Origin of the sequence: Allomuricauda sp. ARW1Y1 (assembly GCF_013407935.1) — a bacterium.
In the GTDB taxonomy this organism is placed as follows: Bacteria; Bacteroidota; Bacteroidia; order Flavobacteriales; family Flavobacteriaceae; genus Flagellimonas.
The window spans coordinates 173,015-403,700 of sequence record NZ_JACBZU010000002.1; the positions used below are offsets into that span (position 1 = coordinate 173,015).

212 protein-coding genes and 1 riboswitch (2 of these 213 cut by a window edge) are annotated in these 230,686 nt (G+C 44.3%); of the genes, 111 read left to right on the forward strand and 101 right to left on the reverse strand.

What is annotated here, in order from left to right:
* The 13 genes from GGE08_RS05530 to GGE08_RS05590 form a co-directional block, all read right to left on the reverse strand.
* Positions 1-671, reverse strand: partial view of a response regulator transcription factor gene (locus GGE08_RS05530; RefSeq protein ID WP_179383908.1) — the 5' portion only. 46 nt of this gene lie to the left of the window's left edge; only the first 671 of its 717 coding nucleotides appear in the window; its start codon is at positions 669-671; its stop codon lies off the left edge, out of view.
* Positions 672-681: 10 nt separating this feature from the next.
* Positions 682-2,268, reverse strand: coding sequence for a sensor histidine kinase (locus GGE08_RS05535; protein ID WP_179383909.1), 1,587 nt, complete (start codon positions 2,266-2,268; stop codon positions 682-684).
* Positions 2,269-2,332: 64 nt separating this feature from the next.
* The gene (coaE, locus tag GGE08_RS05540) at positions 2,333-2,926 is read right to left on the reverse strand and encodes a dephospho-CoA kinase (protein ID WP_179383910.1); all 594 of its coding nucleotides are present in this window, start codon (positions 2,924-2,926) and stop codon (positions 2,333-2,335) included.
* Positions 2,923-3,840, reverse strand: a complete 918-nt coding sequence (locus tag GGE08_RS05545) for a YbbR-like domain-containing protein (RefSeq protein ID WP_179383911.1) — start codon at positions 3,838-3,840, stop codon at positions 2,923-2,925. The genes coaE and GGE08_RS05545 overlap by 4 nt, the downstream gene beginning before the upstream one ends.
* Positions 3,841-3,881: 41 nt before the next feature.
* Complete coding sequence (locus tag GGE08_RS05550; protein WP_179383912.1) at positions 3,882-4,889, reverse strand: glycosyltransferase family 2 protein; 1,008 nt, start codon at positions 4,887-4,889, stop codon at positions 3,882-3,884.
* Positions 4,890-5,050: 161 nt separating this feature from the next.
* Positions 5,051-5,863 carry an enoyl-ACP reductase gene (locus tag GGE08_RS05555; protein ID WP_179383913.1) on the reverse strand — a complete coding sequence of 271 codons (813 nt, stop codon included), beginning with the start codon at positions 5,861-5,863 and terminating at the stop codon, positions 5,051-5,053.
* A gap of 72 nt (positions 5,864-5,935) precedes the next feature.
* Positions 5,936-7,588 carry a DNA repair protein RecN gene (gene recN / locus GGE08_RS05560; protein ID WP_179383914.1) on the reverse strand — a complete coding sequence of 551 codons (1,653 nt, stop codon included), beginning with the start codon at positions 7,586-7,588 and terminating at the stop codon, positions 5,936-5,938.
* Between the two features lie 46 nt (positions 7,589-7,634).
* Complete coding sequence (locus GGE08_RS05565; RefSeq protein WP_179383915.1) at positions 7,635-8,525, reverse strand: DUF4835 family protein; 891 nt, start codon at positions 8,523-8,525, stop codon at positions 7,635-7,637.
* Positions 8,518-9,723, reverse strand: a complete 1,206-nt coding sequence (gene coaBC / locus GGE08_RS05570) for a bifunctional phosphopantothenoylcysteine decarboxylase/phosphopantothenate--cysteine ligase CoaBC (RefSeq protein ID WP_179383916.1) — start codon at positions 9,721-9,723, stop codon at positions 8,518-8,520. Before coaBC ends, GGE08_RS05565 begins: the two co-directional genes overlap by 8 nt.
* A 3-nt stretch (positions 9,724-9,726) precedes the next feature.
* The gene (locus GGE08_RS05575; RefSeq protein WP_179383917.1) at positions 9,727-10,053 is read right to left on the reverse strand and encodes a DNA-directed RNA polymerase subunit omega; all 327 of its coding nucleotides are present in this window, start codon (positions 10,051-10,053) and stop codon (positions 9,727-9,729) included.
* Between the two features lie 22 nt (positions 10,054-10,075).
* Positions 10,076-10,909 (reverse strand): outer membrane protein assembly factor BamD, encoded by an 834-nt coding sequence (locus tag GGE08_RS05580; RefSeq protein ID WP_179383918.1) that lies wholly within the window; start codon positions 10,907-10,909, stop codon positions 10,076-10,078.
* A 108-nt stretch (positions 10,910-11,017) separates the two neighbouring features.
* A complete protein-coding gene (dapA, locus tag GGE08_RS05585; RefSeq protein ID WP_179383919.1) occupies positions 11,018-11,908 on the reverse strand; it encodes a 4-hydroxy-tetrahydrodipicolinate synthase in 891 nt (296 codons plus the stop codon).
* Between the two features lie 4 nt (positions 11,909-11,912).
* Complete coding sequence (locus GGE08_RS05590) at positions 11,913-12,446, reverse strand: DUF6913 domain-containing protein (protein WP_179383920.1); 534 nt, start codon at positions 12,444-12,446, stop codon at positions 11,913-11,915.
* A gap of 116 nt (positions 12,447-12,562) precedes the next feature.
* Between GGE08_RS05590 and GGE08_RS05595 the strand changes: the two genes are divergently transcribed.
* Together GGE08_RS05595 and GGE08_RS05600 are read left to right on the forward strand one after the other, a co-directional pair.
* Positions 12,563-13,276 carry a 5'-nucleotidase C-terminal domain-containing protein gene (locus tag GGE08_RS05595; RefSeq protein WP_179383921.1) on the forward strand — a complete coding sequence of 238 codons (714 nt, stop codon included), beginning with the start codon at positions 12,563-12,565 and terminating at the stop codon, positions 13,274-13,276.
* 1 nt (position 13,277) lies between these two features.
* The gene (locus GGE08_RS05600) at positions 13,278-14,189 is read left to right on the forward strand and encodes a metallophosphatase (protein WP_179383922.1); all 912 of its coding nucleotides are present in this window, start codon (positions 13,278-13,280) and stop codon (positions 14,187-14,189) included.
* A 676-nt stretch (positions 14,190-14,865) separates the two neighbouring features.
* On the opposite strand, the gene GGE08_RS05605 is transcribed toward GGE08_RS05600, so the two are convergent.
* From GGE08_RS05605 to GGE08_RS05620, 4 genes are read right to left on the reverse strand one after another with little or no spacing between them, the layout of a single operon-like run.
* The gene (locus tag GGE08_RS05605; protein WP_179383923.1) at positions 14,866-15,159 is read right to left on the reverse strand and encodes a hypothetical protein; all 294 of its coding nucleotides are present in this window, start codon (positions 15,157-15,159) and stop codon (positions 14,866-14,868) included.
* Complete coding sequence (gene ligA / locus GGE08_RS05610) at positions 15,156-17,156, reverse strand: NAD-dependent DNA ligase LigA (protein ID WP_179383924.1); 2,001 nt, start codon at positions 17,154-17,156, stop codon at positions 15,156-15,158. The genes GGE08_RS05605 and ligA overlap by 4 nt, the downstream gene beginning before the upstream one ends.
* Positions 17,153-18,040 carry a peptide chain release factor N(5)-glutamine methyltransferase gene (gene prmC, locus GGE08_RS05615; RefSeq protein WP_179383925.1) on the reverse strand — a complete coding sequence of 296 codons (888 nt, stop codon included), beginning with the start codon at positions 18,038-18,040 and terminating at the stop codon, positions 17,153-17,155. The genes ligA and prmC overlap by 4 nt, the downstream gene beginning before the upstream one ends.
* Positions 18,040-18,525 carry a GNAT family N-acetyltransferase gene (locus GGE08_RS05620; RefSeq protein ID WP_179383926.1) on the reverse strand — a complete coding sequence of 162 codons (486 nt, stop codon included), beginning with the start codon at positions 18,523-18,525 and terminating at the stop codon, positions 18,040-18,042. The genes prmC and GGE08_RS05620 overlap by 1 nt, the downstream gene beginning before the upstream one ends.
* 31 nt (positions 18,526-18,556) lie before the next feature.
* On the opposite strand from GGE08_RS05620, the gene ribD reads away from it, so the two are divergent.
* Genes ribD through GGE08_RS05640 form a run of 4 tightly spaced genes read left to right on the forward strand, consistent with a single transcriptional unit; the run spans position 18,557 to position 21,682 of the window.
* Positions 18,557-19,609: a bifunctional diaminohydroxyphosphoribosylaminopyrimidine deaminase/5-amino-6-(5-phosphoribosylamino)uracil reductase RibD gene (ribD, locus tag GGE08_RS05625; protein WP_313790886.1), complete on the forward strand. Its 1,053-nt coding sequence runs from the start codon at positions 18,557-18,559 to the stop codon at positions 19,607-19,609.
* Positions 19,602-20,204, forward strand: a complete 603-nt coding sequence (locus GGE08_RS05630) for an HAD family phosphatase (RefSeq protein WP_179383928.1) — start codon at positions 19,602-19,604, stop codon at positions 20,202-20,204. The genes ribD and GGE08_RS05630 overlap by 8 nt, the downstream gene beginning before the upstream one ends.
* The gene (locus GGE08_RS05635) at positions 20,205-21,068 is read left to right on the forward strand and encodes an EamA family transporter (protein WP_179383929.1); all 864 of its coding nucleotides are present in this window, start codon (positions 20,205-20,207) and stop codon (positions 21,066-21,068) included.
* Positions 21,068-21,682 carry an IMPACT family protein gene (locus tag GGE08_RS05640; protein WP_179383930.1) on the forward strand — a complete coding sequence of 205 codons (615 nt, stop codon included), beginning with the start codon at positions 21,068-21,070 and terminating at the stop codon, positions 21,680-21,682. The genes GGE08_RS05635 and GGE08_RS05640 overlap by 1 nt, the downstream gene beginning before the upstream one ends.
* A gap of 65 nt (positions 21,683-21,747) precedes the next feature.
* Here the strand turns inward: GGE08_RS05640 and GGE08_RS05645 are convergent, their stop codons facing one another.
* A complete protein-coding gene (locus tag GGE08_RS05645; RefSeq protein ID WP_179383931.1) occupies positions 21,748-22,146 on the reverse strand; it encodes a thioesterase family protein in 399 nt (132 codons plus the stop codon).
* A 202-nt stretch (positions 22,147-22,348) separates the two neighbouring features.
* On the opposite strand from GGE08_RS05645, the gene dnaA reads away from it, so the two are divergent.
* Genes dnaA through GGE08_RS05660 form a run of 3 tightly spaced genes read left to right on the forward strand, consistent with a single transcriptional unit; the run spans position 22,349 to position 24,978 of the window.
* On the forward strand, positions 22,349-23,773 hold the full coding sequence (gene dnaA / locus GGE08_RS05650; protein WP_179383932.1) for a chromosomal replication initiator protein DnaA: 1,425 nt from the start codon (positions 22,349-22,351) through the stop codon (positions 23,771-23,773).
* 19 nt (positions 23,774-23,792) lie between these two features.
* The gene (locus GGE08_RS05655) at positions 23,793-24,245 is read left to right on the forward strand and encodes a low molecular weight protein-tyrosine-phosphatase (RefSeq protein WP_179383933.1); all 453 of its coding nucleotides are present in this window, start codon (positions 23,793-23,795) and stop codon (positions 24,243-24,245) included.
* A 4-nt stretch (positions 24,246-24,249) separates the two neighbouring features.
* Entirely contained in the window at positions 24,250-24,978 is a 729-nt protein-coding gene (locus tag GGE08_RS05660) for an SAM-dependent methyltransferase (protein WP_179383934.1), read from the forward strand.
* A 47-nt stretch (positions 24,979-25,025) separates the two neighbouring features.
* Here GGE08_RS05660 and GGE08_RS05665 read toward each other — a convergent pair whose 3' ends face one another.
* From GGE08_RS05665 to dapF, 4 genes are all read right to left on the reverse strand, one after another.
* Positions 25,026-25,670, reverse strand: a complete 645-nt coding sequence (locus GGE08_RS05665; RefSeq protein WP_179383935.1) for a hypothetical protein — start codon at positions 25,668-25,670, stop codon at positions 25,026-25,028.
* Positions 25,671-25,830: 160 nt separating this feature from the next.
* Positions 25,831-26,874 carry an endolytic transglycosylase MltG gene (gene mltG / locus GGE08_RS05670; protein ID WP_179383936.1) on the reverse strand — a complete coding sequence of 348 codons (1,044 nt, stop codon included), beginning with the start codon at positions 26,872-26,874 and terminating at the stop codon, positions 25,831-25,833.
* Positions 26,864-27,397 carry a GNAT family N-acetyltransferase gene (locus GGE08_RS05675; RefSeq protein ID WP_179383937.1) on the reverse strand — a complete coding sequence of 178 codons (534 nt, stop codon included), beginning with the start codon at positions 27,395-27,397 and terminating at the stop codon, positions 26,864-26,866. Before GGE08_RS05675 ends, mltG begins: the two co-directional genes overlap by 11 nt.
* Positions 27,385-28,167, reverse strand: coding sequence for a diaminopimelate epimerase (gene dapF / locus GGE08_RS05680; RefSeq protein ID WP_179383938.1), 783 nt, complete (start codon positions 28,165-28,167; stop codon positions 27,385-27,387). The genes GGE08_RS05675 and dapF overlap by 13 nt, the downstream gene beginning before the upstream one ends.
* A gap of 134 nt (positions 28,168-28,301) precedes the next feature.
* Between dapF and GGE08_RS05685 the strand changes: the two genes are divergently transcribed.
* The 9 genes from GGE08_RS05685 to GGE08_RS05725 all read left to right on the forward strand — a co-directional run bounded on the left by GGE08_RS05685 (position 28,302) and on the right by GGE08_RS05725 (position 40,751).
* A complete protein-coding gene (locus tag GGE08_RS05685; protein WP_179383939.1) occupies positions 28,302-29,699 on the forward strand; it encodes a S1C family serine protease in 1,398 nt (465 codons plus the stop codon).
* Positions 29,700-29,829: 130 nt separating this feature from the next.
* Positions 29,830-31,278 carry a glyceraldehyde-3-phosphate dehydrogenase gene (locus GGE08_RS05690; RefSeq protein WP_179383940.1) on the forward strand — a complete coding sequence of 483 codons (1,449 nt, stop codon included), beginning with the start codon at positions 29,830-29,832 and terminating at the stop codon, positions 31,276-31,278.
* Positions 31,279-31,386: 108 nt separating this feature from the next.
* Positions 31,387-31,980 (forward strand): tRNA (guanine-N1)-methyltransferase, encoded by a 594-nt coding sequence (locus GGE08_RS05695; protein ID WP_179383941.1) that lies wholly within the window; start codon positions 31,387-31,389, stop codon positions 31,978-31,980.
* A gap of 205 nt (positions 31,981-32,185) precedes the next feature.
* On the forward strand, positions 32,186-32,872 hold the full coding sequence (trmD, locus tag GGE08_RS05700; protein WP_179383942.1) for a tRNA (guanosine(37)-N1)-methyltransferase TrmD: 687 nt from the start codon (positions 32,186-32,188) through the stop codon (positions 32,870-32,872).
* A 117-nt stretch (positions 32,873-32,989) separates the two neighbouring features.
* A complete protein-coding gene (gene rplS / locus GGE08_RS05705; RefSeq protein WP_163627495.1) occupies positions 32,990-33,340 on the forward strand; it encodes a 50S ribosomal protein L19 in 351 nt (116 codons plus the stop codon).
* A gap of 616 nt (positions 33,341-33,956) precedes the next feature.
* Positions 33,957-36,176, forward strand: coding sequence for an NADP-dependent isocitrate dehydrogenase (locus tag GGE08_RS05710; protein WP_179383943.1), 2,220 nt, complete (start codon positions 33,957-33,959; stop codon positions 36,174-36,176).
* 252 nt (positions 36,177-36,428) lie between these two features.
* Positions 36,429-38,828, forward strand: coding sequence for a TonB-dependent receptor (locus tag GGE08_RS05715; RefSeq protein ID WP_179383944.1), 2,400 nt, complete (start codon positions 36,429-36,431; stop codon positions 38,826-38,828).
* Between the two features lie 4 nt (positions 38,829-38,832).
* The gene (locus tag GGE08_RS05720; RefSeq protein ID WP_179383945.1) at positions 38,833-39,726 is read left to right on the forward strand and encodes a DUF4249 family protein; all 894 of its coding nucleotides are present in this window, start codon (positions 38,833-38,835) and stop codon (positions 39,724-39,726) included.
* A 140-nt stretch (positions 39,727-39,866) separates the two neighbouring features.
* A complete protein-coding gene (locus GGE08_RS05725) occupies positions 39,867-40,751 on the forward strand; it encodes a DUF4249 family protein (protein ID WP_179383946.1) in 885 nt (294 codons plus the stop codon).
* Between the two features lie 7 nt (positions 40,752-40,758).
* Here GGE08_RS05725 and GGE08_RS05730 read toward each other — a convergent pair whose 3' ends face one another.
* A complete protein-coding gene (locus GGE08_RS05730; protein ID WP_179383947.1) occupies positions 40,759-42,078 on the reverse strand; it encodes a GntP family permease in 1,320 nt (439 codons plus the stop codon).
* Positions 42,079-42,135: 57 nt separating this feature from the next.
* Here GGE08_RS05730 and GGE08_RS05735 point away from each other — a divergent pair, with 57 nt between their 5' ends.
* Positions 42,136-42,372, forward strand: a complete 237-nt coding sequence (locus GGE08_RS05735; RefSeq protein ID WP_179383948.1) for a DUF6095 family protein — start codon at positions 42,136-42,138, stop codon at positions 42,370-42,372.
* On the opposite strand, the gene GGE08_RS05740 is transcribed toward GGE08_RS05735, so the two are convergent.
* A complete protein-coding gene (locus tag GGE08_RS05740) occupies positions 42,369-43,088 on the reverse strand; it encodes a DUF4294 domain-containing protein (RefSeq protein ID WP_179383949.1) in 720 nt (239 codons plus the stop codon). The genes GGE08_RS05735 and GGE08_RS05740 overlap by 4 nt on opposite strands.
* 102 nt (positions 43,089-43,190) lie before the next feature.
* On the opposite strand from GGE08_RS05740, the gene GGE08_RS05745 reads away from it, so the two are divergent.
* Positions 43,191-44,279: a M42 family metallopeptidase gene (locus tag GGE08_RS05745; RefSeq protein WP_179383950.1), complete on the forward strand. Its 1,089-nt coding sequence runs from the start codon at positions 43,191-43,193 to the stop codon at positions 44,277-44,279.
* A gap of 83 nt (positions 44,280-44,362) precedes the next feature.
* On the forward strand, positions 44,363-44,911 hold the full coding sequence (locus GGE08_RS05750; protein WP_179383951.1) for an NUDIX hydrolase: 549 nt from the start codon (positions 44,363-44,365) through the stop codon (positions 44,909-44,911).
* Here GGE08_RS05750 and hisS read toward each other — a convergent pair.
* Entirely contained in the window at positions 44,895-46,283 is a 1,389-nt protein-coding gene (gene hisS / locus GGE08_RS05755) for a histidine--tRNA ligase (RefSeq protein ID WP_179383952.1), read from the reverse strand. The two genes, GGE08_RS05750 and hisS, sit on opposite strands and share 17 nt — an antisense overlap.
* Positions 46,284-46,458: 175 nt before the next feature.
* Between hisS and GGE08_RS05760 the strand changes: the two genes are divergently transcribed.
* Both GGE08_RS05760 and GGE08_RS05765 read left to right on the forward strand, forming a co-directional pair.
* Entirely contained in the window at positions 46,459-47,220 is a 762-nt protein-coding gene (locus GGE08_RS05760; RefSeq protein ID WP_179383953.1) for a collagen-like protein, read from the forward strand.
* Between the two features lie 210 nt (positions 47,221-47,430).
* Positions 47,431-48,237 (forward strand): collagen-like protein, encoded by an 807-nt coding sequence (locus tag GGE08_RS05765; RefSeq protein WP_179383954.1) that lies wholly within the window; start codon positions 47,431-47,433, stop codon positions 48,235-48,237.
* 61 nt (positions 48,238-48,298) lie between these two features.
* Here GGE08_RS05765 and GGE08_RS05770 read toward each other — a convergent pair whose 3' ends face one another.
* Positions 48,299-48,769, reverse strand: a complete 471-nt coding sequence (locus GGE08_RS05770) for a DUF6495 family protein (RefSeq protein WP_179383955.1) — start codon at positions 48,767-48,769, stop codon at positions 48,299-48,301.
* 171 nt (positions 48,770-48,940) lie between these two features.
* Here GGE08_RS05770 and GGE08_RS05775 point away from each other — a divergent pair, with 171 nt between their 5' ends.
* Positions 48,941-49,405 carry a DUF4168 domain-containing protein gene (locus GGE08_RS05775; RefSeq protein ID WP_179383956.1) on the forward strand — a complete coding sequence of 155 codons (465 nt, stop codon included), beginning with the start codon at positions 48,941-48,943 and terminating at the stop codon, positions 49,403-49,405.
* A gap of 76 nt (positions 49,406-49,481) precedes the next feature.
* Here GGE08_RS05775 and rplI read toward each other — a convergent pair whose 3' ends face one another.
* From rplI to rpsF, 3 genes are read right to left on the reverse strand one after another with little or no spacing between them, the layout of a single operon-like run.
* Positions 49,482-49,934, reverse strand: a complete 453-nt coding sequence (gene rplI, locus GGE08_RS05780) for a 50S ribosomal protein L9 (RefSeq protein ID WP_179383957.1) — start codon at positions 49,932-49,934, stop codon at positions 49,482-49,484.
* A gap of 13 nt (positions 49,935-49,947) precedes the next feature.
* Positions 49,948-50,244, reverse strand: coding sequence for a 30S ribosomal protein S18 (gene rpsR, locus GGE08_RS05785; RefSeq protein ID WP_014031368.1), 297 nt, complete (start codon positions 50,242-50,244; stop codon positions 49,948-49,950).
* A 3-nt stretch (positions 50,245-50,247) separates the two neighbouring features.
* On the reverse strand, positions 50,248-50,586 hold the full coding sequence (rpsF, locus tag GGE08_RS05790; RefSeq protein WP_014031369.1) for a 30S ribosomal protein S6: 339 nt from the start codon (positions 50,584-50,586) through the stop codon (positions 50,248-50,250).
* Positions 50,587-50,822: 236 nt separating this feature from the next.
* Here rpsF and GGE08_RS05795 point away from each other — a divergent pair, with 236 nt between their 5' ends.
* Entirely contained in the window at positions 50,823-51,515 is a 693-nt protein-coding gene (locus GGE08_RS05795) for a LytR/AlgR family response regulator transcription factor (RefSeq protein ID WP_179383958.1), read from the forward strand.
* Here the strand turns inward: GGE08_RS05795 and priA are convergent, their stop codons facing one another.
* The 5 genes from priA to GGE08_RS05820 all read right to left on the reverse strand — a co-directional run bounded on the left by priA (position 51,516) and on the right by GGE08_RS05820 (position 58,701).
* Positions 51,516-53,972, reverse strand: coding sequence for a primosomal protein N' (gene priA, locus GGE08_RS05800; protein ID WP_179383959.1), 2,457 nt, complete (start codon positions 53,970-53,972; stop codon positions 51,516-51,518).
* Between the two features lie 2 nt (positions 53,973-53,974).
* Complete coding sequence (locus GGE08_RS05805; RefSeq protein WP_179383960.1) at positions 53,975-54,424, reverse strand: DUF2147 domain-containing protein; 450 nt, start codon at positions 54,422-54,424, stop codon at positions 53,975-53,977.
* On the reverse strand, positions 54,399-55,379 hold the full coding sequence (locus tag GGE08_RS05810; protein ID WP_179383961.1) for a YihY/virulence factor BrkB family protein: 981 nt from the start codon (positions 55,377-55,379) through the stop codon (positions 54,399-54,401). The genes GGE08_RS05805 and GGE08_RS05810 overlap by 26 nt, the downstream gene beginning before the upstream one ends.
* Positions 55,380-56,237 (reverse strand): carboxylating nicotinate-nucleotide diphosphorylase, encoded by an 858-nt coding sequence (gene nadC, locus GGE08_RS05815; RefSeq protein ID WP_179383962.1) that lies wholly within the window; start codon positions 56,235-56,237, stop codon positions 55,380-55,382.
* Positions 56,238-56,544: 307 nt separating this feature from the next.
* Entirely contained in the window at positions 56,545-58,701 is a 2,157-nt protein-coding gene (locus tag GGE08_RS05820) for a BspA family leucine-rich repeat surface protein (RefSeq protein ID WP_179383963.1), read from the reverse strand.
* A gap of 256 nt (positions 58,702-58,957) precedes the next feature.
* On the opposite strand from GGE08_RS05820, the gene rlmH reads away from it, so the two are divergent.
* Positions 58,958-59,431, forward strand: a complete 474-nt coding sequence (gene rlmH, locus GGE08_RS05825) for a 23S rRNA (pseudouridine(1915)-N(3))-methyltransferase RlmH (protein ID WP_179383964.1) — start codon at positions 58,958-58,960, stop codon at positions 59,429-59,431.
* 81 nt (positions 59,432-59,512) lie between these two features.
* On the opposite strand, the gene serA is transcribed toward rlmH, so the two are convergent.
* Both serA and GGE08_RS05835 read right to left on the reverse strand, forming a co-directional pair.
* Positions 59,513-61,405: a phosphoglycerate dehydrogenase gene (serA, locus tag GGE08_RS05830; RefSeq protein WP_179383965.1), complete on the reverse strand. Its 1,893-nt coding sequence runs from the start codon at positions 61,403-61,405 to the stop codon at positions 59,513-59,515.
* Between the two features lie 357 nt (positions 61,406-61,762).
* Positions 61,763-62,215, reverse strand: coding sequence for an isoprenylcysteine carboxylmethyltransferase family protein (locus GGE08_RS05835; RefSeq protein ID WP_179383966.1), 453 nt, complete (start codon positions 62,213-62,215; stop codon positions 61,763-61,765).
* 58 nt (positions 62,216-62,273) lie between these two features.
* On the opposite strand from GGE08_RS05835, the gene GGE08_RS05840 reads away from it, so the two are divergent.
* From GGE08_RS05840 to GGE08_RS05855, 4 genes are all read left to right on the forward strand, one after another.
* Positions 62,274-62,855, forward strand: a complete 582-nt coding sequence (locus GGE08_RS05840; protein WP_179384565.1) for a non-canonical purine NTP diphosphatase — start codon at positions 62,274-62,276, stop codon at positions 62,853-62,855.
* A 144-nt stretch (positions 62,856-62,999) separates the two neighbouring features.
* Entirely contained in the window at positions 63,000-64,760 is a 1,761-nt protein-coding gene (locus tag GGE08_RS05845; protein WP_179383967.1) for a DEAD/DEAH box helicase, read from the forward strand.
* A 75-nt stretch (positions 64,761-64,835) separates the two neighbouring features.
* Positions 64,836-65,618, forward strand: coding sequence for a carboxypeptidase-like regulatory domain-containing protein (locus GGE08_RS05850; RefSeq protein ID WP_179383968.1), 783 nt, complete (start codon positions 64,836-64,838; stop codon positions 65,616-65,618).
* Between the two features lie 97 nt (positions 65,619-65,715).
* Positions 65,716-67,401, forward strand: coding sequence for an alpha-amylase family glycosyl hydrolase (locus GGE08_RS05855; RefSeq protein ID WP_179383969.1), 1,686 nt, complete (start codon positions 65,716-65,718; stop codon positions 67,399-67,401).
* Positions 67,402-67,406: 5 nt separating this feature from the next.
* Here the strand turns inward: GGE08_RS05855 and GGE08_RS05860 are convergent, their stop codons facing one another.
* From GGE08_RS05860 to GGE08_RS05870, 3 genes are read right to left on the reverse strand one after another with little or no spacing between them, the layout of a single operon-like run.
* On the reverse strand, positions 67,407-67,787 hold the full coding sequence (locus GGE08_RS05860; RefSeq protein ID WP_257023963.1) for a VOC family protein: 381 nt from the start codon (positions 67,785-67,787) through the stop codon (positions 67,407-67,409).
* Between the two features lie 3 nt (positions 67,788-67,790).
* Complete coding sequence (locus GGE08_RS05865; protein WP_179383970.1) at positions 67,791-68,318, reverse strand: SRPBCC family protein; 528 nt, start codon at positions 68,316-68,318, stop codon at positions 67,791-67,793.
* 41 nt (positions 68,319-68,359) lie between these two features.
* Positions 68,360-69,013 carry an RNA methyltransferase gene (locus GGE08_RS05870; protein ID WP_179383971.1) on the reverse strand — a complete coding sequence of 218 codons (654 nt, stop codon included), beginning with the start codon at positions 69,011-69,013 and terminating at the stop codon, positions 68,360-68,362.
* A gap of 184 nt (positions 69,014-69,197) precedes the next feature.
* On the opposite strand from GGE08_RS05870, the gene GGE08_RS05875 reads away from it, so the two are divergent.
* Genes GGE08_RS05875 through GGE08_RS05885 form a run of 3 tightly spaced genes read left to right on the forward strand, consistent with a single transcriptional unit; the run spans position 69,198 to position 70,842 of the window.
* Complete coding sequence (locus GGE08_RS05875) at positions 69,198-69,620, forward strand: hypothetical protein (protein WP_179383972.1); 423 nt, start codon at positions 69,198-69,200, stop codon at positions 69,618-69,620.
* A gap of 1 nt (position 69,621) precedes the next feature.
* On the forward strand, positions 69,622-70,104 hold the full coding sequence (locus GGE08_RS05880; RefSeq protein ID WP_179383973.1) for a glutathione peroxidase: 483 nt from the start codon (positions 69,622-69,624) through the stop codon (positions 70,102-70,104).
* A gap of 39 nt (positions 70,105-70,143) precedes the next feature.
* The gene (locus GGE08_RS05885; RefSeq protein WP_179383974.1) at positions 70,144-70,842 is read left to right on the forward strand and encodes an SIR2 family NAD-dependent protein deacylase; all 699 of its coding nucleotides are present in this window, start codon (positions 70,144-70,146) and stop codon (positions 70,840-70,842) included.
* Here GGE08_RS05885 and GGE08_RS05890 read toward each other — a convergent pair.
* Positions 70,826-71,278, reverse strand: coding sequence for a heme-binding domain-containing protein (locus GGE08_RS05890; RefSeq protein ID WP_179383975.1), 453 nt, complete (start codon positions 71,276-71,278; stop codon positions 70,826-70,828). The two genes, GGE08_RS05885 and GGE08_RS05890, sit on opposite strands and share 17 nt — an antisense overlap.
* Before the next feature lie 34 nt (positions 71,279-71,312).
* Between GGE08_RS05890 and GGE08_RS05895 the strand changes: the two genes are divergently transcribed.
* The gene (locus tag GGE08_RS05895) at positions 71,313-71,885 is read left to right on the forward strand and encodes a hypothetical protein (RefSeq protein WP_179383976.1); all 573 of its coding nucleotides are present in this window, start codon (positions 71,313-71,315) and stop codon (positions 71,883-71,885) included.
* Positions 71,886-71,931: 46 nt separating this feature from the next.
* A complete protein-coding gene (gene purB, locus GGE08_RS05900) occupies positions 71,932-73,275 on the forward strand; it encodes an adenylosuccinate lyase (RefSeq protein ID WP_179383977.1) in 1,344 nt (447 codons plus the stop codon).
* A gap of 68 nt (positions 73,276-73,343) precedes the next feature.
* Here purB and GGE08_RS05905 read toward each other — a convergent pair whose 3' ends face one another.
* The 5 genes from GGE08_RS05905 to GGE08_RS05925 form a co-directional block, all read right to left on the reverse strand.
* A complete protein-coding gene (locus tag GGE08_RS05905; protein ID WP_179383978.1) occupies positions 73,344-74,159 on the reverse strand; it encodes a mechanosensitive ion channel family protein in 816 nt (271 codons plus the stop codon).
* Between the two features lie 138 nt (positions 74,160-74,297).
* Positions 74,298-74,837, reverse strand: coding sequence for a DUF4252 domain-containing protein (locus GGE08_RS05910; protein ID WP_127141627.1), 540 nt, complete (start codon positions 74,835-74,837; stop codon positions 74,298-74,300).
* A gap of 113 nt (positions 74,838-74,950) precedes the next feature.
* The gene (locus tag GGE08_RS05915; protein ID WP_179383979.1) at positions 74,951-75,490 is read right to left on the reverse strand and encodes a DUF4252 domain-containing protein; all 540 of its coding nucleotides are present in this window, start codon (positions 75,488-75,490) and stop codon (positions 74,951-74,953) included.
* Positions 75,491-75,503: 13 nt separating this feature from the next.
* Positions 75,504-75,938 carry a hypothetical protein gene (locus GGE08_RS05920; protein ID WP_179383980.1) on the reverse strand — a complete coding sequence of 145 codons (435 nt, stop codon included), beginning with the start codon at positions 75,936-75,938 and terminating at the stop codon, positions 75,504-75,506.
* On the reverse strand, positions 75,925-76,434 hold the full coding sequence (locus GGE08_RS05925) for an RNA polymerase sigma factor (RefSeq protein WP_179383981.1): 510 nt from the start codon (positions 76,432-76,434) through the stop codon (positions 75,925-75,927). The genes GGE08_RS05920 and GGE08_RS05925 overlap by 14 nt, the downstream gene beginning before the upstream one ends.
* Before the next feature lie 213 nt (positions 76,435-76,647).
* Here GGE08_RS05925 and GGE08_RS05930 point away from each other — a divergent pair, with 213 nt between their 5' ends.
* Positions 76,648-78,141 (forward strand): S41 family peptidase, encoded by a 1,494-nt coding sequence (locus GGE08_RS05930; RefSeq protein ID WP_179383982.1) that lies wholly within the window; start codon positions 76,648-76,650, stop codon positions 78,139-78,141.
* 30 nt (positions 78,142-78,171) lie between these two features.
* On the opposite strand, the gene GGE08_RS05935 is transcribed toward GGE08_RS05930, so the two are convergent.
* Positions 78,172-80,034, reverse strand: coding sequence for a TonB-dependent receptor plug domain-containing protein (locus GGE08_RS05935; RefSeq protein ID WP_179383983.1), 1,863 nt, complete (start codon positions 80,032-80,034; stop codon positions 78,172-78,174).
* A gap of 68 nt (positions 80,035-80,102) precedes the next feature.
* A riboswitch (cobalamin riboswitch) is annotated at positions 80,103-80,334 on the reverse strand.
* Positions 80,335-80,389: 55 nt separating this feature from the next.
* Here GGE08_RS05935 and GGE08_RS05940 point away from each other — a divergent pair.
* From GGE08_RS05940 to GGE08_RS05965, 6 genes are all read left to right on the forward strand, one after another.
* Positions 80,390-81,541 (forward strand): ABC transporter substrate-binding protein, encoded by a 1,152-nt coding sequence (locus tag GGE08_RS05940; RefSeq protein WP_179383984.1) that lies wholly within the window; start codon positions 80,390-80,392, stop codon positions 81,539-81,541.
* The gene (locus tag GGE08_RS05945) at positions 81,542-82,573 is read left to right on the forward strand and encodes an iron ABC transporter permease (protein WP_179383985.1); all 1,032 of its coding nucleotides are present in this window, start codon (positions 81,542-81,544) and stop codon (positions 82,571-82,573) included.
* Positions 82,573-83,352 (forward strand): ABC transporter ATP-binding protein, encoded by a 780-nt coding sequence (locus GGE08_RS05950; protein ID WP_179383986.1) that lies wholly within the window; start codon positions 82,573-82,575, stop codon positions 83,350-83,352. Before GGE08_RS05945 ends, GGE08_RS05950 begins: the two co-directional genes overlap by 1 nt.
* Positions 83,353-83,413: 61 nt before the next feature.
* Positions 83,414-84,730, forward strand: coding sequence for a DNA recombination protein RmuC (rmuC, locus tag GGE08_RS05955; protein WP_179383987.1), 1,317 nt, complete (start codon positions 83,414-83,416; stop codon positions 84,728-84,730).
* Between the two features lie 19 nt (positions 84,731-84,749).
* A complete protein-coding gene (locus GGE08_RS05960) occupies positions 84,750-85,115 on the forward strand; it encodes a 6-phosphogluconate dehydrogenase (RefSeq protein ID WP_179383988.1) in 366 nt (121 codons plus the stop codon).
* Between the two features lie 27 nt (positions 85,116-85,142).
* The gene (locus GGE08_RS05965) at positions 85,143-85,688 is read left to right on the forward strand and encodes an acyl-CoA thioesterase (protein ID WP_127141615.1); all 546 of its coding nucleotides are present in this window, start codon (positions 85,143-85,145) and stop codon (positions 85,686-85,688) included.
* Here GGE08_RS05965 and pgl read toward each other — a convergent pair.
* Together pgl and zwf are read right to left on the reverse strand one after the other, a co-directional pair.
* The gene (gene pgl, locus GGE08_RS05970) at positions 85,669-86,394 is read right to left on the reverse strand and encodes a 6-phosphogluconolactonase (RefSeq protein WP_179383989.1); all 726 of its coding nucleotides are present in this window, start codon (positions 86,392-86,394) and stop codon (positions 85,669-85,671) included. The genes GGE08_RS05965 and pgl overlap by 20 nt on opposite strands.
* Before the next feature lie 100 nt (positions 86,395-86,494).
* Complete coding sequence (gene zwf / locus GGE08_RS05975) at positions 86,495-88,027, reverse strand: glucose-6-phosphate dehydrogenase (RefSeq protein WP_179383990.1); 1,533 nt, start codon at positions 88,025-88,027, stop codon at positions 86,495-86,497.
* 163 nt (positions 88,028-88,190) lie between these two features.
* Between zwf and gndA the strand changes: the two genes are divergently transcribed.
* The 5 genes from gndA (at position 88,191) to GGE08_RS06000 (ending at position 93,422) form a co-directional block, all read left to right on the forward strand.
* On the forward strand, positions 88,191-89,600 hold the full coding sequence (gene gndA, locus GGE08_RS05980) for an NADP-dependent phosphogluconate dehydrogenase (protein ID WP_179383991.1): 1,410 nt from the start codon (positions 88,191-88,193) through the stop codon (positions 89,598-89,600).
* Between the two features lie 477 nt (positions 89,601-90,077).
* A complete protein-coding gene (locus GGE08_RS05985; protein WP_179383992.1) occupies positions 90,078-90,929 on the forward strand; it encodes a ChaN family lipoprotein in 852 nt (283 codons plus the stop codon).
* A gap of 117 nt (positions 90,930-91,046) precedes the next feature.
* Positions 91,047-91,535 carry a DUF4440 domain-containing protein gene (locus GGE08_RS05990; RefSeq protein WP_179383993.1) on the forward strand — a complete coding sequence of 163 codons (489 nt, stop codon included), beginning with the start codon at positions 91,047-91,049 and terminating at the stop codon, positions 91,533-91,535.
* A 71-nt stretch (positions 91,536-91,606) separates the two neighbouring features.
* Positions 91,607-92,137 carry a nuclear transport factor 2 family protein gene (locus GGE08_RS05995; protein WP_179383994.1) on the forward strand — a complete coding sequence of 177 codons (531 nt, stop codon included), beginning with the start codon at positions 91,607-91,609 and terminating at the stop codon, positions 92,135-92,137.
* 112 nt (positions 92,138-92,249) lie between these two features.
* Complete coding sequence (locus GGE08_RS06000; protein ID WP_179383995.1) at positions 92,250-93,422, forward strand: amidohydrolase family protein; 1,173 nt, start codon at positions 92,250-92,252, stop codon at positions 93,420-93,422.
* Positions 93,423-93,614: 192 nt separating this feature from the next.
* Here GGE08_RS06000 and GGE08_RS06005 read toward each other — a convergent pair whose 3' ends face one another.
* The 4 genes from GGE08_RS06005 to GGE08_RS06020 all read right to left on the reverse strand — a co-directional run bounded on the left by GGE08_RS06005 (position 93,615) and on the right by GGE08_RS06020 (position 99,949).
* Positions 93,615-95,042 carry a TolC family protein gene (locus tag GGE08_RS06005; RefSeq protein WP_257023964.1) on the reverse strand — a complete coding sequence of 476 codons (1,428 nt, stop codon included), beginning with the start codon at positions 95,040-95,042 and terminating at the stop codon, positions 93,615-93,617.
* Entirely contained in the window at positions 95,032-98,304 is a 3,273-nt protein-coding gene (locus GGE08_RS06010) for an efflux RND transporter permease subunit (protein WP_179383997.1), read from the reverse strand. Before GGE08_RS06010 ends, GGE08_RS06005 begins: the two co-directional genes overlap by 11 nt.
* 20 nt (positions 98,305-98,324) lie before the next feature.
* A complete protein-coding gene (locus tag GGE08_RS06015) occupies positions 98,325-99,407 on the reverse strand; it encodes an efflux RND transporter periplasmic adaptor subunit (protein ID WP_179383998.1) in 1,083 nt (360 codons plus the stop codon).
* A gap of 140 nt (positions 99,408-99,547) precedes the next feature.
* On the reverse strand, positions 99,548-99,949 hold the full coding sequence (locus tag GGE08_RS06020; protein ID WP_179383999.1) for a hypothetical protein: 402 nt from the start codon (positions 99,947-99,949) through the stop codon (positions 99,548-99,550).
* A 217-nt stretch (positions 99,950-100,166) separates the two neighbouring features.
* Between GGE08_RS06020 and GGE08_RS06025 the strand changes: the two genes are divergently transcribed.
* Positions 100,167-100,754, forward strand: coding sequence for a hypothetical protein (locus GGE08_RS06025; protein WP_179384000.1), 588 nt, complete (start codon positions 100,167-100,169; stop codon positions 100,752-100,754).
* Positions 100,755-100,792: 38 nt separating this feature from the next.
* Here the strand turns inward: GGE08_RS06025 and carB are convergent, their stop codons facing one another.
* Positions 100,793-103,645: a carbamoyl-phosphate synthase large subunit gene (gene carB, locus GGE08_RS06030; RefSeq protein ID WP_179384001.1), complete on the reverse strand. Its 2,853-nt coding sequence runs from the start codon at positions 103,643-103,645 to the stop codon at positions 100,793-100,795.
* A 95-nt stretch (positions 103,646-103,740) separates the two neighbouring features.
* The gene (gene rpmH / locus GGE08_RS06035; RefSeq protein WP_072882462.1) at positions 103,741-103,899 is read right to left on the reverse strand and encodes a 50S ribosomal protein L34; all 159 of its coding nucleotides are present in this window, start codon (positions 103,897-103,899) and stop codon (positions 103,741-103,743) included.
* Positions 103,900-104,065: 166 nt separating this feature from the next.
* Here rpmH and GGE08_RS06040 point away from each other — a divergent pair, with 166 nt between their 5' ends.
* From GGE08_RS06040 to GGE08_RS06050, 3 genes are all read left to right on the forward strand, one after another.
* The gene (locus GGE08_RS06040) at positions 104,066-104,581 is read left to right on the forward strand and encodes a DUF2892 domain-containing protein (RefSeq protein WP_179384002.1); all 516 of its coding nucleotides are present in this window, start codon (positions 104,066-104,068) and stop codon (positions 104,579-104,581) included.
* 192 nt (positions 104,582-104,773) lie between these two features.
* Positions 104,774-105,247: a GNAT family N-acetyltransferase gene (locus GGE08_RS06045; RefSeq protein ID WP_257023966.1), complete on the forward strand. Its 474-nt coding sequence runs from the start codon at positions 104,774-104,776 to the stop codon at positions 105,245-105,247.
* A 44-nt stretch (positions 105,248-105,291) separates the two neighbouring features.
* A complete protein-coding gene (locus tag GGE08_RS06050) occupies positions 105,292-105,951 on the forward strand; it encodes a peptidoglycan DD-metalloendopeptidase family protein (protein ID WP_179384003.1) in 660 nt (219 codons plus the stop codon).
* A 7-nt stretch (positions 105,952-105,958) separates the two neighbouring features.
* Here GGE08_RS06050 and GGE08_RS06055 read toward each other — a convergent pair whose 3' ends face one another.
* Positions 105,959-106,927: a lytic transglycosylase domain-containing protein gene (locus GGE08_RS06055; RefSeq protein WP_179384004.1), complete on the reverse strand. Its 969-nt coding sequence runs from the start codon at positions 106,925-106,927 to the stop codon at positions 105,959-105,961.
* 48 nt (positions 106,928-106,975) lie between these two features.
* Positions 106,976-107,638: an alpha/beta fold hydrolase gene (locus tag GGE08_RS06060; protein WP_179384005.1), complete on the reverse strand. Its 663-nt coding sequence runs from the start codon at positions 107,636-107,638 to the stop codon at positions 106,976-106,978.
* A gap of 165 nt (positions 107,639-107,803) precedes the next feature.
* Between GGE08_RS06060 and GGE08_RS06065 the strand changes: the two genes are divergently transcribed.
* Positions 107,804-108,097, forward strand: coding sequence for a GNAT family N-acetyltransferase (locus tag GGE08_RS06065; RefSeq protein ID WP_179384006.1), 294 nt, complete (start codon positions 107,804-107,806; stop codon positions 108,095-108,097).
* Between the two features lie 51 nt (positions 108,098-108,148).
* On the opposite strand, the gene mtaB is transcribed toward GGE08_RS06065, so the two are convergent.
* Positions 108,149-109,477 carry a tRNA (N(6)-L-threonylcarbamoyladenosine(37)-C(2))-methylthiotransferase MtaB gene (gene mtaB, locus GGE08_RS06070; protein ID WP_179384007.1) on the reverse strand — a complete coding sequence of 443 codons (1,329 nt, stop codon included), beginning with the start codon at positions 109,475-109,477 and terminating at the stop codon, positions 108,149-108,151.
* A gap of 204 nt (positions 109,478-109,681) precedes the next feature.
* Here mtaB and GGE08_RS06075 point away from each other — a divergent pair, with 204 nt between their 5' ends.
* The 7 genes from GGE08_RS06075 (at position 109,682) to GGE08_RS06105 (ending at position 116,508) form a co-directional block, all read left to right on the forward strand.
* On the forward strand, positions 109,682-110,791 hold the full coding sequence (locus GGE08_RS06075; protein WP_179384008.1) for a hypothetical protein: 1,110 nt from the start codon (positions 109,682-109,684) through the stop codon (positions 110,789-110,791).
* Between the two features lie 72 nt (positions 110,792-110,863).
* The gene (locus GGE08_RS06080) at positions 110,864-112,909 is read left to right on the forward strand and encodes an amidohydrolase family protein (RefSeq protein WP_179384009.1); all 2,046 of its coding nucleotides are present in this window, start codon (positions 110,864-110,866) and stop codon (positions 112,907-112,909) included.
* A gap of 374 nt (positions 112,910-113,283) precedes the next feature.
* Positions 113,284-113,445: a type II toxin-antitoxin system RelE/ParE family toxin gene (locus GGE08_RS06085; protein WP_313790889.1), complete on the forward strand. Its 162-nt coding sequence runs from the start codon at positions 113,284-113,286 to the stop codon at positions 113,443-113,445.
* Position 113,446: 1 nt separating this feature from the next.
* The gene (locus tag GGE08_RS06090) at positions 113,447-113,737 is read left to right on the forward strand and encodes a helix-turn-helix domain-containing protein (RefSeq protein ID WP_179384010.1); all 291 of its coding nucleotides are present in this window, start codon (positions 113,447-113,449) and stop codon (positions 113,735-113,737) included.
* Positions 113,738-113,873: 136 nt separating this feature from the next.
* Entirely contained in the window at positions 113,874-114,365 is a 492-nt protein-coding gene (locus GGE08_RS06095; RefSeq protein WP_179384011.1) for a VOC family protein, read from the forward strand.
* Positions 114,366-114,650: 285 nt separating this feature from the next.
* Positions 114,651-115,730 (forward strand): family 16 glycoside hydrolase, encoded by a 1,080-nt coding sequence (locus tag GGE08_RS06100; RefSeq protein ID WP_179384012.1) that lies wholly within the window; start codon positions 114,651-114,653, stop codon positions 115,728-115,730.
* A gap of 67 nt (positions 115,731-115,797) precedes the next feature.
* Positions 115,798-116,508, forward strand: coding sequence for a hypothetical protein (locus GGE08_RS06105; protein ID WP_179384013.1), 711 nt, complete (start codon positions 115,798-115,800; stop codon positions 116,506-116,508).
* A gap of 81 nt (positions 116,509-116,589) precedes the next feature.
* Here GGE08_RS06105 and GGE08_RS06110 read toward each other — a convergent pair whose 3' ends face one another.
* Both GGE08_RS06110 and GGE08_RS06115 read right to left on the reverse strand, forming a co-directional pair.
* The gene (locus tag GGE08_RS06110) at positions 116,590-117,771 is read right to left on the reverse strand and encodes a GlmU family protein (RefSeq protein ID WP_179384014.1); all 1,182 of its coding nucleotides are present in this window, start codon (positions 117,769-117,771) and stop codon (positions 116,590-116,592) included.
* Positions 117,772-117,851: 80 nt separating this feature from the next.
* Positions 117,852-118,121 (reverse strand): type B 50S ribosomal protein L31, encoded by a 270-nt coding sequence (locus tag GGE08_RS06115; RefSeq protein ID WP_166522010.1) that lies wholly within the window; start codon positions 118,119-118,121, stop codon positions 117,852-117,854.
* A 158-nt stretch (positions 118,122-118,279) separates the two neighbouring features.
* On the opposite strand from GGE08_RS06115, the gene GGE08_RS06120 reads away from it, so the two are divergent.
* The 7 genes from GGE08_RS06120 (at position 118,280) to GGE08_RS06150 (ending at position 125,109) form a co-directional block, all read left to right on the forward strand.
* On the forward strand, positions 118,280-118,801 hold the full coding sequence (locus GGE08_RS06120) for a DUF4199 domain-containing protein (RefSeq protein WP_179384015.1): 522 nt from the start codon (positions 118,280-118,282) through the stop codon (positions 118,799-118,801).
* A gap of 43 nt (positions 118,802-118,844) precedes the next feature.
* Positions 118,845-119,792, forward strand: a complete 948-nt coding sequence (locus GGE08_RS06125; protein ID WP_179384016.1) for a glycosyltransferase family 2 protein — start codon at positions 118,845-118,847, stop codon at positions 119,790-119,792.
* Between the two features lie 58 nt (positions 119,793-119,850).
* Complete coding sequence (locus GGE08_RS06130; protein ID WP_179384017.1) at positions 119,851-121,557, forward strand: phospho-sugar mutase; 1,707 nt, start codon at positions 119,851-119,853, stop codon at positions 121,555-121,557.
* A 4-nt stretch (positions 121,558-121,561) separates the two neighbouring features.
* Positions 121,562-123,388 (forward strand): ABC transporter ATP-binding protein, encoded by a 1,827-nt coding sequence (locus GGE08_RS06135; RefSeq protein WP_179384018.1) that lies wholly within the window; start codon positions 121,562-121,564, stop codon positions 123,386-123,388.
* A gap of 178 nt (positions 123,389-123,566) precedes the next feature.
* On the forward strand, positions 123,567-124,109 hold the full coding sequence (locus GGE08_RS06140; protein ID WP_179384019.1) for an RNA polymerase sigma factor: 543 nt from the start codon (positions 123,567-123,569) through the stop codon (positions 124,107-124,109).
* Positions 124,110-124,141: 32 nt separating this feature from the next.
* Entirely contained in the window at positions 124,142-124,669 is a 528-nt protein-coding gene (locus tag GGE08_RS06145) for a hypothetical protein (RefSeq protein WP_179384020.1), read from the forward strand.
* Positions 124,666-125,109: a hypothetical protein gene (locus tag GGE08_RS06150; protein ID WP_179384021.1), complete on the forward strand. Its 444-nt coding sequence runs from the start codon at positions 124,666-124,668 to the stop codon at positions 125,107-125,109. Before GGE08_RS06145 ends, GGE08_RS06150 begins: the two co-directional genes overlap by 4 nt.
* An 11-nt stretch (positions 125,110-125,120) precedes the next feature.
* Here the strand turns inward: GGE08_RS06150 and GGE08_RS06155 are convergent, their stop codons facing one another.
* Positions 125,121-126,155, reverse strand: coding sequence for an oxidoreductase (locus GGE08_RS06155; protein WP_179384022.1), 1,035 nt, complete (start codon positions 126,153-126,155; stop codon positions 125,121-125,123).
* Positions 126,156-126,214: 59 nt separating this feature from the next.
* Here GGE08_RS06155 and GGE08_RS06160 point away from each other — a divergent pair, with 59 nt between their 5' ends.
* A complete protein-coding gene (locus tag GGE08_RS06160) occupies positions 126,215-127,429 on the forward strand; it encodes an RsmB/NOP family class I SAM-dependent RNA methyltransferase (RefSeq protein ID WP_179384568.1) in 1,215 nt (404 codons plus the stop codon).
* Between the two features lie 457 nt (positions 127,430-127,886).
* Here the strand turns inward: GGE08_RS06160 and GGE08_RS06165 are convergent, their stop codons facing one another.
* Entirely contained in the window at positions 127,887-129,479 is a 1,593-nt protein-coding gene (locus GGE08_RS06165; protein WP_179384023.1) for an amidohydrolase, read from the reverse strand.
* A gap of 74 nt (positions 129,480-129,553) precedes the next feature.
* A complete protein-coding gene (locus GGE08_RS06170) occupies positions 129,554-129,712 on the reverse strand; it encodes a hypothetical protein (protein ID WP_179384024.1) in 159 nt (52 codons plus the stop codon).
* Positions 129,713-129,907: 195 nt separating this feature from the next.
* Here GGE08_RS06170 and purL point away from each other — a divergent pair, with 195 nt between their 5' ends.
* From purL to GGE08_RS06215, 9 genes are all read left to right on the forward strand, one after another.
* Positions 129,908-133,609: a phosphoribosylformylglycinamidine synthase gene (purL, locus tag GGE08_RS06175; protein ID WP_179384025.1), complete on the forward strand. Its 3,702-nt coding sequence runs from the start codon at positions 129,908-129,910 to the stop codon at positions 133,607-133,609.
* A 126-nt stretch (positions 133,610-133,735) separates the two neighbouring features.
* On the forward strand, positions 133,736-135,505 hold the full coding sequence (locus tag GGE08_RS06180; RefSeq protein WP_179384026.1) for an AMP-dependent synthetase/ligase: 1,770 nt from the start codon (positions 133,736-133,738) through the stop codon (positions 135,503-135,505).
* 429 nt (positions 135,506-135,934) lie between these two features.
* Entirely contained in the window at positions 135,935-136,384 is a 450-nt protein-coding gene (locus GGE08_RS06185) for a MarR family winged helix-turn-helix transcriptional regulator (RefSeq protein ID WP_179384027.1), read from the forward strand.
* Positions 136,385-136,399: 15 nt separating this feature from the next.
* Positions 136,400-138,805, forward strand: coding sequence for a 3-hydroxyacyl-CoA dehydrogenase/enoyl-CoA hydratase family protein (locus GGE08_RS06190; RefSeq protein WP_179384028.1), 2,406 nt, complete (start codon positions 136,400-136,402; stop codon positions 138,803-138,805).
* Positions 138,806-138,882: 77 nt separating this feature from the next.
* Entirely contained in the window at positions 138,883-140,073 is a 1,191-nt protein-coding gene (locus GGE08_RS06195; protein ID WP_179384029.1) for an acetyl-CoA C-acyltransferase, read from the forward strand.
* Between the two features lie 38 nt (positions 140,074-140,111).
* A complete protein-coding gene (locus tag GGE08_RS06200) occupies positions 140,112-140,465 on the forward strand; it encodes a four helix bundle protein (RefSeq protein ID WP_179384030.1) in 354 nt (117 codons plus the stop codon).
* Between the two features lie 41 nt (positions 140,466-140,506).
* Positions 140,507-142,312: an acyl-CoA dehydrogenase family protein gene (locus tag GGE08_RS06205; RefSeq protein ID WP_179384031.1), complete on the forward strand. Its 1,806-nt coding sequence runs from the start codon at positions 140,507-140,509 to the stop codon at positions 142,310-142,312.
* Positions 142,313-142,614: 302 nt separating this feature from the next.
* The gene (locus GGE08_RS06210; RefSeq protein ID WP_179384032.1) at positions 142,615-143,385 is read left to right on the forward strand and encodes an outer membrane lipoprotein-sorting protein; all 771 of its coding nucleotides are present in this window, start codon (positions 142,615-142,617) and stop codon (positions 143,383-143,385) included.
* A 54-nt stretch (positions 143,386-143,439) separates the two neighbouring features.
* Entirely contained in the window at positions 143,440-146,472 is a 3,033-nt protein-coding gene (locus GGE08_RS06215) for a VPS10 domain-containing protein (protein ID WP_179384033.1), read from the forward strand.
* A 209-nt stretch (positions 146,473-146,681) separates the two neighbouring features.
* Here the strand turns inward: GGE08_RS06215 and GGE08_RS06220 are convergent, their stop codons facing one another.
* Positions 146,682-148,481, reverse strand: a complete 1,800-nt coding sequence (locus tag GGE08_RS06220; protein ID WP_179384034.1) for a glycoside hydrolase family 15 protein — start codon at positions 148,479-148,481, stop codon at positions 146,682-146,684.
* A 103-nt stretch (positions 148,482-148,584) separates the two neighbouring features.
* Between GGE08_RS06220 and GGE08_RS06225 the strand changes: the two genes are divergently transcribed.
* From GGE08_RS06225 to GGE08_RS06240, 4 genes are read left to right on the forward strand one after another with little or no spacing between them, the layout of a single operon-like run.
* A complete protein-coding gene (locus tag GGE08_RS06225) occupies positions 148,585-150,795 on the forward strand; it encodes a bifunctional alpha,alpha-trehalose-phosphate synthase (UDP-forming)/trehalose-phosphatase (RefSeq protein WP_179384035.1) in 2,211 nt (736 codons plus the stop codon).
* Positions 150,792-152,315 carry a nuclear transport factor 2 family protein gene (locus tag GGE08_RS06230; protein WP_179384036.1) on the forward strand — a complete coding sequence of 508 codons (1,524 nt, stop codon included), beginning with the start codon at positions 150,792-150,794 and terminating at the stop codon, positions 152,313-152,315. Before GGE08_RS06225 ends, GGE08_RS06230 begins: the two co-directional genes overlap by 4 nt.
* A gap of 32 nt (positions 152,316-152,347) precedes the next feature.
* Entirely contained in the window at positions 152,348-153,679 is a 1,332-nt protein-coding gene (locus GGE08_RS06235) for a M28 family metallopeptidase (protein ID WP_179384037.1), read from the forward strand.
* A gap of 44 nt (positions 153,680-153,723) precedes the next feature.
* The gene (locus GGE08_RS06240; protein ID WP_179384038.1) at positions 153,724-155,334 is read left to right on the forward strand and encodes a M1 family metallopeptidase; all 1,611 of its coding nucleotides are present in this window, start codon (positions 153,724-153,726) and stop codon (positions 155,332-155,334) included.
* Between the two features lie 87 nt (positions 155,335-155,421).
* Here GGE08_RS06240 and GGE08_RS06245 read toward each other — a convergent pair whose 3' ends face one another.
* Both GGE08_RS06245 and GGE08_RS06250 read right to left on the reverse strand, forming a co-directional pair.
* Complete coding sequence (locus GGE08_RS06245; protein ID WP_179384039.1) at positions 155,422-158,805, reverse strand: ThuA domain-containing protein; 3,384 nt, start codon at positions 158,803-158,805, stop codon at positions 155,422-155,424.
* 188 nt (positions 158,806-158,993) lie between these two features.
* The gene (locus GGE08_RS06250) at positions 158,994-160,253 is read right to left on the reverse strand and encodes an MFS transporter (protein WP_179384040.1); all 1,260 of its coding nucleotides are present in this window, start codon (positions 160,251-160,253) and stop codon (positions 158,994-158,996) included.
* 97 nt (positions 160,254-160,350) lie between these two features.
* On the opposite strand from GGE08_RS06250, the gene GGE08_RS06255 reads away from it, so the two are divergent.
* From GGE08_RS06255 to GGE08_RS06295, 9 genes are all read left to right on the forward strand, one after another.
* Positions 160,351-161,760, forward strand: a complete 1,410-nt coding sequence (locus tag GGE08_RS06255; RefSeq protein ID WP_179384041.1) for an amidohydrolase family protein — start codon at positions 160,351-160,353, stop codon at positions 161,758-161,760.
* Between the two features lie 14 nt (positions 161,761-161,774).
* A complete protein-coding gene (locus GGE08_RS06260) occupies positions 161,775-163,031 on the forward strand; it encodes an amidohydrolase family protein (RefSeq protein ID WP_179384042.1) in 1,257 nt (418 codons plus the stop codon).
* Positions 163,032-163,189: 158 nt separating this feature from the next.
* The gene (locus tag GGE08_RS06265; protein ID WP_179384043.1) at positions 163,190-166,399 is read left to right on the forward strand and encodes a VPS10 domain-containing protein; all 3,210 of its coding nucleotides are present in this window, start codon (positions 163,190-163,192) and stop codon (positions 166,397-166,399) included.
* A gap of 7 nt (positions 166,400-166,406) precedes the next feature.
* The gene (locus GGE08_RS06270; RefSeq protein WP_179384044.1) at positions 166,407-168,326 is read left to right on the forward strand and encodes a S9 family peptidase; all 1,920 of its coding nucleotides are present in this window, start codon (positions 166,407-166,409) and stop codon (positions 168,324-168,326) included.
* The gene (locus GGE08_RS06275; RefSeq protein WP_179384045.1) at positions 168,323-169,021 is read left to right on the forward strand and encodes a DUF2490 domain-containing protein; all 699 of its coding nucleotides are present in this window, start codon (positions 168,323-168,325) and stop codon (positions 169,019-169,021) included. The genes GGE08_RS06270 and GGE08_RS06275 overlap by 4 nt, the downstream gene beginning before the upstream one ends.
* A 77-nt stretch (positions 169,022-169,098) precedes the next feature.
* Entirely contained in the window at positions 169,099-169,686 is a 588-nt protein-coding gene (locus GGE08_RS06280; protein ID WP_179384046.1) for a superoxide dismutase family protein, read from the forward strand.
* Between the two features lie 105 nt (positions 169,687-169,791).
* Positions 169,792-170,421, forward strand: a complete 630-nt coding sequence (locus GGE08_RS06285) for a hypothetical protein (protein WP_179384047.1) — start codon at positions 169,792-169,794, stop codon at positions 170,419-170,421.
* Between the two features lie 75 nt (positions 170,422-170,496).
* Positions 170,497-171,024, forward strand: a complete 528-nt coding sequence (locus GGE08_RS06290; RefSeq protein ID WP_179384048.1) for an RNA polymerase sigma factor — start codon at positions 170,497-170,499, stop codon at positions 171,022-171,024.
* Between the two features lie 2 nt (positions 171,025-171,026).
* On the forward strand, positions 171,027-171,824 hold the full coding sequence (locus GGE08_RS06295; protein WP_179384569.1) for an anti-sigma factor: 798 nt from the start codon (positions 171,027-171,029) through the stop codon (positions 171,822-171,824).
* Between the two features lie 74 nt (positions 171,825-171,898).
* Here the strand turns inward: GGE08_RS06295 and GGE08_RS06300 are convergent, their stop codons facing one another.
* Positions 171,899-172,546, reverse strand: a complete 648-nt coding sequence (locus GGE08_RS06300) for an OmpW/AlkL family protein (RefSeq protein WP_179384049.1) — start codon at positions 172,544-172,546, stop codon at positions 171,899-171,901.
* Between the two features lie 134 nt (positions 172,547-172,680).
* Positions 172,681-173,661, reverse strand: coding sequence for a CorA family divalent cation transporter (locus GGE08_RS06305; protein WP_179384050.1), 981 nt, complete (start codon positions 173,659-173,661; stop codon positions 172,681-172,683).
* Positions 173,662-173,732: 71 nt separating this feature from the next.
* On the opposite strand from GGE08_RS06305, the gene GGE08_RS06310 reads away from it, so the two are divergent.
* Positions 173,733-174,272, forward strand: coding sequence for a mechanosensitive ion channel family protein (locus tag GGE08_RS06310; protein WP_179384051.1), 540 nt, complete (start codon positions 173,733-173,735; stop codon positions 174,270-174,272).
* Positions 174,273-174,364: 92 nt separating this feature from the next.
* Here GGE08_RS06310 and GGE08_RS06315 read toward each other — a convergent pair whose 3' ends face one another.
* The 3 genes from GGE08_RS06315 to GGE08_RS06325 form a co-directional block, all read right to left on the reverse strand.
* Entirely contained in the window at positions 174,365-175,654 is a 1,290-nt protein-coding gene (locus tag GGE08_RS06315) for a tetratricopeptide repeat protein (protein WP_179384052.1), read from the reverse strand.
* A gap of 66 nt (positions 175,655-175,720) precedes the next feature.
* On the reverse strand, positions 175,721-176,455 hold the full coding sequence (locus GGE08_RS06320) for a DUF4331 family protein (RefSeq protein ID WP_179384053.1): 735 nt from the start codon (positions 176,453-176,455) through the stop codon (positions 175,721-175,723).
* Positions 176,456-176,474: 19 nt separating this feature from the next.
* Complete coding sequence (locus tag GGE08_RS06325) at positions 176,475-177,167, reverse strand: DUF4331 family protein (RefSeq protein ID WP_179384054.1); 693 nt, start codon at positions 177,165-177,167, stop codon at positions 176,475-176,477.
* Between the two features lie 166 nt (positions 177,168-177,333).
* Between GGE08_RS06325 and GGE08_RS06330 the strand changes: the two genes are divergently transcribed.
* Positions 177,334-178,524, forward strand: coding sequence for an LETM1-related biofilm-associated protein (locus tag GGE08_RS06330; RefSeq protein WP_179384055.1), 1,191 nt, complete (start codon positions 177,334-177,336; stop codon positions 178,522-178,524).
* Between the two features lie 91 nt (positions 178,525-178,615).
* Here GGE08_RS06330 and GGE08_RS06335 read toward each other — a convergent pair whose 3' ends face one another.
* From GGE08_RS06335 to GGE08_RS06365, 7 genes are all read right to left on the reverse strand, one after another.
* Positions 178,616-179,371 (reverse strand): LytR/AlgR family response regulator transcription factor, encoded by a 756-nt coding sequence (locus GGE08_RS06335; protein ID WP_179384056.1) that lies wholly within the window; start codon positions 179,369-179,371, stop codon positions 178,616-178,618.
* Positions 179,372-179,449: 78 nt separating this feature from the next.
* Positions 179,450-179,782 carry a 2TM domain-containing protein gene (locus GGE08_RS06340; protein ID WP_179384057.1) on the reverse strand — a complete coding sequence of 111 codons (333 nt, stop codon included), beginning with the start codon at positions 179,780-179,782 and terminating at the stop codon, positions 179,450-179,452.
* Positions 179,772-180,092: a 2TM domain-containing protein gene (locus GGE08_RS06345; protein ID WP_179384058.1), complete on the reverse strand. Its 321-nt coding sequence runs from the start codon at positions 180,090-180,092 to the stop codon at positions 179,772-179,774. The genes GGE08_RS06340 and GGE08_RS06345 overlap by 11 nt, the downstream gene beginning before the upstream one ends.
* Before the next feature lie 2 nt (positions 180,093-180,094).
* On the reverse strand, positions 180,095-180,397 hold the full coding sequence (locus GGE08_RS06350; protein WP_257023967.1) for a 2TM domain-containing protein: 303 nt from the start codon (positions 180,395-180,397) through the stop codon (positions 180,095-180,097).
* Between the two features lie 44 nt (positions 180,398-180,441).
* On the reverse strand, positions 180,442-180,720 hold the full coding sequence (locus GGE08_RS06355) for a 2TM domain-containing protein (protein WP_179384060.1): 279 nt from the start codon (positions 180,718-180,720) through the stop codon (positions 180,442-180,444).
* A gap of 255 nt (positions 180,721-180,975) precedes the next feature.
* Positions 180,976-182,304: a 2TM domain-containing protein gene (locus tag GGE08_RS06360; protein ID WP_179384061.1), complete on the reverse strand. Its 1,329-nt coding sequence runs from the start codon at positions 182,302-182,304 to the stop codon at positions 180,976-180,978.
* 6 nt (positions 182,305-182,310) lie between these two features.
* On the reverse strand, positions 182,311-182,934 hold the full coding sequence (locus GGE08_RS06365) for a hypothetical protein (RefSeq protein ID WP_179384062.1): 624 nt from the start codon (positions 182,932-182,934) through the stop codon (positions 182,311-182,313).
* 181 nt (positions 182,935-183,115) lie between these two features.
* Here GGE08_RS06365 and GGE08_RS06370 point away from each other — a divergent pair, with 181 nt between their 5' ends.
* On the forward strand, positions 183,116-183,727 hold the full coding sequence (locus tag GGE08_RS06370; RefSeq protein ID WP_179384063.1) for an FMN-binding negative transcriptional regulator: 612 nt from the start codon (positions 183,116-183,118) through the stop codon (positions 183,725-183,727).
* A 5-nt stretch (positions 183,728-183,732) separates the two neighbouring features.
* Here GGE08_RS06370 and GGE08_RS06375 read toward each other — a convergent pair whose 3' ends face one another.
* The gene (locus GGE08_RS06375) at positions 183,733-185,520 is read right to left on the reverse strand and encodes a PorP/SprF family type IX secretion system membrane protein (protein WP_179384064.1); all 1,788 of its coding nucleotides are present in this window, start codon (positions 185,518-185,520) and stop codon (positions 183,733-183,735) included.
* 275 nt (positions 185,521-185,795) lie between these two features.
* Between GGE08_RS06375 and GGE08_RS06380 the strand changes: the two genes are divergently transcribed.
* Both GGE08_RS06380 and GGE08_RS06385 read left to right on the forward strand, forming a co-directional pair.
* The gene (locus GGE08_RS06380; protein WP_179384065.1) at positions 185,796-186,269 is read left to right on the forward strand and encodes a GNAT family N-acetyltransferase; all 474 of its coding nucleotides are present in this window, start codon (positions 185,796-185,798) and stop codon (positions 186,267-186,269) included.
* A gap of 120 nt (positions 186,270-186,389) precedes the next feature.
* Positions 186,390-186,812, forward strand: a complete 423-nt coding sequence (locus tag GGE08_RS06385) for a DoxX family protein (RefSeq protein WP_179384066.1) — start codon at positions 186,390-186,392, stop codon at positions 186,810-186,812.
* 1 nt (position 186,813) lies between these two features.
* On the opposite strand, the gene GGE08_RS06390 is transcribed toward GGE08_RS06385, so the two are convergent.
* Positions 186,814-188,979 carry a TonB-dependent receptor gene (locus tag GGE08_RS06390; RefSeq protein WP_179384067.1) on the reverse strand — a complete coding sequence of 722 codons (2,166 nt, stop codon included), beginning with the start codon at positions 188,977-188,979 and terminating at the stop codon, positions 186,814-186,816.
* Positions 188,980-189,191: 212 nt separating this feature from the next.
* Here GGE08_RS06390 and GGE08_RS06395 point away from each other — a divergent pair, with 212 nt between their 5' ends.
* Both GGE08_RS06395 and GGE08_RS06400 read left to right on the forward strand, forming a co-directional pair.
* Positions 189,192-189,611, forward strand: coding sequence for a DUF2141 domain-containing protein (locus tag GGE08_RS06395; protein ID WP_179384068.1), 420 nt, complete (start codon positions 189,192-189,194; stop codon positions 189,609-189,611).
* A 138-nt stretch (positions 189,612-189,749) separates the two neighbouring features.
* A complete protein-coding gene (locus GGE08_RS06400) occupies positions 189,750-190,691 on the forward strand; it encodes a LysR substrate-binding domain-containing protein (protein WP_179384069.1) in 942 nt (313 codons plus the stop codon).
* 34 nt (positions 190,692-190,725) lie between these two features.
* On the opposite strand, the gene GGE08_RS06405 is transcribed toward GGE08_RS06400, so the two are convergent.
* A complete protein-coding gene (locus GGE08_RS06405) occupies positions 190,726-190,923 on the reverse strand; it encodes a hypothetical protein (protein WP_179384070.1) in 198 nt (65 codons plus the stop codon).
* Positions 190,924-191,043: 120 nt separating this feature from the next.
* Here GGE08_RS06405 and GGE08_RS06410 point away from each other — a divergent pair, with 120 nt between their 5' ends.
* Entirely contained in the window at positions 191,044-192,327 is a 1,284-nt protein-coding gene (locus GGE08_RS06410; RefSeq protein ID WP_179384071.1) for a D-alanyl-D-alanine carboxypeptidase/D-alanyl-D-alanine-endopeptidase, read from the forward strand.
* Here GGE08_RS06410 and GGE08_RS06415 read toward each other — a convergent pair.
* Complete coding sequence (locus GGE08_RS06415) at positions 192,321-192,908, reverse strand: NUDIX domain-containing protein (RefSeq protein WP_179384072.1); 588 nt, start codon at positions 192,906-192,908, stop codon at positions 192,321-192,323. The two genes, GGE08_RS06410 and GGE08_RS06415, sit on opposite strands and share 7 nt — an antisense overlap.
* An 80-nt stretch (positions 192,909-192,988) precedes the next feature.
* Between GGE08_RS06415 and GGE08_RS06420 the strand changes: the two genes are divergently transcribed.
* On the forward strand, positions 192,989-194,545 hold the full coding sequence (locus GGE08_RS06420; RefSeq protein ID WP_179384073.1) for a M81 family metallopeptidase: 1,557 nt from the start codon (positions 192,989-192,991) through the stop codon (positions 194,543-194,545).
* Here GGE08_RS06420 and GGE08_RS06425 read toward each other — a convergent pair.
* Positions 194,542-195,195: a DUF2461 domain-containing protein gene (locus GGE08_RS06425; RefSeq protein ID WP_179384570.1), complete on the reverse strand. Its 654-nt coding sequence runs from the start codon at positions 195,193-195,195 to the stop codon at positions 194,542-194,544. The genes GGE08_RS06420 and GGE08_RS06425 overlap by 4 nt on opposite strands.
* Before the next feature lie 1,195 nt (positions 195,196-196,390).
* Between GGE08_RS06425 and GGE08_RS06430 the strand changes: the two genes are divergently transcribed.
* A complete protein-coding gene (locus tag GGE08_RS06430; RefSeq protein WP_179384074.1) occupies positions 196,391-197,821 on the forward strand; it encodes a BspA family leucine-rich repeat surface protein in 1,431 nt (476 codons plus the stop codon).
* 426 nt (positions 197,822-198,247) lie between these two features.
* Here GGE08_RS06430 and GGE08_RS06435 read toward each other — a convergent pair whose 3' ends face one another.
* Positions 198,248-199,048, reverse strand: coding sequence for a TIGR00266 family protein (locus tag GGE08_RS06435; protein ID WP_179384075.1), 801 nt, complete (start codon positions 199,046-199,048; stop codon positions 198,248-198,250).
* 168 nt (positions 199,049-199,216) lie between these two features.
* Positions 199,217-199,672: a DUF4442 domain-containing protein gene (locus GGE08_RS06440; RefSeq protein ID WP_179384076.1), complete on the reverse strand. Its 456-nt coding sequence runs from the start codon at positions 199,670-199,672 to the stop codon at positions 199,217-199,219.
* 169 nt (positions 199,673-199,841) lie between these two features.
* On the opposite strand from GGE08_RS06440, the gene GGE08_RS06445 reads away from it, so the two are divergent.
* From GGE08_RS06445 to GGE08_RS06475, 7 genes are all read left to right on the forward strand, one after another.
* Positions 199,842-200,324 (forward strand): DUF4870 domain-containing protein, encoded by a 483-nt coding sequence (locus GGE08_RS06445; protein WP_179384077.1) that lies wholly within the window; start codon positions 199,842-199,844, stop codon positions 200,322-200,324.
* A gap of 242 nt (positions 200,325-200,566) precedes the next feature.
* On the forward strand, positions 200,567-200,896 hold the full coding sequence (locus GGE08_RS06450) for a PadR family transcriptional regulator (RefSeq protein ID WP_036385693.1): 330 nt from the start codon (positions 200,567-200,569) through the stop codon (positions 200,894-200,896).
* A gap of 9 nt (positions 200,897-200,905) precedes the next feature.
* Positions 200,906-202,642 (forward strand): PspC domain-containing protein, encoded by a 1,737-nt coding sequence (locus GGE08_RS06455; protein WP_179384078.1) that lies wholly within the window; start codon positions 200,906-200,908, stop codon positions 202,640-202,642.
* Between the two features lie 167 nt (positions 202,643-202,809).
* On the forward strand, positions 202,810-203,532 hold the full coding sequence (locus tag GGE08_RS06460) for a head GIN domain-containing protein (protein ID WP_179384079.1): 723 nt from the start codon (positions 202,810-202,812) through the stop codon (positions 203,530-203,532).
* A 107-nt stretch (positions 203,533-203,639) separates the two neighbouring features.
* Positions 203,640-204,650 (forward strand): dipeptide epimerase, encoded by a 1,011-nt coding sequence (locus GGE08_RS06465; RefSeq protein WP_179384080.1) that lies wholly within the window; start codon positions 203,640-203,642, stop codon positions 204,648-204,650.
* Positions 204,650-205,696, forward strand: a complete 1,047-nt coding sequence (locus GGE08_RS06470; RefSeq protein ID WP_179384081.1) for an aminotransferase class I/II-fold pyridoxal phosphate-dependent enzyme — start codon at positions 204,650-204,652, stop codon at positions 205,694-205,696. Before GGE08_RS06465 ends, GGE08_RS06470 begins: the two co-directional genes overlap by 1 nt.
* A gap of 195 nt (positions 205,697-205,891) precedes the next feature.
* Positions 205,892-206,335 carry a hypothetical protein gene (locus tag GGE08_RS06475; protein ID WP_179384082.1) on the forward strand — a complete coding sequence of 148 codons (444 nt, stop codon included), beginning with the start codon at positions 205,892-205,894 and terminating at the stop codon, positions 206,333-206,335.
* Between the two features lie 166 nt (positions 206,336-206,501).
* Here GGE08_RS06475 and trxB read toward each other — a convergent pair whose 3' ends face one another.
* The 17 genes from trxB to GGE08_RS06560 all read right to left on the reverse strand — a co-directional run bounded on the left by trxB (position 206,502) and on the right by GGE08_RS06560 (position 225,305).
* Positions 206,502-207,473: a thioredoxin-disulfide reductase gene (gene trxB / locus GGE08_RS06480; RefSeq protein ID WP_179384083.1), complete on the reverse strand. Its 972-nt coding sequence runs from the start codon at positions 207,471-207,473 to the stop codon at positions 206,502-206,504.
* 541 nt (positions 207,474-208,014) lie between these two features.
* Positions 208,015-209,385, reverse strand: a complete 1,371-nt coding sequence (rimK, locus tag GGE08_RS06485) for a 30S ribosomal protein S6--L-glutamate ligase (RefSeq protein ID WP_179384084.1) — start codon at positions 209,383-209,385, stop codon at positions 208,015-208,017.
* 13 nt (positions 209,386-209,398) lie between these two features.
* Entirely contained in the window at positions 209,399-210,184 is a 786-nt protein-coding gene (locus tag GGE08_RS06490) for an RMD1 family protein (protein ID WP_179384085.1), read from the reverse strand.
* Between the two features lie 29 nt (positions 210,185-210,213).
* Positions 210,214-210,522, reverse strand: coding sequence for a hypothetical protein (locus GGE08_RS06495; RefSeq protein ID WP_179384086.1), 309 nt, complete (start codon positions 210,520-210,522; stop codon positions 210,214-210,216).
* 2 nt (positions 210,523-210,524) lie between these two features.
* The gene (locus tag GGE08_RS06500) at positions 210,525-211,499 is read right to left on the reverse strand and encodes a deoxyhypusine synthase family protein (RefSeq protein ID WP_179384087.1); all 975 of its coding nucleotides are present in this window, start codon (positions 211,497-211,499) and stop codon (positions 210,525-210,527) included.
* Entirely contained in the window at positions 211,492-212,427 is a 936-nt protein-coding gene (gene speB / locus GGE08_RS06505; protein ID WP_179384088.1) for an agmatinase, read from the reverse strand. Before speB ends, GGE08_RS06500 begins: the two co-directional genes overlap by 8 nt.
* A gap of 19 nt (positions 212,428-212,446) precedes the next feature.
* Positions 212,447-213,901: an arginine decarboxylase gene (locus GGE08_RS06510; RefSeq protein ID WP_179384089.1), complete on the reverse strand. Its 1,455-nt coding sequence runs from the start codon at positions 213,899-213,901 to the stop codon at positions 212,447-212,449.
* A gap of 467 nt (positions 213,902-214,368) precedes the next feature.
* Positions 214,369-216,570: a xanthine dehydrogenase family protein molybdopterin-binding subunit gene (locus tag GGE08_RS06515; protein WP_179384090.1), complete on the reverse strand. Its 2,202-nt coding sequence runs from the start codon at positions 216,568-216,570 to the stop codon at positions 214,369-214,371.
* Between the two features lie 17 nt (positions 216,571-216,587).
* Positions 216,588-217,043 (reverse strand): (2Fe-2S)-binding protein, encoded by a 456-nt coding sequence (locus tag GGE08_RS06520; protein WP_179384091.1) that lies wholly within the window; start codon positions 217,041-217,043, stop codon positions 216,588-216,590.
* A 183-nt stretch (positions 217,044-217,226) separates the two neighbouring features.
* Positions 217,227-218,057, reverse strand: a complete 831-nt coding sequence (locus tag GGE08_RS06525) for an endonuclease/exonuclease/phosphatase family protein (protein WP_179384092.1) — start codon at positions 218,055-218,057, stop codon at positions 217,227-217,229.
* A gap of 94 nt (positions 218,058-218,151) precedes the next feature.
* Positions 218,152-218,763, reverse strand: coding sequence for an alpha-ketoglutarate-dependent dioxygenase AlkB family protein (locus tag GGE08_RS06530; RefSeq protein WP_179384093.1), 612 nt, complete (start codon positions 218,761-218,763; stop codon positions 218,152-218,154).
* A gap of 133 nt (positions 218,764-218,896) precedes the next feature.
* The gene (locus GGE08_RS06535) at positions 218,897-221,908 is read right to left on the reverse strand and encodes a VPS10 domain-containing protein (protein WP_179384094.1); all 3,012 of its coding nucleotides are present in this window, start codon (positions 221,906-221,908) and stop codon (positions 218,897-218,899) included.
* A gap of 103 nt (positions 221,909-222,011) precedes the next feature.
* Entirely contained in the window at positions 222,012-222,296 is a 285-nt protein-coding gene (locus GGE08_RS06540) for a hypothetical protein (RefSeq protein ID WP_179384095.1), read from the reverse strand.
* Positions 222,297-222,389: 93 nt separating this feature from the next.
* Positions 222,390-223,235 carry an NmrA family NAD(P)-binding protein gene (locus GGE08_RS06545; protein ID WP_179384096.1) on the reverse strand — a complete coding sequence of 282 codons (846 nt, stop codon included), beginning with the start codon at positions 223,233-223,235 and terminating at the stop codon, positions 222,390-222,392.
* A gap of 54 nt (positions 223,236-223,289) precedes the next feature.
* Positions 223,290-223,691, reverse strand: a complete 402-nt coding sequence (locus tag GGE08_RS06550; protein ID WP_179384097.1) for a DUF5367 family protein — start codon at positions 223,689-223,691, stop codon at positions 223,290-223,292.
* 20 nt (positions 223,692-223,711) lie between these two features.
* On the reverse strand, positions 223,712-224,212 hold the full coding sequence (locus tag GGE08_RS06555; protein WP_179384098.1) for a DUF1772 domain-containing protein: 501 nt from the start codon (positions 224,210-224,212) through the stop codon (positions 223,712-223,714).
* Positions 224,213-224,315: 103 nt separating this feature from the next.
* Positions 224,316-225,305 (reverse strand): AraC family transcriptional regulator, encoded by a 990-nt coding sequence (locus GGE08_RS06560; protein ID WP_179384099.1) that lies wholly within the window; start codon positions 225,303-225,305, stop codon positions 224,316-224,318.
* Positions 225,306-225,815: 510 nt separating this feature from the next.
* Here GGE08_RS06560 and GGE08_RS06565 point away from each other — a divergent pair.
* The 5 genes from GGE08_RS06565 to GGE08_RS06585 form a co-directional block, all read left to right on the forward strand.
* The gene (locus GGE08_RS06565) at positions 225,816-227,627 is read left to right on the forward strand and encodes a sensor histidine kinase (RefSeq protein WP_179384100.1); all 1,812 of its coding nucleotides are present in this window, start codon (positions 225,816-225,818) and stop codon (positions 227,625-227,627) included.
* 9 nt (positions 227,628-227,636) lie between these two features.
* The gene (locus tag GGE08_RS06570; RefSeq protein WP_179384101.1) at positions 227,637-228,050 is read left to right on the forward strand and encodes a response regulator; all 414 of its coding nucleotides are present in this window, start codon (positions 227,637-227,639) and stop codon (positions 228,048-228,050) included.
* Positions 228,051-228,158: 108 nt separating this feature from the next.
* Complete coding sequence (locus GGE08_RS06575) at positions 228,159-229,244, forward strand: efflux RND transporter periplasmic adaptor subunit (RefSeq protein WP_179384102.1); 1,086 nt, start codon at positions 228,159-228,161, stop codon at positions 229,242-229,244.
* The gene (locus tag GGE08_RS06580; protein WP_179384103.1) at positions 229,241-230,503 is read left to right on the forward strand and encodes an FtsX-like permease family protein; all 1,263 of its coding nucleotides are present in this window, start codon (positions 229,241-229,243) and stop codon (positions 230,501-230,503) included. The genes GGE08_RS06575 and GGE08_RS06580 overlap by 4 nt, the downstream gene beginning before the upstream one ends.
* Before the next feature lie 10 nt (positions 230,504-230,513).
* Positions 230,514-230,686 carry the 5' portion of an ABC transporter ATP-binding protein gene (locus tag GGE08_RS06585; protein ID WP_179384104.1) on the forward strand. Its footprint extends 505 nt past the window's final position, so only the first 173 of its 678 coding nucleotides appear in the window; its start codon is at positions 230,514-230,516; the stop codon falls past the right edge of the window.

Here is a 230,686-nt window from a genome sequence, read left to right on the forward strand (position 1 = left end):
TGAATGTTCAGGATTTCTACCAAATCGTCCTTTTTAAGGTATTTACGCAATTTGGCAATGTACACATCCATACTTCGGGAGGTAAAGTAGTTATCGTCCCTCCAGATTTTGGTCAATGCCAGTTCACGTGGCATCAAATCGTTTTCGTGTAAAGCCAACAAACGCAACAGTTCATTTTCTTTGGGCGACAATTTAATGGGTTCTTCCTCTTTATATTTCAAGAAACGAAGCTTTGAATTGAGGTGGAAGTTTCCGATTTCAAATTCAAATTGCTTGCTATCGGCCAAGGAACTGGATGCTTTCCGTTGAAGAATCGCTTTCAATTTCATAAGCAGCACCTCGGAATCAAATGGTTTGTTCAAATAATCATCAGCTCCTGCCTTATAACCCTTCAAAACATCCTCTTTCATCGTTTTTGCGGTCAAGAAGATAATGGGTACATTCTCATTCTTTTCGCGGATTTCCCTAGCCAAGGTAAATCCATCTTTATAGGGCATCATGACATCCAAGATACAGACATCGTAGTTATCTTTTTTAAACTTTTCAAATCCTTCCATGCCATTTTTGGCCAAAACCACCTCAAAGTCGTTCATGGTCAAATAATCCTTTAGGACAATTCCAAAATTGGGGTCGTCCTCTACCAGTAGTATCTTCTTTTTTTCTGTGTCCATAGTTCGTTTTTTAAATTAATGGGAGTTTTATAAAGAAGGTGCTTCCTTTTCCTTTTTCACTTTCCGCATAAACCTCTCCTTGATGATCGTCTATAATTCGTTTTACGTAGGCCAACCCTAACCCGTGACCCTTAACGTTATGTATGTCGCCGGTATGTTCCCGGTAAAATTTTTCAAATACTTTTTTCAATACCGCCTTGCTCATGCCCGCCCCTTGATCTTGCACTTTTATAATGATGCTATTTTTTACCACTTCGGTAAACACATCAATTTTAGGGGTCTCTGGCGAATACTTCACCGCATTGTCCAGAATGTTGACCACCACATTGGTCATGTGCATATCGTTGGCCAACACCTCGGAGCGCTCGGCATCCAAATGGGCGTTTACGTAGCCCCCTCGGTCCTGCACTATCAATTCAACGTGGGCGATGGCATCGGTAATGATATCATGCATGTTCACCCTGTCCTTGGTAATGTCCAACTGGTTTTTTTCCAGTTTGGATATTCTCAATACGTTCTCCACTTGAGCATGCATCCGTTTATTTTCATCACGAATCATGCCTAGATAACGCAATACCTTTTCTTTGTCCTCAATCGACTTTGGGTTCCGTATCGCCTCAACGGCCAAATTAATGGTTGCAATGGGCGTTTTGAACTCGTGGGTCATATTGTTGATGAAATCCGATTTGATTTCGGAAATCCGCTTCTGCTTGATCAACTGGTAAATGGCACTCGAGTACGCCAAAACAATCACCAAGGTGAATACCAGAGACAACAATGCCATTTTCATTATAGAGCCAAAGATGAAACGCTTCATGCTCGGAAAAGTGAGCAAAAGCGAAAAATTGGAAACCCCTTCGCTGTCCTTAAAAATGGGAGCCTTATACATTTTGGAACCGGAAAACTTAAATTTTCTGGACCTTATCTTAGTGGGATACCCTTGACTGTATACCCCGTACTCATAATCGATGTTTATATTTCGATTGCTCAGTTCTTGGCTCAGTAGGAGTTCCAGTTCTTGCTTGGAAACCCGTTTGTGGATGGGACGTGTTTTGGCCGCTTCCATAAATACATCTTCCCAAGCCGCTTTGTCAATACTACTAAGTCCCCCGATTTTTTCCGCTCGTTGGATTGGGGTAAGACTATAGGTCCTGCCATCCAAACCGTACTCTTCCTTAAAAATGGCCTTTGTACGCTTACTGGTGAAATTCTTGATGGTCGTGGTATCTTCACTTCCATTGGTATCAATATCAAAGAACGCAGAGGTTATATTGTAATCTTCTTCCAGAATTCCATGGGAATAAAAAAGAATTTCATCGGAGTTCAAATCCCGATCCACGAACAAAAAGTTCTTGTACTGTGTGCTTTTGGGCTCACCAATGCTGTCCGCCAAGGAGGCCAAACGGTCCGAGTATTCTTTCATCTCGCGCTTCTCCACCCTACTCGCCACCTTGTCCAGAATGTCCGTAACCGTTCTCGAAAATTGTTCTTCCTTGTCGTTTATGGAGGTTTTGATCCAATAAACTTGCACAAAGATGATCCCCAATAGGGATAAACTCATAAGAACAACCAGAAGAACAAATAGCTTCTTGTTCATTGCCGTAAAATTAAAAATTTAACATTTAGCACTTTGGGCGTTTAACCAAAACTTAACATAAATGTTAAAATTTGGATGCTAGCCCTAAAAGTTTGAGGTGTAGTTCGTTAACCTTTTCTTTGGTTTTTTCTAGGTCGAGATTTTCAATGGTAAAATCTGCCAGCTTAGCTTTGTCGTCATCATCCCATTGGTGTTTCATCCTATCGGCTACTGATTCCCTGGCTACCTCATCTCGCTGCACTACGCGTTGAACACGGGTTTCTTCGGGAGCCGTGATCAAAATCGTATAGTCGTACTTTTCCGCTGCCCCATTTTCAAAAATCAGGGCGGTTTCCTGAATAACATATGGTGATTCTTGGTCATGGGCCCAATCCAAAAAATGCTTTCTCACTTCCGGATGCACTATTCCGTTCAACTTTTCCAATAACTCACGGTTTTTGAACACGGTATTCGCTATAAACGAACGGTTTAAGCCATCTTCTGTATAGGCCTCTTTTCCAAATAGATCTATAATGGCGTTTTTTACCGTTTCGGAGCTGACCATGAGTTGCTTGGCTTCCTTATCGGAATCGTAGACAGGTACACCCAGCTCCCTGAACATTTGGGCCACAGTACTTTTGCCACTTCCAATTCCGCCTGTAAGTCCTACGGTCATCATTGTTGTTCGAGTACAAAGTTTACGGCATTCTCTTCCAACTTCACATCATATATCTTTTGTGGGCTTTGGGTGAGTTCCAAAAACAGGGTCCTACTTTCCGACCCCATCAATTGCCCATAATCTGCCACTACCTCAAAATCGGTGGCCGATAGCTCTTTTAACCGTTCAATCGACGCTTTGCATAGCAAGGTCACCGAATCTGGAAATGTCCTGATCTGATAACCCTCCGGGATATTGATCACTTGTATGGGAACCTCGAACACCCTTTCAGAAAACTTGGACACCTTTCCTGTGACCGTGGCTCGGCTTGTTGAAAATATACTATTGCCCAAGCCTTTTGGGAAAATCAAATTGATCTCTTTTGAAAAATCACTTTTAACGTTGGTAAGTTGCAAAGGTGCCGTTGCAATGGATTCGATGGTATCGATTTCGTTTTTTGGACCCTTCACCTCAATGGAATCAGGGCTTACCTCTACTTTTCCCTCCAAAATAAAATTCTGCTCCAACTGAAGGCTCATTTTGGGTCGAACGGGTATTTTTTTGGTTTCCACCTGATAAAGGTCGACCTCCAAAACCTGCCGATCCAGTTCCAAAAGTGAAACATTTTGAGATAATTGCTGATCCATCTGCCGTCGCAATGCCTCTTGGCCCAACACATATTTCCCATTTTGATAGGCTACTTGGGAAACGTCGATATCCATGCGGCCCTTAAAGATTTTGTAGTATAAAAACTGAAAACCACTGGTTCGGAGTTTGGCCTCAATCTGTACATTGGACTGGTCGCCCAACAAAAGGGAATCAGGCAAATTCCGATAATTAAGCACAAAATAAGACCTTGATTCGTAGGTTTCGGATAGATTGCTGATAAACCAAGCCAAAAAAGAGCATAACAGGAACAGTGAAAAAACTTTCACCTTCTTTTGATTGAGGCCGTGCAATACCTTGTTGAACACTTTTACTTTTTCTTGAAAAATAGTTTGGGAAACAGTTCTTCTGGATCCTTATTACTAAAGTTAAGCAACATTGTGGACTTGGTAAAACCAATTCCGTAAGCTACAAATTGGACACCTACGGCATAAAGCGACAAAAGCGCCACTCTTATGCTCCTTGTCTTGACCCAAGCGTCCAAGAACAATACCAAAAAATATGAGGCGTACAGAAATAGAGGCAACCAAAGTCCTAAAAAAGCCGCCAAAATGGCAACACAGAAACCCACCATAAACAAGGTGGGGAACCAATAGGTAGGCTTTGCCGTTCCCGGATGCCACTTGTTCAGGATAGGGCGTACCATACCAAACTTCTTTACCTGTTTGTAAAATTTATGCCAATCGATCCTTCTTTTGTGGTACACAAAAGCCTTTGGGAACAATCTGGTTTGAAATCCAGCTTTCCATATCCGAAAGGTTAGATCTGGGTCTTCACCTGGATGAATTCGACCAAAGCCAGCTGTCTTCTCAAAGGCAATCTTGGAAATACCCATGTTGAAACTACGGGGCTGAAATTTGCCCGCCGCCTTTTTCCCTCCTCGAATACCTCCCGTAGTCAAAAAAGAGGTCATCACATAATTGATGGCCTTTTGAACAATGGTAAATGAGGTGTCGGCAGCATCGGGTCCACCAAAGCAATGAACAAATTCTGCTTTGAGTTCCCTGTCCACTTCGGATAAATATTGCTGCGGGAGCATACAATCGGAGTCCAAAATGATGAAATAATTTCCCTTGGCCTTCTGCATCCCAAAATTTCGAGAATCGCCCGGCCCTGAATTCTCCTTGAAATAGTAGGAAATCTGAAGTTGTTCACGAAATTGTTCAACCACGGCCTCCGAACGCTCTGTGGACCCATCCTCCACGATGACGATTTCAAAATCGTCCTGAAAATCTTGTTTTTGAAGACTTTCCAAGAGTTCACGAACTTCCTCGGGCCTATTGAATACAGGAACTACTATGGAGAAAAGAATGTTCATTTGAAATAGAAAGAGGCTTTCTAAAAAGCTGGTTTTTAGTCAGTTCGAGCGCAGTCGAGAACTTAAGGTATGATAATCAATGGGTTTCGACTGCGCTCAACCTGTCAATGTCAAAATATTACCGCATTTTAAACGGCTCTATCCCTTCTATTTTTTACGGTTTATTCCGAAAATTCATCGATAATCTCTTGGCTCACACCCGTATTGGAGAAACCACCATCATGAAAAAGGTTCTGCATAGTCACCTTTTTGGTCAAATCGGAGAAAAGTGAAACAGTGTAATTGGCACAGTCATCTGCGGTAGCATTGCCCAGAGGTGACATTTTTTCCGCATAGTTGATGAAGCCGTCAAAACCTTTCACGCCTTGTCCCGCTGTGGTCGGTGTTGGTGATTGGGAAATGGTATTGACCCTAACCTTATACTCTTTTCCGAAGAAGTAACCAAAACTTCTGGCTACAGACTCCAAATAGGCTTTGTTATCGGCCATATCATTGTAATCGGGAAAGGTTCGTTGTGCCGCCATGTAAGTCAAGGCAACAATACTCCCCCACTCGTTCATGGCCTCGGCTTTGTACAGGGACTGCATTACCTTGTGAAACGAAAGCGCGGATACATCCCATCCCTTGGCCGTAAAATCGTAGTTTTCATCCGTGTAGGCCCTTCCTTTCCTCACATTTACGGACATTCCAATGGAGTGAAGCACAAAATCCAGCTTTCCGCCCAAAATTTCCATGGACTTCTCCACTAAGTTCTTCAAATCCTCCTCGCTAGTGGCATCTGCAGGAATGATTTCTGAGCCGGTCTTTTCCGCCAGTTCATTGATTTTTCCCATACGCATGGCGATGGGGGCATTGGTAAGCACAAAGGTGCCTCCCTCCTCATGAACGCGTTCTGCGGTTTTCCAAGCGATGGAGTTTGGGTCCAACGCGCCAAAAATGATTCCTTTTTTACCTTTTAAAAGATTGTATGCCATAATTTCTTGCAATTGTTGATTGTAAGGCAAAGATATTTAAACTAATTGAAGTTTGGGAAGCACCTCCGTGTTTTATTGCAACAGCTCCTTGGCGTGTGCCAAAGCGGATTCTGACAAGCTCTTTCCGCCCAACATCTCCGCCAGTTCCCTTACCCTTTCGTCTCGGGTCAATTGTTTGATGTGGGTGCTTGTGCCTCCTTGTGCCTCTTCCTTGTACACTTTAAACTGATGCTGTCCTTTGGAGGCCACTTGTGGCAAATGCGTTATGGAAAACACTTGCATGGTGCCGCTCATCTGCTGCATGATTTCCCCCATTCGGTTGGAAATCTCTCCTGAAACCCCGGTGTCAATTTCGTCAAACATCATGGTAGGAAGATTTTCATACTGTGCCAAAATAGACTTGATGGTCAACATGATACGGGAAAGCTCCCCTCCGGATGCCACTTTCTTGAGTTCGCCGTAGTTGGACCCTTTGTTCGCGGAGAACAGAAATACCAAATCATCCTTTCCATTAGGTTTAAAGGTGCTGGACGGATTCAGTTCAATTTTGAAGGTCGCTGAAGGCATTCCAAGGGAAGCCAAGTCGAGCTGCAATCGTTCCTTCAGTTTAGGAATGACTGCTTTTCTACCCTCACTGATTTTTTTGGCCCATGCATCTACTGTCTTTGTGATGGAAGCCACTTCGTCCCTTTTGGCCTTGATTTTGGACTCAATATTGGCCACTGCATCCACCTTTTGGGCCAATTCTTCTCGTATGGTAATCAACTCGGGCACAGAGTCGGTATGGTGTTTTTTCTGAAGGTCGTACAACTGTTGTAATTGCCCGTTCACCACCTCCAGCCGTTCGGGGTTGGCTTCTACCCCATCCTTTAAACGCTCCAATTCAGAGGCAATATCATCCGTTTCTATCAACACAGATTGAATCCTGTCATTCAAGGATTTATAGTCGGAGCCAAAATCACTAAGGTTTTGGAAGGCCCGCTTAAGTTCTGTTAGCCTGCCCACGATTCCCAATTGTTCATCGTTCAACAATTGATGCCCTGCAGACAAGTTTTCCATAATCTGCTCCACGTTGCTCAATTGCTCATATTCCTCTTCCAAGGCCTCCTGCATCCCCTCTTTGAGCTTTGCGGCTTCGAGTTCTTCCAGCAAAAAACTGTTGTAATCATGCTCTTTATCCGCGTTTGCCTGAAATTCCTCCAATTTTTGAAGTTCCCTGGATGCATTTCTCAATTTTTGAAGCTCCTGTGCGTATCCTGAAAGATTTTCGGAGTTCTCCGCCAAAGCATCCAGTACCTTCATCTGGAAATCATTGTCGGTCAACTGCATCGTTTGATGCTGGGAGTGCACATCCACCAACTGATTGCCCAAGGCGCGCATCACATCCAAAGTCACAGGGGAATCGTTCACAAATGCCCTCGATTTACCACTGGGCAGAATCTCTCTTCGGAGAATGGTGAGGTCCTCATAATCCAAATCGTTCTCCTTAAAAAAGGATTGGAGTTGGTAATTGGACACCTCGAACTCTGCCTCTATGACACATTTCTGCTCCGTATTTTTTAGGGAAGACAGGTCGGCCCGCTTGCCCAACACCAAGGAAAGTCCTCCCAACAGAATGGATTTTCCCGCACCGGTTTCCCCTGTAATGGTCGTAAAGCCTTTGGGGAATGTCACACGGACGTCATCAATCAATGCATAGTTTTGAATGGATAGATTTACTAGCAATACCGTAGATTTTACCCGTAAAGATAAACCTCTTTGGAGAACTGCACTAGTAATTTATTTCATTCCAGGTGCCAGAATAGAATGGGGCCACTTTGTTCAAGGTTTCTTTGAGTTTCACAATGTCCACCTTGGGTCCATCGGAAAAAATGTTCTGGATTTCCTCTGATTTGGCATCAAAAAAAGTCTGTATCAAAAAGGCATTGGGCCGTCTGCTGATAAGGGGCTCGAATAAACGAAGGCTTCCAGCGATAATTTGTTTTCCGGTACTATTGTTATCCGCCAAAATATCAAGTCCTTTTCTGTGGTAATTGTACATGGCAATACGATACTCCCGGAATGCGTTGTTGAGCAGATTGTCCACCAACTCAAAGCGGCTACGGTCGCCGGTCTCTTGGCTCCAACCACCAAAACTGGAGCTTTGGGCCTGCGTAACGATGTTCTGTGCCAATCGGTAGTAGTCATTTCCGCCCTCCAAAGAAAAGGTATCGGCGTCCAATCCCAAGATCATATAGACATAATAGGATATGACACCGACCAAATTGGAATCGAACGAATTGGGATTGTAGACCAATGGTTCAAATTCCTGATATTGAAAGTTGAAGGCGTTGTCCTTATAATTGAACACTGGGCTCTCGTAGCTTGTTCCGAAAACGGGGCGCGTGGACTGGATTTGAATGTTCGCTTCAAAACGGTCTGACTCGTATTGGGTCACCGTTATGAACATCCGGGCATTTACCCTTTCATTTTCCTTGTAAACACGATTAGTCCATTTGGTCTTGTTCACAAAATCATTGAGCGAACGCTCCAACGTCCTGAAAATTTGTTGGTTGGTCTGCCCTACCTGATCGGAGTTCACGGTAACCTGACAATTCAATTCCTGCGCACTACCGGCAAGGGCGGTAAAGAGCAGGGCAATAAAAAAAAGTACGCTACGCATGGATCCTGGAGATGATTTCTTCCCAAATGTCCGAGGCTACCTCAGACTTCGTTTTCAAATCAAACGTTTTTATCTCCAAATTCTTGTCTATAAAAGTGATTTTATTCGTGGTTCCACCAAATCCGGCCCCATCATCCTTTAAAGAATTGAGCACAATGCCATCCAAGTGCTTGCGCTGGAGCTTGCCTTTGGCATTCTCAAGCTCGTTTTCTGTTTCCAGAGCAAAGCCGACCAAAAATTGGTTCTTTTTTGCCGCTCCCAAAGATTTCAAGATATCGGGGGTGCGTTCTAGTTGGATGGACATCTCACCTTCCTTCTTTTTTATCTTTTCGGTGGCAACAGTGGCTGGTCGGTAATCGGCTACGGCAGCAGCACAAATGGCCACATCCGAATCAACATAGTATTTGTGGCAAGCATCATACATTTCTTGGGAAGAGGTAACTCGAACCAACTCTATGAAAGTATGGTCCACGTTCAAGTGTGTTGGGCCAGAGACCAATACCACTTTTGCTCCTAAATTGGCGGCGTGTTTGGCCAGTTCAAAGCCCATGGTACCGGTTGATTTATTACCAAGAAAACGGACGGGATCAATGGCTTCATGCGTTGGGCCAGCGGTAATGAGTACCTTTTTGCCTGTTAACGGCAAGCCCTTCGCTAAATCGGATTGAACGAATTGAACAATGTTTTCTGGTTCTGCCATACGCCCTTCTCCTTGAAGTCCACTGGCCAATTCGCCAGATTCGGCGGGAATTATTCGGTTTCCGAAGGATTCCAACTTTTCCAAAGACGCTTTGGTGGACGGATGCTTGTACATGTCCAAATCCATGGCAGGAGCCACAAATACGGGACATTTGGCGGACAAATACGTGGCCAACAGCAAATTGTCGCAGGTTCCGTTGGCCATTTTGGACAAGGTATTCGCGGTTGCCGGAGCAATTAGCATCAAGTCTGCCCAAAGTCCCAATTCCACATGATTGTTCCAAGATAGGCTTCCATCCTCTTCGTTCACAAAATCCATCAACACTGGATTTTTGGAGAGGGTAGAAAGGGTAAGTGGAGAAACAAAAGAGCTGGCGCTCTGGGTCATTACAACTTTGACCTGTGCACCAGCTTTAATCAGTAACCGTACCAGAAATGTGGTCTTGTACGCGGCAATTCCCCCGGAAATTCCCAAAAGGATGTTTTTACCGCTAAGCATTTCCTAGGAGTCTTTCTCTGTATTCCTGTGGTAGATTTTATCTTCCAACCACTCCTGTACCGCAAGGGCATGTGGTTTTGGTAGCTTTTCGTAGAACTTGGATACTTCGATTTGCTCCTTGTTCTCAAAAACCTCTTCCAAGCTATCGCTATAGGTAGCGAACTCTTCCAACTTTTCCAACAACTCCTTTTTGATCTCGGAGTTGATTTGGATAGCTCTCTTGGCCGCTATGGAAATGGCTTCATAAATGTTTCCGGTCTTTTCGTCAAATTCGTTTCTGTTGAGCGTAACTGTGGATACCGGCGCCTTTGTGTTTTTCAAATCTTGCATGTGCAGTGGTTTAAAAACTTTTTTATTTGGATAAAGAAGTTGTATATGCGCTCAATTCCTGCTGAATGGTCTCGGCAAGTTTGTCTGCTTCTTGCTTGAACTTCGTCTCAGGGAAATAACGCAATAAATTGTTATACGAGTCAAGAGCTTCTTCCAATCGCTCTTTTTTCTTGTCTTCTGTACTGTTGACCGCCAATCGTGTGGTGGCTTCGATTCGGTAGTAAAGGGCTTCTTCCCTATATACCGAACCGGGGTTATCGGTAATGAAATTATCGAAGGCCGTAATGGCCGAAATCAAAACGGGCAGATTGAACTCTCCCAATTTGTTGAATTGCTTTGCAATTTCAATTTCTTTCTTTTCCTTTTTCGTGGTAAGCTCCCGCGCCATCGCATTGGCCTCTTCAAAATATTCGGATTCTGAATAGTTGTTGATAAAGGTCTGAAGCTTTAACAGTGCCTTGTCGGTTTCCGTTTGGTCCAACGAATATCTAGGTGAAAGATGATAATAGCTTTTGGCACCCAAAAAACTGGCTTCCTGAATTTTATCGCTCCTTGGATAGGATTTTACAAATCGCTCGAACTGGTAGCCCGACAAATAGTAATCTCCATTTTTGAAGTAACTGTCCGCAAAAAAGAACATCACCCTTTCTCCTTGGGGCTTTCCTATATAGCTGGGCGCTATTTGCTCAAAGAGTCGAACCGCTCTTTTGTAATCCCCTTCGTTGTACAACTTCTCGGCCATATCATATTTGGCCTTTACGTCGGTCTCCTTCAGCACCTTTTGGTACTCGCTACAGGAAACGAACAGCGCTAACGCACAACAAACTAGGAGTATGGACCTCATTTTCAAAAACATTTTGCAAAATTAGTGATATTGAATGGATATAAAAAAAGAATTTTCGCCACTCAACTGTAACGGGTACAAGGGCCAATCCCCAAGAATTTGGGCAAGATTTAACGATTTTTACACTTGAGCCTTGTCCAAGGACTTCAACCAAACACTGATTTTTTCCTTTAAGGTGGGGCTAGCTTCCACCAAAGGTAAGCGAACTGCGGCTGTGGACACACCCAAACTTTCAAAAATACTTTTGATTCCCGCTGGGTTGCCCTCTTCAAAAATGAGCTGCATCAAAGAGGAAAGTTTGTGGTGAATGGCGTAGGCTTCTTTCACCTGACCTTCCAATCCCAAACGGATCATATCGGAAAAGAGTCCGGGCAATCCCTGTCCCAAAACGGAAATTACCCCTGCCCCACCGGCCAATACGGTAGGCAATGCCGTGGCATCATCCCCGGAAATGACCATAAATTCCTCTGGTTTGTTTTTGATGATATTGTCTATTTGTACCATATCCCCGCAAGCTTCCTTGATCCCTACAATTTTTGAAAACTCGTAGGCCAGTCGCAATGTGGTTTCGGGCAACATATTGCTGCCTGTTCGGGAAGGAACATTGTACAGGATAATGGGAAGTGGCGAAGCTTCCGCCACCACCTTAAAATGCTGGTAAATACCTTCCTGCGTTGGTTTGTTATAATAGGGCGAAACGGAAAGAATGGCGTCGAAATCGGAAAGGTCCAGGGTTTGTAGTTCGTGAGCCACGGCCATGGTGTTGTTGCCACCAACGCCGAGCACCAAGGGTAGTCTGCCCGCATTCGTCCTCACGACCACGTCCACCACCAATTGTTTTTCCGCCTGGGAGAGTGTTGCGGATTCTGCAGTGGTGCCCAACACCACCAAATAATCCACTCCACCTTGGATATTGTGCTCCACTACACGTTCCAATGCCTGCACATCAACCGATAAATCAGCTTTAAAAGGAGTTACCAAAGCTACTCCTGTTCCGATCAATTGTTCCATCAACTCAAATTTCGTTTAAGATCTTTAAATATTTTTTCAGCTCTCCCTTAAAGAGTTTAAAATCGTTCAAGGGGGTATTTAAGATCAAATCGTTCACCTTGGGGTCTTGGGCACCCAGTCCAACCTTCAAACGGGCGGGGGTTTTTACCGATAATAGCTTCATCATCAAATTATCCGCTTCATAATAATTGATCAACATATCGTATTCCCTTCCCAAAAACTCAAGAACGTAACCATTGGCTATTTCACCTTTCCAACCGAGGTCTTTGTCCGAGTACATCTGAATGGCGTAAGGGGAGTTTTTGTCGTATTCCCGCTTATATCCAATAATCTTTATGGCATTGGGCCTCAATTTAAACTCGTCAATCAGTTCGTAAAAGGTCTCGGCTTTGGGGAAATTATCAACATCCACGATACAGCCAACACTGGTAATCCCTTTCTCCCTGGTTACGGACTGTGGAGGTTTTTCCATTTCCTCCTTTAAATATTTTAGCCCCGATTTAACCTTAAATTTGTCTTGGAGTCCTTTCAAAAACATATTTTTGACACTTTTTACAAAAGTAATTAATCTACCAAGACAACTTATACAAAGATACGCACGTGAGTAATTTTAAATTGAAACAATTTGTTATATTCCTAACTTTTTGTTTTTTGATGGCCTGCAAGCACGAAACGGGCACCCTTTCCGAAATTGAAGGCAAGCAAATCCCAATCGACACTACCCTTGCCATCACCGATTCCATTGCCAGCTATATAGCACCCTACAAAAATCGAATTGACCAGGTTTTGGACAGCACCTTGGCCTATGCCCCAAAACCCTTATTGCTCAACGATGGAGAGCGCACCTCTTCTATGGGCAACTTGATGGCAGACATTGTTTTGGAACAGGCTGCGCCCATTTTCAATGCACGGTCCGGACAAACCTTGGACTTTGTGGTCCTGAACGCAGGCGGGGTTCGTTCCATTATTTCCGAAGGAAATGTGTCCGCCCGAAACGCCTACGAAGTGATGCCCTTTGAAAATTATATTGATGTGGTCGAGCTCAATGGGTCGGCGACACGGGAACTTATCAACTTTGTGGCGAAGGCTTCCCGGCGACATCCTGTGGCGGGGATTGAAATTGTAACCAATGCCGATGGCTCTTTGGAATCCGTGAACATCGGTGAACAACCTTTTGACGAAGGACGGAATTACTACGTGGCCTCTACCGATTACTTGATCAATGGAGGGCCCAGCGTTGGTTTTTTCAATGAATTTGAATCCAGAACTCAAACCGATTATTTGCTGCGCAACGCCATTATCGACTACTTGAAGAAAGTGGATACCTTGGAAGCCGTGGCCGATGACCGAATCAAACAACTGAAGTAGCATGAAAAGAAGGGATTTTATCACTCATACCTCCGCAGCTTCTGCCCTCATCGGCTTGGGCGGACTTAGCTTGAACTCTTGCTCCTCTTTGGGCAGAAAGCAAATCACCATTCTGCATACCAACGATGTGCACAGTCATATCGACGCCTTTCCTGCTACGCATTCGCGACACCCCAATATGGGCGGGGTTGCCCGAAGGGCTACTCTGGTGGAGCAGATTCGTAACGAAAACCCGAACACGCTACTTTTTGATGCCGGGGATATTTTTCAGGGTACGCCCTATTTCAATTTTTATGGCGGGGAGTTGGAATTTACCTTGATGAGCAAACTAAAATACGACGCTGCTACCATTGGTAACCACGACTTTGACAACGGTATCGATGGACTCTTGGCGCAAATGCCACATGCCTCTTTTGAACTACTCTCTGCCAATTACGATTTTACCAATACCGTGATGGACGGCTACGTAAAGCCATACAAAATATATATGGTCGATGGAATTAAAATTGGGGTATACGGACTTGGTATTGAACTGGACGGACTGGTGACGAAAAAACTCTACAAAGAGACCCAGTACCTCAACCCCTATGAGATTGCCCTCGATATGGAGCGACAACTCAAAGAGGAGGAGCAATGTGATTTGATCGTTTGCCTTTCGCATTTGGGCTATGATTACAAAGAACCCAATAGGCCCTGCGATACCCGATTGGCACAACAGACTTACCATACCGACCTCATCATTGGCGGACACACCCATACCTTTTTGGACAAACCTGAAGTACGCATCAACCAAAATGGGAATTCAGTGCTAGTGAACCAAGTGGGTTGCTACGGCATCAACGTAGGCCGTATCGATTTCTTTTTTGATACGGATAAAAAAACCTCGGCGAAGGGTGTGAGTATTTCGGTTTAGGTTTCTTTGAAGTCCGAAGTCAGGCAGCAGTAGGCAGCGGTCGCTGAGCGACGGTCATTGAGCGTAGTCGAAATGAGTCGAAGGGGTAGTCGAGAAATCTTTGTGGGAGTCAGAAGTCGGAAGTCCGAAGACAGGAGTTAAGATGTCATTTCGAAACGAAGTGAGAAATCTTTTGTGAGTCGGAAGTCAGTCAGCAGTCGGCAGTGGGCAATTGACACTAATTTCACGAATTAGCACGAATAGGGCTCTTTGTCAGTTCGAGTGTTTTTTGGCGGTTTTTATAAAAAAAGAGGCAAAAAATGTATCGAGAACCTAGTTCAGTGAGGAGCCAAGAACCAAGACTCAGGAGAAGAAAGACCATAGAAAATAGAGTTGGGGTGATGGGCAATGGGCAATCGACAATGGGCAGTTGACACTAATTTTTCGAATTGGCACGAATAGGATTCATTGTCATTTGAAATGACCTTTTGAAGTTATACCCTAAATCTTTAACCTTTAACCTTTAACCTTAAACCTTGAACTTGGAACCTTGAATTTGAACTTGAGTTTTTTCTACCAGATTTCTTAATCGTCACTTTGTTCCTTATGTCGAAATGACCTTTTGAGGTTATGCCCTAAACCTTTAACCTTTAACCTTAAACCTTGAACTTGCAACTTGAATTTGAGTTTGAACCTCCTAAAGATTAGCCTCCACCAAAACCTTCAGTTCTTCCTCCAAACTATAGTTTGGAAAAGGTTTCCCTGCTCTATCGTACCAATACCGGGCATTCCATTCGTCCCCTTCCTTTCGGTGCAAGTAGGCGTGAATCCAACTGCCCATGGTCGAATGGAGGTCCTGGGCAATGTTATGGGACGACTCCCAATCCCCATTGGCGTCAAACCAGAGGGATTGTAGCGCTTCCGGCCATTCTTTGGGAGGGGCAGTCTGGTCCAAAGTTGCTTCAAATGTTTCGTAGTTGTCGGGTATCATGCGCCCAGTTTTTGTAAAAATTCCTGCTCGGAGATAATGGGCACACCCAAGGACTCTGCTTTGGTCTTTTTACTTGGGCCCATATTGTCTCCCGCCACCAAAAAAGTGGTTTTGGAAGATATGGACGAGGCCACTTTTCCACCATTGTCCTCAATCAGTTTTTTGAGGTCATTACGGCTGATGGTTTCAAACACTCCGGATACCACAAAAGTCTGACCCTTGAGCAACTCAGTTTGATTCTCCAATTGTTCCTCAGAGAGTGAGAATTGTAATCCGTAGGATTTTAAACGGTCTATCAATTGCACATTGGCAGGCTCCGAGAAAAACCCGACCACACTTTCGGCGATGCGCTCCCCTATCTCATCCACGGCCACCAATTGCTCCTGCGTAGCGGACATCAAGGCGTCGATATTTTTAAAAGCCTTGGCCAGCTTTTTGGCCACGGTTTCGCCCACGTAGCGAATCCCCAGCGCAAAAAGGACGCGTTCAAACGGAATGGTTTTGGAGGCCTGCACCCCGTTCACCAAGTTTTCAGCGGATTTGTCCGCCATCCGTTCCAAGGGCAGAATTTGCTCCTTGGTCAAGGTGTACAGGTCGGCGTAGTTGGCAATGAGTCCTTCCTTGAACAATAATTCCACCGTTTCACCCCCCAACCCTTCAATATCCATCGCCTTTCTAGAAATAAAGTGCTGGATTCGGCCCGTAATCTGTGGTGGACAACCGATATCATTGGGGCAAAAATGTTGTGCTTCGCCCTCCTTTCGTATCAGTTCCGTACCGCATTCAGGGCAGTTTTCAATGTATTTCGTGGGTTGAGAGTCCTTATCGCGTTTCGTAAAATCAACCTTGGCTATTTTTGGGATGATTTCTCCTCCTTTTTCCACAAAAACGGTATCCCCCTCGCGTACATCCAACTTGGCGATTTGGTCGGCATTGTGTAATGAGGCCCTTTTCACAGTGGTTCCTGCCAGTAAAACAGGCTCCAAATTGGCCACGGGGGTAATGGCTCCCGTACGCCCCACTTGATAGGTGATTTGGTTCAATACCGTAGTGGCTTGCTCGGCCTTGAATTTATAGGCCATGGCCCAGCGCGGGGATTTCGCGGTGTACCCCAACTCTTCTTGGTGCTGAATGCTATTAACTTTCACCACCACGCCATCGGTTTCATAAGGCAAATCGTGACGGTGCACTTCCCAAGAGTCTGCAAATTGCATCACTTCTTCGGTGGATTTGCATAGTTTGGCCACCGTAGGCACCTTGAACCCCCAAGAGCGCGCTTTTTCCAACACTTCAAATTGGGAGCTAATGCCCAGATTTTCGCCAGCTATGCTGTACAACAAACATTCCAACGGGCGTTGGGCCACCAGGGCACTATCCTGAAGTTTTAAACTGCCCGATGCCGTATTTCTCGGGTTCATGTAGGGGTCTTCTCCTGCTTCCACCCGCTCGGCGTTCATTTTGGCAAAGCCTTCGAGCGTTAGAATGATTTCTCCCCGTATATCAAATTTTGGAGGATAGTCGCCCTTCAATTGCAAGGGAACGGATTTAATAGTTTTGATGTTGTTGGTCACGTCATCCCCCTGAAAACCATCCCCGCGGGTAACCGCGCGTACCAATTGGCCGTCTTCATAGGTCAGACTTATGGAAGCGCCATCATATTTTAATTCACAGGTAAACTCTATTGCTGCATCGCCCAAAATCCGCTGTATGCGCTTTTCCCAATCCTCTAAATCCTCTTTGGAATAGGAATTGTCCAACGAATACATCCGGTGCTCATGGGTAACGGTTTCAAAATGTTTGGTGACCATGCCCCCTACCCTCAAAGTGGGCGAAGTTGGGTCCTGAAATTCAGGGTGCGCCGCCTCCAGTTTTTGAAGCTCTTTGAGCTTCATGTCGAACTCGTAATCGGAAATGGAAGGTTGGTCGAGCACATAATATTTGTAGTTGTGCTCCCGTAGCTCTTCTCGCAGGGCATTTATTTTGTCTTGGATGTTCATTTTCTTAGTGCTTTTAGCATCCTATCGTTGCCAAATAGATCTTTTCGGAGTTCAATTTCCGAAAAATTATGGGCTTGAAAAAGTGCTTTGGTCTCCGCTCCCAAATATTGATTGATCTCGAGATACAAACTTCCCTTTTCGGACAAGTGCTTTTCCGCAAAATCGATGATGGCCCTATAAAAAAGTAAGGGGGCTTCATCCTTTACAAAAAGAGCGGTTTCTGGTTCAAAATCCTTTACGTTCTTTCGGATTTCATGCTTTTCCAATTCCCTAACGTAGGGCGGATTGGAGACGATGATGTCAAAATAAAGTTCAGGCGCAAGTTCAAGTTTGGGATTAAGAATGTCCTGATGCAAAAAAGTGACATCTACTTTATGGGTTGCTGCATTTTTCTGGGCAATCTCCAATGCACCTTCAGAAACATCCAAGGCGTAAACGTCAGCATCGGTCAGTTGTTTGGCCAGCGCAATAGCAATACATCCGCTCCCAGTTCCGATGTCAAGAATTTTCAAAGAACGGTCATTGAGCGAAGTCGAAATGACGCTTCGACTCCGCTCAGCGTCCAATAAAATCCATTGCACCAATTCTTCGGTCTCGGGGCGTGGAATCAGTACATTCTCGTTCACCTGAAGCTCCAAATACCTAAAATGGGCGGTTCCCAAAATATATTGTAGGGGTTTTTCCGTTTTCAACTCAGCCAAGGCTTCAAAAAGTGGTTGCTCCTCATCCTTGGTCAAGGTAATTCCAGGCTGAATGGCCAGGATAAAGCGTTCCAATTTGAGGTAATGCTCAATACAGGAATAGAAAAACGAATCGATTTCTTCCTTGGGATAAAGCTCGCCCAATTCTTTATGGAAAATGTCTTTGATTTCTTTGAGGAGCATTACAATTTTTTAAGCATCCAAACAGGGCAAGAATAGTGTCCCGTATTGCCCATAGGAGCATCAATGTATTCAAAACCGTTCTTTTTGTACAATTTTTGGGCGGCTTCCATATAGGGCATGGTTTCCAAATAGCAAGCTTCAAAACCGAATTCCTTGGCCTTGTTCAAGCAGGCTTCTATCACTTTGGCACCTAGTCCCTTTCCTCGGGCCTCTTCCAAAAAGTACATTTTTTGAAGCTCGCAGACGTTGCCATCATAATTGTCCAATTGAGCCACGCCCGCACACCCGATAATGCGACCTTCATGCTCCACTACAAAGTAGGCAGCCTTGGGCACGTTGTAATGGCTGTACATATCATCCAAAGCTTTGTCGGCATAAGCGGTGCCCACTTTGGGAACGCCCATATCCTCAAAAACCTTTCGTATCACTTGGGCCACCTGTGCATTGTCTTCGGGGGTTATTTCACGAATGACCATATCTCCCATTTTTGTGTTTTTAATGTTCTATTTTTGCGGGGTGAAGATACATCAAAAATACCTCCTCCGCTGCATAGAACTGGCCAAAAAGGGACTGGGAACTACGGCTCCAAATCCAATGGTGGGGTGTGTAATCGTGTATCAAAACAACATAATTGGAGAAGGGTTTACCGACCCTTATGGAGGTCCACATGCCGAGGTGAATGCCATCAACTCGGTAAAAAACAAGGAACAGCTCAAAGAAGCATCCTTGTACGTCACCTTGGAACCTTGCTCCCATTTTGGAAAAACACCTCCTTGCGCCGATTTGATTGCCAAGCATCAATTGAAAGAAGTTTTTATCGGCTTACAGGACCCGCACAACAAGGTCGCCGGTAAGGGCATCCAAAAACTGAAAGAGGCCGGCTGTAAGGTAACGATAGGGATTCTGGAAAATGAATGTCGGGAACACCATAAACGTTTTTTGACCTTTCAAGAGAAGAAACGACCCTATATCATTTTAAAATGGGCGGAGTCCAACGATGGATTTTTGGCCCCGGAAAAGTCGTTACGAAATACCAATCCAGAGCCTTTTTGGATTACAAACCCCTACTCCAAGCAAATGGTGCACCAATGGCGAAGCCAAGAACAGGCCATTTTGGTGGGTACCCGCACCGTTTTGGAGGACAATCCCAAGCTGACCACCCGTGAATGGTCGGGCAAAAACCCTATTCGGGTGGCGTTGGACAGGCATTTGAAAATAGATGCCTCCCATCATGTTTTGGACAGATCGGTGCAGACCATTATGTTGACAGCAGTAGACGACACATCAAAACAATTGGAGGGAATCACTTATGAAATGGTTGATTTTGCTCAGCCTTTGGCCCAACAAATCTGTGATGTACTCCATCGGCACAACATCACCAGTGTGATTGTTGAAGGTGGCGCAAAAATGCTGCAAACCTTTATCGATGTCAATCTATGGGACGAAGCCAGAATATTTAAAGGCGCAATTGATTTTAAAAAGGGTTTGCCAGCTCCCCGATTACAAGGAACTTTGCAGCAGCAACAAAAAATATGGACCGATACCTTATTTATTTATCGAAATGATTAAAAACATTATCCTCGATTTTGGCGATGTGCTCATCAACCTGGACAAACCGGCAACGGCAAAAGCCATGGTGCAACATGGGTTCACCGAGATTACACCAGCGCTGGAAGTTTTGTTCCAAGACTACGAGAAAGGTTTTTTGGGCTCTTCGGATTTTTTAGATGAGGTCGCTTCGCATTTTCCCGACGCGAATCGAGATTATCTTATCGAAGCTTGGAATTCGATTCTTTTGGATTTTCCGGAACACCGACTGGAGTTTATTGAACAACTAGCAAGGGAAAATCAATATAAAATGATTTTGTTGAGCAATACCAACGACCTGCATATCGAACATGTAAAGGAGCAGATGGGAATGGAGCGGTTCAACAGGTTTAAAAATGCATTTGATGTGTTTTATTTGAGCTACGAAATGGGAATGCGAAAACCGGACACTGAAATCTTTGATTTTGTACTGCAAGAAAACCGGCTCTTGGCCCATGAGACCTTTTTTGTGGACGATGTAGCGGAAAATACGGCCTCCGCCGCGGATTTGGGCATCAAGGTTTGGAACTTGCAGGTGGGCAAAGAGGACATCACACAACTAAAATCAAGATTGTAAATGGTATATCTGATTCTTAGTGTACTCAGCTCCACCCTGATTTTTGTGGTCTTCAAATTGTTCGATGTTTACAAAATCCAGACACTGTATGCCATCATCACCAATTATGTGGTGGCCTGCACCGTAGGCTTTTTTTTGTATGAGGGTCCCGTTAGCATAACCGACCTAAGCAGCAAATCATGGTTGATTGGCCCCATAGTATTAGGTATCCTTTTTATTGTGATTTTTAATTTGATGGCACGCACGGCACAGGTCTCAGGAGTGTCCGTGGCCTCGGTGGCCACCAAAATGTCGTTGGCCATTCCCGTAGTGATGGGCATGTTGCTTTATGGGGAACGATTGAGCGCGTTTCAAATTATTGGGATTGCACTTGCGCTAGTCGCTGTGTATTTGGCTTCCATTAAGGAAAAACATATCCGAATCGAACGTAAAGCTCTTGTGCTACCACTTTTGGTGTTTTTAGGGTCGGGAATCATCGATACCAGCATTCAATATTTTGAAGAAATCCATTTGACCGACCAGGAGATTCCAGTTTTCTCCTCCATGATCTTTGGTTTTGCCGCTTTAACGGGATTCCTGTTTATTGGGATAAAATCGGCAAAGACCCCGTTAAAAATCAACCTTAAAAATATAGTGGGTGGTATTGCGCTGGGCATACCCAATTATTTTTCCATCTATTTTTTGATTCGCGCCCTTCGGGCGGATATTTTGAGCAGCGCGGCCATATTCACCTTAAATAATGTGGCGATTGTGATGTGCTCCACCCTATTCGGGATTCTGCTTTTTAAGGAGAAGCTTAGCATCAAGAATTGGAGCGGCGTGGCCTTGGCCATTTTGAGCATAATATTGGTAGCTTTGTTCTGATGGATAAAAAAGAAGATGTTTACCGCACCGTCACTAAACCTTCACCCGAAATTTTATATAAGGACCGTAAGAGCAAATTCTATGCTGCGGTTTATCCCATTGCTACGGAAGAAGATGTAAAACCGATTGTGGAGGAACTCCGAAAAAAACATCACACCGCCAATCACGTTTGCTATGCTTGGCAATTGGGTACCGATAACCCAGTGTACAGGGCCAATGATGACGGTGAACCCAACAATTCGGCTGGGATGCCGATTTACGGACAAATACAATCTTTTGACGTCACGAATGTTTTAATCACGGTCACCCGAATTTTTGGGGGCACCAAGCTTGGGGTCGGCGGGTTGATACAAGCCTACAAAACCGCTGCGCAAATGGCATTGGAAAGTGCCCAAATTGTACAAAAGACCTTAAAGGCAGAATTGCATTTAAAATTTGAGTATCCAATGATGGATATGGTGATGCGCACCATCAAACAGAAAGATTTGGATATGGTATCCCAAAAAATGGAACTGGATTGTGAGCTTGTGGTCGCGGTTCGCTTAAGTGAATCGGAGGAAACGTTTCAACTTTTCGATGAAATGCATGGGGTAGACGTAAAAATGACGGTTTGATCGATTCCAAACCGCTTCACTAAAAATATAAGATAAGAGATTCCTGTCTCCTGTCTCCAGAAAAATCAATCCTCCAACTTTTCAAGAATATAATCCGGACATTTGATAGGTCTGCCTGTACTTTTGTCCATAAAGGCAAGCACCGTATGTGCGGTGGCCAATAATTCCCCGGTCTCGTTCACTAGCTCGTAGTCGAACGCAATTTTTACCAAGGGTTTGGAAGTGAGTTTGGTTCGAACCGTTAGTAGGTCATCATATACCGCAGATTTCTTGTAGTCGATATGTAAGGAAATTACGGGCAGCATAATACCTTTATCTTCCATGCTTTTGTAAGTGATTCCCATGGCCCTTAACCACTCCACCCGACCCAGTTCAAAATACTGGGCATAGTTACCATGATAAACAACCCCCATTTGGTCGGTTTCTGCGTATCGAACCCGAAAAGAATATGAATTTAGACCCATTTTAAGCTGAAAAATTATATATTTAGAGGCTTGCTTATTCTGAGGGAAACATGCGAAAAAAAAACAAGACTTTCAATGACAATTTGATTTTTTTTTTAAAAGAATTGTTCACATATTTGTCGCATCCAATGAGCATCTTGCAACCCTTTAGATGCTTGCTCTTAAGTATTAAAGCTAACCATTAAAACAAGGAAAAACTTCTATGAGTGCTACTGCTAATTCCGTATGGAACAACTGTTTGGCTTTTATCCAAGATAATATCCAACCGCAGGCATTCAAAACATGGTTTGAACCCATTAAACCGATGAAGCTGACCGATAAGGCCCTCAGCATTCAGGTTCCCAGTAAGTTTTTCTACGAATGGCTCGAAGAACATTATGTAAAGCTTTTAAAGGTGGCCCTGACCAGAGAACTGGGGTCCAGTGCAAAGCTTATCTACGTTATAAAAATGGAAAACAAGTACGGCAACAAGGAACCTTTTACGGAACAGATTCCGAGTTCCAACCGTACCGCAGTGGGACCCCAAGAGTTGGACGTACCGATTACCTCCAAAAGTCCCGAGCTTAAAAACCCATTTGTGATCCCGGGAATCCGAAACATAAAAATCGAATCCCAATTAAATCCGAACTACAACTTTGATAATTTCCTTGAAGGGGATTCCAACCGCTTGGCGCGGTCGGCAGGAATGGCCGTGGCGAATAAGCCCGGGGGGACATCCTTTAACCCTTTATTGGTTTTTGGTGGCGTAGGTTTGGGAAAGACCCACTTGGCGCACGCCATCGGGGTAGAAATCAAGGACAAATATCCGGAAAAGACCGTACTCTATATTTCGGCGGAGAAATTCACCCAGCAATATATTGAGTCCGTAAAAAAGAACACCCGAAACGATTTTATCCACTTTTACCAATTGATAGATGTACTCATCATCGATGATGTACAATTCCTATCCGGTAAATCAGGGACCCAAGATGTGTTCTTTCATATTTTCAACCACTTGCACCAAAATGGCAAACAGGTCATTTTAACATCGGATAAGGCGCCCGTGGACATGCAGGACATCGAACAGCGATTGTTGTCCCGTTTCAAATGGGGATTATCCGCAGAATTGCAAAGCCCTGATTACGAAACCCGTGTATCCATCCTAAAGAACAAATTGTACAGGGATGGTGTGGAAATGCCCGATGATATTATCGACCACGTGGCCAAGAACATCAAAACGAATATCCGCGAGCTGGAGGGAGCAATCATTTCCCTGATTGCCCAATCCTCTTTCAATAAACGTGAGGTTACCTTGGAGTTGGCACAACAAGTGGTGGAAAAATTCGTAAAGAATACCAAACGCGAAGTGTCCATCGACTACATCCAAAAAGTCGTTTCCGATTATTTTGAAATGGATGTGGAGACCCTACAGTCCAAAACCCGAAAGCGACACATTGTACAGGCAAGACAGTTGGCCATGTTCTTCGCCAAAAAGTTCACGAAAGCCTCATTGGCCAGCATTGGCTCACAAATCGGAAAGCGTGACCACGCAACCGTGCTCCACGCTTGCAAAACAGTGGATAATCTTGCTGAAACCGACAAACAGTTCAGAAAGTATATCGACGATTTGAACAAAAAGTTCTCCTAGCATTTTATACCCATAATTTATGAAAACCAAAGTCTTGATGGTCTGCTTGGGAAATATTTGCAGGTCACCATTGGCTGAAGGTATTTTGCGTTCCAAGGTGGATTCGGACAAGGTATTGGTGGATTCTGCAGGAACAGCTGGATACCATATTGGCAATCCTCCTGACAAACGGTCCATCGCCGTTGCCCGAAAATATGGCTTGGACATCAGCCATCAACGCTGTAGGAAGTTTTCTCGATTGGACTTTTTGGAATTCGACCTCATTTATGTGATGGACCGAAGCAATTTTTCGGATGTGGCCCAACTCGCAAGCAATGCACAAGAAGCCCAAAAGGTAAAACTCTTATTGAGCGAAGTGGATTTGGACCTTCAGGAAGTACCCGACCCCTACTATGGTGGTGATGATGGCTTTGAAAATGTCTACCAAATGGTGGATCAAGCTTGTGAGGCAATTGCGAAAAAACTAAATTAAACCCATGGAAGCAGAAAAACCAGGTTTGGTGATGGGCAAAGTCTATTTGATTCCCACTACCTTGGGCGACAACGCTCCTTTGGAGGTATTGCCCATATCGGTCAAGGGAACCATTGAGCGGATTGACCACTACATCGTGGAAAACGAAAAGACGGCCCGACGGTTCATAAAGCGTGTAAGCCCTAGTAAATCACAACCAGACCTACAACTGTATTCCTTGAACAAGTACACCAATCCCGAAGAGATTCCTTCCTTCCTAGATCCTTGCATTCACGGATTTGATGTGGGCATCATTTCCGAAGCAGGATGTCCTGGCATAGCAGACCCCGGTGCAGATGTCATTCGAATCGCCCACGAAAGACGCATCAAAGTAGTGCCATTGGTTGGGCCCTCATCCATTTTAATGGCCATGATGAGCAGTGGCATGAACGGACAAAATTTTGCCTTCAACGGCTATTTGCCCATCGACAATGCCGAGCGTAAAAAAATGGTTAAAAATTTGGAGCGCGTGTCCCGAGACCTTGGACAGTCCCAGATTTTTATGGAAACTCCTTACCGAAACAATAAGTTGCTCAAGGAACTTTTGCGAACCTTGCAGAAATCGACCCGGTTGTGCATTGCTGCGGATATCACCTTGCCCACGGAGTTTATTGCTACCAAGAGTGTGCACGAGTGGAGCGAAATAGAATTAGATCTGGACAAAAGACCTACCATCTACATCATTCAAGCATAAAAAAAGGCCCCGAATATCGAGGCCCTTTAGTTGCTATTTTCTACTAATTATACTTTGGCGTTTTTCTGTTGCTTGATATTGGAAATATCGTAGCCCGCGAATTTCTTCATATAATACGAGATACTACTTCCGTAAGCATCAGTTACATCGCTTTGTCCATACGATCGTAGATATTTTTTGACGTTTCCTGCGCCGGCCAAATGGGCCGCTGCCAAAATCCCGGACTCTGTGACCTTGATTCCTCCAATGGTTTTTCCATTAAAGCGTTTAATGTCTCGTCTCAAAATCCATTTGTTACGGGCAATATTGGCGGCAAAGGCCTTTTCCTGAAGCTCGGCACTGCCCAAGAACTCATCCATATCGTAAACGCCCATCAAATTGAGGGTACTGCTACCAAATTGGTATTTCCCCAAATAACCCAATGTGTTTACGCTATGATATTTGCCCTGGGACTCTTTAAAAGCGAGTGCTTCCTTAAAGCCATTAAAAGCTTTGCCCAGAAAAGGAGGGGTTACCTCGTCCTCGTCAAGAAGTGTGATGGAATCTTGCGGTGCAAAAAATTCCAAATTGGTCGTTACCTTCAATGAATCGGGAATTTCAACGTTCCCTTTCTTCATTACAGAATAAGAACCAAAACTTGTCAAAACTACGATCATGGCAAGATGTAGAATAAAACCTATCCATCTTTTCATAATTTTCATATTTGTGATCTCAATACTATATACGTATCAAAAATCAATTTGGCCGGCAAAGATAGGTTGGGATAAGTTAATGGGTACCCTAAAGCTCATAAAGATTTCTTAAATCGACCCTAAAATCCGTTAAAGTGATGAAAATCAACGGTAAAGAGCACTATCGCATTACCTTTTGTTGGTTGAGCCATCGGGTATATTGCACCTTATTTCGGTTGTGTTGCGCCAAAGTTTTGGCAAATAAGTGGTATCCAAAGTTGGAAACGTCGGCCACAAAATAGAGATAATCGTGCTTTTCTGGATTCAAAACAGCATCAATGGAACTGATATCCGGCATGGTAATCGGCCCCGGAGGAATACCTGCATATTTATAGGTATTGTATGGGGAATCCATTTCCAAATCGCGGAACAGCACTCGTTTTATAATGGTATCATAGTTGCCCGTTTCCTTTTTGATGGCATAAATCACTGTTGGGTCGGCCTGAAGCAGCATTCCCCTTCGTATTCTGTTAAGATATACCCCGGCCACCCTTGGTCGCTCATCCACCTTGGCCGTTTCCTTTTGCACAATGGCAGCCAAGGAAGTTACCTCATTGGGGGTTAGACCCAGTTTTTTTGCCTTTGCTATACGCTCATCGTTCCAAAAACGGTCGTATTCGGTTTTCATCCGGTCCCTAAAACGCTCTGCATCGGTATTCCAGAAAAATTCATAGGTATTGGGAATGTACATGGCCAGTTTGGTATCCTCATCAAACCTGGTCGATGCCAAAAAATCAGGATCGTTCAGGGTTTGGTGCAGGGAAAGGCTATCGGCCTCAATTTGTTCGGAAATCCTCCCCGCCAAGGATGCCAGGGACTCCTGATTATTGAAAGATACCTGCACTGGAAGGTTTTTGCTTCGCAGCGTATTGATGATCTCGTTATTGTTCATCCCTTTTTGGATGGCGTACTTTCCTGCTTTGATGTTGGTTATGTATCCTTTTCGTTTGGCGACCGACTCAAAAGTGGACAAATCCTTCAACAAGGGCTCCAATGATTTCGTTACATCGGAAAAAGTAGCGTCTGATGCGATATATACAAACGCTTCTTCATTATTGAACTGGGTGTTGGGGCTGAATATGGCATTGTAAATTTGATAGGCGATAAAACCACAAATCAACAACCCAAGAATGGCCGTGGCCCAAAGTACTTTTTTAAGATTCATTCCTGTTGATCTTTTGATACATTAATTCGTTCTTGAACCCCTGACTGGTCCTGATCCATTCTTTTTTGATCCCGATTTTCTCAAACCCCATCTTCTCAAATAAATGGATACTCGCTGCATTGTCTTCCAAAATATTGGCATACAGTTGATGTACATCCAACGTGGAAAAGGCATAATCGCTCAAAAGCGACAAGGCTTCCGCCCCGGCACCTTTATTTCGGTCCCCTGGTTCCACAATGATGATACCGATACCTGCACGGCGATGTTTGGGGTCAAAATCGAACAGATCGATCAATCCTATACACTGATCTTGCAGGTTACTGATGCACAGGCGCAACTGCTTTACTTCGTAAATATCCCTGTGGGCATTGTCCAAATATAGTTGCAATACCTTTTTGGAATACGGCTTTAACGTACCGCTCAGTTCCCAGACCGAGGTATCGTTTTCTAGTTGGTACAGAAAGTCGAGGTCGGTGGGTTCCAGCGCCCGCAGATATACTTGTTTACCTTTTAGATTGAGCATTCGATGGTTCCTTTAAATACCTGAATGGCAGGTCCTTTTAAAAATATATTGCTGTACTTGTCGTCCTTTTTCTCAAAAGAAATGGTCAAATCGCCTCCAATGGTATGGATGTGCACCTCGTTGGCAGCCGTTTTACCCGATTCGTGCATGGCCAAGGCCACCGCAGTTACACCGGTTCCACAGGAAAAGGTCTCGCCTTCCACTCCCCTTTCATAAGTTCGCACATCAAAAAGATTATCCGCCTTTTGCTCCACAAAGTTGATATTGCTTCCGGACTCACCATAAATGCCATAGCGAATTTTTTTTCCCTCTTTTTGTACATCGAACTTGTCCAACGCTGTCACCAATTGCACATGGTGCGGGGAACCGGTATCCAAAAAACTATGGTTGGGCTTTTCGTGGATCTTGTCCACATCCATCATCTTTAAGTTCACGGTATCCCCTTCGATGGTTGCGTAGTGCAATCCATCCACGGCTTTAAAAGTTGTTTCTTTGTCGATAACACCCAAATAATGGGCAAAAGCGACCAAACATCGACCACCGTTACCGCACATACTACTTTCGGCGCCATCTGAGTTATAGTAGACCATCTTAAAATCCGACATCTTGTCATTTTCAAGCAGGATTAAACCATCCGCACCTATGCCAAATCTTCGGTCGCAAAGCGCTGCCACAAGCTTGGTATTGTTTTTGGGAAATATAGTTTGACGATTGTCGATAATTACAAAATCGTTCCCTGTTCCTTGGTATTTAAAAAAGGATAGTTCCATAAGCAGCTACAAAGGAACAAATATATGGGATTCTTTAAGCTTTTTTTTGTAGTTAAAACAGCGTTAAACCAACCTGACCGAGAATTGAAAACTTTTAATTTTGATTGAGCTAAATGTTAAATAATTATTGAATTATGAAGAAAATAGCAAGTTTACTCCTAGTATCTGTATTCGCAGGAGCTATTACTCTGGGAGCTTATAAATTGTTTTTTGAGAAGGAAAGCTACAAGTGGGTCACCTCTGAGGAGGAAACGCCTTTGGTGACGACCAGTAATTTGGATACTTCGGCCAGAGGGGCGGGAATCAATGAAGTTGATTTCACCTTGGCTGCCGAGAAAACGGTAAATTCCGTGGTGCACGTTAAAAATATGACCTTGAGCAGAGGCCCATCCAGTATTGCAGAGTTCTTTTATGGGTATGAGCGCCAACAAACCCCTCAAGTGGGAACAGGTTCTGGCGTTATCATTTCACCAGATGGATACATTGTCACCAACAATCATGTGATCGCCAACTCAAGCCAGTTGGAAGTCACCTTGAACAACAACAAAACCTACGAAGCCGAGGTGATTGGAACGGACCCCGATTCCGACATTGCCCTGTTGAAAATAGATGCGGAGAATGCACTCCCTTACTTGGCTTTTGGTGATTCTGACAATACCAAAATTGGGGAATGGGTGCTTGCCGTAGGCAATCCTTTTAATTTGACGTCAACAGTAACCGCTGGGATCGTTAGTGCCAAAGCCAGGTCGTTGTCACCGAGAAGAACCCAATCGTTTATCCAGACCGATGCTGCAGTGAATCCCGGAAACAGTGGCGGTGCCTTGGTGAACACCAATGGTGACCTTATCGGAATCAATACGGCCATTACCTCCCAAACAGGTTCGTATGTGGGTTATGCCTTTGCGGTGCCCAGCAATATCGCGAAGAAAGTGGTAGAGGACATAATGGAGTTTGGTAATGTACAAAAAGGACTTTTGGGTATTTCTGCCGCCATTACGAATTCACCTGCCGCCATTGAAATGGGCCTTGACCAATTGGAAGGAGTTTACATTGCTGGCGTGGAGGAAGAATCCGGTGCCGCAGATGCCGGTTTGATGGAAGGCGATGTCATCAAAAAGATAGATAATATCGAAATCCAAAAATTCTCCGAACTTACCGGGTATCTTTCCGCCAAAAGGCCTGGGGACGTAGTGCAGGTCACTTTGGACCGAGATGGCAAGAGTTTGGTCAAAAATGTGACGCTGAAAAAACAAAACAGCGTTATTCTTCCAGCTACCGCCTTTAGGGTAAAAAACTTGAGCAAGGAAGACATCAAAAAATTCGGGGTGTCCAAAGGTGTGAAGATTACCGATGTTCCACAAGGTTATGAAAGGTATGACTTAAAGGATAAAATCATTGTAGAGGTTGATGGAAACAAGGTCAACGATATTGAGGATGCCAAAAAATATTTTGGTGAGATTTCCCGATACGGCCGCACCAGTTTCACCATGATCAACCAGAACGGTGAAAAGGAACACATGATCCTTCAATAAAGTGCCAATAAAACACTTAAAAGCGTCTTTTTAAAAAGACGCTTTTTTTATGTCTAATGCTTTTACGAAAACGTTTGAAATATCTATTTTTGCCGAAAATATACAAACAGTACAACCGCAACCATTTTCCATGAGTGACATTTCTTCCTACGAAAAAGAACTAGCCTTTCAAGCAGATAGGCGAAAAGCAACCACTGAATTCATCAAAATCATTAGCGACCTCTGGTACGACAAGGCTATTGAAGTGGTATTGTTCAAAAATCAGATTATCGATAAAAATGTAAGCGACATCATCAACCTGCACGAATATGCCGGTGAATTTGTTCAAAAACCGATGTCCATTTTTGATTCTGTAGAAATATTAAGGGCCATTAACGACCTTAACCTCCCTCCTGCCAAGCTGGATATTGGCAAATTGACCTATGAGTACAACTCCAGTCAGAATGCCCACCTCAATGTAAAGGCTTTTGTAATCGATAAGCTGAAGGATGCGCAATCCTCCAAGGCCATAAAACCCAAAGATGTGGTACTCTACGGATTTGGGCGTATTGGCCGATTGGTGGCCCGTGAACTTATGGCCAAAACCGGACGCGGCAGCCAGTTGCGCTTACGGGCCATTGTGGTCCGCGGCGAGTTGAACAGGGAAATGCTGGAAAAACGGGCTGCACTCCTCAAAACCGACTCCGTGCATGGCCCCTTTACTGGAACCGTAGACGTTGATGAAAATAAACAGGCATTGATCATCAATGGTACTACGGTGAAAATCATCAGCGCCAATCAACCCGAAGATATCGATTATACCAAACACGGAATCAATAATGCCCTGATCATAGACAATACCGGTGCATTTCGGGACAAAACGGCCCTTTCCCGTCATTTAAAATCCAAAGGAGCGAGCAAGGTGCTGCTCACCGCTCCGGGAAAAGAGGTGCCCAATATCGTACATGGGGTAAATCACAAAGATTTTGATCCCGACAAAACCAACATATACTCTGCCGCTTCCTGTACCACCAATGCCATTACACCTATTCTCAAGGTGATAGAGGATTCCTTGGGCATTAAAAAGGGGCATTTGGAAACCATCCATGCCTACACCAACGATCAAAATTTGGTGGACAATATGCACAGCAAATACCGTAGGGGCCGCGCGGCCGCGCTCAACATGGTAATCACGGAAACTGGCGCGGGCACCGCTGTGGCCAAAGCGCTTCCTTCCCTAAAGGGAAAGTTGACATCCAATGCGATTCGGGTTCCCGTACCCAATGGATCCTTGGCCATTCTTAACCTAGAGGTGAAAAACAAGACCTCGAAGGAAAGTGTGGATACCATCCTAAAAAAATACGCCCTCGAAGGGGATTTGGTGGAACAGATCAAATATGCGTTGAGCAACGAACTGGTATCATCGGATATTGTAGGGACCACGGCGCCATCCATTTACGACAGCAAGGCGACCATTGTGTCGGCCGATGGGAAAAATATTGTACTTTACATATGGTATGACAATGAGTACGGATATTCCCATCAAGTTATCCGATTGGCGAAATATATCTCCAAAGTTAGGCGTTATACCTACTATTAAGGAGGTACGAAATGTTCAAAGAACCGGCTTTCAGTTTTTTAAATTTGGTTTATTGACGTAATTTCGTCCCGCCCTTAATCTAAATTTAACACGAGAACATAATTGAACATGAAGCATTTACGCATTTTATTCGCCTTGACCTTACTTATTTCCACACTGTCCGTCCAAGCACAGGAAGAAGAGTCCGACAATACGCTACGGGGACAATTTGAGGAACTGGAAAGCAAGTCGGGGAACTATCGCGCAAACGGTATCCAGTATGAAGTGATTAAACTATCCGACCTCTATAAAACAAAGAACAACATCTTTGATTCCATAGAAACGGCCAACAAGACCATCAAGGATCTATCGGCTACCATTACGGCCAACGATGCCGAAATAGAGGATTTGAATACCAAGCTGCAGGAAACCACCAACAAGTTGAATGCGGTTACCGAAGAAAAGGACAGTATTTCGTTTTTTGGAGCCATGGTGAGCAAAGGAACCTATAATTTTATTTTGTGGTCCATCATTTTTGGATTGCTGCTGCTTTTGCTGTTCTTTATCTACCGATTCAGGAACAGTAATTTCTTGACGCAGCAGGCCAAATCTGCCCTTGCCGACTTAGAGGAAGAATATCAGAATCACAGGCGACGGGCCTTGGAGCGCGAGCAGAAAATCAGCAGACAATTGCAGGATGAGCTGAACAAGCAGAAAAAATAGGTGAAAGAGGCTGTCAAAAAGCGGTAATGTTTGAACTTTGTCAGGTTGAGCGCAGTCGAAACCCATTGATTATCAACGCATCTTAAGTTCTCGACTGCGCTCGAACTGACAGGTAAACCGCTTTTAAACAGCCTTACCCTTTTTGACCCTTTTTACAATACGTTTGATTACTTTTGCGGCATACTAACATTCAGCATACAACTCCATGCGGATTGACATCATTACCGTACTTCCCGAACTTTTGCAAAGTCCTTTTGAAGCTTCTATCCTAAAGCGAGCCATTGAAAAAGGATTGGTAGAGGTGCATCTCCATAATTTGAGGGATTATGCCTCGGGAAATTACAAACAAGTGGACGACTACCAGTTTGGTGGCGGGGCCGGTATGGTCATGATGGTGGAACCTATTGATAAGTGCATTTCCGAACTCAAAGCACAACGGGATTATGACGAAGTGATCTACATGACCCCCGATGGAAACACCCTGAACCAAGGTATGGCCAATGAGATTTCCATGAAAGGGAACATTATTGTGCTTTGCGGGCATTACAAGGGTGTGGACCAACGGGTAAGGGATATGTTCGTGACCCGTGAAATTTCCATTGGAGATTATGTGCTTTCGGGAGGGGAATTGGCCGCAGCCATCTTATGCGATGCCGTTATCCGTTTGCTTCCGGGCGTGTTGAACGATGAAACCTCTGCCCTTACCGACACCTTTCAGGATAATTTATTGGCACCGCCCGTGTACACCCGTCCAGCAGAATACAAAGGAAAGGAAGTACCCAAGATATTGTTGAGCGGCAACTTCCCAAAAATCGAAAAATGGCGGGAACAACAAGCCTTGGAGCGCACACGCCAAAGAAGGCCCGACCTATTGGAGAATGGGGAAGACTGAAAAGTCAAAAAAACAGCTTGCTATTTCTAAATATTGCATTACTTTTGCAATCTCAAAATCAACCTCTGACGAGATCCGTGAAAGTTGGTCTTGACCCAAACAATTAAAAAGACAAAAATGGAATCCTTAGTAAAATTTGTTGAAGACGAATTTGTTCCAAAAAAAGAATTTCCAAAATTTTCAGCTGGTGACACCATCACTGTTTATTACGAAATCAAGGAAGGTGAAAAAACACGTACCCAGTTCTTTAAGGGTGTGGTGATTCAACGAAGAGGTAGCGGTGCAACCGAAACCTTCACCATTCGCAAAATGTCCGGTACTGTTGGTGTGGAAAGAATTTTCCCAGTAAACATGCCAGCTTTGCAAAGAATTGAAGTAAACAAAAAAGGTAAAGTACGTAGATCCAGAATCTTCTACTTTAGAGGTCTTACCGGTAAAAAGGCCCGTATCAAAGAAGTTAAGGGATAGTTTTTATCCCACATTACAAGAAAAAGCACCTGAAATCGGGTGCTTTTTTTATGAACAATTGTTAATAACATTGGTTCATATCGTGTTGATTTTTAATGCTTTAAAAATTTGCTTTCTTCACATTGTCAAACTACTTTAGTAACAGATATAATAATGATACCATCATCATTATATCGACTTAAAGTTGACGTTCTTTAAAACTGTGGATATCCTTGGAATTAGTAACACTACTGATCACAAAAGGATTTTCGATTTAGGATATGCTTTGCAAATACTAATGAGAAATAGAATTTTATGTGCGAACGGAAGAGCAATTTTCCGTTTTGATAAAGTTTAGGAAACCACAGCATACTTTGCAGAATGTAGATTAGTTGAAAAATTAAGAGCATAGCAAAGCAAACGTCGAAAGGGCAAAGGTGCATTCGAAACGATTGTAGTTTGGTACCACCAAACTTTTCCTGAGTCCTATCTGAAAGCCATCTCCTTGGTAAAAACAAGGAAATGGCTTTTGTTTTTTAACAAATTCGCAGCAAAAGCCCACACTTTTAATCACTTCCATTCTTCCTTCACCGTCCATAAATCGTATATTTGCAACCGCTCAAACAAATACATATAAATGGCTAAACTTTATTATACCAAAACAGATGAGGCACCTGCCTTAGCAACACTATCCTTCTTACCCATTGTAAAATCCTTTACCGAAACTGCTGACATTTCCGTTGAGACCAAGGACATCTCTTTGGCCGGTAGAATTGCAGCCATGTTTCCAGAATTATTGACCGAGGAGCAACAAGTTCCGGACGATTTGTCCATTTTGGGCGAACTTGCCAAGACACCAGAGGCCAATATCATCAAATTACCGAATATCAGTGCCTCCATTCCTCAGCTAAAGGAAGCCATCGAAGAATTACAAGAAAAAGGCTACCCACTGCCCGACTATCCGGACGAACCCAAAACAGATGAGGAAAAGGCAATTAAGGCCAAATACGATAAAGTAAAGGGAAGTGCCGTAAACCCTGTACTGCGCGAAGGCAACTCCGACCGTAGGGCACCAAAAGCCGTAAAAAATTACGCCAAGGCACATCCGCACACTATGGGCGAATGGTCCTCCGACTCCAAGACCCACGTAGCTACCATGTCACACGGCGACTTTAAGTCCAACGAAAAGTCGTTGACGATGGAAAGCGCGGGAGATGTTCGCATTGAGTTAGTGGATGCCAACGGAAACACTACGGTGCTCAAGGATAAACTTTCCCTTCTTAAAGGCGAGGTCATCGATGCCACCGTTATGAGCAAAAAAGCATTGGTTGAGTTTTTGACCAAGGAAATTGCCGATGCAAGAGAGAAGAACCTATTGTTATCACTCCATTTTAAGGCGACCATGATGAAGGTTTCCGACCCGATCATTTTTGGTCATGCTTTGGAAGTATACTTCTCCGAACTGTTCAAGACCTATGGCGACACCTTCCAAAAGTTGGGCATCAACCCAAACAATGGATTGGAAACCTTATTGGACAAAATCGGGGAACTGCCCGAAGAGCAGCACAAAGAAATTGAAGCAGCCATCAAGGCCAGCATCGACAATGGACCCGATTTGGCCATGGTGAATTCCGATAAGGGAATCACCAACCTTCATGTACCCAGCGATGTCATTATTGACGCTTCCATGCCCGCCATGATCCGAAATTCTGGTAAAATGTGGGACAAAAATGGAGAACTTCAAGATACCAAGGCAATCATTCCTGACAGCAGTTACTCTGGCGTGTACCAAGCGACCATTGATTTCTGCAAGGAGCACGGCGCCTTCGACCCCATTACCATGGGAACAGTGCCCAATGTAGGTTTGATGGCCCAAAAAGCCGAAGAGTACGGTTCGCACAACAAAACGTTTGAGATTGAGACGGCTGGAACCGTAAAAGTGGTAGACGCCAACGGAAAAACCTTAATCGAGCACAAGGTAGAAGAAGGAGATATTTGGAGAATGTGCCAGGTAAAGGATGCCCCAGTCCAGGATTGGGTAAAACTGGCCGTTTCCCGTGCCAGGGCCACCAATACGCCCGCCGTATTCTGGTTGGATGCCGAAAGAGCCCACGATGCAGAACTGATCAAAAAGGTCAATCTATACCTAAAAGACCATGATACGGAAGGATTGGATATTCGAATCCTATCCCCTATCGAAGCGACCAAGTTTACCTTGAAGCGCATGAAAGATGGCAAGGACACGATTTCCGTTTCCGGTAACGTATTGCGGGATTACCTAACGGACCTTTTCCCCATTCTCGAAGTAGGAACCAGTGCCAAGATGTTGTCCATCGTTCCTTTGATGAATGGAGGTGGTTTATTTGAAACAGGTGCTGGAGGTTCTGCCCCAAAACACGTAGAGCAATTTTTGGAAGAAGGCCACTTACGATGGGATTCTTTGGGAGAATTTCTGGCGTTGGCCGTTTCATTGGAGTTTTACGGAGAAAAGAACAAGAACAGCAAAGCCCTGATACTGTCTGAAGCATTGGACAAGGCCACCGAAGAATTTTTGAATCAGGATAAATCGCCATCCCGTAAAGTGAACGAACTGGATACCCGGGGCAGCCATTTCTACCTTGCCCTATATTGGGCAGAGCAATTGGCCAAGCAAGAACAAGATCAAGAATTGAAAGCCATCTTCTCTAAAGTGTACGAAGCCATGTCCACCAACGAGCAGAAAATCGCCCAAGAATTGATCGATGCCCAAGGGTCGCCCATGGATATCGGAGGGTATTACCTTCCAAACCCGGAAAAAGCATCCAAAGCCATGCGTCCCAGTGCAACATTGAACCAGATTTTGAGTTCGATAGGGTAGGCAAAATAACATAACTACAATTCTTTAGGCCGTCCAAAAAGCAGTTTGCCTGTCAGTTCGAGCTTAGTCGAGAACTTAAGAGACTTTGAAAATCAAAGGGTTTCGACTGCGCTCAACCTGACAAAGTTCAAATATTAACGCTTTTTAGACGGCCTATTTTTATTCTTGGACCAAAATGTTAAAATGTGGATGGTTTCCCGCTTTCCCTTTTTCACTCTGCTATAAATACGTACTTTTAAAAAAAACAATCGAATGCCCAGACATTATCTTGCGTTGTTGCTAGCCCTGTTTGGGCATTTTTTTGTGATACACGCCCAAGAACGCTATACGTTGAGCGGTACCATTTCCGAAGCTTCCAGTAATGAAACCCTTATTGGGGTCACCGTGGCCATTTCCGAGCTACGAACAGGGACCACGACCAACGAATACGGCTTTTATTCCATTACCCTGCCCGAAGGTGAGTACCAAGTTATTGTGAGCTATTTGGGTTTTCAAGAGGTAGTGCGCACCATCAATTTGAACCAAAACCAAAAATTGGACTTTAAACTGGAAGAAAAGGCAGAAGAACTTGCCGAGGTGGTCGTCACAGATGATGTGGAAAAACTCGATATACGAAAGCCACAAATGAGCGTTACGTCCCTTTCCTCCAATACCATAAAACAGGTTCCCGTGGTGTTGGGTGAGGCCGACGTTATCAAATCCTTGGTATTGCTCCCTGGAATCACCAACGCTGGTGAGGCTTCCTCCGGATTCAATGTTCGGGGTGGTGCCGTAGACCAAAATCTTATCTTGTTGGACGAGGCGATAATCTTCAATTCTTCACACCTCTTCGGATTCTTTTCCGTATTCAATCCAGACGCCATAAAGGACGTAAAACTCTTCAAGGGGGGTATTCCGGCGCGCTACGGCGGAAGGGTGTCCTCGGTGTTGGAAATCTTTCAAAAAGAAGGGAACAGCAAAGAATTTAAGGTCAACGGTGGGATTGGAGCGGTAGCCAGCAGGTTGCTGGTGGAGGGGCCCATTCAAAAAGACCGTACCGCATTCTTGATCGGTGGCCGTGCCTCCTACGCTCACTTGTTTCTGCCCCTGTTCGACGTCAACAGCAAGGCCTACTTCTACGATTTGAACACTAAAATCAACCATAAAATCAATGAGAACAACAGTGTTTTCCTTTCGGGTTATTTTGGGCGGGACTTATTTAACGTGAGCGAACGCTTCGTGAACATTTACGGGAATGCCGTTGGAAACCTCAGGTGGAACCATTTGTTTTCCGATAAGCTTTTTTCCAACCTTTCGTTGATTTATTCTGACTATTACTACGGTCTGGAACTCGATTTCGTTGGATTTGAGTGGAATTCCGGGATTCAGAATTTCAATGTAAAATATGACCTGAAGCATTATCTAAATGATAAGTTTCAGATGAATTATGGCCTCAACAGCATCTACTACGTGTTCAACCCCGGGAAGATTGTGCCCAACAGTCCCGATTCCGGTATTGTTGAAGAGCAGCTGACCAAAAAATACGCCAACGAAAATGCAGTCTATGTAGACCTTGAACATCAAATAACTGAAAACCTAAGCATGCAATATGGGCTTAGGGCAAGTCAGTTCAACCGTTTTGGGCAGGACGAGTTCTTTGTGTACCAAAACAACAACCCTGTCGAGTTTGACCCCTTTACACTTACGTATCGGGAAGCAAAACCCATAGACACCATAAGCCCCGGAAGAAGCGGAACCTTAAAGTCATTTTTCAATTTGGAGCCCAGGGTATCCATGTCCTACACCTTTAAAGAAAACAATTCCATCAAGGCAAGCTATACACGATTGGCACAATACCTTCACTTGTTGTCCAACACCAGCTCCCCTACCCCTTTGGATGTGTGGACACCCAGCGGACCGTTTGTGGAGCCTCAACTACTGGACCAATACGCGATGGGTTATTTTAGAAACATAAAAAATGGGGCCTACACTTTGGAAACCGAAGTGTTCTACAAAGACATTCAAAATCGGATAGATTATATTGATGGGGCCAATCTGATTGCCAATAATGCCATTGAACAGGTCATCCTCAACGGACAGGCCAGGGCTTACGGCCTAGAATTATTGCTGCGAAAAAACGAAGGCCAATTTAAGGGGTGGTTGGCTTACACCTTATCCCGCTCTGAACAACGAACCCCAGGTCGTACACTCAATTTTGACTCTGGACGTTCCAACCTGGAAACCGGAATCAATTTTGGCGATTGGTACAGTACCCCCTTTGACAAAACACATGACCTTTCCCTCTACGGCAGTTTTGAATTGAACGATAAGTGGAGCTTCAACGCCAACTTTGTCTATCAAACCGGGCAGCCCACCAATTATCCCATAGGCCAATTTGAGTTTGAAGGTGTGAGTGTACCTTATTATGGGTTGCGGAACAAGGAACGGTTACCGGACTATCACCGTTTGGATATATCGGCCATATTGACTCCAAGAAAAAATAAAGGAAGGAAATTTCAATCGGAATGGGTGTTCAGTATTTATAACGCCTACAATCGCATGAACGCCGCCTCTATCAATTTTAGGGAAAACGAAGATACCGGACGAAATGAAGCCGTCCGTACCTCTATTTTTGGTATTGTACCCTCAGTAACCTATAACTTTAAATTCTAGTGAGATGAAGAAACTTATCGCTCTTATGGTTATCGTTTTGGCCATGGCATCTTGCGAAGACGTCATCGAGGTAGATCTGCCCGAAGTAGAAACCAGACTCGTGGTAGATGGGCTGTTGCGCGTGGACAAAAGTCAGGAATTTATAGATGTTCGCATCCAAATGCGGGAAAGCAGCAATTTTTTTGAGGATAATCCTCCGGCCCAGGTCGAGAGTGCCCTCATTTATTATGGTGTGCTCGACAATGGTAACTTTGAGACCATCTCTTTCAGCAATCTTACTGAGGAGACCCCAGGCTCCGGGATATACGTGCCGGACCCCACTTTTATGACGGACCAGCGCATACGTACAGCCGCTGCGGAACCCGGAGTAGTGTTTGTGTTGCAGGTTACGCATAAGGGAAGAAAGTACTTTGCACAAACCGAATATGCCCCCACCGTTCCCATAGACAATCTGGAACAGGGAACCGACACCCTCTTTGACGAGGAGGAGACTGAAATCATCGTTAGCTTTACGGATAATGGGGATGAGGACAACTTTTATGTCTTTGATTTTATGAACAGTGAGTTTTTGGTAGTGGAAGATGAATTCTTTCAGGGACAACAATTCTCGTTTTCCTATTTCTATGACGATGAAGTCACAGCTGGAGAAACCGTTACAGTTAGTATACTAGGGGCTACGGAAGAATTCTATAATTATATGGATTTGGTCTTGGAGCAGACGGAAAACAATGGTGGGGTATTCCAAACACCCGTGGCAACAGTACGAGGCAATGTTTTCGACATCACTGGCCTAGATAATGTCACTATTTTGGACAATGTTGAACGCCCAAACGATTATGCATTGGGCTATTTTGGTGTAGTTCAAGAGTTCTCCAGGGAACTAACGATTACGGATTAGCTAATGATATCAAGGCAATGTTCAAATTGATTTTAAGGATTGACTGCGCAATTGTTCACTAAGTACGACCAAAAAAACCCTTAAGGAAGAGGGTAATCAAATTTCCTGAACAAGCTACTGCCGTTTTTTTTACATCAACCATGAAACAAGCGATTACTATACTGTTATGTGCCATCCTGTTTTTTTCTTGTGAGGACACGATTGATGTGGACTTACCTGAAGTTGAAACACGGCTGATCGTGGATGGTCTTGTCCGAGTGGATAAAAGTCAGGAATTGGTAGATGTAAAGATCAAACTAAGGGAGAGTAGCAATTTCTTTGAGGAGAACCAGCCCACACAAGCCGAAAGTGTGCTGATTTACTATGGAAAACCCACGAGTGGTGGACTTTTTGAGGATATTTCATTCTCTACCCTTGTTGAAAAAGATTTGGGCAGTGGAATCTATGTGCCAAACCTGGAGCAAGACCAAATACGCACCGCATTTGTAGAGCCTGGTGTTGTTTTTATCCTTCAGATCACACATCAAGGGAAAAGGTATTATGCCCAAACCGAATATGCCCCTACCGTTCCTATTGATAATCTGGAACAGGGCACGGATACTTTTTTGGATGAAGAAGAGACCGAAATCATCGTCACCTTTACCGATAATGGGGATGAGGATAACTTTTACCTCTTTGATTTTATGAACAGTGAGTTTTTGGTGGTGGAAGATGAATTCTTTCAGGGACAACAGTTCTCGTTTTCCTATTTCTATGATGATGAAATCACCGCTGGAGAAACCGTTACAGTAAGTATACTAGGGGCTACGGAAGAATTCTATAATTATATGGATTTGGTCTTGGAGCAGACGGAAAACAATGGTGGGGTGTTCCAAACACCCGTGGCAACCGTTCGAGGTAATGTATTTGATATTACGGGATTGGACAACATCAACCTGTTTGATAATGTAGAACGACCCAATGATTACGCCCTCGGCTATTTTGCAATGGTGCAGGAATACACCGCAACCCTTACCATCCCCTAATTCATCTCTATACTACGGCATAAAGGAATAGAATCACCAAAAGTCCAATTGTACCCTGAACCAAGGTACCAAGGGTGTGACCTTTAAGCGCTGTCTTTACTTTCATATGGGAAAATTGGGAAACCACCCAAAAATAGCTGTCATTGATGTGTGAAACGGTCATGGCGCCCGCACCAACGGCCAGAACAGCCAGAGCCTTATCCGTAATCGAAATCAAACCAAAAGTTTCCAACAAGGGTGCAATAATGGCTGAAGTGGTAATAATCGCTACCGTTGAAGAACCTTGTGCCGTTTTGAGCACCGCTGCAATCACGAAAGCTATCAAAAGTCCACCAACGCCTGTGCTGGACTCCAAATTGATGATGGAAGCAATATCCATGGTTCGCAGAATGGCTCCAAAAGCCCCTCCTGCCCCTGTGATCAACACAATGGCACCCGCTTGCATAAACGCTTCGGGAACCCAGCCTTTTTTATCTTCTTGTGGTACCTTTCTGCCCAATGCAAAAGCGAAAAAGACACCAATCAACAAAGCTATTACCGGACTGCCCAAAAAGTTGAACATTTGGAACAACCATCCTTCACCCAAAGGGTGTGTTGGGTAATCCACGATGGATTTCATGGCTATCAATACAATCGGCACCAATAAAGGCAAAAAAGCCTGATAGGGCTTTACGGTGGATAGAACCTCTTCCTTTTGCTCCATGGTTTTGGTACTATCATCTTCTTGAAGGGATTTCCCGATGAACCGGGCCCAAAAATAACCCGAAATGGAAACAGGTATGGCCACCAAAAGTCCAAAAATGAGCACCATGCCCAAATCAGCCTCCAAAATAGCGGCTGCTGCCAACGGTCCAGGGGTCGGAGGCACAAACACATGGGCGGAATACAAGCCCGTGGCCAAGGCGATGGCAAACACTAAGGCAGGTATGCCCGTTTTTTTGCTGATGGCCTTGTTCAAGGAAGAAAGTATGATGTATCCTGAATCACAATATACAGGGATGGAAATAACAAATCCAGCCAGATTGATGGCCAAAGGGGAGCGTTTTAATCCGATTACCTTTAAAATACTATTGGCCAAGACTTGGGTGCTTCCCGTCTTTTCTAAATAAATTCCGATGACCGTTCCAAAAGCGATGACCAGACCTATGCCCGAAAGCGTGTTGCCGAAACCTTCCGCCATGGTGGTCATGATGTGTTGTGGGGCAAGGCCCAGTAAAAAACCAGAAGCCACTGCTGCAATGGTCAACGAAAAGATGGGGTGCATCTTAAATTTTACGGTGGCCACAATGATAAAAAGGACCACTACCCCAAGAACTAGCATTTCCATGGTTGATTTTTAGTGCAATACCCACTAAATATAAGCTAATATTCCTACTTTGGTCCCATGAGGCACACGAACAAGGAACTTCTGGTAAAAGGTATCAAATCATTTGGGTTTACGGTCGTAGCCATGTTTATGGGACCGTTTCTTATCTACCAAGCGTTTAAAAATGAGGGACACCCGTTTTATTGGCCCGTACTCATCCTGGGCATTGCGTGCGCTATATTGGCCATTTATTTAGGCTTTCGCTCCGTAAAGATTGTTATGGACGCAGTTTTTGGAGAAAAGACCAAGGATTAGTCGTTCGTCTTTTGAGGCGTATTTTTCCACTTATTGGTCAGTTGGGCATAATCGTAGTCCAATACCGATTTTTGACGCTCCAAGCGACTAGCCGCAAAGGCACGCTGTAAAATGTCCTCTATCAAATAGTCCTCATGCACCTCTTCGGGCTTAAACTCTTCCTTTAAACTGATCTTGAACAGACTGGCCGTGGTATTGTACCAAAATGCCCGCCACCCACTGCGGAGGTCCTTCACCAAATCAAAAGCGGTGGTACCCGTTTGCCTATGGATCAATTTGACCAAAATCTGTCCTTCGGTTCGGGTCAATTTTTTCAGCTCTTCAGAAAATTCCCCCTCAATATATTTTTGCACCTTTCGGGTATATCGCCTTTGGTGCCTTCTTTTTTTAATAAGCTCAAGACTATCGTTCAGTTCCACTAAGCGCTCTGCAGCCAACTTGGCGTAGGGATACACCTTCAAGGTTTTTCTTCGTAGAATGTAATACCGTAGTTTGTCCTGTTGGCTGGCAAAGTCCAATTGTCCGAAAAGATAGACTTCGTCCAGTTCAATGGAGCTCATCAAAATAGAATCTCCCTCAAACCTCACATAATAGTCCTCGATGGAATCTTGGGCAATGGAATCCCGCGGGTAAACCAGCGAATCCTTTTGCGGTTCCTGGGCAAACCCAATGGCGGCAATCGCCAAAAATACAAGCAGAAGAGTGTTACGTAACATCACAATTCTTTCTCAATAGTCCTGCCAAAAGTAAGGATAAAGGTATGATTTGGCTATTAAATAAAAGTGAATATTAGTATGTTTGTGTACTAAATCAGATACATGGCAAAAGAGAAAATCATCAACGAAAAATCGCTTGAATTTTTAGAAAGATATTTGAACAACGCCTCACCCACGGGCTATGAGCTCGCCGGACAAAAAATTTGGATGGACTATGTGAGGCCCTATGTGGATGAGTTTATTACCGACACTTACGGCACGGCGGTGGGTGTTATCAATCCAAATGCCAAATATAGAGTTGTCATCGAAGGCCACTCCGATGAAATTTCGTGGTATGTCAACTATATCACTGACGAAGGGTTGCTCTATGTAATCCGAAACGGGGGAAGCGACCACCAGATCGCTCCATCCAAATGGGTGAACATCCATACCAAAAATGGTATTGTAAAAGGAGTTTTCGGATGGCCCGCCATCCATACCAGAAATAAGGAGAAAGAGGAACCGCCAAAGCTGGACAACATCTTCATTGATATTGGTGCAAAGGACAAGAAAGAGGTCGAGGAAATGGGCGTTCACGTAGGATGCGTCATCACTTACCCTGACCAGTTCGAAATTTTGAACAAGGACAAGTTTGTTTGTAGGGCCTTGGACAACCGTATGGGCGGATACATGATTGCAGAGGTGGCCCGCTTGCTCAAAGAGAATAAAAAAGAGCTTCCCTTTGGCCTGTACATCACCAATTCGGTACAAGAAGAGATTGGGCTTCGTGGTGCGGAAATGATCACACAGACCATTAAACCGAATGTGGCCATTGTAACGGATGTGTGCCACGATACCACCACCCCAATGATCGATAAAAAGACGGAAGGCGAGACCAAAATCGGCGATGGTCCGGTAATAGCTTATGCCCCTGCGGTACAGAACAAATTGCGCGAGCGTATTTTGGAGACTGCGGAAGCCCATAAGATTCCGTTCCAGCGCAATGCATCTTCCAGATACACGGGAACCGATACCGATGCCTTTGCTTATAGCAATGGTGGCGTGGCCTCGGCTTTGATTTCGTTGCCGTTGCGCTATATGCACACCACGGTAGAAACAGTTCATAAGGATGATGTGGAGAATGTGATCCGGTTGATTTATGAAACTTTATTGAACATTAAGGAAGGGGAAACCTTTAGTTATTTTGATTAACTGAGCCAGTTTCTTAATGGAACCTATTAAATTAAGTCATCTCGAAGCAGCTTCGGGGTGACTTTTTTTTATCTTTATGTACCATGGACGAGTATGTGGACATATTGGACGACGAGGGAAAACCAACGGGCAAATCCTGTTTAAAATCGGAAGCACACCGCAAGGGATTGTTGCACCCTACGGTCCATATTTGGTTGTATACCGAAGACGGTCGGGTTCTGATACAACAACGTGGCAAAAATAAGGCTACCCATCCTTTGCTTTGGGACGTTTCGGTAGCAGGGCATGTGGCATCTGGAGAGCCAATCGTTACTGCGGCAATACGTGAGGTCGAGGAAGAAGTAGGCTATCAAATTACGGAAGAGGATTTGGAAGCCATTGGTACTTTTAAGGCCATCCATAAGATTGCAGAGGATTTTATCGATGCGGAACTCCATCATATCTTTTTGTGTAAGCTTGAAACGCCTTTCAAAAATCTAACCAAACAGGAAAGCGAAGTGGAAGCACTGGATTTGATTCCGCTTTTCAGATTCGCCGAAGAAACCTGGGGCTTGGCCAATACGGGTAAATATGTGCCTCACGGCCCTACCTATTACAAAAAGATTATCAAGGCTATTAAAGCTCGGACCTGAGCTGCTCCACAAAAGCTTCGACACTATCCAACGCAAACGATTTTTGGTCTCCAGTCTTCATATTTTTGACCACAAACTTGCCATCGGTCAGTTCTTGATCACCTAAAAGAATGGTATAAGGCACTCCCCTTTTATCCGCATATTTGAATTGCTTTTGCACTTTGGTGTCCGTAGGGTACAAATCAGCCCGGAGCCCGTGTTTGCGAAGTCCTGATACCAATTTTAGGGCCGCTCTCCCCTCTTTGTCTCCAAAGTTGAGGCAAAGTACGTCCAATGATGTATCCAAGCTATTAGGAAACAGGTTCAATTCTTCCAAAACCAGATAAATACGGTCCAATCCGAAGGAAATCCCCACACCGCTCACATATTTCAGTCCAAAAATACCCGTAAGATCGTCGTAGCGACCACCACCACCAATAGAGCCCATTTGGACACCTTCTGGCGCAGCCACCTCAAAAATGGCCCCGGTATAGTAGTTGAGTCCGCGGGCAAGGGTCACGTCCAATTGAAGCGTGGCCGATTGCAGACCTAACATATCAACCGTAGCAATGATTTCTTCCAATTCGGAAACCCCCAACATACCCACTTCGGAGTCAGCTAGAATGGTTTTAAGTTGTTCCAACTGTTCGGAAGCCGTTCCTGTCATCTCAAACAAAGGCTGTGCCTTGGCAATGGCAGCCTCAGAAATGCCTTTTTCCATCATCTCGGCTTTCACCTTCTCCTCTCCTATCTTGTCCAACTTGTCCAAGGCCACGGTAAAATCGACCAGCAACTGTTGTGCGCCAATCACCTCAGCGATTCCGGATAGAATTTTACGGTTGTTGATTTTGATGGTTGCTCCTTTCAGCCCCAAATCGGTAAAAACGGCATCATAGAGCTGCACAAATTCAACTTCCTGCAGCAAGGAATTTGCCCCGACCACATCGGCATCGCATTGGTAAAACTCACGGAAACGCCCTTTTTGGGGACGGTCGGCACGCCATACCGGCTGAATTTGATACCGTTTGAACGGAAAATCTATTTCGTTTTGGTGCATCACCACGTAGCGGGCAAAAGGCACGGTAAGGTCGTAGCGTAGGGCTTTTTCGGAAATTTTTGGCGTTAAGGAAGTGGAATCTTTGGAACTGTAGGTCACATCGTCCACCTTGGCGAGAAAATCGCCCGAATTCAGGATTTTAAAGATCAAGCGGTCGCCTTCGTCCCCATATTTTCCCATAAGCGTCTCCGAATTCTCAAAAGACGGGGTCTCGATGGGTTGAAAACCAAAGGTTTCAAAATGCTTTTTAATGGTTTGGATGATATAGTTACGCTTGGCCACCTCGGCGGGTGAAAAATCTCGGGTTCCTTTAGGTATGGATGGTTTTTTTGCCATATGATCTTAGATTCTCGTGCAAATATACATCAATCCTATGGGTCATCCACCAACCGAAAAACTGCATCCGTCAGATCAAAAGGGGCATCCGTCAGATCAGGGGGGGCATCCGTCAGATCGTTAAAAAAAAATACGCCCACCGAATTATGTTTGACAAACTTTTAAATATTAATCTATGAAAAAAATATTATTAGCATTGGGATTGTTCATCAATTTGGCGTTGGTTTCCTGTTCAGGTGAAGACGGTGAACAGGGTCTGCAAGGATTACCTGGGGAACAGGGACCACAGGGTGAGCAAGGTGTTCCTGGAGAACAAGGCCCTCAAGGGGAACAAGGACCACAGGGAGAGCAGGGACCTCAAGGTGAGCAGGGTGTACCTGGAGAATCAGGATCTTCTTCACTATTCTATTTTCAAGATTTCGAAGGGCTGAATGATATAGTTCCCTCCGAGTTTGTCCAAAGCGATGCTGACAACTCTGATTGGTTTTTGGGTTCGCGATCATTGTATAGCAATGTTGTTGGCACCGATAATCCAAATACTGTGTTCAGAAGCGGAAGCGTAGGAGAAGGTCAATTTAGCGAAGTGTCGATTTCCTTTACCTCCGAAGGAACCTCACTGATTGAATTTGATGCCCTCGCCTCTTCGGAGAAAGATCACGATTTTTTAAAATGGTCTCTTAATGGTGAGGTATTGGAAGGTATTTCTGGGGTTATGACAGAGGCGGTAAAAATACGCTTTACCGCTCCTGCCGGTGAAAACACCCTGATTTTTACGTATGATAAAGACAACAACATAACGGCAGGATTTGATTATGGAATTATTGACAACCTACTTATAACCAATATTGCAAGCGCCGGTAAAATCAATTTGGGTTTGCCCGAGTTGCCCGAGGGTGCTTCTTACTATACAAAGAGAGGCAAACGAACCAAGAAGTAGGAGTCGTCAAATTAGTTTTATTCTTAAAAAGAGCCTTAATCGGCTCTTTTTTTATTGAAATGCATCAATCCCATGGGTCATCCACCAATCGAAAAATAGCATCCGTCAGATCATAGAGGGCATTCGTCAGATCATAGGGGGCATCCGTCAGATCGTTCAAAAAATATTGAGACCACTGAAGTATGTTTGACAAACTTTAAATCTTATCAAATGAAATTAAAAACGATTGTAATGCTCGGCTTGGCCATAAACCTAGCGTTGGTTTCCTGTTCAGGTGAAGACGGTGAACAGGGTCTGCAAGGATTACCTGGGGAACAAGGACCACAGGGTGAGCAAGGTGTTCCCGGAGAACAAGGCCCTCAAGGGGAACAGGGACCCCAAGGGGAACAAGGGGAACAAGGACCACAGGGTGAGCAGGGACCTCAAGGGGAACAAGGACCACAGGGAGAGCAGGGACCTCAAGGCGAACAAGGCCCCATTACAAGTTTCTACTTTACAGATTTTGAAGGGTACGAACTCAGCTTACCATCAGGTTTTGTTCAAAGTGATTCTGACTTTGCAAACTGGTCTGTTGGTGCTCAATCAATTTATAGTAATGAAACTTTCTATGACAACTATGCTTTGATTAGTGAGAGTATTTCTAATGATGAGTATGCTGAAATATATTTTTATTTCACAAGTGAAGCGACCAGTTTGATTGAATTTGATGCCTTGAGTTCTTCGCAAGAAGGTTCAGACTATTTAGGTTGGGGACTCAATGGATATGATATACAAGGTATCTCTGGTGTTATGACCGATGCGATCAAAATTCGCTTTACGGCAGCTGCAGGTGATAATGTTCTAATATTTATATACTTTAAAGACGGGGATGGCTTATCCGATGGATTGGATTTAGGTGTAATTGACAACTTACTTATAACCAATGTTGCCAACGCCGGTAAAATCGATTTGAGTTTGCCTGAATTGCCCGAAGGTGCTTCCTACTATTCAGAAAGAGGCAGTCGAACCAAGAAGTAGTCGTCAAATTAGTTTTTATTCTTAAAAAGAGCCTTAATCGGCTCTTTTTTATTGTTTACAACTACTCCATAATCTGCTCAAACCACTGGTACAGCTCCCCTTTGGTGATAACGGCCCCTTGTTTGATAAGTTCAAATTTATCGGCATTCTTGTCCTCGCCATAGGCCTTGGAAGCAGATAGGTATTCCACAAAATCCGATTGATAGTTCCGTTTGAACCAACCAAAGCCTACTTCGGTCCTTAAATCGATTTCAGGATTCAGGATTTTAACGGAAAGTAATTTCATCTCCTTTTCCGTCAAATGAAAGAGGTGCATGTGCCTTTCAGAAATATTTTCCAAGTATTCCACCTTGTTCAGTACACCTTCCCAAATCAGATCACTAAACACATCGATTTCCTCCTCGGCCACATCGGGCTTTTCCCTTTTAAGGGTATCCCACTCTTCTGCCGTAATGGATTGTGTCGCCAAAAAGTTGATGAATTCGGGGTGGAGCTCTTCCAATTGCTCCTTGGTCAATCTTCTGTACTTCATGCGGCAAAAATATAAAAGGCTAGGCAGAACCACCCTGTTTTTGCCCCAAGAATACAGTCAAAAAAGCAGTTTGCAAGGGAGTTCTTTAAGTTTACCTTAACCTACGAGGTTTGGCAAGCCCTTTTAATTATTGTAGTTTCGGAGATTCACATGTAATAAAAAGAAGATAGCATGACATTTTTGAAATCAATGAAAACGTTTGTGGTGGGTGTGGCCGTTATGGGTGCCACTGCCTTTTCACAAATTACGGCACAAGAACAAGTAGAGGTAAGCGATGCGGAATTGGATAAAATCGCCGCTGCATTCCAAGATATCCAAAAGGTGAACATGGAGGCCCAACAACAAGTTATGGCAACCGTAAAGGAGAGCGGTTTCGACCCAAATCGCTTCAATGAAATGTACCAAGCCTCAGCTTCCGCAGAACAAACGGTGGAGGCAAGTGATGAGGAGAAACAACGCTTTGGTGAAGTGATGGGTAAAATTCAGGAAATGCAAACGGGTTTCATGAAACAAATCCAAGAAATCATCAGCAAGGAAGGTTTAACCATGGAACGCTACGAAAAAATAGCGATGGCGCTACAAACGGATGCCGATCTACAGGGTAGACTACGGGCCGCTATGGAACAAAAGCCCTAAGATTATTTAATAATAAGAACATAAAAAAAGCCCTTTGAATTCTCAAAGGGCTTTTTTGTATATGTTATGGTGTGGATTATTTAGCTTCCGCAACCACTTCAAAAGGGAATTCTACTACAACTTCCCTGTGCAATCTGATAATGGCCTCGTAAGGACCGGTTCTTTTGATAGCTCCACCTTTAATGTTGATGAATTTTCTATCAATCTGGTGTCCTTCTTTGTCCAAGGCAGCAGCAAGGTCGATGTTGGTCACCGAACCGAACAATTTATCACCGGCACCTGCCTTGGCAGTAATACGGATTTCCAATTGTTTCAACGCATCGGCCACTTTTTGGGCCTCGTCAATGACTTTTTTCTCCTTGTGTGCTCTTTGCTTAAGGTTCTCGGCCAAAACTTTTTTGGCAGACGGAGTGGCCAAATCGGCCAACCCTTGAGGGATTAGGAAGTTTCTGCCGTAACCGTTCTTTACGGTAACGATATCATCCTTAAATCCCAAATCCTGTACATCTTCTTTTAGAATAAGTTCCATTCTCTGGTGTTTTTTATTTCAACATATCGCCAACGTACGGCATTAAGGCTAGGTGACGGGCACGCTTAACGGCCTGTGCCACTTTTCTTTGGTATTTCAAGGAAGTACCTGTAAGTCTTCTAGGAAGTAATTTTCCTTGTTCGTTTACCAACTTCATCAAGAAATCCGGATCTTTGTAATCGATATACTTTATACCTGATTTCTTGAACCTACAATACTTCTTCTGCTTGCTGGTCTCAATGTTCAGCGGGGTCAAATATCTGATTTCCCCGTCTTTTTTCGATTTTGCTTGTTGCTCGATAGATGCCATACCCTATGCCTTTGCTTTTAGTTTGTTTCTTCTTTTTTCCGCCCAAGCAATTGCATGCTTGTCCAATTTAACGGTCAAAAAACGCATGATGCGCTCGTCTCTTCTGAATTCAAGCTCATATGGGCCAATAGCCTCACCTGGAGCCTGGAATTCGAACAAGTGGTAAAATCCACTTTTCTTGTGCTGAATGGGATAGGCCAACTTTTTAAGTCCCCAATCTTCCTTGGAGACCATTTTGGCACCATTCTTAATCAAGAAATCTTCAAATTTCTTGACTGTTTCCTCTATCTGGGTCTCAGACAGAACGGGATTCAAAATGAAAACAGTTTCGTAATGGTTCATTATAATATATTTTTAAAGGAGCGCAAAATTAATAATAATTCCTTCGCCCTGCAAGAAAAGTAAAAAAACTTCGTTAAAGTAACAGAGTTATCAACAGTGAAAAACCCAATAAACCTAAATAACACTTATGGCAATTTACACAACAAAATAGACCATGTTTACATCTTTTGTTGCCCGTAAGCGGCTTTTTTATGTAATTTGCCCATGATTTAAAACCCTACAAATCACCCCATTCTATGAAATTAAAAAGTATAATTGTAGACGATTCCTCGATGCAGCGCATGGCCGTTGCAAAGTTGGTCAACAATCATCCACACCTCGCCTTGGTTGCTGAGTACAGCAATGCCATTGAAGCCAAAAATGGTCTAAAAAACCACGAAATCGACCTTATCTTTTTAGATGTTGAAATGCCCATCATCAGCGGTTTTGACCTTTTGGAGGCCCTAGAGAACCCACCACAGGTCATCCTTATTACCGGAAAACCTGATTATGCCCTAAAGGCATTTGACTACGATGTAACCGATTACCTTCACAAACCCATCACCCTAGCGCGTTTTGAAGCCTCCGTAAAAAGAGCCGTTACCAAATACGAGCAAATGAACCGCGTAGATGAGGACGAAGAGCACATCTTTGTAAAGAGCAACCTTAAAAAGCGTAAGGTTATCCTAAACGACATTAAATGGATAGAGGCTCTGGGAGATTACATCAAATTGGTGACCGACGAAGCCAATATCGTAATCCTATCCACCATGAAATCTTTTGAAAAGCAATTGCCTGCCGAAAAATTTCTACGTATCCATAAGTCTTATATTGTGAATCTGGAGAAGATTGAAAAATTCAACAGTAAAAATGTTGAAGTAGGGGGCAGACAGATTCCTTTGAGCAGAAACAAAAAAACAGAACTAGCCGAAGCACTGGCCAATGTATAATTAGATGTGGTCCACATTGTAGACCAATCGTACACTTTTATACTTAGAAATAGCATTAAAGGATTTTTCGATTCTTTTAATGCTATTTTTTGTTTGGGCCAAGGGCTGTTTCCTCGGCACCTTGATCAATATATTTTTGAGATAGTCCCTTCGGATTCGGGATACCGGTGGGTATTCAGGGCCAAGAATATTCGTGCCGAGCACATTCCGCAACGACCCCGCCATCCAGTCCGCTGCCTCGTTCAATTTATTGAAATCTTTATCCTTTAAGGTAATTTTGATCAACCGCACCAAAGGGGGATATTTAAACTGCTCCCTTTCATAAAATTGCTCTTTGAACATGCTATCGTAGCTGTTCGTGGTCACCTGTTGCAATATTTGATGGTATGGATTGTAGGTTTGAATGAGCACTTTGCCCCGCTTTTGGGTGCGCCCTGCCCTACCCGCCACCTGTGTGAGCATTTGAAAACTGCGTTCATGCGCCCTGTAATCAGGAAAATTGAGCATGGAATCCGCATTCATGATGCCCACCAAGCTCACATTTCTGAAATCCAGCCCCTTGGTTACCATTTGGGTACCGACCAGAATATCCATTTCCTGATTTTCAAAAGATGAAATGATTTTCTCATAGGCATATTTTCCTCGGGTAGTGTCCAAATCCATCCGCCCAACCGAAACATCGGGGAACAACTGTCCCAATTCCTGCTGAATCTGTTCCGTACCAAAACCTTTGTTGTCCAGAGTAGGGCTCCCACAAGCCAAACACGCCTGCTGCAACGCCATGTGATACCCACAATAATGGCAACGCAATTGATTTCTATACTGATGATAGGTCAAACTGACATCACAATTGGGACATTGGGCTACATGTCCGCAGGTGGTACATTCCACCACTGGGGCAAAACCCCTTCGGTTTTGAAAAAGTATGATTTGCTCCCCCTCCTCCAAGGCTTCGGTCATCGCCTTGATCAAAATTTCGGAAAAATGACCCTTCATACGGCGTTTTCGAGTGGCTTCCTTGATGTCCACCAAATTGATCTCTGGCATCAGCACCTCACCAAACCGATGGGCAATGGAAGCATAGCCATATTTTTTCGTCTTGGCGTTATACATACTCTCAATGCTTGGCGTAGCGGAACCCAGAACAATGTGGGCCTTGTGCATGGAAGCCAAAACCACGGCCGCATCCCGTGCGTGGTAACGTGGTGCTGGGTCGAATTGTTTAAAAGAGGTTTCATGTTCCTCATCCACCACCACCAACCCCAATTGGGTAAACGGAAGGAAAAGCGACGAACGTGCACCAATGACAATCTGGGCTTTCTCGGCATTCTTCAGCACATTGTTCCACACCTCTACCCTTTCGTGAATGCTGTATTTGGAATGATAAACGGATACTTGATGTCCAAAATAATGTCGCAACCTATTGATCAATTGGGAGGTCAAAGCAATTTCTGGAAGCAGATATAAGGCTTGTTTCCCCTCTTCCAGACATTTTTGAATCAATTTGATGTATACCTCGGTCTTTCCAGAGGAGGTAACTCCGTGCAACAGTACTGGTTTATCCTCTTGAAAACTTTGATGGATATCCTCCAAAGCCTGTTGTTGGTATGCATTTAAATTGACATTAGCTGAGGATTGGGAATGCTCATCAAACTCCACCCGATCTTTTCGGATGTGGTACTCTTCCAAAACGTTTTTGTCCACAAGCGCCTTGATCACGGCCCTTGACGCTCTGCTTTCTTTTTCGAGTTCGGCAACGGGTATGGGTTTGGAGCTTTTCGCCTTTAGTTGGAACAAGGAAAGTACAACTTGGCTCTGCTTAGGGGCTCTAGTAAGCTCATTTAACAATTCCGCCAACTGCCCTTCATCATCATACTGTTCCGAAAGCTTTACGTAGCGGACCAATTTAGGCTTGTATTGCTCGTACAATTCCTCCTTTTGAACCACCACGCCTTTATGCACCAAGGTATTGATGAGCTTTAACACGTGCTTTTTGTCCACAATATCACTGACCTCAGCTATTTTTAATGCGGTTTGATGTTGTAATGCCTCGTACACCAAAAACTCATCATCGTTGAGTTCCTGCTCATCCACTTCGGCATTTTTATTGGGCAGAATCAGCGTTTCGCTTTCCAACATAAAGGCACTGGGCAACGCAGTCCGAATCACCTCCCCCAAGGTGCACATGTAGTACTTCGCCACCCACTCCCAATGCCTGAGTTGCACTGGTGTAACCACTGGGTGTTCGTCCAAAATCTGATAAATCTCCTTGGGTTCGTAGGCTTCCGGGGCATTTTGGTGAATGCGGTAGGCCAAAGCCGTATAAATCTTGGATTTCCCGAAGGGAACGGCCACACGCATGCCCTCCTGTAAAAAATCCGCTTCAGCCTTTGAAATTTTATACGTGAAGAGTTTCTCCAGGGGAATGGGCAAAACAACCTCCAAAAAATAATCCATATCTAGTTCTCTATCACCCGGTGCCATGTTTGGGTTCGATACAAAAAGGCGAGATAGCCCCGTACTTTGAGACGGTTGGCGTTTTCCTCGTCCAACCATACCCTGCCCCTAAAGGTCATGGCCTGTTCGGGGTCGAAGAGTTTGTCGCCTTTGTAGATCCCATCTTTCTTTTCCTCAAAATCCTCCATGATCTTCATGCCGAGGATAGGCTTATTTTTTCGTTCTCCCTCACATTTGGTACATACCGCACCTTTTTTTCCTTCCTGCAAAATCTTCACCACCTTGGCATGCAACAAGCCACCGTCCTTATATATTTCGATGATCGCCTTTTCCGTACCATCACGGTCGTCAATGGTTTTCCATTTGCCAAAAACGGTCTGGGCAAAGGTGATTTGACCCATCAGAAAACATAGGGCGAAAACCCATTTACGCATCATTCTTCTGTTTTTCATGCCTTTTTTTAAGGGAATTTAAGGTTGCATTGAGCTCAAAGCCCAACAATAAAATGTTTGAATTTAACCAAATAAACACCATTAGTATCAATAATCCTCCCAAAGCGCCATAAAGTTCATTGTAACGGGCAAATTCGTCCACGTAAATACCAAAAAGATAAGAGGTGAGCAAGAACAAGAGGGTAGTCATCAAGGCACCTGCGGAGAAGAATCGTGCCTTACGCCCTTCGGCGGTTCCAAAATAGTACAGTATGGCCGTGGTAATGTAGGACAAAAACAAAAAGAACAGTACTTTGGCTATCTGAATGCCCACTGTATCGCCTTTTTCCACATCGTACCCCAAGGTTTTGCCCAAATACTCACTAGTGTATTCCACAATGTAGAATTCAAAATATACGAAGGCAACGGCTCCCACAATCAATAAAATGGAAAGAATGAGCCCCACCATGAGCGCATAGGCATACTGACGGAAAAAATTTCGGGTCAGTTCCACATGATAGGAATTCTCAAAGCCCCCAAAAATGGCACTTACGCCGTTGGCCACTAGAAAAATGGACAAAATAAAGGCAGAGGACAACAATCCCCCTTGCTTTTGATCTTTGATTTGCTGATAGATTTCCCCAAAATAATCACTGGTTGCGGAAGGGAGAAAGGACTCCAGAAAATCCAGGAATTGGGCATCAAAATTCTCATTGCCCACACTCACGTAGGGTATGATGAACGGAATCAGTGTCAATAAGAAAATAAGCAATGGGAAAAGGGCCAAAAACAGGCTGAACGCAATGGAACTAGCCCGGGAGGACAGTGTTCCTTTAACAATGCCCACCAAATACATTTCGATCAAGTCATACAAAGAGAGTCCTTCAAAAGCTTTGAGCTTTATCTTTTTCAATATCCGGACCATCCAATTGATCACGGGTATCTTTTCCAACTGCTCTTCGATGGCTGCTGACATTTAAACGGCTTTTAGGCTTAGGTCCATATTGTAAACGGAATGGGTAAGCGCTCCTGAAGAAATATAGTTCACGCCACATTCGGCATAGGTTCTGATGGTTTCTTCGTTAATGCCCCCAGAGGATTCGGTAAGGCACCGGTCCCCTATCCGTTTGACGGCTTCACGGGTATCATCATAATCAAAATTATCCAAGAGAATGCGATAGACGCCATCAGATTGCAGGATTTCGTCTACCTCATCTAAATTCCGGGCCTCCACGATAATCTTTAATTCCTTCCCCTGCTCCTTCAGATAATCCTTTGTTTTTTGAATGGCCTTGGTGATACCCCCGGCAAAATCGATATGGTTGTCCTTGAGCATGATCATATCGTAAAGAGCAAATCGATGGTTCTCCCCTCCTCCAATGGTTACGGCCCATTTTTCCAATGCCCGGATGCCGGGCGTGGTTTTACGGGTGTCTAAAATTTTGGTGTCCGTACCGTCCAAAAGGGAGACAAAATCCTGGGTCTTGGTGGCAATGGCACTCATGCGCTGCATGGCATTGAGCACTAAACGCTCGGCCTTTAAAATACTTTGCGAACTGCCTTCCACATAAAATACCACATCCCCGTATTTGACGGAGGAACCATCCTCCATCAAGATCTCCATCTTAAGTTGTGGGTCCACGTAGTGAAAGACCTGTTGGGCAAAGGCCACACCTGCAATAATGCCTTCATCCTTGACCAACAGTTTTGCCTTTCCCTGCGCGGATGCGGGAATACAGGCCAAGGAACTGTGGTCGCCATCACCAACATCTTCCCTAACGGCATTGGCAATGATCAGATCCAGTTCGTGTTGAAATTGTGCTTCGGAAATCATCCAAATGGGGTTTTCACGAAAATAGTAAAAACATCTTTCTTGGTCTACAATTATGTTGTGGAGTTATACCGAAAATAATGCCAGTGGTGGATGAGGTTTTGGGTTGCGGGTTTCGGGTTGCGGGTTGCGGGTTTCGGGTTTCGGGTTTAATGGTTTATGTCATTTAAAAGATGGCGTTTTCGTTTAGGGCAAAAAAAGACCCTGAAACGAGTTCAGGGTAAAAAGCCCCAGAAACCAGTTTGGGGCAAGCCACCGGAAAACGAGAGCAGGTTTTCCAGTGGTTGCCCCTTTCTAAAAACTGATTTTTTTATGGACACTCTGGATTATAGTCAAAGGTTTGTGGAATCTGCCAATTATAATCATTTATCAGAACATTTAAGGCATAATCACCACTCTCACCACAAAGCGGAACATTTTCCATTCCCAATGCTATATCGAAGGGCCCTTCATTTACCTGCACAAAATTGGCCCACCCGGCCAAAGTGGCATTGGCATTGGTGTGGGACATGCCGGAGTTATCGAACATATCTGACATAAACGCAATACTGCTTATATCCCATACGCCTAAGTTTTGGTCGAAACTGCTGGCCTCTTGAAACATACGTGCCATATTGGTTACATTCTTTGTATTCCACAGGCCAATATCTTGGTTAAATGAGCTCGCTTCCCAGAACATATTTACCATACTAGTCACATTTTCTGTTTTCCATTCGCCAATGTCTTGATTAAAACTGGAAGCTCCCTGAAACATTTGAGCCATACTGGTCACGTTTATTGTTTCCCAATCGCCAATAGACCCGTTAAAGCTGGAAGCTCCATAAAACATACTTGACATATTCTCCACTTGGGACAGGTCGGGCCTTTCCATTGCCGTAAAGTCCACCAGATTTTGACAGCCGAAAAATGTAAATTCCATGCTCTGCCAGACATTGGTGCCCCATTGGGACACATCCACTAGTGCATTTCTACTGGCCGAGTTCGTAAAACCCATCGATAAAGCCGGGAAAGTGCCCTTGATGGCCACCGAGTAGGTACCCCCGTTCGCATACAAATGGGTAGGATTTTGTTGGTTCACTTGTTGCTCGCCCGTATCGTCCCCCCAGTCGATGGTAAAATCGTAGTCGTAGTTTGGGTTTGTTCCTATGCCCAACACTTGGCCGTCGACTACTTGGAACTTTAGGATAAAGGAGGCCGGGTCCTCAAATAGGCTATCCATAACGTTGTTCACCGTGATGGTCACGGTAAAGGTAACCGGTTCGTTGGTGCCGTCGCTGGCGCTTATGGTGATCGTATGTTCTTCCTGGGTCTCAAAGTCCAAGTTTGCTCCCTCTGCCAGTGAAAGTTCGCCCGCCTCGGTGAGCTCAAAGAGCCCGTCCAAATTTTCTGCTAGGGTAAAGGTAATTTCATCCCCTTCGGGGTCGTTCGCCGTTAGGGTGCCTATTACCTCGGTGTCCGCAATGTCCTCATTGGCCTCGAAACCTTGGTCGGCCGCTGTAGGGGCTTCGTTCACATTGAGCACTTGGATGGTGATGATGGCTTGTACAGGAACATTGCCGTCGCTCGCGCTTACGGTAATGGTATGTTCTTCCTGGGTCTCAAAATCCAAGCTCTTGCCCTCTGCCAAGGAAAGTTCCCCCGCTTCGGTGAGCTCAAAGAGCCCGTCCACGTCCTCCTCGATGGCAAAGGTAATGTTGTCCCCGCCAGGGTAGTCGGCCTTTACGGTCCCAATGATATCGGTATCGCCAATGTCCTCGTTGGCCTCGAAGGTCTGCGCCTCCATGGTGGGCTCGTCCACATCGAGCACTTGGACCGTTATCTCCGCTTGTACAAATCCGTTGCCGTCGTTGGCGGTTACGGTAATGACATGTTCTTGCTTGGTCTCAAAGTCCAAGCTCTTGCCCGCTGCCAAGGAAAGTTCCCCCGCCTCGGTGAGCTCAAAGAGCCCGTCCACGTCCTCCACGATGGCGAAGGCCAGTGCATCCTCTTCGGGGTCGGTGGCCGTTACGGTCCCAATGATATCGGTATCGCCGATGTCCTCGTTAGCCTCGAAGGTCTGCGCCTCCATGGTGGGCGGCAGGTTTTCGGGATCGGTACGGACTACTGTTATCGTGATGTTGCCGGGCCTTCCCACCGTGCCATCGTGCACATAGATCTTCAGTTGCTGTTCGGGGTATTTGGTGTAATCGAGGGACTGGCCTTCGGATAGGGAGAGCGTACCTCCCTTAGTTACAGAAAAGAACCCGCTCTGGTCGTCCGTAAGGGAAAAGACCAGGGCGTCCCCGTCCTTGTCGGTGGCCTTGAGCGCGCCTATGGGCGAGCCTGCGGGAAGGGCCTCCGGTACGGTAAAGTTCTGGTCGGGGACCACGGGGGCATGGTTCACCAGCTCCGAATCGCTTTCATTGGGGTCGCAGGACCACAACAGTGCCAAGGCGCAAAGTCCGGGCAATAGGTATCTTGTCTTCATACAGTGTAGGTTTGGGTAAAATCGGCACCAATATCCGACAACACCGCCAATGTAAAAGGGACGATCTGACGGATGCCCCTTTTGATCTGACGGATGGGGGTTCTGATCTGACGGATGGGGTTTTGGGGTTCGGGTTTCGGGTTAAGGGTTCGGAGTTTGGGGTTGATTCTACATGATTGAAAAAAAATGGAATCCTGAAGTGGATGTCTTTCTTTGTAAACTTGAGTTTCTTACTGGAAAAAATCTATTTTTGGGCATGCAGATTACCTTAATGGCCATTGGCAAAACAGATAAAGCTGAACTTGAGTCACTTATAACCATTTACGAAAAACGGTTGAAGCATTACATCAAGTTTCAAATGGAAATCATTCCCGATATCAAAAACCGGAAAAACCTTTCGGAAGCCCAACAAAAGGAAAAGGAAGGGGAATTGATCTTGGCGCAACTACAGCCTACTGATGCTTTGGTACTGCTGGACGAGAAAGGAAAGCAATACAGCTCTGTGGATTTTGCCCAATTCCTACAAAAAAAGATGAACAGTGGTATCAAAAATCTGGTTCTGGCCATTGGTGGTCCTTATGGGTTCAGTGAAGCCGTTTACGCCAAAAGTTCGGGTAAAATTAGCCTTTCCAAAATGACCTTTTCCCACCAAATGGTGCGCTTGTTCATCGTAGAGCAAATCTATAGAGGGTTCACGATTTTACGAAACGAACCTTATCATCATCAATGAGATAATTGGAGGCAAGAGTCAAGAACCAGGACCAAAACAGTCCTTGTTCCTGTTTCTTGAAGCGCAGCGGTCTTCCTTCTGTTAATAAAGCACCCTAAACTTAATGGTGTTCTCGATTTTCTTCAGTGCCTTGATGACATTTTTATCGTACTCTTTATCCAAATCGGTAATCACATAGCCCACCTCGCTGTCGGTCGATAGGTATTGACCTGAAATATTGAGACCATACTGCGCCAATATCTCGTTGATTTTGGCCATGATACCCGGTACGTTTCGGTGAATATGTAAAAAGCGGTGCGATTTGTTCTGTTTGGGCAGTCGGATATTGGGAAAGTTCACGGCATCTACCGTATTTCCCGTATTGATGTAATCCATGATCTTGTTCGGCACAAACTCTGCTATGTCGCGCTGCGCCTCTTCGGTACTTCCGCCAATGTGGGGGGTTAAAATCACGTTAGGTAGTCCTTGCAACGGAGTTTCAAAGGCTCCATTGCTCTTGGGCTCGGATGGGTACACATCGATGGCCGCTCCACCCAGTTTGCCGCTTTTTAGAGCGTTGGTCAAAGCGTCAATATCTACCACAAAACCTCTAGAAAGGTTGATGAGCTTGGCACCATCCTTCATTTGGTTGATTTCCCGCTCACCAATGAAATTTTTGTTGGCTTTGTTATCGTCCACATGCAAGGTCACTACATCGGAAACATTCAACAAATCCTCCAAGGTGTCACATTTTACGGCATTTCCCAAGGCCAATTGGTCATTTACATCATAATAGTAAACTTTCATCCCCATAGCTTCGGCCAAAACGGACATTTGCTTCCCGATGTTTCCGTAGCCTACAATACCCAAATTCTTTCCACGTACTTCTTGCGAACCAGCGGCGGTCTTGTTCCATTCGCCATTGTGGATTTCGGTACTGCGCGGAAAAATGCTTCGCATGAGCATAATGGTCTGCCCTACGGCCAATTCCACCACGGAACGGGTGTTGCTGTACGGTGCATTGAAGACCACTACACCTTTCTTTTTGCTGTATTCCAAATCAATTTGGGTGGTTCCGATACAAAAGGCACCTACAACCAAAAGTTTATCCGCAGCATCCAACACTTTTTGGGTCACCTGCGTTTTGGAACGGATGCCCAGCACATGGACTCCCTTGATTCGCTCAATGAGTTCGTCCTCGGAAAGGCTGGTCTTGATCAACTCCACAGAGAACCCTTCTTCCGAAAGGTTTTCGAAGGCTGCAGGGTGGACATTTTCCAATAAAAGGATCTTGATTCTGTTCTTGGGGTATGATAAGTTTCTTGGCAAATCGTTCACAAATAAAAATTCATCTAGGTTCGGTGCAACGTGGTCGGCATTATTTGCCGCCTTTTCCCGATGCACATTTTCAGTGTAGGCGAAAAATTTATGGGCTATTCCGGCCTCGCGCATCACATAATCGCTGTAACCGTCGCCAATCACCTGGACCTCGCCATCCAAATCCAGATTCTTTAAACATTCAATTTTCCCATTATGGGACGCCAAAACATTGGTTTCGTCAAAACCGGTAATGTTGCCTTCGGCATCAAAAGTAAAGGTATTGGCATACACCCTTTCCGATGGAATATTATATTCTTCCACAATGGGATCGATAAATTCCTTGAAGCCACAGGATATTACATAAATATCTTCCGCATACTCGTGAAAAAACTCCTTGTTGGCCTCGATGGATTTGGAAATTTTTTGACGTAGTTCCTTTACCAAATCCTCTAGATCGCTTTTGTTCGCGCTGAGCAAACGGATTCTTCGCTCCAGGGATTCGGTGAAGGAAATATCGCCATCAATCCCCAAATTGGTGATTTTTTGGATTTCCGATACAATTTCGTCCATTTTCGGATTGCCTTGCAGGGTCATTTCCGCCAAAACATCCAACGCCTCAACACGTGTGAGCGTGCTATCAAAATCGAACACATATTTGCGTCCAGTGTGTACCATGGGGTCGCTTCAAAAAAATTAAAGGGTAAAATTAAACATTAATTCCATCCTTATAATCGGAACTGATCAAAAACCTTACACATTTGCGGATAAATCAAAAATCCACTGCGATTTGTTCGAAATGGTACCCAAATCCTACTTTTTTGCAAGTTAGAACCCTAAAGAAATTACGCAGAAGTGCAAGTGCAATTTCAATAATGACACGAATTGCACTAATATTCACGAATCGATCTAGTAAAAACGGAGGATTGTATGCCTAGATTTTTAGACTTATCTCCTGTCAACTGCCTCCTGTTTACTGTACCCTGTCTCCTGTCTCCTGTCTCCTGTCTCCTGTCTCCTGTCTCCTAAAACTTATCAAAACCACCGCCGCGTCAGCTTGCAATAGATCGTATATTCTTGACCAAACTGTTTTTTGAGGGCTTCCTCCTCGGGTTTTATCTGAAAATGGTTCAAGTAGGAAACAAAGCCCGCTGCCACCAAGGTATTGAAGGCATTGCCCAGCTTTAGGCCAAAGGCCAACAAGAACAACAACATTCCCAAGTACATCGGGTTCCGTGTAAAGTTATAGATGCCATTGGTGACCAGCTTTCTGCTTTTATCCAAGTGCAATGGGTCCGTCGTGGTCTTATTGATGAAAAACTGTATCACGGAAATTAGGATCACCACTAGCCCAAGACCGAACAAGAACAGCATCAAAAATCGTCTTCCGAAAAAATTGAATTCGCCGACGGGCAAAAAACGGTCCAAAACATACATCAAGCCTCCAAAAATCAACATCACCAACGCAGGTGGTACTTTCAATTGCATAACTATGGGTTAAAACCCGAAATTACTACTTTTGAAACTCACACAGAACCCTTTTATATTGAAACTCGTTTTTGCCACCCATAATGACCATAAGTTGAAGGAAGTGCAGCAACTTCTGCCAGACACCATTGAAATTTTATCGTTAAAGGATATCAATTGTGTGGAGGAAATCCCCGAAACGGGCGATACGTTGGAGGAAAACGCCAAAATAAAGGCAGATTATGTGACCCAAACCTTTGGTTTGGACTGTTTTTCCGACGACACCGGTTTATTGGTCGATGCCCTGAACGGAGCGCCCGGCGTGTATTCCGCCAGATATGCCGGTGGGCAGAAAAATGCTTCGGACAATATGGAAAAACTACTATCCGAACTGAAAGGTGCAACTGATCGCTCAGCGCACTTTAAAACGGTGGTCCATCTCAATCTTAATGGAGAGAGTTATACGTTTGAGGGCATCGTGGAAGGCCAAATTACCACGGAAAAGCATGGAGAGGGCGGTTTTGGCTACGACCCTATTTTTAAGCCCAACGGATACGACAACACCTTTGGCGAACTGCCTTCCGCTGTTAAAAATGCCATAAGTCATCGGGGACGGGCCATTGAAAAATTGGTGGAATTCCTAAAAAAGAAGGCACAGTAGCTTGCACCGATCAAAATAAGTGTACCTTTGCCGCTTTATTAACGCCGCCGGTATGGGCAAGGTGTTGCGATGGGCTCAAATGGGTTATATACAAATCGCTCGATGCAACACAACATATTTGCGATTTAAGGTATATACACCGCTATGACAAAATTTGAAGCCTTGGGGTTGGACAAACCCCTATTGGATGCTATTTCCGATCTTGGATTTGAATCCCCCTCTGAAGTACAAGAAAAATCAATCCCCGTTTTATTGGGACAGGAAACCGATTTGGTGGCCTTGGCCCAAACAGGAACTGGTAAAACCGCCGCTTTTGGATTTCCAATGATCCAAAAGATTCAGGCAGAAAGCAGGACCACACAAGGGTTGATCCTATCCCCTACACGGGAACTGTGCCTGCAGATCACCAACGAACTCAAACTCTACTCCAAATACATCAAAGGACTGAATGTGGTCGCCATTTATGGTGGTGCAAGCATTACGGAACAGGCCAAACAAATTAAACGAGGTGCACAGATCGTTGTGGCCACTCCCGGCCGTATGAAGGATATGATCGGCCGAAATATGGTGGACATCTCCAAAATTGATTATTGTGTACTGGATGAAGCGGATGAAATGTTGAACATGGGCTTTTATGAGGACATTAAGGACATTCTATCGAATACCCCGCAGGAAAAGCTTACTTGGCTGTTCTCGGCGACCATGCCAAAAGAAGTAGCCACCATTGCCAAGAAGTTTATGCATCAACCTGTGGAAATTACCGTAGGTTCCAAAAATGCAGGCGCTTCTACCGTACAGCACGAGTATTATGTGGTTGGCGGACGCGACCGCTACGCAGCACTTAAGCGTTTGGCCGATGCCAATCCGGGAATTTTCTCCGTGGTGTTTTGCCGTACCAAACGCGATACCCAACGAGTTGCCGAAAAATTAATCGAAGATGGTTACAACGCCGGGGCTTTGCATGGAGACCTAAGCCAAAACCAACGGGATTTGGTGATGAACTCCTTCCGTAAAAAGCAGGTGCAAATGTTGGTAGCTACGGATGTTGCCGCCCGTGGAATCGATGTGGATGATGTAACCCACGTCATCAACTACCAATTGCCAGATGAGATCGAAACCTATACCCACCGAAGCGGACGTACGGGCCGTGCGGGAAAATCAGGTATTTCCATGGTCATCATTACACGCTCCGAGCTTCGTAAAATAAAGGCCATCGAGAAAAAGATCCAGCAAGATTTCGTAGCCAAAAAGATTCCTGATGGTATCGAAATCTGCGAAATCCAGCTGTACCATTTGGCCAACAGGATCAAGGAAACCCAAATCAACAAGGAAATTGAAAGTTATTTGCCCGCCATCAACGATGTATTGGATGGCATTGACAGAGAAGACCTTATCAAAAAAATATTTTCCGTAGAATTTACCCAATTCTACAACTACTACAGCAAAACCAAGGACCTCAATAGTCAAGATGCTGGAAAAGATACAGGAAGTACCAAAGGTGAAATCCCAACGGAAGGTTCCGTACGCTACTTTATCAATATTGGGGAGCGGGATGGATACGATTGGATGTCCTTAAAAGATTTCCTTCGTGACACCTTGAACCTTGAAAAGGAAGATGTTTATAACGTAGACACCAAGGATTCCTTCTCTTTCTTTAACACGGATGCCCAACTTACGGAATTTATCCTTCAAACCTTTACCGATTTTAAGGTAGATGGGCGTTTTATCAATGTTGAAGTTTCCAAAAATCCTGGAAGCGGTGGTGGAGGAAAAGGCGGTAAAAAACGTCGTGGCCGAAAAGGTGGCGGTGGTGGTCATCGCAAAGGTGGCAACAAGTCTTTTAAAGGCGGTAAAAAAGGAGGATATGGTAAAAAGGGCAGCAAAAAAAGACAGGGCTTTTATTAGTTAATTCTATATTAAAAGGTAGGTCGCTGCTGTTTATTTTTCTTTGTTTAGTATTTTTATCATTCCAAAGATTGCATGAAAAGAGTACTACTTATACTATTGTCCCTAACTCCGCTGCTCGGTTTTTCCCAGGTCGAAGGTAATGAAGCCCAAGAAATCCAAGAGTTTACCGCGACGGTGATCAATGCCCAAACGGAATTTCCTTTGGAAAGCGTTCACGTGGTCAACTTGAACCAGGTAAAGGGTACCATTACCAATCCGGATGGAAAGTTTACCATTCCCGCTGCTGTGAATGATACGCTATATTTCTCCTACCTAGGGTTTAAGACACAGAAAGTACGGGTCACCAATGATATGTTGCGCTTTGGCAATACGGAAATCGCACTTACCGAATTGGCCTATGCCTTGGAGGAAGTGGTGGTTAGACCCTATCAACTCACAGGATATTTGGAAATAGACGTGAAGAACCTGCCCGTGAACAATGCCTATCAATACAGCATCTCGGGACTAAATGCCAGCTACGAGGCCGGAAACAAAAGCCCCAGTGCCGTAACCAAGGTGTTGGGGGCCATATTGAACCCGGCAGACCTATTGCGGAACCTTTTCGGCAAAAAGCCCCGTCAGATGCGTAAATTGCGTCAAATCAAGGAAGATGACAACATCAGGGACCTTTTGGCCTCCAAATTTGATAGGGAGACATTGACCGAACTGTTGCAACTCGAAAAAGTGGACATTGAAGACATCCTGAACAATTGCAACTATTCCAAATCCTTTATAAAAACAGCGAACGACCTTCAAATTCTAGATGCCATTTCCAGTTGCTATGAGGAGTATCGAGTTTTGAACCGAAACCAATAATCCATTCACCCATAACCGATTGGGCAAGTCCAAGTGCACAGCAAATAAATTTTCTTATTACGCTCGCATTTTATAGTTTTAGACAAAATCCCAATCCATGAAAAAACTGCTTGTTGTTTTGTTTTCTATTCCCTTATTTATTGGCTGCAAGAAAGTTAAAAAGGAACCTGAAGTCGTAACACAGGTAGTTGAACAGGAAAGCCCTAAAAAAGAAGTGCCTTTTGTATGGGAAGGCGCCAATGTCTACTTTTTGCTCACCGATCGCTTCAACAACGGCAATCCGGATAACGACATCAATTTTGACAGGACTGAGGAAACTGGCGTTTTACGCGGTTTTGAGGGCGGGGACATTCAAGGTATCACCCAAAAAATCAAGGAAGGCTATTTCACCGATTTGGGCATCAATGCCATTTGGTTTACCCCTGTAGTGGAGCAAATCCATGGCGCAACCGACGAAGGCACTGGAAAAACCTATGGTTACCACGGCTATTGGGCAAAGGATTGGACAGCGATAGACCCCAATTTTGGTACCAAAAAGGATTTGGAAGAGTTGGTGAAAACGGCCCATAGCAAGGGTATCCGGATTTTATTGGATGTGGTGTTGAACCATACTGGCCCAGTCACGGAAAAAGACCCCGTATGGCCCGATGATTGGGTACGCACCGGTCCCAAATGCGAGTTCACCACCTACGAAAATACAACGGCCTGTACTTTGGTGGAGAACCTACCGGATATTCTGACCGAGTCTGACGAAGCAGTGGAACTGCCCGATGCCCTTTTGGCCAAATGGAAACAGGAAGGGCGTTTGAGCAAGGAACTGGACGAACTGCAACTCTTTTTTGAACGTACGGGCTATCCAAGGGCTCCCCGTTACTACATCATCAAATGGCTTACGGATTATATCAATGATTTAGGGGTGGATGGTTTCCGTGTGGATACCGTAAAGCACGTCAACGAAAATGCTTGGTCCGACCTATATACGGAAGCAACTTATGCCTTTGAAATGTGGAAGAAAAAACACCAGGACCAAGTTTTGGACGAGAATCCATTTTACATGGTGGGCGAAGTCTACAACTACGGTATTTCTGGCGGACGCGATTTTGATTTTGGCGACAAAAAAGTAGATTTCTTTGACTATGGATTCAAGAGCCTTATCAATTTTGAGCTGAAAAACGACGCAGATAAAAACTATGAGGCGATTTTTTCAAAATACAACAAACTGCTCCAGACCAAATTAAAGGACAAAAGCGTACTGAACTATCTTACTTCCCACGATGATGGCGCGCCTTATGACAAGGAGCGAAAAAAAACCTATCGTGCTGCCAATGTTTTGCTGTTGACGCCCGGTGCCTCACAAGTGTATTATGGGGACGAAACCTCCCGTAATTTGATCATAGAAGGAACCGAAGGTGATGCCACTTTGCGCTCGTTCATGAATTGGGAAGATTTGGATAGCCTTCCCGAAATACAAAACATACACAAACATTGGCAAAAACTGGGACAGTTCAGAGCCAACCATCCGGCTATTGGTGCTGGAAAACATAAGCGTCTGGCCAAATCGCCCTACGTATTCTCCAGAACCTATGTTAACGGAGACTATAGGGACAAAGTGGTAGTAGGGTTGGATTTACCTAAAGGTAAAAAATCGCTATGGGTAAAAGGCTTTTTTGGAGATGGCACCGTGCTGTACGATACCTATTCCGAAACAGAGGTCACCGTGGCCAATGGAAAGGTGGTCTTGGACAATGCGTATGACATTGCCCTATTGGAATTGGTCGAGTAATTCCATTACTGTCTGGAGTGCAAAGCGATCCGATTGCCCTCCGTATCCAAAAAAACGGCCATGAAGCCGATTTCAGGGCTGATCTGGGTCTTCGACTGCACAATTTTTCCTCCATTGGACTCGATACGGTCCAATTCGTTTTGTACATCCAAGCTGTTGAAATACACCAATACCCCTTGGCTATCGCTCGGTTTGTACCAATCCTTGTTTTGAATTAGTGAGCCCGCAGCTCCCGGTTTGTCCATATCCGAAGGAAACCACCCCATTTTGGTGCCCCCAAAATCCTGTAGTTCTATCTTCACTTGAAAAACCGCTTCATAAAACGTTTTGGCCCGGTCCATATCCACTACGGGGATTTCGAACCAGCCCACCATATTAAAATCCATAACTTAATTGTTTTCTAAAATCTGTTTTAAACTTGCCAACCCCTCTTCAAAATCCTTCCCGATGGCCTTGTCCATGCTCATAAAAAGCATCATAATACTCATGGGAAACTTATTTTTGCCCGAGAAGCCCCAAATCACCTTGGTCGTATCGGTATCCACCGCTTTGGTCTCCATATAGGCATTGGAAGTGGATTTAAAGGGCTTTAGAAACCGAAGTTCCGATTCGATGCGCTCGCCGTCCACAATTCGCGTAAGTTCCTGCTCCCCTTCCCCAACATCCTTATTACCTTTCCAACTACTTACGGCACCCACTTCGCCATCGGTACCCGTAAAATTCTTTGTCATGTTCGGGTCGCGCTTGCCCCATGGGGACCATTCATCTTGATTTTTCAATAATTGGAGATAATCAAAAACAACGCTTTTGGGTCGATTGATTTCGATAGATCGGGAAACATCATACCTTTTTGGGGCAATGGCTGCCAACAGAAGAATCAAGGCCAATATGGCCATAAGAATATAAAGTACGATCATGTTTGTAATTCATTGGTTATCAATTAAAAATACAAAAAAAATTACTCGGATACGTATCTTTTGATGATCCCTTTTACATGCTTGATGGATTTTTTGGTCCAGTCCAAGCGTTTTTCCAGTATTTCCGCTTCCGTCAAACGCCAATCAACATCCGAATCCCTGACTTTTTGTACCAATTGCTGAATGATAATGGCTGCGGAGACCGAAACATTAAGGCTCTCTGAAAAACCGACCATGGGGATTTTGAGGAAACCATCGGCCTGCTGCATCACTGTTTTGGAAAGACCTTCCTTTTCGGTACCAAAAAATATTGCCGATTTTTCAGAAGGAAAAAAATCGGGCAGCAGACTGGAATCGTTGTGGGGTGTTGTGGCAATAATTTGATATCCTTCGCTTTTTAGTTTGGCAACGCAATCTGCCGTGGTCCCGTACCGGTGAACATCCACCCATTGTTCGGCACCCACCGCAATATTCTTGTCCAATCGCTTACCAAATCGATGTTCGATGACATGAAGCTCCTGTACCCCGAACACATCACAACTACGAAGAATGGCACTGGTATTGTGCAATTGATAAACATCTTCTACCGCTACGGTAATATGCTTCGTTCGTTTTTGGAGCACGTCCAAAAATCGCTGTTTTCGTTCCTCGGTAAGATAGGTCTCCAAGTATGTCAGCAAATCATGATCGATCATAAAACCAAGATAGGAAAAAATGGCTTTTTTGACTCGTAGTGCATTTTTTCTATATGTTATTGCTTGATGGTGGAGCTATACCTTAGTAACTTTGACCATGTAATTGAGCCTTACTGTACCACGGGTTTTCTTTTTGCTGAAAACTCCCTATCTTTTATCAAACAAGGTTCAATTTTAGCAACAAATGAAAACTAGCGTACTTCAAAAAACAATGCGGATTATTTTGGGAGGATTGATGGTGCTTGCCGGCATCGGACACCTTACCTTTCAACGGGAAGAATTTCAGGCCCAAGTCCCTCGATGGTTGCCCAGTAGTCCCGAATTCATGGATTTTGTGGTTGTTGCTTCGGGCGTTGTGGAAATTGGCCTTGGGCTGGCCATGATATTTCTTTGGAAGCATCAGATTAAAGTGGGGATTGTATTGGCTATTTTTTATGTGCTTATCTTTCCGGGAAATATTTCACAATACACAAATGGCATAGATGCCTTTGGATTGGACACGGACCGAAAAAGATTCATCCGGTTGTTCTTTCAACCCGTATTGATTCTTTGGGCCTTGTGGTCCACAGGAGCATTAAAACACTTGATGAACAAATCAAAAGATTAATATGAATGCATCTTTTTATGATTTTGAGGCCAATGGTTTGAACGGAGAAAAAATCTCCATGGAGGAATTCAAAGGCAAGACCATTCTGGTAGTGAACACTGCAAGTGCATGCGGATTGACCCCACAATACAAAGGCTTGGAAAAATTGTACCAAAAGTACAAGGATAAGGGGTTGGTGGTTCTGGGTTTTCCCTGCAACCAATTTGGCAACCAAGAAAGTGGCACCTCCGAAGAAATACAGGAGTTTTGCCAAGTAAATTATGGCGTTAGTTTTCCTATGTTCGAAAAAATTAAGGTCAATGGAAGCAGTGCACATACCCTATTTAAGTTTTTAAAGTCCAAACTGGGCGGTGGTATTTTTGGCAGCAAGATCAAATGGAACTTCACCAAATTCTTGATCAACAAGAACGGGGTTCCTAAAAAGCGATTCGGTCCAACCACCATACCCAAGGATTTGGAAAAGCATATCGAAAAACTACTGTGATCACTTCTCATCAGCTTTTCAAAATTAATTGAAGCCTATATGTCCAAACCGAAAATTGTAGTGCTCACGGGAGCAGGGATGAGTGCCGAAAGCGGGTTGAAAACCTTTAGGGACGAAAATGGACTTTGGGAAGGTCACGATGTGATGGAAGTTGCCTCGCCCCAAGGGTTTGCCCGAAACCCTGAATTGGTGCTGGAATTTTATAACCAGCGCAGAAGACAACTATTGGAGGTGTCACCAAACGCTGGACACCGAGCCTTGGCCAAGCTGGAGCAAGCGTTTGACGTAAGCATTGTGACCCAAAATGTGGATAATCTGCATGAAAAAGCAGGCAGTTCGCATGTGATTCATTTGCACGGAGAATTATTCAAAGTGCGCAGCACCGTGGATGAAAGCCATGTTTTAGATTGGCAAAAGGACCTCGTTTTGGGCGATACCGACCCAAGCGGGCATCAATTGCGGCCACATATTGTTTGGTTTGGTGAAATGGTCCCCATGCTGGAAATTGCGGCCCAAATCACCCAACAAGCGGAAATATTGATTGTCGTCGGTACCTCCATGCAGGTATATCCCGCCGCCAGTTTGATTCATTATGCCCCAAACCGAACGCCGATTTATTTCATCGACCCGCGCCCCAACATCCGCTCTTCGGATTTTGAAAATCTTACAGTGATTCCCAAAACCGCGGCCCAAGGCGTTCCAGATTTAGTAGAGGAACTTCTTAATAATTGGCTCTAGCATCTTTGGCCCAAGACACCAAGGCGTTGATCTGCTCTTGGGTAAGTTTAGCATCCCCGTGGGTCCAAGTGTATTCTTTTAAGGGCATTTCTCCTTCTTTCACCTCTTCGATAAGCTCTTCCAATTTATGGTCTTTCTTCTTGGTATCGTAATTCTGCCAATCAGAAAAGTTCAAGTGTTTCTTCCCATCTTCGATATGGTCTGCCAACCAATAGGAAACAGGGGCGATGTTGTTGTACCAAGGATATTCTGTGTTGTCACTATGACAATCGTAACAAGCGGTATTCAAAATGGCCTTTACCTCTGGGGAAGGATTGGTCTCGGTTTCAAAAGCAGCTACATAGTCACCTGCTGCCACATTTTTTTCCGGACGGTAAAATTGCATCCCAACTAGCACCACCAAGAGTGCCAATGCGATTTTTTTTGCTATTTTCATTGGATAAGGATTTTGGTAAATATATTGAATTTTCATGACCGAGAAACAGCTGCATACCTCTCTTTTTGCCACAAGGATTTCCAAAGCGCAAATCGATATATTGGTTGGACAATTGGAGAAAGAACCACAACTGGCAGAGGTGCTTTTTCAGTACGTTTTACAAGAAGATAAAGAAGGTACCTTTAATGCAAGCTGGACGTTTGACCATTTAATGCGAAAACAGCTTCACTATCTGTTGCCCTTTATGGAAACCTTTACCAATGGGCTTTCGCAACTGCAATCAGAATCCTGTATTCGGCCCATCGCCCACGTTTGCGAAATGGTATGCGAAGCCTACTTTAAGAAAAAAGACCCTACTTTTTTAAAAACAGTCACCAATAATCAGTTGGAAAAAATAATGACCGCCTGTTTTGATTGGCTCATCGGACCCATGAATATTGCGCCCAAGGTGTTCGCCATGAGCAGCCTGTATTACCTAGGCTTTAAATTTGATTGGGTCCACCCCGAATTGAAGCAGGTTTTGGAGGACAATTACCCTAACGGGACCAGTGGTTACCGAAACAGGGCCAAAAAAACTCTGGATAAGTTGGCCCGATTGGGCGTCTAAACTGTAGACTTTAAGTATCTTTGGGGCTTTCAAAATTTTCTGGAACATGTCGCTCACCCAACTAAATGCCATTTCACCCATTGACGGTAGGTATCGAAACAAGACCAAGGCCCTTAAGGACTATTTTTCGGAGGAAGCCCTGATTAAATATAGGGTTCTTGTTGAAATTGAATACTTTATTGCGCTTTGCGAGATTCCTTTGCCCCAATTGGCCGATTTTGACAAAGGGCTGTTCACCGAGCTCCAAAAAATTTATCAGGATTTTTCTACGGAAGATGCACAAGTCATCAAGGACATAGAAAAAACGACCAATCACGATGTAAAGGCGGTGGAATATTTCATCAAACAAAAGTTTGATGGACTCCACCTTCAAAAATACAAGGAGTTCATCCATTTTGGATTGACATCCCAAGATATCAACAATACAGCCATTCCGTTATCCATCAAAGAGGCGATGAACGATGTGTATGTGCCTGCCTATCTGGAAGTATTTGAAAAATTGAAGGAATTGGCAAAGGAATGGGAAAATATCCCCATGTTGGCCCGTACCCATGGGCAACCGGCCTCCCCTACCCGTTTGGGCAAGGAAATCGAGGTGTTTGTGGAAAGGTTCAAGGAGCAGTTCAACCTATTGAACGACATTCCTAGTGCCGCTAAATTCGGGGGAGCCACGGGAAATTACAATGCACACAAAGTCGCTTATCCCCAAAACGATTGGAGAGCATTTGGAAAGCAGTTTGTGCAGGAGAAATTAGGTTTACACCACTCCTTCCCCACCACACAGATTGAGCATTACGACCACATGGCCGCTTTGTTCGATTGCTTGAAGCGCATCAATACCATTTTGATCGATTTGGACCGCGATATGTGGACCTACATCTCGATGGATTACTTCAAGCAGAAAATCAAAAAAGGTGAGGTTGGCTCTTCTGCCATGCCGCACAAGGTAAACCCTATCGATTTTGAGAATTCCGAAGGAAATTTAGGCTTGGCCAATGCGGTTTTTGAGCATTTGTCCGCCAAATTGCCCATTTCCCGATTGCAGCGCGACCTTACGGACAGTACCGTTTTACGGAATGTGGGCGTTCCTTTTGCACATACCTTGGTCGGATTCCAATCCACTTTAAAGGGTTTGAACAAATTGGTGTTGAACCCTACTAAATTTGAAGAGGATTTGGAGGATAACTGGGCCGTTGTTGCCGAAGCCATTCAAACCATCTTGCGCAGGGAAGGCTATCCCAATCCATACGAAGCGCTGAAAGGTTTGACACGCACCAATGCCAAGATCAACCAGAAATCCATTGCAGATTTCATTGAAACCTTGGAAGTGTCAGATGCGATTAAGGCGGAGTTGAAACAGATCACCCCAGCGAATTATACCGGGGTGTAGTTTTCTAATTAGCAGAGGCCCATCCAAAAAAAATGATGGCTCAGCCCATACTTAAAAGGAAAAACGTTCTACTCCTTTTTCTCGATGTTGACCCTATGTGGATATGGGATTTCAATGCCAGCTTCATCCAAGGCCAATTTACTGTTTTCATAGGTGTCAAAGTACACGTCCCAGTAATCATCTGGCTCGCAAAAGGGCCGTACGGCAAAATTCACGGAGCTATCTGCCAACTCCAACACATTTACGGAGGGAGCCGGGTCTTTCAACACTTTGGGGTTGGAGGTCAGGACCTGCAGTAACACCTCCTTAGTTTTTTTGATATCCTCCCCATAACCGACCCCGATCACCGTATCTACCCGAACTTTCCCTTCGGCGGTGTAATTAATGATGTTCCCATTGGCCATGGCACCATTGGGCACAATGGCCAATCTGCTTTGGGGCGTTACCAACTTAGTGGTAAATATTTCAATGCCCTTTACCTTGCCCAAAACACCTTGGGCCTCGATCAAGTCGCCGATTTTGTACGGCTTAAAAATCATGATGAGCACCCCTCCTGCAAAATTGGAGAGGGAGCCCTGTAAGGCCAGACCTACCGCCAAACCAGCAGCGGCGATAACTGCGGCAAAGGTAGTGACGTCGACACCCAAACGGGAAATCACAATAATGATCAAGAATATTTTGAGTGCCCAAGAGAAGAGGTTCAACAAAAACTTTTGGAGGGATTCATCGTACTTGCTTTTGGACATTACTGTGCGGGTTCCTTTGATGATTTTCTTTACCACCCACATCCCCACGATATAGATGATGAGGGCCGTTAGTAATTTGGGACCGAATTCCTTACTAAGTTCAATACCGTAATCGAACCATTCCTGCGCTTTTTCCATAAGGTTGAATTTTTGTCAGTGTGCTTGTTATGAGACACTAAGATACTAAACCAAGTCACAGTTTAAGGAATGGAGTTTCATTGAACATAAAAAAGGGCGACAAAAGTCGCCCTGATTAGATGGATATAATGATTGGTCTTAGCCTTTTAAAAAGTCTCCAATTTCGCCAAGGCCTTCACCTTTGTAGTCGGATTTTTGAATGGCCTGCATTAATTGGATAATGTGGGCGGGGTTCATATCCTTGCCCAGTACACGCACCAGGGCAAAGCCCTTATCTTCGCTGTCGCCGTAAATGATCACTTCGTCAATGGCATCTTCGTCGCCCAAATATTTAATGACGCCCTTGCCGTATTTGGAATTGATTTTCATCAGCTCCACAAAGTCGTCTCCTTTAAGGATTTCGCGTACTTTTTTCTTTTCGATTTCATATTCTGCCGCGTTGTCCGCATTCTTCTTGAAGGCCAGTAGATTGAACTTACGCAGGGATTCGATGGCCTCCTTTTGGGTCGGGTTCAAATCCTCCTCGTTCAATTTTAGGATACTTGCGGGTACGTCAATGGACAAAAAGTTGGGGTTCTCCGAATTGTCCACGTAATATTCTTGCAGACTGGGCTGCGAAGCACAGGAAGCCAGAAGCACTGCTCCGGCCAATACTAGTGTTTTTACAATATGTTTCATCTGTTTCATTTTTTGATTGATAGAATACCTTAAAATTGGTTGACAGTAATGAGTTGTTGTTTCTTGTGTTTTGTTACAAGTCGCACCCGATTACTGTCAACCGATAGGTTTATTTAGTTCTTTTTACTTGCTTCGTTCAATTCTTCTGGCAAGTTCATCTTTTTGGTCAAAGAACTGATCTTGTTCAGGTCAATATCACCGGTTAGGGATAGAATCACGGTTTCGAACTTTCGGCCATCGGCCTCTACATTCTTCATTCCTGTGACGAACATCAGCAGTTCGCTTACATGGTCGGCATCCTTACCTTCCTTGATGTAGAACTTCACGTTGGCTTCTTTGTCCTTTACCCGCATCAATTCCTCCATTTTTGAACTGGACAGGTAGCTATCCACGGAAGCTTTCATGTCGTCACCGATTTTCTTGTTCTCGGTAGTAAAGACTTTTAAGCTTTTAAGACTGCTGGCAATATCCATAAAGTCCTGTGCTTCGGGATCATCAACCTCTACATCGATTTTCGCCAAAAGGTTGAACATACTTTTGTTCACTACCACAGAGGTTACCTCGTCCAAATCCTCGAACTTGTCAAACAGGGATTGTGAAAATCCTGCCAAAGGCAACACGGTCATTACTGCGATTAAAATATACTTTTTCATTTTGTTACGTTTTTTAATTGTTACTGTAAATTTTTTGTTTTGCTTCTTCAAACTCGTTCAGGTAGGCCACTTTTTCTGTTCCCCGACTAAAGTTTTCTGCGAGGAGCTCAAAAGCTTTTTTGGTTTCCTGATAGGCGTACTCCGCCTTTTGCTGTTCCAAGCGTTTTGTTTCTTGGTACTGATTGCCAAAATAAATGCCAAAGGCGAGAACTACGGCCGCTGCTACGGATAGCCACTTGTAATAGTTTACTCTAGGTTTTAATGGTACCTGCTTGGTGTACTTTTCTTCCTTGGCCATGGAAAAGTAGTTGAACATGGGTTTGTACTGTTCCAAGTGGGGTGCAACCTCATCTTGTGCAAAATACGCCCTAAGTGTTCTTTCTTCGTCCACTGTGGCAGTGGCATCGAAGTACTTCTCCAATATTTTCTCTATGTTACCCAATTCCATAGTTGTGTTTTTTTATCAATTCTTCCCGTACTGTTTTCCTTGCCCTCGACAGTGCTACGCGCACTGCGGTGGGTTTCATGTCCAAGAGCTCGCATATCTCGTCGAACTCATATTGCTCTACATCCCGTAGCTGCAATATCATTTTTTGTTGTTCTGGCAGTTCTTCCATGATCCGTTCCATCCAACTTACACTGTCTTCGGCCTCCAATTGTTTCTGTAGGGAGATGTTGTCGTCGCTGTAATTGCTGTGGACCAGTTTTAGGTTCCCTGCTTGTTTGGACTTTAAGCGGTCCAAACAAAAGTTTTTGGTCATCGTCATGGCAAAGGCCTCAACATTTTTGTACTCTGACATGGACTCGTTCTTTGACCATAGCTTCAACAAAATTTCTTGAGTGGCATCTTCCGCCTCCTCCCGGGAAACCAACAGTCGCTTTGCGAGTCTGTACAGTTTATCCTGAAAAGGTAAAACCACATTTAAAAATTCTGTTTGTTTCATTTGGTTGTCTTCGTTGTTTTTGTGTCTTTCTTATCGACCTACACTATCACGACGACACATATCGAAATTTGTTACAAAAAATTTGAAATATGCCTCCATAAGCCTATTTTGCAGGGGAATTTTGTAAAGTCGACTATGTAATTTTACTCAAATCAACCTTTACATCTGATACATTTGGAACAAAATTTGAGTAAATTCACTAAAAATTGAATTATGAAAAAGTGTTTCTTCCTGTTTTTGGGGCTATCCCTGTTTGTTTTATCCTGTAGTAACGATGATGATGGCATCCAAAACGGACCTACCCCGAATCCCGACCCAAGTGCCAATGTAATTGCACAAGATTTTATGTGGCAAGCCATGAACCTCTGGTATTTCTGGCAGGGCGATGTCGCCGACCTCGCCGACGACCGATTTGCTACCGATGCGGAGTACACGGCTTTTTTGGAATCATATAATGATCCAGAAATTTTTTATTATACCATCTGTAACAATCATCGAGAAATAGTAGGAACTCAAGCAGCAACCGATCGTTTCAGTTCTGAAAACGAAAACTACAAGGATTTGGTGAATAGTCTTTCCGGCATCTCTCAAAGTAATGGGGTGGAATTTGGATTGGGACTTATCGATGGCACCAATAATGTTTTTGGTTTTGTACAATATATTTGGCCCGATTCTGATGCATCGACCAAAAATATATCCCGTGGGGAATTCTTTACCCGTGTGGATGGCGTGCAACTTACAACAGGAAATTACAGAGAACTTTTGTTTGGGGACAACAGTACTTATACTCTCGGTATGGCCACGGTTTCCAATGGTGCCATATCCGATAGTGCCAAAGAGGTCACCTTGACCAAAATAGAAAACCAAGTGGAAGACCCTATCCTTGTGGCCAAAACCCTGGATGTGAACGGAACCAAAGTGGCCTATTTGATGTACAATCGCTTTTTGAGCAGTTTTAATGAGGATTTGAACGATGCGTTTGCCACCTTTAAGGCCGAGGGTGCCACAGAACTTGTGTTGGACGTAAGGTATAATCCCGGAGGCTCCGTGAACACTTCTCGCCTATTGGCCAGTATGATTTATGGCACCAATACCAGTGATGTGTATATTAAACAACAATGGAACGACAAGATACAGGCACAGTTGTCGGATGACTTTCTAACCGATTACTTTGCCAACTCTACAGGAAGCAGTCCTATTAATTCTTTGAATTTAAGTAGGGTTTTCGTCATAGCTACCGAGAGTTCGGCCTCTGCCAGTGAATTGGTGATGAACGGGCTTGCTCCCTATGTGGATGTTATTCATATTGGAGAAACCACTGCTGGTAAAATCGAGTTCTCAATCACATTGGTAGACGACCCGGGCAACTCCTTTGTTTACAACAGTGACCGTGAAGGTAATATCAATCCACAAAACAGTTGGGGATTGCAGCCTTTGGTGGGAATAAATGTAAACGCAGCCGGAAATTCCGATTATATTGACGGTCTGGTTCCCGATATTGCCATCAGTGAAGATTTGACCAATCTTGGAACTTTGGGAGAAGTATCCGAGCCGTTGTTGGCGCGTGCGCTGGAAGAGATTGCCCCAGGTGTCACCAAAATGGACTTTACAGTGGAAATGCCTGCAGACGCCTTTACCACTTCAAGGATCCATACACCTGTAAGGGACCATATGTATTTGGAAAAACCTTTGCAATTGAACAAATAAAAAAAGCGGCCAGATGGCCGCTTTTCTTTTTTAAAGATTGAGACTAAAACCCAATCTAAAATTTCGTCCCCTAGTGGTAAACCCAAGCAGTTCCCTATAATCCTCGTTCAATAAATTATCCGCATTTAGGAATACGTTCAATTTATTTTTGATCAACTCATGCCGGATGGCAAAGTTCAACAGGGAAAATGGTTCCAAGGCGATGTCGGTAAACGTATTAAAATCTGTATCAAAACGTTCGCCCGTATAAGCATAATCCAACGATGTATTGGTACTTTCCGAGAACTGGTACCAAAACGATAGGTTCGCCTTATGTTTGGGAATACGGATGGCATTGTCCCCTTTTCGCTCCGTAAAGGTGTAATTGGCATTTACCCGAAAATCGCTCCATGGCAACCAAGAGGCTTCTACCTCTACCCCATTGGCATCGATTTCGTCCGCTACATTGATGTTCGTAAAATTGGCATCGAAACCAATCGCGTTGGTTTCATTCCTATCAAAATAAAGGGTGCTAACCCTAAAAGTGTTATCCACTTTCAACTCCACGCCCCCTTCAATGGTGGTGTTTTCTTCGGGTTCCAAATCAGGATTTCCCCCAAAGGCACCGAACAATTGGGTCAAATTAGGTGTGATGTAAGAGGTGGCATAGGAGCCCAATAGTTTCACATATCCCTTTTCAGTATCAAAAACAAAAGAAGGATTTACGTTGTACACAAAATGGTTCCCGTATTCCGAATGATTGTTCAGTCTCGCCCCTGCATTCACATTCAGGCCAAAATCTGAAACATAGACCACATTGGCATAAGGGTCCACAATGGTGAAATCAACTTCCTCCGTGAAGATAGCTTCATCCTTGATGTAGTTTACACCTATTATGGTATGAAATTGCTCCCCGAACACATATTTATGGTACAAGTCGAACACCCAGTTATTACCCTCCGTAATGCTCTCACCAAAGGTGTCGTTGGCCTCGGACTCATAATCCGAATACGCCGCATTCAAATGTACCGAACCTTTGCCATAGGTATATTCCGAGGATAGCCCTACCCTTTGTTGTTCGTTCTCGCCCAAATTTGGGGCATCCATCATGCTGGCATCATATTCATTTTTAAATTTGGTCTGGTTTCCATATACCTGAAGCTCAAATTGTTCCGAAAACCGATACCCCAACCGCACGTTGGTGCTGAAGTGGGAAAAAATGTCCTCTTCGTTCTGTGGTGTGACTGCTGCCGACATTCCACTTCTGTATCGATTGGAAAAATCGACCCCGTAATTCAACTTGCCCAACGTACCGTTTACGTTGGCTGAATTTTGGATGCTTCCCAAGTCGTAACTCTGGTCATCAGCAGTTTGATTGGTTCCGATACTGGTCTCAAAAGCACCAGCGACCTCTCTCTCGGAACTTTTCTTTGTTGTGATGTTGATCACGGCGGTTGCAGCGTTGGTACCATAAAGCGTGCTGGCCGCCCCTTTAATAATTTCGATGGACTCAATAGTGTTGGGAGAAAGCAAGCGAAGGTCATACTCTGCCGAAAAGGTGGAAGGGTCCGATACCCGAACCCCATCGATTACGATCAGCACTTGGCGACCCCGTCCACCGCGGGCGAACGTCCCCAGTACGGCGCCATCCCTACCGCGGCTTCCCGCAATTTCGATACCGCTTTTGGTGTTGATGATTTCGGCAACGGTCCTACCTTGGTTCCGTTGCAGTTCCTCTGTGGTAATCTTGATCACCGTTTTACCAGAGTTTTCTCGTTTCAGCTCAAATTTTGAATCGCTGACAACAACCTCGTCCAGTTGCTGCAGTTTAAGTGAATCTTGCGGTACATTTTGCGCAAAGACCCCCTTACCCGCCAATAAGGCGGTAATCAACCATAAATGATTTTTTTTCATTTCGTTTAATTGAATAAACGGGAGAATAGTATGTGATGCATACGTAAACTTTTATCCCGAAAGTTTAACATTGTTTGTTTGAATTTGGCAGGTCTCCTGGCTTGCGTATTGTCCTCTACCTTCCCACCCGGTCGGGCAGTGGTTTTGAAGTTGAGACAATCACCTACTACGTACTGATGCTCAAAAACATCAGTGCCGATTCGGCACAGCTTACAGTTGCGGGAACAGCTCCGGTTTTGCACCGGATTCCCTTTTAATCCCACGGAAACATCCGTGCGAACCAAAATTCAAGCCCAAAGCTAGTCATTCCGTTTAATCTTTTTCTGCAAAACTTAAATAATCTTACTTTTGACCCATGGCAAAAAAACAGTGGTCAATTCCAATCCTAGGATTCGTTTTGTTTGTGTTGATGGGCTGCAAACAGGAAAAAAAAGCGGAGATCCATCACAATGAAACAGTACCATCGTCCATAAGCTACGCCAAAGGTTTTACCGTTACAAAAGAGGGGGACATCACTCTTATTGAAGTTACCGCTGCATGGCCTGGGGCAAAAAGTTTCACCTATGCTTTGGTCCCGAAGCAAAAACTTGCCAGTATGACCTTCCCTCGTGATGCCTACGATGCTATTATTGGGACGCCTGTTGAAAACATAGTACTTACTTCCACAACGCATATGGAACCAATCATCCAGCTTGGGGAGCTAAACGCTGTTGTGGGCTTTCCAAACACCGATTATATCTCGTCCCCAGCGGCAAGGGAGCGCATTGCCCAAGGAGCCATCAAGGATTTGGGAATGAACGACAGGCTTAATACCGAAATGGTGCTCGAACTAAATCCCGAACTCATTGTTGGTTTTAGCATCAATGAGGATAACAATGCTTACGACATCATGCGACGGGCAGGCATCCCAGTGGTATATAATGGGGATTGGGTGGAGCAAAGTCCGTTGGGCAAAGCCGAATGGGTCAAGTTTTTTGCGCCCTTCTTTCAAAAGGAAACCTTGGGAGATAGCATTTTTACAGAAATTGAAGCTTCCTACCGTAATGCTAAGGAACTTGTACAAAAAGCGACCTCAAAACCCACGGTATTAACAGGTGGATTATACAAAGATGTCTGGTACGTAGCAGGTGGAAAAAGTTGGATGGCCCAATTTCTGGAGGATGCGAACGCCGATTATTTGTGGGCCAACACTGCTGAAACAGGAAGCATCGGTCTGAGCTTGGAAACCGTATTGGCCAAAGCACAGAATGCAGAGTTCTGGTTCAATCCCTCGGCACAGACTACCTACGATGAATTGGCCCAAGCCAACACCCATCATGTGGAGTTTGACGCCTTTAAAAACAAAAAGGTCTATTCCAACGCCATTGACAAAGGAGAAAAGGGCGGACTCATCTTCTATGAAACCGCTCCGCAACACCCGGATATCGTGCTCAAAGACCTTATCAAAATATTGCATCCAGCGTTATTGCCGGAGCATCAACTCCAATTCATCAAACCCTTGCCCTAAATGCTAGCCTCGCGGACATATCGGATTTCTTTCGTGCTTTTGGCATTGGCACTCCTATGCGCTCTGCTATTGAACATTAGTTCGGGTTCGGTGAGCATTCCGTTTTTAGATGTGGTTTCCCTTTTGTGGGGAAAAACACCCGAGATTGTTTCTTGGGAGTACATTGTTTGGGAGTATCGGGTACCCAAGGCCTTTACCTCCATCTTGGTCGGTGCAGGTCTATCGTTGAGTGGACTTTTGATGCAGACCCTGTTTAGAAATCCGTTGGCTGGCCCATTTGTCTTGGGCATCAGTTCTGGGGCCAGTTTGGGTGCAGCTTTATTGTTGATGGGCACTTCCCTCCTGGCAGGCTACACCGCTTTCGGGTTTTTGAGCGATGTTTCCTTGGCCATTGCAGCCAGTGTTGGCAGCTTTTTGGTGCTTTTGGTGGTCATGATTGTGGCACAGCGCGCAAAGGACACCATGGCCTTACTGATCATCGGACTGATGTTCGGAAGCATTACCTCGGCCATTGTAAGCGTATTGGCCTATTTCTCAAGCGCTGAAAACTTGCAACGCTTCATATTTTGGTCGTTTGGGAGCGTGGGAAATCTGTCCATGAATCAGCTGTTGCTGTTGGGAGGCATTGTACTTTTAGGTGTTCTGTTGAGCATCTCCTCCATAAAATCGTTGAATGCCTTTCTCTTGGGCGAGCATTACGCACAAAGTCTGGGCGTATCACTCAACAAATCCCGGTTGATCATCATCATTGCCACGGGACTATTGGCGGGTGGTATTACGGCCTTTGCCGGACCCATTGCTTTTGTGGGCTTGGCCGTGCCGCATCTTACCCGTCAAATCTTTGATACCATGGAACACAAAGTGTTGATTCCTGCCGTAATGCTGTATGGTGCCATTTTGATGTTGTTGTGCGATACCTTGGCACAATTGCCCAATTCCGCCAGTGTTTTGCCCATTAATGCGATTACCTCCTTGGTGGGGGCGCCTGTGGTGATTTGGCTTTTGGTACGCAAACGTAAAATGATGTTCTGATGGTAAAAACGGAGAAAAACATACTGTCCATTACCAACCTGTCCATCGGGTACGGCAACAAAAGTGTGGCCAACAACATCAATTTCGATTTGGAAGCTGGAATGTTATGTGGAGTTGTCGGCATCAATGGCATCGGAAAATCAACATTGCTACGCACCTTGGGGAGGTTTCAACCCAAACTTGGTGGAGCTATTTCGTTGAATGGCCAATCCTTGGAAAAATATGGCTCCACCGCCCTATCCAAGACACTTAGCGTGGTACTGACGGAACCACCCGCTTCCAAAAACCTTACCGTACAGGAATTGATCGCTTTGGGAAGACAACCCTACACCAACTGGTTGGGCACCTTGACAAAAACCGACAAACAACAGATAGAGGCGAGTTTGGATGCTTTTTTGTTGAACGAACTTCGGAACAGTAAATGCCACGAACTTAGTGATGGTCAACTACAACGAGTATTGGTGGCAAGAGCTATGGCACAGGACACTTCTTTAATCTTGTTGGATGAGCCTACTACGCATTTGGATCTATATCACAAGGTACAAATCTTAAAAATGCTGCAACGATTGGCACATGAACGTCAAAAAACCATTCTGTTTACCACCCACGAAATCGACCTGGCTATACAGCTATGTGACCGAATCCTGATTTTGGACGGAAAAGAGCATCCTTTCGGAGACCCGTGCGAACTTATCGAGCAAAAACACTTTGATCGATTGTTTCCTTCGGAAATGGTACAGTTTGATGCTAAAACGGGTTCGTTTAAAGTGAACAAGTAAGTACATTTTACATTTCGGCATCAAATGGAATCCGTTATCTTTATCGTTCATAAAATTTTTCATGAGTACAGAATTGATCTATGTAATTGTTGGCATTTTAGCATTGGCCATTGGTCTTGTTGCAGGGATGTATGTTCAAAAACTGAAAACCAAATCCACAGAAAGTGTGTGGATGGACAGGGAAATCAAATCTAAAGAACTGGAGACATCCTTGAAAGGTGAATTGAAAGAGCTACAACAGAAAAAGTCCGAATTGGAGATTGCTTTGGCCCGAGAAGAATCTAAATCAAAAAATCTTGAGGATAAGTTGCTGGAACAAAAACAGGAACTGGAAAAGCTCCAAGAGAAATTCACCAAGGAGTTTGAAAACCTGGCCAACAAGATTCTCGACGAGAAAAGCGAAAAATTTACCAAAAGCAACAAAGAGAATATTGAAAACATCCTGACTCCCCTCAATAAAAAAATTAAGGAGTTCGAGGAAAAAGTAGAAAAGTCACAAAAGGAAAATATCAGCATCAACTCTTCGCTGAAACAACAGTTGGAAAGCCTGCAACAACAAAATCTAAAAATCACTCAAGAGGCGGAAAACTTGACCAAAGCCCTGAAAGGCGATAGCAAAATGCAAGGGAACTGGGGCGAATTGGTGTTGGAACGGGTTCTGGAAAAATCTGGATTGGAAAAAGATCGTGAATACAGCGTTCAGCAAAGCTTCCAACGAGAGGATGGCACTCGGGTAATGCCCGACGTTATTATCCACCTACCTGATGGCAAAAAAATGGTGGTGGATTCCAAGGTTTCATTAACAGATTACGAGCGATACACCAACGCGGAAGAAGAAGACAGACCCAAATTCTTGAAAGACCATATCAACTCTTTGAGAAGGCACGTGGAACAGCTCTCCTCCAAAAAGTATGAAGACCTTTACGAAATGGAGAGCCCCGATTTTGTGTTGATGTTCGTGCCCATAGAACCTGCTTTCGCCATTGCCATCAACGAAGACAACTCCCTGTACAACAAAGCGTTTGAACAAAATATTGTTATCGTTACCCCATCAACCTTATTGGCTACGTTGCGAACGATAGATTCGATGTGGAGCAATGAAAAGCAACAACGCAATGCCATTGAGATTGCACGACAAGCAGGTGCACTTTACGACAAATTTGAAGGGTTTGTAAGCGATTTGACCAAAGTCGGGAAGAAGATGGATGAGGCGAAAAGTGAATATCGCGGCGCCATGAACAAATTGGTTGAAGGACGCGGCAATATCGTGACTACCATAGAAAAATTGAAAAAAATGGGGGCCAAGGCCAAAAAATCCCTTCCCGAACCTATTTTAAAAAGGGCCCATGATGACGATTTTGAAGAGTTAGATCAATAAAACACCATAAACACTGACCATGAAAAAAATTATAACCATTCTTATAGCTGCTATTGTAATTGGTGTCGTGGGCTATTTTGCTTTTGTGTATTACGTGCCATACAGTGAAGGCTATCGTTCCGGAGAATTGATAAAGTTCAGCAGAAAGGGCGTCATGGTGAAAACCTGGGAAGGGCAAATCAGTCAGGGGTTATCGGGTACCAATGTATTTTCGTTTTCCGTGGAAGATGGCGAAAAAGAGATTATTGAAAAAATGAAGGAGTACCAAGGACAGTACATCAAAGTCACGTACAAGGAACGCTACGCTACCTTTTTCTGGCTGGGCGATACTAAATATTTTATCACAGAGGTAAAATCGGAGAAGTCACCGATTTTCAGGAACTAGATGACACACCCCTAACCCCATCAACACATGAAAAAATTCAAATCATCCCGAGAAAGCAGGGTTTCCATCACGGAACTTATGCTGCCCTCCCACTCCAATTTTGGCGGTAAAGTGCATGGCGGACACATTCTCAATCTCATGGACCAAATAGCGTTTGCCTGTGCATCCAAACATTCGCAAAGCTATTGCGTTACAGCCTCCGTGAATCGTGTGGATTTTTTGAACCCAATTGATGTGGGCGAACTGGTTACTTTAAAGGCATCCATCAACTATACGGGTAAAACTTCGATGGTGGTCGGGGTTCGTGTAGAATCGGAAAATGTGACCACAGGAATGGTCAAACATTGTAATTCTTCCTATTTCACCATGGTAGCCAAGGGAAAGGACGGAAAAAACAAAACAGTTCCCGGATTGATCCTCAAGACCAAACAGGACATTCGCCGTTTTGCGCGGAGCAAGGAACGTAAACAATCGGCCTTTCAGCGCGATAGTAAATATGAATCCAACAATTTTAAGGTAAACGAGTACTTGGAGTTTTTACAGGGCGAAAACGTTAAGATGGATTTTGATTGAGCTCTGCGGCAGCCTCCTCATCCAAAAACCATACTAAATTCCCCGATGCTGGATTTACCAAAGACGCCGGATACGCTTCCGAACCTTCGGTTTTCTCCACCACCGCCTTAACTTTCTCCGATTTTGATGCCCCTGTGACCAAAAAAGCGACCTCTTTGGCAGTATTGATCACTTTTCCGTTGATGGACACCCGTTTTTGTTCCGAATCAGGGTGGGTGGCCACTACGCAATGGTCTTCCGCATCCCAAAGTTCGATTTCATGCGGGAAAATGGAAGCCGTATGTCCGTCATCGCCCATTCCTAAAATGACCAAATCGAATTGGGGCACGCCTTCTACCCTATCCAAATTGATTTCAAGCAGATTGGCATAGCGCAAGGCTTCGCCCTTGGGGTCTTTTTCTCCCAATATCCTATGAATATTCTCCTTGGGCACCTCAATTTTGGAAAACAGGTGCTCCACTGTCATTTTATAGTTGCTCTCATCATCGGAAGGAGGCACACAACGTTCGTCTCCCCAATAAAAATGTATCTTCTTCCAATCTACCTTATCCGAAAAATTTTCGGCCAGTACATCAAAAACTATTTTGGGGGTGCTCCCGCCCGAAAGGGCTACATGAAACGTACCCTTGTCTTTCACTTGATCCACAAAATAGCTGGAAAACTGTTCAGCTACCTTTTGTTTGTCTTTATATATTTTCAAATTCATGTTCAATTAATTTTGTTTCTCGACTTTTCCTTCGACTGCGCTCAGGATGACATCTCGAACAGAAAAATGATCATTGTCTATCGCTTATTGATAATCGTATCTAACAGATTACGCAATACCCTGGGTCATCGGCCAAGTTTTCGCTGGGATTACGCCAATATCCATCATCTTCAATCAAATCATCCGCATTTTCAGGTCCCCAGGCACCAGCAGCGTAACCATACATGCGAACATCCTTTCCACTGCTCCAATAATTCAAAATAGGGTCCACAAATTCCCATGCTGCCTCCACCTCATCGGCGCGGGCATAGAGCGTAGCATCCCCTTGCATGGCATCCAACAACAAGCGTTCATAGGCTTCCATCACGTAAGTTTCAGCCAAATTGGCGTAGTAAAAATCCAAATTGGCGCGCTCTACCTTAAATCCTTGTCCCGGAACCTTTACACCAAACTTGATAAGAATCCCCTCATCGGGTTGGATACGGATAATCAATTTATTGTCCATCTCCTGCATTTCGGACCCCTTAAATATTTGATGGTGTGGCTTTTTAAAGTGAATGACAATCTCCGTTACCTTGGTGGGCATTCGTTTGGCAGTCCTCACATAAAAGGGAACCCCATGCCAACGCCAGTTGTCCACATAGAATTTAATGGCCGCATAGGTTTCTGTGGTGGAATTAGGGTCTACTCCATCTTCCTCCCGATAGCCTTTTACATCTTTTCCATCCACTTTGGAAGCCACATATTGAGCTCGAATGGTATTCTCAAAAAGTTCTTTTTCGTCTGTCATAATACGGAGCGACTTCAATGCCTTTACTTTTTCATTCCTGATTTCTTCGGCATCCGCACCAATGGGGGGCTCCATCACCACCAAGGAAACAATCTGCAACAAATGGTTTTGGAACATATCCCGAAGGGCACCCGATTTATCATAGTAGCCACCACGTTTTTCTACGCCAACACTTTCGGCATTGGTGATTTCAACCCGTTGGATATAGTTTCGGTTCCACAAAGGCTCAAAAATACTGTTGGAAAAACGGGTCACCAGTAAGTTTTGCACCGTTTCCTTCCCTAAATAATGGTCGATTCTGTAAATCTGGTGCTCCCTAAAATATTTGTGAAGTCCTTTGTTCAATTTCTGGGCCGTCTCCAAACTATAACCAAAAGGCTTCTCCACAATCAAGCGTTTCCAACCATTGTTCTGCGTGTTCATGCCCGCATCGGAAAGGTTGTGGGAAATGGTTTCGTAAAGTGTGGGCGGTGTGGACAAATAATAAATAATATTGCCCGAAGTATTGTACTTTTCCTTGAGTGCCTCCACCCGTTTGCGGAGCGTACCGTAATCCGTATCGTAACTCTTGCCCAGATCTTCATAAAACAGCTTGTCCGCAAAACCTTTTACCTTGTCCTTGTCCAGCTTTTCGGTTTTCGCAGCCAAGTATTTGCTTTCATAGACCACCCGGTCACGAAATGCCTCGTCCGATAGGTCACTTCGGCTCACGCCAAGCACCACAAAGTTTTCCGGGAGTTGCTTGGCCATGTAGAGGTTGAACAGGGAAGGTATCAGCTTTCTAGCGGTTAAATCGCCCGAAGCCCCAAAAATTACGAGCATTTGATTATCGGTCTTTTTCATAGTGTTCTTTGGTTTCTGGCAGATTGTGCTCCCTCAACACCGCTCACTGCAAAAGGTGTCATTATTTTTGAGCATGACGAATATAAGGTTTATTTTAGGTTCTTAATTGAAGAAACCACAACCTTTGGGTTGTCTTAACATCAAAAGAAGAAGAAATACCAAAATGACAGACACGTATGATTTTGGCCTTGTGGGCCTTGGGGTAATGGGACGTAATTTTATTTTGAATGTGGCCGATAACGGATTCACTGCATTTGGCAACGATCTGGATGAAGAAAAAGTAAGCGCTTTGATCAAAGAAGGGGGTGATCCTGCCAAGGTAAATGCCACTTCGGATGTCGGGACCTTTGTAAAGTGGTTGTCAACCCCAAGGAAAATCATGCTGTTGGTGCCCGCAGGAAAAGTTGTGGATAGTGTTATTGAAGGGTTGTTGCCCCACTTGGACAAAGGAGATATTATTATCGATGGAGGAAACTCCTTTTATACCGATACCGACCGTAGGGAAGCTTATTTAAAGGAAAAAGGGATTAACTTTTTTGGAGCGGGGGTTTCAGGAGGTGCCGAAGGAGCCCGAAAAGGACCGAGCATCATGCCTGGTGGTTCCAAAGAAGCCTATCAGCACGTAAAACCAATTTTTGAGGCGGTCTCCGCCAAATACAACGGGGAACCCTGTGTGGCGTATTTGGGACCAAAATCTGCAGGAAATTATGTGAAAATGGTGCACAATGGCATCGAATACGGATTGATGCAGTTGACCTCCGAAATATACGACCTGCTCAAAAAAGCGGGCGGACTCACCAACGATGAACTTCATAAGGCCTATGCTGAATGGAACGAAGGACGATTACAATCCTTCTTGGTGGAAATCACATCGGAAATCTTTGCCCAAAAGGACGAGTTGACCGATAATGATCTTGTGGATATGATCTTGGACAAGGCCAAGCAAAAGGGAACCGGAAAATGGACCTCCCAAAATGCCATGGATTTGGGCATCCCGGTACCCACTATCGATATTGCGGTGAGCATGCGGGAAATATCCGCATTGAAAGACGAACGCATCAAAGCGGACGAATTGTATGACCGTCCTACCCCTAAAGGGGTGGATAAGGCTGATTTTACCGCAAAAGCGGAACAGGCACTGTACTTTGCCTTTATCATTACCTATGCGCAAGGCATGCATCAGTTGGCCGATGCCTCCAAGGAATACGGTTACGAACTGGAGCTGGGCGAAATTGCCAAAATATGGCGCGCGGGCTGTATTATCCGGGCAGCCTTGTTGGCCGATATTACCGAAGCCTATCAAGCCGATAAAGATTTACAAAACCTCCTGCTCTCCCCTTCTTTTGTGGAAAAAGTACAAAGTACGGTAGATGCCGCAAGGGAATTGGTCAGTTATGGAGCAGCCAACGGCATTCCGTTACCAGGATTGTCCAACGCACTCACTTATTTTGATGCCTACACCAGCAGTCGTTTGCCATTAAATTTGATTCAGGCGCAACGCGATTATTTTGGCTCTCACACCTACGAGCGCTTAGATCGTGAAGGTATTTTTCATACGGAGTGGGAGAAATAAAGAACTATATAGTTGTTTGTGAAGAGGATTATACGACGTCGCTGTTTATAAGGTAGTTAATGATAGATTTCACTGATTTGATTATCGGGGTCGTAATGATAGTCGCATCAGTAATCTGGTTAATATTGCTTATCAAAAGAAATCGAAAAGAGAAAAATTACGATTATTGGTTGTTATCATATGATATCAACATTGTGTTTGGGCTGATTGTATTTATAGTACTTGGGGTGCTTTATGTTCTCAGGGCATTTGGGTTATCAATAACCTAAGCACTACTCTTTTGGGATGAAATTTGTCAGTTCGAGTGATCTTTCTTTAGAAAAATCGTATCGAGAACCAGAATTTCAAGTCAAAAAGCTGATTCTCGATAAAAAATTCCTTCGGAATTTCACTCGAATTGACAGCTTTTGAAATATAAATATCGACTAACTTAAAAAAGAGGTGTCAGTTTGAAAAATAAAAGACTTTAAAACAAAAATGAAGAAAAAACACCTGTTATTTGTCTTTGCCCTATCCTTTTTGACCATATCCGCTCAAAAAGCACCCTATGTTATTTACAACGCGAAAGGGAAAAAGGTCTCCTATAAAAAAATGCTCAAAACCCTTGAGGATAAGGATATGGTGCTCTTCGGGGAGCTGCACAACAATCCCATTGCGCATTGGTTGCAATATGAGCTTACGGCAGACCTGCATTCCAAACGCCAACTTATTTTGGGTGCCGAAATGATCGAGGCCGATAATCAGGATGAACTCAACGATTACCTGTCGGGAAAAATCGATTATAAAGCACTGGACTCCACCGCAAGACTCTGGAACAACCATAAAACGGATTATGCCCCATTGGTGGACTTTGCCAGGGACAGTAGTTTGGTGTTTGTGGCTTCCAATGTGCCCAGACGCTACGCCAGCATGGTATACAGAGGTGGTTTTGAAGCCTTGGATTCCCTCCCAGCCCAAGAAAAGGAATGGATTGCACCTTTGCCCATTGCCTATGACCCTGAGCTGCCCGGATACAAAAACATTCTAGAAATGATGGGCGACCATGGCAGTCCCACCTTGGTGATGGCACAAGCCATAAAAGATGCCACGATGGCCCACTTTATCCTTCAAAATTATAAGGAAGGCTCCCTGTTTTTGCACTACAACGGGGCCTACCATTCCAACGATTATGAAGGCATTCTTTGGTATTTGCAATTGCAACGACCTGATTTGGACTACGGAACCATTTCCACCGTAACACAGGAAAACGTCCACAAACTGGAGGAGGAAAATGAAAATTTGGCTGATTTCATTATCTGTGTGGATCAAAACATGACCACAACCTATTAATTGCACTACTTTTTCAGAGGTATGTTCCAACAAGGGATAATTTCCTTATTTTTAGGAAATTATACACCCTATCCATTCGTATTCCCAATATAAGGATAGGGAAAAAATCAACCGACCATGAAAATACTAGTATTTATTCTTGTAACAGTGACCTTCCTGTCCTGTGGAGAAAAACAGGATAAGGCGGTAGCGGAGCCCGTTGACACCGATACAATTGATGTTGCGGCCGAATTGGCCAAGATTGAAGAGGTGCGAAAATCCTTCGAGCAAACCGTCAAGGAAAAACGCTACGGAGATCTGGGCAAGTTTACCACAGAGGATATGATCTCGGTAGGCCCGGGCAGCGAGGATTGGATTGCCTATCGAAAGCTGAGGGAACAGCACGGAAACAAATTTCGGTACGACAGTATCAAAATGAATCCGAAGGAAACCGTGATATTGTCCGACACCATGGCCTATGATTTTGGTGTAAGCTCCGTATACTACACCGATGAAAATGGAACGGTACACGAAATGGAGGATACTTTTTTGGTCATCATGAAAAAAAATAAGAACGGTGAATGGAAGTTGCACAGGGAACTTGCATCATCGTTGGTCGTGGAGTAATTTTTAAAACATATTTGATATAGTTCCCCCGCACAAAACAGTGTATTTATTAACCCATTAACTATATCATTATGAAAAATCAATTCGTATGTATTCTTTCAGCATTGCTGTTAGTTCTGTTTGCTGCTAGTTGTGAGCAAACCACAGCTAAACCTATATCAGGGGAGGCATATTCTGCCCAAATCCAAAAAATCATTGAAGCAAAAAATGAAAAAATCCAGGGATTTTACGCTTCGGGTATGATTGATTCCGCTGCTGTGCACTTTGCGGATAATTGTATTCAATTTATGCCCAATCAACCGGCAATTGTAGGGATTGAGAACTATAAAGCAGCGTGGAAACAAAATATCCTATTCGGAAAATGGCAGTTGGACCTCAATACCCAAGAAGTGAAGGCCAGTGGCCATTTGGCGACAGAATACGGCAAATACAGCTTAACATTTACACCCAATGAAACCTCACCCATTCCCGCAATGGAAGATAAAGGCAACTATTTGGTGCTCTGGGAAAAAATGGAAGGGGAATGGAAAGTTCTCTGGGACGCACCCGTTACCGAGCTTCCCATGCCCAGCCAAGCTCCGGATTCGACCATGGTAGAGTAAGGTTCACGTTCGAATAAATAAACAAGACCATATTTTTTCCAAAAGAGGTTCTGCATCTAAGATGCCCAAGCGCTAAAATAATGACCGAGAACAATTACAAAAAGTACCAAAAATGAAAAAACTCCTATTACTATTGCTTTTTGCCATTATGGGCAGCTGTTCCCAACCCGTAACGTATGATATGGTTTTTGAAAATGTCCATTTATTCGATGGTCACAAGGATATGGGCAGGGTACATATTGGTATCAACAATGACACCATTGCTGCGATTACCTCGGAAAAAATATCGGGTGACTCCACTATAAATGGGGCCGGTAAATTTATTGTTCCAGGTTTGGTCAACGCCCATGTTCACGCCTCCGAACTGGAGCATTTACAGCGAGGGTATGAACATGGCATACTGACTCTGCTCAATATGCATACGGGACTTGAAGACAGGGAGAGCGACTGGAAAGAAATGACCCGTGATTCCGTTGGTTTTTCTTCCTTATATGGCGCTGGGAATGCCGCCACGGTTCCCAATGGCCATCCTACACAGTTCAGTCCCGGTATGGAAACCATAAACGATTCCGTGTCCATTAAAATGTGGGTCGACAACCGTATTCAAAATGGGGTCGATTATATCAAGGTGATTCATGAAAACCGCAGTTTTATGGGCAATCCCGCGCAACCAACATTGGATTACCCACAAATCAAGGAAATCATTGACTATGCACATGAAAAGGGATATAAAGTGGTTGTCCATGCCACTACGGTAGAAGGAATGCTGGAGATTGCTGCGTTTAAACCCGATGGTTTTGTACATATGGTAGACTTTAAGGATGAATTGCCGATTGATGACTCCTACTATCAAACTATACAACAAAGCGGCGCCTTTATTGTCCCCACTGGCGGAATATCCCTAAAATCCATGGATGGTCTTCCCCCATTTATGATCGAGTGGGTCAACGCCAACCTCCTAAACGCAGCGGAAAGGGCGGCCATCATAAAAAAATACCACGAAAACAACATTTTACTAGTAGCTGGTACCGATGCGCAAGAGGGTCAGATGGATTTTGGCAAAGATTACTTTTTGGAGTTAGACCTGTACCAAATGGCGGGGCTATCAAACACCGAAATACTTAAAACCGCAACCGGAAACGCCGCGAAAGCGTTCAATTTGCCCATAGGCGAATTGTCTGTGGGCAGCAAAGCCACTTTTGTTGTATTGAACGACAGCCCTTTGGAAGACATCGCAAATCTTCAAAACATTAGCGAAGTGTGGAAAAATGGCAAAAGGGAATAAAACTTACCACTATATAAAACTGTATTTACCTCATACAAAAGCAATGTAAAAGCATGCTTTTATCCCAGGGAACCTAGCACCTATCAATCTAACTTCTATATAATCAGAAGCCCGATTTACAATTGTAAACCGGGCTTCCTTTTGGGTAAATCAATAGCCAAGGCAGTAGGTGAAACTATCGATTTGGGAGACTTAATTCCAGCCACCTCCCAAGGCGCGGTACATATTTACCTGGGCCAGCAACTGGTCTTTTTTGGTCTCTACAAGCTCCATACGGGACTCCAAAGCCTCACGCTGTGCCAAAAGCACCTCGATATATTCCACCCTTGCAGATTGGAACAAACGCGTAGAGAGGTCTATGGATTCCGTTAGGGCCTGTACTTGACCATCCTTTAATTCATAGCTCTTTTTTAAGTTATCGATATTGGACAACTGGTTGGCCACCTCGATATAGGCATTCAAAATGGCCTTTTCATATTCAAAAACAGCTTGCAACTGTCGGTCGGTAGCACTTTTGTACTGAGCCTTTATTGCATTTCTGTTGATCAAAGGCGCTACCATATCACCAATGGCCGAATATAGAACGGATTCCGGAGTAGTGGTCAGGTATTTCGAATCAAAGGCTTCCAGCCCTAGACCTGCCTTTATCGTAAACTGCGGATAAAAATTGGCCTTGGCCGCTTTGGTGTCCAATTTGGCGGCTGCCAGTTCATATTCGGCTTTACGGATATCGGGACGATTTTGCAACAATTGCGATGGTATTCCGGCATACATGGTATCGATAGGTGCATCAATAAAACTATCGGAGGCCCTATTGATATGTTGAGGGGTACGTCCGATCAAAAAGTTCAATCGGTTCTCCACTTCCACGATCTGCTGTTGGATTTCATACTTATGACTTTGGTTTTTCATTACCTCAGCTTGGAAGCGCTTCACTGCCAACTCCGTAGCACGGGCGGCTTGCTTTTGCAATTTCACCATACGAAGGGCATTCTGCTGTATCTCCAGGTTTTGGTCTATCATGACCATTTGGTTGTCCAATGCCATTAATTCATAATACGAATCGGCAATTTCCGCGACCAAGTTGGTCACCATAAAGTTTTTGCCCTCTACGCTGGAAAGGTATTCGTATACGGCGGCCTTCTTCTCATTGCGCAACTTCTTCCATACATCGAGCTCCCATGTAGCGAACGCCCCGACCCCATAATTGGTCAGGGGTTCGGGGAACTCTTCGCCTTCCTTTACCTCTAGGTTTTTTTCAACGGCGCCATTTCGGGTGTACTCACCTACTTTGTCGACCTCAGCTCCCGCCTGGATGTTCACAAAGGGTAAATACTCCCCTTTTTTGGCTTGAATCCTATTCTGGGCCATATCCACTCGTTGCAACATAATGTTCAACTCTTGGTTTTTGACCAAGGCAGTATCGATCAAGGCAATGAGATTGGGGTCTTTAAAAAACTCCTTCCATTCCACTAAACCAGTATTTAAGGTATCGGTTGATTGGTTTTGATAGTTTTTTGGGACTGCTACGTCCTCATCCCTGATTTCTCTTGTGGGCACACAGGAATAAAGGACAATCATCCCTATCATTCCAATTAAAAGTGTTTTTCTATGATTCATCCTGATTGCCTTTTTTATTCTTGTTTCCATTTTTTGCAGTCGTCATTTTTTTCAAACGTTGATTCATCAAGCGCAGGCGGGCCTTCAATTTGAACACCGTGTCATTTCGATGGAAAAACTCCTCCGACATCGGTTCGTCATGCTGATCCTTGATCAAACTTTTTCCATCAGCCATTTTTGCAAATACGTAATACAGACCAGGAATCAACAGGACCCCGAAAATGGTTCCTACAATCATGCCCCCCATCGCCGAACCGCCAATGGTCTTATTTCCAATGGCACCGGCACCTGTGGCTATTACCAATGGAATCAAGCCTGCGATAAAGGCAAAGGAAGTCATCAAAATAGGTCGGAAACGTTGTCTGGCTCCTTCTATGGCCGCATCCCGAATGTTGGAGCCTTCGCGACGTTTTTGAACGGCAAATTCTACAATCAGAACCGCATTTTTACCTAGCAGCCCCACCAGCATGATAATACCGATCTGGGCATACACATCGTTGGCTAGTCCCATGGCCTTCAAAAGGAAAAAAGAACCGAAAATACCAACAGGAAGTGATAGAATCACCGCCAAGGGTAGCAAGAAGCTCTCATATTGTGCAGCAAGCACCAAGTACACGAAGATGAGCACTACTATAAAAATGTAGAGAGATTCATTTCCGCGCTGCGCTTCATCGTAGCTAAGCCCTTCCCAGGCAATGTCGTAGCCCCTTGGCAGGGTTTGTTCTGCAACCTCCTCTATGGCCTTTATGGCGTCGCCACTTGTAAAACCTGAAGCTGGCAAACCTCGAATGGCAGCCGAGTTGTATAGATTATATCGGGTAATCTCGTTGGGACCCAATCTTTTTTCCATGCTCATAAACGCAGAATAGGGCACCATTTCCCCTTCTTCGTTCTTGACAAAGAGTTTTTCCAAATCGGATGGCATACTACGATATTCAGGAGCAGCTTGGGTATACACCTTAAAGAATCGCCCAAAACGGATGAACCCTTGCTCGTAGGTACTACCAATGAGAATGTTCAGGTTTTCCATGGCTTTTCCTATGGAAACTCCTTTTTGCATTGCTGCTTTATTATTGATTTTCAGCTCATATTGCGGATAATTGGCCGCATAGAACGTAAACAAACCAGCGAGTTCCTTACGTTCACGCAGGGCATCCATAAAATCATTGTTGATTCTTTCAAACTCATGATAATCTGTACCGTTGGTCTTGTCCAACAAACGCATGGCAAAACCACCTGATGAACCAAAACCGGGTACGGCTGGCGGTTCAAAGTATTCGATGACCGCTCCAAGGTCTTTGGTCTCTTCCTCCAATTCTTCCATTATTTCGTGCACGGAATGTTCCCGCTGCGACCATGGCTTTAAGTTGATGAGACAAGTTCCGGCGTTGGAGCCCCGTCCTTCGGTCATGATTTCATATCCCGCCAAAGATGAAACAGATTCCACACCTTCGGTTTCCTCGCAAATGGCCTGAAGCTTTCTGGCCACATCGTTGGTCCGTTCCAACGTGGCACCGGGAGGCGTCTGGATGATCGCATAGATCATTCCTTGGTCCTCATTGGGAATGAATCCTGCAGGAAGTGTCTGATTGGTAAAGAATATTCCGGCACAGAAAACGATCAACACACCAAATGTGACCACCCTTCGATTCACAATCTTGCTCAATACACCGATATATCGTCCTGTGAGTTTTTCAAACTTGCGATTGAACCAATCAATAAATCGGTTTATGGGTGATTTTCTTCTGGGCTTCCCATGATTGTTCTTCAGCATCATGGCACATAGCACTGGTGTAAGGGTAAGTGCGACCAAAGCGGAAATAATAATAGACCCCGCCATGGTAATGGAAAACTGTCTATAAAATACCCCAACTGGGCCCGTCATAAAGGAAATGGGAATGAATACGGACACCATTACCATGGTAATGGCAATAATGGCTCCCCCAATTTCTCCCAACACCTCATAAGATGCTTTGTAGGCTGTCAAATTTTCCTTTTCCATCTTCATATGGACGGCCTCTACCACCACAATGGCATCATCCACCACAATACCGATGGCCAACACCAGGGCAAATAGGGTAATCAGGTTAATGGACAGTCCGAAGAGCTGCATTACAAAGAAAGCTCCAATGAGTGATACCGGTACCGCAATGATCGGAATCAAAGTCGAACGCCAATCGCCCAAGAACAGGAATACCACCACTGCAACAAGGATAAATGCATCTCGTAGGGTATGTAACACTTGTTCTATAGAAGCATCCAAGAAATTGGACACATCATAGCTTATCTTATAATCGATTCCTGGGGGCATTTCCTCCTCAAGCTCCACGAGCTTTTCCTTTACGGCATCGATAACATCACTACCATTACTGCCAAAGGTCTGTTTTAGCACTATGGAAGCGGATGGATCGCCATCCAAGTTGGAATAAATATCAAAGAACTCACTTCCGAGTTCTACATCGGCAACATCACCAAGTTTCAGCATCTCACCCTCATCATTGGCTTTAATAATGATGTCTTTGTACTGTTCAGGCTCATTGTATCGGTCTTGATACACCAATACATACTCAAGTGACTGTGCACGTTTCCCCGAGCTACGCCCCAAGCGACCTGGACGGGCCAAAATACTCTGCTCTTCCATGGCCGTGATGATTTCTTCGGCGGAAACGTCATATGCCCGCATTCTATCAGGTTTCAACCAAACGCGCATGGCAAACTTGCGGCTTCCCAGAATTTGGGCACTGGCGATACCATTGATACGCTGTATTTCGGGAATAATTTTGGTATATGCATAATTGTACAGGAACTTTTCATCATTGTTCTTGGCGTCACTGTACAGGTTCACATACATCAACATACTGGGCTGTACCGGGGTAATGATCACCCCTTCACGCTGCACCAACTCCGGCAGCAACGGCATTACTTGGTCGACCCGTGTTTTCACTCTTACTACTGCTTGGTTGGGGTCGGTGCCCGGTTCAAAAATCACCCTAAGCGTTCCCTCACCCGCACTTGTGGCATCGGAAGCGATGTACCGCATACCCTGTACTCCGTTAATGGACGTTTCTAGGGGAATAAGGGTTGATTTTACAAGAACATCGGCGCTAGAACCCGGATAGGCAATAAATATATTGACCGTGGTGGGGGCGATTTGTGGGAACTGCGAAATAGGCAGTTGTTTTATGGCCAACAGTCCCGTAAACACGATTATGACCGAAATCACAATGGCCAATACTGGCCTGTGTATAAATTTTTTAAACATTGCTTATGATTATGGGATTGTTACTCAGCATACAACTCTAGGTGTGACAATACGGATTCGGGCTTTTCGAATTCGTAATGAATCTTTTCCCCGTTCCGAACCATTCGGATACCTTCCAAGAGTACCTTATCGTTCAAGGAGAGTCCCTTTTCAACAACAAAAAGATGAGGCAATTCAGCACCGATTTCGATTTCCCTTTGCTGAACGGTATCGTTTTCATCGATCACAAAGACAAATTTTTTGTCCAATACTTCAAAAGTGGCCTTTTGTGGAATAAGCATCGCTTTATCCAACGGTACCTTCATCAAAATACTTCCGGTTTCCCCATGCCTTAAAATACCGTCGGGATTGGGGAACGTTGCCCTAAAGGCAATGTTTCCGGTTTCGTGGTTGAACTCTCCTTCAATGGTTTCCACAATTCCCGCCTGGTTGAACTTTTTGTTGTTGGCCATCAGCAGTTCCACCTGTTGTTTTTCATTTTTTTTGGTGGTGGTAATGTAATCCAGGTACTCTGCTTCGGGCACATTGAAATAGACCCACATTTTGGAGTTGTCAGAGAGTTTGGTCAGCAGCTCTCCTTCATCCAAAAGACTTCCCTCCCTAACTTCGAGATGGTCCATTATGCCATCGAAAGGGGCGCGGATGTCTGTAAAGCCCAAATGGGTTTCCGCCAGACTAACCTCTGCTTTGGCCCTATCCAATTCTGCTTTGGCCATGGCCAGCTCATTGGCCGAAACAACGTTCCCGTCTGCCAGTAATTTGGTGTTTTTATATTCAATTTCAGCGACTTCGGCTTCCGCTTTAGCCTTTTGTAGGTCGGCTTGGTACACATTGGGCATAATGTGGAACATTTGTTGTCCCTTTTTTACATGTTGCCCTTCGTCCACATAAATATGTTGTAAATACCCTTTTTCCAAAGCCCTAAGTTCAATATGGCGAACGGAATGGATTTGGCAGACATAATCCTTGGTGATAGACGTGTCCATTTGGATTGGACTTGATACGAGATACTTGGTCTCTTCCTTGTTTTCGTGTTTTTTGGATTCGCAGCTCGCATAGCACAACACTACAAACAAGCCGATGAAGATAGAAAATCTCCTCATAGTTTTACTGGTTTAAAAAATGTTTTGAAAAGGTCAAGGGAAGTCCGAATCCACATAAAGGGACCTACCCTTGGTTATTGATTTTTACCCAAAGGGTTGCTGGTTGCAAAGCACAAGTAAGGCCTTACCGGCTGTGAATTCTAAATTCGGAATACTTGGAACCTCACATGCTTCTTTATGGATGAAGCTGACTTGGGCCTAGATAACCCATAGTTGGTGTTGGATTCCAAAAAGAGTTGCCCCCAAGAGGCGGCAAACTCATGAGCGGCAAAGGACTTGCCATATTTTATAGAAAAACCATGGGAAGCTACTTCTTCTTCGCGTTCTTCCTGTTCCTCAACATCTATTTCGGTGCAGTACCTTTTTTCCAATCCCAGTTCAAGGGAGTGAAGTGTTTCAGAGGAATGTTGGTTTTCTAAAGTCTGAAGATAGCAGGCATCCTCCGCAGGGATATTCTCTTGCGAATCTGCATATAAATTGACGAATCCACTTACTAATAGGACAACAAGTGGAAACAAATATTTTATGAATGCCTTTTTCATTTCGAGGAGCAAAGCTATGTTACCTGAACTTCCCGAACAAATGGTTGTTGTTAATTATGGTTAAAATCGATTTATTGGTGATTTTTTTTGATGAAAAATTCCTAAAGACTGCTGAAAAATCAAATAAATATAAAATTGACTTGTCGAAAATTACCCAAATTGGCACAAAAGCATTAAAACTCTATCTTCGTTGTACCTGAAAAGCAAAGGCTTCCATATGCGTTACCGTTACCTTGTTCCCGTAATTGCACTAGTTCTCTTCTTGGTTTCGTGCAAGGATTCCAAGAACAAAAAAGAAGTGGACACCTTTGGTACGGACACCTTTCATACATATTCCATAAATGGAAATTACAACATTGATGTCCCCAACTTTATGACGGGAACCACAGGATTGAATGAAGAAGCTTCTTTGCAGTTCCAAAGCCTCATCAAGGAAGCATATCTTTTGGTGATTGATGAGCCAAAAGCTGATTTTGAAGAGGTTTATCGCGATTTGGGACAATATGATGATTCGCTCTCTGTCATACAAAATTACAGGGATGCCCGGCTACAAATTTTATCGCGTACCACCCAAATCACCCATAAATCCGCCAATACATCACGATTGATTCATGGCCTGAACGCAGAATCCGTGGAGCTCGATGCCAAGGTGAATGGGATGGACAACGAGATTTCCTATTTCTTGACCTTTATTAATGGTGGGGAAAAGGTGTATATGGTGATGGGATGGACTTTGAAGGAAAGAAAAAAAGAACATAAAAAAACCTTTAAAACGATTGCCGAATCTTTTCGATTGATAGACTAGCTAACCGCTTTAAAGGTCTGTATGGACAAAGAGATGGTTTACTTGCTCAGATACATTTTTCTTCTTGCGTACAAATTGTAAAACTCATCATCCTTTAAACTATCAATGAACAGAATGCTTTCTCCTGTACTCTTCATTTCAGGTCCCAGATTCTTGTTTACGTTCGGGAACTTATTAAAAGAGAATACCGGCTGTTTAATGGCATAACCTTCCAACTGCGGGTTAAAGTTAAAGTCCTTCACTTTTTTCTCGCCCAACATCACCTTGGTGGCATAATTCACGTAAGGCTCTTTATAGGCCTTCGCAATAAAGGGAACTGTACGCGATGCCCTTGGGTTGGCCTCGATAATGTACACAATATCGTCCTTCACCGCAAACTGGATATTGATCAAGCCAACCGTATTGAGTGCCAAAGCAATCTTTTTGGTATGATCCTTTATCTGCTGCAACACAAACTCACCCAAATTGAAGGGAGGCAAGGTAGCATTGGAGTCGCCCGAGTGGATTCCACAGGGCTCAATGTGCTCCATAATCCCAATGATGTAAACATCCTCACCATCACAGATGGCATCTGCCTCAGCTTCAATGGCACCATCCAAGTAGTGGTCCAAAAGCAATTTATTGTTCGGTATTTTGCGCAACAAGTCCACCACATGGGCTTCCAGCTCTTCTTTGTTAATCACAATTTTCATCCCCTGACCTCCCAATACGTAGGATGGTCGCACCAACAATGGGAATTTGAGCTCTTCGGCCAAATCCAAAGCTTCGTCGGCTGTTTCGGCAACGCCGAATTTTGGGTAAGGAATGCCGTTATCTTTCAGCAAAGTGGAGAAACTTCCCCTATCCTCCGCCAAATCCAGCGATTGGAAACTTGTTCCGATGATGTTGATACCGTACTTGTCCAGTTTCTCCGCAAGCTTCAGCGCCGTCTGGCCGCCCAGCTGCACAATGACACCCTCTGGTTTTTCATGAAGGATGATATCGTAAATATGTTCCCAGAAAACAGGTTCAAAATATAATTTATCCGCCGTATCAAAGTCTGTAGAAACGGTTTCTGGGTTACAGTTGATCATAATGGTTTCGTAACCGCATTCGGCAGCGGCCAAAACGCCGTGCACACAGCAATAATCGAACTCGATACCTTGTCCAATTCGATTAGGCCCAGAACCGAGCACCACCACCTTTTTCTTATCGGTCACCTGGCTGTCGTTGGCCACGTAGCGCTCTCCGCTCGGTGTTTCGATTTCTTCCTCAAACGTGGAATAGTAGTACGGTGTAACCGCCTTGAACTCAGCGGCACAGGTATCCACTAATTTATACACACGGTTGATGTTCAAATCCATTCGTTTGCTATGCACTTCGCTCTCCCAACAATCCAACATGTGGGCAATCTGTCTGTCCGCAAAACCTTTTTGTTTCGCTTCCAACAATAGTGCTTTTGGCAAGCTTTCTATGGTATATTTTGATATTTCCATCTCCAAGAAGTGCAGTTCCTCATATTGTTTAAGGAACCACATATCTATTTTGGTGATTTCGTGGATGCGTTTTAAGGGTATTCCAAGTTGAATGGCATCATAGATAACAAATACCCTGTCCCAACTGGGCACGCGCAATTTCTCGATGATGGTTTCGTAGTCCTTGTATCCTTTGCCATCGGCACCCAGACCGTTTCGTTTGATTTCGAGCGACTGAGTGGCTTTGTGCAGGGCTTCTTGGAACGAACGCCCAATTCCCATTACTTCCCCCACAGATTTCATCTGAAGCCCCAAAGTCCTGTCGGAACCTTCAAACTTATCGAAGTTCCAACGTGGTATTTTTACGATTACGTAATCCAAAGTCGGCTCAAACAAGGCCGAAGTGGACTGTGTGATTTGGTTGTCCAATTCGTCCAGCGTATACCCTATCGCCAGTTTGGCCGCAATTTTTGCAATCGGATACCCCGTTGCCTTGGAAGCCAAAGCGGAAGATCGGGAAACCCTCGGGTTGATCTCGATGGCGATAATGTCCTCTTTTTCGTCAGGACTTACGGCAAATTGTACATTACATCCTCCGGCGAAGTCCCCTATACTGCGCATCATGTGGATGGCCATATCCCGCATACGCTGGAACGTCCTATCCGAGAGGGTCATTGCAGGCGCCACGGTGATGGAATCCCCGGTATGGATACCCATGGGGTCCATATTTTCGATGGTACAGATAATGACCACGTTGTCGTTCTTGTCTCGTAGCAGCTCCAGCTCATATTCTTTCCAGCCCATCAAGGCCTTATCGATCATCACTTCGTGAATCGGTGATACCTCCAAGCCGTGGCTCAACATATCATCAAAATGCTCTGGATCATAAACGATACCGGCCCCTGCGCCTCCCAAGGTAAAGGAAGCCCGGATTACCAAAGGAAAACCGAATTCCTGAGCAATCTCTTTTCCTTTTAGGAAAGATGTTGCGGACGCCTGTGGCGGCATTCCAATTCCAATTTTTAACATCAACTCCCTAAACTTTTCACGGTCTTCGGTAATGTTGATGGCATCAATATCCACCCCTATAATTTCCACGCCAAAATCTTCCCAAATTCCCTTTTCATCGGCTTCGATACAAAGGTTCAATGCAGTTTGCCCGCCCATGGTTGGCAATACCGCATCAATATTTGGATGTTTTTTTAGTATTTCTATGATGGATTTTGTGGTCAACGGTTTTAGGTACACGTGGTCCGCCATGGCCGGGTCGGTCATGATGGTAGCGGGATTGCTATTGATCAAAATGGTTTCGATCCCGTCTTCCCGAAGGGAACGAAGGGCCTGGGAACCAGAATAGTCGAACTCACATGCCTGGCCGATGATGATAGGACCAGAACCAATAATCAAAATGGAATTTAAATCTTTTCTTTTGGGCATTTTCTATAGGGGTTTCTCGGTTATCTGCTTATATGTCAAAAAAAAGGTGTTACCTAGAAAAGTAACACCTTTAATTTAAATAATAAATACTATCATTATTTTTTATGTCTTGGCTCAGAGGAAACAGTTAATCTCTTTCTTCCTTTGGCTCTTCTTCTCGCAAGAACTTTTCTACCATTGGCAGTCGCCATGCGCTCCCTAAAACCATGCTTGTTTCTTCTCTTCCTTTTGGATGGTTGATACGTTCTTTTCATTTCCGAACTGTTTTATGGATTTGTTGATGGGAAGCTTTCTCCCCTAAAAATTCTGGGCGCAAATATACGAAGACTTTTTACTTTGGCAAGTCCAAACCTAAAATATTTAATTTAGTTTTTAGTACTTTTGCGGGCACTTAACTAAAGGTAAAAATCACCAGACTGTATGTTCAATAAAAATATAAAGCTCGTCATTGCCGTCCTTATCATCGCTTATGCCGTTTACCAGTTTATAGAGGGTAATATTGGAAACGGAATCGCACTGATTTTGCTATCCCTCGTATTCATTTTTCTCTACTTCCGGAATGAGTTCATTCTTTTGGCTTTTCTTAAAATGAGGAAGCAGGACTTGGAGGGCACACAACAATGGTTGGCCAAGATTAAGAACCCGCAAGCTGCCTTGATCAAAAAACAACAGGGTTACTACAACTATCTACACGGCATCATCTACTCACAAAAAAACCTAACACAAGCCGAAAAGTACTTTAAAAAGGCCTTGAAGCTGGGGTTGACCATGGACTATGACGTGGCCATGGCCAAATTGAGCTTGGCGGGCATTGCCATGCAAAAGCGCAGAAAACGGGAGGCCACCACTTTGTTGCAGGAAGCCAAGAAGTTGGATAAAAACAACATGCTTACGGAACAGATCAAGATGATGCAGCAGCAGATGAAGAAGATTTAAGCATAAACTTCAACCATCAAAAAAATTTCCCTTTCTACTTGAAAGTCCCCTTTGATTATGGACACAAAATCGCATTGGTTCATTCAAACAGGTCATCCGTCAATTAAAAAGGAGCATCCGTTGATTTTAACAATCGCTTAAAGCAACTATTTACTATACTTGGGGTACGGTTATTTTTTTTAAATTTTATTTTTGCTGAACCCATCCAATATCCATATTGAAGTTTTAGGAGCTGCCCAACCAATCCCTTATGAATTGTTGGAACTAGCCGATCCATCAAAAACCCATATTGAAGCCTATCTTACAAACGGGACCTGTTATCTGGCCAAGATTGGGGACGAAACCATCGGGGCAATGGTCTTGCAGGAGTTGGACGGTACAACCATGGAACTTAAAAATATTGCAATAATGCCCTCACTACAAGGCAAGGGTTATGGAAAAGCACTTTTGGGACACGCGATAAATGTAAGCAGGGTATTAGGGTATCACAAACTGACAGTAGGTACGGGCAATTCCAGTATTGGACAACTTGCGTTTTACCAAAAATCTGGATTTGAAATTCAGCACATTATCAAAAACTACTTTGTAGACCACTACCCCGAACCCATTTTTGAAGATGGTATTCAATGCAAACATATGGTTGTTTTGGAGAAGAGGCTTTTGTAATCATTCTATGGTTACATTTGTTTGTTTTTACGAAAAGTTGACCAATGTATTACCCACTTTGCCTTAATGGGGTCGATATCTACCCCTTATTCGGTGATTTCCTAAAAGGAAAGCCGTACATCTTTGATTTTTCGTCCAACAACCCAAAAACACTGGAATACCCGCTCACGGATTTCCATCAGTTCAACCAAATGGTTTTTGATGAGTTGGAGGCATCTAAGCAAGAATGGGGCATTGGCAGGTATTTGGAAGAACGGAAAAGTCTGTTGCGGTCTTACCCCAATATTATTGAGGAACAACGATATTATCATCTGGGTCTGGATATCATTGTACCCTACAACACTCCCATGTTTGCGCCTTTGGACGCCGAAGTCTATAACACCGGAAAAGAAACTGTCCTTGGCAATTACGGAGGTTACATCATTCTAAAACATGAGATGAATGGAGTGGTTTTTTACTCCTTGTATGGACACTTAAATACACCTCATTTGGTCCATGCTGGGGACAAAATAAAGGCCGGTCAAAAGTTTGCTTACATTGGAGAAGAGAGTGATAGCGGCGGCTGGTTTTGCCACGTGCATCTTCAAGTGCTTACCCAAGAGGCTATGGATGCAGGATATTCGGATTGGGGGTATATTTCGCCAGCATTACTGCCAAAGGTCGAAACCTATTTCCCTTCGCCTTATTTTCTATTTAAATACTAAGCCCAAACTATTTTCCAGTACTCCCTACTCGATAATACCCTTTGTTTGGGATTTCGATAGTATATTTTTTACGGGAAGCATTGTTCAAATGCGGTTCACGCAACCAAGGGTTGTGTCGCTTTAGCACCTTGTAGTTGATTTCGTAAAGCTCGGCAAAATCGGCCCAATTGGTTACCGCAGTATCCACTTCAACAGTAAAGGTGGGTACTTTGGTGTACATATCATCTTCTTCCAACTGGAAACCATACTTATCACGATTGGATAAAATCTCCTTGATGGCCAAAATACGGAACACATAACGACCGGTCTCTTGTCCCAACAACAAATCATAGTAATCGTCCACCTGTTGGATGTCCATATATTTTTGGATACCTGCAGGACCTGCATTATAGGCAGCAGCGGTCAACGTCCAGCTACCGAAACGGTCTTTCCATTTATTAAGGTAATCACATGCCACTTGGGTCGCTTTTTCAATATGGTAGCGCTCATCCACGTTATCGTTTACTTCCAAACCATATTCGCGGCCAGTTCCTTTCATGATCTGCCAAAAACCAGTGGCGCCTGCAGGGGAAACCACATTTTCAAGGCCACTTTCGGCAACCGCTAGATACTTAAAGTCATCCGGGATGCCATTCTTTTTAAGTATGGGCTCCATGATCGGAAAGTATTTATTGGCACGCTTCATCAATAAGAGGGCGTTAGACTGCCAATAGGTATTCACCAAAAATTCACGGTCAACACGCTCCATGATCTCAGGGTCTTCTTGGGGAACCGGCTCACCTGCGAAATTCAAATCCTTTGGTATTTCTATGGCGCTGATTTGGTAGGTATCCGCCACATTCTTATCCGCAGTTTCAGTTTGGGTCACCGTTTTTACAGGTTGTTCTTCCATTGCATTCGACTGAACGGCAAAAATCAAGGTGCTTACCACAGCTATCAATCCGATAAATGCCAATATATTTTTAAGATATTTCATGTCTTCCCTTTTAAATTGTTACGTAAAGATACTATTATAAAGACGAAATTATTCCAAAATAATTGTGGGGAGATGCTCATTAAACCATTTGGCTCTATGAATGATTATGGTATGGGTGCCGTTTTTAACGGAAATACAATCGTTGATATTGGAAATGGGAAAAACAGCATCCTTTTCGCCCTGAATATGAACCACATGTTCAGGTGGAACTTCTTGCTCCCAATTCACAATTTGATCGATGGACCAATCAATATAATATTTGTCGCGAATGGATAGATATTTTTCGTAAAGATGCAGTCGTTTGGTCACGGTTTCGCCAAAGGCATATTTGGCCAATAGTTCCACATTGTTCACCAGGCCCGTTGGCAAAAGTTTGTGTACTTTGGTGTACTTGGCAAACAGCATTCTTTTGGGCAGTTCGTGCTTGCTCTTAACGGATGAGACCACAATCACTTTGCGTGTCGACCTGATTTTGGCCATTTCCTGTACCAACATGCCCCCGAAGGAAACGCCCAGCAACACTGGATGGGGTTCCTTTATTTTATCGCACATGCGTTCCGCATATTCCCTTAAGTTCATCCCCTTTTCGGGTACAAACCATTCCAAGGTATGCGTTACAAATTGGTCGTCTGGCAGTTTGATATTTTCAAAAATGGAAGGGTTGGCGGCCATTCCCGGCATAAGATAGATATGGATTTTATCATCGGACATATGGCACCAAATATCGATAAGGACTAGGAAATTAACAATATTTTGACTAATTTTGTATCCCTTTTGCAGCCAACCCCGCTTATGTAATAGATATTTATAATTCAGGGGGAATGGAAATGCCTTTTTCGGGTAGTTCCGCCAAGTCATTAAAAAAACAAGTACTATATGACAACAATGGAAATCACTGACAATAGTTTCTTGCGTCAATTTGAAACTAAGGTCAATGGGCATTTAGCCAAAATTGAGTACTCTTCACAAGAGCGTAAAGTATTTTTGACCAAGCTGGTTATTCCGGAAGAAATTACACAAGAGGGCTTTAAAGAGGATTTCATCAAAGCGGTTTTGAACGAAATTCAAGAGAACAACCTAAGAGTTGTTCCCACAAGCCCCCAAATTGCTGGATTTTTGAGAAAAAACAGGCAATACAAGGAAATGCTGCCAGTTGGTATCCGTATCTGATCTAACCAACCATCTTCGGAAAAATGTAAACCTCCTCTACCGGGAGGTTTTTTATGCTGTGATGGCATCGGAAACAAACTCAAAACGCACCAGTCCGTCCGCATCGATATCGGTTAGCTCCACTTGGTGCAAAGTATTCACCAAAGAAGGGTCCCATGGAGCCTTTACCTTCACATAGTTCTCGGTAAACCCATGAATATAGCCTTTTTTGTTCTCCCCTTCGAACAGCACGGTACGAATGCTTCCCAGTTGACTCTCGTAAAAGGCCCTGCGCTTTTTGGCCGATAATCCCCGTAACATTTTGCTACGCTTGTTGCGTACCTTTTTGGGGACCACATCTTCCATTTCGGCAGCCACGGTATTGTCCCTTTCCGAGTAAGTGAACACATGCAGATAAGATATGTCCAATTCATTCAAAAAGTGATAGGTTTCCAAAAAGTGCTCGTCCGTTTCCCCGGGAAAGCCAACAATCACATCTACGCCAATACAGGCATGTGGCATTGTTGATTTGATGCGCTTTACCCTATCCACATATAGATTGGACAAATACCGACGTCGCATTTTTTTTAGGATATCGTCGCTCCCGCTCTGCAAGGGCACATGAAAATGGGGCACAAAGGAATTGCTTTGCGCTACAAAATCGATAGTCTCGTTTTTGAGCAAGTTGGGTTCAATGGAGGAAATGCGCAGGCGGTGAATCCCATCTATGGTGTCCAAGGCCTTTACCAGATCCAAAAAGGTGTGCTCGTGTTTTTTGTTGCCAAACTCCCCTTTCCCGTAGTCGCCGATATTCACACCCGTCAGCACAATCTCCTTAATGTCCTGCGAGGCGATTTCCTTGGCATTCTTCAGTACGTTCTGCAAGGTATCACTTCGTGAAATCCCGCGAGCCAAAGGAATGGTACAATAGGTGCACTTATAATCACAACCATCCTGCACCTTTAAAAAGGCACGGGTACGGTCGCCAATCGCATAACTGCCCACATAAAAGTCGGCATCCTCGATTTCACAGGAGTGTACCTCTCCCCTATCATTTTTGGTAAGGTCGTTCAGGTAATCAGTGATTTTAAACTTCTCCGTGGCACCCAAAACCAAATCAACGCCATCCACAGCCGCCAATTCCTCCGGTTTCAGCTGCGCATAGCAACCTACTGCCGCTACAAAAGCGTCAGGATTGGCTTTTTGGGCCTGCTTTACAATGCTCTTGAATCGCTTATCGGCATTTTCCGTGACCGAACAGGTATTGATTACATACACATCCGCTTCTTCCGAAAAGTCTACACGCTCAAACTCCTCCTTTTCAAAACCCCTGGCAATGGTAGAGGTTTCAGAGAAATTGAGCTTGCAGCCCAGTGTATAGAATGCGACCTTTTTGTTCATATACCTGCCTAGTGTTTTAGGGGCGCAAAGATAGTGATTTGTTGGGAGTTATCGCAAGCCGTCTTTGGTTCACAGCGATTGTTAATACTTTTAAAAACAAAAAAAGAACAAAGTTTTCCCTAAATTAGCATCAGATTGACAAATTCCAGTAGCCCCACTGGTCGCGCATAACCCCGTTACACTTTTAAAACCGTTATCGTAAGAATGAAAAAAATCATTAAGTATGTGTTGATTTCCATTGGGGCAATCATCATTCTCATCGCCAGTCAGTTTTTTATAATCCGAAAACTGGACCGCAATTTCGAAGAATCGCAAGAAATAGGTTTAAAAACCACGAATCAAAAACCGTTTAAATTGCCCTCTACGTTTTTGGACGGTGCCCGATTTATGGTCAAATTGCCTTTGCCATCCCAGGATACCCTTTTGGCATATTGCGATACTGGGGGCGGCATAAGTATGTTAATGCCTTCCGTTAAAGATCATCCAGAAATCGCTCCAATGGTAAAAAAAGGATTGGTTAAAGGATTGATGCCCATAGATTATGTGCTTTTACCCAACCTTTTGGGCAACAAGGAATTTCCCCAACCTACCACCACACCCAACTTTATCTTGAGAAAACCATTTTCAATGGTAAAAGAACCCTATCTGGTTATACCCAGTCTAAATGAGGCACTTCAGCAAAAAATCGATAAAATGCCCCGGTTGGATGCTTTTTTGGGACAAGGATTTTTTATGGGGAACGCATGGACGTTTGACTATCCCAAACAAGAAGTATGGGTCAACACCCCTATAAAATCAGCGGATAGCATCAAACCCAATGTGCTGCCGTTAGGATTCAAGAAAAATAGCCATGGAGTTGCCGTGTATGGGCATCCTAGCATGAGCATAGAAATCGATGGCGCAAAAATCGATGTCCTTTTCGACACCGGGGCCAGTTTCGTGTTGTCCGACAAGGGAAAAGAGTACTTCAACACCGAAAAAAACACCTTGGCCGGGTCCTTTATCGCAGCCAGTATTTTCGACCAATGGAGAACTGATCATCCGGACTGGAAGTATTATCCCGAATCAGATGGAAACCAAGGAATCATTGAAGTTCCTTCGGTAAAGGTCGCAGGGTACGAAGTAGGCCCCGTGCAGTTTTCCCGAAGACCGGACCGTGTTTGGTCCGAAATGATGGCCCAATCCATGGACAAAGTCGTAAAAGGTGCCATTGGTGGGTCCTTACTTAAGCATTTTAAGATTAAAATTGATTACAATTCGGAGCTCGTTCAATTTCAAAAGCATAACGACTCCACCTTGGTTGAAAAGCTATAATCGGTTTGGTCGCTTTTCATGCTTAAGCGTTGGTTTAAAATGGTTATCTTATACCAATTTTAAACCAACTCTATGAAACTTCGATTATTCCTGATTGGCCTTGTCCTAATGGCGGGCTATTCCTGCAAAACAGAACCCACTTCCTCCTTGGCCGACTACCAAGGTGAGGAAAACTATTCCGTAATCATAAGCGAGACCAAGGTCGGCTATATGAAAGCCAATACCATTGGCGACACCATTCAAATCGATTACGATTATAAGAACAATGGCCGTGGCCCGACCATGAAAGAGACCATTGTGCTGAACGCCGAAGGGTATCCCCTAAGCTGGAAAGTTACAGGAAATACCACCTTTGGCAATGCCGTGGACGAGCAGTTCACCCAATCAAAAGGCGAAGCTTCCTGGACCGATGCCACAGGCTCTGGAAGTACTTCTGTGGATGCACCACAGCTCTACGTAAACCAATTTGGCAGCCCATATTCCGCGGTTTTGGCCGCGCGCTTGCTGATGGACGCCCCGGACAACACCCTGCCCGTTTTGCCTGCGGGAAACCTGACGCTGACCAAAATGGAGGATTTGACCGTGCCCCATGCCTCTGGCGAAGGGGAATTGCCTCTCACAACATATGCGCTCTCCGGTGCGGAGATGAACCCCTCCTACTTTATCATGGATGATAGTGACCGCTTTTTTGCCTTTATCTCCCCCCGCTACATTGTGATTCGTGATGGCTATGAACCCGAAGAGAAAGAACTGCGCCAATTGGCTGAAAACTATTCCGCCGAGCGTTATGAAAAACTGCAAAAGGAATACGCCCACAACTACGATAAAAAAGTGCGCATTGCCAATGTAAAAGTGTTCGACCCCAAAACGCTATCCCTTACCGAGCCCGTTTCTGTGGTGGTGGAAGGTGAAAAGATTTCTGCCATCGAGGCAGCCGATGCTACTGGCGACAACGAAGTGGTGATTCAAGGGAACGGTGGCACTTTGGTGCCAGGACTCTACGAAATGCACGCCCATACTGGCGACAACGGTGCATTGCTAAACGTTTTGGCCGGGGTAACCTCTTTCCGGGACATGGGGAATAACACCGAAGTGCTCAGCAACCTCATCGAAAAAATCAATTCTGGAGTATTGGCAGGGCCCCGTGTGACCCGACTTGGATTTATCGAGGGAAAAAGTCCGTACAGTAGCAACAATGGTATTCTAGTGGAAACCCAAGAAGAAGCCCTAGCAGCTGTGGATACCTACGATAGCCTTGGGTTTTACGGCATCAAACTGTACAACAGCATGAACGGCGATTGGGCCCCGGCCATCGTAAAAAAAGCGCACGACCAAGGGCTGTTCGTTACAGGGCATGTGCCCGCGTTCTCCAACGCCAATGCCATGCTTCGCGCTGGGTACGATGAAATGACCCACATTAACCAGACTATGCTCGGCTGGGTACTGGAACCCGAAGAGGACACCCGCACCCTGTTACGCCTCACCGCCATGAAACGTTTTCCTGAACTCGACCTCAACAGCGACAAAGTGCAAGAGACCATGGACCTTTTTGTGGCCAACAAAACGGCGATGGACCCTACCTTGGCCATACATGAGCGATTGATGCTCTCGCGAAACGGAGAAGTGACGCCCGGTGCCTTGGATTATGTAGACAATATGCCGCCGAACGAGCAGCGTAGCCTTAAAGTGGCCCTGGCCCAAATTGCCGACAAGGAGGAGGACAAGGCCTATCGCGAAGCGTATGATAAAATCTTGGAAACCTTGAGAATGATGAAGGACAAAGGGATTCTGATCGTAGCGGGAACCGATTTAGGAGGCGCCTTTAACCTGCACCGCGAACTGGAATTGTACACGGAACAACTAGGTTACACTCCTGCTGAAGTGCTCAAACTCGCCAGTTACGATATGGCGCAGTACTTGGGACACGATAACTTGGGCAGCATTGAACCCGGAAAGTGGGCCGATTTCTTTTTGGTGCCCGGCAACCCGGTGGACAATATCAAGGCGATAAAGACCATATCATTGGTATCGCGCGGAGGAACCTTTTACTACCCCTCCGAAGTATACCCTGCCTTTGGCATTACTCCCTTTACGGAAAAACCTGAGGTAAGCGAATAAAATCCGTAGGTCCGATAACATCAAAAACCAGTAGTTTTCGCTACTGGTTTTTTAATTCTATTCCTATAGGTAATTCGTCATCCATTGATGTGATCCATAAAACCTAGCACAAATTAAATGTGGGCAACAGCACAAAAATGATGGTCAATTCTCAAAATCCCATTTGTTACTTGTAAACTAATTAGTTAACTTTGTAGTGTGGTAAGAAGAATTATAGCTTACAAAAACTACTTCTTGGACTTTTACAAATCGCAGGAACCCAAGGTACAGGAAAAGATAGAATTTGTTCTTGACTTGGTTCGATTTGAAAAAAAGTCCCAAAAAAGTTTTTCAAATCACTGGAAAACAGTGATGGTATATATGAAGTTCGGGTTATCACCGCGTTCAGGAGCATTCGGATTTTTTGCTTTTTCGATGATGGAAACGTAGTCGTGCTCACCAATTGTCTTGTGAAGAAAACCCAAAAGACACCAAGAAAGGACATCAAACTTGCCGAACGATTGAAAAAAGAATACATAAAAAATAGGATAGGCTAATATGGAAAACGTAACTGATTTTGAAGACATACTTATTCAAAAATACGGAAAAAAGGGAACTGAAAAGCGCGACAAATATGATGCGGAAGCTCTTGCTTTCCGACTGGGTGCAATGCTCAAGGAAGCACGAAAAGAAGCTAACCTGACCCAAGAAGAGCTTGCGGAAAGGACTGGGACAAAAAAAAGTTACATATCACGGATTGAGCGCGGTTTGAGCGATATCCAAGTTTCAACCTATTACAAATTGATAGAACTTGGACTAGGAAAAAATCTGAACATCTCAATTCAATAAACAAGTACCGCACCCACCCTTTTACGGACAAAGCTGAGGTAAGCGAATAACAACGAAAGAGGCGGTCTGAAAAGCTTTTATCTGTCAGGTTGAGCGCCTTTGGTACAGCCTCTTTTTATCATCTAAATCGAATTTTATGGAACCCTACCAATTACCCAAAAACACCCGAATTGGACATGTGCACCTAAAGGTGGCGGACCTACAACGCGCCTTGGACTTTTACCATAAGCTTTTGGGTTTTGAGATCATAACCACCATAGGCGACCAAGCTGCTTTTATTTCGGCGGGGGGCTACCACCACCATATTGGCCTAAACACTTGGCAGAGCAAAAACGGGCTACCACCACCGCCCAACAGCACAGGGCTATTCCATACGGCCATCCTTTACCCTACCCGCAAGGACTTGGCAGAGATTTTACAACGTTTACGGGAGGCCGACTACCCTTTGACCGGAGCGGCGGACCATGGTGTCTCCGAAGCGCTGTACTTGGACGACCCCGACGGCAATGGTGTGGAACTCTATTGGGACCGCCCCCGAGCGGACTGGCCACAAGAACCCGATGGAAGCATACAAATGTACACCAGACGCCTCGACCTCCAAGACTTGTTGGCGGAGTTGAATGGCTAGAACAAATACATTCCCCTTTCCCATAAAACGCACCCAACCCACTTGAAGGCAATGGGTTGTGTTGATAAGACTATTGAAAATTAGTTTTTCACAAGTTTTAAATTAGTAGTATTTTTTATCCAATCTCTCTAACCCCTAAAATTTTTAATGAATTAATTCTGAGACTTTTAAACACCAATAACACTGCTAGACCTTATAAAATCACCTCTATTATCCACCATTTTATTTCCCCTACGTCAGGATTCCCAAACTCCTCCGACCAATAGCATATCAAAAAGCGAACAGATGACACTTTTACGCAACACCCTTTGGGTGGGTATGCTGGTAGCTGCCCACTTGCTCCACGGCCAAACCACACAAAACATTCCCCTACAACCTAGCGCTTGGACCGCCGAACCGGGCAGTGAGCTTACCTTCGAAACCTTTGACGGTCGTCCTACCCTACTACTGAACGGTAAGGCCTTTGCCAATAACCTCGACTTCTCCAACGGCGTGCTGGAACTGGAGGTGTACGCCAACCAAAAACGCAGCTTTGCCGGCTTTCTGTTCCGCAAACAGCAGCAAAACTTTGAGGAAATCTATATGCGAATGCATAAATCCCGACAGGTGGATGCCGTGCAGTACACGCCTACCTACCATGGAGAGAGCAATTGGCAGCTTTACCCCGAACATCAGGCACAGGTGGCCTTTCTTACCGAAGGGTGGAACAAGTTGCGCATTGAGGTACAGGACCTTGCTGCCACTGTTTTTGTGAATGGTGAACAAGCGCTGCAAGTGGAACATCTTAAATCCGGTAACCTCTCCGGTGCCGTTGGTATTTGGGCTTTGTTCGGAAACCGGTTTGCCAATATCAGGGTTACCCCCACAGGCGAGGCCGTCGCCAAGGAGCCTTACCCTATCCGCACCCCTCCCGTAGGGATGATCACCGAATGGGAACTCACCAAGGCAAAACTGTACGAGGAAGGCAATATCAACCCGGCCCAATTTGCACAAATGCCCACCCAAAGGGTACGAACGGAAACTTCGGGCCTATTGCCCATCTCCAAATACGTACCCAAACCCAGTTCGGGAAATTTTGAGGGCAATCCAGAGGTGTATACCGTGGCATCGACCACCATAAGCACCAACCAAGCACTCACCCAATGGTTTTCGTTCGATTATAGCGATAAGATCATCCTATATTTAAATGGAGCACCTATTTTTTACGGAAACAATGCCTTTCGGTCCAAAAACAACCAATTTCAGGGGCATTTGGGCCTCGGAGCTTACAAAATCCCATTGCATCTTAAAAAAGGTAGCAATATGCTGCACTGCGTCGTCATTGATAAGGCCAACGGTTGGGGATTGATTGGGAAGTTGGAATAAGATTCGGGAGGTTCAGAAGATTTGGCTACATTTAAGACCATCGATATGGGACGCTTAACCAATCTTTATGAGACCGTTTGTTTTATGGTTTATGCTATTTATTGTTCATCCGGCTTTCGCCCAGAAAACGTATGAGTTTGACCATCTTTTGGAATATGAGGTGACCTATTTTAAAGATTCGCTTCGCAAAAATTCCCGTATTTTCAGGGAAACGGATACCACCTACACCAAAATATATCTGACCCATTCACAACGAAACAATTACAGGGCAATCTTGACCGAATTGGATAGCCTCACTTTTATGATGGATTTTAGGGATTACGAAGGGGTAGCGTTTCGTTTTAAAATCTCAAAGTCGGTTTTTTATGAAAATCAACTTTTTAAAGTACCCTGTGAATTGGTGAGGCAATACCAAAATCCGTTTCAATATCAGGTCAAAAATTATGATTTTGTCACTTTGACCGACACGATTGTAGGCAACAAATCCTACTATCGCTACAAACTAACCTCCATTAGACCAAAAAGGATAAAACGGCTGAAACTGGCAACGCAGTTTTACATAGTCGATAAGGAAGCTGGTGAACATATGCCCTTATTGGATTTTCCTACAGCTTACGAGGAATGGAAGACAGCACCTGACCTTCCCAACGGACTGCTATTTGAAACGTACATCACTGATTTTTATGGAGATTTGGATTCAAGGGAACGGCTGAGCGCCTCTCAAACCATAAATAAACAAATTGTGATCAATGCACCCTGCGATTATAGCAAGAACTGAATGAAAATCTGGGTTCACCATTGAAATGGATAGTATTGTGTTGCCAACATGTGGATTTCCTTCGTAATCAACATTTTACCTCTAGGAAAAATTCCGCCACTGCTGCGTCAACTCGAACACGTGCTGTAAAATTTGGGCTTCGGTCTCATTAAATTCCATATTACGACGCTTCATCATAGCTTCGGCTACCTCAAAGGCCTTGTTTGTCTTAAACGTAGTATAGCCTGCCGTGGCACCACCCCAACTGAAGCTGGGAATAAAGTTTCTGGGGAAGCCACTGCCAAAAATATTGGCGCTCACCCCTACCACGGTTCCTGTGTTGAACATCACATTGATGCCACATTTGCTGTGGTCGCCCATCATCAGTCCGCAAAACTGTAGGCCCGTTTTGGCAAAACCACCTGTTTTGTAGTTCCAAAGTCGTACAGGAGCATAATTGTTCTTCAAGTTGGACGTATTGGTATCTGCCCCAATATTGCACCATTCTCCTAAGACCGAATTGCCCAAAAAGCCATCGTGCCCTTTGTTGGAATTCGCAAAAAGGACCGCATTGTTCACTTCTCCCCCCAATTTGCAGCCCGGTCCTGCGGTGACGGCTCCATAAATTTTGGCGCCCATTTTTAAAATGGCTCCCTCGCACAGTGCCAGTCCACCGCGAACGGTACAGCCTTCCATCATCAAGGCGTTTTTACCAATGTAAATGGGCCCTGTGGAGGCATTCAGAATACAAAAGTCCACCGTAGCGCCTTCCTCGATAAAAATATTTTCTGGACTCTTGACCTGGTTGGTGTCGGGTATCGGTTGACTTTTCTTTCCTTGGGTCACCAAATCAAAATCCGCTTGAAGTGCTTCGGCATTCTTGGAAAAAATGTCCCAGGTATTTTTAATGGTCAGTACCTCCTCCTCAAAAGGAATGGCCGTATAGGCCGATTCTTCAAAGCCCGTTTCCAAGTTCTCGGTAACATAGGCGATATAGCCCTCGTCCCCTATCAAAGCTTCGCCCATGTTCAAGTTACCAATGGCCTCCACCAATTTTGCGTTTGGTAAATAGCTCCCGTTGATTACCATATTTTCGTTTGCGGTGGTCAAAGGAAACTTCTGGGAAAGGTATTCCTCCGTTTGAAAGCTTACCGAAGCGTTCAGCCATTTTTCCCACTTCTCGTGAATGGTGAGGATACCCACACGAATGCCTGCGACGGGACGTGTAAACGTAAACGGGAAAAGGTCTTCGCGGTGGTAACCGTCGGATAGGATATAGTTCATGGTTCAGCTTTATACATCAAAAATAAAAAACGCCCCCGAAAGTATCGAGGGCGTTCCTATATTTCGATGAAAGGTGCGACCTACTCGGCCTCCTTCTCTTCTTTCTTGAATTTCTTGTACTTGTTCTTGAACTTATCGATCCTACCAGCGGTATCCACCAATTTGGTCTTACCAGTGTAGTAAGGATGTGATGTTCTTGAAATTTCCAATTTTACCAAAGGGTATTCAACACCATCAACAGTGATGGTCTCTTTCGCTTCAGCAGTGGACTTTGTAATGAACACATCGTCGTTGGACATGTCCTTAAAAGCAACCAATCTATAGTTTTCTGGGTGTATACCTTTTCTCATCGTCTTAAATGCTTAATCTCAGAATTTTCAGGGTGCAAATTTAATGATTTCTTTGACACCTCCAACTTAAAATCACTAAAAAAATAAAAGTAAATTTATATGTAACAAATGTAAGCATTCGATAACTAACCTCTGTAAGCAACACTAATTTTTAAACAATGGAAGAACAACAAGCTAAAACTGGAAAATTTGCGCTCAACTATGGACTCTTGTCCGGGTTGATCTCTGTGGTATTCGGCGTAATGCTGTACACCCAAAAAATGCATTACGAAACGAGCACGGCCGTTATCGTAATATCCATCGTCATTCTCGCTGCGATCGTTTTCTTTGCGGTCAATGCCTTTAAAAAGGCCAACGGCGGATTTTTGACCATCTCCCAAGCCCTAAAGGTGGGCGTAGGCGTCGCCTTGGTGGCCGCCATCATTTCTTTGATCTATCAATTTGTTTTGACCAACTTCATTGAACCCGACTTTATGGACAAGGTTATGGAAATGGCCAAACCAAAGGCAATGGCCAACAACCCCAACATGACCGAGGAACAGTGGGAACAAGGCGTGGAGATGCAAAAAAGCTTTGCTTGGATCCAATATCCCGTACTGTTGATCATGAACTCCGTATTGGGATTGATCCTGGGTCTTATCTCCGGACTGATCTTGAAAAAGTCCCAACCGGAATATTAATCCAAAAAAATGCTACTTTTGAAGGGAATTCCAGAATCGAACAATGCAGATTTCCATTGTAATTCCCTTACTTAACGAGCAAGAATCGCTAAAAGAACTACATGATTGGATTGTACAAGTGATGCAATCCAATCATTTTTCTTATGAAATCATTTTTATTGATGATGGCAGCAGCGACGGGTCATGGGAGACCATTTCCGAACTGTCCCAAAGCAATGAAAACGTCAAGGGTATCCAATTTTTAAAGAATTACGGCAAGTCGCAGGCCCTCCATGCCGGTTTCAAGGCCGCCGAAGGCGAAGTCGTAATCACCATGGATGCCGATTTACAGGACAATCCCGAAGAAATCCCCGGACTGTACGCCATGATCACCCAAGACGGGCACCACGTGGTCTCGGGATGGAAAAAGAAACGGTACGATTCCGTTATCACCAAAAACATCCCCTCCAAACTCTTCAACTGGGCCGCCCGTAAAACATCCGGTGTCAAGCTTCATGATTTTAACTGTGGGCTGAAAGCCTTCAACCACAAAGTGGTCAAAACTATTGAGGTTTCCGGCGAAATGCATCGCTATATTCCTGTTTTGGCCAAAAATGCGGGATTTTCCGATATCACTGAAAAGGTAGTGCAGCACCAGGCCCGAAAATATGGTTCCACTAAATTTGGTGCAGAACGTTTTATCAATGGTTTTTTGGATTTGATCACCATTTGGTTCGTTTCCAAGTTTGGCCGTAGGCCGATGCACCTCTTTGGAGCTTGGGGCGTATTGATGTTCGTGGTAGGCTTTGGATTTGCACTTTACTTGGGTATCGACAAGCTCTTTTTGAACCCCGCTGGTCGTTTGATCACACAACGCCCCCAATTTTATATCGCTTTGACGGCCATGATCATTGGTACGCAGCTTTTTTTGGCTGGTTTTTTGGGCGAGATCATGGTTCGGTCCCGAAAAAACGATACGCGATACAATATCTCGGATAAAATTAACCTTTAAGGTGTTTCCAAACCCTCTAAACTTTGTATTTTAGAAATCTAAACAACGATAAACAACTATGGATTCCATTACAGCAACAGCGCAATCTTGGTTAACCGACTTTTTTGACGAAGACACGAAAAAGGAAATCAAACACCTTATGGATAACGACCCCGAAGAACTGAAGGAACGTTTTTATAAGGATTTGGAGTTCGGTACGGGTGGTATGCGCGGTGTAATGGGCGTTGGCACCAATAGAATCAACAAGTACACGCTTGGAAAAAATACGCAGGGATTGAGCAATTACCTTAAAAAATCGTACACCGATGATGATTTAAAAGTGGTAATTGCCTACGACTGCCGCCACAATTCGCAATCCTTGGCCAAAACCGTAGCCGATGTATTTTCGGCCAATGGCATCCGAGTGCATCTATTTTCCGATCTGCGGACCACGCCCGAACTATCCTTTGCTGTAAAATACTTGGGTTGCCATGCTGGAATTGTCCTTACAGCCTCCCATAATCCTCCAGAATACAACGGATACAAAGTATATTGGGCCGATGGTGGGCAGATTGTACCGCCTCAGGATGGGGAAATCATTGCAGAGATCAATTCCCTTTCCTTTGAGGACATCAAATTTGATAAGAATGAAAAGTTAATCCACCACATTGATGAAGAAGTGGACGAAGCCTTTTTTGAAGCATCGGTAAAGAACGGAAGCTTTGGAGCCAAAGGTAAAGATGACTTCAAAATCGTGTTTACCTCATTACATGGCACCTCCATCACTGCCATTCCAGAGGTGTTGAAGCGTGCAGGATACAAAAACGTGACCATTATCGAGGAACAGGCAAAGCCCGATGGTGATTTTCCAACCGTGGAATCGCCCAACCCAGAAGAGCCGGAAGCCCTTTCCATGGCCATTGCCAAAGCCGAGGAAATCGGAGCCGACATGGTGGTAGGCACCGACCCGGACAGTGACCGTTTGGGCATCGCCGTGCGTAACCTCGAAGGGAAAATGGAACTGCTGAACGGGAACCAGACCATGGTGCTCATGACCAAGTTTCTGTTGGACCAATACAAGGCCAAAGGATTCAAGGGCAATGAGTTCATCGCTACGACCATTGTGTCCACACCCATGATGCAGCAAATGGCAAAAGCCTACGGAGTGGAGTTCAAAACAGCGCTCACTGGGTTTAAATGGATCGGTAAAATGATTAAGGACTTCCCGAATTCCCAATTTATTGGTGGAGGAGAAGAAAGTTTTGGGTACATGGTGGGCGACTTTGTCCGCGATAAGGATGCCGTAACATCTACCCTACTGGCCTGCGAAATCGCTGCCAATGCCAAAGCCAATGGTAGCTCTTTTTATCAGGATTTGATAGATGCCTACGTGGAATTTGGATTCTACAAGGAAAAACTGATTTCCCTCACCAAAAAAGGAATGAGCGGTGCGGAAGAAATTAAACAGATGCTAAAGGATTTCAAGGAAAACCCCGTGGACAGCGTGCAAGGTTCCAAACTGCTGTACATTGAGGATTATAACACCTCCATCGTCAAAAATGTGCAGACAGGAGAAGAGTATACCCTGCACTTGCCCAAATCCAACGTGCTCATTTACGAAACGGAGGATGGCACCCGAATTGCGGCCCGACCCAGCGGAACCGAACCCAAAGTGAAGTTCTACATCAGCACAAATGCAAAATTGGAGAAGGCGGCAGATTATAAATCCGTAAATTCGCAGTTGGAAACCAAAATAGATGGTATCCTCTCAGAGCTGAATTTATAAGTGAATGAACTACTTTAAAAAGATTCTTCGGTTTGCGGCACCATACCGCAGATACGGAGCCCTGAATATTTTTTTCAATATTCTTTACGCACTTTTCAGTGCCCTCTCCTTTGCGGCCTTGATTCCCATGTTGGACGTGCTGTTCAAACCAGAGCAGAAAGTGTTTACCAAACCCGTTTATCAAGGTTTTTCTTCGCTCAAGGATTATTTGCAGGATTATATCAACTATCGGGTTACCGCCTATTCTGGTGATGATGAGATGAAAGGATTGGTGTTGGTCATTGGATTGGTACTTGCTTTGTTTTTGTTGAAAAATCTTTTCAATTATTTGGCGATGTACTTCATTACCTTTCTTCGGAATGGGGTACTCAAGGATATCCGAAACAAAATGTACCAGAAAATTGTGGACCTGCCCATTTCCTTCTTTTCGGAAAAACGCAAAGGGGATGTCATTGCACGAATCACTTCTGACGTTTTGGAGATACAACATTCCTTTTTGTCCATTTTAGAGCTGATCGTGCGTGAACCGCTCACCATATTCTTCACGATTTTGGTAATGTTCGGTATCAGTACAAAACTGACCATTTTTGTTTTTGTTTTTATCCCTGTAGCGGGAATGATCATATCCCGAATCGGAAAGTCCTTAAAGAAAAAATCGGACCGTGTACAAAAGGAACAGGGTGAGTTCCTATCCATTGTGGAGGAGACCTTGGGCGGACTTCGCGTCATCAAAGCCTTTAATTCAGAATCCCGATTTTATCAAACCTTTAAACATTCGACTACCCGCTTTTTTCATTTTTCCAACTCGTTGTTGAATCGGCAAAACCTTGCCTCACCCACCGGAGAATTTCTAGGTATTTTGGTCATTGGCGTATTGTTGTGGTTTGGTGGTAAAATGGTATTGGTGGATAAAACTTTGGATGCCTCTTCATTTATTGCCTACATGGGCCTAGCCTATAATATTTTAACCCCGGCCAAGGCTATCAGTAAAGCTTCCTACGGGGTCAAAAAAGGAAATGCTGCGGCAGAACGTGTTCTGGAAATCCTTGAGTCCGATAATCCCATCAAAGATTTGGAAGGAGCCGAAGAAAAATCATCCTTTACTAGTGGAATTGAATTAAAAGAAGTTGGATTTAAATATGAGAATGATTACGTCCTCAAAAACTTCAACCTAAAGGTGGACAAAGGAAAAACCGTTGCGCTGGTAGGGCAGTCCGGAAGCGGAAAAAGCACCGTGGCCAATTTGGTAACGCGTTTTTACGACGTGAACCAAGGTGATATTTTAATTGATGGTACCAACATTAAAAATATTACCAAAAAATCCCTACGTGGCTTAATGGGATTGGTGACCCAAGATTCCATCCTTTTTAACGATTCGGTAAAAAACAATATCGCCTTGGGCAAGGAAAATGCCACCATGGACGAAATTATGGAAGCCGCAAAAGTGGCCAATGCACATGATTTTATCATGGAGCTGCCCAATGGTTACGACACTAATATTGGCGACAGCGGAAACAAATTGAGCGGCGGGCAAAAACAGCGCTTGTCCATTGCAAGGGCGGTACTCAAAAATCCACCTATTATGATTTTGGACGAAGCTACGTCGGCCTTGGATACCGAAAGTGAGCGTTTGGTGCAGGATGCCCTCGAAAAAATGATGCAAAACCGAACCTCGATTGTTATTGCGCATCGACTGTCCACCATACAAAATGCGGATACCATTGTGGTGATGAGCAAAGGCGAAATTGTGGAACAAGGCACCCACGAAGAGCTCATGAAATCCGCGAAAAGCTATAAAAAGCTGGTAGAGATGCAATCATTTGCTTCATAGATGACTTGGTAATTGGGTTTTTAGATTTTTCCGGTTTGACTCACATGAATCTTCGACCTTCATCCTTTATCCATTGTCCCTTTACCATTGCAGATTGTTTATTGCTCATTGAAAATTGTTCATAGAAGAATTAAACCTTTTCCTTGTACCTTAGTCTAAGCATCAAACCATAAGAATATTGATCGCTGAGGAAACTTTGGTCCAAGAGCTCCAGCAGGAAGCCAGCCGTGCAAAAGCCTTTGAGGTGTTGGTAAACACTTACAAAGAACGTTTGTATTGGCATATCCGAAGGATTGTACTCAATCATGACGATACGGACGATGTACTCCAGAACACTTTTATCAAGGTCTACCGGAATATCGACCAATTTAAGGGCGACAGCAAGCTCTATTCGTGGATGTACCGCATTGCGACCAACGAATCCTTGACATTTTTGAAGCAACGGTCAAAGAAAATGGGAATCAGCGACCAAGAATTGAAGGACAGAATGGTGGAAAACCTGCAGGCAGATGTGTATTTTGAAGGTGATAAGATACAACTGAAACTGCAAAAAGCGCTTTCTACCCTACCCGATAAGCAAAAATTGGTGTTTACCATGAAGTATTTTCAGGAAATGAAGTATACCGATATTTCGGAAGCCTTGGAGACCTCTGTGGGCGCATTGAAGACCTCCTACCATTTGGCGGTTAAAAAAATAGAAACGTATCTTAAGGAAAATTAAACCTTTGGCACATTCAGTAGTCAAAACAACATATGAAAAAGGACAAAAAAAATAATTTTCAAACTCCCAAGGGCTACTTCGAAAGCTTCAACGACCGTTTGATGGATAGAATCCACGAGGAAGAAGTGAAAGAAGCGGAAAGCCGTATTCCCAAAACCGATGGTTTTGTTGTTCCCGATGGCTATTTGGATGGGCTTACCCCTACTATTTTGTCCAAGTCTGTTGAGAAAGAGCCAAAAGTGATTTCGTTCAAGCCTAACCGTAAATTTTATTACGGAGCCGCAGCCGTTGCTGCCTTATTGGTGCTGTTGTTTGGCATCAACTGGAATCCGAATACCGAGCCCATCAGTTTTGATGATCTGGCCAATGCAGAAATAGAGGCCTATTTTGAGCAGACCGACCTCGACATGAGTTCCTATGAAATTGCCGAAGTGGTTTCCGTAACGGATATTCAACTCAACGATGTGTTGACCGACGATTTGGAAGATGACATCCTTATGGATTATTTGGATGAAAATGTGGACGATATTGAAGAATTAAATTTAGAAGCGACCCCATGATGACAAAACGAACACTCATAAGCTGTACCCTATTGCTTGTCTCTTTTTTGATGCATGCCCAAGGACCTGTGCGAGATCGCATTAAGACCCTAAAAGTGGCATTTATTACAGAGCGCGTTGGGTTGACTAGCGAAGAAGCGCAGCAATTTTGGCCCATTTACAATGAGCATGAGGATACCTTGGAAGAAATCCGACGTAAAGAACGTGCGGAATTAGAGGTCAATATCGCACGGGCACAAGACCTTTCCAATACTGATTCTGAACGATTGTTGGACAGATTGCTCGAACTACAATTTGAAAAACAAAAGGTGGATCAGGAATTTTTATCCAGATTGCGAACCGTGATCCCCGCCAAAAAGGTTCTCCTATTGGTCAAGGCTGAAGAAGACTTTAAGCGGCAAATGATTCAAGAATTCCGAAAACGGCGTGGTGGTGGATAAAAATGTGTTTGCTATTTTTTAAAATCCAATCGCGCAATTCGTTTACTTCCAGCGGCATAAGCCGTGGAATCGTTAAGAAAGCGTAGCGTAAAAAAGGGTTCTTCGCTTAGTTCCCGCCACGTCTCACCCCCATTGGATGAATATGAAATTCCCGTAAACCCAATGGCCACAAGGCCCTGACCTTCGGAATTGGGTACAAACTGCACACAACTCTTGTAGCCTGGCTCTTGACCATCAGCTATCAACCCCCATGTTTTACCACCATCTGTGGTTTTTATTTTGTTTTTCATATTGGATTCGGGTTCGGTGTAATCGCCTCCAATAGCAAATCCAACTTGTTCGTCAAAAAAGTCCATGGAATAGATACCTTGGGTTGATTCATCCGAAACGATAGGGGTTTGCTGTATCTCCCAGGTCATACCCTTATCTCCGGAGAAATACAATCTTCCCACCGTGGTTCCTATCCAAACCTTGTCGCCTTTCGTCACAATGTTACTGTTGCTGGCAGCGAAGGCACCTTCGCCATCAACACCTTCTGGCAAATCAGAACAATTCAATTTGGTCCAAGTTTTACCTCCGTCCCTGGTGATAATGATGGAAAGGCATCCACCTACACTATCGCCCACGGCAATGCCTTCCAAATCGTTCCAAAAAGCCATGCTATCATAAAATACACCCTCGCCCGCTTCGGTGTACACCAATTCCATTTTGCCCTGTTCCCCTGTTTTGTACAACAACGCCGGACTTTCCACAGAAAGCATAAAAAAATCTTCCGACGTACCGCCAACCGCCCTAAAACTTGGGGTGATGGAATCGTAATACTGCGTATTGGTTCGCACCTTATTGGAATTCACGTCCACCGTGCCGTATATTCCATTGCTGCCAGCAAAGGCCAAGGTTCTACCATCCAGAAAGATGATGGCCCTAATACTCACGGAGTCCTCGTAAACTGGAGTTACCGTTACCGATTGAAACGGTTGCTCTTTGCGTTCTTCTGCGCAGGAAATAATAAGTAAGGCAACAAAAAGGGAAAGAAGTGCTCTCATGGTATTTATTTTCTTCAAAAGTACGCAGAAATCATACCTTTGCAACCTTATTTAAGATGATGCGTTTACACAGAAACTTGGTATTTGCCGTAATTGATGCCCTTCACATGATTTTTAATGAAGGGGAATATGCCGATAAGGTGATCGAAAAAGTATTGCGCTACGATAAACGCTGGGGCTCTCGAGACCGTGGCTTTATTGCGGAGACCACCTATGAGATTGTTCGCTGGAAACGCCTGTACTCTGAAATTGCGGAAGTGCACGAACCGTATAGCAGGGAGCATCTGTTCCGTTTGTTCGGGGTTTGGTGTGTGCTTCGCGGGATTCGTATCCCGGATTGGAAACAATTGGAAGGCACACCGGAGCGTCGCATAAAAGGTCGGTTTGATGAATTGTCCAAAATCCGAAAGTTCAGGGAATCCGTCCCGGATTGGATGGATGAATTGGGAGAAAAATCACTGGGCAGTGAGTTATGGACCAAAGAAATTGCAGCTCAAAATCAGCAAGCCGATGTCATTCTCCGCACCAACACCCTTAAAGTTCCCAAACCACAGTTGAAGAGCTTCTTGGCCAAGGAGGATATTGCCACTGAATTCATTGAAGGCTACCCTGATGCTCTAAAACTCGTTGAGCGCCAAAATGTGTTTGTGACCCAAGCCTTCAAGGATGGATTGTTTGAGGTTCAGGATGCTTCTTCCCAACTGGTCGCCCCCTTTTTGGAGGTGGAACCGGGCCATCGGGTGGTAGATGCCTGCGCCGGGGCGGGCGGAAAAACCCTTCACTTGGCAGCCCAAATGCAGAACAAAGGGCAATTGATCGCTTTGGATATCTATGAAAGCAAATTGAAAAAGCTGAAGAAAAGAGCACGTCGCAATGGGGTGCATAATATGGAAACCCGGGTCATCGATTCCAATAAGGTTATCAAAAAATTACACAATAGCGCGGACCGATTGCTGCTGGATGCGCCCTGTTCTGGATTGGGAGTCATTAAAAGGAACCCTGACTCCAAATGGAAATTGGAACCCGAATTTGTGGAACGTATTATGGGCGTGCAGCAAGATATCCTCCAGAATTACAGCAAAATGGTCAAAAAAGGCGGACAGATGGTCTACGCCACCTGTTCCATTCTTCCCCAAGAAAATTCCGAACAAGTCAAAACCTTTTTGGAATCCGAAAATGGAAAGGATTTCGAGTTTGTGAAAGAGCAAAACATCTATGCTTCAGAAACCGGTTTTGATGGGTTTTACATGGCTTTGTTGAAGAAAAAGGCATGATGAACGGCTGAATAAAATGGATTACGTATTTAGTACGGAATGTCATGTTAGGCGCTGTTCGTCACTTCGAGTGGTTTTGACGAAGTCAAAATTGTATCGAGAAGTGATTTAAACTTTGCTCGGAAATGGATTGTTGAAAAAAGTTCTCGATAGGTTCCCTCTGTAAACATTCGAACCGACCAAACGGGAGCGTGAGAAATCTACAAGAACCAATTAGAAAATAAGATTTCTCAATCGCAACCATGTTGCTCATGTCGAAATGACCCTTGGATGGAATTTGGTTTTTGGAATTTATCATTGCAGCGCCCGCCTGCTGAACGGACAGGCAGTAATCTTCTTTTTTGATGAGATGCTGAAACCAGTTCAGCATAACACTTTACACCAAGTTTGTCAGTTCGAGCGCAGTCGAGAACGCTTTTGAACATCTCGACTGCAATCGATGTGACAGATGATTCTATTATTGTTTCACCGTAGGGTATTCCACGCCCAACTGCTCCAAATAGGTATCGTACTTGGTTTCGTCATAGTAGAATTCCTCCAAAGCGGGCCTAAACATATCCTGCTTATCCTTGTTCAAATAGGTAGGCGGCATATCATCCGCAGCAATCATGGGCTCGTATTTGGTTTCCTTGGTCTGTTCATTGTTGAAATAGTCCCAAGCTTGGGTAAGCAATTCCGGTTTCAACAGAAAATCCATCACGGTCATGGCCTCCGCTTTGGCACCGGCAGTTACCCCTTTGTGTGCAATGGGGGTCGCCATGGCAATGGCATTGGCCCAATGGTGACCCGGCAGTCCGGGAATGTTGGACGGAAAACGCATGGTAACCGTAGGCACTTTCCAAGATATATCCCCGATATCGTCCGAACCTCCACTCACGGGCTCCAAGACAGGCAGTCCAATTTCTGATAATTCGGTGGGCAAGCCCTCGATTTTTTTGGACTTCATTTCCGTTTGAACGGCTTTGGCCAGTTTTTGATCGGCTTCAGACCAATTGGGCAGCCCCACTTGTTTGATATTTTCATACATGGTCTCGGCGATTACCTTATTGAAGTGTCTTGGCCAAGCCGTACCCAGCACACGGGAGGTCATGGTTGTACCTGTCATCAGGGCAGCGCCTTTGGCGATATCGTTGGCCTCGGCATACATTTCCATAATGCCCTCGTAGGTAACGTCCCTAAAATAGAACCAAATTGCCGCTTTTGAGGGTACCACATTGGGTTGGTCGCCTGCATCGGTAAAAATGGAATGGGAACGCTTCAATGGGTGCAAATGTTCCCTTTTGTAGTTCCATCCAATATTCATCAACTCCGCGGCATCAAGGGCGCTACGACCTCGCCATGGAGCTCCGGCCGAATGTGCTGCTTCGCCCTCAAACAAATATTCCACAGAAATTAGGCCCGTACCACGGGTAGGTCCCCATGAAACGCTCAAATTGCTGCTCACATGGGTAAAAATGCACATGTCGATGTCATCAAAAAGGCCATCACGCACATACCAGGCCTTGGCTGCGACCAATTCCTCGGCAATACCGGGCCAAACCACCAAGGTTCCACCTATACCTTCCCGCTCCATCACTTGCTTAACCGCTAAAGCGGAGGTGATGTTCAAAGGAATCCCTGCATTATGGCCTTCACCATGCCCTGGGGCGCCTTCCACAATGGGTTTATGATAGGCCACACCGGGATACTGTGAGGCCTTTGGGATACAGTCTACGTCACTTCCCAAAGCAATCACGGGGCCTTCGCCGTTGCTCCACGTGGCAAACCATGCCGTGGGAATATTGGAAATGGAACGTTCAATGACAAAGCCATTTTCTTCCAAGATACCGGTAAGGTATTTGGAGCTTTCCTCTTCTTGGAAACCGAGCTCCGCAAAACTGAAGATTTTGTCCACCATGACCTGTGTTTGCTTATGATTCGCTTCCACAAGGGCTTCCACTTCGGCCTTTAACTTTTTAATCTGGCTTTTAGAGTATTTTTTTTGTGCTGTGGCAGTAATTATGCCTGCGAAAAGAAGTATCCCGCACAATAGGAGGTTGGTCGTTTTCATAAGGTTGGTTTTGAGTTAGCTATAATGCTTCTAAGATAGTGAAACAACTTTAATCTTTGCTTGCTGATGGACTATCAGAATACAATCCGAAGGATATTTTTGATCAAATGTTTGAAAAAATTCACCCAGTTGGGGTCATCATCCAGAAGCATCAAAAGAATACCTCCCAAAATCAATAGCAAAATGCCTGCTATGAACCGGTCCGAAAACTTCGTTTTTTTGATGGATTTCATGTCAAATTCGTTGAACCAAAATCAAACGTATGAAAATCAATGGGTTTTTGGGACGATGAATTGACGGATGCCCCTTTTGATCTGACGGATGCGCTATCAACAGCGGTTCGTTAACAAAACCCGCCTTCGGTATCTCGAATTACGCCGTAAAATCGTATTTTTGCACTTTCTTAAACCGTTCAACGCAAAGATTGTATGATCCATTTTTTTGGGGACAAGGCGACCAAGGTTTTTGCCGTCCAAACCGCTCAGGAAATCACTCAGGAAGACACGAACAAACTGACATGGTTGTTTGGCAACCAGCCTAAGATTGAAGCGGCGTCACTCGACGCCTTTTTTGTTGGCCCACGTGCTGCTATGGTTACGCCATGGAGTACCAACGCTACCGAAATCACCCAAAACATGGGCATCTCGGGGATTATCCGAATTGAGGAGTTCCGGGCTGTTTCAGTAGATTACACCGATTTTGACCCGATGCTCTCCCAAAAATACGCCAGTTTGGGCCAGGATATTTTCACCATCAACATTGTTCCTGAGCCTATTATGGAGATTGATGATATTGCAGCGTACAACGAAAAAGAAGGATTGGCGCTTAGCGAGGAAGAGGTGGCCTATCTGGAAGGATTGGCGAAGAAATTAGGACGCAAGTTGACGGATTCAGAGGTCTTTGGCTTCAGTCAGGTAAATTCCGAGCACTGCCGCCACAAGATTTTTAATGGCACTTTTGTGATTGATGGAGTTGAGAAACCTTCATCCTTGTTCAAGCTGATCAAAAAAACATCAGAAGCCAACCCCAACGATATTGTTTCGGCCTACAAAGACAACGTGGCCTTTATAAAAGGCCCAAAAGCTATTCAGTTTGCACCAAAAAGTGCAGACCAACCTGACTTTTACGAAGAAAAAGAATTTGATTCAGTTTTATCCCTAAAAGCGGAAACCCACAATTTCCCGACCACCGTAGAGCCTTTCAATGGTGCTGCAACAGGTTCTGGTGGGGAAATCAGGGACCGTTTAGCAGGCGGAAAAGGATCATTGCCTTTGGCGGGAACTGCGGTTTATATGACCTCCTACTCCCGTTTAGAGGAGAACCGTCCATGGGAAAAGGGAATGAAAGAGCGGGATTGGCTGTATCAAACCCCCATGGATATTTTAATCAAAGCTTCCAATGGGGCATCCGATTTTGGCAACAAATTCGGTCAACCATTGATTGCAGGTTCAGTGTTGACGTTTGAACATGATGAGCCGAAAGATATCTCGACTGCGCTCGATATGACACCCCGAAAGCTGGGCTTCGACAAAGTAATTATGATGGCGGGTGGTATCGGTTATGGAAAAACGGACCAAGCCTTAAAAGATACCCCAAGCAAGGGAGACAGAATAGTCGTTCTTGGTGGGGACAACTACCGTATCGGGATGGGTGGTGCTGCCGTATCCAGCGCAGATACCGGAGAATTTAGTTCCGCCATTGAATTGAACGCGGTGCAACGTTCCAACCCTGAAATGCAAAAAAGAGCCTCAAACGCTGTCCGTGGATTGTTTGAAAGTCACGATAACCCCATTGTTTCCATTCACGATCATGGTGCAGGCGGACATTTGAACTGTCTATCCGAATTGGTAGAGGAAACAGGAGGCACCATCGATACCGATAAATTGCCTGTGGGCGACCCTACCCTTTCCAAAAAGGAACTGATCGGCAATGAATCCCAAGAGCGAATGGGCTTGGTCATAGGAGAGAAAGACCTAGACCTTTTGGACCGAATTTCGGCCCGGGAGCGTTCTCCCATGTACAATGTAGGCGAGGTTACGGGCGACCATACCTTTAAATTTACCTCAGGGACCACGGGCGAAACCCCGATGAATTTAGAACTTTCCGATATGTTCGGGAGTTCGCCAAAAACCATCATGGCGGACAAGACCTCCCAACAAAAATATCCGGCCCTTACCTACTCCTTGGAGCATTTCCATGAGTATTTGGAGCAAGTATTGCAATTGGAGGCCGTAGCCTGCAAGGATTGGTTGACCAATAAGGTGGACCGTTGTGTGGGCGGACGTGTGGCAAAGCAACAGTGTGCGGGACCATTACAGTTGCCCTTAAACAACTGCGGCGTAATGGCACTCGATTTTAAAGGGAAGGAAGGTATTGCCACCAGTATCGGTCACTCCCCCATTTCTGCATTGATCGACCCGGTGGCTGGAAGTAGAAACAGCGTAGCGGAATCCTTGACCAATATTGTTTGGGCTCCTTTACAGAATGGTCTTACATCTGTTTCGCTATCCGCAAACTGGATGTGGCCCTGCAGAAACGAAGGTGAGGATGCCCGATTGTATGCCGCGGTTGAATCCTTATCGCAATTTGCCATCGATTTGGGCATCAATGTGCCCACTGGAAAGGATTCCCTCTCCATGAAACAAAAATATAAGGATGGGGAAGTATTGTCCCCAGGGACCGTTATTATCTCCGCTGCGGCCCATTGCAACAATATCAACCAAGTGGTGGAGCCTGTGTTGCAAAAGAATGGCGGTGACATTTATTACATCAACCTGTCCAAGGACAGCCATAAATTAGGGGGTTCATCGTTCGCCCAAATTTTGAACGGAATTGGCGATGAAGCACCTTCTGTTCTGGATGCCGACTATTTTAAAAGTGCATTCAACACCTTGCAGAAGCTCATCAAAAACAATCAGGTTTTGGCTGGTCACGATGTAGCCTCAGGTGGTTTGATTACCACCCTGTTGGAACTTTGCTTTGCAGATACTGATTTGGGTGCTGATTTGGATTTGTCCAGTTTGGGCGAATCTGACATCATCAAACTTCTGTTCTCAGAAAACAGTGGCGTGGTGTTCCAAGCGAAAGATGATTCGGTGGAAAATGAATTGAAAGCTGAAGGTATTGAATTTACCAAAATCGGTACGCCAACATCGGAAAGCACCTTGAACATCAAAAACAACGGTGTTGAAATTGGGCTGAACATTGCTTCTTTGAGGGATACTTGGTTCAAAACCTCCTACCTTTTGGACAATAAACAAACCGCCAATGGTTTGGCCAAAAATCGCTACGACAATTATAAAGAGCAGCCGCTCCAATATGTTTTTCCAAAAGATTTTGACGGTAGGCTACCGATGACTTCGACTACCCTCAGTCATCGACCCAAAGCGGCCATCCTTCGGGAAAAAGGAAGCAATTCCGAGCGCGAAATGGCCAATGCCATGTACTTGGCCGGTTTTGATGTGAAGGATGTGCACATGACCGACCTGATCACAGGCCGTGAAACTTTGGAAGACATCCAGTTTATCGGTGCCGTGGGTGGTTTCTCCAACTCCGATGTATTGGGAAGCGCCAAAGGATGGGCAGGTGCCTTTAAATACAATGAAAAGGCCAACAAAGCCCTTAAAGATTTCTTTGCGAGACCTGATACGCTATCGGTGGGAATCTGCAATGGTTGCCAATTGTTCATGGAGCTGGACCTCATCAACCCGGAACACGGAACCCATGGTAGAATGACCTACAATGATTCGCACAAGCACGAGAGCAACTTCACCTCTGTCAAGATTCAAGAAAACAATTCGGTGATGCTGTCCAATTTGGCGGGGACTACCTTGGGTGTCTGGATAAGCCATGGTGAAGGCAAGTTCAGTTTGCCTCATGCAGAGGACCAATATCACATTGTGGCCAAATATGGTTACGAGGGCTACCCGGCCAATCCAAACGGAAGTGATTACAATACGGCCATGCTTTGCGATAAAACAGGTAGGCACTTGGTGACCATGCCCCATATTGAACGGTCTACCTTCCCGTGGAATTGGGCGCACTATCCAAAGGATAGAACGGATGTGGTTTCACCTTGGCTTCAAGCATTTGTAAATGCTAGGGTGTGGCTAGAGAGCTTGGAAGATTAAAAATCCACAGGGTTGCTTTCGGCAATAAATTGGGAAATTGGTAAAATTTACCTTAGGTAATTGTTAAATCTGTTTCATTCTTAAAGTCTGATTTGCTATTTTGCAAACGCTTTACACAAACTTACTATGCAAACTGTTACCCGATTATTTGATTTCCCATACTATCAACTTGAGAAGTATCCCTTAGCAAAATCATTGGTCACCAAAAGTGACGGTAAATGGATAGCGACCTCCACACAGGAATATGTGGATAAGGCCAATGCGGTCAGCCGCGCTTTGCTCCGGATGGGCATTAAACCCAACGACAAGGTTGCCATCATTTCCATGACCAATCGAACGGAATGGAACATTATTGATATTGGCATTCTTCAAATCGGGGCACAGAACGTACCTATTTATCCCACCATTTCCGAAGATGATTATGAGTACATTTTGAATCATTCGGAGGCTAAGTTATGTTTTGTCTCCTGCGAAGAGGTTTTTGAAAAGGTAAAGTCCATCCAATCCAAGGCAAAAAATTTGAAGGAAGTCTTTTCTTTTGATGAACTGAAGGATTGCAAAAATTGGAAAGAAGTCCTTGAAATGGGGAGTGATACCTCCAATCAGGATGAAGTGGAGGCATTAAAGAAAGCCGTTAAGGCCGAAGATTTGGCCACCTTGATCTATACTTCGGGAACTACGGGTAGACCCAAGGGCGTAATGCTCTCCCACAACAATATTGTATCCAATGTAATATCGAGCGAAGTGAGGGTACCTTTTGAAACCGGGGGCACCGCATTGAGCTTTTTGCCAGTTTGCCACATTTTTGAGCGAATGATTCTTTACCTATACCAATATTGCGGTATTGAGATTCACTTTGCCGAGGGTCTGGATAAGATCAGTGACAACGTAAAAGAAGTAAAACCGGATGTGATGACCGTAGTGCCCCGACTTTTGGAAAAGGTATACGATGCCATCATTGCAAAAGGGGCAGCACTTACCGGAATCAAAAAGAAATTGTTTTTCTGGGCTGTGGAAACCGGGCTTAAATTTGAGCCTTACGGCGCCAATGGTTGGTGGTACGAAAAGAAATTGGGCCTGGCCCGAAAACTTATTTTCAGCAAATGGAAAGAAGGTTTGGGCGGCAACCTATCGGTAATGGTTTCTGGAAGCGCAGCCCTTCAGGCTCGCCTAGCGAGGGTTTTTGCTGCTGCTGACATGCCCGTCATGGAAGGCTACGGACTCACCGAGACATCCCCCGTAATTGCCGTGAACGATCAGCGCAACAAAGGTTGGAAGATAGGCACGGTTGGAAAAATTATTGGTGGTGTGGAAGTGAAAATTGCCGAAGACGGTGAAATCCTATGCAAGGGGCCCAATGTGATGATGGGCTACTACAAAGATCCTGAAAAAACAGCCGAGGTAATGACCGGGGATTACTTCCATACCGGTGATATCGGTGAGATTGACACCGAGGGCTTCTTGCGCATCACGGACCGTAAAAAAGAGATGTTTAAAACCTCTGGCGGTAAATATGTAGCTCCGCAATTGTTGGAGAATCGATTTAAGCAATCCCGTTTTATAGAGCAAATCATGGTCGTGGGTGAAGGCGAAAAAATGCCTGCTGCCCTTATCCAGCCCAATTTTGACTTTGTCAGGGAATGGGCCAAGCGGCATAAACTGGAATTAGGTTCCAATGACGATATTGTGAAAAATGAAAAGGTGATTGAACGTTTCCAAGAAGAAGTGGATTGGGCCAACCAAGAGTTTGCCAAATGGGAAAAGGTAAAGCAATTTAGGCTCACCCCCGATGTTTGGACCGTGGAAGACGGACACCTAACCCCAACCATGAAGCTCAAGCGGAAGCCTATCAAGGAAATGTACCTCGAACTTTACAATGATATCTACGGGCATTGATCAATGAACAATAATCACTGATTAACTGTCATTTCGAACTAATGTCAGAAATCTCATGTACCGTTAACATATTCAATAAAGAAGGTTCCAAAAACGACTGTCGTTCTGAACGTCCGGAAAACCATCGGGATGAAGAATCTCTCAAAGCATAGTTGCCAGTAATAAAAAAACCAACGGAAATTCGTTGGTTTTTTAGTTTGAATCCATGCTATCTTATCAACTCATTGCGACGCACTAAACCAAATTAAACAGTTGATTTAGCCTTAGTTCGTCTACGGTTTTCAAAACAATGGTGTCAATCAGAGTATCCCAAAAATAATATCTGATATACCATGCTTCCATTTAGGAGGAAATTTAGTTGCACTTAACCTAAATTTATTATGCATGCATAATAAATTTTTATATATTTGAGAACACCAAACCAGTTCCATGAAAGATTTGACCATTGATCACGCCCTTAGGGCTACTTGGCAAGCTGTCAGTAAAATGTACAACGAAGAGGCCAAAAACTATGGGCTCACCATGGCCATAGGCTTTACGCTGTTGAGCATTGATCCTAAAGGTGGGACGCCCAGTACCACCTTGGGACCAAAAATGGGGATGGAAGCGACCAGTTTGTCCAGGATATTGAAAAATATTGAAGAGAAGGGATACATACAACGAAAACGTAACCCTAAAGACGGACGTGGAGTCCTAATTTACTTGACCCCGCTGGGACTGGAAAAAAGGGAAGAGTCCAAAGAAGTGGTACTACGTTTTAACAAGGTTGTCAAAGAACATACCTCGCAAGAGGACCTATCGGGTTTCTTTAAAATCATAGAAACCATTAATAAACTTATTTCAGACAAGAAAATCTATCTAAAAACAACTAATAATTAAATTTCAAACGCGCACATGAAAAGGCATATAAACAAAGTTGCCGTAATCGGTTCCGGAATTATGGGAAGTGGCATAGCGTGCCATTTTGCGAACATCGGGGTCGAGGTATTGCTCTTGGACATTGTTCCCCGTGAACTCAACGACCAAGAAAAGGCCAAGGGACTTACCTTGGAAGATAAGGTGGTCCGTAATCGATTGGTAAACGATTCCTTGGCTTCCGCCCTCAAATCCAAACCCTCCCCTATTTACCATAAAAAATTTGCAGATCGTATCTCTACCGGGAATTTGGAAGACGATATTTCCAAAGTAGCGGATGTAGATTGGATCATCGAGGTGGTCGTGGAACGGTTGGACATTAAAAAACAGGTATTCGAGACCTTAGATAAGCACCGTACACCGGGAACGCTGATTACTTCCAACACTTCGGGAATCCCAATTCGATTCATGAGCGAAGGAAGAAGCGAGGATTTCCAAAAACACTTCTGCGGCACTCACTTTTTCAATCCCGCGCGTTACCTTAAACTTTTCGAAATCATACCTGGACCAAAAACATCTGCAGATGTATTAGAGTTTTTAAATGGGTATGGGGAACAATTCTTGGGCAAAACCTCAGTGGTCGCCAAGGACACCCCAGCTTTTATCGGTAACCGAATTGGAATTTTTAGCATTCAAAGCCTGTTCCATGCCGTTAAGGAAATGGGCATGACGGTGGAGGAAGTGGATAAGCTGACAGGTCCAGTTATTGGTCGACCCAAATCCGCCACCTTCCGTACGGTAGATGTGGTTGGACTCGACACTCTTGTGCACGTAGCAAATGGTATCAGTGAAAACTGCAAGGACGATGAACGTCATGAACTGTTCCAACTGCCCGATTTTATCCAAACCATGATGGACAACCAATGGTTGGGCAGTAAATCTGGACAAGGATTCTACAAAAAGGTAAAAGGAGACGATGGCAAGAGTGAAATCCTGACCTTGGATTTGGATACCATGGATTACCGTTCCAAAAAGAGTGCAAAATTTGCAACCTTGGAACTCACCAAGACCATTGATAAGGTCATAGACCGTTTTCCTGTATTGGTAGATGGCAAAGACAAGGCCGGAGAATTCTATCGTAAGAGCTTTGGAGCTTTATTTGCTTACGTGACCCACCGTATTCCAGAAATTACGGACGAATTATACAAAATAGATGATGCCATGAAAGCCGGCTTTGGTTGGGAACACGGACCTTTCCAAATTTGGGATGCTGTGGGACTCGACAAAGGTTTGGAATTTATCAAGGCAGAAGGTCTGGAAGCAGCCCCTTGGGTAGCAGAGATGAAAGCTGCAGGAATGGACTCCTTCTACACCATAAAAGAAGGTAACACCTATTTCTACGATATTCCTAAGAAGACTATGGAGAAAGTTCCAGGTCAGGATGCCTTTATTATTTTGGACAACATCCGAAAAACCAAAGAGGTCTTTAAAAATAGCGGTGTGGTTATCGAGGATTTGGGTGATGGCATCTTAAACTGTGAATTCCAGTCCAAAATGAACACCATCGGTGGCGACGTACTAGCCGGTTTGAACAAAGCCGTAGACCTTGCCGAAAAGGATTTTGCAGGTTTGGTTATCGGAAACCAAGCGGCCAATTTCTCCGTTGGCGCCAACATCGGAATGATTTTTATGATGGCTGTGGAACAGGAATACGATGAGCTCAATATGGCCATCAAAATGTTCCAAGATACGATGATGCGCATGCGCTACAGTTCCATTCCAACCGTAGCTGCTCCCCACGGTATGTGCTTGGGAGGAGGCTGCGAACTTTCGCTTCATGCTGATAAGGTGGTGGCCGCGGCCGAAACCTATATTGGATTAGTGGAATTTGGCGTGGGCGTGATTCCAGGTGGCGGAGGTTCCAAAGAAATGGCGCTACGTGCCTCGGATACCTTCCGAAAAAATGATGTGGAGCTCAATGTGCTTCAGGAGTATTTCTTGACCATTGGTATGGCCAAAGTATCCACCTCAGCCTACGAAGCCTTCGATTTGGGTATCCTTCAAAAAGGAAAAGACGTAGTTGTGGTCAATAAAGACCGTCAGATAGCAACAGCAAAAGCCTATGCGAAAATCATGGCTGATGCAGGCTACACCAAACCTGTGAAGCGAAAGGATGTCAAGGTCCTTGGAAAACAGGCCTTGGGCATGTTCTTGGTAGGAACTGACTCCATGGAAGCGGGACACTACATTTCGGAACACGACAAAAAGATTGCCGATAAATTGGCCTACGTCATGGCTGGAGGCGACCTATCTGAAGCGACAATGGTAAGCGAACAATATCTTTTGGATTTGGAACGGGAAGCCTTTTTGTCCCTTTGTACCGAAAGAAAAACATTGGAACGCATCCAACACATGTTGAAAACGGGGAAACCCTTGAGAAATTAGACACAAGAATCAAGACAAAAGAGCCAAGACCCAAAATCCTGACTCTTGGTTCTTGAATCTAAAAATCAAAAAGAAAAATGAAAACAGCATACATAGTAAAAGGATATAGAACAGCCGTGGGCAAAGCGCCAAAGGGATTGTTCCGGTTTAAGCGACCTGACGAACTGGCCGCGGAGACCATCGAGTACATGATGAACGAGTTGCCCCAGCTCGACAAAAAACGTATTGATGACGTTATCGTTGGAAATGCCATGCCCGAAGCCGAACAAGGTTTAAACATGGGACGGCTCATCTCCCTGATGGGATTGAACATCGAGGATGTCCCTGGGGTGACCGTGAATCGCTATTGCGCATCTGGATTGGAGACCATTGGCATTGCTACGGCGAAAATACAATCAGGAATGGCGGATTGCATCATTGCAGGTGGTGCGGAAAGCATGAGCTACATACCCATGGGAGGTTACAAACCTACCCCGGATTATGCTACTGCTAAAGCAGGGCACGAGGACTACTACTGGGGTATGGGACTTACAGCCGAAGCTGTGGCCCAGCAATTCAAAGTTTCCCGTGAAGACCAAGACGAATTTGCCTTCAACTCCCATATGAAAGCACTTAAAGCACAGGAGGAAAACCGTTTTCAAGACCAAATCGTGCCCATTGAGGTGGAACACACCTTTGTGAACGAGGCAGGAAAGAAAGAGACAAAGACCTACACGGTCAACAAAGATGAAGGCCCAAGGAAAGGGACTAACATCCCAACCTTGAACAAATTGAGACCCGTATTTGCCGAAGGTGGAAGTGTTACGGCAGGTAATTCATCCCAAATGAGCGATGGTGCTGCCTTTGTAATGGTGATGAGCGAAGAAATGGTAAAAGAGCTGAATCTAGAACCCGTTGCACGTTTAGTGAATTATGCCGCTGCAGGTGTGGAACCAAGAATTATGGGAATTGGCCCCGTAAAAGCCATTCCGAAGGCTCTAAAACAGGCTGGATTAAAACAGGACCAAATAGACCTTATCGAATTGAACGAAGCCTTCGCTTCACAATCCTTAGCGGTAATTCGTGAGTTGGGACTCAACCAAGACATCGTAAACGTCAACGGTGGAGCCATAGCACTAGGTCACCCCCTTGGTTGTACTGGAGCCAAATTATCCGTTCAACTTTTTGATGAGATGCGAAAACGCGACATGAAAGGAAAGTATGGTATGGTAACCATGTGCGTGGGTACTGGTCAAGGAGCGGCGGGAATATTTGAGTTTCTTTCTTAAGGTTAAAGAAAAAAGACTACAGAAAAGAGATGTTCCAAATGAAAAGGCATAACTATAAAAACTTGAAAATCTGGTCGCTTGGATTGGAAATTGCAAATGACATTTCTGATTTGCTCATTCATTTCCCTAAACACGAAAGATATGACCTAAGTTCCCAGATAAGTAGATGCTCCGTGTCCATGCCGAGCAATATAGCTGAAGGATCTGCGAGAACGGACAAATCTTTTAAGTATTTCATAGATATTGCTTTGGGATCCTCCTTTGAATTAGGAACACAGCTTTTGGTTGCAAAACATAGAAAATATATTAATACTGAAATTTTAAAAACACTTGAAGATAAAATTGAAGAATGGCAAAAGATGACCATGGGTTTTCAAAACGGGTTGGAATAGGTCTTTCCTCTATTTTCTATCTTCTTTAATCATTAACAAAAATGGAAACAGCAGAAAAAGACATACTGAGAGGTGGTCAATTTTTGGTCAAGGAGACCAAATGTGAGGACGTTTTCACCCTTGAAGACCTCAATGAAGAGCAAAAGATGATGCGCGAAAGCACCAAGGAGTTCGTAGACAGAGAGCTATGGGCACACTGGGAGCGTTTTGAGAAAAAAGACTACGCCTACACCGAAGAATGCATGCGAAAAGCAGGTGAGCTAGGTCTGCTGAGCGTAGCCGTACCAGAATCGTATGGTGGTATGGGAATGGGCTTTGTGTCCACCATGTTGGTGTGTGACTACATTTCTGGGGCCACAGGATCATTTAGTACAGCCTTTGGAGCGCACACCGGAATCGGGACCATGCCGATTACGCTATACGGAACAGAGGAGCAAAAACAAAAATACGTTCCCAAATTGGCTAGCGGTGAGTGGTTTGGCGCCTATTGCTTAACAGAACCAGGAGCAGGTTCGGATGCCAACTCCGGTAAAACCAAAGCTGTTCTTTCAGAAGATGGGAAGTATTACAGCATTACAGGACAAAAAATGTGGATTTCCAACGCAGGCTTCTGCAATCTGTTCATTGTATTTGCGCGTATTGAAGATGACAAGAACATCACAGGCTTTATTGTTGAAAACGATCCAAGCAATGGCATAAGCTTAGGTGATGAGGAAAAGAAATTAGGTATCCACTCCTCCTCTACCCGACAAGTATTCTTCAACGAGACCAAAGTACCCGCAGAAAATATGCTTTCCGAGAGAGGCAATGGATTCAAAATCGCCATGAACGCCTTAAATGTAGGTCGTATCAAATTGGCTGCCGCTTGTTTGGAAGCACAACGCCGTGTGATCAACGAGGCTACGAAATATGCCAATGAGCGTGTTCAGTTCAAAACACCTATCATCAATTTTGGAGCCATAAAAGCAAAAATTGCAGACATGGCCACCAACGCTTATGTGGATGAAGCTGCATGCTACCGTGCCGCCAAAAATATCGAGGATAGAATCGCCATTCGCGAAGCCAGCGGTAACTCCCATCAAGAAGCGGAACTGAAAGGTGTAGAGGAATACGCCATTGAATGCTCTATTTTGAAAGTAGCCGTTTCCGAGCACGTGCAACATACTACGGATGAAGGCATCCAAGTATTCGGAGGAATGGGCTTTAGCGCTGATACTCCAATGGAATCGGCATGGAGAGACGCTCGAATCTCTAGAATTTATGAAGGTACGAACGAAATCAACCGTATGCTTTCCGTAGGCATGTTGGTAAAAAAAGCCATGAAAGGTCATGTGGACCTTTTAGGGCCAGCCACTGCCGTGGGCGAAGAGTTGATGGGAATTCCATCCTTCGATACACCTGATTTTTCAGAATTGTTGTCCGAAGAAAAGGACTTGCTTGCCCGATTGAAGAAAGTATTCTTGATGGTCGCCGGTAGTGCCGTTCAAAAGTTTGGACCCGATTTGGAAAAACACCAAATGTTGTTGATGGCCGCTTCAGATATCTTGATTCAAATCTACATGGCAGAATCAGCCCTACTTAGAACCGAGAAAAATGCAAAACGCTTCGGCGAAGAGGCACAAGCTACCCAAATCGCCATGTCCAAGCTGTATTTGTATAGGGCGGTGGACATCATCCAACAAAAGGCCAAGGAAGCCATCGTATCCTTTGCCGAAGGTGATGAACAACGTATGATGTTAATGGGACTTAAAAGATTCACAAAGTACGCTAACCAGCCCAATGTGGTAAAACTTAGAACGCAGATTGCGGACAAAGTGGCCGCTGACAATGGGTATACCTTTGACTAATTCCAATAATCATGGGGGAATACACCCTCCAAGATTTGAAAACGCCCCGGTCGGGGCGTTTTTTTATGATTACTGCTGAATAATTTGCCCTTCATTTTCAACTGCATCAGGGGTTACAGCAACTTAATTTCAGGTATCTATTTCGACATGTGCTTTGTGCGTTGAAAACAGTATTTGGGTCTCCGGAAACGCAAACTGAAAAAATGTTTGTGCTCTCTTGTATTTTCTGTCAAATCTTTTCTAAAATGATGTAACAATTTCATTATTTTTAAAACTAATCATTACAACATAAAAACTTAAAAATGAAAGCGTTAAAATTAACCATTACACTTATCGCTGTTGCACTGGCCATGCCGCTTCAGGCGCAAACCGCGGATGAAATCATCGAAAATTATTTTGAGAACACGGGTGGACTCGATAATTGGAAAAATTTAGAGGGCATCAAAATGACCGCCAAAGTGAACCAGGGCGGTATGGAAATTCCTTTGGAAATCTATAATCTAAAAGATGGTCGACAAATGACGAAAATCACCTTTCAGGGTAAGGAAATCAAACAAGGAGTATTTGATGGAGAAACGCTCTGGAGCCATAACTTTATGACCATGAAAGCGGAAAAATCGGATGCCGAGGAAACCTCCAATTTTAAACTGAACACCAACGACTTTCCTGATTCCTTTATTGACTACAAAGAAAAAGGGTACACCGTTGAGCTTCTTGGCACTGAAACTATAGATGGAACGGAGACCTTCAAGATAAAATTGGTCAAAGAACCCATTACCATTGATGGTACGCAACAGGATGATGTTTCGTATTACTTTTTTGACAAAGACAATTTTGTACCCATCGCAATGCAGTCCGAAATTAAATCAGGACCAGCTAAAGGACAGGTTAGCGAAGTAACCATGAGCGATTATCAAGAAGTAAATGGCATGTACTTTCCATTTTCCATGACACAGGGCGTAAAGGATGGTCAAGCGCAGCCTATCACCATTGACAGCATCGAACTCAACCCTGCCATTGCAGATACTGAATTTGCTTTCCCAGATGAAGTGGGCGAGACTGAAAAAAAATAAAATCCGATACCAAGGCCCTATCTTTTTAGGGTCTTTTTTTTAAACTGACATGGAATGAAAAAACTACAATTTGTTTGGACCGTTCTTTCGGTCCTATCTATGGCTGCGGGATACTCCCAAACCTTGGAGGAAATTGACGGCAAAGCGCTTTTTGGTGATTTGACCGCACGACATATAGGGCCTGCGCTGATGAGCGGGCGTATCAACGACATGGAAACCCACCCGACCAATAGCCGCATTGTGTATGCCGGGACCGCTGGCGGTGGGGTATGGAAATCCAGTGATGGTGGAACAACCTTCAATCCCATTTTTGACGATTACTGCCAATCGATTGGAGCAGTGGCACTGGACCCCAACGACCCAGATAATACCGTTTATGTAGGTACTGGGGAAACATGGACCAGAAATAGTGTATCCATTGGCGATGGACTTTATAAAAGCACGGATGGTGGCGCCAACTGGAACAAAATAGGATTTGAAAAATCGGAACGGATTGCCAATATCATTGTAAACCCAAACAACTCCCAAGAAATTTATGTTGGGGTTTTGGGAGCGCTTTGGGGCGATAGTGAAGAACGTGGCGTATATAAATCCACCGATGGCGGAGCAACTTGGGAACAGCTTTTGTACGTTGATCCAAAAACAGGATGTGCCGATTTGGCCATGGACCCTACAAATCCCGACATCCTATACGCTTCTATGTGGGAATTCCGAAGAACAGGCTGGTCTTTTGAGTCCGGTGGCGACAAAAGTGCGCTCTACAAATCTACGGATGGAGGAAAAACATGGAACAAAATCCACAATGGCTTCCCAGCAGGGAAATTGGGCCGATTGGCCATTGCAGTGGCACCTTCAAACCCCAACGTGCTTTACACGGTCATCGAGGCAGAAAAGGATGAGCGCAAAGGCCTGTACCGCAGTAATGATGCCGGTGCCTCTTGGGAACAGTTGAACAACGATTTTGGAATTACAGTAAGACCCTTCTATTTCTCAAGGATTGTCGTCGACCCAAAAAATGAGAATGTAGTTGTGAAAGGCGGTTTAAGTGGTTCCATTTCCAGAGATGGTGGAAAAACATTCAAAAACCTAGGAAATATGCACTCCGATATTCATGATATGGTATTCCATATCAAAGATTCCGATATCATGTACGTAGGAACCGATGGAGGTGTTTATCGTACCTGGGATGGCGGTACGACCATGGAAATTGTGGAAAATCTTCCACTTTCCCAGTTTTATCAAGTTAGTGTGGACGATGCCGAACCTTACAATGTATATGGAGGATTGCAGGATAATGGCTCTTGGTGGGGACCTTCCTCCTCTCCAAATGGTGTTGAGGCACGTGATTGGAACTCCATAGGTGCCGGGGATGGTTTCCGTGTGTTGAAGCATCCCACGAAACCCATCATTTATTCAGAAATGCAGGGAGCGGAAAATGTGTGGCGCATCGACACGGAACGGCAATTGACCAAGACCATTCAACCACTTCCCGTAAGCGAGGACCAAAAACTACGCTGGAATTGGAATGCACCAATGGCCATTAGTGCACATCAACCAGACCGTTTCTACATGGGCAGCCAATACCTTCATAAATCGGAAGATATGGGAGATACTTGGGAAATCATCTCGCCCGACCTGACCACAAACGACCCCGCCAAGCAGAATCAAGAAGATTCCGGCGGACTTTCCATGGATAATTCAGGGGCAGAAAATCATACCACCATTTTTACCATTGCCGAATCCACATTGGATGAAAACGTCATTTGGGTGGGTACGGATGATGGGAATGTTCAAGTGACCCAAGATGGTGGCAAAACATGGACGAATACCGTGGCCAACATTCCCGGTCTACCAAAAAACACATGGTGCTATCATATTGAAGCCAGTGTTTTTGACAAAGGTACCGCCTATGCCGTTTTCGATGGTCACACCATGAACGATATGACGCCCTATGCCTTTAAAACCACGGACTTTGGTAAAACATGGACGAGCATAATTTCTGATGATGTGGTTGGTTTCGCCAGAAACATTCAGGAAGACTACGAAAATCCAGACCTATTGTTTCTAGGAACTGAATTTGGACTGTACATCACTATGGATGGTGGAAAGAATTGGAAAAAATTCACCAACAATATGCCCGCAGTAGCCGTTCACTTTATCGAACTACATAAAAAGACCAACGATTTGGTCATGGGCACACACGGTAGAGGAATAATTATTTTGGATGACATATCCCCTCTTCGCAGTATCAATAACAAAGTGTTGGGAAAGACCCTGCATTTTTTTGAGACACCTGATACCGAAATCAGCGAAACCAGTTCTTTCAGTGGAAATTTTGGAACTGAAACCCAATTTGTTGGGAGCAACAAAACCAAGGATGTCCAAATTAAATACTATCTGAACAAGAGGCATACCTTTGGCAAGATGACCATGGTGATTGAAGACATGGAGGGTAACCAGATTGCCGAATTAGGTCCAGGTAAATCAAAAGGCATCAACGTGGTCAACTGGAACTACACCCGAAAAGTACCTAAAGTCGCCAAAGGAAAAACCTTTAGTTTTGGTGGGTTTACAGCGCCAAAGGTACCCGCGGGCACCTACAAAGCGGTCATTACGAAAGGGAAGGAAACATTTGAGCATACCTTTAATCTGGTATACGACAAGAATTCACCTTTAACGGAAAAAGACCGTGAACTGAAAGAAGTAACGACCATGAAGCTATATGATATGACCCAAGAGCTTGCCTATTTGGTATATGAATTGGACGAAATCATGGAAAATGCGAATACCGCTGGTGACAAAAAAACGGTAGAGAAATTAAACAGTCTCAAAGAAACCCTGGTCATTACCACTGGCGATAATTATGTGGGCAGCGCGGAACCACAATTACGGGAACGAATGGCCGATCTGTATAGCAAGGTCGCCTCAAACTATGACAAGCCCTCCGCTGCGGAGCTTAAAAATTTGGAAGTGATAGCAGAACGGTTCAATACCGCTAAAACGGATTTTGCCAAGTTGAAAGATAAATACCTTAAAAAGCAGGCTGTATCCTTGATGACTTTTGAAGACTTCTTGGAAAGTAAATAGGTCGTCTTTTGAACAACTTAAAAGAGGCTGTCCAAAAAAGCTATTATCTGTCAGTTCGAGCGCAGTCGAGAACTTAAAATCCATTGACAATCAATGGGTTTCGACTGCGCTCAACCTGACGAGGTTGAAATATTATGCTTTTTAGACGGCCTCTTTTTTAAAATCCACTGTTCAGGTATCCCTTAGCATGGTTCAAATACTCCTCTAACCTACCCTATGGATTCCAATATTTTTTCGTCCTTCTGTTTGGTGGAAAAGTTGATGGCACATTCAATCAATGCCAAGTGTGAGTATGCTTGTGGGAAATTGCCCAACAAACGCTTGGTTTTAAAATCAATATCCTCACTAAAGAGTCCTAAATGATTGCTATAACTCAATAAACGCTCAAAGCGCTCCAAAGCTTTTTCCTCTTCCCCAATCTTGAACAGGGCATTGATGAACCAAAACGTACAGATGGTAAAGGAGGACGAAGGCAATCCGAAGTCATCCTCGTTCTTGTATCGGTACAATAAACCGTCGTTGCTTAAGCCTTCTTCAATCGCCTTAACGGTGTTTACGTATTTAGGGTCCTTGGCATGAATAAACCCGTAGGGCTCCATTAAAAGCACCGAAGCATCCAAGTGTCGGGAACCATAGCTTTGCACAAAAGCATTGATGTCACTGTTCCAGGCGTTATCGTGAATGTCTTTCTTGATTTTCTGTTCAAGGGCTACCCATCGTTCCAATTTTCGGGTCTTACCGAACATTTGAGCCACTTTTATGGCCCTGTCCAGCGCCACCCAGCACAATACTTTGGAAAAAGTGAAGTGTTTGTCCTCTCCTCGGAATTCCCAAATACCTTTGTCTGGCTCCTCCCAGTGTTTGCCCACGATCCAAACAATACCTTTGGTAATGCTCCAAAGCTCCTCTACATTTTCAATATCGTTACTGAAATTGCGCAACTGTTCGTAAATCACATCCATCAAAATGCCATAAATATCATTTTGACGCTGTTTATAAGCTGCATTTCCAATACGGACGGGTTTGGAGCCTTTATACCCATCAAAATGGGCCAGTGTCCGTTCCGTTAAGGTTTTTTCCTTGTTGATGCCATACATGATCTGAAGTTTTTCGTCCTTGTCGGGCATCAAATCAATGATAAATTGCAGATAACGCTTAGCAGAATTTTTGTGTCCCAGCTCCGAAACCACTTTAATGACCATGGAGGCATCCCGAATCCAACAAAAGCGATAGTCCCAATTCCTTACCTCACCAATGGTCTCGGGCAAGGAAGTGGTGGCTGCTGCCAAAACCGCCCCTGTTTTGTCGTAAGTCAGCATTTTTAGTGTAATGGCACTACGGATGATTTCATCCTTGAACTTTTGATAATCAGGAGTTTTTGCGGCCCAATCCAACCAATACACCTTGGTCCGTTCCAGTTCCAATCCCATGGTATCGGTGGTAGGCTTAATGATTTTTTCGTTGTAGCATATCAAAAAGTAACCATCTTCCTCCAGTACAATTTCATCTCCAGCTAAAACACGATCCTTATCAAAGGAGGTATACAGGAAAAGCGTATCGTACTTCAATTTATGGGTAAGACTGGCGATAAAGTCCTCCTTCACATAATGCTTGGTCTCTCCCAGTCCGTATTCCAACTTGGGGTCGTAGTTGACCGCAAATTTTGGAGACCCCGACACATGTTTGATATAACGTATAATCTCGGGCTGCGCCTTGTATTTTCCGTTCATTTTATGGTGGCGCGGCATAAAGTCGTGCACCTCAAAAACATTGTCACCCTCGGTAAAACGCGTAATGAGAATGGCAGTGTTGCGGTAATACTCCTGTTCCACGGCATAATCCCCTTTGGGGTGCACCTCAAAACTGCCGCCTTTTTGTTCATCCAACAGCTTGGCAAATATCGAAGTAGAGTCAAACTGCGGCAAACAGCACCAGTCTATGGAGCCTTCTTTGGAAATCAATGCCGCGCTTCTGCAATTTCCTATAATTCCGTAATTCAAGTTGTCCATAGCTCAAAAATTCTCAAAAGGGTTCGAATGAATTGGTTTTGCGCTCGAATTTCCCGATTTTTAAAGAAAGAAAAAATTAAAATACGTCAAAAATAACCGATTCATGGCCAAAACTATCATAATCTCAAATCGACTACCCGTTCAATTACAAATTAGCAATGGAAGCCTTACCGCAATTCCGAGCGTTGGAGGATTGGCCACGGGAATGAAATCCGTGCACAGCGGAGGGGAAAGTCTCTGGATCGGTTGGTCCGGCCTTACCGACGAGGAAACACCGGAAGAGCTGGAAGATGAAATTGATGAGGCCTTAAAGGAACATGGTTGCGCCAAGGTAAAGCTCAACTCAGATGAAATAGACGGGTTTTACTATGGATTCAGCAACCGGACCATTTGGCCGTTGTTCCATTATTTTTTGAAGTATTCGGAGTTTGAACTTAACTTTTGGGATACCTACAAGGCCGTAAACCAAAAATTCGCCGACGCCATTATCGAAAATTCGGATGAAGACGACACCATTTGGGTGCACGATTACCAATTGATGCTGGTCCCGCAGATGGTCCGCGAAAAACGGCCCAACACCACCATTGGCTTCTTTTTGCACATTCCCTTCCCATCCTTTGAGATTTTCCGGACCTTGCCTTGGCGTGAAGAAATTCTGGAAGGTTTATTGGGGTCCGACCTCATTGGATTCCATACCTACGATTACGAAAGACACTTTTTAAGTTCCGTTCGCAGACTTATTGGTTTGGATGTGAGCTTCAATGAGATTTATCTGGAAAACAGGGTGATCAAAGTGGACTCCTTCCCCATGGGCATCGATTACAAAAAGTTTAGGGACGCTGCTGTTCTTCACGATTCCAAAAGCATGGAAGAGCGAAGCGATCTGCAGTTGCGTTTGGATAACCACAAAGCATCGGCACCGGACACCAAATTGATCCTCTCCATAGACCGTTTGGATTACAGTAAGGGAATCGCCAAGCGTATCAATGCCTTTGAGTATTTCCTTCAAAAGTATCCGGAGTACAAAGAAAAGGTCCGGTTGATTATTTTGGCCGTACCGTCCCGCTCCAACGTACCACAATATCAATTGTTGAAAAAAGAGGTGGATGAGTTGGTAGGTCGCATCAACGGAGAACTCTCCACCGTGAACTGGACACCTATTTGGTATTTTTACCGTTCCCTTCCTTTTGAAAGTTTGATTGATCTGTACACCTCTAGTGACATTGCCTGGCTTACCCCGCTTCGGGATGGGATGAACTTGGTGGCCAAGGAATATATTGCCACCCGAACGGATAAATCCGGGGTGTTGATCTTGAGCGAAATGGCCGGCTCCGCCTACGAAATGAACGAAGCCCTCCTCATCAACCCGAACAATTTTGAACAACAGGCAGATACGCTAAAGCAGGCCTTCAATATGCCCTTGGAGGAGCAGATTGCCCGAAACACCTTTCTCCAAAAACGTTTGGAACGTTACAATGTGGAAGTATGGGCCAATGAGTTTATGAATGCACTAAAAGAGAACCGCGACTTGGGCAAAGCTTTCATTTCCGAAAAAATGTCATCCGAAATATTGATATCCATAGAAGAGGCCTACGCCAAATCAAAAAAGCGATTGCTGTTCTTGGATTACGACGGCACCCTCGCAGATTTTCACAAGGACCCACAGCAAGCTTCCCCCGACGATGAACTGTATGAACTGTTGGATGCCTTGAATCAGCAGGAAAACACTACGGTATTTTTGATCAGCGGAAGGGACAAGCAAACCTTTGGCCGCTGGTTTTTGCCTAAAAACTACAACATGATCGTGGAGCATGGGGTGTGGATTTCCAGAAATGGGGAAGAATTTAAAATGCTGGAACAGGTAAAGGGCGAGTGGATGAAAAAAATACGTCCAGTGTTGGAATCCTTCGTGGACCGCACACCGGGCTCCTTTATTGAAGAAAAAAACTATTCATTGGCCTGGCATTATCGAAACACCGACCCTGATTTTGGCACCAAGCGGGCAACGGAACTCAATACGGTATTGCGAAGTTTGATCGGCAATGACGATATTAGCGTTTTGAACGGGAACAAGGTCATGGAAATCAAAAGCAGCAATGTGAACAAAGGTCGGGCCGCCACCCGAATGTTGAGCGAGGACGACTACGATTTTGTCTTTGCCATTGGGGATGACTGGACCGATGAATTCATGTTCCAAGAACTACCCGATTCTGCCATTACGGTAAAAGTGGGACTGAAGAAAACCCAGGCCAAGTACCATGTGGAGAGCACCAAAAAGGTAAGGGAACTTTTAAAACGATTTACACGACCATGATGAGAGCATTAGTGCTTTTTTGCTTCCTGTGTTCCATCCATGGATGGTCGCAAATGGAGACAGAGGTCTATTTGTTTGACCTAGATATGAGCAACGGAAAGCCTATTTTGAGCAATCCGAAAAACATTTCCAATAATCCGGGTTATGACAATCAACCCTCTTTTTGGGATGATGACCACGTCCTTTTTGCCTCCACACGCGAAGGTCAAACGGATGTGCTTCAATTCAATGTGAGCGAAGGCAGTACCTCTTCGTGGTTGACCTATACCACAACGGGTAGCGAATATTCTCCTCTTCGTATTCCTGGAAAAAGGGCCATTTCCGCCATTCGGCTGGATGTGGACGGACTGCAACGGCTGTATGAGTATGACCTCAAAAATAGCACCTCCGAACCGCTTTCGGAATTAAAAATCGGTTACCATGTTTGGTTTGATAAGGAAGTGTTGGTCACAACGGTTTTGGTGCAAAACCGAATGGATTTGGTGGTCATCGACCTAGAACAAGGCACCCATACGACTGTTTTTCAAAACGCGGGGCGATCCTTGCACCGAATACCGGGCAGCGATTTAGTCAGCTTTATCAATAAAAAGAACGCCAATTGGGAAATACGATCTCTAGACCCCGCAACTGGTGATACTAAAAAAATAGCGGACACCTTTGGACAGCAAGAGGATATTTGTTGGTTGAACGGACAAACAATACTGACCGGGGCCGGCAAAAGACTGTTGACATTGGATGTGGACGCTGATGATGCCGATTGGGAGACCGTAATGTCCTTCGGATTGGAGGAAATCAACAACATCAGTCGTATAGCGATAAGTCCCAATGGCAAACGGCTTGCGTTTGTGGCGGAGGATTCCCCAGCAAAAATTATCCAAAAACAGGTAGAGGCCTTTAACAGCAGAAATTTGGATGTATTTGTGTCCTGCTACACCGAAAATGTGGAAGTGCGGCGCTTTCCCAACGAAAAAATGTACCAAGGCACGGACAACATGCGAGACAACTATGAACGCTTCTTCGAAAACGTGAAACAATCGAGCGTGGAAGTGGTGAATCGTATCGTTCTCGGAAATATGATAATTGATGAGGAAAGGACCATGGTCGACGGAAGGGAAGGTCATCAAGTGGCCATTTACAAAGTGGAGAGCGGGCGTATCGCATCGATGACGTTTGTCTTTCCCGACGGACCCTTGACCGATGCGGAAACCATTGTTCAAGAGCAACTGGATGCCTACAACAACCGTGATATTGATGCTTTTGCGGAGACCTATTCAGAAGGTATTGAACTCTACAGTTTTCCAAACTCCCTTAACTCGAAAGGCAAATCCAAGTTAATACAGCAATACGGTGCTTTCTTTGACAGCACACCCGATTTACATTGTAAAATTCAGAATAGGATCGTCATCGGAAACAAGGTAATCGATCAAGAATCCGTGACCGTCAATGGAAGAATTATAGAGGCTATTGCCATTTATGAAGTGGAAAATGGCGAAATTGCCAAAGTTACCTTTATTCAATAATTAATTCATAAAACTAACTAAACCTCATGAAAATGAAGAATACACTTATGCTCCTTATGTTGGCCATAGGGTCCATTGGTTTTTCCCAAACCGACACTCGAATTTACGATATCATCAATGCCGTTTCGGCCGAACGCATTGAAAGTGATGTAACCACCTTGGTCAACTTTGGCACAAGACACACCTTGAGCGATACCGTTTCACAAACACGCGGTATTGGTGCTGCCCGAAGATGGATAAAATCAGAATTTGAAAAGATTTCAGGCGATTGCAATGATTGTTTGGAGGTGTTTTATCAAAAAAATCTTATCCCCAAAGGAGATAATGCCCGAATCGTAAAGGATGTGGAAGTGGTTAACGTAGTTGCCATTCAGAGGGGAACCAAGTTTCCCAACCGATTTATTATTATGAGCGGTGATATTGATTCCCGTGTGAGCGATCCAACCAACTACACTTCAGATTCTCCCGGAGCCAACGATAACGCCAGCGGTATGGCCGGCACCATTGAAGCCTCTAGGGTTTTGTCCAAATACCAATTCGAAAGCAGCATTATTTATGTAGGACTTTCTGGTGAAGAGCAAGGACTTTATGGTGGTAAAGGCTTGGCCGAATACGCCAAGGAACAAGGATGGGACATTGTGGGCATCCTGAACAACGATATGATCGGCAACATTACCGGAGTAGATGGCGTAGTAAGCAATAGGGATTTCCGAATCTTTTCGGAACCAGTTCCGCCTACCGAAACGGAGCAAGAGCGTCGGGCAAGACGTTTTTATGGAGGAGAAGTAGATGGGATTTCGCGTCAATTGGCTCGATATGTCTATAAAACCACCAAGACCTATATGCCCGAAATGAACCCTATGATAATCTATCGACTGGACAGATTTGGAAGAGGGGGACACCACAGACCTTTTAATGATCTTGGCTATGCTGGTATCCGAATTATGGAGGCCCATGAAAACTACACCCAACAGCACCAAGATATTCGGGTGGAAGACGGTATTGCTTACGGTGATGTTTTGGAGCATGTGAATTTTGAATATGCCAAAAAACTAACGGCTGTGAACGCTATCAACCTGGCCTCCATTGCTTGGGCACCACCAGCTCCAGAAACTGTTGAAATCGGGGGAATTGTGGAACCAAGCGCCAAATTGCGTTGGAGCAAGGTGGAGAGCGCTGTGGGTTATAAAATTTATTGGAGGGATACCACCTCCCCCACTTGGGACCATTACAAGTATGTGGGTGATGTAAATGAACACACCCTGGAAGGGATTGTCATCGATAATTTCTTCTTTGGCGTTGCCGCTGTAGGCAAGGATGGCCATGAAAGTCCCGTGGTATTCCCGAACAAGATATTTAGGTAGCTAAGCAATCTCCTTTCAAAGGAACCCAGTTTATTTTAATCCATATGAAGCATACAACGCTTATCGTTTTCTTTTTTGGGCTGGGTATTTTATCCGCGCAAAATTTCACCAAACAGGATACACTTCGTGGTATTATCACGCCCGAACGGGCATGGTGGGATTTGAACCACTACCACCTCAACGTCAAAGTGGAGCCATCAAAAAAGTTTATTTCTGGCCATAATGTGGTGAGGTATAAAGTGCTTAAAGCGGAGCAAACGCTTCAAATTGACCTTCAACCACCCATGGAAATCATTTCGGTTTCGCAGGATGGCAAAAAGCTGAAGTTTACTTCGGAAGGCAACGCGCATTTCATCCAACTGAAGAAAAAACAGGTTCCCGGCGATTTCAACGAATTGAAAATCACCTACTCTGGGCACCCAAGAGAGGCTGTTCGTGCCCCATGGGATGGAGGTTTTTCGTGGAAACAGGATGCGCAGGGCAATCCTTTTGTAGCTACTTCGTGCCAAGGTCTTGGTGCCAGCGTTTGGTGGCCCAATAAAGACCATATGTACGACGAAGTGGACAGTATGCGCATCAGTGTAACCGTTCCCAAGGACCTCATGGATGTGTCCAACGGGCAATTGGAAAGTGTTGAGGAGCAAGACGATTTTACTACCTACCATTGGGTGGTGAAAAATCCCATCAACAATTATGGGGTCAACGTAAACATTGGCAATTATGTTCACTTTGGAGAAACCTATGAGGGTGAAAAAGGCAACTTGCCACTGGATTACTATGTGCTGCCCGAAAACTTGGAGAAAGCCAAGAAACAGTTTGTACAGACCCCAATGATGCTACAGGCCTTTGAACATTGGTTTGGCCCCTATCCCTTTTACGAGGACGGCTTTAAGCTGGTAGAAGTGCCTTATTTGGGCATGGAGCACCAAAGTTCCGTCACCTATGGGAATCAATATCAAAATGGGTATTTGGGCCGTGATCTTTCCGGTACAGGATGGGGCTTGCAGTTTGATTTTATCATCATCCACGAAGCGGGGCACGAATGGTTCGCCAACAATATCACATACAAAGACATTGCCGATATGTGGGTACACGAAGGCTTTACGGCCTATTCGGAAAACCTCTATTTGGATTACCACTTCGGCACCAAGGCGGCAGAAGAATATGTCATCGGCACTCGGGCCAATATCCAAAACGACCGCCCCATTATCGGTCCTTATGGCGTGAACAAAAGTGGTTCGGGGGATATGTACTATAAAGGGGCCAACATGCTGCACACCCTTCGGCAGTTAGTGGAGGATGATGAGAAGTGGCGACAGATTTTGAGGAATATCAACAAGGATTTTTACCATCAGACCGTTACTTCGGAGCAGATAGAACAGTATTTGAGCGACAAGACAGAAAAAGACTTATCTGCCTTCTTTGATCAGTACTTACGCACCACAATGATTCCAAAATTGGAATACAAATTGGAAAACGGTTCCATTACGTATCGATATGTTGACATTGTGGAAGGTTTTGATATGCCCATTAGGGTTTGGGAAGGAGATATAGAAAAATGGTTGTTTCCATCAGCGCAATGGAAAACGGAATCCATCAATGGAACTCAACTCAAAATCGACAGGAATTTTTATATCGAAACAGAACAACTGTAAGTCAAAATCCGAATAACATCCATAAAGCGAAAAAAGGGCCAGCAAAAACTGCTGGCCCCTTTTTATGGTTGGTTGGTTATTTACGCTTTAATTAAACTGTAGCTGTGTAATAGCGAACGGACTGAAGGATTCACCTCCAGCTTTATAGGTCAGGTACAGTTCGGGTTGCACTCCATCCGTCTTTTCAATCGGGATGACCACTGCGGTCCCCTGTCCTCCAAGTCCTGAAGGATTCAAGCTTCCCGTGCCCAATACCTTGCCATCTGGGGCTCCTGCCCTCAATTCCATGGTATAGGGTATGCTTGGTGGCTCTTGCCATCCTACCATGGCCATTACTCTGGAAACTCCCGACAAATCGGTATTCTCCATTTTCAACCATCCTTCGGCGGCATTTAGCAACTGCAATTGCATACCGCCAAAGCTCATGGCCTGCATGCCTTCTGTTGGCGTTCCTTCGGGGAAGGACACACTATTACTGGCCAATACTATCGTTTCTGAACCTGTCAACGGCAATGCGTCACCTGTCCCTTCATCGGTATAACTGGCAGTCAACAAGAATACCTCTCCATTTTCTTTGGCTTCTGGGGTAATCTTACCTGCCATTGGCAACGAAGGTTGTTTGTTGTCACCACCTGCCAAAGACTGGATATACTGGGCTATCTGTCTAGCTTCCAATTGCGTTACATTGGGGTGAGCGGGCATTACCACTTCGCCCCAAACACCAGAACCACCAGCAATGATTTTGGCCATCAAATAGTTGGTAATACGACGATTTCCCTTATATTTTTCTGAAACGTCATAATAACTTGGCCCTATGGATGCTTCTTTTTCCTTGTGGCACGATTTACAATCCAAACTCTGGGTCAATGCTTTACCCATTACCGCCCCAGATACCTGTTGGTGTCCCAAGTTCATGTTTACCTCATCCATCCCAGAACGATATTCCACAGAGACATACACATTGTCCTCATCAACCTCACTATCGGCATCGGTCACGGTAACTTTATAGTTAATGGGTTGACCGGGAATGTAGAAAGAAGAATTGGCCTGTTGTAAATCAATATTGACCACAGGGCGCTCATTCCCTGCAATAATGGTCTTATCCAAACTGGATACGGCCTCTCCCGCAACATCCTTAACGGTTACATTCATTTTATAGGACCCAGCTTGCTTGTAGGCATAGGTCACCGTGGGTTCATTGGTTTCCTGTGTAGTGCCATCGCCCAAATCCCAAACATAGGTCATACGGTCTCCCTCTCGATCATAAGCATCTACCGTAGCGGTAACTGTGAGGGGCAGAGAACCAGCATCCTTGTCTACGATAAAACTATCGATTACCGGAGCACGGTTGCCGCCATTGTATTCAATATAGCTTAAACCACTATCCGGATTAGCCGAGAACCAACCACTTCCATATTCCAACAAGTAAACGCGTCCGTCTGGGCTCATTTCCATATCGATGAGATTATGGAGCTCAATATCTTTCGCAAACGGTTCCATTTTGTTGAAGGTACCATCTTCGAAAAGGTGAACGGCCATCATCCAACCGCGCATCCAATCGTAAATGATCACTTTTCCATCGTAATAAGCGGGCAAGCCTCCTCCGTTGGGATACATATCGGACCAATAGGTTGGTCCCGCCATGGCGTTACGGCTACCGGAACCTACCTGAGGAAAATCTTGGATTTCACCATAATGATAGTACACGTAAGCCGGTTTGGCCGGTGGCAATTCCCTCAGACCCGTGTTGTTTTTGGAATCGTTGATAGGTTTCTCGGGGTCAAACTTTCTCTCGGTCTCCCCCGTTTCGTAATTGTATTTGCTATAGGCAAAATTATCACCGATAAACATGGGCCAGCCATAATTACCCGCCTCGCGAGCCTGGTTCATTTCGTCATACCCCCGTGGGCCCCTTGTTTCCAAGCTATCTACCCGTGCATCTGGTCCAACATCGCCCCAATATACATAGCCTCGTTTCATATCCACAGAAATCCTGTAAGGATTTCTGTGACCCATGGTATAAATTTCAGGTCTGGTTTTTTCAGTGCCCACAGGAAATAGGTTTCCTTCAGGGATATCATAGCTACCATCCTCGTTTACCTTGATTCGAAGAATTTTACCCCGAAGGTCGTTGGTATTGGCAGATGATCTTCTTGCATCAAAATTTTCCTTGCCGGGTATGTCGTTCAACGGCGCATAACCGCTATTCACATATTTGGCACCCTTGTCATCAAAAGGGGTCGAGTTGTCTCCTGTTGACAAATACAACAATCCTTCAGGACCAAAGGCAATGGACCCCCCGGTGTGACAGCAAATCTCACGTTGACTGTCCACTTCAAGGATAACTTGCTCGGAATCCATGTCAAAATTACCGTCCTTGTACTTGAATCGTGATAAGCGGTTCACCCATTTATCGCCAGAAGGTGCATAGTATACATAAATCCAGTTATTTTCTGCGTAGTTTGGGTCCTTTTGTAGTCCCATAATCCCTTCTTCTGCATTGACCCCTGGTGTCTCCAGAGTTTTGTGGTATACATCCAAAAAGGCAACCTGGGTCACCTCCTGTGTTTCCGCTGAGTAAAGCATAATCTCTCCCCTACGCTGGGCCACCAACACATCGTTATTTGAAAACACTGTCATTTCCGTAGGCTCATAAAATTGCCCTGTGGAAAGTGTCACTTTACTGAAACGGTTGGCCTCCGGTGGCACCTGCGATTTGGCCTTGGCGTAATCCAGTTCCAAATTCTTCCCGATCACATAATTGATTCCTCCCAGCACATGCTTCAGGAACAATTCCTCGGTGTAACTTTCATCGGTATGTCCGGCAGCCGTGTAAAAGGCCCGTCCGCCATCAAACTCGTGGTACCAGGCCATGGGATGATAATCGCCATTCTCGCCACCCTCGTAAGTCGATTCATCAACGGTAACAAGAACATTTACATCCTCATTGAAATTTTTGAAATTGTAAAGTTCATCGGTTCTATGCCAAATGGAATCCGTAAAAAAAGATGTGGCCGGATGACTTTTGTCCTTAATGATGAAATCGGCTTCCGGGGTTCCAGCAGGGTGGCTCAGGAACTGTGCCCCGACCAGTTTATTGTACCATCCCCAATCGTATTCGGTGTCTGTAGCGGCATGGATTCCCACAAAACCTCCACCTGATTGAATATATCTTTCAAAAGAAGCCTCTTGGGCGGCATCCAAAACGTTACCCGTGGTGCTCAAAAACACGATGGCCGAATATTGTGCCAAGTTTTCGTCGGTAAACATGTCCCCATTGGTGGTCGTATCAATCACAAAGTTGTTTTCCTGTCCCAGTTTTTCCAAAGCGGCGATTCCAGCAGGAATGGAGGCATGCTTAAAGCCCATCGTCTTTGAAAAAACCAATAGTTTTGGCAGACCCTGACGTTTGTTTTCACAGCCAACCAATACAAAAAGGAGACAAAGTGCCCCTAAGATGTAATTTTTCATGTGCATAACTAATTGTTGTAAAATCTTAAAGTTTAGTTTGTTTATCAGCAAAATGCCGATAGAATGGCAATATAAATACAATTTTGCTGAAAACTACCTTCTATTGTCTCAAATTGTAAAAATAAACGAATTACTCGATACCGTGTGATTCTGTAACGAATTTGAAGAGCCTTTTCGTTACCATCCGTTTAGCTTGACTTCCCGTATTTTTGGTGGTAGATGAAGGCAGCCACTCCGCCAACAAAGGCGAACGCACTCAACATCCAAAACACATGTTGATGTCCCAATTCCTCACCAGGGTGGGCATCCAACAACATTCCATAAGCTGGTCCGGCAAAAACATCGGGGGTGTACCCTATCAAAGAAATCAATCCAACAGCAGTACCTGTAAGGGTCAATGGGATTTTCCCCACTTGCATGACCCCAAAATATAAGGCCCGTATCGCATACACGCCAACGGCAATCACCAACACGGAGATAAAAAATAAGGTAGTGGTAGATGGGGCTATGATTCCGCTGGCAAATAGCAATCCACCAATCAGCGCAAATAAAAATCCAACGACCAACAACCATGTGATCTTTAATCTATCCGCTATCAGCCCAAATAGAATGCCCGTAGCTGGTCTTAAAAATTGCAATAACGTTCCCACTTTGGCCGCTTCCACTTGATTGTACAGCATCACCTCTTCTGCATACTGTGATATGATATCTGTAATCTTGTAGCCCACATAACCGCAAAGGATGATGACCATCAACAGCCATACCGATGGCAGTTTTAGGACTTGTTTGATATCTTTCCATGAAATCCGCTCAAGAATCATCTCCTTTTCTTCATCTCCTGCCTTCATGAAAAACCATACCAAAAGACCCACTAAAATGATGATGATGGACACTGTGTACAGGAAATAGGTGAAAGCCGCTTTGCGGTCGGGCAAATCGGCCAAATCAGGTGGTTTCGTCAAAAAAAATGAAAAGACCAAAACTCCCAACAAACTGAACAAAGCGCCGGTTAGGCCCCGTCCACCGTCCAAAAAACCGAAGGCCTTTCCCTGGGAATCAATCCCGCCCCAAATTCGGGTTGCCTTGATCATAGGCGCCCAAAACAAAAATATGGTGGTAAATCCCCACCAACCGTACAACACCTGAAGCACCCATAGAGCAGGGTACTGAGCAAACAAAAATCCGCCCAATGCTGTCATCCATAAGGCAACTGCTATTAACTTTCTGGGTTGGTACTTGTCGGCCAACGGACCTCCAAAAACATAGGAAACCATGGCTACCAGCCCATACACCGAAAAGCAAAGTCCCAACTCCACATTGTCCAACTCCAACACATCCAGCACAGTGGGCCTAAACACACGGGGCAACACAAAGGGAAGGATAAAAATGGCCTCACCCGAGAGAATCAATAAAATCAAATAGAACCAACTCGGTTTTGTCGCCTTCAAACTTTGGTTTTTGCTAAAAGTCACCAAAAAAGCCGAGAAACACAAAAAGCGACGAAATAAAATCAGGTATCTTTAAGGATTCATAAATCAACCCTATATGACCCGACTGCTCGTTTTCTCCCTAGTATTGATCCTTGCCAGCTGCAAGAAAAAAAGCGTCAACACCTATGATGTGGCCATTACCAATGCCCAAGTGATTCATTTGGAGACGGGTACGGTCAAAAATCAAAACATTTTCTTGGTGGACGGAAAAATAGCTGCCGTGCAAGCGGTGGATTCCACTCAAGAATTCAAGGCCGGGACTACCATAGATGCTTCTGGAAAATATGTATTGCCCGGATTTTGGGACAATCACATCCACTTGCGCGGGGGCGATAGCTTGATTGGAAACAACGAGAACTTTTTAAAGCTTTTTATTGCCAACGGAATCACAACGGTACGTGATGCTGGTGGGGATTTGACGCATGCCGTGATGAATTGGAAGGGGCAAATAGCTACTGGAGAGCTGAACGGACCTGCCATTTTTACCGCCGGTCCCAAAATTGATGGACCCAATGCCAGTTGGGCAGGCTCGCTGGAGGTGGAAAACGAGGATGATGTGGTTCGGGCCTTGGACTCCTTGGAGGCATTGGGCGTTGATTTCGTTAAAATCTACGACAGCAGGATTTCTCCCGAGAACTATCTCAATGCCATAAAAGAAGCCAAAAAGAGAGGGTTTACCGTATCGGGACACATGCCGTTCACCGTCACCTTGGAAGAAACTGTAACAGCAGGAATGGACGGTATTGAGCATCTATATTACATAATGAAGGGCTGTGCCGCCAATGAATCGGAGGTCACGGAAAAGCTAAAAAACGGAGACATGGGCTTTTGGGATGCCATGCCAGCACTGATGGATACCTACTCGGACAGCACAGCTCAAGCTACCTTCAATAGGTTAAGGAAAAATGATGTTTTTGTGGTTCCCACGCTTCACATTGGCAAAACATTGAGTTATTTGGATGAAGTGGACCACAGCAATGATGAATACCTCAGTTACATGGGCCAGGGTATCATCAAAACCTACGAAGGCCGTATCCAATCTGCCCTTCGGGCAACGGAGGAAGCAAGGGAAAACCGAAAACAGTTGGATACCTTTTTTGGCCAACTGGTCAAATCCCTAGACTCGGCTGGGGTTCAACTATTGGCAGGATCGGATAGTGGCGCCTACAATTCCTATACCTACCCTGGGATATCGCTTCACCAGGAGCTTCAAACCATGGTAGCCAACGGAATCTCTCCCTTGAATGCCCTTCGTACCTCAGCAGTTAATGGTGCCAAGTTCCTGAATCAGACCGAAGATTATGGCAGTATTTCCGAGGGGAAAGTTTCGGATTTGGTCATTTTGGAGGCCAATCCCTTGGAAAATATCGAGCATACCCAAAACATACATACCGTAATCAAAGGTTCCGAAATATTTTCAAAAAGCGAGCTTCAAGAATTACTGAACACATCTAAAATAGACTAACAACCAATATCAATATGCGTCAAAAATATTTTATCCTTACCTCCCTATTCTTTTGTTTGAATCAACTTCACTCCCAAACCTTATTGATTCCCGATAGGGTATTTAATGGGAAGGAAATGCATGCCGATTGGGTGGTCGCTGTTGATTCGAACAAAATTACCTACGCAGGGCCTTTGGAGAGACTTAAAAAGGCAGGGGCCTACATTACAATCAAACTTGAAGGAAAGACGGTGATGCCGGGCCTCATAGAAGGTCATTCACACCTGCTCTTGCATCCTTATAACGAAACGGACTGGAATGACCAAGTGCTAGAGGAATCACCTGTAGAAAGAGCGATTCGCGGCGTAGTTCATGCCAAGAAAACGTTGCTGGCAGGAGTGACCGCCATGCGTGACTTAGGCTCTGAAGGTGCTGGCTATACGGATATCTATCTCAAAAAAAGCATTGATGAAGGATTAGTTCCAGGACCACGCACTTTAATGGCCGGGCCTGCCATAGTAGCAACCGGAGCCTACGGCCCAAAAGGCTTCCATGATGGTGTACAAGTGCCGTTGGGTGCTGTTCCCGTGACCGGGAAGGATAGAGCAATGGAAGAAGTTCGAACCCAACTGGGCAACGGTGCCAATCTGATCAAAATATATGCCGATTACCGCTGGGGGAAGGATGAGCCCTCACAACCTACCTTTTTACAAGAAGAAATCGACGCCATGGTAGCAACAGCCACAACCGCAGGTAGGTATGTGGTCGCCCATGCAAGCACTCCCGAAGGGATGCGCAGGGCAATCATGGGTGGCGTGGAAACCATAGAACATGGAGATGGGGGCACCGCAGAAATTTTTGAACTGATGAAAACAAAAGGAATAGCCCTTTGCCCAACCTTGGCCGCCGGTGATGCCATAGAACAATACAAAGGTTGGCAGAAGGGCAAAGAGCCCGACCCAGAACGCATTGCCAAAAAGAAAAAATCCTTTGCTTTGGCCCTCGAGTCTGGAGTAGAAATTGTATTTGGCGGAGATGTGGGTGTTTTTACCCATGGCGAAAATTACCGGGAACTGGAACTCATGGTAGATTATGGCATGAAGCCTTTACAGGCATTGCAATCAGCCACCTCTGTAAACGCACGGATTCTTCATTTTCAGGAATTGGGAATGATTCAGGAGGGATATCTGGCGGACATCATTGCGGTAGAAGGCAACCCTGTTCAGGATATTTCCAGAATGCGACGGGTAAAATTTGTGATGAAAGACGGTACAATTTATAAAAACGAGTAATACTCCAAACATCAAAATACAAGTTCCATTAACATCCCTTTAAGAAATGAGGGAAGTGTTTTTGGTATCTTTAGGCGGCAGAATTTTGTGGGACGTGTGCAAAGCCATTTAATTCCACATACTGTCATATTAACTCAGAAAAACTACAAACCCAACTAATGAAAAAATCAATCTTCTTTGTATTGCTGCTGATTGCTACCAGTATTTCAGCACAGGAATTCAGCATGGATTTGGTTCAGGACATGAAACCAAGAAACATAGGTCCGGCCGGAATGAGCGGACGTGTAACAGCAATCGATGTGGTCCATTCCAATCCAGATGTCATGTTTGTCGGAACCGCTTCGGGCGGTTTGTGGAAATCTACCTCTGGTGGTATCAAATGGGAGCCCGTTTTTGATAATGAAGTGACTGCTTCCATCGGTGCCGTGGCCATCCAACAATCCAATCCATCCGTCATTTGGGTGGGGACAGGCGAAGGTAACCCTAGAAACAGTTTGAACGGAGGTTATGGTATCTATAAATCCTTGGATGGCGGAAAAAGTTGGAAATCCATGGGCTTGGAAAAGACCAGGCATATCCACAGAGTGATTATCGACCCCACCGACCCCAACACCGTTTACGTAGGAGCCATTGGGTCGCCATGGGGAGAACATCCGGAACGCGGTGTTTTCAAAACTACCGATGGCGGTGAAACCTGGGAGAAAGTTCTTTTTGTGAACAATAAAACCGGAGTCGCCGACTTAGTCATGGACCCTACCAATCCCAATAAACTCATCGCTGCCATGTGGGAGCACAAACGAGAGCCATGGTTCTTCAACTCTGGAGGAGCGGGAAGTGGATTGCACATGACACATGATGGTGGAAAAACTTGGAAAAAAATTACGGCCGAAGACGGTCTTCCCAAAGGCGATTTGGGAAGAATCGGTGTGGCCATTGCGCGCAACAAACCCAATATTGTTTACGCCTTGGTAGAAGCCAAGAAGAATGCCCTATACAAATCCACCGATGGGGGTTTTAAATGGGAAAAAATCAACGATAAGGAAGATATCGGAAACCGTCCGTTTTATTACTCCGAAATCTATGTAGACCCACAAAACGAAAATAGGGTCTATTCTGTGTTCACCTACATCAATGTTTCAGAGGATGGTGGTAAAAACTTTAGCCAATTAATGCCTGCCTATGGCGTTGATAACGGTGTACACCCCGACCATCATGCGTGGTGGATTCACCCAGAAAACGGACAATTTATGTTGGACGGTAACGATGGAGGACTCAATATCACCAAAAATGGCGGTAAAACTTGGCGGTTTATCGGCAATTTACCCGTCGCCCAGTTCTATCATATCAGTACCGATAACGAGTACCCTTACAATGTGTATGGCGGTATGCAGGACAACGGTTCTTGGAGAGGGCCCGCTTATGTGTGGAGACAGCAGGGCATTCGTAACAGCTACTGGCAGGAAATCGCTTTTGGCGATGGATTTGATGTGGTTCCCGACCCAGATGATAGCCGATATGGTTATGCGATGAGCCAACAAGGGTATGTGAGCCGTTACGATTGGCAAACCGGTGATGGCTATATTGTACGCCCTACCCCACCGGATGCGGACACAAAACTTCGCTTCAATTGGAATGCGGCCATTGGTCAAGATCCATTCAACAATAGCACGGTCTACTTTGGAAGTCAATTTGTGCACAAATCCACGGACAAAGGTTTGACCTGGGAAGTAATTTCCCCCGATTTGACAACCAACGACAAGGAAAAACAGAAGCAGAGCGAAAGTGGTGGTCTTACCATGGATGCCACAGGCGCGGAGAACCATTGTACCATTATCGTAATAGAACCATCACCTGTAGAGCAAAATATGCTTTGGGTAGGAACCGATGACGGTCGTGTGCATTACACCCTCAATGGCGGTGAAACATGGACCGAGGTCACCAAAAACATCAAAGGATTACCTGCTGGAAGTTGGGTTCCACAGATAAAAGCTTCCCAAAACAACAAAGGAGAAGCACTTTTGGTAGCCAACGATTACAGAAGGTTCAACTACACGCCCTATGCCTACAGAACAAAAGATTACGGAAAAACCTGGACCCGTATCGTTGATGAAAATGATGTAAAAGGCTATACCCTTTCCATTATCGAAGACCCGAAAAATCCAAATTTGATGTTCTTGGGAACTGATGATGGACTTTATATTTCTTTGGATGCCGGGAACAACTGGAAAAAGTGGAACAAAGGTTTCCCAACGGTATCCACCAAGGATTTGGCGATTCATTCAAGGGAGCAGGATTTGGTCATCGGGACCTTTGGTAGAGCTGCATGGGTATTGGACGATATCCGTCCATTGCGAAAGTTGGCAGGCAATACTTCGGTCTTGCAAAAAGACATCAGTTTGTTCGATAGTCCAGATGCCTACCTTGCTGCTTATCAACAGCCTACCGGTTCAAGATTTGGTGGGGATGCCATTTTTAATGGGGAAAACCGTGAATCCGGGGCGATGATTACCTATTACCTAAAAGAAGGGAGCAAGAAGGATAAGGAAGAAGGGAAAGAGGATAAAGAAAAAGACGAGGAGAACGCTGATGACAAAAAGTCAAAAGAAAAAACAAAAGATTCCATCTTTTTTGAATTTTATGATGGCGATAGGCTCATCAGAACCCTGAAATACAAAACTCCGGAGAAAGCCGGTTTCCATAGGATTTACTGGAACTTGGACGAAAAAGGCCCGGACCGCCCATCCAGAACCATCAGAAAGCGAGATAGAGAACGTGGAGGCGTAGAAGTAAAACCCGGTACCTACAAAGTTAAAGTGGTGTATGGCGAATCGACCGACTCCACACCTGTAACGGTGAGGACCGACCCAAGGTTGGACGTAAGCCTTGCTGCCATCAATGAAGTATACGAAACCAGCAAAAAACTGGAAGGTTATACCCAAACCGCTGCGGATGCTGTAAAACAATTGGTGGAAAGCAAGGATTTGGCGAACAAGTTCAAAAAAGAGCTCAAGGAATTGGGTGAAGATAAATTCAAGGAGCAAATCAAGGCCTCTGAGGCCATTGTAAAACAGATTGACTCCGTGGTTGCGCTGTACTTGGGCAAAGAAGACAAGCGTCAAGGCATCACCGACGACCCAGAACCCAATGTGATGACCAGATTGGGCGATGCTTCCTATTATGTGGGCACCCGAAAATCTGGAATAACGGCCACCGAACGTAGAATGATTCGGTTTGCCGAAGAAGAACTAAAGGCTGCATTGGACAAGACCAATGCCTTCTTTAATGACAAATGGAAATCGTACCGGACTTCCATTGAATCATTGGACCTTTCTCCCTTCAAGGAGACAGAACGCTTTAACCTAAATTAAAGAATTCATGAAAAAATTATTGGCCTTTGCCCTTATTGTAAGTGTTTGGGCATGTAAAGAAGAGAAAAAGGAACCTTCCGTCGCCGAGACGATGAAGACCTACACCATTTCACAGATGATGGACAACGAGTCCATCGCTGGTGGAAGCTTTTCACCGGACAAGTCCAAATTACTGGTCTCCAGTAACCGTTCAGGTATTTACAACATGTACACCATCCCAACTTCGGGTGGCGAAATGATGCCCGTTACCCAATCGGACAGTTCGTCGGTATTTGCCATCTCCTACTTTCCAAAAGATGAACGAATGCTGTTCCGAATGGATAACAATGGGGATGAAATCTACCATATTTTCGTTCGCGATACGGATGGAAGCTTTAAAGACCTAACCCCGGAAGAAGGGGCGCGTTCCCTATTTTATCAGTGGTCCGAGGACAAGTCGGCATTTTTCTACGGTTCCAACAAGCGTGACAACCGTTTTGTGGACCTCTACAAAATGGATTTGGAAAGTATGACCTCAGAATTGGTGTACGAAAACAACGATGGCTATGATGTTGGCGTAGTCTCCCCGGACGAAAAGTATGTCGCCTTGAGCAAATCCATCAATACCAATGATAGTGATTTGTTCCTGTACAATCTAGAGTCCAAGGAGCTGACCCAAATCAATGAAAACCAAAGTGGAAATGCGCCACAGGATTTTTCACCGGATGGAATGGCATTTTATTACACCACCGATGATGGAAGCGAGTTTTCCTATTTGATGAAGTACAACATGGCCGATGCCTCCTACGAGAAGGCCATGGAACGGGATTGGGATATTTCGGGAAGTTATTTTACCGATCAGGGAACCTATCAAGTCACCTACATTAATGAGGACGCCAAAAATACCATCGAAGTGATGGAAGTGGCCACAGGGAAGAATATTGATTTACCTGCGGTGGAAAACATGGAGATTACCAGCGTAAGTTTTTCGGATGACGAAAGCATGATGCGATTCTACGCCGGGGGTTCGCACACTCCCTCCAATCTGTATGTGTACAATTTGGAGACCAAGGAGCAAAAACGATTGACCGATGTTTTGAATCCCGAGGTTCAAGCACAGGATTTGGTAAAAGCAGAGGTGGTTCGCTATAAATCGTTTGACGGACTGGAAATTCCAGCTATCTATTACAAACCGCATCAAGCCAGCGCTGAAACGCCTGTGCCCGCTTTGGTTTGGGTGCATGGGGGTCCAGGGGGACAATCCCGTCAAAACTTCAGTGCTTTCATCCAATACTTGGTCAACCACGGATACGCCATTTTGGCCGTAAACAACCGTGGTAGTTCGGGATATGGTAAAACATTCTATCAAATGGATGACCTGAATCACGGTGACAAGGATTTGAAAGATTGCGTGGAAGGCAAGAACTGGTTGGCACAACAACCAGAAATAGACGGTGAGAAAATCGGAATCATTGGAGGTTCCTACGGAGGTTACATGACGATGGCCGCCCTTACCTACACGCCCGAGGAATTTGATGTGGGGGTAAACTTATTCGGTGTTACCAACTGGATTCGAACCCTCAAAAGCATTCCACCATGGTGGGAATCTTTCAAGGATGCCCTTTACAAGGAATTGGGAGATCCTTACAGTGCTGATTCTGTGCGATTAAAGCAGATTTCTCCCCTATTCCACACCAGCAAGGTCACCAAACCGCTGATCGTACTCCAAGGTTCACAGGACCCCAGGGTGCTTCAAGCGGAATCGGATGAAATTGTAGCTGGCGTCCGCCAAAACGGTGTGCCTGTGGAATACGTGCTCTTTGAGGATGAAGGACACGGATTTGTGAAAAAAGAAAACCAAATCAAAGCATACAGCAAAATTTTGGAATTTTTGGATGAGTACCTAAAAGAAGAAAAGAGTACTCCTATTAAAGAAGAGAATTTATGATCAAAAGACTTTTGACCTTGGTGTTCCTGACCGGAGCATTGAGTGCAAACCTACATGCCCAAACTCCCGGTGAAGAAGAACTGGGAGCTTGGTTCATGTATTTTGGGACCAATCAAATTGCAGAACGTTTCAGTATACATTCCGAAGCACAATTTCGGTACTATGAAACCACGGATAATTTTAATCAAATGCTGTTACGAACTGGTCTCAATTATCACATCAATCCAGATGCCATGGCCACCATCGGCTATGCCTTTATTCAAACGGACACCTCTTTTGAGGACATCATGGGTGAAGTGGACAGCAGGGAAAACCGGATTTTCCAGCAATTTATATTAAGGGACAAAGTGTGGGAGTTCCTCTTTGAACATCGTTACCGTTTGGAACAGCGCTTTTTTGACTTTGGGGATGTTACGGATACCCAGCATAGGGCACGCTATCGGATACAGGTTACCCTTCCGCTAACGGATACGTTTTTCCTCAACTTTTACGATGAACTGTTCATTAACCTACAGGATAATCTATTTGACCAAAACAGGCTATACGCAGCTTTTGGAGTGAATATCACAGAAAATAGCAACATACAGTTGGGATACCTGAGAAATCAATTTGCCAATGCGGTGTTCGACAGATTACAGTTTGCCGTGTTCTACAATCCCGACCTCAGAGGACTTTTTAAAAAGAAGCAACCTTAGAAATACCGAAGGTAATCCTTGACACAGGCGTAAATAATGCCTACCTTATTAGCTAATCTTAAAAACATCATTTTTAAATGAAAAAATTACAAACAACAGCCTTAGCGCTGCTATTAATAACAGCATTTGGCTGTAAACAAGCAAAAAAAGAAGCGGAGGAGACTACCGAAGAAGTAGAAGAAACTGTAGAACAAGTAGCGGAGAAAATGGATCCTGAGGTCATCACCTTCTCCATGGAACCTAAAAGCGACAGCAACGTAAGTGGCGAAGTGGTTTTTACGCAAGATGAAGGACAAGTGATTATGCGGGCCACCTTTCTTGGGTTGGACGAAGGCGAGCATGCCATCCACTTGCACGAAAAGGCAGACTGTTCATCCGCAGATGGAACATCAACTGGAGGACATTGGAACCCAACCTACGAGCAACATGGCAAGTGGGGCTCGGAAGATGGATATCACAAAGGCGATATTGGCAACTTTACCGCCGACGCCGATGGTAATGGCACCGTTGAATTCATGACCGACGAATGGTGCATTGGTTGCGGTGATGATACCAAGGATATTTTAGGCAAAGCGGTAATTGTTCACCAAGGCGTGGACGACTACACTTCACAGCCTTCTGGTGCCGCTGGCGCAAGAATTGCTTGCACAGGAATTATCCAGTAAGCTGAGCATACATAAACAAGAAAAAAGCCGTCCGTTGGATGGCTTTTTTTATTGACCCAAATTCAATTATGAGCTAACTTAGTGCTTATTAAAAATGTACTCAAAATGAAAAATCTACAACTTGCAGCCTTGGCCCTACTCATCATAACAGCCTTTAGCTGCAAAAAAGCCCAAAAAGAGGAGGAAAAAACAGAAGTCAAGGCATCTACAGCAAGCTATAGCCTCGTGCAAGATTCCACCGACGTACGTTTTACGGCCTACAAGACAACCGACAAGGTTCCCGTTGGCGGTACCTTCCAACAAGTGGAGGTCACCTATACCGCAGGAGAAACTCCAAAGGAAACCATCGATGGACTTGAATTCACCATTCCGGTGAGCAGCCTTTTCACCAATGATCCTACCAACATAAGGGATCCCAAAATCATCGAGTTCTTTTTCAACAAAATGGTGGAGACCCAAAACATAACGGGTAAATTCTCGCTAAAGGATGCCAAGAACTGTTCGGTTACCCTGAGTATGAACGGGGTATCGGCCGAACTACCCATGGAATATGAAATCACAGAAGACAACCATGTCAATTTTACTGGGGTTATGGACCTAAAACAATGGGATGCGCTCAATGCATTGGCCTCACTCAATGAAGCTTGTAAAATATTGCATACCGGTGCCGACGGTGTAAGCAAAACCTGGGACGAAGTTGCTATTAATGCTTCGGTATGGCTGACCCAACAATAAGTATTTCCAATAGGATAAAGATTTATGGAAAGAGCTGCCAATCGCAGCTCTTTTTTTATATATTTAGCCACTTCAATGAACTTGGACAACCTCATACAACAATTTCAAAAAAAGGATAGTGCTGCCTTTGAAACCTTGTACCATATGTATGCGGAAAATATCTGTGGTGTCATTAATGTGATCGTGAAGGATGCGGAGCGCTCCCAAGAGCTCTGCCAGGATGTTTTTGTGAAGGTCTGGGAAAAATCGGACCAGTACGATGCTTCCAAGGGACGGTTTTTTACCTGGATATTGAACATCGCAAGGAATGCCGCCATCGACGAAGTGCGTTCAAAAAGCCATAAAAACCAAAAAAAGAACCTTCCTGTTGATTCTCTCGTAGGTATTTTTGAAAACAGCGAAGATCTGAACAGTAAAATGGACACTATCGGACTTCAGTCTCTCCTAAAAGGATTGAAGGAAAAGTGTATTTTGCTGATCGATATGCTTTATTTTAAGGGCTACACCCAAAAGGAAGCCGCCAAAGAGCTGAATACGCCAATTGGCACGATAAAAACAAGAATAAGAAGCTGTATTTCGAGCATTAGAAAAAATATGGCATGAGCATGGATGTGAAAGAATACATAGCATCTGGAATTTTGGAACTCTACGTAGCTGGAGCCTTGTCACCTGAAGAGAATCTTGAGGTGCAGCACTATGCCCTTCAGTATCCTGAAATACAAAAAGAAATCGAGACAATCGAAAATGCTGTTCTAGAGCTAACGGAAGCCGCTTCGCCCAAAATGCCCGAGAACGGTTTTGCCAAGATAAAGGCAGAAATAAACGATGTTATTCCGTTTACACCAGAAGCTTCCAAAAGTAGCGGAACTCCCTGGGGCAGCTATTTGGGCTGGGCAGCATCGGTATTATTGGCCATAGGTCTCTTCTGGTTATATACGGAAAACAATAAGCTGAAGAACCAAATAGAGCTTACCAACCAAGAAAAGCAAAGCTTGGAAGATATCTTATCCGATACCCAAGCGGAAATCACTTCAAAGGAAATGCTGCTGCAGGAAATCAGGGATAAAGATGTTTCCGTAATCGCCCTTGGCGGGCAAACCGTTTCTCCTTCCTCCTATGCAAAAGCCTATTGGAACAAGGAAGAACAGAAAGTTATTATCGATGCCCAAGGGCTTCCCGAACCTCCTGAGGGATTCACCTACCAAGTTTGGTCCTTAAAATTGGACCCACTTACCCCCACCAGTCTAGGGTTGTTGGATGATTTTGCATCACAGGACAATAAACTCTTCACCTTAGAAAATGCCAACGAATCCGAAGCTTTTGGTATCACCTTGGAGCCCGAGGGTGGAAGTGAAACCCCAACACTGGAGCAATTGTACACATTAGGTGCCGTTGGTGCGTAAACAAAAAAGAAGGCAGCCCAGGTTTACCTGAACCACCTTCAAAACTTAGATTACCTAAAAAAAACAATCGAATATTAAAGTTTAATACCCACTCCAAATCCGAAGATCCATGGGTTGATGTCCACATCTGCATCTACGGTGGCACCCAAAGCGGTGGTTGCGTTTACGGTTGCTGTGGTATTCAAGAACAGCTTTTTAACATCAAAATTCAAAAACCATTTATCGTTGAGCATATAATCAAACCCGCTTTGTAATGCAAAGCCAACAGCCGTATCGTATTCAATGTCGTCCACAACAGGTCCTTCATCAACTCCATAAAAAAGGGTGAGGTTGACCCCTGCTCCAACGTAAGGGACAAAATTGCCTCCGGTAAAGTGGTATTGACCGGTTAGCGTAGGGGGCAATAACCATACACTTCCCAAATCAATTTCCCCGGCAGCGGTTTCCACGGCTTTAACATCGTGTTTGGCCGTACCCAAAATCAATTCCATGGACCAGTTTTCATTAAAAAAATAAGTAATGTCCAACTCGGGAACCACGGCAGTGGAAATATCAACATCGCCACCAATGGCTTCAATATCGGCACTCTCATCTGGAGAAATTACAATTCCCCTCAACCTGAACTGCCATGTGCCACCATTATCTGCTGGAGCATCCTGAGCCATTGCGAAATTGGAGAGTCCCAAGAGGGCCACTACCGCTACAAGTAATTTTTTTCTCATCGTGTGTTATTTTATATTGATGGAACAAAACTACCGTGCGGACTTTTCGGAGAATATGATGTTTATCATTGGAAAACATCCGAAAATATACAACCTAATGGAAATATGCGATAAGCATATTGGAAATCAACACATTAAAACCATTTTTTTCTTTTGAAAATGATGATGGAAATGATGGTGACCACAAACATGAGGCCCAAAAGAATAAAATAACCATTTTTCCATTGCAGTTCGGGCATATACTCAAAGTTCATCCCATAAATGCCCGCCATAAAAGTTAAGGGAATAAACACCACGGAAAATATGGTCAGGGTTTTCATCACCTCGTTCAGTCGATGGCCCTGAACGCTAAAAAATAGGTTGATTTGGCTTTCCAGTTCCATAATGTCGGAATCAATATCGGTGATCAAACCATTGATTTGCTCCCGCAATTCACTAAAGTATTTGGTTTGAAATCCTTTAATTTCCACTCTTTCCAATCGGATGATGATGTCCCGCAGACCATGGGAAGCTTTTTTAAACTCTTGGATCAATGCTTTTTTCTGTTCCACTTCGAACATAAACTCCGGAGTGGGCTCCCGCTTTACAAGGGCTTCCAAGGCATTTTCCATGACCACGATATCTTCGTATTTTTCCTTGTAATTGGTAATCAGGGTTTCCAAAATAAAGAACAAAAGGTAATCGGCCTTCTTTTTTCGAATGATGCCCTTGTTCTCAAAGATTCGCTGACGTATCCAATCAAAATGGTCGCCCCACATTTCTTGGATGCACCAATTAAAGTCTTTGGAAACCACAAAATACATCTGTTCGGACTCCATGCTATCGTGTTCCGTTTTCAGGATTCGGGCAGCAATAAACAACTGGTCTTCGAGAACGATGACCTTGTTTCCCATCTTTTGGTTCAGCAATAGGCGCAACAGGAAATCATCCAGCCCATTTTCGTTGACCATCTGCCTAAATTCATCCATATACTCCAAACCATAGGTGTTCACCCAAGTAATGGATTTATCGCCCTTGGAAAGTTGCATATCCTCTTGTAGGGAGAACTTTCGGTTATAGTAATTGTCCGGTGAGTAATTGATCACCCATGAATTTTCTTCAAAATCTGTGTTCATGGTAGTTATGATATGATGGGTTTATTTGTAGTTTAGCTCTATAAGTTAAACCAAATTTACTAAGAACCATCATGATTGAAGCGATGCCCTACAAAACGGAGATTTTGTTCACCATTATTCTTTTGAGTATACTGATTTTGCTCAATTCCTTGAGCAAAAGAGCCATTAGAAGGTTTGGCAGATCTAGTTCGATTGATATGAACAGCAGGAAAATCATATTTTACCTGAGCAATTTGCTTTTCTATCTGCTTGCCTTCATCGGTATTTCGTTGATTTGGGGTGTCAACATGAAAGATTTTTCGGTGTTTATCTCTTCTGTATTGGCCATTTTGGGCGTTGGTTTTGTGGCCCAGTGGTCCATCCTATCCAACTTAACGGCAAGTGTGATCCTTTTCTTTAACCATCCACTTCGGTTAGGGGACCGAATCCGCGTAATGGACAAAGACTTTGATTGGACTGGAAAGGTGGAGGATATTAGCGGATTTTATCTTTTTATGCGGACGGATGATGGAAAACAAATCACTATTCCGACCAACTTGGTCATTCAAAAAGGCATCGAAATCCTGCATGAAGATGTGGCTGAACCCAAGCAACCAGTTCCTGAAGAATAAAAAACGCCACGGCAAAATGCCGTGGCGCACCTAAAAACAACAACCAAGCCGAGATCGTAACGATCTGCAACCTTGCTCTTAACAGGGGAAAACTAAAGACTGGCTATCTGGGCTTCTTTTATGGGACCGAGCTCGTATGCCGCTTCCATCAATTCCTGTTTTAGTTCTCTTACTTTTTCCATCTTACCATTTGCTTTGTAGATTTCAGCAGCTTGATGAAGGATAGCAGGCTCAAAAGTGGCACCCATTACATGCTTTTCTATAAGTTCCAGAGCTTTTTTGTTTTCTCCAAGATGCAACAAACTGTAGGCCAACCATCCGTACGATTCTGGCGTAGGCCTGTTGTTCACCTCTTCTTGAGCAAGTTTATAGGCTTTTTGCTCCACATCCATCTCCAACAAAAAATCTACATTGTAAGCATTGTACATATCGCCATATTGAGGGTTGTTTCCCACTATCTTGTAATAATCGTCCAACGCTTGTACCCGCAGCATGTCGTTCCCCATAAAGTCGGCAATCTCAGCTTTCAGTAAATAGTATTCAGGGGATTGGTTCTTTTGCATGATGGAATCTAAAATCCGAAGGGCTTCTTTACCGTTTCTTTCATGTGAGTAAACAATCCATGCTATGCCTTTTTTTGCGTACGCATTTTGGGGATCGATGTTCAAGGCCCGAAGGTAAAGGTTATAGGACTCCTCAATTCTGCCAGCATGACCGTAGAAGTCGGCCAAATTGGTATAAGACCACAACCGTAATCCTTTGTTTTTAGAAGACTCTGCTTTAGCCATGGCCTTTTCCATAAAGTTAATAGCGGTATCCAGATCTCCTTTGTGATCGTTCCATTTGGCCACTCTAATCAGGTATCCAAAATCGGACATGTTCTGGATGCTATCCAAATATTGGTTGGCAAGGTCATAATTTCCCAATTCCATATGAAGGTCAAATAGCAGGCTCTGGGTCTCCTTTACCCCACTACCAAACTTCCGGGCCTTCTCGGCTAAATCCAAAGCTTCCCTAAACCGGTGCTGTGAGATATAGTTTCTGGCCAACGCCCTTAGGTATCCTGCTTTGCCAATGGCCGCAATTTCCACTGCCTTTTTTAAGGATTGTTCAGCATCCTTTAAATATTGAATATTACCGGTTCCACTAAAAAATCGGTTGTATTCACCTGCCACATTCCCCAAACTGAGCAATTGCAAGCTATCCGATTTGATTTTGTTGTCCCAAAGGTCAAAATATTTGGAGGTCGTTTTTACCGATTCCGAAGCCAAAAATTGATTATAATCCTGACTGTTGGTTCTGAATTCAGTTTCCTTTTGCTGACACGATACCAAGAACAGTAGCATCAGCATAAAAATGGTATAAAATTTTGTTGCTTTCATCTTGTTGTTGTTTTATTAAAAAAGGGAGAGGAAAGAACTTTCCCCTCCCCTTCCTTTTCATAGCAATTATTCAGGTGCTCCCAAATAGGGAAATGTAGTCGATATACTAGCTGTTAAGCCAACACCGTCCGATGTCAGTCTTGGCAAATCGGCCATACCGTCATCATCCAAATCTTGTCCACTAAAGCGGTCACCTTGCATTCCTCCAAAGAATAAGATCAAGGAAACGTCAATAATGTCGTCGTTGGGGTGTCTACCGGTAAGGGCTACCTCGTCTCCGTCCGGCACCAACACGTTGCCATCATTGTCAAGGTCTGTTCCGGGATTAAAATAGGTCGTGGGCAAATCTGGAGCAACCTCCAAAACATCTGCCGATAAAACGGTGGTCAACGTTGCCGCGTCCAATCCCAAAATATTGTTTTCGTAGTCCACATCGGCGGGGTCCAATCCTAATTTTAGGGCATACACATCGTGGTATTGCTCCAATCTCGCCTGAAACCCAGCCTGGAAGGCTGCGGTCATATCAGAAGGCACCGTAGTGTTGTGGTCATCCTTTACGCTTGGTTCGCCTTCCATATCAAAACTTAAGGTGGTATTGATTCCTGGACGGCCAATGTGGTCCACCTGCGCAAATGTTCCGGTAAAATCAACGCCCATCATATCATCATCGTCCATCATCATATCATCATCCATCATCATGTCGTCGTCCATGTAGGTTCCATTGTCATCATTATTACAGCCGATAACTAGGCCAAAGCTCAGCAAAAGTGCCGTTACATATAAAGATTGTCTTAGTTTCATAATACAGTTTTAAAGTTTCTTATTGTTTTCTATTTGTGGTCACCCATGTTTTGTACACGGAAAGTCCCAGTGCATTGGTTGCCGTTGGTGTCCCTAGCATACTATTGGGGATTTCCACTACAATGGACATGGTATTGGCACCATCGAAGGTGTCGGCGGCTTCTTCCGGGGGTAAAAATCCACCTGGGGCCGAATCCAATTCTGGAGAAATAACTGCGTTGAATTGGAAAAAGTCGAAAAAGAAAGGGTCTTGTCTCGGTCCTGCAAAAAGGGAAACCCCATCTGAGGTTGTCTCTACAATTGCAGTGTTCGAAGAAATTTCAACGTCTCCCAATGCGGCATCGGTGTACACTTCACTGTTCAATCCGGTTTGAGAGGGTGCCGTGGGACCGAAAAAATACATTCTACCATCACGTGCAATGGCCTGAATGACCTGATCTTCTACAAGGTCCCCATCCAAATCAATATTGATTTCAGTCAGTACATCCTCATCGAATGTGCCGTAAGCCAAGTCGGGCAATACATTGGATTGCAAATCCACCACAAACACGGTGTTGTCAGAACCTTCGCTGGGTTCAAAAGCATAAAAATCGGCAATATCCGCACTGGTTCCTGCCGATGAAGGTGCGTCAATATGGTCTGCAGACACCAAAATGGTTGCTGCGATGACCAATACACCAAATCCTAATAGGTATTTCGTTGTTTTTTTCATGTTACTTGTTTTTTAAGTTTCGTTCACCCCTACCTACGGAACCTTGTAAAGGGTGGTTTGGTTTTGAAATGTTAAAATTGTCTTAACTGAATTTTAGCAATGACATTCCTTTACCATAAACCAAAGTCGTGGAAATTGTTTTACTTTGACCTCTTAATTCAGTTACATGAACCCTTCTGCCTCAGGATGGATCAACAAGTTTGGTCACCTCGTAGATCAAGAGTCTTCCTACTTTGACGACTTTGAAAGCCTGTATCGGGAACTCAAGGCAAATGGTTTTATCTATGGTGTACACTTAAACATTCCGTCCTTTATTCCCGTGGAGCATACCCTAAGTGAGGATGAGATTGCCAAGATCAACTTATTGACCGCTTTGTATTTTACCTACACTTTTGAGGTAGGAAAAACGGATTTTGAAGCCTTTGTAAACAAGGTTTTTGAATATTATCAATCCCTGAACGTTAGTCGGATTTCCTTTTTGAACAAAATTTTGACCGGTTCCAAGACCGAATCACAATTGGAAAAACTGATTGACTCCCGGATCTATTTGAGCGACAATACTTTTAGCAGGGCCTTGGGAAATAGTTTGACCAATTCGTTGCTCTATGTCGATATCTTAATCTTTATTGTCTACTTAAAAGGCGAAAAGAATATGATGGAACATGCCCAACTTTTGGAGTACGTCACCATCAATATTGTGTACCACGCACTCAATTCCAAACAGACCCACGAATCGGATGCGCGATTGATCCAGGTGTTGGGTTCATCATTAACTTATGTGGACCTGGACAAAGCAAAATTTGAGGGGGAATATGCTGATCTATTGAACCAAAATTTCAGCAAAAACGAGAAGGATTATTTTTTGGATATGGCCTGTTTGACCATATGGGAAGATAAGGCTTTGGACTATACCGAAACGGATTACATTTTTGGTTTGGGAAGGGACCTTGGCAAGTCGAAAAAAGAGGTCGATTTCGAGCTTCGATTTGTGGAAAATTTCTTTGAACAGAACAAAGAAAAAGTTGCTTATTTGAGCAACAAAAATTTGGCCGTTCAATTCTATGATGGCATGTCCAAAAATGTGAGCAAACTGATTTTGAGAAACAGCAAAAGACTCAAAAAAGAATTGGCCCAAAGTCGTGAACTTGTGTCCCTTTTATCCAAATCCACCGTAAAGGATTTGAATGCCGAAGAAAAGAAAAAAGTACAGAACCAGTTATTGGATATCTTTAAGAGCATACCCTCATTGGCCATTTTTATGTTGCCCGGTGGAGCCATTCTTTTGCCCATTTTTATTAAATTGATTCCGAAACTGCTCCCTTCCGCATTTGATGACAACCGAGTGGAGGACAACTAGCCCTTTTTAACCAAAAAAGCCACTATAAGAAAAATTTATAGTGACTTTTTAATTTTAATTAAACAATTGGAATCCAAAATCTTAAATCGAATTATTCCAACCATAACTTAAAATCCTTTACCCGTTCCCTGCTAACGATGATTTCGTGTTCATCAAAGCGTTTCATTTTAATCTGGAGCCTTGAATTGGTGTATGAAATGATGTCGCCTATGTGATTGATGTTCACATAAAACTTACGGTTCACCCTGAAAAATGTTTGGGGCTCCAACTCCTCCTCCAACTGTTCCAATGTAGTGTCGAGCAAATAATTTCTTCCGTCCGAAGTGGCGGCGTAGGTACCCTTGTTTTCACTATAAAAACATTCCACATCATCGGCATTTATAATTTTTAAATGCTGTCCCACCCGAGCTGTAAATCGTTTTTTGTATTCCCGTTCCAAGGGGTTTACCAAAAGGTTTTTGATATCGTTAAAATCGATGGGGATCTTTTGATTTTCGGGCTTAAAATTCTGGTACTTTTTTACGGCACTTTCCAGCTCTTCCTCATCAATCGGTTTTAGCAAATAATCGATGCTGTTCAGCTTGAATGCTTGCAGTGCATATTCGTCATAAGCCGTGGTAAAAATGATGGCACTTTTCACCTCTATTTCATCAAAAATTTCAAAGGAAAGTCCATCCGATAATTGAATGTCCAAAAAGATGAGATCGGGATGTGGGTTGTCTTGGAACCAAGCAATGGAATCTTCAACCGAATGCAGCATGGTGGACACCTCAATTTCGAGCTCCGAAAGCAATCTGGACAATCGTCGTGCCGCTGGTTTTTCGTCTTCAATGATCAGGACATTCATGGTGGTTATTTGTAGTTGCTTCTATGGTTAATCAGGTTCATCTAAAATAGGAAAGGTCAGCTTCCCATGGTTAAATTCTTATTTGTACTTATCAACATGGTCCCTATCCTCATCGATATATTTTTGTATCTGACGCTCTTCCCACTTTTTGAAAAATGAGAATTTGTGACGAAGTACAATAATGGTGTGTACAAGCAAGATCACTCCCCAAATCAAAATATTTGCATTGATCCATTCATAAAAGTAGGCTTCCTTTGGGAAGGCTTCCGGTAAAAATGAGTTGAGCACTCCCCATTTAAGCAATACCAATATACCATTAACGACCACAAAAATGGCGATATGGCGATAGTAGCCCTTCAGTTCCTTGACACGTTTCTCCGCAGCTTCCCGAGCAAAATTTCTATCTGTCATGGCCTTGCTTGAATTTGTTCATTTCTTCCTTGTCCTCTTCCATATACTTTTTGATCTGTCGTTCTTCCCAGTTTTTTCCCAAAAGGGGATTGAATTCAAAGGTTTTGGAAGCATGGAAGAACAACCCAATGCCCCACGCAAACAAGGTGATAAAATGTTCCCATCTCCAAAAATCATCCGTTCTTAGAAAGATGTTGATCAAGATAAATGTATTTATCACGATATAAATGGCCAAGTGGATATAAAACCCCTTGAGTTCGTCGACCCTTTTTTTGGCCCTATTGTATTTTTCAGTGTTAAAGTTTTCCATGATTATTTCCATTTATCGTTCTGTTCTTCATTGCGCATAATCTCCTCGATCTTGCGCTTCTCCCATTGTTTTCCAAAAAATGGGTTCAGGTCGAATGTTTTTATGGCGTGAAAAAGAACACCTATCCCCCAGCCAAAAGCGGCCCATAAAAACCACATATAACCAAATCCGTTGGTAAAATAATTGATAAGTGCCAAACCGGATATGACCAGAACATAGGAAGTCAAGTTGCCATAGAAACTTTTAAGCTCGTCCACGCGCTCCCGAGCCCTTATATATTTGTTCTCTTTATTCGTTGTATCCATGATGTTGCTATTAGGGGTGATGTTATAGTTAAAAGTACTCATTCTTAAAATTCTTTGTCGTTCATAAACTCCTGAATCTTACGTTCTTCCCATTCCTTGCCAAAAAGGGGATTGAATCCGTAAGCGGACATGCCGTGACCTAACAGTCCAAGTCCCCACCCTACGGCAGGAAAAATGATCCAAGGGAAAGTGGTAGTCCTGTAATTGAGATATCCCAACAACGGGATCACGATTAGGTAAGCGGTCAGATTGTAATAAAAGGATTTGATACACTCCACCCTTTCTTTGGCTTTGGCATATCTAAGTTCTGTTGAATTTTCCATGACTGTTCGTTTTTATTTGATTACATCCTAAAATTCGGCATACCCAATCGCAAAAAGAAAAACGAGTTTCTGAACTGTTATTTTATAGGGATGAGTTGTAGGTAAGAAGGTTAAGGGTTAAGGGTTAAGGGTTAAGGGTGAAAGGTGAAAGGTGAAAGGTGAAAGGTGAAGGGTTAAGGGTTAAGGGTTAAGGGTGAAGGGTGAAGACCGGAATTTTAATCTAAATCAGGGGGTGCTCGATTCCAGTCTCCAATATTAGAAATCGTCCTTATCCATCAATTCCTTGATCTTGCGCTCCTCCCAGCGCTTGCCCCAAAGAGGGTTGTAGCCAAAAGCGGCCATCCCATGGGCGGTTAACCCAAATCCCCATCCAATCGTGGGGAAAAAGGCCCAAAGAAACTCAGTGGTCCGCAAATTGAGCCACCACAGAAAAGGAATCACAATGCAATAGGCCATGAGGTTCCCATAAAAGTCTTTGATGGCCTGAACACGCTCCCTGGCCTTTGCATACCGTTTTTCCTCAATATAGTTCTCCTGCGTTTCCATCACCGTGTATTTTTGGGTGAGTATAGGGAGCGATACGCTAAAATCCTTGATGGTTTTGTTGATGACCATTTCACGGTCCGTTAAAATACGGTAGCGCTGCTTGATGTTCTGCAATCCCACTCCACTGCTTTTCTTGACTACCTGCTTTTCCTGAAGATTATTACTGACCACCAACATACCCTTGTCCTCATACACCTTGATATGTAATGGTCTGGACGAGGTCACTACATTGTGCTTCACCGCATTTTCCAACAATAATTGCAAGGAGAGCGGCACAATTTTGGCCTCGGGCACAGAGCATTGGTCGGGAATGTCAAAAATGATACTGTCCTCAAATCGCATTTTCAGCAGGCGTACATAAGTACGGGCAAACTTGAGCTCTTCATCCACCGTAACCAAATCCTTGTTCTTCTGCTCCAGTACATAGCGATACACCTTGGATAACGAGGTAGTGAAATTCTGCGCCTGATGCGGGTCTTCGTCAATTAAACTGGTCAGTACGTTCAGGCTGTTGAACAAAAAATGGGGATCTAATTGATTTTTAAGGGCATCAAATCGGGCCGATGCCGAACCGGCAATAATTTTCTGCTCCTTGACTTGTCGTTCCTTGTAATATTTGTAATAATAGGCTGCGTAGAACATAAGTGCCACGGCCATAGAAATAATAAAGGAACTCACATAGAACTCAGATCGTTCCTCTGCCAAGAACTGTGCAAAAGATCGTTGATTGATCAGTACGATGAGCACAAACCTCGATAGCACAATACCAACAATGGAGGCCACTATGTTACCCAAAATACCGTAGGCGATATACTTTTTGGTAAACAGCTCCTTATCGTACTTGCGCATCAAAAGAATAAAAGAAGCCGCATTCAGCATGTAAATGATCGTGGAAAAGATCATGCTTTCCCAAAACTCTTCCCATAGCTCTTGGTAGGTGAGCTCCCAACCCTTGATAAAGAAAATAATGAGGAACACTATAAAAATAGCGACCCCCACTAAAAATGCTTTTAAAAGTTCTCTGACAAAGAGTTTCATACGTTTCTATTTACCACAGTTCTCCAGGACTTCTTTGGCCCTTTCCTCTCCCCATGTAGGGTAAAACGGTGTTTCGGAATTAAAGGTAGCAAAAAGTTCCAAGGCCCTTTCCACATCCTTGCAATAGGGAGTGGTATCCTTGCCAAAATAACGGGCCGAACCCATGTCCCATTCTGCTTTGGAAAGAATGACCCTTGGGTTTTTTGGGGCGATCTCCAAGGCTTTTTGGTACAGCTGGGCATTTTTTGGGGATAGGGTCATCCCATAGGTTGCACCATCAAAAGCGATCCAAGCTGTATTGATTAGCGCTTCCTGAATCAACAGTTCCGGATTGTTCGGCGATATGGCCTTGGCCACATCCAAAAATTCCTTGGCCTTTTCCAACTGGTTGCTCAGTTTGGCTTCGTCCGTTTCCCCAAAAGAAATCAAGGTGTTGATTTGCGACACATAATAATAGGGCAACCATTTATCGGGCTCCGCGGTTGCGATGCGCTCAAAAAGATGCGAGGCTTCCATCATTTTTTGGTCTTCCCATAAGGCAAAGGCCTTTTCCATTCCTTTGGAATATCGGTCTTGGGCATTTGCGAAGGATACGGCCAAAAATACTGCGGCCAAAAATAGTTTTTTCATGACTGTTCTTTTTTGATGCTGGATGAGTTCCAGGATTGATTATTGATGCTACAAAGATGAATTCACCCAGGTGCCCACCAAAAGAAGTTTTACCGAACTGTAAAGATTCAAGGATGAACCGTAATCCATACCATGTTTAATGTATAATTTAGCCTTATCATCAATTATTGAATCCATACTTATGTACATTCCACCACATTACCAAAATCACAATAGCGAAGAAGTCAAGGAATTTATCAAACAAAATAGTTTTGGTATTCTCATCAATGTCATGGAAAACAAACCTTGGGGCACCCATATTCCCTTGGAACTGGAGCAGGATGAGCATGGATACGATGTTTTGGTCGGGCATATAGCCAAAGCCAACCCGCAATGGAAGTATTTTAAGGACGAAAGTGAAGTCCTTTGTATTTTCAACGGTCCACATGCCTATGTGTCCTCCTCGTGGTACAAGGAAGAAGAGGTGCCCACTTGGAACTACGTTGCCGTGCATGTGTATGGCACGCTAAGGGTATTGACCCAGGAAGAAACTATGGCCTCGATGTATCGATTGGTGAACAAATACGAGAAAAACTCCAAAAATCCCATCTCCTTGGATGATATGTCTCCACAAACGCTTCGCCAAGTAAAAGGTGTGGTCGGTTTCGAGATACGCATATCCGACATTCAGGCCACTTACAAACTTTCACAGACCCGCGCAGCGGACCATGCAACCATCATATCGGAGCTAAAGGAACGCCCCGACTCGGGGAGCCAGGGCGTTGCGTCTTTGATGCAAAACAACAAAGAGTAAAGGTCTCATTCAATATCTTGGAAAATGGCGTCTGCCCAATTGGCATACCTTGAATTTTCCACGTGCATAATCCATATTTCATCTTGGTATTTTCCTTTCATTTTGGATTGATAGGCTTGATAGGCCAATTCATTCTCTTCAAATTTGGCCAAATACACGTAGTTGAGTCCGTTTTCGGGGTTCTTGAAGTATTGCGCCTCCAACCCTTGGCGCTTTAATTCTTCCATAAAGTTTTTAAGGTAGGTCTCGTTCTTGAAGACATTGGCCACAATGTAGTGCCCTTGCCCCACACCTTCCAAACTAATGTATTTTTCAATTGGTTTAAAGGCACCTCCATGGAAAGTCCCTTCTTCTTTAGGTGTAGTGGCAGTACCAGCCTTTTTGGCGTTCTGGGCCAAAGCGGTATTCATGGAGTTTTCAATGGAATTGTACACCGAGTCCAATTGCTGGCTATCCACCGTATATAATTTTTGTGCCTTGGCTTTGATATCGGGAATGTCATCGCCGTTGTGGCGTTTTACCAATCGCATCACCATTTCAAAGCGTTTTTCCATATCCTCTTCCCTGCTCTGCTTCATGGAATCCATTTTGTAGAGTAAGTCGTCGATTACGGCATAGCTATCCTCTTGCTCTTGCTGCAGTTGGGCTATACGCTCCTCCCAGTAGGCTCTATCTTCTTGATTTGTAGGTCTCAAGGTAGTCTTTGCATCCAGCTTACTGTTCGTTTCGGTTTTCTTCGTTTCTTCACCAGCATCGGCCACGGTAGTATTTTCCAACTTTTTCTCCTCATCTTCGTTGGAAACCATAAAGGTGTTCTTGGACAAATTGGGCACAAAGGAATAGGCAATCGAAATTTCATGGGTGACCCCTAAATTGGCAATACTGTTGTTTAGGCTCTTCTCAAAATTATAGCCAAAGGACAACCTTTGGTTCAAGTTAAAACCCGTTCCTGCCGAAGCGCCATAAAATTGGTCATATCCACCTTGTATCCATCCCAATTTGGGGAGATCAAAAATAACACCTCCTCCAAAAATCGCGTCCTCACCGCCCTCAAACCGAACACGTGCCAAAGGCATTAAACGGGCATCTTCAAAAATCCCGTTGCCATTTTCCAGTTCTTTTACGTATTGAATATGACCCGAAAAGGTTTTCTGGTTGAAGTTGGTCAAAGATTCACCTGACCTTAAATTGAAATCCACCAGATTTTGGGCAAAGACGCCAAAATCAAAACTTCCTATGCTCAAATTTAGCCCAGGCTGAAAGGACAGAATGGAACTTTCGCTTGCCTCATTGAGTACGGGGTCGTCCTCCAAGGCAACGGCCCTGCTAGGATCAAAGCTACTGACATAATAGGGAATGTTGACTCCAAACGTTAGGCTGCTCTCTTCTCCCAATCGGATACCGTGGGAATAGTTGGCCATCAAACCTAGATTGGAAATGACACCTTCTCTCTGGTTATAAAGGCTAAAGCCTAGGCCAACCCTATCGCTCAATCTACCACTATAACTCAAAAAGTAATTCTGGCGGTTGTTATCGAAATCAGCACCCTGGCTTCGATGAAAAAAATTGATGTACGATTTATCCTCCCGAATCGATGAAAACGTAGGATTGATCAAAAACCTATTAAACTTCAATAGATTTTGAAACGGGACATCGTAACTTACATAAGGGTTGTTTTCTTCCTGTGCCTGAATGGGAAGGCCAAGAAAAAGAACGATCAAGAACGCATAAAGGTAGCGTTCAACTTGGGACGGGAATGCAGTTTGGGGAAACTGGGGTAGTTTTATCTCCATAGCCGATTGGAATTTGTAGGTTAAGGTGCCTGATGGGAACAGGCGCATCTATTTTTAAGTTCTTCATTTGCAAGATTTGGGACCTTGTAAGAAATTTACCACTAAATTATAATGTAAAACTAAATATTTTCTCGACCAACCGGTAATTTTTTCGTTGAACGGCATACCCAATTGACGGATAAAGTGTTTGGATCCATAGAAATAGGGTTTCAATGGATCAATGCGATTTTAATTAGATCTATTTTTGAGTACAAAACCTCTGAAAATCTCCCAAAATGAACACAATTGTCAGTATAATCCCCTATTCGGATGCCTATCAAGACGCATTTAGACAACTCAACGAGGAATGGATCGTGAAATATTTTGAGTTGGAAGAGATGGACAAGCGAGCACTGAACCATCCCAAAGAATATATTTTGGACAAGGGAGGTTATATCGCCGTAGCACTATGGGAGGGCTTGGCCGTTGGCGTCTGTGCCCTGATTCCCTGTTCCCATGAAGGTTACGATTTTGAGCTCTCCAAAATGGGAGTATCCCCGAAAGCACAGGGAAAGGGCATTGGAAAGCTGTTAGGGGAACATATCATCGCCAAAGCAAAGGAATTGGGAGCTAAAAAACTGTTTTTGGAAAGCAACCGAAAACTGGGCCCTGCCCTATCCCTTTACAAAAAGCTGGGCTTTCGCGAAATGACCCAAATTGCATCGCCTTACAGCAGGAGTGATATTCAAATGGAGCTAAACATCAACTGAACCCTACCCATTTAGCAGGGGAAGTTGTACAAATCCCCGCCCAAAGAAAGGTTTAATCGTTTTTCCTGTCATATATCACTAAAAATGAGTACCTTATAAAGACACTTTAAACTTTTCGCCATGGGTCTCATCAAAAAGCTCAATAAATGGGCAAATGCCCATACCTATCTCTTACTCGACCTTGTTCGGGTCTTGCTGGGCGTTGTCTTTTTCGTAAAAGGTATCGAATTCATGAACAATTACCAAGAGATGGAACGGCTCGCAAGTCCTTTTCAGGAGTGGCCGGGCGGTATGATTTTTCTACATTATTTAATTCCGGCCCACTTTGTGGGGGGATTGCTGATTGTTGTGGGATTGCTTACACGTTGGGCGGCCATTGCACAATTGCCCATCCTACTGGGGGCCATCCTCACCAATTTTTTGGGCCAGATGGACACCAATAACCTTATGCTGGCCATTATTGTACTGCTGACCACGCTCTTTTTTGCAGTATACGGTTCGGGAAAACATTCGGTGGACTATTACTTGAAAATGCAGCAGTGACCTATAAATTATCCAGTTGATTGCTTTTTCCATCGGTACTGATGGTCCAGAAAAACCCAACGAAGAAAAAACTGTCCGCTGGTGGAGTAATGGCCCTTCTATCAAAAACCCCATCAGAATTAGGTGTATTGGCGTACTGATAGTTACTGATATTATTGGTGCCCAATACATTGTTCACCGAAAAGTAGAGTATTTTTTGTTGGTCTATCAAATAAGCCCAGTTAAAGCTCAAGTTGCTAAAAGACCTTGTTCGTTCCCCCATAAAATCTGCGGTATTGGGGTTATTATAGGGTCTCCCCGTTGCATAGGCATAAGAAAAACCAATTTGTGACCTCAAATCGTTCACCCAATATTTGGTAACCAACGATAGGTTATGTTTTGGCGCAAAATTAGGTGTGGCCCTTTCCGGAAAGTTCCTGTACTGTCTTTCCGTATCCAAATAGGAGTAGGATGCCCAATAATCCAAGTTTTCAATGCTTTTGCTGTCCCTCCAAAATATATCGATTCCCATCGCATAACCATCCCCGGCATTGGAGTATGCGGAATTGAACTGTGGCATTTCGGTATCGAATCGTACCAATTGGTCATAATCCTTGTAGTAGCCTTCCGCCCTAAAGGTTTTGCCATTGTTGATATATTGATAGTTAAGGATATAATGGGATGCCTTCTCCATGCCCACATCCGTATTAAACTTCACCACTTCAGTGAGCGGTCGTTGGTAAAAATCTCCATAAGCCAACGAAAATTGCCCATTTTCCCAGGGTTTGTAAGCCAAGGAAGCCCGTGGGGATACCCTAAATTCCTCCAAGAGACTTGTCTGCTCGGCCCTAACACCTAATTTCATGGCAAATTGATTAGACAAAAAGATGTCGGATTCCGCAAAAGCGCCCCAAAGACCATCCACAAAGCCATTCTCGAACTGATTGTTGGCCGCATCCTCGTAGGTTTCGTCGTAATCGGTATGGAAATACTCCGCCCCAAAACTCAAATCGAACCTATTGCTAAAGTTTTTTCTAGCTTTCAACTTCAGGTGAGAGGAGGTTTCCTTGGTATCGACCTGGTCTTCCATAATGCCGATATCGTTGGTGTCCCAAGCAACGGAAGCTCCGGAGGTCAGGCTCCAATCATTCTCAAAATAGTACTTGTACGACGCATTGAAGTACAAATTGTTGTTCTTTAACCGGAATCGCACAAAGTCATCAAAATTGATATCCTCTTGCTCTATATCCAAGTTGGCATGGTTAAACCCAGTGTAAAGCTTGAACATACTTTTTTCGCCCTTGCTCCGAAACACAGTCTCACCGGAAATGGATTCATACGGACTTATCCATCGCACACCTTGGGTAGAGGGAATCAATTCTTCATAAGGAGAAAGGTTTATATAATTAATGTTAAGGCTCAGCGATTGTTCTTCGTTCCATATTTTGGTATGTCCGATACCACCTCCTACGCTCATAATGGAAATATCCGTCTGCTCCTGAACCGGAACATCCGTGGTGTTCAATAATAGTACACTGGAGAGGGCCTGACCATACTCAGCGGAATAGCCCCCTGTACTAAAAGAGATACCCTTGAACAAAAAAGGTGAAAACCTACCCCGGGTCGGGGTGTTGTTGGCAGTGGCATTAAATGGTTGAAAAACACGGAGCCCATCGATAAAGACTTGGGTTTCATCGGCGGTACCACCTCGAACAAACAAGCGGCCGTCCTCGTTCACCGTTGTGGTTCCTGGCAAGGTCTGCAATGCGGCCACAAAGTCCCCAGCGGCACCGGCGGTGGTCACAATATCCAAAGGCTTCAATACCGACGCCTTGGAATTGTCCCCAGCTTCAAAGGTGCCAGCGGTCAAGGTGACCCCATCCAACGAATTAAAGGACTCCAACAACTTCACTTCCATATCGGTGAAAAAGGAGATGTCACCAGCCTCATAATGCGTTTCGTAGGATAACATGGAAACCACCAAGGTTTGCATTCCTTCTTCGGCGGTTTCAAAGGTGAATTTTCCTTGGGCGTCGGAGGAGGCACCATCATAGGTACCCTCCAAATAAATGTTGGCCCCCTCGATTGGATTGTTCTTGCTATCCGTTACCTTTCCTGAAATGGTATGCTGCGCTAGCACCGTTCCAGAACTAAATAGGATAAGGATGATATAAATGGTATTTTTCATGACTGTTCGTTTTGTTTGATGGGACAAAAATGCCTCGGTGTTTTCAGCCAAACCAAAACCAAATACCCAGTTGTCGTTTTTTACAACTGAATTGATATGCCATTTTTCCGTTGCAGTTCACTCCAAAAATTCCACATTTCAGTCAACTTGAATTTGATGTGGCAAGCACATGTAGCAATTTTGGGGCATACAAATCATCAAAAACAAATCGTATGAAAACTGTAACACTAGCTTTAAGTTTTTTCTTGGTAAGTATGATCGCCATTGCGCAAGACAACAATGGTGTGGATATTACCGTAACCATCGACAATGTACAGAGCAATGAAGGTCAAGTACTTTTGGGACTGCATACCGCCGACACTTTTATGAAAGGTCCGGGAATACAAAATCTGCAAAGCAACATTGAAGATGGAAAAGTGACCATGACCTTTACCAATGTTGCACCTGGTACATATGCCATAATGGCCCTGCACGATGCCAACGGAAACAAGCGCATGGATTATGAGCTAAACGGAATGCCCAAAGAAAGCTACGGAATGTCCGGGAACGACATGACGATGGGTCCGCCGAACTTCAACAGCGCCCAATTCCAGGTCGCCAATGAGAATTTGGAGCTCAATATCCGGTTCTAATAAAAGTAACCAAACATTAATCGAAGGCCTGCCATAGTGCAGGCTTTTGTTTTAGGACCACTGTAATTCACGATTCCTGATTTTCTATAGATTAGACTGATGGTTTTTCATACTTTTATGTCCTAAACTTATTATTGGATGACCATTACCCAGCTACAATATGTCTTGGCCGTAGCGGAGCACAAGAATTTCACCTTGGCCGCAGAGAAAAGTTTTGTGACGCAGCCTACCTTGAGCATGCAGGTTCAAAAGTTGGAGGACGAACTCGATGTTCTCATTTTTGACCGAAGCAAAAAGCCCATCACCATTACGGAAGTCGGAAAAAAAATCGTGGCGCAGGCCAAAAATATTGTTGCAGAAGCAGAACGCATCAAAGACATCGTAGATCAAGACAAAGGTTACATCGGTGGGGACTACACCCTGGGCATCATTCCAACGGTAATGCCCACCCTGCTCCCCATGTTTTTGAACGCTTTCATCAAAAAATATCCAAAGGTCAACCTTATTATCAAGGAGCAGTCCACCCAAACCATGATCAAAAACATCTTGGACGGCCATTTGGATGCAGGGATTGCGGCTACCCCCCTAGAAATTGAATTTATTAAGGAACGCCCCCTTTATTATGAGCCTTTTGTGGGCTATGTGCCCAAAAACCACCGTTTGGCTTCCGAAGAATTGTTGACCACCGAGCACTTGGACGTAAGCGATGTGCTTTTACTCCAAGATGGCCATTGTTTTCGTGAAGGGGTGATTAACCTTTGTAAGGCATCCCAGAACCTACGTGGCGAACATTTTAAGATAGAAAGCGGCAGTTTTGAAACTTTGGTAAGTTTGGCCGATGAGGGCATGGGCATGACCCTGCTTCCCTATCTGAACACGCTGCATTTGGACAAGGAAAAAAGGGTGAACCTAAAAACCTTCAAAAATCCGGTACCCGCTAGGGAAATAAGTATGATCTACCACAAGAGCGAGCTTAAAATACAGATTACGGATGCACTCCGGGAAGTCATTTCGAGCATTGTTCGGGGCGCGATTGCCTTTCAGGATGTAAAGATCATCAGCCCTTTGGCCAAAAATTAAAAGAGCCGCTTTTCAGCGGCTCTTCGGTTCGTGTTTAAGTTTTCAATAGTAATAACGTTGATCGCAATTCTGGTTTGTCCACAATATAAAATTGCAACCAGATTTTTAGCTCTTCCACTTCATTGGGCAATAGTCTCGTAATTGCCTTTTGAAGTTCCCTAGCAAAAAGTTTAGCATCAAAACTCACCTTTTGCAGGACAGTTTTGGTGTATTCCAACATAGCTCTAGGCATAATAATTTGATTAAATTGGGTCAATAGGTTGTGTTCTAAATTAGCAAAAAAGCCGTTTAAAAAACTTAACTTCCAGTTAAAAAATAAATATCTTGTTGTTAAAATCGATGAAGGCCTCCCATGCGTAAACCCAACCGAAAACCACTCATTTTTTTGATTTTCAAAGCGTTGACCTTAGCTTTCTTGGTTACGGGCTGTTCTTCCCTAAAAAGAACTTTGAACCAACAAATGGACCACGCCTCCTTTCAGCATTCCCTGCGCGGACTTGTGGTGGTCGATGCCAACACCGGTGAGGAAATTTATACGGTGAACGGTGATATCTACTTCACTCCTGCCAGCAATACCAAGATTGTGACCTTTTATACAGGGCTGCAATTATTGCCCAAAAACATCCCTTCCTTTCGATATGTGGTAGCGAACGACACCGTTTTTTTCGAGGGGTCGGGCGACCCCACTTGGCTGCACCCCTTTTTTAAGGACAGCACAGCCATCCGTTGGCTCCAAAAACAAGGAAATCTGGCCCTGTTTACGAAAAACCATCAAGAGGATCGATATGGTCCAGGTTGGGCCTGGGAGGACTACGACACCTATTTTTCCCCGGAAAAATCGACTTTGCCGCTTTATGGGAACGTGGTCACGGTTTTCAACAACGAGGGGTTGGAGGTTTCCCCAGCTAATTTCAAAAATCATATCACCCTGAAGGACACGACGATACATCGCGAAGAGTTTCATAATCGATTTTACATATCCCCAACCGAACAGGATACATTGGAAATCCCCTTCATGACCAGTGATACCTTAACCAAGGAACTGTTGGAATCAGCTTTGGGAAGGAAAATCACCCTGTCCGATCATTTTCCCGAAGGGAAGAAACAGGTTATTTATGGAGTGGAGACCGACTCCATTTACAAGCGAATGTTGTTTGCCAGTGATAATTTTTTGGCCGAACAATTGCTGTTGGCTGCTTCGGCTATGGTTTCCGACACGCTGAGCACCCAAAAAGCGATTGACTACATGTTGGATAACGATTTGAAAGATTTGGCGCAGCAGCCACGTTGGGTGGATGGTTCAGGGCTTTCTCGCTACAACCTGTTTACCCCACGTTCGTTTGTTCACATCCTTCAAAAAATGCACAATCAACTTCCAGAGGAGCGCCTATTCGCTATTTTCCCCATGTGGGGACCCGATCATACGGTGGAAAAATGGGAAGACCCTACCACGGAACCATTTCTTTTTGCAAAATCTGGTTCCGTAGGAAACAATTATAATTTAAGCGGGTACATCAAAACAAAATCCGGTAAATTGCTCATCTTCAGCTTTATGAACAATCATTTTAGGGTGCCTTCACAAGTCATCAGGGAACAAATGTATACCACCCTAAAGCATCTCTACTTTAATTACTGATTGTAAATGCCCTCAATTTGGGCGTATTGCAACAACATAATGGTTTTCGCATCCTTTATTTCCCCAGATTTCATCATAGCAAGTGCTTTTTTGAAATCGAGCTCCAAGACTTCAATATTTTCCGTTTCATCATCTGCTCCGCCACCTTCGCTGATTTTCATTTCATCTTTATAGGCACCAATAAAAAAATATAGGATTTCGGTAACGGAGCCGGGCGACATGTAGGACTCAAAGACCTTTTTGACTTTCTCGATCTTATAGCCCGTCTCCTCCTCTACTTCCATTTTAATGGTTTCTTCGGCATTGCCCTTTTCCAATATACCAGCGCACGCTTCAATCATCATTCCATCGGCATTGCCGTTCACATAGGTAGGCATCCGAAACTGCTTGGTGAGCACCACCGTTCCTTTTTCCACGTTGTATAGTAAAATTACCGCTCCGTTGCCACGATCGTATGCCTCCCGGATTTGCTTTTCCCACACGCCATCGTCGCGCAAATATTCAAAAGTGATTTTTTCAAGGGAGTACCAGTTGTCCGAAAGCAGTTCCCGCTCTATGTTTCTAATTCTGTCGCTAGCCAAAATGAATAAGTTTTTCTAAATATAAAGGTTATACCGATATTTATGCTTCAATGATTCAAAAACCAACCAAACCTAATAAAATGCGTAACCCTTTACTCTTATTGTTGTTTTTTGCCTTGCTGATGGGCTGTGGAAAAAAAACGGAACCTCAATTGCCCCGAATAGCCATAGCCGGACTGGGCATTGAGTCCAGCACCTTTTCACCCGCGCTCACACACGAGGAAGCCTTCCATGCCAAAATAGGGGACTCCATTTTTGGCCGCTATCCATTCATGGATGCCGATTCCACCTTGAGGCAACAGGCCGAATGGTTTCCCACTTTAGTGGGAAAATCACTGCCCGGAGGTACGGTGACCCGAGAAGCTTATGAATCCTTGGTAAGTCAAACCCTGACCCTATTGGAACAAAAGATGCCATACGATGGGCTTTTCTTTGATATTCACGGTGCCATGAGCGTTGTTGGACTGGACGACCCAGAGGGCGACCTCATCCAACGAATTCGTGAAGTGGTCGGGACGGATGTATTGATTTCCACCTCCATGGATTTGCATGGAAATGTGTCCAAACGCTTGGCACAGCATACCGATTTAATCACCTGTTATCGGATGGCCCCACACGAGGACGCCATCGAATCCAAGAAACGTGCTGTGGAAAATTTGGTGTCCCGACTGGAAAATGGAAAAGGCAAACCCAAATACAAGGCGTGGGTACCAGTTCCTATTTTATTGCCTGGCGAAAAAACAAGTACCCGAGTGGAACCCGGAAAAAGCCTGTATGCCCAAGTGCCGGAAGTGGAACAAAAAGAAGGTGTTATAGATGCTGCCATTTGGATTGGCTACGCATGGGCGGATGAACCGCGAAACCATGCTGTAGTGATGGTAACTGGAGACGACAAGGAGCAAGTAACCCAAGGAGCGGAAAAACTGGCCAATAGTTTTTGGGATGTCCGCGAGGAGTTCGAATTCGTTGCTCCTACAAAGCCCTACGAAGAGGCGTTGGAGCAGGCCTTGGCCAGCAGCAAAAAACCGTTTATCCTAAGCGATATGGGTGACAACCCCACCGCAGGCGGTGCCGGTGATGTCACTTGGACCTTGACGGAACTCTTAAAACGGGAGGAATTCCACACCTCCGAAGGTAAGTCATTGATTTACGCCTCCATTCCTGGACCAAAACTTGTGGAAGAGGCCCTTAAAGTGGGTGTCGGTGGAAAAGTAAGTGCACCGGTCGGTGCCGAAATCGATGACCGATATGCCCCACCGCTGTTATTAACTGGTGAAGTAACGGCTATTCGCCAGGGAGATGTGCATGCTGAAACCGAGGTGGTAGTAAAAGTGGACAATGCCCATATTATCGTCACAAAAAAAAGGAAACCCTATCATAGAAAGTCTGACTTTACCAACTTGGGACTGCATCCAAGTGAAACCGACATCGTCGTGGTCAAAATCGGGTATTTGGTGCCCGAACTTTATGATATGAGAGGCGATTGGGTTATGGCCCTAACCCCGGGAGGCGTGGACCAAGACCTTCAACGGTTGGGTCACAAAAGAATCATTAGGCCCATGTTTCCTTATGATGAGGATATGGAACGGCCAGATTTATCGGCTCGTTTGATAGAGGCTTCCGACGAGTTGGATTAAACGGTAACCGCTTGGTTCAAATATTGACGGAACGGAAGCATTTCTTTGTAAACAGCTATGATTCTTTCCTTAAAATCAGGGCTCAGCACCTGGGCCTTGGATAGTTTGTACTCCACGGCGAAGGTTTTGTTGCGCAACAATTCAATATGGGGGTGATCGTTGGAAAAACCTTTTGGTGATGACACCAGTTTTTCATCTTCGTACAGTCCACCGAACATTTTTTGGAAGGAAGGTTTGTCCAAAATCTTTTGCAATTCCTCGCCATTGTAATCGATGGCATCACGGATACTCCGAAGGGTTTTGGAATCGGGGCGCCAACGACCGCCAGCCAACAAACACTGTTTCAGGCCGATTTCGATATAAAAGTCGGCAGAATTGGGCGCTTTGTCCAGTCCAGCCCCAAAATGGTCTTTGTATATCGGCTTGTTCGGGTGGAACATCAAATTATTGTTGATTCTGTTGATGCCTTTTTTGCCGGGAGTTGGGTAGTAGTCATCATGGAGCTGCCCCATGGTCATGTCCAGATCATCCAACCAAGTAATGAAATCATTCCGGAGGAATTTATACCATTTTCGGTTGGCATCCATCCATTCCTTGTTATTGTTTTGTTGCAGTTCTTCCAGAAAATGGAACAGGTCGTTAAAATCCATATGCACAAAAGAAGTGATTTTTTTGGGATTTGTAACAATGGATGTTGGATTGACGGATGATTGGATTTTGTATGGTTATGTGGTTTTAAGGTTTAGAGTTTGGTGTTTTGGGTTTTGGACGTTTGGTGTTCACTGCCCACTGCAAACTGCCTACCAATAATGGTCCATTTTCTATCGTCATTTCGACATGAGGAACAAAGTGACGATGGAGAAATCCAGTGGAAAAACTCAAACTCAAATTTAAGTTTCAAGTTCAAAGTTTGAGGTTTAAGGTTGAACTTCTAAGGGTTAATTCAAATGACAAAGAACCCTATTCGTGCTAATTCGTGAAATTAGTGTCAACTACCTACAAACCCGCAATGCGAAACACGCAACTCCCAATTTCGGTCTTCGGACTTCCAACTGCCCAACACATCAAGTCTATTTTCCTTCATCTTTTCCCTCCTGATTCTTGGCTCTTGGTTCTTAACACCCCACTGAACAAGGTTCTCGATACATTTTTTGCCTCTTTTTTTCAAAAACCGCCAAAAAACACTCGAACTGACAAACTTTTTACAAAACCTTCAATTTCAACTGGCCACTAACTCGCAACTTCCGACTCCGGACTCCCGACTTCGGACTTCCGGTAGCCCACCAAACCAAGTCTATTTTCTATGGTCTTTTCTCCCCTTATTCTTGATTCTTGGCTCTTGGTTCCAGTAAAGATTTCTCGACTGCCCCCTCGACTGCGCTCGGGGTGACAGCTCGAAATGACATCCTAACTCGAAACACGCAACCCTAAACTTCGGACTTCCAACAGCCCACCAAACCAAGTCTATTTTCAATCGTCTTTTCTCTCCTTATTCTTGATTCTTGGCTCCCCACTGAAATAGGTTCTCGATACATTTTTTGTCTCTTTTTTACAAAAACCGCCAAAAAACACTCGAACTGACAAACCCTCTTACAAAACCAACAATTTCAACTGCAAACTGCAAACTGCAAACTGACTTTCGACTTCCGACTTCCCACTCCCGACTTCCGACTTCCGACTTCTCAAATCTAACATCTTAAGTCTAAAATTTAAGACCTCCAAAAAAATCCGTCAGATCAAACAGGGCATCCGTCAGATCGTAGCCTGCATCCGTCAGATCGTAGCCTTGGCGTGAGCTTATACAATGTAATTTGGCCGCCTATTAAATTTTTAAACAGTTTTACAATGAAAAGAATTTCAAAAATTTCAGTCTTAATGCTCGCGACATTTGCGTTGATATATACGACATCATGTAGCAAAGATGACGAGCCGACCCCTTCACCACTAAACAACGAAAATCCTATTGAAAATCCAGACAATACGGATAGTGGCAATTCCAATCAACCCCCTACAGCCAATGCGCAAAAGTTTGAGGTGGCCGAAGATGCGGTCGCAGGCGACGTAATTGGTGTAGTAGAAGCCGAAGATCTTGAGGGAAATCCCCTTACCTACAGCTTGGTAGAAGATGCCAGCGAACTTTTCCTAGTCGCAGAAAATGGTGAGATTACCTTGGCCGAAGGCAAAAGTCTAGATTTTGAGACCACTGTTGGTTATAGTCTCACACTCCATGTAAGCGACGGTATCAACGAGCCTGTTGAATTTACGGTTAATATTAAGGTGGAGAATGTGATAGAGAACCTCTTTGAGGATCCTGAATCATTTATTCTAAAGTTTGAGGTTACTGCTGGGCAAGCTTTGACTATTGGAACTAATTCTGAGTTTGAATACGACTACACCATAGATTGGGGCGATGGTTCTGATGAAGAAACCCTTACTCTCCAAAATCCAACGCACGAATATCTTAATGAAGATATTTATTTGGTCGCTATCAAGGGTAACTTTCCGGCATTAAAGATGTATCAAGATGCTCAAGATGGCCTACAAGCCAGCAGGGATGCCTTGGTTGATGTGGTACAGTGGGGTGCACAAAAATGGCAGTCTATGCAAAATGCTTTTAAAAACTGTCAGAATATAGTTGAGTTTAGCGCCACAGATCAACCAGATTGGTCAGAGACTACAAATATGAGTTCCATGTTCTTAGGTGCAGTAAATTTTAATGGAGCAATTGGCAATTGGGTTACCAGCAATGTTACTGATATGTCTTCTATGTTTCTTGGAGCTACTAGTTTCAATCAAGATATCGGAAATTGGGCAACAAATAGTGTAACTTCTATGGTTTACATGTTTGGACAAACAGAGGTGTTTAATCAAGATTTAAGCAAATGGGTCACAAGTAAGGTTACCGATATGGGAAGCATGTTTGAGGAAGCAAAAGCTTTCAATCAAGATATTAGTGGTTGGGATGTAAGCAATGTCACTGATATGAGTTATATGTTTGACAAAGCGGCTGCTTTTGACCAAAATTTAGGTGCGTGGGAAATAGCCAGTGTCACTCAAATGGAAAATATGTTGGATAACACCAACTTAAGTACAGAAAATGTAAATGCCACATTAGTTGGATGGGAAGAGTTTGTTAGCAATAACGATGGTCCTAAAGATATTATGTTAGGAATGGCATCCCTTGAAGCGTGTGGCGAAGGTTACCTTTCAAAAGTTGTTTTGGAGAATTTTAATGGATGGGTCATTAATGTTGGATCATCGATTGAATGTCCTTAAAACCTATCTAATAACGATTTTGTCCATTTCTGATTAAGGACATAAAGAGCCACCGGTGACTTTCGGGTTTCCGGTGGTTTTTGCATTCTATACCTGATGCGGAATCCATTTTTAATGGGATGCTGAAACCAGTTCAGCATGACGGTAAGAGGTCATTTCGACATGAGGAACGTAGTGACGATGGAGAAATCTGTTTGAAAACCCAAGTTCAAGCATCAAGTTCATAAAAACTGCCCTCTTGGGTCTTGCATCTTGATTCCTGTTTCTTGGCTCCTATTTCTTGATACTCCACTGAACAAGGTTCTCGATACATTTTTTGCCTCTTTTTTTGCAAAAATCGCCAAAAAACACTCGAACTGACAACCCTTCTTACAAAATCTTCAACTGCCTACTGCAAACTGAATCCTGTCTCCTGTCTCCTGAAGATTAAAACCGATTGTCACCATCGAGCAAATCACCCAATCCACCTAAGATGCTGCCTTCGCCTTTGTCTTTTCCACCGCCTCTAGGCGCAGCGGCCCAAACACGGCTGGCCAATCTACTAAATGGCAAAGACTGGACATAAACGGTTCCGGGTCCACGAAGGGTCGCAAAAAAGAGCCCCTCACCACCAAATACGGTATTTCGGATGCCGCCCACAAATTCAATGTCGTAGTCCACGGTCTGGGAAAAACCAACAATACAGCCCGTATCCACACGCAAGGTCTCCCCTGCTGCCAAGGTCTTTTTTGCCATAGTACCGCCGGCGTGTACAAACGCCATTCCATCACCTTCCAGTTTCTGCATAATAAAGCCTTCGCCACCAAAGAAACCACGTCCCAAACGTTTGGAGAACTCAATCCCTACCGAAACGCCCTTGGCGGCGCAGAGGAAGGCATCTTTTTGGCAAATGAACTTCCCGCCTTTTTCGGATAGGTCGATGGGAACTATTTTGCCGGGATAAGGCGAGGCAAAACTCACCTTCTTTTTCCCCTGACCGATATTGAGGAAAGCCGTCATAAACAGACTTTCGCCGGTAAGCAAGCGTTTCCCCGCGGAAAAGAGTTTGCCCAAAACCCCGGTATCTTGATTGGATCCATCGCCAAAAATGGTATCCATTTTAATGTCTTGGTCCATCATCATAAAACTGCCCGCTTCGGCCACAACAGCTTCTTGGGGATCTAATTCTATTTCCACATATTGCATTTCTTCGCCGTAAATGTGGTAATCAATTTCGTGTGCGTTCATTTTTTGATCGTTTTTTTATACTCAGCTTGACTGAGTATCTCTCAGTTTGACCGGGTATCTTGTTGTTCTGTTTATTTGTTGATTTGTTAGTGATTTTGTTACATTCTATAAAATATCCTTTCACCATTAATGAAAATTTGGTCTTTAAGCATTCACCCTTTACCCCTGCTACGCCTTCACCTTCACCGTCCACTCAAAATGAAAAGTAGACACGGCTACCCCATCTTGGTTGACCCCTACGGCTTTCATCCAGCAGGTTTGCCCCTCTCCCGTTTCAACGGTCTTTTTAATGGCATCGGCAATCAGTTCACCATCCTCGCATGTAAAATTGATGCGTCCCGTAGCTTTTTTGGTAAAAGTGGCTTTGTTGTTCGCTACGAGCATGGAAACTTTTTTGCCGCTCTTCTGGATTTCGTTCATCACCAATGCGCCTGTACTCAGCTCGGCAGCCATGCCTTGAACGGCCCAAAACATGGATTTAAACGGATTTTGATTGATCCATTTATGCTTTACCGTAGTTGTAGCCTTTTTTTCGTCAATATATTTTAGACGCACTCCGCACCACCATGCCGAGGGGAGCTTCATAAATGTGAACATATTGATTTTACTGGGTGTCAGTGCCATATCCTTGATTTATGTCAGCCTAAAAATAGGTAAAAAGAAATTATCTATTATTGTTAATTATATGTTAAATTATAGTACTTTGTTTTGCATAGTACCATCTTTTGGATATATATTTGCATCGTAAGCTAATAGGTTAACCCCTTTACAATCAAAAAACATCAATCAAAAAATGGCAACTACTATCACCAAACACGAACGAAATTTATCCGCGATCATCCACGCGTCCATGTTCTCGAAGTACTTTATCCCGTTTGGGAATTTTATACTTCCGTTGATCTTGTGGACCGCCAACAAAAAAGAGCACGCGTTTGTCGATTACAACGGCAAACAGGCGCTCAACTTTCAGATTAGTATGTTGCTTTACTCCATCGTGGCAGGTTTGGTCACTATTCCGTTTTTTATCGGGTTTTGGCCAGACTTGTTCGATTGGAACTTTTTCGGGTTCCACGGGTTAAGCGACCTTAACAACCTAAACATTCATATCGACAGTGACGATTTTAGGTTTGGGAGACTGATCTGGCCTGTGGGCATATCCGGGTTTTTACAAGTGGCCTTGGCGGTGGTCAACATCGTATTCACCATCTTGGCCACCATACGTACCAACGAGGGGGAATATTTTAAATATCCATTTACCATAAAATTCATCAAATAACTATAGGAGCTTCATCACCTCCAAAGCATTCATCATCGATCAAAGAAAAACGGAGTTTAACCATCAATCAAAAAACGAAAAACATCATCAAATCATCAATCAAAGAACCGTTTCCACTCCCCTGCCCAATTCAGGGGAATGGAGTGGAAACGAAACCAAACCAAATCAAGTTTGGAAGAACAAAGAAAAACTGTTAATCAGATGCCGAACCCAGTTCAGCATAAATTTAGAACCATGAAATTATGAACATAGAAAACACAAAAGCACAAATGCGTAAGGGGGTTCTGGAGTATTGCATCTTGTCCATTTTAAAGGATGACGACAAGTATGCCTCAGAAATTCTGGAAGCCTTGAAAGACGCAAAGATGTTAGTAGTGGAAGGTACCATATACCCTTTGCTCACAAGGCTAAAGAACGCGGGACTGCTCAACTACCGTTGGGAAGAATCCACATCGGGACCTCCCCGCAAGTATTACGCGCTCACCGAAACAGGGCAGTTGTTCCTCAACGAACTCAACGGCACCTGGGATGAACTTAGAAATGCAGTCAATCTGGTAACCAACACAAAATAGAATCAAAAAATGAACAAGACAGTAAATATAAATCTAGCAAATACGCTCTTCCACATAGACGACGATGCGTACAATAAGCTCAGACGGTATCTGGAGTCCATAAAGCGCTCCTTTTCCGGCACCAAGGGCAGCGACGAGATCATTGCCGATATTGAGGCAAGGATCGCAGAACTCTTTCTGGAGAAAATGGAGAATGAACGCCAAGTGATCACCAATAAAGAGGTAGATCAGGTAATCGATGTGATGGGACAGCCCGAAGATTACATGGTGGACGAGGACATTTTTGAGGACGAACCCAAAAAGAGCTACGCACAACCCATAACCCGGGCCAAAAAATTGTACCGCGACATCGACCATAAATATATTGGTGGTGTTTGTGCCGGTTTGGAACATTATTTGGGCATCGATGCCCTCTGGGTAAGGCTCATCTTTATCCTATTGGCTGTATTTACCAGTGGTTTTGGGCTCATCGCCTACATCCTGCTATGGATTTTGGTTCCCGAGGCCGCCACTACCTCCCAAAAATTGGACATGCGGGGGGAGCCCGTCAACATCAGCAATATAGAACGCAAAGTTAAAGAGGGGTTTGATGATGTTGCAGACAAAGTAAAAAACGTTGACTACGAAAAAGTGGGCAACAAGGTCAAAAGCGGCTCCAAGACCTTTTTTGATACCATCGGGGACATTATCCTGTTCCTGTTCAAGGTATTTGGCAAGTTCATAGGCATATTGTTGATCATCATCGGGGCATCCACCTTGGTAGGCTTGTTCTTCGGACTGTTTACCGTAGGTATGTTCGATGCCGTAAATGTACCGGGCGTAGACTTTTACGAAATCGTGAACACCTCTGGTGCACCAGTTTGGTTGGTATCCATCCTGTTGTTTTTCGCTGTGGGGATTCCGTTCTTCTTCGTCCTTTATTTAGGTTTGAAGATTTTGGTGAACAACCTGAAATCCATTGGAAACATTGCCAAATTCGCTTTGTTGGGTCTATGGCTGATTTCCGTGGGCACCTTGATTGTGTTCGGAATACGGCAAGCCGCGGAGTTCTCGTACACCGGAAGTGTAAACGAAAGAACAGAACTGGCTTTCGAAATACCCTCCGATACCTTGATGATCGCCATGAAGGACGGTTTTAGGGAATACGACCGGGAAGATATCCATTTTGGCCGAATGACCTTTGGATATGACAACAACGACAACCGGATTTTGATATCGGACGAAGTGGATATCAAAATACGAAGGGCCGAAAGTGACTCCATCAGCATCAACATTCGAAAAGATGCCGATGGTAGTTCTACGCTGGCTGCCCGCGACCGTGCCAAGAACATCGCTTACGGATATAGCATTGATGGTAATGAAATCCTACTGGACAAATATTTGACCACAGAAACAGCCAACAAGGCAAGAAATCAAGAGGTGACCGTTACCATTTATATTCCCGAAGGGAAAACGGTGTATTTTGATGACAACACCAGCCGCTATATTGGTAGGGGAATTGATAACGACCAAGGCTATTACCGAAGTGGTATTGCCGGCCAATACTGGTTGATGGATGACGACGGAGAGTTGCAATGCTTGGACTGCCCAGAAGATGATGACGATGAGGATAACAATGGCAAGGGCAAGATCATCATTAACGAAGATGGTATTGATATCGACATCAAGGATGACCAAGATTCCTTTGAAATGAAGATCAATGAAGACGGCGTAAAAGTGAAGGCCAATGAAAAAAGTAACAATTGAGTCGCTTATTTCGTCAATTCAGTGGGTTTTATTGCCAAAAAAGCACACATAATCAGACATTTACACTGAATTTATTCAGAAATTTAAAATCAAATCTCAAAATCAATCAAGATGCCCAGTTGAGCTGAGATATACCCAGTCAAGCTGAGCATAAAAAAACAACAATCATGACAACACTAGCAAGATTAGCAATCGCCGCACTACTATCCCTCTTCGCATCCTCCTGCATGATGGATGTGAATTTTGGCAATGGAAAAACCGGAAACGGTGAAATCGTGGAAGAAAGCCGCGATGTAAAGGAAGACTTTGACGTGGTGTCCGCCTCGGAGGGCATAGACGTATTTGTTACCCAAGGTTCCGAATTCAACATCACCGTGGAGGCCGACGAGAACATTATCGACCTTATCGGAACCGATATCAAAGATGGACGATTACGAATCCATGCCATCGAAAATATTGGCAGGGCCACCAAAAACGTTTACGTAACCTTACCGGAAATCACGGCTTTGGAGAGTTCCAGTGGAGCCGACCTTATCGCACAAAATGTAGTTAAGGCCCAGAATATTGAACTGGATGCCAGTAGCGGCTCCGATTTGCACGTAGAGCTGGTTGCCGGAGAAGTTTCTGCCGATGCCAGTAGCGGCGCCGATATCAAAATATCAGGTCAGGCAGATGCCCTTTTTGCGGATGCCAGCAGTGGTTCCGATATTAAGGCACAGGACCTTATGGTAAAAAGGTGCAATGCAGATGCCAGTAGCGGTTCCGACATTTCGGTAAACGTTTCAGAATCCCTAGTGGCCGATGCCAGCAGTGGAGCAGACATTCGGTATACTGGTGATGCCAGTGTACAGACCAAAAAATCCGTCTCTGGAAGCGTGAGCAAATATTAATCCAATTCCCTTTAAATATGCAAAGGCCCGCCGAGTTTTCGGTGGGCTTTTGTCTTTATTATGTTTGGGTGAAGTCCTATCTTAGCAAGACGCAATACAAACCACCTATGCAGATAGTCCTTAAAAAATACATACTCCAACTTGCCCATACCTTCACTATTTCCAGGGAATCGCGGGACGAACAAGACACTCTGATTGTAGGTCTCTCCCTAAATGGCAAAACAGGATACGGGGAAGCGACTTCCAACGATTACTACAAAATTACCATTGAAGGGATGATGGCCGAAATCGAAGGCGTCAGAAGTCAAATTGAAGCCTATGATTTTGACACTCCGGAAAGGTTTTATGAGTTTTTGGAATCACTCGATCTCCACAAATTTACCCTTTGCGCCTTGGATTTGGCCGCCAACGACCTGTACGGCAAGCTTCGGGGAAAACCGCTTTATGAGCTTTGGGGTACCTCTATTGCAACATATCCGATGACCAATTATACCATTGGTATCGACACCGTCGAAAAAATGGTGGCCAAACTACAGGAAAAACCGTGGCCCCTGTACAAAATCAAATTAGGTACTTCTAATGATGTCGCCATAGTGCGCGAACTGCGCAAACATACCGATAGTATTTTCCGAATTGATGCCAATACCGCATGGACAGCGGAGGAAACCATTAAAAATGCACCATTATTGAAAGAATTGGGTGTAGAATTTTTGGAACAACCCCTAAAGGCTGATGATTGGGAAGGTATGGCATTGGTAAAAGAAAAGTCGGTACTTCCCGTAATTGCCGATGAAAGCTGTATTGTGGAGGAGGATGTAGAGCGATGTGGGCCCTATTTTCATGGCATCAATATCAAACTGACCAAATGTGGTGGGTTGACACCCGGGCGACGCATGATCAAAAAAGGCAGAGAACTCGGACTACAGTTGATGGTGGGCTGTATGACAGAGTCCACGGTAGGTATATCGGCCATCGCCCAACTATTGCCGCAATTGGACTACGTGGATATGGACGGTGCCATGTTGCTTAAAGGAGATATTGCCACTGGCGTATCCATTTTGGAAGGTGGACGAGTCGTTTTTCCAGAACTGCCCGGTAGCGGCATAGAATTGCTCTAATGGCACATTCGGTTCAGCGCATACCGGATAGGGAAATCCTAATTGATGGACAATCCTACCTCTATTTTGGAGGTACGGCCTATTTGGGCCTTCAAAATTATGCTCCCTTCAAGGAGCTTTACCTTACAAATGTATCCAAGTTTGGCATGCACTACGGCGCTTCGCGCAAAGCGAACATTGCATTGGACATTTATAAAGAAACGGAAGACCTCTTGGCCCATTGGGTAGGCAGTGAGGGCTGTTTGAGTATGTCCAGCGGCTATTTGGCTGCACAATTGGTCGTTGATCATTTTATCAAAAAGGGGCATCCGGTCATTGCAACCCCCGATGCGCACACTGCGCTTCGAATTAATGGGGTAATGACAACTCAAAGTTTTGATGAATTGGAAACCTTGGTTTCCCAAAAATTATCCAAAAACGCTTTGGCCCCTGTTATCCTTTTTGATACCATCGACTTTTCCGGTAAACTGTACCCCAACTTTGATGGATTACGCCAACTACCCTTGGAACAACTGATTTTGGTGGGGGACGACTCTCACGGTATCGGTCTTGTTGGGAGTAATGGAAACGGTTGTTTTGGGATGCTGCAAACATTGGGGGCACAAAAGCTATTGGTCTGCTGTTCACTTGGAAAAGCCATGGGCATACAGGCAGGAGCTGTATTTGGGAATTCAACGGACATCCAAGCATTGGAATCTACCCCCTTTTTTGGTGGTGCCAGTCCTGCATCACCAGCCTTTATGGCCACGCTATTGGGAGCTAAGAACCTTTATTCGGAACGCTTACGTATTTTAGGGGAAAACTATCATCATTTTCGTTCCCAGTTGAAATCCCCGAGCTTCTTTGTTCATTTACCGGGTCATCCCACATTTGAATTCCAGAACGCCGCCTTGGCTTCACGATTGGAACAAAAGGGATTTTTGTTCACCAATTTCAACTACCCGGATGCGAACGGACCTTTGGTCAGCCGCATTGTACTATCTGCCTATCATACCAAAAAAGATATAGAACAACTCTGGATTGCGTTGGACACTTTGTTGCCCTAAAAAACGTGCTATGGCCTCCACCCAATTTCCCACCTGTTATATTCTTCAGTAAAATTGAATTATCATTATGTTTTTAACAATAAAAATCACTTAAAAATACACTTTACATAATTTATATGGGGTATAATTTAATATTGTTAAAATTTATTCTTACCTTTTAGATATCACATTTAGGAACTTAAAAGGTAGGGCACTATGAAAAAATCAGTTTTACTTTTCGCATTTATCCTGGTTCTCTTGATGGCAGTAAGCTTTACAGGACCTTATCCAAACAGCCCTAGCATTGAAGGAACGTGGGAATTAGAGAGTTTTTACAACTATGACGGTGAAAACGTCATAGATACGATTGAAAAGTCGGATGGTTACCGACAGGTTAAAATGTATTCCAAGGAGAAAATTATGTGGACCCGATATGTTCCGGACGAACCCAACGGAAGGTTTGGCTACGGATCATACAAGGTAACCGACAACTCGTTGATAGAGGTTATCGAATACGGGGACGACGACATGATGAAGGCCTTGGATACCATGAGAAACTTTACATTTGAACTCATTTTAAACGAGGACTCCTTCAGCCAAATTACGGTTGATTCGGAGGGTAACCGAACGTTTTCCGAAAATTACAAGCGGATTGATTAAATTACAATCACAAAAAAAGCTGTCTGAAAAGCGAATTATCTGTCAGTTCGAGCGCAGTCGAGAACTTAATAATCATTCACGACCATTGGGTTTCGACTGCGCTCAACCTGACAATGTTCAAATATAAAAGCCTTTTAGACAGCGTTTTTTTGAGGAAAACTCCAATCTATTCCGAAGCCTGAAGCTCTTTGCTCTCCACGGCTGCCAAATAGCGTTCGGCATCCAAGGCTGCCATACAGCCCGTACCCGCAGCGGTAACTGCCTGCCTGTAGATTTTGTCCTGTGCATCGCCACTGGCAAAAACACCAGGTTTGTTCGTTTTGGTGGATTTGGGCTGGGTGATGATATAGCCCGTCTCATCCATATCCAATTGTCCTTTGAACACATCCGTGTTCGGTTTGTGACCGATTGCAATAAACAGTCCTGTTACTGGGATATCTTCTTTCTCCCCTGTTTCGTTGTTCACCACACGAACGCCTTCTACCACCTGTTCGCCCAATACTTCTTCAACCTCTGTACTGTATCGAATTTCAATATTATCCAAACTGTTCACGCGATGTTGCATGGCTTTGGAGGCACGCATGTAATCCTTACGGACGAGCATGGTCACTTTGGTACAGATATTGGCCAAATAGGATGCCTCTTCGGCGGCTGTATCCCCTGCCCCAACAATGGCGACCTCTTGTCCTTTATAAAAGAAGCCATCACAAACGGCACAAGCAGAGACACCTCCGCCCCTTAAGCGTTGCTCGCTGGGCAAGTTCAAATATTTAGCGGATGCTCCGGTTGAAATAATAACGGTTTCCGCTTCCAACTGTGTGCTATCATCCACCGTTATTTTGTGGATACCTCCTACTTCATCGCTCAACTCCACTGCGGTTACCATACCTATGCGCACGTCCGTTCCAAACCTTTCGGCCTGTTGTTGCAACTGCATCATCATGGTGGGACCATCCACTCCTTCGGGGTACCCTGGGAAGTTGTCCACTTCAGTAGTGGTGGTCAACTGGCCACCGGGCTCCATTCCCGTATATAAAACTGGTTTTAAATCCGCCCTAGAGGCGTAAATGGCAGCGGTATAACCTGCTGGACCCGATCCGATAATCAATGTTTTGATTCTTTCCACTTGTTCTGACATAAATCTTCTCCTGATAAATTACCTTACAAAAGTAGGTTTTTTGTCCAAAAACTTACACCATCAGGTTTTCCAGTTTTTTTAAAAGATGTAAACAATTGGGATGAAGGACCTTTCTCGGGCAAAAAAAGCCCATAAATAAAAAGGAGCCGGATGGACCGGCTCCTTTCCGAAAAAGTAGGTCAAATTTATGGGAACATATATTTGATCTTAGAAACCGTTACAACCAAGGGGCTCAACCTCAAAAAACCCCTTGGAGCAACGTAAACCTTGTTAACAAATAAGATGTCAGGTAAAGAACACTTAGTACCCTATAAATCACCCCAATCCTATTTAAGGTTTTAACTCAAGCTTGGCAGCTTTCGTTATCTGGTACAAACATAGTGCTGCCCGTTGGATTTTTAGTGGGTGAATTTACGGATGGGCCTTCTGAATTGACGGATGCTCCTTTTGAATTGATCGATGCGTTTTTTGGACCTCGCGTAGGAAAATATGACAAAAATAGCAAAATGTTGAATTCCAGCTATTTAATCAAAAAACAAAATTATTGCTTGTATTTCAGTTTACGCTCAATGGTCTCGATCATTACATTGGCAATATCCTTGCCGGTGGTATTTTCGATACCTTCCAGACCGGGAGAAGAGTTTACTTCCAACAATAATGGTCCTTTGTTGGAACGAATAAGGTCTACACCGGCCACATCCAAATTGAAGACCTTGGCGGATTTGATGGCCAATTTACGCTCTTCTGGAGTGATTTTTACCTTTGAAGCCGCTCCTCCTTGGTGAATATTGGCGCGGAACTCTCCTTTTTGCGCAGTCCGTTGCATGGAGGCCACCACCTTGCCATTCACCACAAAGCAACGGATATCGTGTCCGTTGGCCTCTTTGATAAACTCCTGTACCAAGATGTTGGTCTGTACACTCTTAAAGGCATTGATTACACTTTCTGCCGCCTTGTTGGTTTCTGCCAGTACTACCCCTTTGCCCTGGGTACTCTCCAATAATTTTATGATCAAAGGGGCACCGCTCACCATACGGATAAGGTCCTTGGTGTCCATCGGGGATTTGGCGAAGCCCGTTGTTGGGATGTGAATATCGTTTTTGGAGAACAACTGTGAAGCAAATAGTTTATCGCGGGACCTACCGATAGAGTCAGCCGAATTCAAACAATACACGCCCAAGGTATCAAACTGTCGCAAAAGCGCACAACCATAAAAGGTTACGGCGGGTTTAATCCGTGGAATCACGGCATCGAACTTGTCCAAAATGTTCCCTCCGCGGTATCTGATTTCGGGGGTGGCCGCATCCAACTTCATATACACATGCTCCACATTCAAAAAGACGACTTTGTGACCTCTCATTTCGCCAGCCTCGATAATGCGCTTGTTGCTGTACAAATTGGGATTACTGGCCAAAAGCCCTATGCGCAAGCCCTTTTTTTCTGTGGTATAAGGCTTGTACTTCTCTTCTAACTCATCATCCGTAATATCCCCTTGAAGAAAACTTTGGGAAGGGTCTACCAGATATCTTCCATTCATGGCTTCACGGCCCAATAGCATCCGATACTCCATGGTATCCCGATTGGCCAAGGTAAGATCTATTTCAAACACATTACCTGCTATATTTACTTTGGTCCGTATCACCGGTCGTTCTTCACCGATACCGGCCGAGCTTTTTACGTTTCGTACATCGACCAATTTAGCTTGGCAAAGAATTCCTATGCTTCTATTGTCTTGAACCGGATTGACCTCAAACCTAACCCATTCTTCCAACCCTTTGTTAAATACTTTGATCTTACTGGCTTGGATGGATGATGTTTTTGCTCCAGAATCCACTCTAGCTTTTATGGCCGGAATTCCCAAATCATCGAAACGGCACCATTCTTCGCTGCCCAAAACTTTAATATCGCTCAAAATACTGTCTTTTTTAACTGATTAATCGCATAATGAACAAGTCTATCACCTCTACCAAAATCAATATAATAATGATCCACTCGAGCCTACTGCTCTCCCTGTGGTCCATTATGTTCATGAACAGGCTCAGGTTTTCCTTGATCACATGTCCTTGTTCCTTTATGTTCCTATATCTTTCCTTTAGGTCAAAGATTTGCTTGAGACCCTTATCCAATCGGTCCAGTTCCAAATCTTCCCAAACTACTTCGTGGGAATCAAAAATATACAGGTTTTCGGAAATCTGGTTGTTTATGTTCAATACTTTTGCAATATGCCGCTTTAGCTTTTTGCCGCCGATGTCCAATTTTCCGTTTTCCTCCAAATAGGTGGTGTGCTCACGGGTCTCTTTCATGGCCTGTTCGGACAGACCTGCATAATAATCCAAAGCCACGGACTGCGACAAATGTAACAGGGCCAAACGTATGCCTTCTACGTTTGATTTTGGAAGCAGCACCTTTTCATTTTCTATGCTTGCGTTTTCCCGATCGGACACCAACTCCATTTCCATGGTTTCGTTGATGTCGGATGGACGCCATTCTTCACAATAGGGCTCAATTTCCTTTAAAAGTTGAGCAATTTCAGGCTCCGAATACCCAAAAAACGAGACCACCCCATACCTGAATATATAGAGGTAACGGGATGCATCGGAATAGAAAAGCTCGTCCCTATCCCCTACAATCAGTTCTTTGTCCAAGGCTTTCCTGCACGCAGTTATATTGATACTGGTGGCAAGATGCAGGGCCAATGCCTCTGATGCCATTTCGGTAAAATATGAAGTTATTGTTGCAACTATTCCTCCTCGGAACCTTCCAGTTCGTCGGTGTTCAAATCGGATTCGTCCTCGGAATCGTTGTCCGAATCATCAAAATCCTCCATGGCCATAACCAATCGTTTGCTCACCTTGACCAGATAAGCCGTGTCCTCGGTACGGACTTCAACACACTCCACCACCTCGTTATTGGCGTTCCTGTAGGTCACGATATCATCATCATCGTAACCATCGGGAAATTTTTCCACCAGAAGGTTGAGCATGTGTTTGTCCAATTTCTTAAAATCTACGATCACTCGTTTTAAAGCGGGGGTTTGTCCTTTCCTCATGATTACATGTCTAGTAAATAAGCGAAAATCAAAGGCGCCACGATGGTCGCATCGGATTCTACAATAAATTTTGGGGTGTCGATATCCAGCTTGCCCCAGGTAATCTTTTCGTTGGGAACAGCTCCAGAGTATGAGCCATAACTTGTGGTTGAGTCACTAATTTGGCAGAAATAGCTCCAGAAAGGGGTATCGGTCTGTTCCAAATCTTGGTATAACATGGGCACCACGCAAATGGGGAAATCCCCTGCAATACCGCCTCCAATTTGGAAGAAACCTATCCCGTTTTCCGAATTTTTCTGGTACCAATCGGCCAAAAAGGTCATGTACTCGATACCAGATTTGACGGTGCTGGCCTTTAATTCTCCTTTGATCACATAGCTGGCGAAAATGTTCCCCATGGTACTGTCTTCCCAACCTGGAACCACTATAGGCAGGTTCTTTTTCGCTGCGGCATACATCCACGAATCCTTGATGTCTATTTCGTAGTACTGCTCCAAAACCCCGGATAACAGCAGTTTGTACATAAATTCATGCGGAAAATAACGTTCTCCCTTTTCATCGGCCTCTTTCCAAATATCATAAATATGCTTCTGAAGTCGTCTAAAAGCCTCTTCCTCTGGAATACAAGTATCGGTTACACGGTTGAGTCCATTTTCCAATAGATCCCACTCTTGTTGGGGGGTCAAATCCCGATAATTGGGCACTCTTTTGTAGTGGGAGTGCGCCACCAAGTTCATCAAGTCCTCCTCCAGATTGGCCCCGGTACAGGAGACAATGTGGACTTTATCGGTACGGATGATCTCTGCAAAGATTTTTCCCAGTTCTGCCGTACTCATGGCACCCGCCAAGGAAACCAGCATTTTGGAACCTTTTTCCAGTTGATCTTCGTACCCTTTTGCGGCATCCACAAGGGCGGCCGAATTAAAGTGCAAAAAGTATTTTTGTATGAATTTTGAAATTTCTCCTTTGTTACTCATCGTAATCTTCTAAATTGTTTTTGGATTTTTTGAAGTCGTCATCGTCCTCAAAACTTTCATCCATGAATTCGTTATTGTTTGAAAATTTATAGCTCAACATTTTATAGTAGAGCTTGGCTGCCAAGAAATCTGACGAGCGGTCCACATCATTGGGGCATAGTTCCACGATGTCAAAACCTACGACATTCTTCTCACTGAAAACCCTGCGCAAAAAGTCGAGGGTCTCGTACCAAAACAGCCCACCAGGTTCCGGTGTTCCGGTCGATGGCAGTATGGATGGGTCGAAGGCATCCAAATCGAAGGTAATGTACACGTTGTCCGTCATCAAGTCCAAGGCGGCATCCATCCAAAAATCATCGGAAACCATTTCATGGGCAAAAAATACGTTGTCCCTATCCATCACCAAGGTTTCGGTATGGTCCATGCTACGAATCCCCACCTGTACCAAATTGGTGGTCTCATTGGCTTCGTACAACGCGCAGGCATGATTATATTTGGTGCCACCATATTCTTTTCGCAAGTCGGCATGGGCATCGATTTGTAAAACGGTAAGGTCTTCAAAACACTCGTTGAATGCCCTAATTGCGCCAATGGAAATGGAATGCTCCCCACCAAACATGGTTACCATTTTATTTCGGTTGATGTAATCCTTCACCGTTTTGTGAACAGATTCCACCATAGCATCGGGTGTATCAAAACCATCCAAGGTATCGGCTAGATAAATGCCCTGTTTGTAAACTTCGCTATCCGTTTCAATATCATAGATTTCCATATTCTCCGAGGCTTCCAAGAAGGCTTCCGGACCTTTGTCCGCACCTTTGCCCCAAGTACTGGTACCATCGTAGGGAACGGGCAACAATACTACTTTGGCCTTTTCGGCCGAACCGTATTCCTTTGGAATACCGGCATATGTTCTTTCTGTTTTCATTTTTTTATTGATTTCTTTTTCAATTATTGCTAGATACCGACACATCATCGGCTTCAACCAATTCATCTGTCTTATCCTTGCTTTCGTAACCCAAAATGGACAGGAACTCTCCAGCGGTCTGTTGTTCGGCAAAAACCGATGTTTCTAGGTTGCCCTCTTCATCCCGTTGGATCAAAACGTGTTTGGGATGAGGAATCAAACAATGCTGCAATCCTCCAAATCCACCGATCGTTTCTTGATAGGCCCCTGTATTGAAAAAACCAATGTAAAGCGGCCTATCCTTTCGATATTTGGGCAGATAAATGGCGTTCATGTGCTGTTCCGAATTGTAATAATCGTCACTGTCGCAGGTAAGTCCGCCCAAAAGCACACGCTCGTACTCGTCGTTCCAACGGTTAATGGGCAGCATTATAAATCTTTTGCTTATGGCCCAAGAATCCGGCATGGTGGTAATGAACGAGGAATTGATCATGTTCCACTTTTCGCGGTCGTTCTGTTGTTTTTGGTACAGGATTTCGTAGATGGTGCCACCACTTTCGCCCACGGTAAAGCTTCCGAATTCTGTAAAAATATGGGGAGGCTCCACTCCTGCCTCCTGACAGGCCTGACCAATTTGATGGATGATTTCGTCTACCATATACTCATAATCATACTCGAATGCCAGGGAATTTTTAATCGGGAACCCACCTCCTATATTAAGGCTGTCCAAGGTTGGGCATACTTTCTTTAGGTTGATGTACACCTTCAAACATTTGAGCAGCTCGTTCCAATAATAGGCGGTATCACGAATTCCCGTGTTGATGAAGAAATGGAGCATTTTAAGCTCAACTTGCTCATTTGGTTTTATGGACTGATTGAAGAAGGGTACAATATTCTTGTAACCGATACCCAGTCTTGAGGTATAAAACTCAAACTTGGGTTCTTCCTCAGATGCAATCCGAATCCCGATCTGGAACTTGCCATCGATAGCTTCGCCCAACAAGTTGATCTCTTCGTAATTATCGATAATGGGAATGCACTTCCTATGACCATTGTTGATCAATCCAGCGATGTTGTTGATGTATTGATCTCGTTTAAAACCATTACAGATTACGAAAGTATCCTTGGTAATTTTACCAGCTTTCTTCAGGTGCTGCACTATATTGATGTCAAAGGCTGACGAGGTCTCAATATGGATGTCGTTTTTCAAGGCTTCGTTGAGGACATGCTCAAAATGGGAACTTTTGGTACAGTAGCAATAATGGTACTTACCGGCATATTTATGCTTTTTGATGGCTGCATTGAACCAACCCTTTGCCCTTTGGATATTGTCGGATATTTTGGGCAAATAGGTAAACTTTAAGGGGCTACCATATTTTTGGACCAATCCAAATAAATCAATACCGTGAAACTCCAGTCTGTTGTTGTTCAATTGAAATTCCTCTTGTGGGAAATCATAGGTCTGCTCGATCAGATCGATGTACTTTGTTTTCATTTAAATTTCGTTGTTGAATAAAAGATAGTGAGAAATATAGAACCAGAAAAATCACCATTTCTCAAATACGAAATTCAAATATGGTATAGGGTACAAAGTAGGGAATCCGTGAAATATCACGGCTGATATCATGTGGTTTTTCGAAAGTCAGCCCGTGTATCCGGTGTCTTCTTCTTAAGACGGCTTGTTGGGTAGACTTTCTTATCCCCAAAAGCCCGAACATGAAAAAAGTCTTCAAAGCTTATAGGCAATGCGTCCAATTTGGCTGGACTCATTTATGGGGCAAACATAACTAAAAATCCAATACTGCAAGTTTTTTTACATAAAAAATTCATCAACACAAACCAATGATTATCAATATTTTATGTCTTAAAAATCAAAATAACGATTCGTGAAAAGCAAAACTGGCCAGTAACAAAACGCTACTGACCAGTTTAGGTTTTTAAAAATATGTTGAACGGTACTGCCTAACCTACCAATGGTGGCTTGTCGTTAATGAACGGCTGCTTGTAAAAGCGTCTTCCCGTTGCTTGGTACAGTGCATTGGACAATGCGCCGATTGCCGGGGGTAGGGAAGGTTCTCCCAAACCAGTCGGGTCGATACCGTTGTCCACAAAGTGTACCTCAATATTCTTAGGTGCCTCGGAGTGACGAATGAGTCGATAGGTATCAAAATTGGACTGCTCTGGTCTACCATTTTCAAAGCTCAGGGCACTGTAGGTGGCGTGACCGATACCATCGATCATACCTCCTTCAATCTGGTTTTTGGCTGCCAGTGGATTAATTACGATACCGCAATCCACAGCGCAGGTGATTTTATCCACTCTGGGCATATCGCCCCCATCTTCCAGCTCCAGTACTTGTGCAACGTAGGAGTTGTGGCAGTAATAGGCCGCTACCCCACGCGCTTTGCCCGTATCGGTACCCCAATTGGCTTTTTCTTTGACCAACTTAAGGACGCCTGCATATCGTTCTGGATCGTAATCGTTGTTTTCCGGATCGCCCACAGGGTTGTTGATGGCCCTATCAAAAAGTTCCAATCTAAATTCCAATGGGTCTTTTCCAGCAGCTTCGGCCACTTCATCCATAAAGGCTTGTTCGGCCCCTGCAATAAAGTTAGATCGTGGTGCTCTCCAAGCTCCAGTAGTTACATTGGTGGACAAGCTATGCTTTTCTGCCAGGTAATTATCCACGGCACCCGCTGGGAAACGATTTTCGAAAACCAAATCATCGTTGGTTCCTGCTCCACGAACGTGCCAAGCAATCAAATTGCCATTTTCGTCCAACCCGGCCCTATACTTAACCTTATAAGAAGGTCTGTAAGTACCTTGGGTCATATCATCTTCCCTTGTGTACACCAATTTTATGGGTGCATTCATTTTTTGGGAGATTACGGCGGCCTCGATAACGAACGGGCCATAAAGTCTACGACCAAAACCACCGCCCATTCGGGTCATCATGATATCTATTTTTTCCAAGGGCATGCCCAAACGGGCAGCCAAAGATTTTTCTGCAAATTCCGGGGTCTGTATGGGTCCTAAAAGTTCAGCCTTTTCTGGGGTAACATGTGCAAAAAAGTTCATGGGCTCCATGGTATTGTGCGCCAAGTACGGAGCTGAATAGGTGCTTTCCACAATTTTTGCCGCCTTTTTGAAAGCCGCATCCACATCACCATCTTTTCTTGCAGGAGTCTCTGTGGGCTTTTCCAACAGTTGGGCCAGGGACTCTTCGTGATAGGAGGTACTTTCCGCCATAGAGTCTTGCTCCCACTCTACATTGAGCGCTTTTTTTGCCTGCATGCATTCCCAAGTGCTGTTCCCTACGATGGCCACCAATTCTGGAATACCTCCTTGATCGGACCATTGTTTTTCCATGCCTTCGGGATAGACCTCAAAGTGGAATACATCTTTGATTCCGGGCATTGTTTTTACGGCGTCGGCGTTCATTCCCTTGTATTTCATTCCGAACGCAGGGGGATGAACGATCATCGCTGTCAACATACCTTCTTTGTACACATCCAATCCAAACAAGGGTTTACCGGTTACAATGGCTTTACCATCCACGTTTTTCTTGTCGGTACCGATAATGGAAAAACTATTGTTGTCCTTGAGTTCTACTTCGTCGGGCACTTCAATGCTCGTTGCAGCAGAGGCCATTTCACCATATCCAGCCGATTTTCCGCTGGCTTCATGGGTCAGGGTTCCATCTTTAGTGGTGATTTCGTTGGCTGGCACGCCCCATGCCTGAGCTGCCGCCTCTTTCAACATATATCTTGCGGTAGCACCGGCCATTCGCAAACCTTCCCACCCTTGTCGGATGGACTGGCTACCTCCGGCCAACTGCCGGGTAAAGATAGCCGTGTTTAGGGGTGCTTGTTCCACGATAACGTCTTTCCAGGCCACATCGAGCTCTTCGGCCACGATCATGGGCATGGATGTTTTTACGTTTTGCCCTATTTCAGGGTTTGGGGACATAATGGTTACCAAACCATTGTCGCCCACCTTTAAAAAGCCGTTCAGTTCGAACCACTCCTTGGGCAGGCTGTTGACCTGCTCGGGCGTCATTTTACAAGAAGCCAACCAATTAAACCCAATAACGAGTCCACCACTGGCCAGTCCTGCATTCCGAATAAAGGCGCGTCGTCCTATTTTAGTCTTTACAAGTGTCATGATTACTGTTTTTGGATTTATGATTTGGCCGCTAGCTTGACGGCTTTCTTGATTCTGGTATAGGTACCACAACGGCAGATGTTACCGTTCATGGCCATTTCGATTTCCTCGTCGGTCGGGTTTGGGTTTTTCTCCAAAAGCGCCGAAGCGGTCATGATCTGACCCGCCTGACAATATCCACATTGGGGCACATCCACCTCTAACCAAGCTTTTTGGACCGGATGATCGCCTTCTTCCGATAATCCTTCTATCGTAGTGATTTCCGAATTTCCTACGGAAGACACTGTGAGCATGCAAGCCCTTGTTGCCGTTTCATCCAAATGAATCGTGCAAGCACCGCATTGTGCGATACCACATCCATATTTTGTTCCCACTAAATTGAGGTGATCTCTTAAAACCCAGAGCATGGGTGTAGACGGATCTACATCCACCTCCTGTTGTTTTCCATTAATGTTGAGTGTAAATGAAGCCATATGAGTTGATTAATTGTCCTTCAAGTTAAAGATTTATTGTCTAAAATGAGTGGAGAAACCTAAACATCCTGTTAAAATTAACATTGTTTTTTGGTTTTTCGCCCTTACTTAAAACCAGTATAAATAACTCGGCCATATTTGGTATTTTGACCGTGATAAATGCAACAAGCCAAACTTTATTTTTTAGTAGGCCAATCGGGCAAAAACAGGCAAGTGATCGGAAGGATATCGGGTATCCCTGGAATCGCTCAAAATGGCACTTTTAAGCACCTCAAAATCATCTGAAACAAAAATGTAGTCAATTCTCCGCTCCACAGGCTCATTAAATTTAAACCCATTAAATGTTCCCTTTGGACCAAAAGCATTGGTTCCTGCTGCAATGTGGGCATCGGCCATTGCGGTTAAGATTACCTGAACCCCTTTACTATCACTTTCCAGATTGAAATCTCCCATAATCACCACGGGATCATCCTCAGTGTTCAGCTCCTTGGCTTTTTCTAGAATCAATTTGGAACTTTCTTCCCTAGCTTGTGCACCCACATGATCAAAATGGGTATTGAAAACCATGAAACGGGTGCCATCCTCCCTTTTTTCAAAAAGACCGTAGGTACAGGTTCGGGGCAAAGCAGCATCCCAGCCTTTGGATGGCTTTTCGGGGGTGGTAGACAGCCAAAAGGTGGATTGTTCAATAAGTTTCACCGTTGTGGTGTTGTAAAAAACCGCGGTGTGCTCCCCACGCTCATCCCCATGGTCACGACCCACCCCAAAATAGGCGTACTCCTTTAGACCATTATCAATTTCTTTCACCTGATGAATCAATCCTTCTTGGACACCAAATACATCGGGCCGGTAAAAGTTGAGTTGCGAAATCAAAAATTCCTTTCGGTTGTCCCAATGATTGGGTGCATCACCCGGATTATCGTAACGGATATTATAAGAAATCACGTCGATGGACTGTGCTTGCATGTGGAACATCAACCCAACTGAAAAAAGAATTAAAAGAATGTGTTTCATTGTATTTGCGATTAGCCGTACTGCAAGATAAATGGACCATTAAAATTTTACGGCGTTTTCCCGTTACCAAATGATTAAAACGTTCCTTTTTAAGCTACACAGAGATTATTGTCCGAAACGTGAGATTGATTCTTGGGACTAACACTTTTTTGGTGAGTGGTAAGCGGTGCAACCAATGCGTTTGTGTTGCGCCCTTCATCACCAGCAGGCTCCCATGGTCCAAGAACAACTCCACCTTTTCCTTGGTGGTTTTGTGCTTAAAGACAAATTTCCGATCCGCCCCAAAGCTAAAGGAGGCAATGGCCCCTTGTTCTTTTAGTTCCTTTTCATTGTCCGTGTGCCAGCCCATTCCCTCTTCCCCGGAATGGTATAAATTGAGCAGACAGGAATTATAGGTTTCATTGGTCAGGGTTTCGGCGATATCTTTGAGTTTTTGTAGCGCTGGAGTCCAAGGCAAAGCCTTTTTGGTGCTATTGGAATAGGTGTAATCAAAAGGTTTGTCTCCATACCAGGCCACTTTTCGCTTGGTTACGATTCGTTTACCGAACATGTGCACCACATCCTGCTCCCAAGGTATATTTTCAAGTAGTGTTTGATAGTACTGGTCCGCTTCTTCCTTTGGCATAATAGCACCAAAATATTGCACCACACCATCCATGGGGAGCCAATTCTTAGATGGGTCTACTTGATGTGTAAACAAATCCATAACTCGTTGCCTATTTTTATAGTTTTCCCTTTTAGTTAAATCCGATTAATCTAGGTTACTTTAGTCCATTCTTTGAAGTAGCATCAATATTAAATTCCCCCAAAGATTGAATCTTCTAAAACAGAGTTTATGGTTATAAATTCAGTTTCGCCTTAAGTTGATTGAATTCAACCAACAATTCTTGGTAACGGTCTTTTTCTTCTTGCCCGGGTACTTTGTCGCCACTACTTAAAATGTAATATAAATAGGAAATTTGGGCCACCATTACTACCTCGGGATAAGCGCCATCATCATTTTTGAGTTCCTTTAAAATATCTTTGTAAGGCTGAAGCTGACTTTCGCTGGCGTTGGCCTTTTCAAGTTCCTTTATCTTTTCCTCTACCTTATCCTGCAACATTCGAGCATCGGACAACAGGTCTATAACCTTGAACTGAAGTGCCTGTTGCGCCTGCAAATCGGCCATGGTAACGCTATCGCCTTCCAGTTTTGGGTCCATCAATATCTCAAATGGCTTTTCGAAAGACTGGTCTCCAACGGTCAACTTGGCGGTGTATTTGCCCGGCAAGGCCATGGGGCCATTTCGATATCGTCTTCTTTTATTCTTTGCCCAAGCGCCTTTTTGCTCTAGGTTCCATGCAAAACGATTAATACCCTTTTTGGTTTCCAATTTTTCATCCATGTACACAAAGGTCATGCTCAGGCTCATGTCCTCCACTTTTTCCGTGGTGGATTTGAGCTGCGTGGAATCACTTACAATGGTGGCAACTTCTTTGCCTTGGGCATCCAAAATTTGCAGGCTCACCCCGTCCTTGATGTCAGAAGGCAGATAGTAGTCAATAATTACACTGGTCGATGGGTAGTTTGGAAAATCGCCTCCCCAAGGGGTTTGATATCGGTATGTATTATCCGGTTGGAACAATACCGGGCTATCGCCCAATTGCGTAATTTTTTCATCCTGAAGCGTGGTCACTTTGTCCAAGATCCAGAACCCACGGCCCATGGTACTCAATACCAAATCCCCTCGGAATAGGGTTATATCGGTAATTGGGGTGACGGGCAGATTTTGCTGAAATTTTTTCCACGTAGTACCGTCGTCAAAAGACACAAACATTCCGTATTCAGTTCCCGCGTAGAGCAATCCTTCACGCACCGGATCTTCACGTAAAACCCTTGTGGTGTAATCGGAAGGAATTCCGTTGGAAGTTGTACTGATAAGCTCCCAACTTTCCCCATAGTTGTCGGTTTTGTAGAGATAGGGGGTTTCGTCCCCCAATAAATGACGGTCCACGGCGATATAGACCTTGGCCGGATCAAACTGTGATGGTTCCACGGACTCTACCCTACCACCTTTGGGCATTTTTTTGGGTGTGACGTTCTTCCATGTTTTCCCGCCATCCTTGGTCACGGAGATGACCCCATCATTGGAGCCGGTCCAAATCAAGCCCTTGCTGATTTTCGATTCCCTTATGGAATATAGGGTGCTGTAGTATTCCTCCCCTGTAATGTCGCGGGTAATGGGATTACCAGAGATTACTTGTTTATCGGGTTCATTGGCCGTAAGGTCTGGGGAAATAATCTCCCAATTTTGTCCGCCATTGTTGGTTTTGTGCAAAAATTGGGACCCCATGTAAACGGTTTTGGGGTCGTAAGGGGACACATGGATGGGTGCCACCCGCTGAAATCTGTATTTTAAATCCTTTGGATTGTGTCCGTAAATGTTGGATGCCCCAATGGAATATTCACGGCTTTGTCCTGTTTTCTTGCTGTATACGCTAAAGCGTCCTTTACAATTGTTGTAAACGATGTAGTGGTTGCCCGGCATGGGGATCACCGGTCCAGTTTCGCATCCCCCTACATCCAACATCACCGGTCCATTTATTGGAGAAGTTGCCGAAGGAGCCCTACTAGGAATGGCCAAGGTGGTATTGTCCTGCTGAGCGCCATAGACCCAATAGGGATATTGGTCATCCACCGCTACTTGATAGATTTCCGCGGTAGGTTGGTTGTATTGTGTGGACCACGTTTTTCCGCCATTGTGGGAAACATTGGCGCCTCCATCGTTACATTGGATCAACAAATCTGGATTATGGGGATTCAACCATATATCGTGGTTATCGCCGTGGGGCACACTCATGCGTGTCCAGGTTTTACCACCATCTGTCGACTTTATTAGAGGGTTGGCATTGGAATACACAATGTCTGGATTGGTGGGGTCCAACTCAATATTGGTATAGTAAAATGGTCGGTTGACCAAACGTTCATCATCCGAAACATGGACAAAGGATTTTCCTTGGTCTACCGATTTGTACAATCCCCTCTCCTCTCCCGGGGCTTCAACAACAGCATAAAGTATTCTTGAATCTACCGGGGATACAGCCAAATCAATTTTACCGATCAAACCTTTTGGGAGTCCGTCTTCCAATTTCACCCAATCTTTCCCTCCGTTCACGGATTTATAGATGCCACCTTCGCTGTTTTCACCTCCTGAATCTATGGTCCATGGAGTCCTTCGCGATTTCCATGCGGCTGCGTACACCACGTTGGGATTTCCTGGCAATAATTCCAAGTCGGCAAAGCCCGTTTCCTCGGAAACATACAATACCTTTTCCCAGGTTTTTCCGCCATCGGTGGTTTTAAAAATACCTCGTTCTTCGTTGGGTTTAAAGGCGTTTCCAATAGCCGCCACCCAGACTATATTGCTATTGGTGGGGTCTATTTCCACGGCACCGATCTGGCCTGCATTCTCTAGGCCGATGTGCTCCCATGTTTTGCCGGCATCTATGGATTTGTACACTCCTTTACCAGAGATAATATTACTTCTGATACCGTCAGAACCGGTTCCCACATATACGATATTGGCATCGTTGGCAGCGATTTCAATCGCACCGATGGAAGGTGTTTTGAAAAATCCGTCGGATACATTGTGCCAAGAGGTTCCATAATCCTCGGTTTTCCAGACACCGGCACCAGAAGCCCCAAAATAAAAGGTTCCCGGTTGCAGAGGAGTTCCAGTTACCGTAGTTACACGGCCTCCTCGTAAGGGACCAATGGTACGGTATTGCAAAGCTTCAAAATCTTGTGCAAAAAGGGCAAAACTCAGTAAAAATGAAAAAAGGAAAGAAAAAGAACGTTGCTTTAAGCTCATGAGTCAGTTGAATAGTTTGGTTGAACCCCAAATCTACTAAATACCTAGCCAATCTGAAACGGTCGGGAATAGAATTGTCGGATTTTATGACCAACGAAAGCTCTCAATACAAATGATCCGTCATCTTTTTCAAGCCAACCTCTGGCAAAAACTGATCTGAAATAGTCAAAATCGCATGCAAGTTGTCCCGTAATCGATCTAACTTAATCGCCTCGGGGTTTAGAGAAGTTTGTAAAAGATGAAGGGCCATATCGGCAAGAAGCAAACGCTGTTTTTCCAACCAGGCTTCATCATTTTTTTGGGCAGGGTGCTGTACATAGGCCGTTTCTATTTGATTGTGCAGTTCCCAGCTAACGTTTATCATTGCAATTCTTTCCTCTTTGGTCATACATTTATGTTTAGCACGTACCAAACCAGTTTGGTACGTGCGTGATTAATTCCAACGGTTAGGTCGAGTTGCCGTTTTAAACATTACCCTCACCTAAACGGTATGTGAGAGGTCTTGGTTCCAAATCCCCGTGGCTACGGTTTTTTCTACGTAGGTATTGAAATCAGTGGCAGGCCGTCCCAAAACTTCTTCCACATCATAAGATATTTCTTGATTATCCGGGTTGCCCAATACCTCTTGGAACAGGTATCCGAAGAGCCAAACATAGGAGTCGGGCAATCCGGCCTGCTTCATTCCCGCTTTGAACTCCTCAATGGTGATCGGGTGAAACTGTATTTCCTTTCCGATTCCTGCGGCCATGGCCTCCACAGCCTCCCCAAAGGTCATTTTTCGGGGTCCGGTTACAGTGATGGTCTGTCCGTTGTAGCGATCATCCACTAACACTTTGGCCACTACATCGGCGATGTCATCAGCATCTACAAAGGGAATCTCCGCCTCTGGCATCGGCAGGGCTACTTGCCCGTTCAATACGAATTCCAAAAAAGCACCCTCACTAAAGTTTTGATTGAACCATGAGGCTCGAACCAAGGTGTAGTTTAACCCTGAGTTTGCGACAATGTCCTCGCAAGCCTCGGCTTCCTTCTCCCCTTTACCGGATAATAGCACCACCTTTTCCAATCCTTCCCGCAAAGCGGCCTCCGTAAGTTTTTCAATGGCTTCCTTAGACCCCGGGACGGCAAGGTCGGGATAGTATACGATGTAGGCCCTATCCATTCCCTTTAAGGCGGCGGCATAGGAGGATGGGTCCTCCCAATCGAATGCCGGGCTCGTTTTTCTACCAACAACCCTTACGTTGTGGCCTGATTGAATTACATTTTCCACAACACGGCGGCCCGTTTTTCCGGTTCCGCCAATAACTAAGATGTTCTCTGTTTTCATGACTGTTATTTTTAGTTTTAATGTTAGTTCTACTTCAAAAAATGATTGGTATGATCAGGAATTGACTGTTTCCTTTTTTCCATATACCTCGACGTACCAATAACACGTTACCGTGATGACAAACTCCATTCCGATAAGCCAAAAGCCAATGGCGGTGAAGAAACTGTAATAACTTCCTCCATAGGGCTCAATGAACAGGGGCACTGTGACCAATGCATCCAAAACCGCTGCAATCAAAAAGAAAACAAGCCCTAACCAGTAACCTTTGGTGGTGTTATTTTTCCTGTAGTATAATTTTGACCCGAACCAAACCAACGGTACTACGCCTATGGACAGAAATATATTGGCTTGTAGCTCAGGGTTCTCCAAAATCGGGATATAAAAGGAAAAGGTATAAAGGCTCACCCCGATAATCCAGATAAAAATACCTATCCCAATAGCTCTTACATGTTTCATGACTGTTCGTTTTTTGATTGTTATGATTTAATTTTTGTGAATACCGTGATGAGCGATATCAAAAAGGAAGCTAAAGCAAAAAGGGTACGGATGGCATGAAACCGATTCCATTTGGTTTCATAATAGTCCCTAAACGATTTCATTCTTTCCAAATCAAGTGCGGAGAGGTCCATGGCCTCCAACTCGTTGTTCAAAGGGACATTCCCCATAACGGTAACTGCGATGGTACCCAAAAGATATAGTAAGGATGACGCCAACAGCAGGCCAAAGGCCAACTTATCCGTTTGAAATTGGTAACTGGCCGCAACTCCCAAAGCGACAATACTTCCAAAGAAAACAATGAAAAATAAGGGGTTGAGTATGGCCCTGTTGATGGATTGCATGGTCTCTAGATAAGACAAGTCCGATACTTTTTGGGTTCCGGGAATTACCGATACCGACCAGGCATAAAATAGGCCAGCTGACAATCCTGTCAATACAACCGAAGCAAATAGAGAAATTGTTTTGATAGAAACATCCATGATACACCTGTTTTTGATTTCTGGTGTAAAATTGGGATGATCGGGTCGGCCATGCTTGACCCTTTTTGCCAATCTTTTGACATTTTAAGCCAAACTCGCTGTTTTACTGTTGGTTACGGAATTCTACAGGTGTTTGGTCAGTCCATCTTTTAAAGGCTCGATTAAAAGCACTCTGTTCGGAAAAGCCAGTTTCAAAAGCGATTTCGGCTATACTTCTTGAACTGTTCCTTAATAGATTTGTGGCTATACGCTCCTGTGTTTTTTTGATAAGATCCCGAAAAGACACTCCGTTATCCGCAAGCCTGCGGGCCAAGGTACGGTTGCTCATCCCCATAAGGCTCGCAATGTGATGTATGCTAGGGATACCGCTGGGCAGGGCATCCTGTATCAAGTTTTCACAATCGCTGGCAATTCTATTGGCATTGATTTCCATTCCCTTGGTCTCCTCCTCTACGCGCTCCACCAAAAAACGGTTGATGCTTACATCGGCCTTTGCCGTTCGCATTGCCAAATCTGCCGTGGTATAGGAGATGGAATACTGGGGTTGATTGAAGTGAATGGGACAATTGAACGCCTTTTCGTAGCTACTGATATCCGAAGGGGCACTATGTTTAAAACAAACTTCGGTCGGAGAGATGTTGGACTCCGACATGGCCCGAAGCACGACAACCGTTGCCGAAAGTGTGGCTTCGTTGGACAACTCCAATCCCTTGCGGTGGGGTTCCCTCAATAAATGGATGACAGAAAAGGGATTTCCCTTCTCCACCTTAAAAACATAGGTGTTGGACAGCATCTTAAAATACCGTTCCGAGCGCTCAAAGATTTCTCCAACATAGGAACAAGTGCGCCACGAAAGTCCCAAAACCCCATAATCCTCAATCTTCATTTGCTGTCCTACCCTTATGGAAAAACCAGGACCCAGCGTATCATCCAAACGTTCGTGGAGTTCAAAGAATTCCTCTGCTGGAACCGCTTTAACCGCTTCCAAATCCTTATAAGGTGTTTTGAATGCATTGAGATAGGCCATAGCTACCCCCTCTTTCAGGGCACAGTCCATCATTTTCCGGTAAAGGCTTACGGCGGTATATTTCATCCTCAAGAAAATTTTGACGACCACCCCACCTTGTACCTTAACACCTCTAAGCTGTCGGTAAACCAAAATGCTTGTTATGCCCATTATTTGGGTCGAAGGGGATCAAAAAAAGATTCGATAGCTCAATATAAGCATCTTTGGGAATATGATGCCCTAATGCGTGAATGGTGCATTAGAGACCTATCTGTTTTTTAATGGATAATAGTATTAAAATAGATAGCAGCTTTGGTGATAAGCTATTTATTCCTTTCATATGAACTTATAAATGTAACTGCTATACCCACGCTCCATAAATCATTTGAGAAAACCTAGATTTTCAACATAATTGCAACCGTATATCCTAGAATAGATTACAATATCCATCTTTTTAACACATCTAATCGATAGGATTTATTTTTTATGAAAAATATTCATAACTTCATCTGTAGTTCTCCTACAAAAAAGTAATTAAAAGGTTTACAACGATGCCCGTGTACCGACTTGGATAGACATCATTCAAAATAGCACTTTATGTGGAGAAATATACTAAAAACAGCCATTGCGCTCTACATTCCACTTCTCATCTTCTCTTTGTATTGGGGTTATGAACAAAAGCAAAGTCTCATACAAGGTATGGGAATCATACAGCAGCGGAACATTCTCAATAAAAGCTATCACCTGATCGATCAAAGCATCAATTTGATCAGTATAACCTCCTTTTGGTCGGATATCAACTTTCCTGAGGCCTTTTCAAAAACCAACCCCCTTGATGCTACCTTCATCAACAACTACATCCGAATTATGCAGGGTTACCCCATTTATGACCAATTGCGGTTTATCGACTTGCATGGGGAGGAGGTGCTACGGTTTGAAAGAATAGCCCGAGACAGCATGGCCCCTAAAAAACCGCAAAACAAAATCGATAGGGACTATTTTAAAAGAGGACTGGACCTTGAGAGAGGCCAAGTCTATGTGAGCCCCATTGAGCTGAATAAGGAAAATGGTGTGATTGAGGTTCCCCACAGACCGGTGTTGCGAGGGGTGACCCAAATTTTTGATGGCAACGATGTGCAGGTAGGATTGGCCGTGGTCAATTTTAACATGGACAACATTTTCAGTTTTATGAAATCACGAATTACTGAGGATAACTTTTTCTTGCTGGATACCGATGGCCGTATCATTACCTCCAATCTTGACTTTAATACCCTTGCGCATCAAAATAAGATGACCCCAAAGGACTCCTCCATCCAAAAAAGATTGGAGCTAAAAAACCTCATTTTTAAGAAGGATACCTTTTTTATGGAAAACGGGAGTCTCTGGACCTATCAAAATGTGCGAACAGGATATGAAAGGGATGTGGGAATGAACCGCTATGCGGGCATGGCGGAAATTGTTTCCGATAACGATTGGGCCATTGTCCAAGAAATTCCGCCCACCTACCTCAGGAGCCGTTTAGATACCATTCGTAAAAACTTGATTCTTTTTAACGTACTCACATTGGGTGTCATCGGCTTAATTGGTTTTGGCTATGCCCACACCCAAAAGGAAAAACGAAACTTTGTTGCCCAGCTCAAAAGAAAAAACAAAGAACTTTTGGCCAGTAAGGCCAAGCTCCATGAATCCAACAAGCTGGTGGAACGCTCCAATGAGCAACTAAGGGTTCGCAATAAGCAACTGGAAGATTTTAACTATGTAGTGGCGCACAACCTGAAGGCTCCAGTGAGCAGTATGAACATTATTGTAGACCTCTTGAGCAAATCCCCTGACCAGAAAACGTTTGAGGAACTGTTCCCAAAACTGGAAACCATTTCGTCCAACATTCAGACCCTGACGGATGATGTGCAAACCTATGTGTCCATTTTGAACCAAAGGGAGCTAGAGCTGGAGAACGTCAACCTCCTTTTAAAGCTGAAGGACGTAGAAAAGGATTTTGTGGAACGACTACTCGATGAGGAACAACAAAACTTTACCATCGAATATCATTTTGATGAATGGCATGCCTTGAAATGCAACAGATTCTATATGAGGAGCATTTTGCACAATCTGTTATCCAACGCCCTCAAATTCCGACGGCCCGATGTAAAATCCCATATCATTTTTGAAACCGCTTGGGAAGACGGCAAGAAAGTTCTTTATGTGAAAGATAACGGTCTTGGTATTGACCTAGGGCGGCATGGTGACAACCTTTTTAAATTGTACAAACGATTCCATCGCGATGTTTCCGGTAAGGGAATGGGGCTTTTTATTGTAAAATCCCAATTGGAGGCCATGAACGCTTCCATTACCGTAGACAGTGAGGTCGGTGTTGGTACCACATTCAAAATTAAATTCAACAATTCCTAATAAAAAGAAATGAGAAACCCCAGTATCCTTTTAGTGGATGATGACGAAGTCTATATCTACGTGACCAAGAAAATCTTGGCCAATATGTCCGATGATATTTCCGTAAAATCCTTTAATGATGGGGAACGGGCCATCGAATTCATCCAAACCTGCACACAGGAGAACAACCCGCTACCCGGAGTTATTTTGCTGGACATCAATATGCCCTATTTGGATGGGTGGGGCTTTTTATCGGAGTTCAAAAAACTAGTGCCCAAATTGTCGGGAAAAGAAGTGAACATTTATATGGTGACCTCCTCCAATGACCCGCACGATATGGAGCGGGCCAAAGAATTTGAACAAGTTACTGGCTACGTGGTAAAACCCGTTTTCGAGGACAAGTTGGCGGAAATTCTAACAGATGTTTACGATGAAAATTGGTAGATCATGTTTTGACCCAGTTTTAGGGGGATTCTAAGACTTTGCTGATTTTGCTCATATCCCAACTCGGGATTTTGTTGGTACTTTGAGGAATATACCATCTTAGTTCCCATGAAGTACCTTGTGTTTTCGGTGATTGGTGCCTACCTCCTATTGGCTTGTTCGGGGCCAAAGGAAAAGACGTACCCACAAAAACTACCCATGACGGAATCTGTTTATGCTTCGGCGACCGTTCAACCGGACAGTCTGTACCATGCCTATTCGGTGGCCACCGGCATTCTTGAACATATTTGGGTGGAAGAAGGCGACACCGTTTCCAAAGGGGATTTGCTGCTTCAGATCAGCAATACTTCCCCGGAAATGAACAAGGAAAATGCGCGACTGGCCCTTGAACTCGCTCAAAAAAATTATACGGGCACCTCGGCGGTATTGAACAGCATCAAAGATGAAATCGAAGCGGCAGTGTTGCAATTGGGCAATGATTCCATCAACTTTTACCGACAAAAAAAGCTTTGGGACCAAAACATTGGATCTAAAGTGGAGTTTGACAACAAAAAACTGGCCTACGAACTTGCCCGAAACCGACTCGATGCCCTAAAAAAGAAATTTGAACGAACCAAAAATGAACTTGAAACACAGCTAAGGCAAGCGGAAAACAATTACAGATCATCGCTTACCAACACCAACGATTTTACCATTACCAGCAAGATTAACGGAACGGTATATGCACTGTACAAAAATCTTGGGGAAATTATCACTACCGTAGAACCCGTGGCAACGTTGGGCATGACCAATAGGTTTGTTGTGGAACTGTTGGTGGATGAGGTCGACATCATCAAACTGCGCAGGGGACAAAAAGTCTACATTACCTTAGATTCCTATGGGGATACCGTATTTCAAGGTACAGTGCACAAAATCTATCCCCGAAAAGATGAGCGCTCACAGACCTTTACAGTGGAAGCCATATTCAACACCCCTCCAGAAACATTATATCCGGGGCTTTCGGGAGAGGGCAATATTGTCATTTCCGAAACCAAGGAGGCATTGGTGATTCCAAAAACATATCTGATCAATGGTAGCACGGTGTTGACAGATGAGGGGGAAACACAGGTAACCACAGGACTGGAAAATATGTCAATGGTCGAAATCCTTGACGGCATCGATGAACATACGGCACTATATCCACCCGAGCCATGATCAATTGGAGCGTCATATTGGGCATTGCCAAAACCCATCTTATTACCAAGATGAAATCCACCATAACCGCCACCCTTGGAGTCACTTTTGGAATAGGTGCCTATATTACTTTGGTAAGTTTTATGACGGGGCTCAACACCATGCTGGATAATCTGGTACTCAATCAAACACCACATATCCATTTGTATAATGAAATCCGCCCGTCCGAGGACCAACCCATCACTATGACCGAGGCGTTCCAAAACGGATTCAACGTAGTTCACTCCATTAAACCCAAACTGAGCCAAACTAAAATCCATAATGCCCTCCCCATTCTCAGTTATCTCAAAAAGCAACCCAATGTAGATGGAGCAACCCCGCAGCTACGGGCCCAAATTTTCTATCTGTCAGGTTCCATGGAACTTGGGGGAAACTTGGTAGGGGTCGATATTATGGAGGAAGTCCGATTGTCCAATCTACGGGATAACATCGTGGAAGGCTCCCCGGAGGACCTGAAAAACAACGCTAACGGAATTCTCCTCGGCTCAGGTTTGGCCGAAAAGATGTCGTTAACCACAGGAGATAGAGTGCAGATCAGTACAGTATCCGGCACCGTGTTCCCGCTAAAAATTGTAGGCATCTATCAAAGTGGGATTGCGGAGGTAGATAATGTGCAAAGTTTTGCCAATCTAAAAACGGTACAACGTATTTTGGGGGAGGCAGAGAATTATGTTACGGACATCAACATTAGATTGGTGGATATTGCCCAGGCGGAATCCTTGGCCAAACGCTTGGAAAATCAGTTTGACGTGCAGGCCATGGGAATCAATGAAGCCAATGCACAGTTTGAGACGGGTTCAAACATTAGAAACCTCATCACCTATGCAGTTTCCATCACCTTACTGATCGTAGCCGGATTTGGTATCTACAATATCTTGAACATGTTGATTTATGAGAAAATGAAGGATATTGCCATTCTCAAAGCCACTGGCTTTTCGGGAAATGATGTGCAGCTCATTTTTATGGGTCAGGCCATGATTATAGGAATCGTTGGAGGTGCTTTGGGTCTGTTGATCGGCTTTTCACTTTCAAGCCTTATCGATCAAACCCCTTTTGAAACTGACGCTTTGCCGACGATTACCACCTATCCGGTAAATTACGACCCCGTTTATTACCTCATCGGGATAGTTTTTGCCCTTTTGTCCACTTTCATTGCAGGTTACCTGCCCTCCCTGAGGGCCAAAAAAATTGACCCTGTAAAAATTATTCGAGGAACTTGATATGGGGGCTATGGAATTTGTTTTAGAAACCAAACATATCAACAAATACTTTCGCAAGCCAAAGGAATTTCATGTGCTAAAGGATATCTCCTTTGGAGTGAAAAAGGGAGAGTTTACGTCCATTATGGGGAAGTCCGGCTCCGGAAAATCCACCTTGCTCTATATCCTGTCTACCATGGATAC

What these genes read in the sequence shown, in the direction of transcription:
- GGE08_RS05620 (WP_179383926.1), bottom strand. Translation starts at nt 18,525, where the DNA reads ATGGGAGATATGGTCATTCGTGAAATAACCCCCGAAGACAATGCACAG.
- GGE08_RS05930 (WP_179383982.1), top strand. Translation starts at nt 76,648, where the DNA reads ATGAAAAAGTGTTTCTTCCTGTTTTTGGGGCTATCCCTGTTTGTTTTA.
- GGE08_RS06155 (WP_179384022.1), bottom strand. Translation starts at nt 126,155, where the DNA reads ATGAGAGCACTTCTTTCCCTTTTTGTTGCCTTACTTATTATTTCCTGC.
- GGE08_RS06165 (WP_179384023.1), bottom strand. Translation starts at nt 129,479, where the DNA reads ATGAAAACGACCAACCTCCTATTGTGCGGGATACTTCTTTTCGCAGGC.
- GGE08_RS06115 (WP_166522010.1), bottom strand. Translation starts at nt 118,121, where the DNA reads ATGAGAAAAGGTATACACCCAGAAAACTATAGATTGGTTGCTTTTAAG.
- rplI (WP_179383957.1), bottom strand. Translation starts at nt 49,934, where the DNA reads ATGGAACTTATTCTAAAAGAAGATGTACAGGATTTGGGATTTAAGGAT.
- GGE08_RS06390 (WP_179384067.1), bottom strand. Translation starts at nt 188,979, where the DNA reads ATGAAAAATACCATTTATATCATCCTTATCCTATTTAGTTCTGGAACG.
- GGE08_RS06300 (WP_179384049.1), bottom strand. Translation starts at nt 172,546, where the DNA reads ATGAGAAAAAAATTACTTGTAGCGGTAGTGGCCCTCTTGGGACTCTCC.
- carB (WP_179384001.1), bottom strand. Translation starts at nt 103,645, where the DNA reads ATGCCCAAAAGAAAAGATTTAAATTCCATTTTGATTATTGGTTCTGGT.
- GGE08_RS06520 (WP_179384091.1), bottom strand. Translation starts at nt 217,043, where the DNA reads ATGGCTTCATTTACACTCAACATTAATGGAAAACAACAGGAGGTGGAT.
- GGE08_RS06500 (WP_179384087.1), bottom strand. Translation starts at nt 211,499, where the DNA reads ATGAGTAACAAAGGAGAAATTTCAAAATTCATACAAAAATACTTTTTG.
- GGE08_RS05580 (WP_179383918.1), bottom strand. Translation starts at nt 10,909, where the DNA reads ATGTTTTTGAAAATGAGGTCCATACTCCTAGTTTGTTGTGCGTTAGCG.
- GGE08_RS06450 (WP_036385693.1), top strand. Translation starts at nt 200,567, where the DNA reads ATGAACATAGAAAACACAAAAGCACAAATGCGTAAGGGGGTTCTGGAG.
- GGE08_RS06560 (WP_179384099.1), bottom strand. Translation starts at nt 225,305, where the DNA reads ATGAAATATACCGCCGTAAGCCTTTACCGGAAAATGATGGACTGTGCC.
- GGE08_RS05875 (WP_179383972.1), top strand. Translation starts at nt 69,198, where the DNA reads ATGAAAACTAGCGTACTTCAAAAAACAATGCGGATTATTTTGGGAGGA.
- GGE08_RS06260 (WP_179384042.1), top strand. Translation starts at nt 161,775, where the DNA reads ATGCGTCAAAAATATTTTATCCTTACCTCCCTATTCTTTTGTTTGAAT.
- GGE08_RS06285 (WP_179384047.1), top strand. Translation starts at nt 169,792, where the DNA reads ATGAAAAATCTACAACTTGCAGCCTTGGCCCTACTCATCATAACAGCC.
- GGE08_RS05740 (WP_179383949.1), bottom strand. Translation starts at nt 43,088, where the DNA reads ATGTTACGTAACACTCTTCTGCTTGTATTTTTGGCGATTGCCGCCATT.
- GGE08_RS05715 (WP_179383944.1), top strand. Translation starts at nt 36,429, where the DNA reads ATGCCCAGACATTATCTTGCGTTGTTGCTAGCCCTGTTTGGGCATTTT.
- GGE08_RS06255 (WP_179384041.1), top strand. Translation starts at nt 160,351, where the DNA reads ATGACCCGACTGCTCGTTTTCTCCCTAGTATTGATCCTTGCCAGCTGC.
- GGE08_RS06000 (WP_179383995.1), top strand. Translation starts at nt 92,250, where the DNA reads ATGAAAAAACTCCTATTACTATTGCTTTTTGCCATTATGGGCAGCTGT.
- GGE08_RS05690 (WP_179383940.1), top strand. Translation starts at nt 29,830, where the DNA reads ATGAGTGACATTTCTTCCTACGAAAAAGAACTAGCCTTTCAAGCAGAT.
- GGE08_RS06365 (WP_179384062.1), bottom strand. Translation starts at nt 182,934, where the DNA reads ATGAAAAAACTATTTTTGGCCGCAGTATTTTTGGCCGTATCCTTCGCA.
- GGE08_RS06370 (WP_179384063.1), top strand. Translation starts at nt 183,116, where the DNA reads ATGTACATTCCACCACATTACCAAAATCACAATAGCGAAGAAGTCAAG.
- GGE08_RS06080 (WP_179384009.1), top strand. Translation starts at nt 110,864, where the DNA reads ATGAAACTTCGATTATTCCTGATTGGCCTTGTCCTAATGGCGGGCTAT.
- GGE08_RS05565 (WP_179383915.1), bottom strand. Translation starts at nt 8,525, where the DNA reads ATGCGTAGCGTACTTTTTTTTATTGCCCTGCTCTTTACCGCCCTTGCC.
- GGE08_RS06290 (WP_179384048.1), top strand. Translation starts at nt 170,497, where the DNA reads ATGAACTTGGACAACCTCATACAACAATTTCAAAAAAAGGATAGTGCT.
- GGE08_RS05730 (WP_179383947.1), bottom strand. Translation starts at nt 42,078, where the DNA reads ATGGAAATGCTAGTTCTTGGGGTAGTGGTCCTTTTTATCATTGTGGCC.
- rplS (WP_163627495.1), top strand. Translation starts at nt 32,990, where the DNA reads ATGGAATCCTTAGTAAAATTTGTTGAAGACGAATTTGTTCCAAAAAAA.
- GGE08_RS06330 (WP_179384055.1), top strand. Translation starts at nt 177,334, where the DNA reads ATGAACCCTTCTGCCTCAGGATGGATCAACAAGTTTGGTCACCTCGTA.
- GGE08_RS05765 (WP_179383954.1), top strand. Translation starts at nt 47,431, where the DNA reads ATGAAATTAAAAACGATTGTAATGCTCGGCTTGGCCATAAACCTAGCG.
- pgl (WP_179383989.1), bottom strand. Translation starts at nt 86,394, where the DNA reads ATGAATTTGAAAATATATAAAGACAAACAAAAGGTAGCTGAACAGTTT.
- GGE08_RS06160 (WP_179384568.1), top strand. Translation starts at nt 126,215, where the DNA reads ATGCGTTTACACAGAAACTTGGTATTTGCCGTAATTGATGCCCTTCAC.
- GGE08_RS06205 (WP_179384031.1), top strand. Translation starts at nt 140,507, where the DNA reads ATGGAAACAGCAGAAAAAGACATACTGAGAGGTGGTCAATTTTTGGTC.
- rpmH (WP_072882462.1), bottom strand. Translation starts at nt 103,899, where the DNA reads ATGAAAAGAACGTATCAACCATCCAAAAGGAAGAGAAGAAACAAGCAT.
- GGE08_RS06470 (WP_179384081.1), top strand. Translation starts at nt 204,650, where the DNA reads ATGGCACATTCGGTTCAGCGCATACCGGATAGGGAAATCCTAATTGAT.
- GGE08_RS06400 (WP_179384069.1), top strand. Translation starts at nt 189,750, where the DNA reads ATGACCATTACCCAGCTACAATATGTCTTGGCCGTAGCGGAGCACAAG.
- GGE08_RS06235 (WP_179384037.1), top strand. Translation starts at nt 152,348, where the DNA reads ATGAAGAATACACTTATGCTCCTTATGTTGGCCATAGGGTCCATTGGT.
- priA (WP_179383959.1), bottom strand. Translation starts at nt 53,972, where the DNA reads ATGGATTATTTTTTGGAGGTTGTTTTGCCCATTCCCCTGGAGAAACTC.
- GGE08_RS06385 (WP_179384066.1), top strand. Translation starts at nt 186,390, where the DNA reads ATGGGTCTCATCAAAAAGCTCAATAAATGGGCAAATGCCCATACCTAT.
- GGE08_RS05750 (WP_179383951.1), top strand. Translation starts at nt 44,363, where the DNA reads ATGGACGAGTATGTGGACATATTGGACGACGAGGGAAAACCAACGGGC.
- GGE08_RS05835 (WP_179383966.1), bottom strand. Translation starts at nt 62,215, where the DNA reads ATGCAATTGAAAGTACCACCTGCGTTGGTGATGTTGATTTTTGGAGGC.
- GGE08_RS06225 (WP_179384035.1), top strand. Translation starts at nt 148,585, where the DNA reads ATGGCCAAAACTATCATAATCTCAAATCGACTACCCGTTCAATTACAA.
- GGE08_RS05915 (WP_179383979.1), bottom strand. Translation starts at nt 75,490, where the DNA reads ATGAAAAAGTATATTTTAATCGCAGTAATGACCGTGTTGCCTTTGGCA.
- GGE08_RS06195 (WP_179384029.1), top strand. Translation starts at nt 138,883, where the DNA reads ATGAAAACAGCATACATAGTAAAAGGATATAGAACAGCCGTGGGCAAA.
- dapA (WP_179383919.1), bottom strand. Translation starts at nt 11,908, where the DNA reads ATGGAACAATTGATCGGAACAGGAGTAGCTTTGGTAACTCCTTTTAAA.
- GGE08_RS06170 (WP_179384024.1), bottom strand. Translation starts at nt 129,712, where the DNA reads ATGAAATCCATCAAAAAAACGAAGTTTTCGGACCGGTTCATAGCAGGC.
- GGE08_RS06055 (WP_179384004.1), bottom strand. Translation starts at nt 106,927, where the DNA reads ATGAAATATCTTAAAAATATATTGGCATTTATCGGATTGATAGCTGTG.
- GGE08_RS06100 (WP_179384012.1), top strand. Translation starts at nt 114,651, where the DNA reads ATGACACTTTTACGCAACACCCTTTGGGTGGGTATGCTGGTAGCTGCC.
- GGE08_RS06315 (WP_179384052.1), bottom strand. Translation starts at nt 175,654, where the DNA reads ATGAAAGCAACAAAATTTTATACCATTTTTATGCTGATGCTACTGTTC.
- GGE08_RS06375 (WP_179384064.1), bottom strand. Translation starts at nt 185,520, where the DNA reads ATGGAGATAAAACTACCCCAGTTTCCCCAAACTGCATTCCCGTCCCAA.
- GGE08_RS05960 (WP_179383988.1), top strand. Translation starts at nt 84,750, where the DNA reads ATGAAAAAAATTATAACCATTCTTATAGCTGCTATTGTAATTGGTGTC.
- GGE08_RS06105 (WP_179384013.1), top strand. Translation starts at nt 115,798, where the DNA reads ATGAGACCGTTTGTTTTATGGTTTATGCTATTTATTGTTCATCCGGCT.
- GGE08_RS06475 (WP_179384082.1), top strand. Translation starts at nt 205,892, where the DNA reads ATGAAAAAATCAGTTTTACTTTTCGCATTTATCCTGGTTCTCTTGATG.
- GGE08_RS05885 (WP_179383974.1), top strand. Translation starts at nt 70,144, where the DNA reads ATGTCCAAACCGAAAATTGTAGTGCTCACGGGAGCAGGGATGAGTGCC.
- GGE08_RS06295 (WP_179384569.1), top strand. Translation starts at nt 171,027, where the DNA reads ATGGATGTGAAAGAATACATAGCATCTGGAATTTTGGAACTCTACGTA.
- nadC (WP_179383962.1), bottom strand. Translation starts at nt 56,237, where the DNA reads ATGATTTCCGAAGCACAATTTCAACACGAACTGGATCTGATCATTGCC.
- GGE08_RS06090 (WP_179384010.1), top strand. Translation starts at nt 113,447, where the DNA reads ATGGAAAACGTAACTGATTTTGAAGACATACTTATTCAAAAATACGGA.
- trxB (WP_179384083.1), bottom strand. Translation starts at nt 207,473, where the DNA reads ATGTCAGAACAAGTGGAAAGAATCAAAACATTGATTATCGGATCGGGT.
- GGE08_RS05550 (WP_179383912.1), bottom strand. Translation starts at nt 4,889, where the DNA reads ATGAACATTCTTTTCTCCATAGTAGTTCCTGTATTCAATAGGCCCGAG.
- GGE08_RS06010 (WP_179383997.1), bottom strand. Translation starts at nt 98,304, where the DNA reads ATGTTTAAAAAATTTATACACAGGCCAGTATTGGCCATTGTGATTTCG.
- GGE08_RS05720 (WP_179383945.1), top strand. Translation starts at nt 38,833, where the DNA reads ATGAAGAAACTTATCGCTCTTATGGTTATCGTTTTGGCCATGGCATCT.
- GGE08_RS06280 (WP_179384046.1), top strand. Translation starts at nt 169,099, where the DNA reads ATGAAAAAATTACAAACAACAGCCTTAGCGCTGCTATTAATAACAGCA.
- GGE08_RS06265 (WP_179384043.1), top strand. Translation starts at nt 163,190, where the DNA reads ATGAAAAAATCAATCTTCTTTGTATTGCTGCTGATTGCTACCAGTATT.
- GGE08_RS06310 (WP_179384051.1), top strand. Translation starts at nt 173,733, where the DNA reads ATGATTGAAGCGATGCCCTACAAAACGGAGATTTTGTTCACCATTATT.
- prmC (WP_179383925.1), bottom strand. Translation starts at nt 18,040, where the DNA reads ATGCTCCTCAAAGAAATCAAAGACATTTTCCATAAAGAATTGGGCGAG.
- GGE08_RS06185 (WP_179384027.1), top strand. Translation starts at nt 135,935, where the DNA reads ATGAAAGATTTGACCATTGATCACGCCCTTAGGGCTACTTGGCAAGCT.
- GGE08_RS06150 (WP_179384021.1), top strand. Translation starts at nt 124,666, where the DNA reads ATGATGACAAAACGAACACTCATAAGCTGTACCCTATTGCTTGTCTCT.
- GGE08_RS05630 (WP_179383928.1), top strand. Translation starts at nt 19,602, where the DNA reads ATGATTAAAAACATTATCCTCGATTTTGGCGATGTGCTCATCAACCTG.
- GGE08_RS06180 (WP_179384026.1), top strand. Translation starts at nt 133,736, where the DNA reads ATGCAAACTGTTACCCGATTATTTGATTTCCCATACTATCAACTTGAG.
- GGE08_RS05890 (WP_179383975.1), bottom strand. Translation starts at nt 71,278, where the DNA reads ATGAAAATAGCAAAAAAAATCGCATTGGCACTCTTGGTGGTGCTAGTT.
- GGE08_RS06460 (WP_179384079.1), top strand. Translation starts at nt 202,810, where the DNA reads ATGACAACACTAGCAAGATTAGCAATCGCCGCACTACTATCCCTCTTC.
- speB (WP_179384088.1), bottom strand. Translation starts at nt 212,427, where the DNA reads ATGAAAACAGAAAGAACATATGCCGGTATTCCAAAGGAATACGGTTCG.
- GGE08_RS06025 (WP_179384000.1), top strand. Translation starts at nt 100,167, where the DNA reads ATGCGTTACCGTTACCTTGTTCCCGTAATTGCACTAGTTCTCTTCTTG.
- GGE08_RS06410 (WP_179384071.1), top strand. Translation starts at nt 191,044, where the DNA reads ATGCGTAAACCCAACCGAAAACCACTCATTTTTTTGATTTTCAAAGCG.
- GGE08_RS05590 (WP_179383920.1), bottom strand. Translation starts at nt 12,446, where the DNA reads ATGTTTTTGAAAGGACTCCAAGACAAATTTAAGGTTAAATCGGGGCTA.
- GGE08_RS05860 (WP_257023963.1), bottom strand. Translation starts at nt 67,787, where the DNA reads ATGGATTTTAATATGGTGGGCTGGTTCGAAATCCCCGTAGTGGATATG.
- GGE08_RS05685 (WP_179383939.1), top strand. Translation starts at nt 28,302, where the DNA reads ATGAAGAAAATAGCAAGTTTACTCCTAGTATCTGTATTCGCAGGAGCT.
- rpsF (WP_014031369.1), bottom strand. Translation starts at nt 50,586, where the DNA reads ATGAACCATTACGAAACTGTTTTCATTTTGAATCCCGTTCTGTCTGAG.
- purB (WP_179383977.1), top strand. Translation starts at nt 71,932, where the DNA reads ATGTCGCTCACCCAACTAAATGCCATTTCACCCATTGACGGTAGGTAT.
- GGE08_RS06230 (WP_179384036.1), top strand. Translation starts at nt 150,792, where the DNA reads ATGATGAGAGCATTAGTGCTTTTTTGCTTCCTGTGTTCCATCCATGGA.
- GGE08_RS06465 (WP_179384080.1), top strand. Translation starts at nt 203,640, where the DNA reads ATGCAGATAGTCCTTAAAAAATACATACTCCAACTTGCCCATACCTTC.
- GGE08_RS05850 (WP_179383968.1), top strand. Translation starts at nt 64,836, where the DNA reads ATGAAAAGAGTACTACTTATACTATTGTCCCTAACTCCGCTGCTCGGT.
- GGE08_RS06420 (WP_179384073.1), top strand. Translation starts at nt 192,989, where the DNA reads ATGCGTAACCCTTTACTCTTATTGTTGTTTTTTGCCTTGCTGATGGGC.
- dnaA (WP_179383932.1), top strand. Translation starts at nt 22,349, where the DNA reads ATGAGTGCTACTGCTAATTCCGTATGGAACAACTGTTTGGCTTTTATC.
- GGE08_RS05855 (WP_179383969.1), top strand. Translation starts at nt 65,716, where the DNA reads ATGAAAAAACTGCTTGTTGTTTTGTTTTCTATTCCCTTATTTATTGGC.
- GGE08_RS05990 (WP_179383993.1), top strand. Translation starts at nt 91,047, where the DNA reads ATGAAAATACTAGTATTTATTCTTGTAACAGTGACCTTCCTGTCCTGT.
- GGE08_RS05845 (WP_179383967.1), top strand. Translation starts at nt 63,000, where the DNA reads ATGACAAAATTTGAAGCCTTGGGGTTGGACAAACCCCTATTGGATGCT.
- serA (WP_179383965.1), bottom strand. Translation starts at nt 61,405, where the DNA reads ATGGTACACACTGGACGCAAATATGTGTTCGATTTTGATAGCACGCTC.
- GGE08_RS06190 (WP_179384028.1), top strand. Translation starts at nt 136,400, where the DNA reads ATGAAAAGGCATATAAACAAAGTTGCCGTAATCGGTTCCGGAATTATG.
- GGE08_RS05775 (WP_179383956.1), top strand. Translation starts at nt 48,941, where the DNA reads ATGACATTTTTGAAATCAATGAAAACGTTTGTGGTGGGTGTGGCCGTT.
- GGE08_RS06535 (WP_179384094.1), bottom strand. Translation starts at nt 221,908, where the DNA reads ATGAGCTTAAAGCAACGTTCTTTTTCTTTCCTTTTTTCATTTTTACTG.
- GGE08_RS06215 (WP_179384033.1), top strand. Translation starts at nt 143,440, where the DNA reads ATGAAAAAACTACAATTTGTTTGGACCGTTCTTTCGGTCCTATCTATG.
- GGE08_RS05920 (WP_179383980.1), bottom strand. Translation starts at nt 75,938, where the DNA reads ATGGAATTGGGTAACATAGAGAAAATATTGGAGAAGTACTTCGATGCC.
- GGE08_RS06525 (WP_179384092.1), bottom strand. Translation starts at nt 218,057, where the DNA reads ATGAAACACATTCTTTTAATTCTTTTTTCAGTTGGGTTGATGTTCCAC.
- GGE08_RS06335 (WP_179384056.1), bottom strand. Translation starts at nt 179,371, where the DNA reads ATGAATGTCCTGATCATTGAAGACGAAAAACCAGCGGCACGACGATTG.
- GGE08_RS06425 (WP_179384570.1), bottom strand. Translation starts at nt 195,195, where the DNA reads ATGGATTTTAACGACCTGTTCCATTTTCTGGAAGAACTGCAACAAAAC.
- GGE08_RS06110 (WP_179384014.1), bottom strand. Translation starts at nt 117,771, where the DNA reads ATGAACTATATCCTATCCGACGGTTACCACCGCGAAGACCTTTTCCCG.
- mtaB (WP_179384007.1), bottom strand. Translation starts at nt 109,477, where the DNA reads ATGAACAAAAAGGTCGCATTCTATACACTGGGCTGCAAGCTCAATTTC.
- GGE08_RS05760 (WP_179383953.1), top strand. Translation starts at nt 46,459, where the DNA reads ATGAAAAAAATATTATTAGCATTGGGATTGTTCATCAATTTGGCGTTG.
- rlmH (WP_179383964.1), top strand. Translation starts at nt 58,958, where the DNA reads ATGCAGATTACCTTAATGGCCATTGGCAAAACAGATAAAGCTGAACTT.
- GGE08_RS05675 (WP_179383937.1), bottom strand. Translation starts at nt 27,397, where the DNA reads ATGCTCAATCTAAAAGGTAAACAAGTATATCTGCGGGCGCTGGAACCC.
- trmD (WP_179383942.1), top strand. Translation starts at nt 32,186, where the DNA reads ATGCGGATTGACATCATTACCGTACTTCCCGAACTTTTGCAAAGTCCT.
- GGE08_RS05810 (WP_179383961.1), bottom strand. Translation starts at nt 55,379, where the DNA reads ATGTCAGCAGCCATCGAAGAGCAGTTGGAAAAGATACCCGTGATCAAT.
- GGE08_RS06350 (WP_257023967.1), bottom strand. Translation starts at nt 180,397, where the DNA reads ATGGATACAACGAATAAAGAGAACAAATATATAAGGGCTCGGGAGCGC.
- GGE08_RS05865 (WP_179383970.1), bottom strand. Translation starts at nt 68,318, where the DNA reads ATGATCGTACTTTATATTCTTATGGCCATATTGGCCTTGATTCTTCTG.
- GGE08_RS06040 (WP_179384002.1), top strand. Translation starts at nt 104,066, where the DNA reads ATGTTCAATAAAAATATAAAGCTCGTCATTGCCGTCCTTATCATCGCT.
- GGE08_RS06570 (WP_179384101.1), top strand. Translation starts at nt 227,637, where the DNA reads ATGAGAAACCCCAGTATCCTTTTAGTGGATGATGACGAAGTCTATATC.
- coaE (WP_179383910.1), bottom strand. Translation starts at nt 2,926, where the DNA reads ATGATGACCGTAGGACTTACAGGCGGAATTGGAAGTGGCAAAAGTACT.
- GGE08_RS06435 (WP_179384075.1), bottom strand. Translation starts at nt 199,048, where the DNA reads ATGAACGCACACGAAATTGATTACCACATTTACGGCGAAGAAATGCAA.
- GGE08_RS05595 (WP_179383921.1), top strand. Translation starts at nt 12,563, where the DNA reads ATGGCCTGCAAGCACGAAACGGGCACCCTTTCCGAAATTGAAGGCAAG.
- GGE08_RS06565 (WP_179384100.1), top strand. Translation starts at nt 225,816, where the DNA reads ATGTGGAGAAATATACTAAAAACAGCCATTGCGCTCTACATTCCACTT.
- GGE08_RS06345 (WP_179384058.1), bottom strand. Translation starts at nt 180,092, where the DNA reads ATGGAAAACTTTAACACTGAAAAATACAATAGGGCCAAAAAAAGGGTC.
- GGE08_RS05880 (WP_179383973.1), top strand. Translation starts at nt 69,622, where the DNA reads ATGAATGCATCTTTTTATGATTTTGAGGCCAATGGTTTGAACGGAGAA.
- GGE08_RS05655 (WP_179383933.1), top strand. Translation starts at nt 23,793, where the DNA reads ATGAAAACCAAAGTCTTGATGGTCTGCTTGGGAAATATTTGCAGGTCA.
- GGE08_RS06495 (WP_179384086.1), bottom strand. Translation starts at nt 210,522, where the DNA reads ATGAGGAAAGGACAAACCCCCGCTTTAAAACGAGTGATCGTAGATTTT.
- gndA (WP_179383991.1), top strand. Translation starts at nt 88,191, where the DNA reads ATGACAGACACGTATGATTTTGGCCTTGTGGGCCTTGGGGTAATGGGA.
- GGE08_RS05805 (WP_179383960.1), bottom strand. Translation starts at nt 54,424, where the DNA reads ATGAAAAACAGAAGAATGATGCGTAAATGGGTTTTCGCCCTATGTTTT.
- GGE08_RS06515 (WP_179384090.1), bottom strand. Translation starts at nt 216,570, where the DNA reads ATGACACTTGTAAAGACTAAAATAGGACGACGCGCCTTTATTCGGAAT.
- GGE08_RS05660 (WP_179383934.1), top strand. Translation starts at nt 24,250, where the DNA reads ATGGAAGCAGAAAAACCAGGTTTGGTGATGGGCAAAGTCTATTTGATT.
- GGE08_RS06125 (WP_179384016.1), top strand. Translation starts at nt 118,845, where the DNA reads ATGCAGATTTCCATTGTAATTCCCTTACTTAACGAGCAAGAATCGCTA.
- GGE08_RS05575 (WP_179383917.1), bottom strand. Translation starts at nt 10,053, where the DNA reads ATGCAAGATTTGAAAAACACAAAGGCGCCGGTATCCACAGTTACGCTC.
- GGE08_RS06240 (WP_179384038.1), top strand. Translation starts at nt 153,724, where the DNA reads ATGAAGCATACAACGCTTATCGTTTTCTTTTTTGGGCTGGGTATTTTA.
- GGE08_RS05770 (WP_179383955.1), bottom strand. Translation starts at nt 48,769, where the DNA reads ATGAAGTACAGAAGATTGACCAAGGAGCAATTGGAAGAGCTCCACCCC.
- GGE08_RS05635 (WP_179383929.1), top strand. Translation starts at nt 20,205, where the DNA reads ATGGTATATCTGATTCTTAGTGTACTCAGCTCCACCCTGATTTTTGTG.
- GGE08_RS06050 (WP_179384003.1), top strand. Translation starts at nt 105,292, where the DNA reads ATGTATTACCCACTTTGCCTTAATGGGGTCGATATCTACCCCTTATTC.
- GGE08_RS06540 (WP_179384095.1), bottom strand. Translation starts at nt 222,296, where the DNA reads ATGACCAAAGAGGAAAGAATTGCAATGATAAACGTTAGCTGGGAACTG.
- GGE08_RS06555 (WP_179384098.1), bottom strand. Translation starts at nt 224,212, where the DNA reads ATGGATGTTTCTATCAAAACAATTTCTCTATTTGCTTCGGTTGTATTG.
- GGE08_RS06095 (WP_179384011.1), top strand. Translation starts at nt 113,874, where the DNA reads ATGGAACCCTACCAATTACCCAAAAACACCCGAATTGGACATGTGCAC.
- GGE08_RS06210 (WP_179384032.1), top strand. Translation starts at nt 142,615, where the DNA reads ATGAAAGCGTTAAAATTAACCATTACACTTATCGCTGTTGCACTGGCC.
- GGE08_RS06275 (WP_179384045.1), top strand. Translation starts at nt 168,323, where the DNA reads ATGATCAAAAGACTTTTGACCTTGGTGTTCCTGACCGGAGCATTGAGT.
- GGE08_RS05910 (WP_127141627.1), bottom strand. Translation starts at nt 74,837, where the DNA reads ATGAAACATATTGTAAAAACACTAGTATTGGCCGGAGCAGTGCTTCTG.
- rmuC (WP_179383987.1), top strand. Translation starts at nt 83,414, where the DNA reads ATGAGTACAGAATTGATCTATGTAATTGTTGGCATTTTAGCATTGGCC.
- GGE08_RS05555 (WP_179383913.1), bottom strand. Translation starts at nt 5,863, where the DNA reads ATGGCATACAATCTTTTAAAAGGTAAAAAAGGAATCATTTTTGGCGCG.
- GGE08_RS06245 (WP_179384039.1), bottom strand. Translation starts at nt 158,805, where the DNA reads ATGAAAAATTACATCTTAGGGGCACTTTGTCTCCTTTTTGTATTGGTT.
- GGE08_RS06120 (WP_179384015.1), top strand. Translation starts at nt 118,280, where the DNA reads ATGGAAGAACAACAAGCTAAAACTGGAAAATTTGCGCTCAACTATGGA.
- GGE08_RS06200 (WP_179384030.1), top strand. Translation starts at nt 140,112, where the DNA reads ATGAAAAGGCATAACTATAAAAACTTGAAAATCTGGTCGCTTGGATTG.
- GGE08_RS06135 (WP_179384018.1), top strand. Translation starts at nt 121,562, where the DNA reads ATGAACTACTTTAAAAAGATTCTTCGGTTTGCGGCACCATACCGCAGA.
- GGE08_RS06340 (WP_179384057.1), bottom strand. Translation starts at nt 179,782, where the DNA reads ATGACAGATAGAAATTTTGCTCGGGAAGCTGCGGAGAAACGTGTCAAG.
- GGE08_RS06530 (WP_179384093.1), bottom strand. Translation starts at nt 218,763, where the DNA reads ATGGATTTGTTTACACATCAAGTAGACCCATCTAAGAATTGGCTCCCC.
- GGE08_RS05745 (WP_179383950.1), top strand. Translation starts at nt 43,191, where the DNA reads ATGGCAAAAGAGAAAATCATCAACGAAAAATCGCTTGAATTTTTAGAA.
- GGE08_RS05870 (WP_179383971.1), bottom strand. Translation starts at nt 69,013, where the DNA reads ATGATCGATCATGATTTGCTGACATACTTGGAGACCTATCTTACCGAG.
- GGE08_RS05710 (WP_179383943.1), top strand. Translation starts at nt 33,957, where the DNA reads ATGGCTAAACTTTATTATACCAAAACAGATGAGGCACCTGCCTTAGCA.
- GGE08_RS06395 (WP_179384068.1), top strand. Translation starts at nt 189,192, where the DNA reads ATGAAAACTGTAACACTAGCTTTAAGTTTTTTCTTGGTAAGTATGATC.
- GGE08_RS05695 (WP_179383941.1), top strand. Translation starts at nt 31,387, where the DNA reads ATGAAGCATTTACGCATTTTATTCGCCTTGACCTTACTTATTTCCACA.
- GGE08_RS06130 (WP_179384017.1), top strand. Translation starts at nt 119,851, where the DNA reads ATGGATTCCATTACAGCAACAGCGCAATCTTGGTTAACCGACTTTTTT.
- coaBC (WP_179383916.1), bottom strand. Translation starts at nt 9,723, where the DNA reads ATGCTTAGCGGTAAAAACATCCTTTTGGGAATTTCCGGGGGAATTGCC.
- purL (WP_179384025.1), top strand. Translation starts at nt 129,908, where the DNA reads ATGATCCATTTTTTTGGGGACAAGGCGACCAAGGTTTTTGCCGTCCAA.
- GGE08_RS05935 (WP_179383983.1), bottom strand. Translation starts at nt 80,034, where the DNA reads ATGAAAAAAAATCATTTATGGTTGATTACCGCCTTATTGGCGGGTAAG.
- GGE08_RS05940 (WP_179383984.1), top strand. Translation starts at nt 80,390, where the DNA reads ATGGCAAAAAAACAGTGGTCAATTCCAATCCTAGGATTCGTTTTGTTT.
- GGE08_RS06325 (WP_179384054.1), bottom strand. Translation starts at nt 177,167, where the DNA reads ATGAAAAAAACAACGAAATACCTATTAGGATTTGGTGTATTGGTCATC.
- GGE08_RS06355 (WP_179384060.1), bottom strand. Translation starts at nt 180,720, where the DNA reads ATGGAAAATTCAACAGAACTTAGATATGCCAAAGCCAAAGAAAGGGTG.
- GGE08_RS06430 (WP_179384074.1), top strand. Translation starts at nt 196,391, where the DNA reads ATGAAAAGAATTTCAAAAATTTCAGTCTTAATGCTCGCGACATTTGCG.
- GGE08_RS06270 (WP_179384044.1), top strand. Translation starts at nt 166,407, where the DNA reads ATGAAAAAATTATTGGCCTTTGCCCTTATTGTAAGTGTTTGGGCATGT.
- GGE08_RS05605 (WP_179383923.1), bottom strand. Translation starts at nt 15,159, where the DNA reads ATGATACCCGACAACTACGAAACATTTGAAGCAACTTTGGACCAGACT.
- GGE08_RS06405 (WP_179384070.1), bottom strand. Translation starts at nt 190,923, where the DNA reads ATGCCTAGAGCTATGTTGGAATACACCAAAACTGTCCTGCAAAAGGTG.
- rpsR (WP_014031368.1), bottom strand. Translation starts at nt 50,244, where the DNA reads ATGGCATCTATCGAGCAACAAGCAAAATCGAAAAAAGACGGGGAAATC.
- GGE08_RS05795 (WP_179383958.1), top strand. Translation starts at nt 50,823, where the DNA reads ATGAAATTAAAAAGTATAATTGTAGACGATTCCTCGATGCAGCGCATG.
- GGE08_RS06060 (WP_179384005.1), bottom strand. Translation starts at nt 107,638, where the DNA reads ATGTCCGATGATAAAATCCATATCTATCTTATGCCGGGAATGGCCGCC.
- GGE08_RS05640 (WP_179383930.1), top strand. Translation starts at nt 21,068, where the DNA reads ATGGATAAAAAAGAAGATGTTTACCGCACCGTCACTAAACCTTCACCC.
- mltG (WP_179383936.1), bottom strand. Translation starts at nt 26,874, where the DNA reads ATGAATCTTAAAAAAGTACTTTGGGCCACGGCCATTCTTGGGTTGTTG.
- hisS (WP_179383952.1), bottom strand. Translation starts at nt 46,283, where the DNA reads ATGGCAAAAAAACCATCCATACCTAAAGGAACCCGAGATTTTTCACCC.
- ligA (WP_179383924.1), bottom strand. Translation starts at nt 17,156, where the DNA reads ATGAACATCCAAGACAAAATAAATGCCCTGCGAGAAGAGCTACGGGAG.
- GGE08_RS06580 (WP_179384103.1), top strand. Translation starts at nt 229,241, where the DNA reads ATGATCAATTGGAGCGTCATATTGGGCATTGCCAAAACCCATCTTATT.
- GGE08_RS06015 (WP_179383998.1), bottom strand. Translation starts at nt 99,407, where the DNA reads ATGAGGAGATTTTCTATCTTCATCGGCTTGTTTGTAGTGTTGTGCTAT.
- GGE08_RS05645 (WP_179383931.1), bottom strand. Translation starts at nt 22,146, where the DNA reads ATGGGTCTAAATTCATATTCTTTTCGGGTTCGATACGCAGAAACCGAC.
- GGE08_RS06510 (WP_179384089.1), bottom strand. Translation starts at nt 213,901, where the DNA reads ATGAAAACAAAGTACATCGATCTGATCGAGCAGACCTATGATTTCCCA.
- GGE08_RS05665 (WP_179383935.1), bottom strand. Translation starts at nt 25,670, where the DNA reads ATGAAAAGATGGATAGGTTTTATTCTACATCTTGCCATGATCGTAGTT.
- GGE08_RS05535 (WP_179383909.1), bottom strand. Translation starts at nt 2,268, where the DNA reads ATGAACAAGAAGCTATTTGTTCTTCTGGTTGTTCTTATGAGTTTATCC.
- zwf (WP_179383990.1), bottom strand. Translation starts at nt 88,027, where the DNA reads ATGAAAAAGACCGATAATCAAATGCTCGTAATTTTTGGGGCTTCGGGC.
- dapF (WP_179383938.1), bottom strand. Translation starts at nt 28,167, where the DNA reads ATGGAACTATCCTTTTTTAAATACCAAGGAACAGGGAACGATTTTGTA.
- GGE08_RS05985 (WP_179383992.1), top strand. Translation starts at nt 90,078, where the DNA reads ATGAAGAAAAAACACCTGTTATTTGTCTTTGCCCTATCCTTTTTGACC.
- GGE08_RS05820 (WP_179383963.1), bottom strand. Translation starts at nt 58,701, where the DNA reads ATGAAGACAAGATACCTATTGCCCGGACTTTGCGCCTTGGCACTGTTG.
- GGE08_RS05600 (WP_179383922.1), top strand. Translation starts at nt 13,278, where the DNA reads ATGAAAAGAAGGGATTTTATCACTCATACCTCCGCAGCTTCTGCCCTC.
- GGE08_RS06455 (WP_179384078.1), top strand. Translation starts at nt 200,906, where the DNA reads ATGAACAAGACAGTAAATATAAATCTAGCAAATACGCTCTTCCACATA.
- GGE08_RS05950 (WP_179383986.1), top strand. Translation starts at nt 82,573, where the DNA reads ATGGTAAAAACGGAGAAAAACATACTGTCCATTACCAACCTGTCCATC.
- GGE08_RS06305 (WP_179384050.1), bottom strand. Translation starts at nt 173,661, where the DNA reads ATGAACACAGATTTTGAAGAAAATTCATGGGTGATCAATTACTCACCG.
- GGE08_RS06145 (WP_179384020.1), top strand. Translation starts at nt 124,142, where the DNA reads ATGAAAAAGGACAAAAAAAATAATTTTCAAACTCCCAAGGGCTACTTC.
- GGE08_RS05725 (WP_179383946.1), top strand. Translation starts at nt 39,867, where the DNA reads ATGAAACAAGCGATTACTATACTGTTATGTGCCATCCTGTTTTTTTCT.
- GGE08_RS06075 (WP_179384008.1), top strand. Translation starts at nt 109,682, where the DNA reads ATGAAAAAAATCATTAAGTATGTGTTGATTTCCATTGGGGCAATCATC.
- GGE08_RS06220 (WP_179384034.1), bottom strand. Translation starts at nt 148,481, where the DNA reads ATGGACAACTTGAATTACGGAATTATAGGAAATTGCAGAAGCGCGGCA.
- GGE08_RS06020 (WP_179383999.1), bottom strand. Translation starts at nt 99,949, where the DNA reads ATGAAAAAGGCATTCATAAAATATTTGTTTCCACTTGTTGTCCTATTA.
- GGE08_RS05905 (WP_179383978.1), bottom strand. Translation starts at nt 74,159, where the DNA reads ATGGAAAAAGCGCAGGAATGGTTCGATTACGGTATTGAACTTAGTAAG.
- GGE08_RS05965 (WP_127141615.1), top strand. Translation starts at nt 85,143, where the DNA reads ATGAAAAAATTCAAATCATCCCGAGAAAGCAGGGTTTCCATCACGGAA.
- GGE08_RS05895 (WP_179383976.1), top strand. Translation starts at nt 71,313, where the DNA reads ATGACCGAGAAACAGCTGCATACCTCTCTTTTTGCCACAAGGATTTCC.
- GGE08_RS06445 (WP_179384077.1), top strand. Translation starts at nt 199,842, where the DNA reads ATGGCAACTACTATCACCAAACACGAACGAAATTTATCCGCGATCATC.
- GGE08_RS05925 (WP_179383981.1), bottom strand. Translation starts at nt 76,434, where the DNA reads ATGAAACAAACAGAATTTTTAAATGTGGTTTTACCTTTTCAGGATAAA.
- GGE08_RS06005 (WP_257023964.1), bottom strand. Translation starts at nt 95,042, where the DNA reads ATGAATCATAGAAAAACACTTTTAATTGGAATGATAGGGATGATTGTC.
- GGE08_RS06380 (WP_179384065.1), top strand. Translation starts at nt 185,796, where the DNA reads ATGAACACAATTGTCAGTATAATCCCCTATTCGGATGCCTATCAAGAC.
- GGE08_RS06550 (WP_179384097.1), bottom strand. Translation starts at nt 223,691, where the DNA reads ATGAAACATGTAAGAGCTATTGGGATAGGTATTTTTATCTGGATTATC.
- GGE08_RS05735 (WP_179383948.1), top strand. Translation starts at nt 42,136, where the DNA reads ATGAGGCACACGAACAAGGAACTTCTGGTAAAAGGTATCAAATCATTT.
- GGE08_RS06575 (WP_179384102.1), top strand. Translation starts at nt 228,159, where the DNA reads ATGAAGTACCTTGTGTTTTCGGTGATTGGTGCCTACCTCCTATTGGCT.
- GGE08_RS06545 (WP_179384096.1), bottom strand. Translation starts at nt 223,235, where the DNA reads ATGAAAACAGAGAACATCTTAGTTATTGGCGGAACCGGAAAAACGGGC.
- GGE08_RS06320 (WP_179384053.1), bottom strand. Translation starts at nt 176,455, where the DNA reads ATGAAACTAAGACAATCTTTATATGTAACGGCACTTTTGCTGAGCTTT.
- GGE08_RS06360 (WP_179384061.1), bottom strand. Translation starts at nt 182,304, where the DNA reads ATGAAACTCTTTGTCAGAGAACTTTTAAAAGCATTTTTAGTGGGGGTC.
- GGE08_RS06065 (WP_179384006.1), top strand. Translation starts at nt 107,804, where the DNA reads ATGACAACAATGGAAATCACTGACAATAGTTTCTTGCGTCAATTTGAA.
- GGE08_RS06490 (WP_179384085.1), bottom strand. Translation starts at nt 210,184, where the DNA reads ATGGCATCAGAGGCATTGGCCCTGCATCTTGCCACCAGTATCAATATA.
- GGE08_RS05995 (WP_179383994.1), top strand. Translation starts at nt 91,607, where the DNA reads ATGAAAAATCAATTCGTATGTATTCTTTCAGCATTGCTGTTAGTTCTG.
- GGE08_RS05945 (WP_179383985.1), top strand. Translation starts at nt 81,542, where the DNA reads ATGCTAGCCTCGCGGACATATCGGATTTCTTTCGTGCTTTTGGCATTG.
- GGE08_RS06440 (WP_179384076.1), bottom strand. Translation starts at nt 199,672, where the DNA reads ATGGCACTGACACCCAGTAAAATCAATATGTTCACATTTATGAAGCTC.